The 230686-nt window shown below is 68.8% G+C and carries 213 protein-coding genes, 1 tRNA gene and 1 pseudogene (2 of these 215 running past the window's edge); 121 read left to right on the top strand and 94 right to left on the bottom strand.

The annotated features are described in order from the left end of the window. The 7 genes from kdpB to smc form a co-directional block, all read left to right on the top strand. On the top strand, positions 1-889 hold the 3' portion of the coding sequence (gene kdpB, locus SD37_RS29305; RefSeq protein WP_044850937.1) for a potassium-transporting ATPase subunit KdpB. It extends 1205 nt beyond the left edge of the window; 889 of the gene's 2094 nt are visible here — the last part of the coding sequence; the start codon falls outside the window, past its left edge; it ends in the stop codon at positions 887-889. Positions 890-891: 2 nt separating this feature from the next. Next, positions 892-1503: a potassium-transporting ATPase subunit C gene (locus tag SD37_RS29300; RefSeq protein WP_044850936.1), complete on the top strand. Its 612-nt coding sequence runs from the start codon at positions 892-894 to the stop codon at positions 1501-1503. Positions 1504-1508: 5 nt separating this feature from the next. After that, positions 1509-4094: a sensor histidine kinase gene (locus tag SD37_RS29295; protein WP_063774565.1), complete on the top strand. Its 2586-nt coding sequence runs from the start codon at positions 1509-1511 to the stop codon at positions 4092-4094. Next, entirely contained in the window at positions 4091-4792 is a 702-nt protein-coding gene (locus SD37_RS29290) for a response regulator (protein WP_044850934.1), read from the top strand. The genes SD37_RS29295 and SD37_RS29290 overlap by 4 nt, the downstream gene beginning before the upstream one ends. Before the next feature lie 71 nt (positions 4793-4863). Further along, a complete protein-coding gene (locus SD37_RS44135; RefSeq protein WP_256376522.1) occupies positions 4864-5430 on the top strand; it encodes a hypothetical protein in 567 nt (188 codons plus the stop codon). A gap of 252 nt (positions 5431-5682) precedes the next feature. After that, a complete protein-coding gene (locus SD37_RS42195; protein ID WP_044850933.1) occupies positions 5683-5970 on the top strand; it encodes an acylphosphatase in 288 nt (95 codons plus the stop codon). Positions 5971-6058: 88 nt separating this feature from the next. After that, positions 6059-9658, top strand: a complete 3600-nt coding sequence (smc, locus tag SD37_RS29280) for a chromosome segregation protein SMC (RefSeq protein WP_044850932.1) — start codon at positions 6059-6061, stop codon at positions 9656-9658. A gap of 189 nt (positions 9659-9847) precedes the next feature. Here smc and SD37_RS29275 read toward each other — a convergent pair whose 3' ends face one another. From SD37_RS29275 to SD37_RS29265, 3 genes are all read right to left on the bottom strand, one after another. After that, complete coding sequence (locus tag SD37_RS29275) at positions 9848-10381, bottom strand: DUF3455 domain-containing protein (protein ID WP_044850931.1); 534 nt, start codon at positions 10379-10381, stop codon at positions 9848-9850. 90 nt (positions 10382-10471) lie between these two features. After that, on the bottom strand, positions 10472-12055 hold the full coding sequence (locus SD37_RS29270; RefSeq protein ID WP_044850930.1) for a sodium:solute symporter: 1584 nt from the start codon (positions 12053-12055) through the stop codon (positions 10472-10474). 9 nt (positions 12056-12064) lie between these two features. Next, complete coding sequence (locus tag SD37_RS29265) at positions 12065-13243, bottom strand: anhydro-N-acetylmuramic acid kinase (protein ID WP_083255331.1); 1179 nt, start codon at positions 13241-13243, stop codon at positions 12065-12067. 183 nt (positions 13244-13426) lie between these two features. Here SD37_RS29265 and ftsY point away from each other — a divergent pair, with 183 nt between their 5' ends. Beyond that, positions 13427-14758, top strand: a complete 1332-nt coding sequence (gene ftsY / locus SD37_RS29260; protein WP_236725141.1) for a signal recognition particle-docking protein FtsY — start codon at positions 13427-13429, stop codon at positions 14756-14758. Here ftsY and SD37_RS29255 read toward each other — a convergent pair. Further along, complete coding sequence (locus tag SD37_RS29255) at positions 14755-15363, bottom strand: hypothetical protein (RefSeq protein ID WP_044850927.1); 609 nt, start codon at positions 15361-15363, stop codon at positions 14755-14757. The genes ftsY and SD37_RS29255 overlap by 4 nt on opposite strands. 90 nt (positions 15364-15453) lie before the next feature. Next, positions 15454-16947, bottom strand: coding sequence for an MFS transporter (locus SD37_RS29250; protein ID WP_044850926.1), 1494 nt, complete (start codon positions 16945-16947; stop codon positions 15454-15456). Positions 16948-17054: 107 nt separating this feature from the next. On the opposite strand from SD37_RS29250, the gene SD37_RS29245 reads away from it, so the two are divergent. Continuing rightward, the gene (locus SD37_RS29245; RefSeq protein ID WP_044850925.1) at positions 17055-17780 is read left to right on the top strand and encodes a TetR/AcrR family transcriptional regulator; all 726 of its coding nucleotides are present in this window, start codon (positions 17055-17057) and stop codon (positions 17778-17780) included. On the opposite strand, the gene SD37_RS29240 is transcribed toward SD37_RS29245, so the two are convergent. Beyond that, positions 17770-18546, bottom strand: coding sequence for an IclR family transcriptional regulator (locus SD37_RS29240; protein ID WP_037303545.1), 777 nt, complete (start codon positions 18544-18546; stop codon positions 17770-17772). The genes SD37_RS29245 and SD37_RS29240 overlap by 11 nt on opposite strands. A gap of 121 nt (positions 18547-18667) precedes the next feature. On the opposite strand from SD37_RS29240, the gene aceB reads away from it, so the two are divergent. Together aceB and SD37_RS29230 are read left to right on the top strand one after the other, a co-directional pair. After that, positions 18668-20245 carry a malate synthase A gene (gene aceB / locus SD37_RS29235; RefSeq protein ID WP_044850924.1) on the top strand — a complete coding sequence of 526 codons (1578 nt, stop codon included), beginning with the start codon at positions 18668-18670 and terminating at the stop codon, positions 20243-20245. Between the two features lie 4 nt (positions 20246-20249). Continuing rightward, positions 20250-21446, top strand: a complete 1197-nt coding sequence (locus SD37_RS29230; RefSeq protein WP_044850923.1) for a DUF6986 family protein — start codon at positions 20250-20252, stop codon at positions 21444-21446. Here SD37_RS29230 and wzt read toward each other — a convergent pair. Further along, entirely contained in the window at positions 21425-22171 is a 747-nt protein-coding gene (gene wzt / locus SD37_RS29225; protein WP_044850961.1) for a galactan export ABC transporter ATP-binding subunit Wzt/RfbE, read from the bottom strand. The genes SD37_RS29230 and wzt overlap by 22 nt on opposite strands. A 105-nt stretch (positions 22172-22276) precedes the next feature. Here wzt and SD37_RS29220 point away from each other — a divergent pair, with 105 nt between their 5' ends. Both SD37_RS29220 and SD37_RS43930 read left to right on the top strand, forming a co-directional pair. After that, complete coding sequence (locus SD37_RS29220; RefSeq protein ID WP_044850960.1) at positions 22277-22921, top strand: TetR/AcrR family transcriptional regulator; 645 nt, start codon at positions 22277-22279, stop codon at positions 22919-22921. A 207-nt stretch (positions 22922-23128) separates the two neighbouring features. After that, a pseudogene (locus tag SD37_RS43930) lies at positions 23129-23245 on the top strand (IS5/IS1182 family transposase); the annotation flags it as partial. Between the two features lie 585 nt (positions 23246-23830). Here SD37_RS43930 and SD37_RS29215 read toward each other — a convergent pair. Then, entirely contained in the window at positions 23831-25087 is a 1257-nt protein-coding gene (locus SD37_RS29215) for an HNH endonuclease signature motif containing protein (RefSeq protein ID WP_044850922.1), read from the bottom strand. A 154-nt stretch (positions 25088-25241) separates the two neighbouring features. Then, positions 25242-25742, bottom strand: coding sequence for a GNAT family N-acetyltransferase (locus tag SD37_RS29210; RefSeq protein ID WP_044850921.1), 501 nt, complete (start codon positions 25740-25742; stop codon positions 25242-25244). A gap of 92 nt (positions 25743-25834) precedes the next feature. On the opposite strand from SD37_RS29210, the gene dctA reads away from it, so the two are divergent. Further along, positions 25835-27112, top strand: a complete 1278-nt coding sequence (gene dctA / locus SD37_RS29205) for a C4-dicarboxylate transporter DctA (RefSeq protein ID WP_044850920.1) — start codon at positions 25835-25837, stop codon at positions 27110-27112. 2 nt (positions 27113-27114) lie between these two features. Here the strand turns inward: dctA and SD37_RS29200 are convergent, their stop codons facing one another. Both SD37_RS29200 and SD37_RS29195 read right to left on the bottom strand, forming a co-directional pair. Then, positions 27115-27597: a MarR family winged helix-turn-helix transcriptional regulator gene (locus tag SD37_RS29200; protein ID WP_044850919.1), complete on the bottom strand. Its 483-nt coding sequence runs from the start codon at positions 27595-27597 to the stop codon at positions 27115-27117. 1 nt (position 27598) lies between these two features. Next, positions 27599-29020: a PucR family transcriptional regulator gene (locus SD37_RS29195; RefSeq protein ID WP_044850918.1), complete on the bottom strand. Its 1422-nt coding sequence runs from the start codon at positions 29018-29020 to the stop codon at positions 27599-27601. Positions 29021-29156: 136 nt separating this feature from the next. Here SD37_RS29195 and SD37_RS29190 point away from each other — a divergent pair, with 136 nt between their 5' ends. The 7 genes from SD37_RS29190 to SD37_RS29160 are packed head-to-tail and all read left to right on the top strand — an operon-like array spanning position 29157 to position 36481. Beyond that, positions 29157-30026 (top strand): FAD binding domain-containing protein, encoded by an 870-nt coding sequence (locus tag SD37_RS29190; RefSeq protein ID WP_044850917.1) that lies wholly within the window; start codon positions 29157-29159, stop codon positions 30024-30026. Beyond that, entirely contained in the window at positions 30017-30487 is a 471-nt protein-coding gene (locus SD37_RS29185; RefSeq protein ID WP_044850916.1) for a (2Fe-2S)-binding protein, read from the top strand. Before SD37_RS29190 ends, SD37_RS29185 begins: the two co-directional genes overlap by 10 nt. Then, positions 30484-31833, top strand: a complete 1350-nt coding sequence (locus SD37_RS29180; RefSeq protein WP_044850915.1) for an 8-oxoguanine deaminase — start codon at positions 30484-30486, stop codon at positions 31831-31833. The genes SD37_RS29185 and SD37_RS29180 overlap by 4 nt, the downstream gene beginning before the upstream one ends. Beyond that, entirely contained in the window at positions 31830-34115 is a 2286-nt protein-coding gene (gene pucD / locus SD37_RS29175; protein WP_044850914.1) for a xanthine dehydrogenase subunit D, read from the top strand. The genes SD37_RS29180 and pucD overlap by 4 nt, the downstream gene beginning before the upstream one ends. 34 nt (positions 34116-34149) lie before the next feature. Then, positions 34150-34644, top strand: a complete 495-nt coding sequence (locus tag SD37_RS29170) for a nucleoside deaminase (protein WP_083255116.1) — start codon at positions 34150-34152, stop codon at positions 34642-34644. Between the two features lie 32 nt (positions 34645-34676). Next, positions 34677-36119 carry an NCS2 family permease gene (locus SD37_RS29165; RefSeq protein ID WP_044850913.1) on the top strand — a complete coding sequence of 481 codons (1443 nt, stop codon included), beginning with the start codon at positions 34677-34679 and terminating at the stop codon, positions 36117-36119. Beyond that, complete coding sequence (locus SD37_RS29160; protein WP_044850912.1) at positions 36110-36481, top strand: allophanate hydrolase-related protein; 372 nt, start codon at positions 36110-36112, stop codon at positions 36479-36481. The genes SD37_RS29165 and SD37_RS29160 overlap by 10 nt, the downstream gene beginning before the upstream one ends. Positions 36482-36530: 49 nt before the next feature. On the opposite strand, the gene SD37_RS29155 is transcribed toward SD37_RS29160, so the two are convergent. Beyond that, positions 36531-37100, bottom strand: a complete 570-nt coding sequence (locus SD37_RS29155; RefSeq protein WP_044850911.1) for a TetR/AcrR family transcriptional regulator — start codon at positions 37098-37100, stop codon at positions 36531-36533. Positions 37101-37233: 133 nt separating this feature from the next. Here SD37_RS29155 and SD37_RS29150 point away from each other — a divergent pair, with 133 nt between their 5' ends. Then, the gene (locus SD37_RS29150) at positions 37234-38232 is read left to right on the top strand and encodes an SGNH/GDSL hydrolase family protein (RefSeq protein WP_044850910.1); all 999 of its coding nucleotides are present in this window, start codon (positions 37234-37236) and stop codon (positions 38230-38232) included. Between the two features lie 20 nt (positions 38233-38252). On the opposite strand, the gene pucL is transcribed toward SD37_RS29150, so the two are convergent. From pucL to SD37_RS29130, 4 genes are read right to left on the bottom strand one after another with little or no spacing between them, the layout of a single operon-like run. After that, positions 38253-39131, bottom strand: a complete 879-nt coding sequence (gene pucL / locus SD37_RS29145; protein ID WP_044850909.1) for a factor-independent urate hydroxylase — start codon at positions 39129-39131, stop codon at positions 38253-38255. Between the two features lie 6 nt (positions 39132-39137). Beyond that, complete coding sequence (gene uraH, locus SD37_RS29140; protein WP_037303527.1) at positions 39138-39455, bottom strand: hydroxyisourate hydrolase; 318 nt, start codon at positions 39453-39455, stop codon at positions 39138-39140. Then, positions 39452-39943 carry a 2-oxo-4-hydroxy-4-carboxy-5-ureidoimidazoline decarboxylase gene (gene uraD, locus SD37_RS29135; RefSeq protein ID WP_044850908.1) on the bottom strand — a complete coding sequence of 164 codons (492 nt, stop codon included), beginning with the start codon at positions 39941-39943 and terminating at the stop codon, positions 39452-39454. The genes uraH and uraD overlap by 4 nt, the downstream gene beginning before the upstream one ends. A 58-nt stretch (positions 39944-40001) precedes the next feature. Continuing rightward, on the bottom strand, positions 40002-40478 hold the full coding sequence (locus tag SD37_RS29130) for a helix-turn-helix domain-containing protein (protein ID WP_065913110.1): 477 nt from the start codon (positions 40476-40478) through the stop codon (positions 40002-40004). Between the two features lie 103 nt (positions 40479-40581). Here SD37_RS29130 and allB point away from each other — a divergent pair, with 103 nt between their 5' ends. Continuing rightward, positions 40582-41910 carry an allantoinase AllB gene (gene allB, locus SD37_RS29125; RefSeq protein ID WP_044850907.1) on the top strand — a complete coding sequence of 443 codons (1329 nt, stop codon included), beginning with the start codon at positions 40582-40584 and terminating at the stop codon, positions 41908-41910. Between the two features lies 1 nt (position 41911). Further along, on the top strand, positions 41912-42928 hold the full coding sequence (alc, locus tag SD37_RS29120; RefSeq protein WP_044850957.1) for an allantoicase: 1017 nt from the start codon (positions 41912-41914) through the stop codon (positions 42926-42928). Positions 42929-42997: 69 nt separating this feature from the next. Here alc and SD37_RS43265 read toward each other — a convergent pair whose 3' ends face one another. Beyond that, positions 42998-43174 (bottom strand): hypothetical protein, encoded by a 177-nt coding sequence (locus tag SD37_RS43265; protein ID WP_162835848.1) that lies wholly within the window; start codon positions 43172-43174, stop codon positions 42998-43000. A 111-nt stretch (positions 43175-43285) separates the two neighbouring features. Between SD37_RS43265 and SD37_RS29115 the strand changes: the two genes are divergently transcribed. Then, positions 43286-45403, top strand: a complete 2118-nt coding sequence (locus SD37_RS29115; protein ID WP_167369668.1) for an RICIN domain-containing protein — start codon at positions 43286-43288, stop codon at positions 45401-45403. Between the two features lie 4 nt (positions 45404-45407). On the opposite strand, the gene SD37_RS29110 is transcribed toward SD37_RS29115, so the two are convergent. The 7 genes from SD37_RS29110 to SD37_RS43395 form a co-directional block, all read right to left on the bottom strand. Next, positions 45408-45884 (bottom strand): CoA-binding protein, encoded by a 477-nt coding sequence (locus tag SD37_RS29110; RefSeq protein ID WP_044850906.1) that lies wholly within the window; start codon positions 45882-45884, stop codon positions 45408-45410. Further along, a complete protein-coding gene (locus SD37_RS29105; protein WP_044850905.1) occupies positions 45881-47170 on the bottom strand; it encodes an O-acetylhomoserine aminocarboxypropyltransferase/cysteine synthase family protein in 1290 nt (429 codons plus the stop codon). The genes SD37_RS29110 and SD37_RS29105 overlap by 4 nt, the downstream gene beginning before the upstream one ends. Before the next feature lie 63 nt (positions 47171-47233). After that, positions 47234-48418 (bottom strand): hypothetical protein, encoded by a 1185-nt coding sequence (locus tag SD37_RS29100; RefSeq protein WP_044850904.1) that lies wholly within the window; start codon positions 48416-48418, stop codon positions 47234-47236. A 24-nt stretch (positions 48419-48442) separates the two neighbouring features. Beyond that, positions 48443-49756, bottom strand: coding sequence for a hypothetical protein (locus tag SD37_RS29095; protein WP_044850955.1), 1314 nt, complete (start codon positions 49754-49756; stop codon positions 48443-48445). Further along, on the bottom strand, positions 49753-50217 hold the full coding sequence (locus tag SD37_RS29090; protein WP_044850903.1) for a hypothetical protein: 465 nt from the start codon (positions 50215-50217) through the stop codon (positions 49753-49755). The genes SD37_RS29095 and SD37_RS29090 overlap by 4 nt, the downstream gene beginning before the upstream one ends. Continuing rightward, positions 50214-51557 (bottom strand): hypothetical protein, encoded by a 1344-nt coding sequence (locus SD37_RS29085; RefSeq protein WP_044850902.1) that lies wholly within the window; start codon positions 51555-51557, stop codon positions 50214-50216. Before SD37_RS29085 ends, SD37_RS29090 begins: the two co-directional genes overlap by 4 nt. After that, positions 51541-52350 carry a hypothetical protein gene (locus SD37_RS43395; protein WP_044850901.1) on the bottom strand — a complete coding sequence of 270 codons (810 nt, stop codon included), beginning with the start codon at positions 52348-52350 and terminating at the stop codon, positions 51541-51543. The genes SD37_RS29085 and SD37_RS43395 overlap by 17 nt, the downstream gene beginning before the upstream one ends. 222 nt (positions 52351-52572) lie before the next feature. Here SD37_RS43395 and SD37_RS29075 point away from each other — a divergent pair, with 222 nt between their 5' ends. Next, positions 52573-52998 carry a response regulator transcription factor gene (locus SD37_RS29075; RefSeq protein ID WP_044850900.1) on the top strand — a complete coding sequence of 142 codons (426 nt, stop codon included), beginning with the start codon at positions 52573-52575 and terminating at the stop codon, positions 52996-52998. Between the two features lie 110 nt (positions 52999-53108). Here SD37_RS29075 and SD37_RS29070 read toward each other — a convergent pair whose 3' ends face one another. After that, positions 53109-53726, bottom strand: coding sequence for a (2Fe-2S)-binding protein (locus tag SD37_RS29070; RefSeq protein ID WP_044850899.1), 618 nt, complete (start codon positions 53724-53726; stop codon positions 53109-53111). Beyond that, positions 53726-54586: a putative RNA methyltransferase gene (locus tag SD37_RS29065; RefSeq protein WP_044850898.1), complete on the bottom strand. Its 861-nt coding sequence runs from the start codon at positions 54584-54586 to the stop codon at positions 53726-53728. The genes SD37_RS29070 and SD37_RS29065 overlap by 1 nt, the downstream gene beginning before the upstream one ends. 175 nt (positions 54587-54761) lie before the next feature. Here SD37_RS29065 and SD37_RS29060 point away from each other — a divergent pair, with 175 nt between their 5' ends. The 23 genes from SD37_RS29060 (at position 54762) to SD37_RS28950 (ending at position 77250) form a co-directional block, all read left to right on the top strand. Then, a complete protein-coding gene (locus SD37_RS29060; protein ID WP_044850897.1) occupies positions 54762-56156 on the top strand; it encodes an ammonium transporter in 1395 nt (464 codons plus the stop codon). Continuing rightward, on the top strand, positions 56153-56491 hold the full coding sequence (locus SD37_RS29055; protein WP_065913008.1) for a P-II family nitrogen regulator: 339 nt from the start codon (positions 56153-56155) through the stop codon (positions 56489-56491). The genes SD37_RS29060 and SD37_RS29055 overlap by 4 nt, the downstream gene beginning before the upstream one ends. A 9-nt stretch (positions 56492-56500) precedes the next feature. Next, entirely contained in the window at positions 56501-58816 is a 2316-nt protein-coding gene (locus tag SD37_RS29050; RefSeq protein WP_044850896.1) for a [protein-PII] uridylyltransferase, read from the top strand. Between the two features lie 147 nt (positions 58817-58963). Further along, positions 58964-59356: a hypothetical protein gene (locus SD37_RS29045; RefSeq protein WP_044850895.1), complete on the top strand. Its 393-nt coding sequence runs from the start codon at positions 58964-58966 to the stop codon at positions 59354-59356. 50 nt (positions 59357-59406) lie between these two features. Further along, complete coding sequence (ku, locus tag SD37_RS29040; protein WP_065913007.1) at positions 59407-60279, top strand: non-homologous end joining protein Ku; 873 nt, start codon at positions 59407-59409, stop codon at positions 60277-60279. Between the two features lie 261 nt (positions 60280-60540). Beyond that, the gene (locus SD37_RS29035; protein ID WP_044850893.1) at positions 60541-62202 is read left to right on the top strand and encodes a pentapeptide repeat-containing protein; all 1662 of its coding nucleotides are present in this window, start codon (positions 60541-60543) and stop codon (positions 62200-62202) included. A 78-nt stretch (positions 62203-62280) separates the two neighbouring features. After that, positions 62281-63825 carry a signal recognition particle protein gene (gene ffh / locus SD37_RS29030; RefSeq protein WP_037303512.1) on the top strand — a complete coding sequence of 515 codons (1545 nt, stop codon included), beginning with the start codon at positions 62281-62283 and terminating at the stop codon, positions 63823-63825. Between the two features lie 2 nt (positions 63826-63827). Next, on the top strand, positions 63828-64901 hold the full coding sequence (locus tag SD37_RS29025; protein ID WP_044850892.1) for an amidohydrolase family protein: 1074 nt from the start codon (positions 63828-63830) through the stop codon (positions 64899-64901). Between the two features lie 208 nt (positions 64902-65109). After that, positions 65110-65859, top strand: a complete 750-nt coding sequence (locus tag SD37_RS29020; RefSeq protein ID WP_083255113.1) for a CPBP family intramembrane glutamic endopeptidase — start codon at positions 65110-65112, stop codon at positions 65857-65859. A 57-nt stretch (positions 65860-65916) separates the two neighbouring features. After that, entirely contained in the window at positions 65917-66720 is an 804-nt protein-coding gene (locus tag SD37_RS29015; protein WP_044850890.1) for a CPBP family intramembrane glutamic endopeptidase, read from the top strand. Positions 66721-66878: 158 nt separating this feature from the next. Beyond that, positions 66879-67325: a 30S ribosomal protein S16 gene (rpsP, locus tag SD37_RS29010; protein ID WP_037303508.1), complete on the top strand. Its 447-nt coding sequence runs from the start codon at positions 66879-66881 to the stop codon at positions 67323-67325. Positions 67326-67479: 154 nt separating this feature from the next. Then, positions 67480-67719, top strand: coding sequence for an RNA-binding protein (locus tag SD37_RS29005; protein WP_003103110.1), 240 nt, complete (start codon positions 67480-67482; stop codon positions 67717-67719). 16 nt (positions 67720-67735) lie between these two features. Beyond that, positions 67736-68248: a ribosome maturation factor RimM gene (rimM, locus tag SD37_RS29000; protein WP_037303506.1), complete on the top strand. Its 513-nt coding sequence runs from the start codon at positions 67736-67738 to the stop codon at positions 68246-68248. Further along, complete coding sequence (gene trmD, locus SD37_RS28995; RefSeq protein ID WP_044850889.1) at positions 68248-69012, top strand: tRNA (guanosine(37)-N1)-methyltransferase TrmD; 765 nt, start codon at positions 68248-68250, stop codon at positions 69010-69012. The genes rimM and trmD overlap by 1 nt, the downstream gene beginning before the upstream one ends. 182 nt (positions 69013-69194) lie before the next feature. Then, positions 69195-69563, top strand: coding sequence for a 50S ribosomal protein L19 (gene rplS, locus SD37_RS28990; RefSeq protein ID WP_044850888.1), 369 nt, complete (start codon positions 69195-69197; stop codon positions 69561-69563). A 31-nt stretch (positions 69564-69594) separates the two neighbouring features. Beyond that, positions 69595-70524: a signal peptidase I gene (lepB, locus tag SD37_RS28985; protein ID WP_044850887.1), complete on the top strand. Its 930-nt coding sequence runs from the start codon at positions 69595-69597 to the stop codon at positions 70522-70524. Positions 70525-70583: 59 nt separating this feature from the next. Next, positions 70584-71363, top strand: coding sequence for a ribonuclease HII (locus tag SD37_RS28980; RefSeq protein WP_044850886.1), 780 nt, complete (start codon positions 70584-70586; stop codon positions 71361-71363). Next, the gene (locus tag SD37_RS28975) at positions 71360-71683 is read left to right on the top strand and encodes a DUF2469 domain-containing protein (protein WP_003096226.1); all 324 of its coding nucleotides are present in this window, start codon (positions 71360-71362) and stop codon (positions 71681-71683) included. Before SD37_RS28980 ends, SD37_RS28975 begins: the two co-directional genes overlap by 4 nt. Positions 71684-72157: 474 nt before the next feature. After that, positions 72158-72544, top strand: a complete 387-nt coding sequence (locus SD37_RS28970) for a YraN family protein (RefSeq protein WP_081736162.1) — start codon at positions 72158-72160, stop codon at positions 72542-72544. Between the two features lies 1 nt (position 72545). Beyond that, positions 72546-74054, top strand: a complete 1509-nt coding sequence (locus SD37_RS28965) for a YifB family Mg chelatase-like AAA ATPase (protein WP_044850885.1) — start codon at positions 72546-72548, stop codon at positions 74052-74054. Further along, positions 74054-75193 (top strand): DNA-processing protein DprA, encoded by a 1140-nt coding sequence (gene dprA / locus SD37_RS28960; protein WP_044850884.1) that lies wholly within the window; start codon positions 74054-74056, stop codon positions 75191-75193. Before SD37_RS28965 ends, dprA begins: the two co-directional genes overlap by 1 nt. Positions 75194-75298: 105 nt before the next feature. Continuing rightward, complete coding sequence (locus SD37_RS28955) at positions 75299-76294, top strand: tyrosine recombinase XerC (protein WP_044850883.1); 996 nt, start codon at positions 75299-75301, stop codon at positions 76292-76294. 20 nt (positions 76295-76314) lie between these two features. Next, complete coding sequence (locus tag SD37_RS28950; RefSeq protein ID WP_037303496.1) at positions 76315-77250, top strand: FliA/WhiG family RNA polymerase sigma factor; 936 nt, start codon at positions 76315-76317, stop codon at positions 77248-77250. A gap of 4 nt (positions 77251-77254) precedes the next feature. On the opposite strand, the gene SD37_RS28945 is transcribed toward SD37_RS28950, so the two are convergent. Continuing rightward, entirely contained in the window at positions 77255-77860 is a 606-nt protein-coding gene (locus tag SD37_RS28945; RefSeq protein WP_044850882.1) for a murein hydrolase activator EnvC family protein, read from the bottom strand. 383 nt (positions 77861-78243) lie between these two features. On the opposite strand from SD37_RS28945, the gene rpsB reads away from it, so the two are divergent. The 6 genes from rpsB (at position 78244) to SD37_RS28915 (ending at position 83974) form a co-directional block, all read left to right on the top strand. Then, positions 78244-79116 (top strand): 30S ribosomal protein S2, encoded by an 873-nt coding sequence (gene rpsB, locus SD37_RS28940; protein WP_037303494.1) that lies wholly within the window; start codon positions 78244-78246, stop codon positions 79114-79116. A 92-nt stretch (positions 79117-79208) separates the two neighbouring features. Beyond that, entirely contained in the window at positions 79209-80033 is an 825-nt protein-coding gene (tsf, locus tag SD37_RS28935; protein ID WP_044850881.1) for a translation elongation factor Ts, read from the top strand. 92 nt (positions 80034-80125) lie between these two features. Continuing rightward, entirely contained in the window at positions 80126-80869 is a 744-nt protein-coding gene (gene pyrH, locus SD37_RS28930; protein WP_005154669.1) for a UMP kinase, read from the top strand. A 51-nt stretch (positions 80870-80920) separates the two neighbouring features. Then, the gene (gene frr / locus SD37_RS28925; RefSeq protein ID WP_037303489.1) at positions 80921-81478 is read left to right on the top strand and encodes a ribosome recycling factor; all 558 of its coding nucleotides are present in this window, start codon (positions 80921-80923) and stop codon (positions 81476-81478) included. Next, positions 81478-82374: a phosphatidate cytidylyltransferase gene (locus SD37_RS28920; protein ID WP_044850880.1), complete on the top strand. Its 897-nt coding sequence runs from the start codon at positions 81478-81480 to the stop codon at positions 82372-82374. Before frr ends, SD37_RS28920 begins: the two co-directional genes overlap by 1 nt. 67 nt (positions 82375-82441) lie before the next feature. Beyond that, the gene (locus SD37_RS28915) at positions 82442-83974 is read left to right on the top strand and encodes a carboxylesterase/lipase family protein (protein WP_236725140.1); all 1533 of its coding nucleotides are present in this window, start codon (positions 82442-82444) and stop codon (positions 83972-83974) included. Between the two features lie 34 nt (positions 83975-84008). Here the strand turns inward: SD37_RS28915 and SD37_RS28910 are convergent, their stop codons facing one another. Then, positions 84009-84854: a VOC family protein gene (locus SD37_RS28910; protein ID WP_044850879.1), complete on the bottom strand. Its 846-nt coding sequence runs from the start codon at positions 84852-84854 to the stop codon at positions 84009-84011. Between the two features lie 115 nt (positions 84855-84969). Between SD37_RS28910 and SD37_RS28905 the strand changes: the two genes are divergently transcribed. Next, positions 84970-85824: a class I SAM-dependent methyltransferase gene (locus SD37_RS28905; protein WP_044850878.1), complete on the top strand. Its 855-nt coding sequence runs from the start codon at positions 84970-84972 to the stop codon at positions 85822-85824. On the opposite strand, the gene SD37_RS28900 is transcribed toward SD37_RS28905, so the two are convergent. Then, entirely contained in the window at positions 85755-86396 is a 642-nt protein-coding gene (locus tag SD37_RS28900) for a PadR family transcriptional regulator (RefSeq protein ID WP_145926764.1), read from the bottom strand. The genes SD37_RS28905 and SD37_RS28900 overlap by 70 nt on opposite strands. A gap of 148 nt (positions 86397-86544) precedes the next feature. Then, positions 86545-88473 carry a YcaO-like family protein gene (locus tag SD37_RS28895; protein WP_065913006.1) on the bottom strand — a complete coding sequence of 643 codons (1929 nt, stop codon included), beginning with the start codon at positions 88471-88473 and terminating at the stop codon, positions 86545-86547. 249 nt (positions 88474-88722) lie between these two features. Here SD37_RS28895 and rlmN point away from each other — a divergent pair, with 249 nt between their 5' ends. Then, the gene (rlmN, locus tag SD37_RS28890) at positions 88723-89832 is read left to right on the top strand and encodes a dual-specificity RNA methyltransferase RlmN (protein ID WP_044850877.1); all 1110 of its coding nucleotides are present in this window, start codon (positions 88723-88725) and stop codon (positions 89830-89832) included. Positions 89833-89856: 24 nt separating this feature from the next. Here the strand turns inward: rlmN and sigJ are convergent, their stop codons facing one another. Beyond that, positions 89857-90717, bottom strand: coding sequence for an RNA polymerase sigma factor SigJ (gene sigJ, locus SD37_RS28885; protein WP_044850876.1), 861 nt, complete (start codon positions 90715-90717; stop codon positions 89857-89859). A 139-nt stretch (positions 90718-90856) separates the two neighbouring features. Between sigJ and SD37_RS42845 the strand changes: the two genes are divergently transcribed. Both SD37_RS42845 and SD37_RS42840 read left to right on the top strand, forming a co-directional pair. Further along, entirely contained in the window at positions 90857-91423 is a 567-nt protein-coding gene (locus tag SD37_RS42845; RefSeq protein ID WP_044850875.1) for an NADPH-dependent FMN reductase, read from the top strand. 20 nt (positions 91424-91443) lie between these two features. After that, the gene (locus SD37_RS42840; RefSeq protein ID WP_145926763.1) at positions 91444-91875 is read left to right on the top strand and encodes a YybH family protein; all 432 of its coding nucleotides are present in this window, start codon (positions 91444-91446) and stop codon (positions 91873-91875) included. Here the strand turns inward: SD37_RS42840 and SD37_RS28870 are convergent. Then, entirely contained in the window at positions 91815-92357 is a 543-nt protein-coding gene (locus SD37_RS28870; protein ID WP_174567862.1) for an SRPBCC family protein, read from the bottom strand. The genes SD37_RS42840 and SD37_RS28870 overlap by 61 nt on opposite strands. 247 nt (positions 92358-92604) lie before the next feature. Here SD37_RS28870 and SD37_RS28865 point away from each other — a divergent pair, with 247 nt between their 5' ends. Next, positions 92605-93417 carry a DUF1206 domain-containing protein gene (locus tag SD37_RS28865; RefSeq protein ID WP_044850952.1) on the top strand — a complete coding sequence of 271 codons (813 nt, stop codon included), beginning with the start codon at positions 92605-92607 and terminating at the stop codon, positions 93415-93417. 138 nt (positions 93418-93555) lie between these two features. Next, entirely contained in the window at positions 93556-95493 is a 1938-nt protein-coding gene (locus tag SD37_RS28860) for a dienelactone hydrolase family protein (RefSeq protein ID WP_044850872.1), read from the top strand. A gap of 7 nt (positions 95494-95500) precedes the next feature. Here SD37_RS28860 and SD37_RS28855 read toward each other — a convergent pair whose 3' ends face one another. Then, positions 95501-96274: an AraC family transcriptional regulator gene (locus SD37_RS28855; RefSeq protein WP_044850871.1), complete on the bottom strand. Its 774-nt coding sequence runs from the start codon at positions 96272-96274 to the stop codon at positions 95501-95503. A gap of 92 nt (positions 96275-96366) precedes the next feature. On the opposite strand from SD37_RS28855, the gene SD37_RS28850 reads away from it, so the two are divergent. From SD37_RS28850 to SD37_RS28840, 3 genes are all read left to right on the top strand, one after another. Beyond that, positions 96367-97170, top strand: a complete 804-nt coding sequence (locus tag SD37_RS28850) for a sulfite exporter TauE/SafE family protein (RefSeq protein WP_044850951.1) — start codon at positions 96367-96369, stop codon at positions 97168-97170. Between the two features lie 116 nt (positions 97171-97286). Then, positions 97287-99272, top strand: a complete 1986-nt coding sequence (locus SD37_RS28845; RefSeq protein ID WP_044850870.1) for a beta propeller repeat protein — start codon at positions 97287-97289, stop codon at positions 99270-99272. Positions 99273-99352: 80 nt separating this feature from the next. Beyond that, positions 99353-100534, top strand: coding sequence for a cysteine desulfurase-like protein (locus SD37_RS28840; RefSeq protein WP_044850869.1), 1182 nt, complete (start codon positions 99353-99355; stop codon positions 100532-100534). On the opposite strand, the gene SD37_RS28835 is transcribed toward SD37_RS28840, so the two are convergent. From SD37_RS28835 to SD37_RS28825, 3 genes are all read right to left on the bottom strand, one after another. Continuing rightward, the gene (locus tag SD37_RS28835; RefSeq protein WP_044850868.1) at positions 100527-101867 is read right to left on the bottom strand and encodes a pyridoxal phosphate-dependent decarboxylase family protein; all 1341 of its coding nucleotides are present in this window, start codon (positions 101865-101867) and stop codon (positions 100527-100529) included. The genes SD37_RS28840 and SD37_RS28835 overlap by 8 nt on opposite strands. Before the next feature lie 5 nt (positions 101868-101872). Next, the gene (locus SD37_RS28830) at positions 101873-102688 is read right to left on the bottom strand and encodes an AraC family transcriptional regulator (protein ID WP_044850867.1); all 816 of its coding nucleotides are present in this window, start codon (positions 102686-102688) and stop codon (positions 101873-101875) included. Between the two features lie 65 nt (positions 102689-102753). Further along, complete coding sequence (locus SD37_RS28825) at positions 102754-104184, bottom strand: PP2C family protein-serine/threonine phosphatase (protein ID WP_236725139.1); 1431 nt, start codon at positions 104182-104184, stop codon at positions 102754-102756. Positions 104185-104519: 335 nt separating this feature from the next. Here SD37_RS28825 and SD37_RS28820 point away from each other — a divergent pair, with 335 nt between their 5' ends. Both SD37_RS28820 and SD37_RS28815 read left to right on the top strand, forming a co-directional pair. Continuing rightward, on the top strand, positions 104520-105344 hold the full coding sequence (locus tag SD37_RS28820) for a GAF and ANTAR domain-containing protein (protein WP_418189790.1): 825 nt from the start codon (positions 104520-104522) through the stop codon (positions 105342-105344). A gap of 28 nt (positions 105345-105372) precedes the next feature. After that, on the top strand, positions 105373-106248 hold the full coding sequence (locus SD37_RS28815) for an alpha/beta fold hydrolase (protein ID WP_044850866.1): 876 nt from the start codon (positions 105373-105375) through the stop codon (positions 106246-106248). 25 nt (positions 106249-106273) lie between these two features. Here the strand turns inward: SD37_RS28815 and SD37_RS28810 are convergent, their stop codons facing one another. The 5 genes from SD37_RS28810 to SD37_RS28790 form a co-directional block, all read right to left on the bottom strand. Further along, on the bottom strand, positions 106274-106615 hold the full coding sequence (locus SD37_RS28810) for a hypothetical protein (RefSeq protein WP_044850865.1): 342 nt from the start codon (positions 106613-106615) through the stop codon (positions 106274-106276). A gap of 165 nt (positions 106616-106780) precedes the next feature. After that, positions 106781-108319 carry an alkaline phosphatase D family protein gene (locus SD37_RS28805; RefSeq protein ID WP_044850864.1) on the bottom strand — a complete coding sequence of 513 codons (1539 nt, stop codon included), beginning with the start codon at positions 108317-108319 and terminating at the stop codon, positions 106781-106783. 86 nt (positions 108320-108405) lie between these two features. Beyond that, positions 108406-109368 carry an NAD(P)-dependent alcohol dehydrogenase gene (locus tag SD37_RS28800; protein ID WP_044850863.1) on the bottom strand — a complete coding sequence of 321 codons (963 nt, stop codon included), beginning with the start codon at positions 109366-109368 and terminating at the stop codon, positions 108406-108408. A 13-nt stretch (positions 109369-109381) separates the two neighbouring features. Further along, positions 109382-109597, bottom strand: coding sequence for a helix-turn-helix transcriptional regulator (locus tag SD37_RS28795; RefSeq protein ID WP_044850862.1), 216 nt, complete (start codon positions 109595-109597; stop codon positions 109382-109384). After that, a complete protein-coding gene (locus SD37_RS28790; RefSeq protein WP_145926761.1) occupies positions 109591-110019 on the bottom strand; it encodes a hypothetical protein in 429 nt (142 codons plus the stop codon). The genes SD37_RS28795 and SD37_RS28790 overlap by 7 nt, the downstream gene beginning before the upstream one ends. A 187-nt stretch (positions 110020-110206) precedes the next feature. Here SD37_RS28790 and SD37_RS28785 point away from each other — a divergent pair, with 187 nt between their 5' ends. Continuing rightward, a complete protein-coding gene (locus SD37_RS28785; RefSeq protein WP_145926760.1) occupies positions 110207-110602 on the top strand; it encodes a PASTA domain-containing protein in 396 nt (131 codons plus the stop codon). A gap of 13 nt (positions 110603-110615) precedes the next feature. Here the strand turns inward: SD37_RS28785 and SD37_RS28780 are convergent, their stop codons facing one another. Next, a complete protein-coding gene (locus SD37_RS28780; protein ID WP_037303466.1) occupies positions 110616-110999 on the bottom strand; it encodes a MarR family winged helix-turn-helix transcriptional regulator in 384 nt (127 codons plus the stop codon). A gap of 86 nt (positions 111000-111085) precedes the next feature. On the opposite strand from SD37_RS28780, the gene SD37_RS28775 reads away from it, so the two are divergent. Further along, positions 111086-112543, top strand: coding sequence for an MFS transporter (locus tag SD37_RS28775; RefSeq protein ID WP_044850861.1), 1458 nt, complete (start codon positions 111086-111088; stop codon positions 112541-112543). 54 nt (positions 112544-112597) lie between these two features. Here the strand turns inward: SD37_RS28775 and SD37_RS28770 are convergent, their stop codons facing one another. Next, the gene (locus SD37_RS28770) at positions 112598-113845 is read right to left on the bottom strand and encodes a cytochrome P450 (RefSeq protein WP_044850860.1); all 1248 of its coding nucleotides are present in this window, start codon (positions 113843-113845) and stop codon (positions 112598-112600) included. A gap of 47 nt (positions 113846-113892) precedes the next feature. On the opposite strand from SD37_RS28770, the gene SD37_RS28765 reads away from it, so the two are divergent. Beyond that, entirely contained in the window at positions 113893-114621 is a 729-nt protein-coding gene (locus tag SD37_RS28765) for an alpha/beta fold hydrolase (RefSeq protein ID WP_044850859.1), read from the top strand. A gap of 53 nt (positions 114622-114674) precedes the next feature. On the opposite strand, the gene pdxR is transcribed toward SD37_RS28765, so the two are convergent. The 3 genes from pdxR to SD37_RS28750 all read right to left on the bottom strand — a co-directional run bounded on the left by pdxR (position 114675) and on the right by SD37_RS28750 (position 120988). Continuing rightward, entirely contained in the window at positions 114675-116111 is a 1437-nt protein-coding gene (gene pdxR / locus SD37_RS28760) for a MocR-like pyridoxine biosynthesis transcription factor PdxR (RefSeq protein ID WP_044850858.1), read from the bottom strand. Positions 116112-116123: 12 nt separating this feature from the next. Further along, positions 116124-119732: a methionine synthase gene (gene metH, locus SD37_RS28755; protein ID WP_044850857.1), complete on the bottom strand. Its 3609-nt coding sequence runs from the start codon at positions 119730-119732 to the stop codon at positions 116124-116126. A gap of 143 nt (positions 119733-119875) precedes the next feature. Continuing rightward, positions 119876-120988, bottom strand: a complete 1113-nt coding sequence (locus SD37_RS28750) for an acyltransferase family protein (protein ID WP_044850856.1) — start codon at positions 120986-120988, stop codon at positions 119876-119878. A 225-nt stretch (positions 120989-121213) separates the two neighbouring features. Here SD37_RS28750 and SD37_RS28745 point away from each other — a divergent pair, with 225 nt between their 5' ends. From SD37_RS28745 to SD37_RS42175, 4 genes are all read left to right on the top strand, one after another. After that, the gene (locus tag SD37_RS28745; protein ID WP_044850855.1) at positions 121214-121513 is read left to right on the top strand and encodes a hypothetical protein; all 300 of its coding nucleotides are present in this window, start codon (positions 121214-121216) and stop codon (positions 121511-121513) included. Beyond that, complete coding sequence (locus tag SD37_RS42835) at positions 121500-122027, top strand: hypothetical protein (RefSeq protein ID WP_145926759.1); 528 nt, start codon at positions 121500-121502, stop codon at positions 122025-122027. The genes SD37_RS28745 and SD37_RS42835 overlap by 14 nt, the downstream gene beginning before the upstream one ends. After that, positions 122024-122686, top strand: a complete 663-nt coding sequence (locus SD37_RS28735) for an SMI1/KNR4 family protein (protein WP_044850854.1) — start codon at positions 122024-122026, stop codon at positions 122684-122686. The genes SD37_RS42835 and SD37_RS28735 overlap by 4 nt, the downstream gene beginning before the upstream one ends. A 364-nt stretch (positions 122687-123050) precedes the next feature. After that, positions 123051-123296, top strand: coding sequence for a hypothetical protein (locus SD37_RS42175; protein ID WP_201788852.1), 246 nt, complete (start codon positions 123051-123053; stop codon positions 123294-123296). 81 nt (positions 123297-123377) lie between these two features. Here the strand turns inward: SD37_RS42175 and SD37_RS28725 are convergent, their stop codons facing one another. Beyond that, positions 123378-124055 carry a peptidylprolyl isomerase gene (locus SD37_RS28725; protein WP_044850852.1) on the bottom strand — a complete coding sequence of 226 codons (678 nt, stop codon included), beginning with the start codon at positions 124053-124055 and terminating at the stop codon, positions 123378-123380. 140 nt (positions 124056-124195) lie between these two features. Here SD37_RS28725 and SD37_RS28720 point away from each other — a divergent pair, with 140 nt between their 5' ends. Next, the gene (locus tag SD37_RS28720) at positions 124196-124798 is read left to right on the top strand and encodes a hypothetical protein (RefSeq protein WP_044850851.1); all 603 of its coding nucleotides are present in this window, start codon (positions 124196-124198) and stop codon (positions 124796-124798) included. Between the two features lie 13 nt (positions 124799-124811). Here SD37_RS28720 and SD37_RS28715 read toward each other — a convergent pair whose 3' ends face one another. Next, a complete protein-coding gene (locus SD37_RS28715; protein ID WP_044850945.1) occupies positions 124812-125081 on the bottom strand; it encodes a DUF2631 domain-containing protein in 270 nt (89 codons plus the stop codon). A 95-nt stretch (positions 125082-125176) separates the two neighbouring features. Between SD37_RS28715 and dxr the strand changes: the two genes are divergently transcribed. From dxr to map, 6 genes are all read left to right on the top strand, one after another. Further along, complete coding sequence (dxr, locus tag SD37_RS28710) at positions 125177-126382, top strand: 1-deoxy-D-xylulose-5-phosphate reductoisomerase (RefSeq protein WP_044850850.1); 1206 nt, start codon at positions 125177-125179, stop codon at positions 126380-126382. A gap of 3 nt (positions 126383-126385) precedes the next feature. Beyond that, positions 126386-127627 (top strand): M50 family metallopeptidase, encoded by a 1242-nt coding sequence (locus SD37_RS28705; protein ID WP_065913005.1) that lies wholly within the window; start codon positions 126386-126388, stop codon positions 127625-127627. Between the two features lie 118 nt (positions 127628-127745). Further along, a complete protein-coding gene (ispG, locus tag SD37_RS28700) occupies positions 127746-128897 on the top strand; it encodes a flavodoxin-dependent (E)-4-hydroxy-3-methylbut-2-enyl-diphosphate synthase (protein ID WP_044850848.1) in 1152 nt (383 codons plus the stop codon). A gap of 208 nt (positions 128898-129105) precedes the next feature. Then, positions 129106-129960, top strand: coding sequence for a GNAT family N-acetyltransferase (locus tag SD37_RS28695; RefSeq protein ID WP_044850847.1), 855 nt, complete (start codon positions 129106-129108; stop codon positions 129958-129960). Between the two features lie 61 nt (positions 129961-130021). After that, a complete protein-coding gene (locus SD37_RS28690) occupies positions 130022-131827 on the top strand; it encodes a penicillin-binding transpeptidase domain-containing protein (protein ID WP_044850846.1) in 1806 nt (601 codons plus the stop codon). Positions 131828-131850: 23 nt separating this feature from the next. Next, positions 131851-132708 carry a type I methionyl aminopeptidase gene (gene map, locus SD37_RS28685; RefSeq protein WP_065913004.1) on the top strand — a complete coding sequence of 286 codons (858 nt, stop codon included), beginning with the start codon at positions 131851-131853 and terminating at the stop codon, positions 132706-132708. A 57-nt stretch (positions 132709-132765) separates the two neighbouring features. Here the strand turns inward: map and SD37_RS28680 are convergent, their stop codons facing one another. Then, positions 132766-133455: a FadR/GntR family transcriptional regulator gene (locus SD37_RS28680; RefSeq protein ID WP_044850844.1), complete on the bottom strand. Its 690-nt coding sequence runs from the start codon at positions 133453-133455 to the stop codon at positions 132766-132768. A 48-nt stretch (positions 133456-133503) separates the two neighbouring features. Here SD37_RS28680 and SD37_RS28675 point away from each other — a divergent pair, with 48 nt between their 5' ends. Continuing rightward, positions 133504-134751 carry a CynX/NimT family MFS transporter gene (locus SD37_RS28675; protein WP_044850843.1) on the top strand — a complete coding sequence of 416 codons (1248 nt, stop codon included), beginning with the start codon at positions 133504-133506 and terminating at the stop codon, positions 134749-134751. Positions 134752-134806: 55 nt separating this feature from the next. Beyond that, on the top strand, positions 134807-135316 hold the full coding sequence (locus SD37_RS28670) for a hypothetical protein (RefSeq protein WP_236725138.1): 510 nt from the start codon (positions 134807-134809) through the stop codon (positions 135314-135316). A 104-nt stretch (positions 135317-135420) separates the two neighbouring features. Here SD37_RS28670 and SD37_RS28665 read toward each other — a convergent pair whose 3' ends face one another. Continuing rightward, positions 135421-136815: a mycothione reductase gene (locus tag SD37_RS28665; RefSeq protein WP_044850841.1), complete on the bottom strand. Its 1395-nt coding sequence runs from the start codon at positions 136813-136815 to the stop codon at positions 135421-135423. A gap of 262 nt (positions 136816-137077) precedes the next feature. Between SD37_RS28665 and SD37_RS28660 the strand changes: the two genes are divergently transcribed. After that, complete coding sequence (locus tag SD37_RS28660) at positions 137078-137911, top strand: S1 family peptidase (protein ID WP_044850840.1); 834 nt, start codon at positions 137078-137080, stop codon at positions 137909-137911. Positions 137912-137944: 33 nt separating this feature from the next. Continuing rightward, positions 137945-138427, top strand: a complete 483-nt coding sequence (locus SD37_RS28655) for a GNAT family N-acetyltransferase (RefSeq protein WP_037313876.1) — start codon at positions 137945-137947, stop codon at positions 138425-138427. Here SD37_RS28655 and SD37_RS28650 read toward each other — a convergent pair. The 5 genes from SD37_RS28650 to SD37_RS28630 form a co-directional block, all read right to left on the bottom strand. After that, complete coding sequence (locus SD37_RS28650; protein WP_044850839.1) at positions 138393-139580, bottom strand: 8-amino-7-oxononanoate synthase; 1188 nt, start codon at positions 139578-139580, stop codon at positions 138393-138395. The genes SD37_RS28655 and SD37_RS28650 overlap by 35 nt on opposite strands. A 166-nt stretch (positions 139581-139746) precedes the next feature. Next, positions 139747-141252, bottom strand: a complete 1506-nt coding sequence (locus SD37_RS28645; RefSeq protein ID WP_065913003.1) for a DEAD/DEAH box helicase — start codon at positions 141250-141252, stop codon at positions 139747-139749. Between the two features lie 370 nt (positions 141253-141622). Further along, positions 141623-142681: a lytic polysaccharide monooxygenase auxiliary activity family 9 protein gene (locus tag SD37_RS28640; RefSeq protein ID WP_044850837.1), complete on the bottom strand. Its 1059-nt coding sequence runs from the start codon at positions 142679-142681 to the stop codon at positions 141623-141625. A gap of 135 nt (positions 142682-142816) precedes the next feature. Further along, positions 142817-145603: a beta-L-arabinofuranosidase domain-containing protein gene (locus tag SD37_RS28635; protein WP_044850836.1), complete on the bottom strand. Its 2787-nt coding sequence runs from the start codon at positions 145601-145603 to the stop codon at positions 142817-142819. 172 nt (positions 145604-145775) lie between these two features. Continuing rightward, a complete protein-coding gene (locus SD37_RS28630) occupies positions 145776-146729 on the bottom strand; it encodes a serine protein kinase RIO (RefSeq protein WP_044850835.1) in 954 nt (317 codons plus the stop codon). A gap of 265 nt (positions 146730-146994) precedes the next feature. Between SD37_RS28630 and SD37_RS28625 the strand changes: the two genes are divergently transcribed. After that, positions 146995-147183, top strand: coding sequence for a hypothetical protein (locus SD37_RS28625; RefSeq protein ID WP_044850834.1), 189 nt, complete (start codon positions 146995-146997; stop codon positions 147181-147183). 7 nt (positions 147184-147190) lie between these two features. On the opposite strand, the gene SD37_RS28620 is transcribed toward SD37_RS28625, so the two are convergent. Further along, complete coding sequence (locus tag SD37_RS28620) at positions 147191-150016, bottom strand: ATP-binding protein (RefSeq protein ID WP_044850833.1); 2826 nt, start codon at positions 150014-150016, stop codon at positions 147191-147193. 309 nt (positions 150017-150325) lie between these two features. Here SD37_RS28620 and SD37_RS28615 point away from each other — a divergent pair, with 309 nt between their 5' ends. The 3 genes from SD37_RS28615 (at position 150326) to SD37_RS28605 (ending at position 154640) form a co-directional block, all read left to right on the top strand. Next, complete coding sequence (locus tag SD37_RS28615) at positions 150326-151489, top strand: S8 family peptidase (protein ID WP_044850832.1); 1164 nt, start codon at positions 150326-150328, stop codon at positions 151487-151489. Beyond that, the gene (locus tag SD37_RS28610; RefSeq protein WP_044850831.1) at positions 151489-153036 is read left to right on the top strand and encodes a S8 family peptidase; all 1548 of its coding nucleotides are present in this window, start codon (positions 151489-151491) and stop codon (positions 153034-153036) included. Before SD37_RS28615 ends, SD37_RS28610 begins: the two co-directional genes overlap by 1 nt. A gap of 71 nt (positions 153037-153107) precedes the next feature. Beyond that, positions 153108-154640, top strand: a complete 1533-nt coding sequence (locus SD37_RS28605; RefSeq protein ID WP_044850830.1) for a phytoene desaturase family protein — start codon at positions 153108-153110, stop codon at positions 154638-154640. A 53-nt stretch (positions 154641-154693) separates the two neighbouring features. On the opposite strand, the gene SD37_RS28600 is transcribed toward SD37_RS28605, so the two are convergent. Together SD37_RS28600 and yaaA are read right to left on the bottom strand one after the other, a co-directional pair. Then, positions 154694-156145: a trypsin-like serine protease gene (locus SD37_RS28600; protein WP_044850829.1), complete on the bottom strand. Its 1452-nt coding sequence runs from the start codon at positions 156143-156145 to the stop codon at positions 154694-154696. A gap of 87 nt (positions 156146-156232) precedes the next feature. Next, positions 156233-156988 (bottom strand): peroxide stress protein YaaA, encoded by a 756-nt coding sequence (yaaA, locus tag SD37_RS28595; RefSeq protein WP_044850944.1) that lies wholly within the window; start codon positions 156986-156988, stop codon positions 156233-156235. A 59-nt stretch (positions 156989-157047) separates the two neighbouring features. Between yaaA and SD37_RS28590 the strand changes: the two genes are divergently transcribed. Together SD37_RS28590 and SD37_RS28585 are read left to right on the top strand one after the other, a co-directional pair. After that, on the top strand, positions 157048-158016 hold the full coding sequence (locus SD37_RS28590) for a GNAT family N-acetyltransferase (protein WP_044850828.1): 969 nt from the start codon (positions 157048-157050) through the stop codon (positions 158014-158016). Between the two features lie 72 nt (positions 158017-158088). Next, the gene (locus tag SD37_RS28585) at positions 158089-159024 is read left to right on the top strand and encodes a hypothetical protein (protein ID WP_044850827.1); all 936 of its coding nucleotides are present in this window, start codon (positions 158089-158091) and stop codon (positions 159022-159024) included. Between the two features lie 38 nt (positions 159025-159062). On the opposite strand, the gene SD37_RS28580 is transcribed toward SD37_RS28585, so the two are convergent. Then, positions 159063-159965 (bottom strand): 2-hydroxyacid dehydrogenase, encoded by a 903-nt coding sequence (locus SD37_RS28580; protein WP_044850826.1) that lies wholly within the window; start codon positions 159963-159965, stop codon positions 159063-159065. A gap of 28 nt (positions 159966-159993) precedes the next feature. Beyond that, a complete protein-coding gene (locus SD37_RS28575) occupies positions 159994-160350 on the bottom strand; it encodes a VOC family protein (protein ID WP_044850825.1) in 357 nt (118 codons plus the stop codon). 257 nt (positions 160351-160607) lie between these two features. On the opposite strand from SD37_RS28575, the gene SD37_RS28570 reads away from it, so the two are divergent. Together SD37_RS28570 and SD37_RS28565 are read left to right on the top strand one after the other, a co-directional pair. Further along, positions 160608-162356, top strand: a complete 1749-nt coding sequence (locus tag SD37_RS28570; protein WP_044850824.1) for a proline--tRNA ligase — start codon at positions 160608-160610, stop codon at positions 162354-162356. Next, positions 162356-163309 carry a DUF8017 domain-containing protein gene (locus SD37_RS28565; RefSeq protein ID WP_044850823.1) on the top strand — a complete coding sequence of 318 codons (954 nt, stop codon included), beginning with the start codon at positions 162356-162358 and terminating at the stop codon, positions 163307-163309. The genes SD37_RS28570 and SD37_RS28565 overlap by 1 nt, the downstream gene beginning before the upstream one ends. A 92-nt stretch (positions 163310-163401) precedes the next feature. On the opposite strand, the gene SD37_RS28560 is transcribed toward SD37_RS28565, so the two are convergent. The 4 genes from SD37_RS28560 to SD37_RS28545 all read right to left on the bottom strand — a co-directional run bounded on the left by SD37_RS28560 (position 163402) and on the right by SD37_RS28545 (position 168135). Beyond that, positions 163402-165606 carry a bifunctional lysylphosphatidylglycerol flippase/synthetase MprF gene (locus SD37_RS28560; RefSeq protein ID WP_236725136.1) on the bottom strand — a complete coding sequence of 735 codons (2205 nt, stop codon included), beginning with the start codon at positions 165604-165606 and terminating at the stop codon, positions 163402-163404. Between the two features lie 70 nt (positions 165607-165676). Further along, complete coding sequence (locus SD37_RS28555) at positions 165677-166534, bottom strand: DUF8017 domain-containing protein (protein ID WP_044850822.1); 858 nt, start codon at positions 166532-166534, stop codon at positions 165677-165679. Continuing rightward, a complete protein-coding gene (locus tag SD37_RS28550; protein WP_044850821.1) occupies positions 166531-167439 on the bottom strand; it encodes a DUF8017 domain-containing protein in 909 nt (302 codons plus the stop codon). The genes SD37_RS28555 and SD37_RS28550 overlap by 4 nt, the downstream gene beginning before the upstream one ends. 9 nt (positions 167440-167448) lie before the next feature. Then, positions 167449-168135 carry an HAD hydrolase-like protein gene (locus SD37_RS28545; RefSeq protein WP_083255110.1) on the bottom strand — a complete coding sequence of 229 codons (687 nt, stop codon included), beginning with the start codon at positions 168133-168135 and terminating at the stop codon, positions 167449-167451. 130 nt (positions 168136-168265) lie between these two features. Here SD37_RS28545 and SD37_RS28540 point away from each other — a divergent pair, with 130 nt between their 5' ends. Then, the gene (locus tag SD37_RS28540; RefSeq protein ID WP_044850819.1) at positions 168266-169270 is read left to right on the top strand and encodes a YhgE/Pip domain-containing protein; all 1005 of its coding nucleotides are present in this window, start codon (positions 168266-168268) and stop codon (positions 169268-169270) included. Here the strand turns inward: SD37_RS28540 and SD37_RS28535 are convergent. Next, positions 169208-169618, bottom strand: a complete 411-nt coding sequence (locus SD37_RS28535; RefSeq protein WP_044850818.1) for a secondary thiamine-phosphate synthase enzyme YjbQ — start codon at positions 169616-169618, stop codon at positions 169208-169210. The genes SD37_RS28540 and SD37_RS28535 overlap by 63 nt on opposite strands. A 32-nt stretch (positions 169619-169650) precedes the next feature. After that, the gene (locus tag SD37_RS28530) at positions 169651-170214 is read right to left on the bottom strand and encodes a helix-turn-helix domain-containing protein (protein WP_044850817.1); all 564 of its coding nucleotides are present in this window, start codon (positions 170212-170214) and stop codon (positions 169651-169653) included. 31 nt (positions 170215-170245) lie between these two features. Between SD37_RS28530 and SD37_RS28525 the strand changes: the two genes are divergently transcribed. Beyond that, on the top strand, positions 170246-170776 hold the full coding sequence (locus SD37_RS28525; RefSeq protein ID WP_044850816.1) for a GNAT family N-acetyltransferase: 531 nt from the start codon (positions 170246-170248) through the stop codon (positions 170774-170776). A gap of 10 nt (positions 170777-170786) precedes the next feature. Here SD37_RS28525 and SD37_RS28520 read toward each other — a convergent pair whose 3' ends face one another. Genes SD37_RS28520 through SD37_RS28500 form a run of 5 tightly spaced genes read right to left on the bottom strand, consistent with a single transcriptional unit; the run spans position 170787 to position 175202 of the window. Next, positions 170787-171431: a response regulator transcription factor gene (locus SD37_RS28520; protein WP_037313923.1), complete on the bottom strand. Its 645-nt coding sequence runs from the start codon at positions 171429-171431 to the stop codon at positions 170787-170789. Between the two features lie 16 nt (positions 171432-171447). Then, a complete protein-coding gene (locus tag SD37_RS28515; protein WP_044850815.1) occupies positions 171448-172719 on the bottom strand; it encodes a sensor histidine kinase in 1272 nt (423 codons plus the stop codon). A gap of 48 nt (positions 172720-172767) precedes the next feature. Further along, positions 172768-172971: a hypothetical protein gene (locus SD37_RS28510; RefSeq protein WP_044850814.1), complete on the bottom strand. Its 204-nt coding sequence runs from the start codon at positions 172969-172971 to the stop codon at positions 172768-172770. 10 nt (positions 172972-172981) lie between these two features. Then, on the bottom strand, positions 172982-174097 hold the full coding sequence (locus SD37_RS28505) for a fatty acid desaturase family protein (RefSeq protein WP_044850813.1): 1116 nt from the start codon (positions 174095-174097) through the stop codon (positions 172982-172984). Between the two features lie 13 nt (positions 174098-174110). Next, positions 174111-175202, bottom strand: a complete 1092-nt coding sequence (locus SD37_RS28500) for a ferredoxin reductase (RefSeq protein WP_044850812.1) — start codon at positions 175200-175202, stop codon at positions 174111-174113. A gap of 103 nt (positions 175203-175305) precedes the next feature. Here SD37_RS28500 and SD37_RS28495 point away from each other — a divergent pair, with 103 nt between their 5' ends. The 5 genes from SD37_RS28495 (at position 175306) to SD37_RS28475 (ending at position 179707) form a co-directional block, all read left to right on the top strand. Then, positions 175306-175962, top strand: coding sequence for a TetR family transcriptional regulator (locus SD37_RS28495; protein ID WP_044850811.1), 657 nt, complete (start codon positions 175306-175308; stop codon positions 175960-175962). A gap of 226 nt (positions 175963-176188) precedes the next feature. After that, positions 176189-177295, top strand: coding sequence for a Re/Si-specific NAD(P)(+) transhydrogenase subunit alpha (locus tag SD37_RS28490; protein ID WP_044850810.1), 1107 nt, complete (start codon positions 176189-176191; stop codon positions 177293-177295). After that, positions 177295-177594, top strand: coding sequence for an NAD(P) transhydrogenase subunit alpha part 2 (locus SD37_RS28485; RefSeq protein WP_037313815.1), 300 nt, complete (start codon positions 177295-177297; stop codon positions 177592-177594). Before SD37_RS28490 ends, SD37_RS28485 begins: the two co-directional genes overlap by 1 nt. Continuing rightward, a complete protein-coding gene (locus SD37_RS28480; RefSeq protein ID WP_044850809.1) occupies positions 177591-178976 on the top strand; it encodes an NAD(P)(+) transhydrogenase (Re/Si-specific) subunit beta in 1386 nt (461 codons plus the stop codon). Before SD37_RS28485 ends, SD37_RS28480 begins: the two co-directional genes overlap by 4 nt. Further along, a complete protein-coding gene (locus SD37_RS28475; protein ID WP_044850808.1) occupies positions 178973-179707 on the top strand; it encodes a lipoate--protein ligase family protein in 735 nt (244 codons plus the stop codon). Before SD37_RS28480 ends, SD37_RS28475 begins: the two co-directional genes overlap by 4 nt. A gap of 110 nt (positions 179708-179817) precedes the next feature. Here the strand turns inward: SD37_RS28475 and SD37_RS28470 are convergent, their stop codons facing one another. Continuing rightward, positions 179818-180501 carry an Lsr2 dimerization domain-containing protein gene (locus SD37_RS28470; RefSeq protein ID WP_083255109.1) on the bottom strand — a complete coding sequence of 228 codons (684 nt, stop codon included), beginning with the start codon at positions 180499-180501 and terminating at the stop codon, positions 179818-179820. Between the two features lie 156 nt (positions 180502-180657). Between SD37_RS28470 and SD37_RS28465 the strand changes: the two genes are divergently transcribed. Beyond that, complete coding sequence (locus SD37_RS28465; RefSeq protein ID WP_044850806.1) at positions 180658-182031, top strand: dihydrolipoyl dehydrogenase family protein; 1374 nt, start codon at positions 180658-180660, stop codon at positions 182029-182031. A 3-nt stretch (positions 182032-182034) separates the two neighbouring features. Here the strand turns inward: SD37_RS28465 and SD37_RS28460 are convergent, their stop codons facing one another. Next, positions 182035-183510, bottom strand: coding sequence for a hypothetical protein (locus SD37_RS28460; RefSeq protein ID WP_044850942.1), 1476 nt, complete (start codon positions 183508-183510; stop codon positions 182035-182037). A 182-nt stretch (positions 183511-183692) separates the two neighbouring features. Between SD37_RS28460 and SD37_RS28455 the strand changes: the two genes are divergently transcribed. The 4 genes from SD37_RS28455 to SD37_RS28440 all read left to right on the top strand — a co-directional run bounded on the left by SD37_RS28455 (position 183693) and on the right by SD37_RS28440 (position 189099). Next, positions 183693-185165 carry a S8 family peptidase gene (locus SD37_RS28455; RefSeq protein WP_044850805.1) on the top strand — a complete coding sequence of 491 codons (1473 nt, stop codon included), beginning with the start codon at positions 183693-183695 and terminating at the stop codon, positions 185163-185165. A gap of 369 nt (positions 185166-185534) precedes the next feature. Next, positions 185535-186038 (top strand): DUF3145 domain-containing protein, encoded by a 504-nt coding sequence (locus SD37_RS28450; RefSeq protein WP_145926758.1) that lies wholly within the window; start codon positions 185535-185537, stop codon positions 186036-186038. Positions 186039-186079: 41 nt separating this feature from the next. Further along, on the top strand, positions 186080-186673 hold the full coding sequence (locus SD37_RS28445; RefSeq protein ID WP_044850804.1) for a hypothetical protein: 594 nt from the start codon (positions 186080-186082) through the stop codon (positions 186671-186673). A gap of 65 nt (positions 186674-186738) precedes the next feature. Then, positions 186739-189099: a cation-translocating P-type ATPase gene (locus SD37_RS28440; protein ID WP_174567860.1), complete on the top strand. Its 2361-nt coding sequence runs from the start codon at positions 186739-186741 to the stop codon at positions 189097-189099. A 74-nt stretch (positions 189100-189173) separates the two neighbouring features. On the opposite strand, the gene SD37_RS28435 is transcribed toward SD37_RS28440, so the two are convergent. The 5 genes from SD37_RS28435 to SD37_RS28415 all read right to left on the bottom strand — a co-directional run bounded on the left by SD37_RS28435 (position 189174) and on the right by SD37_RS28415 (position 194106). Further along, on the bottom strand, positions 189174-190424 hold the full coding sequence (locus tag SD37_RS28435; protein ID WP_044850803.1) for a beta-ketoacyl-[acyl-carrier-protein] synthase family protein: 1251 nt from the start codon (positions 190422-190424) through the stop codon (positions 189174-189176). 40 nt (positions 190425-190464) lie between these two features. Then, positions 190465-190710, bottom strand: coding sequence for an acyl carrier protein (locus SD37_RS28430; RefSeq protein ID WP_004559006.1), 246 nt, complete (start codon positions 190708-190710; stop codon positions 190465-190467). A 68-nt stretch (positions 190711-190778) separates the two neighbouring features. Next, a complete protein-coding gene (locus tag SD37_RS28425; protein ID WP_037313800.1) occupies positions 190779-191762 on the bottom strand; it encodes a beta-ketoacyl-ACP synthase III in 984 nt (327 codons plus the stop codon). Next, positions 191759-192685: an ACP S-malonyltransferase gene (locus SD37_RS28420; RefSeq protein ID WP_256376521.1), complete on the bottom strand. Its 927-nt coding sequence runs from the start codon at positions 192683-192685 to the stop codon at positions 191759-191761. Before SD37_RS28420 ends, SD37_RS28425 begins: the two co-directional genes overlap by 4 nt. A 206-nt stretch (positions 192686-192891) precedes the next feature. Then, positions 192892-194106 (bottom strand): PucR family transcriptional regulator, encoded by a 1215-nt coding sequence (locus SD37_RS28415; RefSeq protein WP_044850801.1) that lies wholly within the window; start codon positions 194104-194106, stop codon positions 192892-192894. A 340-nt stretch (positions 194107-194446) separates the two neighbouring features. Here SD37_RS28415 and SD37_RS28410 point away from each other — a divergent pair, with 340 nt between their 5' ends. Next, complete coding sequence (locus SD37_RS28410; RefSeq protein ID WP_044850800.1) at positions 194447-195196, top strand: mechanosensitive ion channel family protein; 750 nt, start codon at positions 194447-194449, stop codon at positions 195194-195196. Between the two features lie 215 nt (positions 195197-195411). Then, positions 195412-196053, top strand: a complete 642-nt coding sequence (locus SD37_RS28405; protein ID WP_044850799.1) for a nicotinamide mononucleotide transporter family protein — start codon at positions 195412-195414, stop codon at positions 196051-196053. A gap of 73 nt (positions 196054-196126) precedes the next feature. Here the strand turns inward: SD37_RS28405 and SD37_RS28400 are convergent, their stop codons facing one another. Beyond that, positions 196127-197338, bottom strand: a complete 1212-nt coding sequence (locus tag SD37_RS28400; RefSeq protein WP_044850798.1) for an alpha-hydroxy acid oxidase — start codon at positions 197336-197338, stop codon at positions 196127-196129. 122 nt (positions 197339-197460) lie between these two features. Further along, positions 197461-200256: a pyruvate dehydrogenase (acetyl-transferring), homodimeric type gene (gene aceE / locus SD37_RS28395; RefSeq protein ID WP_044850797.1), complete on the bottom strand. Its 2796-nt coding sequence runs from the start codon at positions 200254-200256 to the stop codon at positions 197461-197463. 402 nt (positions 200257-200658) lie between these two features. Here aceE and SD37_RS28390 point away from each other — a divergent pair, with 402 nt between their 5' ends. The 3 genes from SD37_RS28390 (at position 200659) to SD37_RS28380 (ending at position 201739) form a co-directional block, all read left to right on the top strand. Beyond that, positions 200659-201090, top strand: a complete 432-nt coding sequence (locus SD37_RS28390; RefSeq protein ID WP_034311133.1) for a DUF3052 domain-containing protein — start codon at positions 200659-200661, stop codon at positions 201088-201090. A gap of 76 nt (positions 201091-201166) precedes the next feature. Next, positions 201167-201628, top strand: coding sequence for a peroxiredoxin (locus SD37_RS28385; protein ID WP_037313775.1), 462 nt, complete (start codon positions 201167-201169; stop codon positions 201626-201628). Positions 201629-201664: 36 nt separating this feature from the next. After that, positions 201665-201739: transfer RNA gene (locus tag SD37_RS28380), tRNA-Val, on the top strand. Here SD37_RS28380 and SD37_RS42170 read toward each other — a convergent pair. Next, complete coding sequence (locus tag SD37_RS42170; RefSeq protein WP_083255106.1) at positions 201725-203485, bottom strand: helix-turn-helix domain-containing protein; 1761 nt, start codon at positions 203483-203485, stop codon at positions 201725-201727. The two genes, SD37_RS28380 and SD37_RS42170, sit on opposite strands and share 15 nt — an antisense overlap. 89 nt (positions 203486-203574) lie before the next feature. Here SD37_RS42170 and SD37_RS28370 point away from each other — a divergent pair, with 89 nt between their 5' ends. Further along, positions 203575-204276, top strand: a complete 702-nt coding sequence (locus SD37_RS28370; protein WP_044850940.1) for an HAD family hydrolase — start codon at positions 203575-203577, stop codon at positions 204274-204276. On the opposite strand, the gene SD37_RS28365 is transcribed toward SD37_RS28370, so the two are convergent. Beyond that, complete coding sequence (locus SD37_RS28365) at positions 204267-204992, bottom strand: Type 1 glutamine amidotransferase-like domain-containing protein (protein WP_044850794.1); 726 nt, start codon at positions 204990-204992, stop codon at positions 204267-204269. The two genes, SD37_RS28370 and SD37_RS28365, sit on opposite strands and share 10 nt — an antisense overlap. A gap of 126 nt (positions 204993-205118) precedes the next feature. Here SD37_RS28365 and SD37_RS28360 point away from each other — a divergent pair, with 126 nt between their 5' ends. Together SD37_RS28360 and SD37_RS42830 are read left to right on the top strand one after the other, a co-directional pair. Continuing rightward, positions 205119-205691: a GNAT family N-acetyltransferase gene (locus SD37_RS28360; protein ID WP_044850793.1), complete on the top strand. Its 573-nt coding sequence runs from the start codon at positions 205119-205121 to the stop codon at positions 205689-205691. After that, a complete protein-coding gene (locus SD37_RS42830) occupies positions 205688-206236 on the top strand; it encodes a hypothetical protein (RefSeq protein ID WP_145926757.1) in 549 nt (182 codons plus the stop codon). Before SD37_RS28360 ends, SD37_RS42830 begins: the two co-directional genes overlap by 4 nt. 54 nt (positions 206237-206290) lie before the next feature. Here SD37_RS42830 and SD37_RS42165 read toward each other — a convergent pair whose 3' ends face one another. Then, complete coding sequence (locus SD37_RS42165) at positions 206291-207688, bottom strand: nucleotidyltransferase (RefSeq protein WP_167369714.1); 1398 nt, start codon at positions 207686-207688, stop codon at positions 206291-206293. Continuing rightward, entirely contained in the window at positions 207649-208173 is a 525-nt protein-coding gene (locus SD37_RS42825) for a hypothetical protein (RefSeq protein ID WP_145926756.1), read from the bottom strand. Before SD37_RS42825 ends, SD37_RS42165 begins: the two co-directional genes overlap by 40 nt. Before the next feature lie 808 nt (positions 208174-208981). Between SD37_RS42825 and SD37_RS28355 the strand changes: the two genes are divergently transcribed. Continuing rightward, positions 208982-209944 carry a GNAT family N-acetyltransferase gene (locus SD37_RS28355; RefSeq protein ID WP_044850792.1) on the top strand — a complete coding sequence of 321 codons (963 nt, stop codon included), beginning with the start codon at positions 208982-208984 and terminating at the stop codon, positions 209942-209944. Positions 209945-210322: 378 nt separating this feature from the next. Here SD37_RS28355 and SD37_RS28350 read toward each other — a convergent pair whose 3' ends face one another. Next, positions 210323-210826 carry a carboxymuconolactone decarboxylase family protein gene (locus tag SD37_RS28350; protein ID WP_044850791.1) on the bottom strand — a complete coding sequence of 168 codons (504 nt, stop codon included), beginning with the start codon at positions 210824-210826 and terminating at the stop codon, positions 210323-210325. Between the two features lie 13 nt (positions 210827-210839). Here SD37_RS28350 and SD37_RS28345 point away from each other — a divergent pair, with 13 nt between their 5' ends. Continuing rightward, complete coding sequence (locus SD37_RS28345) at positions 210840-211358, top strand: MarR family winged helix-turn-helix transcriptional regulator (protein WP_044850790.1); 519 nt, start codon at positions 210840-210842, stop codon at positions 211356-211358. Here SD37_RS28345 and SD37_RS28340 read toward each other — a convergent pair. Both SD37_RS28340 and SD37_RS28335 read right to left on the bottom strand, forming a co-directional pair. Next, positions 211355-211774, bottom strand: a complete 420-nt coding sequence (locus SD37_RS28340) for a cupin domain-containing protein (protein WP_145926755.1) — start codon at positions 211772-211774, stop codon at positions 211355-211357. The two genes, SD37_RS28345 and SD37_RS28340, sit on opposite strands and share 4 nt — an antisense overlap. An 83-nt stretch (positions 211775-211857) precedes the next feature. Then, positions 211858-212469 (bottom strand): TetR/AcrR family transcriptional regulator, encoded by a 612-nt coding sequence (locus SD37_RS28335; RefSeq protein WP_044850789.1) that lies wholly within the window; start codon positions 212467-212469, stop codon positions 211858-211860. Between the two features lie 63 nt (positions 212470-212532). Here SD37_RS28335 and SD37_RS28330 point away from each other — a divergent pair, with 63 nt between their 5' ends. Then, entirely contained in the window at positions 212533-213024 is a 492-nt protein-coding gene (locus SD37_RS28330) for a hypothetical protein (RefSeq protein WP_044850788.1), read from the top strand. Here SD37_RS28330 and SD37_RS28325 read toward each other — a convergent pair. Further along, a complete protein-coding gene (locus SD37_RS28325; protein ID WP_044850787.1) occupies positions 213021-214199 on the bottom strand; it encodes an aminotransferase class V-fold PLP-dependent enzyme in 1179 nt (392 codons plus the stop codon). The two genes, SD37_RS28330 and SD37_RS28325, sit on opposite strands and share 4 nt — an antisense overlap. A gap of 46 nt (positions 214200-214245) precedes the next feature. Between SD37_RS28325 and SD37_RS28320 the strand changes: the two genes are divergently transcribed. Next, positions 214246-214875: a GntR family transcriptional regulator gene (locus tag SD37_RS28320; protein WP_044850786.1), complete on the top strand. Its 630-nt coding sequence runs from the start codon at positions 214246-214248 to the stop codon at positions 214873-214875. A gap of 4 nt (positions 214876-214879) precedes the next feature. Beyond that, entirely contained in the window at positions 214880-215638 is a 759-nt protein-coding gene (locus SD37_RS28315; RefSeq protein ID WP_044850785.1) for a phosphodiesterase, read from the top strand. Here SD37_RS28315 and SD37_RS28310 read toward each other — a convergent pair. The 6 genes from SD37_RS28310 to SD37_RS28285 all read right to left on the bottom strand — a co-directional run bounded on the left by SD37_RS28310 (position 215635) and on the right by SD37_RS28285 (position 222621). Further along, positions 215635-217257 carry a CocE/NonD family hydrolase gene (locus SD37_RS28310; protein WP_044850784.1) on the bottom strand — a complete coding sequence of 541 codons (1623 nt, stop codon included), beginning with the start codon at positions 217255-217257 and terminating at the stop codon, positions 215635-215637. The two genes, SD37_RS28315 and SD37_RS28310, sit on opposite strands and share 4 nt — an antisense overlap. A gap of 151 nt (positions 217258-217408) precedes the next feature. After that, on the bottom strand, positions 217409-218797 hold the full coding sequence (aspA, locus tag SD37_RS28305) for an aspartate ammonia-lyase (protein WP_044850783.1): 1389 nt from the start codon (positions 218795-218797) through the stop codon (positions 217409-217411). 10 nt (positions 218798-218807) lie between these two features. Beyond that, positions 218808-219779 carry an asparaginase gene (locus SD37_RS28300; RefSeq protein ID WP_044850782.1) on the bottom strand — a complete coding sequence of 324 codons (972 nt, stop codon included), beginning with the start codon at positions 219777-219779 and terminating at the stop codon, positions 218808-218810. Then, positions 219776-221215 carry an amino acid permease gene (locus tag SD37_RS28295; protein WP_044850781.1) on the bottom strand — a complete coding sequence of 480 codons (1440 nt, stop codon included), beginning with the start codon at positions 221213-221215 and terminating at the stop codon, positions 219776-219778. The genes SD37_RS28300 and SD37_RS28295 overlap by 4 nt, the downstream gene beginning before the upstream one ends. Before the next feature lie 4 nt (positions 221216-221219). Next, positions 221220-221891 (bottom strand): FadR/GntR family transcriptional regulator, encoded by a 672-nt coding sequence (locus SD37_RS28290; protein ID WP_037313908.1) that lies wholly within the window; start codon positions 221889-221891, stop codon positions 221220-221222. Between the two features lie 328 nt (positions 221892-222219). After that, positions 222220-222621 carry a nitroreductase/quinone reductase family protein gene (locus SD37_RS28285; protein ID WP_044850780.1) on the bottom strand — a complete coding sequence of 134 codons (402 nt, stop codon included), beginning with the start codon at positions 222619-222621 and terminating at the stop codon, positions 222220-222222. A gap of 132 nt (positions 222622-222753) precedes the next feature. Between SD37_RS28285 and SD37_RS28280 the strand changes: the two genes are divergently transcribed. From SD37_RS28280 to SD37_RS28265, 4 genes are all read left to right on the top strand, one after another. Further along, a complete protein-coding gene (locus SD37_RS28280; protein ID WP_236725135.1) occupies positions 222754-223839 on the top strand; it encodes a plasmid pRiA4b ORF-3 family protein in 1086 nt (361 codons plus the stop codon). A 202-nt stretch (positions 223840-224041) separates the two neighbouring features. After that, positions 224042-227626 carry a DNA polymerase III subunit alpha gene (gene dnaE, locus SD37_RS28275; protein ID WP_044850778.1) on the top strand — a complete coding sequence of 1195 codons (3585 nt, stop codon included), beginning with the start codon at positions 224042-224044 and terminating at the stop codon, positions 227624-227626. Then, positions 227626-229098, top strand: coding sequence for an MFS transporter (locus tag SD37_RS28270; protein WP_044850777.1), 1473 nt, complete (start codon positions 227626-227628; stop codon positions 229096-229098). Before dnaE ends, SD37_RS28270 begins: the two co-directional genes overlap by 1 nt. A gap of 453 nt (positions 229099-229551) precedes the next feature. Then, on the top strand, positions 229552-230686 hold the 5' portion of the coding sequence (locus SD37_RS28265) for a low temperature requirement protein A (RefSeq protein ID WP_044850776.1). Its footprint extends 110 nt past the window's final position; 1135 of the gene's 1245 nt are visible here — the first part of the coding sequence; it begins with the start codon at positions 229552-229554; the stop codon falls past the right edge of the window.

Genomic DNA, 230686 nt, shown 5'->3' with positions numbered 1-230686 from the left:
GGTCCGCAAGGGCGCCACCGCCGCCGTCCGCGAATGGGTCCGCGACCGCGGCGGCGACATGCCGGACGAGACCGAACGCGTCGTCGACGAGATCAGCCAGCAGGGCGGGACCCCACTGGTGGTCGCGGAGTACGACGGCGGGAAAGCCTTCGTGCGCGGCGTGATCCGGCTGTCCGATGTGGTCAAACCGGGGATGAAGGAACGCTTCGTCCAGCTCCGCGCGATGGGCATCAAGACCGTCATGATCACCGGGGACAACCCGCTGACGGCCAAGGCCATCGCCGAGGACGCGGGTGTCGACGACTACCTCGCCGAGGCCAAACCCGAAGACAAGATGGCGCTGATCCGCAAGGAGCAGGAGGGCGGGCGGCTGGTCGCGATGACCGGTGACGGCACCAACGACGCCCCCGCGCTGGCGCAGTCCGACGTCGGCGTCGCGATGAACACCGGGACCTCCGCCGCCAAGGAGGCGGGGAACATGGTGGACCTCGACTCCGACCCGACGAAGCTGATCGAGATCGTGGAGATCGGCAAACAGCTGCTGATCACCCGCGGCGCGCTGACCACCTTCAGCGTGGCCAACGACCTCGCGAAGTACTTCGCCATCCTGCCCGCGATGTTCACCGGCATCTTCGCCCAGCTCGGCGCGCTCAACATCATGCAGCTGGCCACGCCGAAGTCGGCGATCCTGTCGGCGGTCATCTTCAACGCCCTGATCATCGTCGGGCTGATCCCGCTCGCCCTGCGCGGCGTCCGGTACAAGCCGTCGTCGGCCTCGGCGCTGCTGCGCCGGAACCTGCTGGTCTACGGCCTCGGCGGCATCGTCAGCCCGTTCCTCGGGATCTGGCTGATCGACCTGCTCGTCCGTCTCATCCCTGGAATCGGGTAACCATGAACGCACTGCTGAAGCAGACCCTCGCCGGGCTTCGTGTCCTGCTCGTCTTCACCGTCCTGCTGGGTGTCGTCTACCCGCTGGGCGTCTGGGCGATCGCCCGCATCCCCGGGCTCGAAGGCAACGCCGAAGGCTCGATCGTCACGCAGAACGGGCAGGCCGTCGGCTCGTCGCTGATCGGGGTCGACCCGGTGGCCGCCGACCCCGCCAGGGACCCGTGGTTCCACAACCGCCCGTCCGCGGGGTCGAAGGACGTGCTCGGCCCGGGTGACCCGTCGTCGTCCGGCGCCTCGAACAAGGGCACGTACAACGAGGACCTGGTCGCCGCGATCGGCGAGCGCAAGAAGCTGATCGCCGCCCGCGAAGGGGTCCAGGAGTCGCAGGTCCCCGCCGACGCGGTGACGGCGTCGGGCTCCGGGATGGACCCGGCGATCAGCGTCGCCTACGCCGGCCTCCAGATCGCGCGGGTGGCCAGGAACACGGGCCTGTCCGAGGACAAGGTCCGGCAGCTCGTGGCCGAGAACACCGGCGGCGGCGGGATCGGTGTGCCGGGCGTCAATGTGCTGAAGGTCAACTTGGCCGTGCGGGACGCGGCCGGAGGAGCACACTGACTGACGTGGACGAGAACACGACCAAGCCGCGCCGGGGTGAGCTGAGGATCTACCTCGGCGCGGCCCCGGGCGTCGGGAAGACGTACGCGATGCTCGGTGAGGCGCGCCGCCGCCTCGACCGGGGCACCGACGTGGTCATCGGCCTGGTCGAGACCCACGGGCGCCGGAAGACCGCGGAACTCGTCGAGGGCCTGGAGATCGTGCCGCGCCGCCGGTCCGCGCACCGGGACCACGAATTCGAGGAGATGGACCTCGACGCGCTGCTCGCCCGCGCGCCCGAGGTCGCCGTGGTCGACGAACTCGCGCACACCAACGTGCCGGGGTCGCGCAACGAGAAGCGCTGGCAGGACATCGACGAGCTGCTCGACGCCGGGATCGACGTCCTCTCCACGGTCAACGTGCAGCATCTGCAGAGCCTCAACGACGTCGTCGAGCGGATCACCGGCGTCACCCAGCAGGAGACCGTGCCGGACGAGGTCGTGCGCCGGGCCGAGCAGCTGGAGCTGGTCGACATCACCCCGGAGGCCCTGCGACGGCGGCTGGCGCACGGCAACGTCTACCCGGCCGAGCGGATCGACGCCGCGCTGGGCAACTACTTCCGGCCCGGCAACCTCACCGCGCTGCGGGAACTCGCGCTGCTGTGGGTCGCCGACCAGGTGGACGTCGCCCTGCAGCGCTACCGGGCCGAGCAGAAGATCACCGACACCTGGGAAGCCCGCGAACGGGTGGTCGTGTCCATCACCGGCGGCCCCGAGAGCGAGACGCTGATCCGCCGCGCGAGCCGCATCGCGAACCGCGCGGGCGCCGAACTGCAGGTGCTGCACATCCTGCGCGGCGACGGGCTGGCCGGGATGGGTCCGACGGCGGTCGGCAAGTACCGGAAGCTGGCCGAGGAGGTCGGCGCGACCTTCCACACCGTCGTCGGCGACGACGTCCCGACGGCGCTGCTCGACTTCGCGCGGGGAGTGAACGCGACCCAGCTGGTGGTCGGGACCTCACGACGGTCCCGGGTCGCGCGGCTGTTCGACGAGGGCATCGGCGCGGCCGTGGTCCAGCGGTCCGGCCCGATCGACGTCCACATGGTCACGCACGCCCAGGCGGGCGGACGGCTGCGCGCCCGGTTCAGCCGGAGCCCGCTGACGCCCTCGCGACGACTGGTCGGCTGGGCGCTTTCGCTGGTCCTTCCGGCGCTGGCGACGCTGATCGGTGTCCTGCTGAAGGATCAGCTCGACTTCTCCACCGACGTGGTCGACTACGTGCTCGCCACGGTGCTGGTCGCGCTCGTCGGCGGACTCGGGCCCGCGCTGGTGGCGGCGGTGTTCTCGGCGGGGCTGCTGAACTTCTTCTTCACCCCGCCGCTGTACACCTTGACCGTCCACGAGCCGCGGAACGTGATCACCCTGGTCGCGATGGTCCTGGTGGCGATCCTCGTCGCGGCGGTCGTCGACACCGCCGCGCGGCGCGCCACCCAGGCCGCCCGGGCGCGGACGGAGGCGGCTCTGCTCGCCTCCTACGCGCGGACCGTGCTCACGCACACCAACCCGATCGAGCGGCTGCTGGAGAAGGTCCGCGAGAACTTCGGGATGACTTCGGTGACCCTGCTGGAGAAGCGGGACGGGAAATGGAAGCGGGTGGCGATCGCCGGCTCGGATCCGTGCGCCGATCCCGATCAGGCCGACGTCGACATCGCGGTGACCGCCGACGTCCACCTCACCCTGCGCGGCCGCACTCTGCCCGCGTCCGACCGCCGGGTCCTGGAGGCCGTCGCCGGGCAGGCGCTGCTTTCCCTGCGGCAGCAGCGGACGGCGAAGGCGGCCGTCCGGGCCGAGCGCAAGGCCGAGGCGACCGAACTGCGCACGGCTCTGCTTTCGGCCGTGGGGCACGACCTCCGCACGCCGCTGACGTCGATCAAGGCGTCCATCGGCAGCCTCCGCGCGACCGACATCTCACTCTCCGAAGAGGACACCGACGAACTGCTCGAAGCGATCGAGGAATCGGCCGACCGGCTCGCCGGGCTGATCGACAACCTGCTCGACTCCTCCCGCCTGGCGACCGGCGCCGTGCGCCCGCATCTGCGCCCGGTCGGCTACGACGAGGTCGTCTCGCACGCCCTGTCCAATGTGGACAACTCGGAGTCGGTCGTGGTCGCGATCGACTCCCGGCTGCCGTCGGTCTGCGCCGATCCCGGTCTGCTGGAACGGGTCGTGGCGAACGTGGTCGACAACGCGCTGCGGCACGGGAAGTCCGGCGAGCCGGTCTCTGCCCGCGCGAGCACCCATTCCGACCACGTCGAACTGCGTATCGTCGACCATGGGCGCGGGCTCAGGAAGGGCACCGCGGATTCGGCGTTCGCGCCGTTCCAGCGGCTGGGCGGAGACCGCGACAACGTGCCGGGGGTAGGACTGGGGCTGTCGGTCGCCAAGGGGTTCACCGAGGCGATGGGCGGGCGGATCCGGGCGGAGGACACGCCGGGCGGCGGGCTCACCGTCGTGATCTCGCTGCCCGCATATGTTGGTCAGGATCCGGAAAAGAACCTCCTCGCTTTCGACGACGAGGGCCTTGAAAACGAAGAGGAGGAGCGAGTGCGATGAGCGCCGAAACCGCGTCGGCGACCGTACTGGTCGTCGACGACGAACCGCAGATCGTGCGAGCCCTGCGGATCAACCTTTCCGCCCGCGGCTACAAGGTGATCACCGCGCACGACGGGACGGCCGCGCTGAAGGCCGTCGCCGAGACCAAACCCGACGTCGTCGTGCTCGACCTCGGCCTGCCCGATCTCGACGGCACCGAGGTGATCGCCGGCCTGCGCGGCTGGACGACGGTGCCGATCATCGTGCTGTCCGCGCGCGGCGACTCCGCCGACAAGGTGCAGGCACTCGACGCGGGCGCCGACGACTACGTCACCAAACCGTTCGGCATGGACGAACTGCTGGCGCGACTGCGCGCGGCGGTGCGGCGCTCGGCGACGTCCGGTGTGGACGGCGCGGACGCGGTGGTGGACACCGGATCTTTCCGCATCGACCTGGCGGCGAAGAAGGTGCGCCGCGACGGCAAGGAAGTGCACCTCACCAAGACCGAATGGGGTGTCCTGGAGCTGCTGGTGCGCAACCGGGGCAGGCTGGTGGCGCAGAAACAGCTGCTGCACGAGGTGTGGGGACCGACGTATGAGACCGAGTCGCACTACCTGCGCGTGTACCTGGCGCAGCTGCGGCGGAAACTGGAACCGGAACCCTCGCGGCCGCGGCACCTGCTGACGGAACCGGGGATGGGGTACCGCTTCGAAATGTGAGCTTGTCAAGCCCCGTGTGTTATGAACGGGACTTTCATTGCAAAATTTGCAATGAAAGTCCCGTTCATAACATGGGGAGTGCTTACAGCGCCTGGGTGCTCGTGCCGGTGCCCGAGGTGCTGGACCGGCCCGAGGTCGACTCGCTCGGGGCGCCGCTGGAGCTGGAGCCGCCGCCCGGCGGGGTCTCACCCGTGGGAGAGGTCGGCGTGGTGGCAGGCGGCGTCGTGGTGGTCGGATTCGACGTCGTCGGCTTCGGCGTGGTGGTCGGAGTGGGCTTCGGCGTGCTCGGCGGCAGGACCGTGTGCGGCGGCTCCCCGCCGCCCGGGTTCGGCGGCGGCGGAGGAGGCGGCGGCGGGGTGACGATGCTGGTCGTCTCCTTGCCGTCCGGGCCGACCGACGTCACCGTGGTCGGCGGCGCCGTCGAGCTGGAGGGCGCGCCGGGGGTCGGCGAGCCGCTGACGGTCATCGGGCCGCCGGGGACGGCGTTGCCCGGGACCAGCTGGACGCCGGCGGGGGTGCCCTGGCCGCCGGGGATGCCGGTGCCGCCCGCGGTGGCCGAGACACCGGGGCCCGCCAGTTCGGCGATCGCGGCGAAGGCCGTCGCCACCACGAGGCCGCTCACGCCGAGTACGGCGTAGCCGGTGCGGTTGAACTTGCCGGTGGCGCCGCGCGGGGGCGCCACGGACACGCGTGCGCTCGGATCAGACCCGTCGGGACGGGGCATGTGCTGGCTCCTCGGATGGGGGACTTCGGGGAGTTCGGCTACCCGGGTGAGGTAGCCCAAGTGGGGACCCGGCGCGGAGATTATCACCGCCACTTCACCGTCTGCGAACTACAGCGGACGTCCTGTTCACCCTCCGCGTTCGTCCGCATGGTGCACGATAGGGGCCGTGAGTGAAGAATTAACGCACATCAGGCTGACCGCGTGGGTGCACGGCCGCGTCCAGGGTGTGGGTTTCCGCTGGTGGACCCGCAGCAGGGCGCTTGAGCTGGGGTTGGTCGGCGGCGCGCGCAATCTGGCCGACGGACGTGTCGAGGTGGTAGCGGAGGGTGTTCGTGAACACTGTGAGCGGCTTTTGGCGGCTTTGCGGTCCGGGGAATCACCCGGAAGTGTGGATCACGTCGTCGAGCGCTGGTCGCCCGCGAAAGGTGGGCTCCAGGGGTTCGTGGAGCGCTGAGGCCCCGCGTCCCACGATCACCGTGGGCACACAGGTAGCCTTGGCCGATTGAACGAGGAGTTCCCGCAGCAAGAGGGGTCAGCACGCCGTGCACCTGAAGAGCCTGACGCTCAAGGGCTTCAAGTCCTTCGCCTCGGCGACGACGTTGCGTTTCGAGCCGGGCATCACCTGCGTGGTCGGACCGAACGGCTCCGGCAAGTCGAACGTCCTCGACGCGCTCCGCTGGGTCATGGGCACCCAGGGCGCGAAGGACCTGCGCGGCGGCAAGATGGAGGACGTCATCTTCGCCGGGACCGCCGGCCGTGCCCCGCTCGGGCGCGCCGAGGTCACCCTCACCATCGACAACGCCGACGGCGCGCTGCCCATCGAGTACTCCGAGGTGTCGATCACCCGCCGGATGTTCCGCGACGGGGCGAGCGAGTACGAGATCAACGGTGACCGCTGCCGCCTGATGGACGTGCAGGAACTGCTGTCGGACTCCGGTATCGGCCGCGAGATGCACGTCATCGTCGGGCAGGGCCAGCTGTCGGCGATCCTCGAATCCAAGCCGGAGGAGCGCCGCGCCTTCATCGAAGAGGCCGCCGGCGTCCTCAAGCACCGCAAGCGCAAGGAACAGACCCTGCGCAAGCTCGCCAACATGCAGGGCAACCTCGACCGCCTCGGCGACCTCACCACCGAGCTGCGCCGCCAGCTCAAACCGCTGGGCAAGCAGGCCGAGATCGCGCGCAAGGCGCAGTGGGTGCAGTCCGAACTGCGCGACGCCCGGCTGCGGCTGTTCGCCCACGACCTGGTCACCCAGCGCGAGGGCATCGCGAAGGAAGAGGCCGACGAGCGCGTCGCCCGTCAGCGCCGTGCCGAGGTCGAGCAGGCGCTGGAGATCGTCGCTGCCGAGGAAACCGAGCTCGAAGCCTCGCTCGCCGAGGACGCGCCGCGGCTGGCCGCGGCCCAGGAGACCTGGTACAAGCTTTCCGCGCTGACGGAACGGCTGCGCGGCACCGTGCGGCTCGCGCTGGAGCGTCAACGCCACCTGTCGTCCGACGTGCAGCAGGCGAGCACCGGCCGCGACCCCGACGAGCTGCTCGCCGAGGCCGAGCAGGTCGCCGAGCGGGAGCAGGAGCTGAACGAGGCCGTCGCCGAGGCGCGGATGGTGCTTTCGGAGACCGTCCAGCGGCGCGAGCAGCTCGAACACCTCGTCCAGGCCGCCGAGCGCGCGCATATGGCCGCCGTCCGCGCGATCGCCGACCGCCGCGAGGGGCTGGCGAAGCTCGCCGGGCAGGTCGAGGCCCTGCGCAGCAAGAACGGTGCCACGTCCGACGAGATCGACAGGCTCACCGTTTCGCTCGAAGAGGCGGCCGAGCGCGCCGAGATCGCCGTCGAGGAGCTCGAAGAGGCCAAGGCCGCGGGTGGTGTCGAGGAATCCGACGACTCCGAACTGCAGGCCCATCACGACCGCGCGGTGGAAGCGAACAACGCCGCCAAGGCGCGGGTCGAGGAACTGGTCAAGGCCGAGCGGGCCGCCGAGCGCGAGATCGCTTCGGAGCGGGCCCGGGTCGAGGCGCTGTCGATGGGCTTGCGCCGCAAGGACGGTGCCGGCGCGCTGCTCGGCGCGCAGCACGAACTGCCGGGTCTGCTCGGCTCGGTGGCCGCGTTGCTCACCGTCGAACCCGGCCACGAGGTCGCGCTGGCCGCGGCGCTCGGCCCGGTCGCCGACGCGGTCGCGGTCAACGGCGGCGAAGACGCGCTCGCCGCGCTGAAGTTCCTGAAGGACAACGACTCCGGCCGTGCGGGCATCCTGCTCGGCGGTCTGGAATCCACTGTGGACACCAGGGCCTGGCCGTCGCTGCCCGAAGGCGCGCGCTGGGCCCGCGAAGTGGTTTCGGCGCCGCCCGCGCTGCGGTCCGCCGTCGAGCACGCGCTCGACCGGGTGGCCATTGTGGACGGTCTGGAGACCGCGCGCCGTCTGGTGGAGGTCCACCCCGACGTCAGCACGGTCACGCCCGAGGGCGATGTCTTCGGTGCCCGCTGGGCGGTCGGCGGTTCGGCCCGCAGCGAGAGCGTCATCGAGGTGCAGGCCGCCGTCGACGAAGCGGGCGACAGGCTCCAGGCCGCCGAGCGGGCGCTGGAACGCACCGCCGCGGAACTCGAAGGTGCCCGCGCCGGGCAACAGGCCCGCCGTGAAGAGGTCAGCAGGGCCAAGGACGCGCTGGGTGACGCGAAGGTGCGCAAGGCCCGCTCGTCCGAGCGGCTGAACCGCATGCAGCAGGCCGCGCGCGCCGCGCAGGCCGAGATGGACCGGCTGAGCAATCAGCGTGCCAAGGTCGAGCAGAGCCGGGAAGAGGCGCTGCGGCAGCTCGCGGAACTCGAAGAGCGGCTGGCCGCCGTCGCCGACCAGGAGATCGACGAGGATCCGGACACCGCCGAACGCGACCAGGCCGCCGAAGACCTCGGCACGGTCCGCCAGGAGGAGATGGAGTCCCGGCTCGCGCTGCGCACCGCCGAGGAACGCGCGCGGAGCATCCAGGGCAAGGCCGAATCGCTCCGCCGGGCCGCGCACGCCGAACGGCAGGCCCGCGAACGCGCCGAAAAGTCCAGGGCCGCGCGGAAACGCGGCGCCGAGATCGCCAACGCGGTGGTCAACGGCGGCGAGATCGCGCTGGAGCGCATCGAGGTCTCCGTGCAGCGCGCCGCCCACGAACGGGACGAGGTGCAGGCGCGGCGGCAGTCGAGGGAGACCGCGCTGACGCAGGTCCGCAGCAAGGTCCGCGAGCTGACCGGCGAGCTGGAGAAGCTCACCGACGCCGTCCACCGCGACGAGGTGCTGCGCGCCGAGCAGCGGTTGCGGCTGGAACAGCTCGAAACCAAGATCGCCGAAGACTTCGGCATCGGCCTCGAAGACCTCGTGGCCGAATACGGCCCGGACGTCCCCGTGCCGCCGAGCGCGGGGGAGATGGCCGAGTACGAGGCAGCCAAGGAACGCGGCGAGGACGTCACCCCGCCGCCGCCCATGCCGTTCGACCGCGAAACCCAGGCCCGCCGGGCGAAGCGCGCGGAGAAGGACCTGAGCCTGCTGGGCAAGGTCAACCCGTTGGCGCTGGAGGAGTTCGCGGCGCTGGAGGAGCGGTACAAGTTCCTCTCGACCCAGCTCGAAGACCTCAAGGACACCCGCAAGGACCTCGAAGCCGTCATCAAGCAGGTCGACGAAAAGATCCTCGAGGTCTTCGCGTCGGCGTACGAGGATGTCGCGCGCGAATTCGAGACCGTGTTCAGCGTGCTGTTCCCCGGTGGCGAAGGACGCATGGTGCTCACGCAGCCCAACGACCTGCTCTCCACCGGCGTCGACGTCGAAGCGCGCCCGCCGGGCAAGAAGGTCAAGCGGCTCTCGCTGCTCTCCGGTGGTGAGAAGTCGCTCGTCGCCGTCGGCATGCTCGTGGCGATCTTCCGTGCCCGGCCTTCGCCCTTCTATGTCATGGACGAGGTCGAGGCCGCGCTCGACGACACCAACATGCGACGGCTGATCGGGCTGCTGGAGCAGCTGCGTGATTCTTCGCAGCTGATCATCATCACCCACCAGAAGCCGACCATGGAGATCGCTGACGCCCTGTACGGCGTTTCGATGCAGGGTGACGGCATCACGAAGGTGATCTCACAGCGGCTGCGGACCGCGGAAGACGACCCGGTTCCCGCCTAGCGCGTGTTATGAACGGGACTTTCCTTGCAAAATTTGCAAGGAAAGGACCTTTCATGGCGTCTTTTCCCACCTGGTCGTGGCTCGGGGGCTGAAGGGCGCTTTCCCCGCATCGCATGCGGGGAAAGCGCCCTTCGCCGCGTGAGATGAGGGGAAGGGCCCCTTCAGCCCTTCCTTGCATGCCGCCGGGCGCTACTTGGCCGCCCAGAACGCGTAGTCCGCGGAGTACCGGCTCGCCGTCTGCGCGCCGGCTGCGCAGCTGCCCGCCGGAGCGAGCCCGCCGCGCGTGTCGAGCCGCTGGACGTAGGTGATCTTGCCGAAGACCCCGTCGCCACTGTTCAGGTTCGCCTTCAGCAGCACTTCCGGTACCGCGTTCGGTCTGGGGCTGGAGGCACCGGGCACCACCGCCGCGCCGACCGTGCTGCCGTCCACAGTGGACGTCCACACCGGACCCTTGCTGTGCAGCGCGATCGCCCGCCCGTGGTGGCTCAGCGTCGCGGCGGGCTGGATCAGGGTCCACGCCCCGTTGGCGCAGCCGTAGATCTGCACGCCCTCGCCACGGTAGGTGGCGACACGGGTGTTCCCGTCCGGAACCTTGACGGCTTCCGGAACGGGCCGCTGCTTCCCGCCTGCCTGGACGTCGATCGGGTTGGTCGCGGCGTAGGCGCTCGCACCGCTCCCGAGCAACAGGGCGCCGATCGCGATGGTGACAGTCGCACGCTTCATCGTCTCTACCTCTCCTCGCCCGCCGTCTTCAGGCGGGTCCCGCAGCCGACACGGAGGAGAGGCAGAGAACGTTCGAAGATGTGACTCAGGTCACACTGATTCGGCCTCTTTCACGCCCTCTTCGGCGAGCGGGTCCTCGCTGCGGTGTCGCAGCGAAAGAAGCCCGCCCACGACGAGCGTGATCACCACGCCGCACAACGTGTACCAAGGCCACGCCAGCGCCACCTTGGTTCCGGCGGCCCGGCCGAAGTCGATGCCGATCAGGCTGCCGTCCGGTTTGTTGAACTTGACGCCGAGGATGAGGAACGCCATCACGATCACCGTCGAAACGAACGCGACGATCGCGTCCGACTGCCTGGCCCGCTTGAACAGCAGCCCCAGCAGGAACGCGCCGAGCAGCGCGCCGTAGGTGTAGCCGGTGATACCGAGCGCCTGCACCACGATCGGGTCGGCCGACGTCTTGTTGGACGAGGCGAAGAAGCCCGCGCACAGGATCAGCGCGCCCGCCCAGATGATCGTCCAGATGCGGCCGTGCTTGAGCCGGTCGGCTTCCGGCAGTTGCCTGCCGATGACCCGTTCGTAGACGTCGGTCACCGTGGACGACGCCAGCGCGCCGAGTGACGAACTCAGTGCGGCGGCGAGGATCCCGGCGATCACGAAGCCGGAGAGGCCGCTCGGCAGGTCGTTCACGATGAAGTTCGCGAACAGTTCGTCCTTGTTGGCGAGCCCGAGGCCTTCCGGCTTCGGCTTGGTCGGGTTCAGGCCGTTGTACAGCGCCCACAGCAGCACGCCGATGAACAGGAACAGCGCGAACTGCAGGAAGACCACGAAACCGCTCGCGACCAACGCCTTCCGCGCGGCGCGCAGGTCGTTGGTGGCCTGCAGGCGCTGCACGATCAGCTGGTCGGAACCGTGCGACGCCATCGAGAGCACCGCGCCACCGATCACGGCGGTGAAGAACGCGTACTGCCCGGTGAGCATGTTCGAGGAGAAGTCGAAGAGCTGGAACTTGTTGGCGTCGACGGCCTTGCCGAACCAGCCGTCCGGCAGCCGCCCGGCGATCACCCAGATGACCACGACCGCGCCGAGGATGTACCAGAGCATCTGGATCGCGTCGACCCAGACGACCGCCCGCACGCCGCCGAAGAAGCTGTAGATCACCATCGCGATGCCGAGCCCGACCACGATGGTCCAGTACGAGACGCTCAGGCCGTAGGCGGCGAGCACCACCTTGATCGGGATCGCGGTGGCGAACAGCCGGATGCCGTCGGCCAGCGTGCGGGTGAGCAGGAAGGTCACCGACGCGGTGCCCTGCAACCCGTTGCCGAACCGTTTGCCCAGGAAGGCGTACGCGGTGACCAGGTTGCCCGCCACGTAGCGCGGCAACAGCACCATCGACACCACGATCCGGCCGGCGATGTAGCCGATGGCCAGCGCGAGGTAGGTCATCCCGCCTTCGCCGGGGGTGGCGATGTAGGCCACCGTCGGTACGGAGAGCACGGTGAGGGTGGACGTCTCCGCGGAGACCACCGACAGGCAGGCCACCCACCAGGAGATCTTGCCTTCGCCGACGAAGTAGTCGGAGCCGGATTTCTGTTTGCCGCCGATCCAGATGCCCAGCAGGGGCATGCCGACCAGAAAAAGCCCGATGATCGCGAGGTCAAGTGCGCGCATCCGTATCTCCTATCGCTCGCCGGTCGTCGCCGCTACCCGTAGCCGGGTCACGGTTGAGGTAAGTGGGGCGGGAAGCCGCAGGGGGCCCGAGCCCGGGGTGATGCTGCCGAGCAGCCGGCCGCCCCGGGCGCCGGTCGCCGAGGGGAGGTTCCCCGGGACGCCGCTCCAGGTCAGCCAGCCGAGCAGAATGGTCAGGTATGCCTCTTTGCCCGCGCGCGGCAGCCCGTGGTCGTCGCTGGTCTTCAGCGCCGCACCCGGCAGATTCCTGGCGAGCGCGGCCATCAGCGTGGGATTGTCCGCTCCGCCGCCGGAGACGATCAGGGTCGTGACGGCGTGGCGGCGGCATTCCGCGGCGATCGTCACCGCGGTGAGTTCGGTCAGCGTCGCCAGGAGGTCTTCCGCCCCGACAGGCGGGAGACCGTCGAGCGCGGTGTCGAGATACCCGCCGTGGAACAGTTCCTTGCCGGTCGACTTCGGCGGCGCGGCCGCGTAGTACGGGTCGAGCAGGAGTTTCGCCAGCAGATCGGGCCGGACGTTCCCGCGCAGGGCGAGCGCTCCGTCGATGTCGGCACGCCGCCCGGTGGCGCGGTGCGCGGCGATGTCCATCAGGGCGTTGCCGGGCCCGGTGTCGTAAGCCAGAACTCCGCCCGCCGCGGGGACCACGGTGATGTTCGCGATGCCGCCGATGTTCAGCGCCGCGACCGGGCCGGAATCGGCCAGGTCCCGGAGCCACATCGCGTCGAAGGTGCTGGCGAGCGGTGCGCCATGGCCGCCGGCGGCGACGTCGCGCACGCGCAGGTCGGCCACCACGGGCAGGCCGGTGCGCTCGGCGATCCACGCCGGATTCCCCAGTTGCAGGGTGCCGCGCGCGGCACCGTCCTCGACCCAGTGGAACACCGTCTGGCCCAGTGAAGCGACGAGGTCGGCCTCGCCGCCGGCCAGCTCCTCGACGCCGCGCGCGGCCGCCTCGCCGAACGCCTGGCCCACCAGGGTGTCGAGTTTCGTGAGCTGTCCGGCGCTGCACGGATTCGGCGGCAGGGCGCCGAGCAGGGCCTCGCGGAGCGCTTCCGGATAAGGGACTTCGAGCTGACCGAGCGGGGAAAGCTCCACGGTGTCGCCACGGGCGCGCAGTTCGGCGGCCGCCACGTCGATCCCGTCGATCGATGTGCCGGAGATGAGTCCGATCATCCGGACCCCAGTGCCGGAGAAAACCGTCATTCGAAGTGGTCTAGCCCTCGATCCGGAGGGCGCGCAAGCGACACTGTTTCTTCTTGTCCGAAATGAGTCCTATCCAGTGGGTGTCTCACAAGATCCGCTTCCTCCCAGTGGGGCGTCTGAGCCGGGCCGCGTGCGGATGCGAAGATGGCGCCCGTGTCGAGCACCCCCTGGTTCTGGATCGTTGTCGTTGCCGTCGTGGTCCTGGTCGCCGTACTGGTGGCCGGGCTGTTCATCGCGCGCCGCCGCCGGATCAGCCTGGACGAGTCCAAGGCTGCCGAGGCCGTCGAGCGCGCGAAGCCGAAGGGCGGCGGGTATACCGCGACCGGCGGGATCGCGCTCGCTCCGGGCGGTGAGAAGACCGAAGAGGCCGCAGCGGCCGAGGAACCCGTCGAACCGGAGCATCCGGTCGAGGATCGCCCCGAGACCGACGGCCAGCCCGCGGTCGGGGACGACGCGGCGGTGCCGAGGGATTCCGCGCAGCGCACGGTGCGCGACGTCGAACTCCCCGAGCCCGCCGAGGAGACCGCGCCCGCTCCCGCCGAGGAGATCGCCCCGGCGGCGGGGCGGATCGAGCGGCTGCGCGGCAGGCTTTCGAAGTCGCGTTCAGTGTTCGGGCAGAGCCTGCTGGGCCTGCTGGGCGCCGGCGATCTGGACGAGGACTCCTGGCAGGACGTCGAAGACACGCTGCTCATGGCGGATCTGGGCGCCGCGACGACCACCGAGATCGTCGAGCGGCTGCGTGACGAGCTGAAGCGCCGCGCCGTGCGGACGTCCGAGGACGCGCGCGCGGTGCTGCAGGAGGTGCTCACGGCCGCCCTGTCGACCGACGCGGTCCGCGCCGTCCGCGCGCTGCCGCACGTCGTCGACGGCGTGAAGCAGCCCGCCGTCGTGCTGGTCGCCGGGGTCAACGGCACCGGCAAGACCACCACCACCGGCAAACTCGCCCGGGTGCTGGTCGCGCAGGGCAGCACCGTCGTCCTCGGCGCGGCCGACACCTTCCGGGCCGCCGCGGCGGACCAGCTGCAGACCTGGGCCGAGCGGGTGGGCGCGGAGGTCGTGCGCGGCAAGGAGGGCGCGGACCCGGCCGCGGTGGCGTTCGACGCGGTCAAACGCGGCACCGAGGCGGGGGTGGACGCGGTCCTGATCGACACCGCCGGCCGTCTGCACACCAAGACCGGCCTGATGGACGAGCTGGGCAAGGTCAAACGAGTCGTCGAGAAGCAGGCGAAGGTCGACGAGGTCCTGCTGGTGCTCGACGCCACCACCGGGCAGAACGGGCTGATGCAGGCCCGGGTGTTCTCGGAGGTCATCGACGTCACCGGCATCGTGCTGACCAAACTGGACGGAACCGCGAAGGGCGGCATCGTCTTCCAGGTGCAGCGTGAACTCGGTGTGCCGGTGAAGCTGGTCGGTCTCGGTGAGGGGCCGGACGACCTGGCGCCCTTCGAGCCGGGCGCGTTCGTGGAAGCCCTGCTCAGCAACTAGGCCGCGGGGGCGAACCTCTCCTGTATGTAGCGGGCGATGTAGCTGTGGTGGTCCAGGCAGAGTCCGTAGTACACCCCGGTGTCACCGCACATCGGGCATCCCCGGCTCCTCAGGCTGAACGGCTGGACAGCCGCGGACGGCTGGACAGCCGCGGACGGCTGGACAGCCGCGGACGGCAGGACTATCACCGGAGCCGGGCGAATACAGGCTTTCGCGGTGCCGTTGCCGCCCAGCCACAGCAACTGTGACCCGACGGCGTGCAGGGTCGGTGCCACGCCGAGGCGGGGAGACAGTTCGTGGACCTTCGCGGTGATCTCGTAGCGTCCTCGTTTCAGTCGCACACGGGCGGTTTCCCCGAGCACCATGTCCAGCGTCAGGCTCTCGGTGAAACGGTCGACCCTCCGCAAGGTCAGGACGACAGGCGCCTTCGCGCCGCGGCAGTACGGCAGGGTGTACTTCACGGTGATGTCGAGGTCGCTGGTCGCTTCGGCGCCTTGGACGCTGAGATCGTGCCGCCGCGGCTTCCGGCCGCCCGTGGCCATCGCCCGGTCGAGCGCCTTCTCCGCGAGTTTCTGCCCCACCCAGGCGATCACCGGTTCGACCATCGGACATCCCCTCGCTCGGCCCCTTTCGAGGTTACGGCGAAGGCCCCTCTCCCGGCTCAGCCGAAAGAGGGGCCTTCACGGACTTCGCGGTCAGACGGAGACCGGAGCGTCGTCCTCGATCGCCGCGGTCTTCTTGTCCCGCATCACCAGGAACGCGACCACCGCCGCGGCCAGTACGCCCACCGCGCTCACCAGGAACGTCGTCGACATCGCCGAGGTGAACGCCTCTCGGGCCGCGGTGATCAGCCCGCCGTCACCGGTGGCGAAGGCGTCGCTGATCGAAAGCCGCGCTCGCTCCGGAGCGGACGCGGGCATCTGCGACGTGAACAGACCGGACACGACGCTGCCCAGGATCGCGATGCCGAGCGCGGCGCCCAGCTGCTGGATGGTGTCGTTGAGCGCGGAGCCGACCCCGGCCTGCTCCTCCGGGACCTCACCCATCAGCGCCGCGATCGCCGCCGGCATCGCCAGCCCGCCACCGGCACCGAGTACGAACAGCGCGACGGCGGGCAGCAGGAAACCGGCGTCCGTCGACAGTGTCGCGAGCAGGCCGAACCCGGCGGCCATCACCGTCATCCCGGCCGTGGCCAGTGCGCGGTTCCCGATCTTCTGGCCCAGCGTGGCACCCAGGGTGTTGCAGAGCAGCGACGCGATGGCCATCGGGATGAACGCCAGCCCCGCCTCGGTCGGGGTGTAGTCGAGGACGAACTGCAGGTACTGGGTCAGGAGCAGCAGCAGGCCGCCGTTGCCGATCTGCACCAGCGTGAGCGACAGGCTGCCGCCGCTGAAGTTGCGCTTGCGGAACAGCTTGAGCGGGACCATCGGCGACGGCGTGTGCCGCTCCCAGAGCACGAAGCCGATCAGGCTCACCACCGCGATCGCCAGCGGGATCAGGGTGCCGGCCTGGGTGATGCCGTGCTTGGGCAGTTCGATGATCGTCCAGACCAGTGCGACCATGCCGGTGGCGGACAGGATCGCGCCGAGCGGGTCCGGCTTCTGCCACGGGCCCTTGGACTCGGGCATCAGCGTGAGCGCGGCGAGCACCGCGACGACGACGATCGGCACGTTGATCAGGAACACCGCGCCCCACCAGAACCACGCGATCAGCACGCCGCCCAGCACCGGGCCGCCGATCAGGCCGAGCATCGCGACCGCGCTCCACGCCGCCATCGCCTTGCGGCGTTCCTCGTCGTCGAAGACGGTGATCAGGATCGACAGCGTGCTCGGCATGATCAGCGCGCCGCCGACCCCCATCACCGCGCGGGCCACGATCAGTTCCAGCGGGTTCGCGGCGAACGCGGCGACGAGTGAGGCCGCCCCGAAGAGGGCGAGGCCGATGATCATCACCTTCCGGCGCCCGAACCGGTCCCCGAGGCTTCCCGAGGTGAGCAGCAGACCGGCGAACACCAGGATGTAGGAGTCGAGGATCCACTGCGTGTCCTGGGCGCTCGCGCCGAGGTCTTCGGCCAGTGGCGGCACCGCGACCGTGAGCACCATGTTGTCCACGACCAGCACGAGCGTGCTCAGGCACAGCACGATCAAGATCCACCAGCGGCGCGGATCGCGCCCTTCCACCGCGTTCATCGGATTCCCCTTGGAGTAGTTGCGTACGTCGTTCCGTTGTTGCGCACACTGTACGCACAAGCTGACAGCGTTCGCAATGGGGTACTTCGTGCGCTAGGGTGGGCGGCATGCCAGTCGAGGAGCAGCCGATCCAGTCGGTGTGGACCCGTCCCCGCCGTAAGCAGCATCAGCCCGCGCTGAGTCAGGCCCAGATCGTGGCCGAGGCCATCCGGCTTCTGGACGTCGAAGGTGTCGACGCGCTGAGCATGCGAAGGCTCGGTACGGCGCTGAACGCGGGCGCCACCTCGCTGTACCGGCACGTGGCCAACCGTGACGAGCTGATCGAGCTGGTCGTCGACGAGGTCTACGGCGAGATCACCGTGCCGGATGGGGATTCCGGGTGGCGCGAAGCGGCCGTCGTGGGGGCGCAAAGCGTGCGCGCCATGATCCTGCGGCACCCCTGGATCGCGTCACTGCTCGGCTCGGTCGGCCTGTCCTACCTGGGGCCGAACGTCATGCGGCTCAACGAGCGGCTGCTGGCCGTCTTCGTGTCCGCGGGATTTCCGGACGACGAGGCGGATCAGGCGATCAGCGCGGTGATCTCGTACGTCATCGGGATGGGGACCACCGAGGCGGCTTGGCTCACGACGGTCGCGAAGAGCGGCCGGAGCGAGCGTGAATGGGCGGAGCACCTGCGCCCCGCCGTCGAGGAGGCGGCACGGGAGTACCCGCACCAGCGGGACCGGCTCGTCCGGGACGACGTCGAAACCGACCCGGAACGGCTCCGCGACGAGAAGTTCCGTTACGGGCTGGAGCGGATGCTCGACGGTTTGGAGACCCGCCTCAAACGGTGACCCCGTCACGCGAAAGGGTCGAGCCGAGCGCGGTCGCGATCCGCTGGACGGCGGGGGCGATCCGCTCGACGGCCTCCATGGTGAGCCGTCCCGAAGGTCCGGACACCGAGACCGCGGCCGGCACCGGCGCGCCCGGGACCGCGACGGCCACGCAACGGACCCCCAGCTCCTGTTCGGCCTCGTCCAGTGCGTAACCCTGCTGGGCGATCTTCGCCAGCTCGCGCAGGAGGGCGTCCTGGTCGGTGAAGGTGTGCTCGGTGTACGAGGGCATGCCGGTCCGCGCGAGCAGTGCTGTCACGTCTTCGGACGGCAGATGCGCGAGCATCGCCTTCCCCACGCCGGTGCCGTGCGGAAGGAGACGCCGCCCGACCTCGGTGAACATCCGCATCGAATGCTTCGACGGCACTTGGGCGACGTAGACGACTTCGTCCCGCTCCAGCACCGCCAGGTTCGCGGTTTCGCCGACCTCGTCGACCAGCTCCGCGAGCAGCGGCCGCGCCCACGAGCCGAACTGCATGCTCGCGTTCTCGCCCAGCCGGATGAGCCGGGCGCCCAGCGCGTACCGGCGGTTGGTGTTCTGCCGGACGTAACCCAGGTCCACCAGCGTCCTGATCAGCCGGTGGATGGTCGGCATCGGCAGCCCGGACAGGGTGGCCAGCTCCGAAAGACTGGCCTCGCCGCCGGTGTCCGCGAGATGCTCGAGGAGCTCGAAGGCCCGCTGAAGTGACTGGACGCCGCCATCGCGTCCGTTCTTCTCCGCTGCCACCGTGGTACTCCTTACGTCCGCGTTGATGTTCCGCTATGCAGAAACTATAGTCCGTCATGTAAAACCGTAGGGACGTCTTGTTTAGGAATGTCACTGTTTATCCGAACTCGGGGTGTTACTCATGTCTGAAGCTCAGGTGCTCGGCGATCCGGTCGAGCGCGGGGACGAGATCCTCACGCCGGAGGCCCTTGCCTTCCTCGCCGGTCTGCACGAGGCCTTCGCCGCCCGCCGCGATGAGCTGCTGCAGGCCAGGAGCAAGCGCCGTGAGGAGGCCAGGACCACCGGCAAGCTCGACTTCCTGCCCGAGACCAAGGAGATCCGCGAGGGCGACTGGAAGGTGGCCGAGGCCCCGCCCGCGCTGCGTGACCGCCGCGTCGAGATCACCGGCCCGACCGATCGCAAGATGACCATCAACGCGCTGAACTCCGGCGCCAAGGTCTGGCTCGCCGACCTCGAAGACGCCAACACGCCGCATTGGGCGAACGTCATCTCCGGCCAGGTCAACCTGTACGACGCCGTCCGCGAGACCATCACGCTGGAGAGCGGCGGCAAGAGCTACGCGCTGAAGGACGACGTCGAGCACGCGACCATCGTCGTCCGCCCGCGCGGCTGGCACCTTGACGAGCGGGGCCTGTCCTTCGGCGGGCGTCAGGCCGTCGGCGCGCTGGTCGACTTCGGCCTGCACTTCTTCCACAACGCGCAGGAGCTGCTGAACCGCGGCAAGGGTCCGTACTTCTACCTGCCGAAGATGGAGAGCCACCTCGAAGCCCGGCTCTGGAACGACGTCTTCACCCACGCGGAGAAGACCCTCGGCATCGACCACGGCACCGTCCGCGCGACCGTGCTGATCGAGACCATCCCGGCCGCGTTCGAGATGGAGGAGATCCTCTACGAACTGCGCGAGCACGCCTCCGGCCTCAACGCCGGCCGCTGGGACTACCTGTTCAGCGTGATCAAGTACTTCCGCGACGCGGGCGAGAAGTTCGTGCTGCCGGACCGCAACTCGGTCACCATGACGGCGCCGTTCATGCGCGCCTACACCGAACTGCTGGTGCGCACCTGCCACAAGCGCGGCGCGTTCGCGATCGGCGGCATGGCCGCGTTCATCCCGAACCGCAAGGACCCGGAAGTCACCGCCGCGGCGCTCGACAAGGTCCGTGCGGACAAGAGCCGCGAGGCGGGCGACGGCTTCGACGGTTCCTGGGTCGCCCACCCGGGCATGGTCGACATCTGCCGCGAGGAGTTCGACAAGGTCCTCGGCGACAAGCCGAACCAGCTCGACCGCACCCGCGACGAGGTGTCCGTCACCGCCGACCAGCTGCTCGACGCGGCTTCGACGCCGGGTGGCGCCACCGCGGCCGGTCTGCGTGCCGCGGTCGACGTCGGTATCCGCTACATCGCCTCCTGGCTGAGCGGGAACGGCGCGGCGGCGATCCACAACCTGATGGAGGACGCGGCCACCGCGGAGATCTCGCGTTCGCAGGTGTGGCAGTGGGTGCGCAACGGCACCCAGCTGGACACGGGCGACAAGGTGACCGAAGAGCTGGTGCGTGGCGTGCTGGCCGAGGTCCGCGGCGAACTGGCCGCCGAGATCAAGCCGGAGCTGCTGGAGCCCGCCGTCGAACTGTTCGAGCAGGTCGCGCTCGCCGACGAGTTCCCGGACTTCCTGACGCTGCCCGCCTACGAGCGGATCAAGTAGACCGATGGGGAACGGGCGGCTCACCGAGGACGTCTACACCGCCGCCGACGCGCGCCTCGCCGAGGCCGACGCGCGCGTCGCGGCCAAATACCCTGGTGAGCCGCCCGGCCGCCAGCCCGTGCACACCGTGTACGTGCCCGCGTCGCGGTACAAGACGCGGCTGGTGGCGGATTGGGGAAAGCAGGCCCTGCGGGTCTTCGGCGAGCACGCCGACCAGCTGAGCCTGGACGCGGACGTCGCCGACCGCGTCCGGACCAAACTGCTCACCGAGCCGATCGAGGATCTGCGGATCGATTTCGAAGACGGCTACGGCAGGCCCGGCGATGACGAGGAGGACGCCACCGCGCTCGCGGCGGGGCGGACGCTGGCCATCACAGGCGGGACACCTTTCGTCGGCATCCGGTTCAAGAGCTTCGAACAGGCGACCCGGCGTCGCGGTATCCGTACCCTGGACCTGTTTTTGGCGGGACTACTGGAAAGCGGGCCGCTGCCGGAAGGATTCGTCGTCACACTGCCGAAGGTGACCGCCGTCGAGCAGGTCGAAGTGGCGGCGGATGTCCTGGAGCGCCTCGAATCCGCGTACGGCCTGCCCGACGGTGCTCTGCGGTTCGAAGTCCAGATCGAGACCGCGCAGTCCATTGTGGACATCGATGGGACGGTCGCGGTGCCGCGGATCATCGAGGCCGCGCGCGGCCGGTGTTCGGGGCTGCACTACGGGACTTACGACTACAGCGCCGGTCTCGGCATCGGCGCCGAGTACCAGAGCATGGAACATCCGGCCGCCGACTTCGCCAAGCAGCTCATGCAGGTTTCGGCCGCCGGTACCGGTGTCCGGCTTTCCGACGGCTCGACGAACAAGCTGCCTGTCGGCGACGCGATCCTCCCGGCTTGGCGCGAACATCTGCGCCTGGTGCGGCGCTCCCTGGAGCGCGGCTTCTATCAGGGCTGGGATCTGCACCCGCACCAGCTGCCGACCCGGTTCGCCGCGACGTACGCGTTCTTCCGCGAGGGCTTCCCGGCGGCATCGGGGCGGTTGCGGGACTACGCGGACCAGACCGGGCGCGGGGTGCTGGACGAGCCCGCGACCGCCCAGGCGCTGGCGGGTTTCCTGCTGCGAGGGCTGGATTGCGGTGCGGTGGACGAAGGTGAGCTTTCGTTCTCGCGGTCCGAATTGGACGGTTACGCGCGCAGAACTCCGTGATATCCGGTGAGAACCTCGTCCAGTGGGCCGTGCGCGCGGATCCGGCCTTCGTCCATCCAGAGTGCGGTGGTGCACAGTTCGCGCAGCAGTTCGTCGGCGTGTGAGGCGAACACCAGTACGCCCGAGCGGCGGGCGAGGTCGACCAGCCGTTCGCGCGCCTTGGTGAGGAACGCGGCGTCGATCGCGCCGAGGCCCTCGTCGAGGATGAGGATCTCGGGGTCGATGGTGGTCACCACGCCGAGTGCGAGCCGCACCCGCATGCCGGCGGAGTAGGTGCGCAGGGGCATGCGCAGATAGTCGCCGAGCTCGGTGAACTCCGCGATGTCGTCGACCCGCTTCTCCATCTGCCTGCGGCTCATGCCGAGAAACAGGCCACGGATCAGGATGTTCTCGTAGCCGGAGACCTCCGGATCCAGCCCCACGCCGAGATCGAAGACCGGCGCGATCCGGCCGACGACCCGCGAGGTGCCCCGCGTCGGCTCGTAGATGCCGGACAGCAGCCGCAGGAGAGTGGACTTCCCGGCACCGTTGTGCCCGACCAGGCCGACTCGGTCGCCGTCGCTCAGTGACAGGGTGATGTCCCTGAGCGCCTCGACGATGGGGACCTTCGCGGTGGTACCGATCTTGCCGCCGACCTTGCCGAGCACTTCTTTCTTGAGCGAGCGGGTCTTGGCGTCGAAGATCGGGAAATCGACGTACGCGCCCTGCACCTCGATGCTCACCATCGTGCCGCCCTCCATGCTGCCCGGTCTCGTCAGATGCGAACGGAAGTTATCATTCGCATTTGGTCGAGGTTCGGCCACCCACCGACGGGAGGTAACGTGCGCCCGGTGAGTCAGCGATCCGTCGAGCAGGGTTTTCGCCCGCCGCAACAAGCCCGCAGCCGGGAGTCCCTGCACAAGGTGCTGGCCGCCGCCGAGCATGTCCTGGCCGAACAGGGCATCGAGGAGTTCACCGTGGCGGCGGTCGCCGAGCGGGCGGGCATGTCGGTGGGCGCGATCTATCGCCGGTTCGTGGGCAAGAACCAGCTGCTGTACGCCGTGAAGGACCAGTTGCTCGGCCAGTTGGAAAGTGGTGTCAGCGAAGCGCTTCGGGCGGCGCCTCCCGGACTGGACGGCATCGTGGGCGCGTTCACCCGTGCTCTGGCGGACACCTTCGCCCGCCACGACCGGATCTTCCCGGAGCTGCTCGACGGTCAGCGCGCCGACGGACGCGAACGCGGGCTCCAGGCCTTGGCCGCGATCCAGACCGCCTTCGTCGAAGCCGCGCGGCCTTGGTTCGAGGAGATCCGCCGGACGGATCGCGAGCAGGCCATCGGCATGCTGACGCGGACCGTCATCGGTTCCTGCGTGCACCGCGCGGCCACCGGTCGCTACTGGTCCGACGGCCTGAGCTGGGAGGTTTGGGCGAGCGAAATGACCGAGATGGCGTTGGCCTACTTGGGCTCGGGCGAACCGGCCGCAGTGGTTCCCTGACGCCTGACACGCGTTCAGCCGACTGATTGCGGTGCGTGCACGCGGGGTGTTGGCGCGTTTAGTCGGCTAAATGCGATTCGTGCTTACGGTCGGGTGGTCGTGGGCGGCGACGGACGCTTTCGGTCCACTGCCGTGGCACTTTCCTTATCCCTCAATGGTGTCTCTTCGTCATTCGTGACCCGTGTGTGCCGGTGCGCTTTGGGGTGGTGGTGCCGGTTGCGGGATTGGACCGAGGCCGGTGTGCGGCAGCGGTTTTACGAGCTACTGGCGGAGTTGCAGATGGCGAACCTGCTGGATTGGTCGCGGGCGGCGGTCGTTGGGTCTCCGCCGCTGCGAGGCCGCCGTGGATGGCCGCGCCGTTGACCACGACGGCTCTACGCCGACCGCCGCGGCCAGGGCACGGCTCTGGTCTCGATGTTCACCGCAGGGTCGTCGACGGCTGTACTGGTTTCGACGTCTACTTCCTCACCCAGGGCTGCGCCGTCATCTGCTGGCGCAGACCTAAAGCTCCTTCATTCTGTTCTAGAGGGTAAGTCGAATGAGGCGTGGTCTGGACTGGGCGACGGGAGCCAGCCGCGCACTGTCTGTCTACAAGGGACACATTGTGGGATTTGCCGTGCTCCATAAAGGAGTCTCTCGGGTCTTTATGTACTGGGCAGGGTGTGAAGGTCGAGTTTCCTCGGCTGAGCCGAGGGAAGGGGGCCTTCACGCGCTACAGGACTCGGTCACGCCACCTTTGACTTACCCCTCACTAGAACGACACTTAGCACTCACGATCCACCCAGTCCGGTGCGGTCGGGGAGCGCGTTTAGTCGGCTAAATGCGTTCGGGCGGGGCCGAGGGGGTGTGGGCATGCCGAGGGGCCCGTCGCCGGTGTGGCTGGCGCGGGCTCCTCGGGTGATACAGGGGTTAAGCGGCGCGGTGGAGGGTGTTGCGCCGGGTTTGTCGTAGCGGGTCCAGATATTGGGGCGGGATGAACTCCGGTAGGCCGTCTGCGGCCATGCGGACTTGCCAGTCCCCGTGGTGGATCAAGCGGTGATGGAAGCCGCAGAGCAACGTGAGATTCCGCAGGTCGGTCGGTCCGCCGTCTGCCCAGTGATGAATGTGGTGGGCGTGGCAGTTCTTCGGCGGCCGATGACAGCCCGGGAAGGCGCAGCCCCCGTCGCGGATGTTCAACGCTCGTCGCTGGCCTGGGGTGACGAACCGTCGCAGGCGCCCCACATCCAACGGTTCTCCGGCGGCGTTGAGGACCACGGGCAGCATGAGGCAGTCGCAGGCCGCCATCCGGGCCTCGCGGGCGGTCATCGTCCCGACGTAGTCCACACACGCCGTCCCGAGGCCCGACTTGAGTTCGTCGAGGCCGATGGTGACGTGCACCAGGGTGCGGTAGCCGGAGGTGCCGGGTTGGTCGGGGCAGGCGATGGCGAGGTCGACCAGGTCCACCCACGCATCACCCAGGCGCTCGGGTTTGGTGCGCAGATCGGCTTGGCCGAATTCGTCCACTGGGCGCGGCGCAGCGTAGGCCTCCAGGGCTGCGGCGGTCCGGGCACCGGCCTCGTCGTCGAGGAGGCCGTTCAGTTTCCAGAACCCGTCCTTGCGGCGCTCCAGAGTGAGTTCCCGGCGCGGCTGCTTTGGCTCAGGCTCCTTCGGCTCAGCACCATCAGGATCCAGCCAGCCGAGTAGGTTCTGTTCGGCTTCCGCCAGCTGCCGGGGACCCGCGTGCCGGGCCAGCTCAGCCAGGGTCTTCTCCGCATGCTCCCGGTCCTCTGCTGACGTGTCGAGCGGCAGGCTGGCCAGGAAGTCCAGAATCTGCTGGATCCGTTCGTCCCCGACCGCCCCCTCAGCAGCCGCAGCCGCCGTCGCGGGCGCCACAGCCGGAAGCTCGGTCCCATCCAACCCACGCGTCGGATTCAGCGCGATCGCCCGATTCACCACCGGCCGCGCCTCACCGAAGGAAAGCCCGGCCACATCGGCGAACCATTTGGCCGTCGAACCATACCCGTACAAGTCTTTCGCGCCCCGAGACTCGATCTCCGCCAGATACTGTCCCAACCCGGCGGTAGCGACCCTGATCACCTGCAAGAACTGTTGCACGCCATGGGCAAGCTCCAGCTTGCCAGCGCGCCACAACTCCTGCGGCAACTCGGGAAGGATCGTCTCGGACACCCCACGATAATACCAAAGAAATTCGAACGCATGTTCGTATTACTACTAGTGGGTGAGGGATGTTTTCAACTGGGGAGCTGCCACGGCCTGTCCTTGAGTTCGGATGCGATGCCATCGACACCGAAGAATAAAGTGGCGTGCGAACCTGCCTCCCTTACCGCCCACCCCAACCGGCAACCGCCTTCACATAACGCCGACAGGGAACCAAAACCGGCCCATCCGGCCCGGCGACCTGATTCTCGAACTCGCCGTCATCGACCCACCCGCACCGCTCATAGAACCGCCGCGCCCGCGCGTTCCCCGGCGCGACCGCGAGCCAGGCACGGGAATGCCCGCCCTCGCCCACAAGCCGTTCGGCTTCCGTGAGCAGTGTCCCGGCGACCCCGCTCCCGCGATGAGCCGAGGAAACGTAGACCTGCTCGACCTCGTCGCCGACGACCATCACGAATCCCGCCACTTCTCCGTGCGCCACCGCGACGGTGGTGTCGCCGACTCGTGCCCTGGCGCGTTCCCAGAAGGACTCGCGGGTACGGATGCGCACGAGTGTGTCGGGCACGTTGCCGAGGTGGCCGTCTTTCCAGCCGTGGTACCAGATTTCCGCGACGGCGTCGGAGTCCGCGGGGGTCGCCCGCCGGAGCGCGAGGGGAGTGTTCATGACCTGGAGTCTAGTGAGGACCGCGGCCGAGGGTGGTTCCTCTCACAGCGCGGCGTAACACGCGCGGAACATCCGCCCCTTAGGTTCCGCCCATGTCGAAGTCCGGTGGGCGTTGGTACACGTCATTGTTCGTGCAGTTGCTGGTCGCCGTGGTGGCCGGTGTCCTGATCGGACATTTCTGGCCGTCGCTGGGTGCGCAGCTGAAACCGGTCGGCGACGGGTTCATCCGGCTGATCAAGATGATCATCGCGCCGCTGATCTTCTGTGTCGTGGTGACCGGGATCGCGGCGGTCGGTGACATCAAGGCGGTCGGCCGGATCGGGTTCAAGGCGATCCTGTACTTCGAGATAGTCACGACCTTCGCGCTGGTCTTCGGTCTCCTGATCGCCAACGTGTTCCGGCCGGGCAGCGGGCTCGACATCGACCCGGCGACCCTCGACCCGGCCGCGGTGGACAAGAAGACCAACGGCGGCCATTTGCCGTCCATCGGCGACTTCCTCCTCCATACCATTCCGGACAGCGTCGTCAACGCGTTCGCGGAGAACCAGTTGTTGCAGGTGCTGGTGTTCGCGGTGTTCTTCGGCGTCGCGCTGGCGGCCATCGGCCGGGAACGGGCGCCGCTGGTACTCGGCTTCGTCGACCAGGTGCAGCAGATCATCTTCAAGGTGATGGGCTGGATCATGCGCGTGGCACCGCTGGGCGCGTTCGGCGCGATGGCGTTCATCATCGGCCAGTACGGGATTTCCACGCTCGGGACGTACGCGAAACTGATCGCCGCCTGCTATGGCGCCGGTGTGCTGTTCGTCCTGATTCTCGCCTTGATTTCCCGGTTCTATGCCGGGGTTTCGATCTGGCGATTCCTCCGGTACGCCCGTGAAGAGTTCCTGCTGGCCCTCGGCACGGCGTCGACCGAGTCCGTGATGCCGCGGATCATGACGAAGCTGACCGATGCCGGCTGCTCGCGTGCGGCGACCGGCCTCGTGGTGCCGACAGGGTATTCGTTCAACCTCGACGGCGCGACGATCTACCTGTCGATCTGCACGGTGTTCCTGGCGCAGGCATTCGGAGTCGACATGTCGATCGGGCAGCAGTTGCTCGCGGTCGGGATCCTGATGCTCACTTCGAAGGGGATGGCGGGCGTACCGGGCTCGTCGTTCCTCGCCCTGTCGGCGACGGCCGCCGCGATTGGCGCGTTCCCGGTCGCCGGGGTCGCGTTGCTGCTCGGCGCGGACCGGCTGATGGACTCTATGCGCGTTTTCGTGAACCTGCTGGGAAACTGCGTCGCGACTTTCGTGGTGGCGAAGTCGGAGAAGCAGCTGGACCGCGAGAAGATGCTGGCGGCACTGGAAAAGCCGGTCAAAGTCGAGTGACCCTATCGGAGCCGGGGGAGCGCGTCGCGGGCGAAATGGCTCAGCGTCCGCAGATCCCGTGCGAACTGCTCGCGGTGATCGACGGGCAGGGGGTCGAGGAAGAACCGCTGGATGTTCTCGACGTGCACCCGCGCCGCCCGCACGGTCGTTTCCTCGCCCGCATCGGTCAGCCGGACGAGTTGTACGCGCCGGTCGTCGGGGTCGGCGGTGCGGATCACCAAGCCGAGCGTCGTCATCCGGTCGACCAGCCGGGTCGCGCCGCCGGTGGTCAGCACCTGCTCCTGGGCGATCGCGCGCATGCTCATCCCGGCCGCACCCGACCGCCCGACGATCAGCAGGACCTCGAACATCAGATGCGAGATCCCGCATTCGGTCTCCAGCGCGCGGCCGAGGAGGTATTCGAGCCGGTTCGCCGCGCCCATCATCCGCCCGAACGCGACCACCCGCGGGTCGTAGGCGGCTTCCTTCGCCGTGGTGATGCGCATTTCAGCTCCCTGCCGACAAAGCCAGATAGACGTCCAGCTGTTCGGTGAACTCGGTCAGATCGACGCCGAGCAGTTCGCTCGCCCGCCCGATCCGGTACCGCAACGTGTTGACGTGGACGTGCAGCGCCCGCGCCGCCCGGGTCGGCGAGCCGGAGCATTCGAGGAAGACGCGCAGGGTGTGCACCAGATCGGTGCCCTGCTCGGCGTCGTAGCTCAGCAGTGGGCCCAGTACCCGTCGCCGCAACGCCGCCCGCAGGTCGTCGGACGCGCCCGCCAGCAGCAGCCGGTGCATGCCGATCTCACCGCCGGGGACGACCTCGATCGTGCCCGGCCGTTCCGCCGCCACGGCCAGCGCGTAGCGCGCGACCTCTTTCGCGCCCCGCAGCGCGGAAACCGGGGAACGGTCGCTGATCCCGATCAGCACCCGGCGGCACGGCAGCAGCGATTCCATTCCCGCCAAGGCCGCGGCCACCGTGGTGGGCCAGTCCTCCGGCCACTCGCCGTCGTCCTCGGCCACCGCCCAGGTCTCTTCTCCGCCCGCGCCGACGAGTGCGCCCGGCGGCAGCAACTCGGTCAGGATCCCGCGCGCCGCTTCGGAACCCTCGGCGCGGGCGACGACGACACGCAGATCGCCGCGCAGCCCGGTCGCGGTCAGCGCCGCGTGCGGATCACTTCCCTCGTCGAGGGCGGTCAGCAGCGGTTCGAGGACCCGGTCGGTGACCGCGCGGACCTCGTCCGCCCGGGTGCGCGCGAGCCCGATCAGCCCGGCGAGTTCTTCGGCGATCTCCGCCTGTGCCGCGGTGAGCCTGCCGCCGATCGCGAGCAACCACGGCACCGCGTGCCGTCCGCCGACCGTCCGGACGGTGACGTCGTCCGCTTCCAGCGCGCGGCCGCCCGCGGCGACGAAGCGCCGCACCAGCTCCGTCGGCGCTGTCGCGGGCACGACCCAGCAGGGGAGGCCGATCTCCGCGCGGGCCCGGTCCAGCAGCGTCTCCAGCGGGACGTCCTCGGTCGCCGCTGAAAGCAAACGTTTGCGGGCGCCTTCCGCGGCCGCCGCGAGCGCGAGGACGACCCGTTCGGTGACGACCGAGAACGACAGATCCGCCGGTACCTCCAGCAACGGAATCCCGTGCCGCGTGCAGGCTTCGACGAGGTCTTCGGGGATTCCGTCGGAATCCGCTCCGGAAGCCGCCAGCGCCGCGGCCCCGGCCTTCGCCAGCGCGGCGACGAAAGCCTCGGAATCACCGGGCCCGCGCCACCACAGCAACCCGCTCAGGACGAGTTCGCCCGCCGACACGTATCGCCCCGGGTCGGGCAGTTCGGTGACGTAGATCCGGGAGACCGGGCGGTCGAGCAGGGCCGTGCCGGCGCGTACGCGCAAGCGCAACCCGGGCAGCGCGAGCAGAGTTTTCACGGTCGTCATCAGGTTTGTAGGAAACCACAAAACCACCGGCTTGTGCTGGGGAGATTTCATGCTTCGGCACCGTTGCCGCCGTACGGGCGCAGGGCGTCTACTGAGTCAGCCGTCACAGCCCGCCGCCGAACCGAGGAGCCCGAGAGTGGATTTCCTGCGCCCCAGCTCGCTGACCGAGGCGCTCGCCGTCAAGGCCGAGCGGCCCGACGCGGTACCCATCGCGGGCGGCACGGACGTCATGGTGGAGCTCAATTTCGACCACCGCCGTCCCGGCGCCCTGCTCGATCTCAACCGCGTCACCGAACTCGCCGAGTGGACCGAGACCGACGGCAGGATCCGGCTCGGTGCGTCCGTGCCCTACGTCCGGGTGATCGCTGAGCTGGGTGAAGTTCTGCCCGCGCTGGCGATGGCCTCGCGCACCGTCGGCTCGCCGCAGATCCGCAACCGCGGCACCGTCGGCGGTAACCTCGGCGCCGCGTCGCCCGCCGGTGACACGCACCCTGTCCTGCTCGTGCTCGGCGCCGAAGTCGAGGCCGCGTCCGTACGCGGAACCCGGCTGATCCCGGCGGAGGACTTCTATCTCGGCGTGAAGCGCAACGCCCTCGAGCCGGACGAGCTGATCACCGCCGTGCACCTGCCCGCCGGCGTCGGGCCACAGCAGTTCGCCAAGGTCGGGACCCGCAACGCGATGGTCATCGCGGTCTGCTCGTTCGCGCTGGCCTTGCACCTGGACAGTCGCGGAATCCGCGCGGCCGTCGGCTCGGCGGCGCCGACCCCGCGCCGGGCGACCGCCGCCGAAGAGTTCCTTTCGGCCGAACTTCCCTGGTCCACCAAGGCGTCCATCGCGGATTCGGTCAAACGCCGGTTCGGCGAGCTGGTGTCGGAGGCGTCGTCGCCGATCGACGACGTCCGCGGCAGCGCCGACTACCGCAAGCACGCGTTGTCCGTCCTGGCGCGGCGGACGCTGACCTGGGCGTGGAACGACTTCCAGAAGGGTGAACGCGAGTGCGCGTGAACGTGACGATCAACGGCGAATCCCGCCAGGCCGACGACGTCTGGGAAGGCGAGAGCCTGCTCTACGTGCTCCGCGAGCGACTCGGTCTCCCGGGCTCCAAGAACGCCTGTGAGCAGGGCGAATGCGGCTCCTGCACGGTGTACCTCGACGACGTCCCGGTGTGTTCGTGCCTGGTCGCGGCCGGTCAGGTCGAGGGCCGCGAGGTCCGCACGGTCGAAGGGCTCGCCGACGGCGACGAGCTGGACCGGGTCCAGCAGTCCTTTGTGGACGCGGGCGCCGTCCAATGCGGCTTCTGCACCCCCGGCCTCGTCGTGGCCGCGCACGATCTGCTCAACCGGGTCGAGAATCCCGCCGACGAGGAGATTCGCGAGGCGCTGGCGGGGAACCTGTGCCGGTGTACCGGATACGAGAAGATCCTCGACGCCGTCCGGTTGGCCGCGACCAGGGGAGTGAGCACGTGAAGACCGTCATCGAGAACGCCGCGATAGCCACTGTCGACGGAGCGGGCACCGAGCACGCCTCGGGCCATGTCGTCATCGAGAACGACCGCATCGCGGCCGTCGGCGGTGGCAGGGCGCCCGAAGACGAGTACGACGAACGGATCGACGGCTCCGGGTACCTGGTCACGCCGGGCCTGATCAACACCCACCACCACCTCTACCAGTGGGCCACGCGCGGTCTCGCCGCCGACCACACGCTGTTCGAGTGGCTCGTCGCGCTCTACCCGGTCTGGAGCAGGCTCGACGCCGACATCACGCACGCGGCGGCCACGGCGGGGCTCACCCGCCTCGCCACCACCGGCTGCACCACCGTCGCCGACCACCACTACGTCTTCCCGCGTGACGGTGGCGACCAGGTCGAAGCCCTCGCCGCCGCCAGGATCCGCGTCGGCGTGCGGCTGCACGTGGTCCGCGGCTCGATGGACCGCGGTGAGTCGCAGGGCGGGCTCCCGCCGGACAACCTCGTCGAGGAGACCGAGGCCGCGCTGCTCGGCACCGAGGCGGCGATCAACCGGTTCCACGACGACTCGGCGGGCGCGCATCTCCAGATCGCGGCCGGGCCGTGCTCGCCGTTCTCGGTGAGCGAGCGGCTGATGACCGGTGCGGCGGAACTCGCGCGGCGCAAGGGAGTCCGGCTGCACACGCATCTCGCCGAGACGATCGACGAGGAGAAGCAGTGCCTCGCGGAGGCGGGCTGCACACCCGCCGAGTACGCCGACAAGCTCGGATGGCTCGGCGACGACGTCTGGCTCGCGCATTCGATCCATCTCGCCCCGGAGGCGATCCGGCGGATGGGCGCCACGGGCACGGGCGCGGCGCACTGCCCGACGTCCAACGGGCGGATCGGCGCGGGGATCGCCCCGGTCCGGCAGCTGCTCGACGCCGGGGTGCCGGTCGGGCTGGGCGCCGACGGCGCCGCGTCCAACGAATCCGGTGGGCTGGGCGAGGAGCTGCACCAGTCGCTGCTGCAGGCGCGGCAGCGTGGCGGGCCGCGGGCGCTGACCACTCGTGAGGCGCTGTGGATGGGCACCATGGGCGGCGCGCGCTGCCTCGGCCGGGCGAAGGAACTGGGCTCGATCGAGGTCGGCAAGCTGGCCGACCTCGCCGTCTGGGATCTGACCGGCCTGAACTACGCCGGGATCACCGATCCGGTCGCCGCGCTGGTGCTCGGCGCCACCCCGCCGATCGCGCGGCTGTTCGTCGGCGGCGTGACCGTGGTGACCGACGGGGCGCCGCGCGAAGAATCCGAAGACGAGATCGCCCGCGAGCTGGCCGTGGCCAGCGCCCGGCTGAGGGAGACGGTATGACCTCGACTGAGACGGCCAAGCAGACCACCACCGGCAACGGGGTGGGGACGAGTCCGCGGCGCCCGGACGGCACGGTCAAGGTGCGCGGTGAGTTCGCCTATTCCTCGGACCTGTGGCACGAGGACATGCTGTGGGGCGCCACCTTGCGCAGTCCGCATCCCTACGCGCGGATCACCGGCATCGACATCGCCGAAGCCCTCGCGGTGCAAGGGGTCTACGCGGTGCTGACCCACGAAGACGTGCCCGGGGTGAACAAGTACGGCCTGGAGCACTCCGATCAGCCGGTGCTCGCCGTCGATGTCGTGCGCTACCAGGGTGAGCCCGTCGCGCTCGTCGCCGCGGACCATCCCGAGACCGCGCGCCGGGCGATGAAGCGGATCAAGGTCTCCTACGACGTCCTCGAACCGGTGACCGACTCCGAGAAGGCGGCCGCGGGTGAGGGCGCCGAGCTGCATCCCGGCGGGAATGTCGTGCGGCACGCCAAGATCCGCCGGGGCGACCAGTCGGTCAAGGCCGACGTCGTGGTGTCCGGGGTCTACGAGGTCGGCATGCAGGACCAGGCCTTCCTCGGTCCCGAGTCGGGAATGGCGATCCCGGACACCGAAGGCGGCGTCGACCTTTACGTGGCCACGCAATGGCTTCACGTCGACCAGCAGCAGATCGTCGCCGCGCTGGGCCTGCCCAAGGACAAGGTGCGGCTGACGCTCGGCGGGGTCGGCGGCGCGTTCGGCGGCCGCGAGGATCTCTCGATCCAGGTCCACGCGTGTTTGCTGGCGCTGCACACCGGCAAACCGGTCAAGATGGTCTACAACCGCGAGGAATCCTTCTACGGCCACGTGCACCGCCACCCGGCGAAGATGTACTACGAGCACGGCGCGGACAAGGACGGCCGGCTCGTCTATGTGAAGGCGAAGCTGTACCTGGACGGCGGGGCGTACGCGTCGTCCACCGGCGCGGTGGTCGCGAACGCCGCCACGCTCGGGGTCGGTCCGTACAATGTGGACAGTGTTTCGGTCGACTGCTGGGGCGTGTACACCAACAATCCGCCCTGTGGCGCGATGCGCGGATTCGGCGCGGTGCAGGCGGGTTTCGCCTATGAGTCACAAATGGACAAACTCGCCGAGGCCTGTGGCATCGACCCGGTCGACCTCCGGATCCGCAACGCGATGGCCGAGGGCAGTGTCATGCCGACCGGTCAGGTGGTCGACTCGGCCGCGCCCGTCGCCGAACTGCTGGAACGCCTGCGCGCCAAGCCCTTGCCGGTCGCGCACGAGGAACTCGACCTGCGCCGGATGCCCGGCGGCGTCTCCAACACCACGCACGGTGAAGGCGTCGTCCGCGGGGTCGGCTACGCGGTCGGGATCAAGAACATCTGCTTCTCCGAAGGCTTCGACGACTACTCGACGGCCCGCGTGCGGCTGCAGCTCGTCGGCGGCGAACCCGCGGCGACCGTGCACACCGCGGCCTGCGAGGTCGGCCAGGGTCTGGTGACGATCATGCAGCAGATCGTGCGGACCGAACTCGGCATCGAGCAGGTGACGATCCTGCCGATGGACACCACCATCGGCAACGGCGGCTCGACGTCGGCTTCCCGGCAGAGCTACGTCACCGGCGGCGCCGTCCAGGCCGCGTGCGTCGCGGTGCGGTCGGGACTGCACAAGCATCTGGCGGGCAGACTCGGCGCCGACGGGAAGCTGAGCGTCGTCGGGAACAAGGTCGTCTCGGCGGACGGCAGCGTGCTGGCGGACCTCGCCGACGTCCTCGGCGACGAGGTCTTCGACGAGACCGTCGAATGGCGGCACCGCCCGACCGTGCCCATCGATCCGGAGACGGGACAGGGCGACGCGCATGTCCAATACGGTTTCGCGGCACACCGCGCCGTCGTGGACGTCGACACCGAACTCGGGCTGATCAAGGTCGTCGCGCTCGATTGCGCGCAGGACGTCGGAAAGGCCCTCAACCCGCAGGCGGTACTCGGCCAGATCCAGGGCGGATCGGCGCAGGGCCTCGGGCTCGCGGTGATGGAGGAGATCCAGACCGTCGGCGGGAAGATCCGCAACCCGTCGTTCACCGACTACCTGATCCCGACCGTGCTGGACATGCCGCCGATGGACATCGACGTCCTGGAACGCCCGGACCCCAACGCGCCGTATGGTCTGCGCGGGGTCGGCGAGCCGCCGACGATCTCGTCCACCCCGGCGATCGTCGCGGCCATCCGCGCGGCCACCGGGCTCGCGCTCACCCGTGTCCCGGTGCGCCCCGAACACCTCACCGGCACCTGACCAGAACCGAACTTTTCGAGCTAGGAGACCTTTCGTGGGTACCCCTCTGTCCATTTCGGAGTCCGAGCAGCAGAAGTGGCTCGCCGAGGCCGTCCAATTGGCCACCGCGAACGTCGAAAACGGCGGTGGCCCGTTCGGCGCGATGATCGTCCGGGACGGTTCGGTACTGGCCACCGGGACCAACCAGGTGACGCCGACCCTGGACCCGACAGCGCACGCCGAGGTCGTCGCGATCCGCGCCGCCTGCCAGGCGATCGGCGACTACAAACTCGACGGCTGTGTCCTCGTGACCTCGTGCGAGCCTTGCCCGCTCTGTCTCTCGGCCGCGCTCTGGGCGCGTGTCGGCAAGGTCGTCTACGCCGCGGACCGCCACGACGCGGCCGAGGCGGGCTTCGACGACCGCGAGTTCTACGACCTCTTTTCCCGCCCGCGTGAGACCTGGCCGCTACCCGTCGGCCGACTGTCCCTTCCGGACTCTTTCGCGCCTTTCCAGGCCTGGCTGTCGAAACCCGACAAGAAGGCTTACTGATTTCTCCCGCCCCACAACGTTGTGGAGTAGGCATGACCCAATTAGGTACCGAGCGTCCCCACCTGCCCGCGCCCGAGCCGAGGCGGCTGTCCGGGCTCGACCGCTGGTTCAAGATCTCCCACCGCGGCAGCACGATCGGCCGCGAGGTGCGCGGCGGGATCACCACTTTCGTCGCGATGTGCTACATCGTGCTGCTCAACCCGCTCATCCTCGGCGCGTCGGCCGACATCACCGGCGCGCGGCTGAGCACCGAGGCGATCACCACCGCGACCGCGCTGGCGGCGGGGGTCACCACCATCCTGATGGGCCTCGTGGGCAACGCGCCGCTGGCGCTCGCGGCGGGCCTCGGCGTCAACGGCGTCGTCGCCTTCCAGATGGCACCCACCATGACGTGGGCGCAGGCCTTCGGACTCGTCGTCCTCGAAGGCGTGTGCATCGTGTTCATGGCCGTTTCCGGGATCCGGGAACGGATCATCAACGCGATCCCGATGCCGCTCAAGGTCGCGATCACCGTCGGCATCGGGCTCTACATCGCGCTGGTCGGCCTGGTCAGCGCCGGATTCGTCACGCGGACCCCCGACGCCGCGCAGTCGACCGTCCCGGTGCGGATGGGGATCGCCGGTCATCTGGAGGGCTGGCCGATCGCGATCTTCTGCCTCGGCCTGCTGCTGATGATCGTGCTCGTGAGCCGCGGGGTGCCGGGCGCGGTGCTGATCAGCATCGCGGTCGCGACCGGGCTCGCGGTGCTCGTCAACAGCGTGTTCCACGTCGAAGGGTGGGGCCTGGTCGAACCCAAGGTGCCCGACCAGGTCGTGGCGCATCCCGATTTCAGCCTGCTGGGGGACATCGATCTCTTCGGCGGCTTCGGGTCGGCGGGCGCGGTGACCGCGGCGGTGTTCCTGTTCACCCTGGTGCTTTCCGGGTTCTTCGACGCGATGGGCACGATCACCAGCGTCTCCGAGGAAGCGGGGCTGACGAAGGACGGCAAGGTCGAGGGGATGGGCCGGATCCTGCTGGTCGACGGCGCCGGCGCGCTCGCGGGCGGCGTGACCGGATCGGCCCCGAACACGGTCTTCCTGGAGTCGGCGGCCGGTGTCGGCGAAGGCGCGCGGACCGGGCTGGCGAGTATCGTCACCGGCGGCCTGTTCACCGCGACGCTGTTCCTGACCCCGATCGCGGCGGTCGTCCCGGCGCAGGCCGCGGCGCCCGCGCTGGTGGTCATCGGCGGGATGATGATGGCGCAGTGCGCGCGGATTCCCTGGCGGGACCTGGATTTCGCGATCCCGGTGTTCCTGACCATCGCGCTGATCCCGTTCACCTACTCGATCACCAACGGGATCGGCGCCGGACTGGTCGCCTACGTGCTGATCAAGATCTGCAAGGGCAAGATCCGCGAGATCGGCTGGATCCTCGGGATCCTTGCCGCGGTGTTCGGGGTGTACTTCGGGATCGAAGGGATCATGTCGTGGTTCTGATGTTCCTCAACGGCGGCGGGATGCGCGGCGGACCGCTGCACGAGCAGTTGCAGGGCGCCCCGCTGTGCTGCGTGGCGCGTTCCGCCCCGAAGTACCGGTATTTCTCGGTGGGTGACCGGTTCCCGGCGATGTACCAGGGCGGCTCCGGGGCCGTGGTCGGGGAGGTCTACGACCTACCGCTCGCGGTCCTGCGCGACCACCTCGTCCCGGCGGAGCCGCCGGAACTGGAGCTGGGCGTCGTCGAACTGGAGGACGGCGCGGCCTGTCTCGCGACCGTCCTGCGTTCGTCCTATGTGGACTCACCGGACCTGACCGACATCACGTCCCTGGGGGACTGGCGGGCGTACCTCGCCTCCCGCTAGCCGTCCGTGGAGGCCTCCTTCCCTACCCTCAGCGTAGGGAAGGAGGCCTTCACGGGAGCAGGGTGCGCGCCAGGGCGACGGTCGAGATCCCGGCGACGTCGAGTGCTTCGGTGTTCCGCAGCGATCGGCTCAGCACGAACGCGCCTTCGAGACTGTTGACCAGTGCGATGGTGAGTCGCCGCGCGGCCTCGGGTTCGAGGCCGTACTTCCGCAGCTTTTCGGTGCCCGCGTCGATCCACGCCGTGAAGACGTCGGCGGTGGCGATCCGCAGTTTTTCGTTGGTGCTCGCGACCTCCAGGGCGACCGTCGCGATGGGGCAGGCGTCGGCGTAATCGGTCGCGCGGAGCGTTTCGGCCGCGCTGGCGAAGCACGCCTCGATCCCGTGGAGCAGGTCCGGCTCGTCGGCGAAGAAGATGTCGAACAGCGCGAGGTACATCATCCCGGAGGTCCGGATGACCTCTTCGCCGAGTTGTTCTTTGCCGCCCGGGAAGAAGTGGTACAACGAACCGAAAGGCGCCTTCGCGGCCTCTACGATCTGCTTCACGCCCGTGCCGGTGTACCCGTTCCGCCGGAGCAGTTCGGCGCCGGCGGTGACGATGCGTTCCCTGGTCCCAGTCACGCCCTCATGATAGAGCGTTCTATCTACTGGCGTTCTCACCCCTGAAACGTGAAAGATGCTCACTTCTATTGTGGATGGCGGTGAGATCTTGTCAGGATCGGCGGAGTGTCCAACGGAGGATCACGAGGTCGCCATGCGCCGTACCGCCCGCCTTGCCGTCGCCGCCCTGCTGGCAGTCATCTCCCTAGCGAGTTTCGGGACGCCGGCGAGCGCGGCCGGAACCCCGTCCTTCCGCAAGTACGTCGCCCTCGGCGACTCGTACACCGCGGGCCCGCTGATCCCGTGGCAGCAGGCGAGCTGGTGCTTCCGGTCGAACAACAACTATCCGGCTTGGCTCGCCACGAAGCTCGGGCTCTACTACAAGTCCGGCGCGTTCACTGACGTCAGCTGCTCGTCGGCGGACACCACGAACATGACGAAACCGCAGACGGTGCCGTCGCCGAGTCTCGCGCTCGGCAGTGTGCCCCCGCAGTTCGAGGCACTGACCCTGGACACCGATCTGGTGACCATCGGCATCGGCGGCAACGACTACGGCGTGTTCGGCAGCTTGGTCTACACCTGCCCCGGCCTGCGCGACTCCGACCCGACGGGCTCGCCGTGCAAGGACCATTTCACGATCAACGGGACCGACACGCTGCTGGCGGCGATCAAGAACACCCAGCGGAACCTCGAACGGGTCGTCAAGGGAGTCCGCGAGCGATCTCCCGCCGCCACCATCGTGCTGGTCGGCTACCCGCGGATCGTGCCGCCGAAGGGCTATTGCCCCGGCGTCGTCCCGTTCGCCGACGGTGACTACGCCTGGACCGACGAGGTCGAGCGCGCTCTCAACAAGGCCGTCTCCACCGCCGCTCGCAAGCAGGGTGCCCGCTACGTCGATACCTACGGGCCCAGCCTCGGTCACGACGCTTGTGCCGGCGACGCGGCTTGGGTGAGCGGCATGGACACCGACCTCTTCCGCGCGGTGGCCTACCACCCGTACGCGGCCGGGATGAAGGCCGAGGCCGACCTGATCTTCAAGGCCCTCGGCGGAACGACCGCGGCCTCGACGAAGGTGCCGGACGCGCGGAACGCGAGCACGCCGGACGAACTCCGGCACAAGGCCGCGGCGGCGGGACTCGTGCCGAAGTCCTAGTCCCCTCGATCCTTCGTGCCCTAGAAGGCGGCGAGGGTGTGCCAGGCCAGGCCGGCGTCCTCGGCGTCGTCGCGGAGGACCACACCCTCGATCAGGCCGTACGGCCGGTCCGCCGCGTAGAAGACCTCGTTGTCGTTCTTCAGGCCGAACGGCGACAGGTCCACCAGGAAGTGATGCTTGTTCGGCAGTGAAAGCCGGACTTCGGCGACCTCCCCGCGTTCCTTGAGCACAGCCTCTCCCATCGCGTACAGCGTCTGCTGCAGGGAGAGGCTGTGCTTGTCCGCGAACGTCTCCAGCAGGATCCGCCGGACTTCGGCGTGGCTGGTGGCCCAGTCGATCCCGTCGCCTTGGTAGCGCCAGCGCGCGGTCACCGCGGTCGCGAGGATCCGGTCGTTCGTCTCGGCCAGCGTCGTGTACTTGTCGCGCGGGAAGCCGTGGAACTCGGAGCCGGTCGACTTGAGGACGACTAGATCGTCCAAACCGGACACCACCCAGGCCTGCCCGTCCTGAACGGTCACCGCGGTCGTGCGCTTTTCGCTGCCTGCCTGGGAGAACGCGTGGTCGTGACCGGAGATGCGGTTCCAGCCGTGTTCGTCGATCAGGACGCGGGCGCCGGAGATGTGGTCGAACGAGTCGACGAAATGCCGTCCGAGGCGCAGGGCGAAGTCCTCGATCTCGCCGACCGGGGCCTCTTTGGCGAAGGCGTAGACGGTGTTCTTCTGGGTGTCGGTCGCGACGACGTCGGCGTTGTCGCCGGTGAGGTGCGTGGCCGCGAGGTCGCCGCGCAGCGACGTCGAAACGGTGAGGTCCTTGAGATGGTGGACGGTGCCTTCGCGCCGAACGGTGACGAGCCGGACTTCGGCCTTGCCGTACTGGTTGGGGCCCAGGGTGATGGCCACGGGCGATCAGCTCCCTCGATAGGTGGAATAGGCGAACGGGCTCAGCAGCAACGGCACATGGTGGTGCTCGGTCCCGTCGGCGATGCGGAAGGTCAAGGTGATCTCGGGGAAGAACGCGTCCGGGCCGAGGTGGGCACCGGTGTCGAAGACCAGCCGGTACACCCCGGGTTCCAGGGTTTCCGGGCCGAGGTCGCGGATCCGGCCGTCGGCGTCGGTCCGGCCGTCGGCGACGGGTTCGCCCGCGCCGGTTTCGAGCCGGACCCCGACGCCCGCCGCCGGTCGTCCCGCGGCGGTGTCGAGGATGTGCGTGGTCACGAGGCTCATGCCGTCACCGCCTTCTCCAGCCGCAGCGCGGCGATCGCGGCCAGCTCTCGCCCGGCCACTTCGAGTTCCTTCTCGGGGTCGTTCGAAAGCCTCGAACGCAGGTTCTCCAGCAGTTCCGTGCCGCTCCGGCCGCTCGCGCACACCAGGAAGACATGCCCGAACGCCGCTTCGTACTCGGCGTTGGCCGCCGCGAACTCGCGAGCGGTCGCACTGTCCACACCGGACTGTTCCGACCGCGACCAGCTCGCCTCGGTGCTCTCGCCGCTCGCCTTCTCCCCGATCCGGGGATGGGCGGCCATCGCCTGCTGGACCTCGTCGGGGCGCAGCGGGGTGAGCGCCTCGGCCGCGGCGAGCAGCGCGGCCAGGTCGGGGTACGGGCGCCTGGCCAGCAGGGTTTCCACCCAGCGAGGGACGTCGAGGCAGGCCGTCAGAACCGGCCGGACGTCCTGTGCGGGCGCCTGGTTGAACTCTCGAATGGTGAGCGGCACGGGAACCGACGGTACGGCGGCGGATCCGCCGCCGTCAACATTTTGTTGAAACAGCTCTTCAGTCTTGGTCGCGGTTGAGGTAGTTGTAGACCGTGAACCTCGTGACCCCCAGTGCCTCGGCGACGGTCGACACCGATTTGCGGAGGCCGAACGCGCCGCGTTCCTTGAGCAGCCGCACCGCGCGCTGCTTGGCGGCGCGGTCGAGGGTGTCGAGCCTGCCGCCGAGTTCGCGTTCGACGTCGCCGATGAGGCGGGCGAGGGCGCTGTGTAGTTCGACGGCGGGGTCGCCCGTGTCGTCGCCGACTTGCCGGAGCTGCAGTGTCACGCGGGTCGCGCCGCCGTCCAGTGCCGCCCTGGCGATGGCGGGGAGCGCGTCGAGCAGGGCGTCGGCGTCGCCTCGGACAAGGGTGCCGAGCGGGCCGAAGTCGGTGGACAGGCCCGCGTCTTCCGCCGTGTCGCGCGCTTTGACGGCATGCTCGGGTGGCGGACCCTCGCCGTGGAACGGTTCGCTGGTGAACTCGGCTTCTAACTGCACCAAGCGAAGGTAGCGCCGCCCGGGCTCATTGACGAGCACAGCGGCCGAAGTTAATGTCGGAGTGCGAAACCTCGATTCCACTCAGTGGAAATTGGAGGACTAGATGGACCTGGTGATCAAGGCCGCCCGAGCCGTGACTGCCGCCGGCGAGGTGCCCGCGACGATCGGTGTCGAGGGCGGCCGCATCGTCGCGGTGGAACCGGCGGGTGCCGCGCTGGACGGTGATCGGGTACTCGAACTCGGCGAGGACGTCGTCCTTCTCCCGGGTCTGGTGGACACGCACGTGCACGTCAACGACCCGGGCCGCACCGAGTGGGAGGGCTTCGCTTCGGCGACCCGCGCCGCCGCGGCCGGCGGGGTCACCACGATCGTGGACATGCCGCTGAACAGCCTGCCGCCGACGGTCGACGTCGCGGCGCTGGAGGTGAAGCGCAAGACCGCCGAGGGCCGCGTGCACGTCGACGTCGGCTTCTGGGGCGGCGCCATCCCCGGCAACCTGGCGGATCTGCGCGGGCTGCACGAGGCGGGGGTGTTCGGCTTCAAATCCTTCCTGCTGCATTCCGGCGTCGACGAGTTCCCTCCGCTGGACGCGCGCGGGCTCGAAGAGGCGATGACCGAACTGCGGACCTTCGACGGCATGATCATCGTGCACGCGGAGGACTCCGACGCGATCGATCACGCGCCTGACCCGCACGGCGAGAAGTACGATGATTTCCTGCGTTCACGCCCCCGCGGCGCGGAGAACGTGGCGATCGCCCAGGTCATCGAACTCGCCAGGAAGACCGGCGTGCGCGCGCACATCCTGCATCTGTCCTCTTCGGACGCGTTGCCGATGGTCGAAAGCGCGCGGCGCGACGGCGTCCGGCTGACCGCCGAGACCTGTCCGCACTACCTGAGTTTCACCGCGGAAGAGATCGGTGACGGCGCGACGCAGTTCAAATGCTGTCCGCCGATCCGGGAGGCGGCCAACCGCGAACTGCTGTGGCGCGGGCTCGCGGACGGCGTCATCGACTGCGTGGTGACCGACCATTCGCCGTGCACGCCCGAGCTGAAACGCTTCGACAGCGGTGACTTCGGGCTCGCCTGGGGCGGGATCGCCGGACTGCAGCTCGGCCTGCCCGCGGTCTGGACGCAGGCGCGGCAGCGCGGCTTCGGGCTCACCGACGTCGTCCGGTGGATGGCCGAAAACCCGGCCGCGCAGGCGGGAATGCGCCGCAAGGGTCACTTGGCGACCGGGTACGACGCCGACTTCAGCGTGTTCGCGCCCGACGAGGCGTTCGTCGTCGACGTCGCGAAACTGAAACACCGCAACCCGGTCAGTGCCTACCACGGACGTCCGCTCGCCGGTTTCGTCCGGAGTACGTGGTTGCGGGGCAAGGAGATCACCGGTGACGACCCGGCGGGCGTCCTGCTGGCCCGGGGCGAGTGCTGAGATGGAGGAGACCGTGAACGACCGTCCTGAATGGACGAACAAGCCCGACCTGGCCTCGCGCAAGTTCGGCGGGACCGTGATGTGGGCGACGGACGAGTTGTTCGCCGAGAAGGAGAACCTGGTCAACCCCTGGACGCCCGCGCACCGGCCGGAGACCTTCGGGCCGAAGGGGCAGGTCTACGACGGCTGGGAGACCCGGCGGCACCGTGAGCCCGGCGACGATCAGGCCATCGTCCGGCTCGGCCTGGCGGGCGCGATCACCGGCGTCATCGTCGACACCGCGTTCTTCAAGGGGAACTATCCGCCGTTCGTCTCGGTCGAGGCCTGCGCCGTCGAGGGCTATCCCAGTGCCGCCGAACTGTCCGAAGTGGACTGGGACGTACTGGTGAAACGCGGCCCGGCCGCCGGGCATACGGAGAACTTCTTCGAGATCGGCGGGAGCAAGCGCTACACGCACGTCCGGCTGACCATGCATCCTGACGGCGGGGTGGCCCGGCTGCGGGTGCACGGCACGCCGATCCCGGATCCGCGCCTGCTGGACCTCGGCGCACTCGACCTCGCGGCGCTGGAGAACGGCGCGGTGGTCACCGGGTGCAGCGACATGTTCTATTCGTCGCCCAACAACCTGTTCTCGCCCGGTCTCGCCGCGCATCAGGCCGAGGGCTGGGAGACCGCCCGGCGCCGGGACGACGGGAACGACTGGGTCACCGTGCGGCTCGCCGGTGCGGGCGTTGTCCGGTTCGCGGAACTGGACAACAGCAACCTCAAGGGCAACGCGCCGGGCTGGGCGGCGTTGAGCGGCCGGGACGGCGACGGGGAGTGGGTCGAGTTGCTGCCCAAGACACGCCTGCAGCCGGACACCCGGCACCGGTTCGCGCTCGCCGAGGGGCCTGAGGTGACCGAGGTACGGCTCGACATCTATCCCGATGGCGGTATGGCGCGCCTGCGGCTCTTCGGTGCCCTGACCGATCGGGGCCGCGCCGACGTCACTTCGCGCTTCGAGGGCTCGCGCCCCTGATGCGTTTCGTCCTCTGGATGCGGTCCTTGCGCGTGCAACTACCGCATCCAGAGGACGAAACGCGGGGTGTCAGGAGCGGGCACCCGGCCGGTTCAGGTAAGCGGAGAAGAGCGAGAGGACGATACCGACCGAGAAAATGGCGGTGAGCCACCAAGCGCCGCTGATGGACAGGTTCCACACCAGGGCACCCGCCATGAGTACTGCCATGACGATGTTCCTGAGCTGCAGCGGAGTCGGTTTGGCCATACCGCCACCTTCTCACGCGACCAGATTTTTCCGGGCGGCGGGCAACCCTCCTGGGTGTGACATGCGTAAGCGATGTGTCAACACTTCACCCACACCCAGGGGGAGATCGAAGTGCAAGCCCAAACCCGAAGAAGCCCGCGGCGGGGCCTCGTGCTGTTCGCCGCGTGCCTGGCCGGGAGCGCCGTGTTCGCCGCTCCCGCGCAGGCGACGACGCCCGAATCCGTGGCGCGCTCGCAGAACAAACCGGTCGAAATGCTCTCGGAACGCACCGAGAACTCGGCCACCTTCGCCAATCCCGATGGTTCCCGCACCACCCAGGTGCACGGCGGCCCGGTCCACGTCCGCCGAGGTGGCGACTGGGTACCGGTCGATCTGACGCTCGAAAAGGGCGCTGACGGCCTTGTCCGGCCGAAGGCGCACCCCAGGGATCTCGTCCTGGCGGGCGCGAGCGGCAAGAGCGGGGACCTCGCCACCGTGCGGAGCCGGGACGGGAAGGTCGCCCTTCAGTATCCGGGCGCGTTGCCGGAGCCGGTCCTGACCGGTGAGGTCGCCACCTATCCGGAGGTCCAGCCCGGCGTCGACCTGCAGGTCAAGGCCACGCGGACCGGGTTCGAACAGTTCTTCGTGGTCAAACGGCGGCCCGATCGCGCGCTGACGTTCACCCTTCCGCTCCGGGCCACGGGACTCACGCCGCGCACCGACGCGGACGGGAACACGCAACTCGTCACGGCCTCCGGTGCGGTGGTCGGCAGCGTGCCCGCCGCCGAGATGTGGGACTCGCGGGTCGATCAGCGCAGCGGCGACCCGGTCGCCAAGGTGAAGGTCGGGAAGGCGGTGACCGCCAAGGAACGGGGTACCGTCGGCCTCGACGTGACGCCGGACGCCGGCTACTTCGCCGATCCGGCGCGGTCTTACCCGGTCACCGTCGACCCCGGTGTCTCGGTGTGGACGAACTTCGACACGTTCACGCAGTCGAACATCGTGAGCGCCGACCAGTCGGCCGCCACCGAACTCCGCATCGGCACCTATGACGGCGGAGCCACGAAAGCCCGGTCCTATCTGCACTTCGACGTGTCGCGGTTCCGTGGCGCCGAGATCGAATCGGCCACGTTGTCGTTGTGGGGCAACCATTCCTACTCGTGCTCGTCGCGGAACTGGGAGATCTGGGACACCGCGCTGGTCGGCACGGGCACCCGCTGGGCGAACCAGCCGCAACCCCTCACCCGGTGGGCGACGACGGGCGCGACCCGCGGCTACAGCGCGGCCTGCCCTGCCGACTGGGTCCGGACCCCGATCGGGAACCTGATCGGTGCCTGGGCAGGCGCGGGGGTCACAACCGGTTCGATGCTGCTGAAGGCGGAGAACGAGGCGGATTCGTTCGGCTGGAAGAAGTTCTCGTCCAGTGAGGGCGGCAAGTCGCCGTACATCGAGGTCACCTACCGGAACCAGCGGCCGAATCCCGCCGCCGGTCACGACATCTCGGACCGCGTCGACATCGGCGGCGTCACCCACACGAAATCCCTCACCCCGACGCTGCGCTTCACGCCGACGGACCCTGACGGCGGCAACGTGACCGCGGTCTTCTACGTCTACGAAGGCGAAACGATGATCGCGGACTACTGGGCATGGGACGTCCCGTCCGGGACCGCGGCGACGTGGACGGTGCCGCCGGGACTGTTGCAGGAGAACCACAGCTACCGGTTCCGGGCCACCACGTTCGACCCCGGCGGGGAATTCGGCGACGACGCCTGGGTCTCGCTGCAAGCGGTGTCGAGCGGGCTCTACGCCGACGTCGCCGCGTGCGGCTGGAACAACGGGACCAAGGTGCAGCAGTGGCCGTCGAACGGCGCGGACTGCCAGAAGTTCTTCCCGTGGGGCACCGGTGACGGCTACTACCAGTTCCGCGCCAAGCATTCCGGGCAGGTACTGGACAACACCGGCTGCAGTACGGCCAGCGGGAACCCGGTGACCACCTACGACCGGGTGGCGGGCGCGTGCCAGAAGTGGACGATCGAACCGCAGATCGTCGGCACGGGGGTGTACCGGTTCGCCGTCCAGAACGCGGGCAAGCTGCTGGACCAGGGCTGCACCGCGGGCCAGGGGGCGCCGCTGTTCATTTGGGACCGGATCCCCGGGCGCGGTTGCCAGAACTGGCGGATGCCGGTTTCCCCGGCGAACGGCGTCACGGTGCAGTGGCTGCAGTTCACGGTGAGCACCGCGGCGGAGTGACGCCTCAGGGGGCGGACTGGCGTCGTGAGCTGATCACGCCGGTGTTGAACCCGGCGAGATGGAGCCCGCCGGCGAACCGGGCGTGCTCGATCTTGACGCAGCGGTTCATCACGACGTCCAGTCCGGCCTCCTTGGCCTGATCGGCGGCGGGCTCGTGCCACAGGCCCAGTTGCAGCCAGAGCGTGCGCGCTCCGGCCTTGACGACCTCCTCGGCGACGCCGGGGAGGTCGTCGTGCTTGCGGAAGACACTGACCAGGTCGACCTCGCCGGGCACGTCGGCCAAGGACGGGTACACCGGCTGCCCGAGGAGTTCGTCGAGCCGCGGGTTCACGAAGTTGACCAGGTACTTGCTGGAGGAGAGCAGGTACGTCGCGACGAAGAAGCTCGGCCGCGCCGGGTTGTTCGAGGCGCCGACGATGGTCACCGCTCTCGTGCGCGCGAGGAGGCGGCGGCGATCCACCGCGCCGACGTCGTAGGTCATCCGGCCACCGCCTTCCCGAGCGCCTGATCGAGATCCCACAGGATGTCCTCGACGTCCTCCAGTCCGACCGAGAGGCGGATCAGGTCCGTCCCGACGCCGGCCGCGCGCAACTGATCGTCCGAAAGCTGCTGATGGGTGGTGGACGCCGGGTGGATGACCAGCGTGCGCGCGTCCCCGACGTTCGCGAGATGCGACAGCAGTTCCACGGAGTTCACGAAGGCCTCGCCCGCCGCGCGGCCACCGTCGACGCCGAACGAGAACACCGCGCCCGGCCCGGCGGGGAGGTACTTCTCCGCCCGGTCGTGATGCGGGTGATCGGGCAAGCCCGCGTAGTTGACCCAGGCCACCCGCGGATCCGCCGACAGGTACTCCGCGACCGCTCGCGCGTTGGCGACGTGGGCGTCCATCCGCTGGGGCAAGGTCTCGACGCCTTGCAGCAACAGGAAGGCGGAATGCGGGGAGAGGACGGCGCCGATGTCGCGCAGCTGCTCGGCCCGGAGCCGGGTGCAGAAGGCGTACTCGCCGAAGTTCTCCCAGTACCGCAGGCCGCCGTAGCTCTCCACGACCTCGGTCATCCGCGGGAACTTCCCGTTGCCCCAGTCGAATTTCCCGGACTCGACGATCACCCCGCCCAAGGTGGTGCCGTGTCCGCCGAGGAATTTCGTCGCGGAATGCAGCACGATGTCCGCGCCGTGCTCGATCGGACGGCACAGGTACGGCGTCGCGAGGGTGGCGTCGACGACCAGTGGGATGTCGTGGGAGTGCGCGAGTCCGGCCAGCCCGGTGAGGTCGGCGATCCCGCCGCCGGGATTGCCGATGACCTCGGTGAAGATCAGCTTCGTCCGGTCGGTGATCGCGGCCGCGTAGTCCTCGATGCGGTCACCGCTGACGAAGGTGGTCTCGATGCCGAAGCGGCGCAGCGTCCCGGTGAGCTGGGTGACCGTGCCGCCGTAGAGCCCGCCGGCGGAGACGATGTGGTCGCCCGCCTCGGCGAGCGCCGAGAAGGTCAGGAACTCGGCCGCCTGACCGCTGCTGGTGGCGACCCCGCCGATCGCGCCTTCGAGGCTGGCCAAGCGTTCCTCGAAGGCCGCGACTGTCGGGTTGCCGATGCGGCTGTAGACGTTGCCGTACTTCTGCAGCGCGAACAGGTTCGCCGCGTCGGCCGCGTCTTCGAACACGAAGCTCGTGGTCTGGTAGATGGGCACGGCGCGGGCGCCGGTCGCCGGGTCGGGCGTCCCGCCCGCGTGCAGGGCACGGGTGCGGAAGCCCCAGGTGCGTTCACTCATCGCGCCCGACGCTACCTCGCGTCCCACGCCGTGACCATCGTTCCCAGCACGTGGCCGAGCCCGCTACTTGCGGTCGAGGGTGATCACCGTGCCCGGACGGTGGCCGTTCCGGCGCGGGGTGACCGGACGCGGTTCGGCGCGGGACACCGCGACCCCGGCCGGCCGCTGCCTGTCGGCGGGCAGCACCTCACGCGAGTTCGTCCGGTCGGCCAGCCGCAGGGACTGCGCCGAGGTCAGCCATTCCTCGGCGGGCTCCGCGATTTCGAGCAGCAGCGCCTCGAACTCCGACCGGGTGGTCTCGAGGATGTGCGGTGCCGCCAGCCAGCGCAGGACCTGCCGTCCGGTGACCGCCATCCGCTGCCGTGGCGAGGACACCAGCCGCTGGTCGAAGTAGCGGATCAGCACCTCGTCCACCGTGTCCCAGGCGTTGGCCGCGCCGAACAGATCCAGCACGTCCTCGGAACCGAGGATCTTGAAGGCCTCGGTCAGCAGCTGCATGACCTCGACCCGCAGTACGTTCAGGTGACCGTACGAGGTGAACTTCAGGTTGTTCCGCAGATCGAGCCCACTTCGCCGGACGACCGCGACGCTGCCGAAGCTCGGGTCGTACGCGCGTTCCCGGACGACATCGGAGATCCGCTTGTCCCGCCAGAACAACGCGACCTGGTTGCTGAACTGCGTGAACAGCTGGTGGAAATCGGTGTTCGGCCGCGAGTTCGCCGAGCCGAGCCCTTTGCCGTAGCCGAGCACGCGCCGGTACGCGCTGACGCGATCCCGACGGGTGTAGCGCAGGACGTCCCGCCGGTCGAACCGGTACAGGCCGAACGCGCCGGGGCCGTCCGAAAGCCGGATGGCGCCGCCCTGGAACAGTTCCTGCAGTTTCTGCACCACACGGAACACGCCGATCCGTTCGTGCTGGTACAGGTAGTAGAGATCGCCGACCGCGATGACCCGTTCCGAGGCGACCGTCTCGTCGTAGGCGTCGACACCCGGCGGCATCGCCGTCGCGCCGAGGTCCGCGGCCGAGCCGTCGCCGAGACCGACGAGCTGCGCGATCCCGCCGTCCGCCGGACCCGGTCTGCCCCGCTGCTCGGTCTCGACCGCGGTGAGCATGTCGTCCAGCTGCTTGAGGACCGCGTCACCGAGTTTCGGATCGCTGCCCAGTTCGTTGGCGAGCTTCCCGGCGACCTGCCCGCGCAACGCCGCGACCCGGTCGAACAGTTCCCGGTATTCCTTTTCCGTGCCCATCGTCTTCCTCCCGTACGGGTCCGGCTACTGCCCGGTCCGCTTGCGCGTGGTCCGGGGTTTCGGCGGTTCCTCCGCCTCGGGTGGTGTCGGAGGCGTCGGCTCCGGCATGAGCTGCGGGGTGGGCGGCGCCGGTGGATTCGGATCGGACGACGACGGCGAGTAGCCCCGTCCGATCGGCGCGGCGATCCGGACGACCTCCTGCAGGTGGTCGTCGAGTTCGTCGATGGCCCGTTGCACGCGCGAGCTGAAGAAGCCCGGCGGCAGCGAAGCGCGGAAGTTGCCAGGCACGTCCCCGTTGAGCCCGCCGGTGTTCTGCCGGGGAAGGTTCGTCACGATCCGCTGCAGCCGCCTCGCGATCTGGATGAACGACGTGCCGACGCCTTCCTTGCCCGCCGATTCGATCAGCTTGCCGCCCTCGAAGGTGGCGAACTCCCTGACCCAGCGCAGCAGCCCGCCGAGCGACATGGTCCCGCCGTCCGGATCGGGGACGCGGAGCACCTCGAGGTCCTCCTGCTGGACGAACACCGACCGCAGCATCGCGACGACTTCGTCGACCTGGGACGCCGTCGCGGACAGCAGCTGGGAGAGCGCGACCACGGCGGGGCCGAAGAACGGCTGGCCACCCGCCGGCTGCGAGAACGGATCGATCTTGTCGCGTGCGTCCTGCCAGCCCCGGAACAACGAGACCACCCAATCCACCAGTGTGATGAAGGAGGTCTGGATCCGTTCCTCCTCGATCGTGTTGACCTTGCCCGAGATCAGGCCGAACTCGTCTTGCAGCTGACCGAGATGTCCTCGGGTGCGGTCTCCGCCGCCGACCGCGAGACCACCGTTCCCGAGCAGCAGCAGGAAGAGCTGATCGACCCGCGCCACGCGGATCAGCGGGCTCGCCAGCTCCTGCTGGATCTGTTCGAGGTCGTGCCGGACGAGGGCCCGGTAGCTCTCGGCGTTCTCCGGATCCGCGTCCGTCCTCAGTGGACGGAGTGAGCCGAGCAGCGCCAGCGCGTCCTTGACCGTGCTCCTGGCCCTCGCCGCGAGCGAGGCCTGGCCGCCGGTGACGGCGCCGAGGTCGGCTTGGATCGCGTATCCGCGCGGGGTCCATTTGGCCTCGGTGCGCCCTTGGACCTCTTTCAGTTCGAAACTGCCGGTCAGCGCCGCCACGAAGCCCTTCGTGTCGCCCTCACGCCATTTCCAGCCGAGCATGTCGCTGATGGTCTGCTCGGCGAGTTTGCCGGGTGCCGCCGCCTGAGGTGGGTACTGCCCGGTCGACAGCGGATACGCGCTGTCGATGTCCTGTGCACGCGGCAACGTCGCGCCGCGGTCGTCGTTGATCGTCATCGGGTCGCCCCACATCCCTTGAATTCGGCCAGTTCCACTGCTTCACGCCAGCACCGCACCATCACGTCCTCCGCCGAGGACAGGGCGGCGGCGCACTGGTCCACCCCGGCGTGGAAGCTTTTCGCCCAGCCCCGCCATTCCTGCTCCCGTCCGTGCACCGCCCGCACCAGCCCGGAGACCGCGTGATGCGAACGGCACTGCCCGTCCACCCGCCGCCGCAGCTTCAGCAGCGACGACGCCGTGGCGTGCAACGCCTCGGCGCTCACCGGTCCCTGTGTCGCACGGGTGGCCGTCTCGACCTCGCCGGTGCCGTCGAGGATGACTTCGGCGAGGTGATCCGCCGCCGCGAGCCCGACCCCGGCGGGCCGGTCCTCGGCGACGCTGATCTCCAAGGCCCGCCAGCACGCGGCCACCTGGTTCACTTCTCTGCCCAGCCGCGAGAATTCGGTGTGGAGCGTCATCTCGACCTCCTGCCGAGCTCTTCCATGAAGAAACCGAAAAGCCTTTTCGGCGGTGCCATCCGTTCTTCGAGCGCGAACCGCACCGCGCCGATCAGGAACCGCTCCGGCACGACGCCGGGGGACACGCCGTCGGCCAGTCTTTTCGCCGCTTCCTCGATCATCGCCTGTTCCTTGGCTTCGAACCGCAGCACCTTCGCCAGGGGACGGTGACCCAGCGAGGGGAACGAGGTGAAGCACATCGCGTCCACCACCACCGGGATCGCCTTGTCCGCCGTCTTCAGCAGCGACGGCGGTGCGTTGATCAGCTTCGCCTTCGGGTACAGCTTGTGCCACATCGCCGCGTAGGCTTCCGCGTGCCGGGGAAAACCCATGCGGCGCAACAATTCCACCGAGACCTTCGCCCGGAGGTACGGCACCGGGTGCACCGCGCGCGGCGAGAACCCCGTCGTTTCGGGTCCGGTGCGCCCGATGACGTCGAACAGCGAACCGACCACCGCCGGACCGCCCAGCAGCAGCGCGGACAGGTCGGCGAAGGTCTCGCGGTTCCACCTGACCCAGATGCCGGTCACCGCTCGCGGTACACCCGCCTCAACGAGCCTCACCGCCACCTGCAACGGGATCGCCCTGGCGAGACCGAGGTCGTTCTGCAGGTTGTGGCTCACCTCGTGCAGGACCGCGCCGAGTGTCCACGGGTTCACCAGCCGGTGGTAGGGAAGCTGGATCAGCGGGAACGGGTTAAGACGGTTTCCCAGCCGCCGTAAGGGAATCCCGCGCCGAGAGGTGGCCGGGCCGGATCCCGTGCGCAGGTAGCAGAACGGTGGCGGGGTCGGGATCGACCGCCAGCGCCCGATCCCGAGGTACGCGTACTGGTAGCAGTCGAGGGCCACCCGGTCGCAGGCCACCAGCCACGGGGCGTACGCGCCCTGCCGCTGGTTGAACAGGTCCAGGTAGAAGTCCCAGACCCGTTCGGTGGTCTTGACCCAGTGTTGCGCCCGGGACTTCGCCCGCAGCAGCCGGGCGAGTTCGGCCTGCCCCGGTCGTGCCGCCGCTTCCTCCGCGGCCCGGCGAGCCGAGCGCGTGGCGGTGAACAACGGCTCCCGCAAGGTCGCCATCGTCTGGTTCACCGCCGCGAGGTGGGCCCGGCTCGGGCCGGTGGCCGGATCGCCGAACTCCGACCAGCGGAACGGCCGCAGCGCGTCCAGATGTCGTTCCACGTTGGTTGCCTGGGAAAGGACCCAGGCCGTCAGCTCGTCGTCCCCGGACGGCCTCGCCCGCCGGGATCCGGTGGACGAGGCCGATTCACCGGAAGCCGCGGGCGGTGCCTCAGCGGCGGCGCGCACGGCCGCGCGCCTTGCCACGCCGGGCGGCGCCCGCCCTCGCCCGCGACTGGGTCCGGCGCCCACCGCGGGCGGTGTGCCGACGGCGGCGCTGCTGGGGACGACCGCGGCGGCGCTGCTGGGGACGGCGGCCCTCGGGCGCGTTCTGCACACTGTTCACGGTGTGGCCGACCAGCCTGCGCGTGACGTAGCGGGCGTTGACCGGACGGCCGTCGGCGTACCGGCGCCCGACATCGCGCGCGGTGCGCCCGATGATCTTCGGGATATGCCGGACGGCGCGGCGGGTCGCCGGGTTCCGCCACAGCTTGCGGCCGAGGTTCACCGCGCCGCGGATCAGCTGCGGACCGTGCTTGATGATCTTCGGCGCCGCCCATTTCGCCGCCTGGAACGCCAGCGGCGCGAGCGCGCCGAGGAAGGCCTCCGCCTCGTCCTCGGTCTCGGCGTTCTCGGCCTGGAAGGCCAGCTGCGCCATCATCTCGGCGTCGGGGTAGAGCCGGCGCGCCGGATGGGTGAAGTCCTCGTCCTCGGACTCCAGCTCGAACTCGTCCTCCAGCTCGCGGACGACGGCTTCGAACTCGGACTCGAATTCGTCCTCATCCTCGTACTCGCCGTAGACCTCGTCCTCCAGCTCGTCTTCGAGCTCCTGGGCCAGCCCGCCCAGCTCGTCTTCGAACTCGTCCTCGTCCTCGAATTCGCCTGCCAGTTCGTCCTCGAGTTCGTTTTCGAACTCGGCCTCGAGTTCACGGCTCAGCTCGTCTTCCAGCTCGCCGTCCACTGCCGCATAGCCACGGCTCATAACGGTTCTCCTCTGCTCCGGTGAAAATCCGCGATCGCCGGCGCGGTGCGTCGGTGAGCACGGACCCGACACTGCCCGCACACCGGGGGACACCGGTAGTCACACGTTCCTGTGTGACATGAATCGACTAGTTCGTACTTGTCACACAAACCGACGATGCGCTTTTCCTGTCGGAGGGGTTTGCTAGAGAGGGAGGGAAACCAAGAGGGGGGAGGCCGGTCTATGTCCACGAGCCCGGCGGTGGGATTTCCTGCGGCACCGATACACGACATCGCCCGCCAGCGGACGAAGGTCGTTTCGGAGGACGAAACCGTGCGAAGTCTGGCGAGATCACTCGTCCGGCGGGTCACGGAACTGAGCGACGGCGACACCGCGCTGCGGAGACCGTTGCTCGATCTGACCGAGCAAGGCGTCAGATGCCTGCTCGTACCGGTGACACCGGAGGCACACGACCTGCTCAGCCCGCGTGAGCACGAAGTGGCGCGCATGGTGGGCCGGGGCTATACGAACAAGCAGATCGCCGGCGTGCTGGAAATCAGCTTGAACACGGTTTCCGCGCATATGCGGCGGATCTTCACCAAACTGGGGGTCGGTTCCCGCGCCGCGATGGTGGCCGCGTTGACCAAGGAGAACCTGGCCGCCGTCTGAGCGCGCCGGGTACGGCTCGTAATTAGTCGACTAATGGCGAGAGTCGTGAGTGGTAATGATGGTTAGACCCGTCATTACCACTCACAAGACGCGAAAGGAGGCACCATCCGCTAACCGAGAGCCGACCGAAGGCGGCGGTCCCGTTCCTCCGGAGTCTGCCGCGGGCAGCTGGCGCACTTCGGATTCCCCGCCTCGTAGATCAGGCAGCACGAAGCGCGGCGCACCACGGTGTTCCGCCCGACCCGGGAGAACCGTGGCTCCGGCATCCCGAGCCCGATCGCGGCCACGAGCGGCCCCGCCAGCGCGACCGCTCGTTCGGTGTCGCCGGTCCACAGCAGGCGATTGCCGATCGAATCCGTCGCGATCGCGCCCAGTGCCCGCGGATTAGCCCCCGTGACGGCCGCGATGGTGCCGATCGCGGTGCCCAGTGTCCCGGCGAACGCCGCGCCGAGTCCGGCGAGGCCGCCGGGAACGACGCGGGACGACCGGGCGCCGGTGAAGCGGCCGTCCGGCACGAGATCGATGGTGACCGCGTCGAGTGACGGGTCCAGTGGTTCGCCATCGCGCACGAGGGACTCCACCGAGGGGGCGACCAGCACCGAAGACAGCGAGTACCACCAGATCGTGCCGAGTACCTCGGGTCGCGAGCAGCCGTAGAGTTTCGCGGCGCCGCCGATGCGGGCGCTGACCCAGGCGGTGTCGGCGAGCAGGGTCGCGGGTGCCTCCATCAGGGCACCGGCCGGTACAGCGTGACGCTGAACGAAGTGGTGACGTCCACCGATCCGGTGACGGAGTCGAGGCGTTCGCGGCGTCCGTCGCGGTGCAGGTGATGCGCGCTCGGGCCCATCTCGACGACCTGGCGGATCTGTGCGGGCGACAACGTCACCCGCTGGGTGACGTCGCGCCGTTCCACCCTGCTGAAGCGCTCGCCGAGGGTCTCCTCCAGCCGCGCGTCCTTGCCGCCGTCGACGGAGATCACCAGATCGCCCAGTTCACCGAGGTGCCCGGGATTCGGCGTCGCGACGACCAGCAGCCCGTCCGCGGTCAGGACGCGATGGAACTGTGCCGCGTTGCGGGGTGCGAAGACGTTGAGGACCAGCGAGGCGCTGGAGTCGGCCACCGGCCAGGGCTCCCACAGGTTCCACACGGCCGCGCCCGCGCGCGTGTGCGCGCGGGCGGCCCGGCGCAGGGCGACGGCGGAGACGTCGAGCGCCAGTCCGTACGCGGTGGGGACGGCGTCGAGCACGTGCGCGAGGTAGTACCCCGTGCCCGCGCCGGCGTCGATGATTAGCCCGCCCTCGACGTACTCCGAAGCCACCTTCGCGAGCGCGTCGGCGAGGGGGAGATAGACGCCCGAAGAGAGGAGGTCGACGCGAGCGGCGACCATCGGCGCGGTGTCCGCCGTGCCGGCCGGGATGCGTGCGTGCAGGAGGTTGACGTAACCCTGCTTCGCTACGTCGAACGAGTGACCTCGCCCGCAACGCACCGTGCGGCCGGTTGAGCCGACCGGGTCACCGCAGACCGAGCACAGCAGTGACCGGACGATCTCCGGTGGCAGTGGGTCATTACCGGGGCCGGGCGTGTTCATGGGGATATTCGACCACGACGTTTCGTAACCGGACAGAACGCACCAGGTCTCCGGAAACCTGGACGTAACAACGGCGCACCGACAGTTCACGCGGGTGAAACCTGAATCGCCGTTCGAGGAAACACCGCCGACCAAAAATTCCTGCGCAGTACACCCCAGGCACGGGAGGAAGATTGTGCTGAACGCAGGAGATACGGCATGGGTACTGATCAGCGCCGCGCTGGTCATGCTCATGACACCAGGACTCGCGTTCTTCTATGGCGGTATGGTCCGCGCGAAGAGCGTCCTGAACATGCTGATGATGAACTTCATCGCGCTGGCCGTCGTCGGTGTCCTCTGGACGCTGTACGGCTTCACGATGGCGTTCGGCAACGACGTGGGCGGCGGTCTGCTCGGTAACTTCGACTTCGCCGGTCTCTCGAACATCTCCGGCAAGCTCGCCGGGTTCGCCACGGCCGCGACCGGCACCACGCCCGAGGTCGCCTGGCCCGGCGCGGACGCGCTGCCGCTGTTCGCCTTCGTGATGTTCCAGCTGATGTTCGCGATCATCACGCCCGCGCTGATCTCCGGTGCCATCGCCGACCGCGCCAAGTTCTGGGGCTGGACGCTGTTCGTCGCGATCTGGGTGACCATCGTGTACTTCCCGGTCGCGCACTGGGTGTTCTCGTTCAACGGTTTCGTCGGCGCCGACGCGGTCGGCGGCTGGATCGCCAACCAGCTCAAGGCACTCGACTTCGCGGGCGGTACGGCGGTCCACATCAACGCCGGTGCGGCGGGCCTGGCGCTCGCGATCGTGCTCGGCAAGCGCAAGGGCTGGCCCAAGGGCACGGGACGTCCGCACAATGTGCCCTTCGTCCTGCTGGGTGCCTCGCTCCTGTGGTTCGGCTGGTACGGCTTCAACGCCGGTTCGTCGCTGGCCGCCAACGACCTCGCCGCCGTGGCGTTCACCAACACCACCGTCGCGACCGCGGCCGCGGTGCTCGGCTGGCTGATCATCGAGCAGATCAAGGTCGGCAAGCCGACCACCCTCGGCGCCGCTTCCGGTGCCGTCGCGGGTCTCGTCGCGATCACCCCGGCCGCCGGGTTCGTGAGCCCGCTGGGCGCCATCGCCATCGGCGTCATCGCCGGCGCCCTCTGCGCGCTGGCGATCAGCCTAAAGTTCCGCTTCGGTTTCGACGACTCCCTCGACGTCGTCGGCGTCCACCTCGTCGGCGGTCTCGTCGGTACGCTGCTCATCGGTTTCTTCGGCACCACCAGCGTCAACTCGCTCGGCGTCGACGGCCTCTTCTACGGCGGCGGCCTCGGTCAGCTGGGCAAGCAGGCCGCGGCGGCGGGAGCCGTCCTCGTGTACTCGTTCGTGCTCACCTTCGTCATCGGCTGGGTGATCAAGAAGCTCGGTGGGTTCCGCGTCAGCGCGGAGGACGAGGTCAGTGGTATCGATGAGGCCCAGCACGCGGAGAGCGCGTACGACTTCACCGGTTCGGGCGGCGGCCTCGGCCAGCCGAGCTCGATCCAGGTCAAGGCGCCCACCGGTAACGCGGCCACGAAACTCGAGGAGAGCAAGGCATGAAGCTGATCACCGCGATCGTCAAGCCGTTCACGCTCGACGACGTCCGCTCCGCGCTGGAACAGCTGGGTGTGCTCGGCATGACGGTCAGCGAGGTGCAGGGCTACGGCAGGCAGAAGGGCCACACCGAGGTCTACCGGGGTGCGGAGTACTCCGTGGACTTCGTGGCGAAGCTGAGGCTGGAGGGCGTCACCGACGACTCCAACGTGGAAAAGGTGCTCGAGGCGATCACCACCGCCGCCCACACCGGCAAGATCGGCGACGGGAAGATCTGGGTGACGCCGGTCGAGACGGTCATCCGGGTACGTACCGGCGAACGCGGCTCGGACGCTCTATAGGCGTCACGGATGGCCGACGGGGGTGAGCTGGTCAAGGCCACCGAGCGATTGCTCGAGGGCAGGCACGGGAGGCTGGGGTCGGCCGCGTTGCGGGCGGCCCTGGTCGACCTCTACGAATTCTGGTTGGGCAAGGGCGCCGCGGCGGCCGGCGTCGACACCGCCGATCCCGGTGTCGCGCTGGCCGCTGTCGGCGGCCTGGGGCGCAGTGAACTGGTGCCTTTCTCCGACCTCGACCTGCTGTTGCTGCACAACGGCAACTCCCGGGTCGGCAAGATCGCCGACGCGATCTGGTACCCGTTGTGGGACGCCAAGATCGGTCTCGACCACTCGGTCCGCACGCCGGGTGAGGCGCTGAAGGTGGCGTCCGAGGATCTGCGGACGGCGATGGGACTGCTCGACATCCGGCATATCGCCGGGGACGCCGACATCACCGCCAGGCTGGCGGCCGCGGCACGGGACCAGTGGCGGCGGACGGCCAGGAAACGGGTCGACGAGCTTTCGGACGCGGTGCGTCAGCGCTGGGCCCGCAGTGGCGAGATCGCGCAGTCCGCCGAACCTGATCTCAAGCACGGCCGAGGCGGGCTTCGCGACTTCGCCGTCCTTGAGGCGATGGCGGCGGCGCAGCTGACCGCGAGGCCCGGCGAGGAATTGCTGGCGGCCAAGGGGCTGCTGCTCGACGTCCGGACGGAGCTCCGGCGCGAACTGCGCCGGGAGCGTGACATCCTCAGCGCGCCGGAAGCCGAGACGGTGGCCGGTGAACTCGGGTTCGGCGACCGGTTCACCTTGGCGCGCAAGCTTTCCGGCGCGGGGCGGACCATCGCCTACGCGGTCGACGTGACGCTTCGGTCCACTGTGGAACCACCGAAGGCCCGGTTCGGCCGCCGTCCGTCGCGGACACCGCTCGACGAAGGCGTCGTCCTGCACGGGAACGAGGTGGCGCTGGCGCGGGACGCGGTACCCGCCAAGGATCCGGCGCTGCTGCTGCGGGTCGCCGCGGCGTCGGCCCGGATCCGGAAGCCCATCGCGCACGGGACCCTCCGCGCGCTCGCCGAGACGGCGCCGGAACTGCGTGCGCCGTGGCCTGCCGACGCCCTCAAGGCGCTGGTGGAGCTGCTCGGCGCGGGCGAAGGGCTGATCGACGCCGTCGAGGCGCTCGACCGGACCGGACTGTGGGCGCGGCTGTTCCCCGAATGGGGATCGGTGCGCGATCTCCCGCCGAGGTCGCCGGTACATTCGTGGACCGTCGACCGGCATCTCGTACGGGCCGCGGTGGAGGCGTCGAAACTGACGACCACCGTTTCGCGGCCGGACCTGCTGCTGATCGGCGCGCTGCTGCACGACATCGGCAAGGGCCGCGACGCGGACCATTCCGAACTCGGCGCGAAGATCAGTGCCCAGGTGGCCGCCCGGCTCGGGCTGCCGGAAGCCGATTCGGCGCTGGTGGCGGCGATGGTGCGGCATCACCTGTTGCTGCCGCACACCGCGACACGGCGGGACATCAGCGATCCGGCCACGATCCAGCGCGTGATGAAGACGCTCGACGACAACCTCATCCTGCTGGAGTTGCTGCACGCCCTGACGACGGCCGATTCACTGGCCACCGGCCCTGGCGTGTGGACCGACTGGAAGGCCAGGCTGCTCGCCGAACTCGTGTCCGGTTGCGAAGAGGCGTTGCACGGCAAGGGTTTCGTACCGCCGGAGCCGATGGGCGCCGAACAACGGGAACTCGTCGCCGAGGCGGTGGCCTCCGGCCGTGGCGAGGTACGGATCACCGCCGCGGGCAAGGTCGTGACCGTGGTGCTCGCGGTCCCGGCGCGCGCGGAACTGCTGGCCCCCGCCGCAGGCGTGCTCGCGCTGAACTCCCTGGAGGTCCACGCGGCGGTGCTGCGCGGGCACGACGGGGGACGGGCGGGGGTGTTCACGGCGTCGCCGAAGTTCGGCTCGCTGCCCGACGTCACGTTGCTGCGCGAGCAGTTCGCGCGGGCGGTGGCCGGGACGCTGCCGCTCACGCAGCGGCTCGCGGCGAAGGAACGGGACTACGGCGGGGACGGGACCCCGTCGGCCGGGGCGAAGGTGATCTGGTTCGACGACGAGACCAGCGGGCAGGACACGGTCGTGGTCGAACTGCGGGCCGCGAACCGGATCGGGCTGCTGTACCGGGTCGCGGGCGCGCTGCGGCGGTGTGAGGCCGAGGTGCGCTGGGCGAAGGTCGCCACGCTCGGTGGCGCCGTTGTCGACTCGTTCGCCGTCGCTCCGCGGACAGGCCGGGTCGACCAGGCCTGGCGGTCGAAGATCGAAGCCGCGTTGCTGGCCGCCGCTTCCTGATCCGGCTGCGCGTGAAGGACTCCTTCCCTCGACTGAGCCGAGGGAAGGAGTCCTTCACGCGCTGGACCGGGGTGTCGCGCGGGTGGCGGAGGGTAGCGGTGGCAGGATGTGCGCCGTCGGGACCGAAGGATCCGGAGGGGTGAGCGCGTGCTGGGACACGAGCAGAACCCGCCGGGACCGCAGCGGCTCACGCTGCCGCCGACAGTCGTCGCCTCTCATCTCCGAAGCTGCGCGGACGACCTCGCCACTTCGCTGACCGCGTCGGGCACCGCCGCGACCGTGCCCGAACTGCTCCAGGTGGTCGAGCACCTCGTCGCCGGGCAGCAGGCGCTGGCCGTCGCGCTCGAAGGCCTGGCGAGCCGGGTCGACGAGGGCGGGGAAAGCACGTTGGCCGCCGCTCGGGAGGTCGACGTCGAGGTCGTCGCCGAAGTACTCCGCGCGGCCGCCACCGCTGTCGGCTGTTCGGCCGACGCACTCGCCGAAGCAGGCCCGTCATTCGAATGTGTGAGCGAATCAGTGGCCCCTGACACCCGTTTGTAGCTGTTCCGCCGCTTCGGCGCGTGGATACGCTGATCAGGCGGAGGTGGGCCATGAGGGCGGTGTGGAGAGGCACGATCGGATTCGGGACCTACGCCATCCCGGTGAAGGCGTACAGCGCGACCGAAGAGCACAACGTCCCCCTCCACCAGGTGCACGAGCCGGACGGCGGCCGGGTGCGGGTGAAGTGGGTCTGCGAGGTCGACGGCGCCGAGGTGCCCCCGGCCGAGATCGCCAAGGGACACCTCCTTCCCGGTGGTGACACCGTTCTGCTGACCAGCCGCGACTTCGCGTCGCTGCTCGCGCCGACCACCCAGTCGATGGACGTCGTCGGGTTCACCCCGGCCGAGCAGGTCGACTCGATGTACTTCGCGCGCAGCTACTACCTCGAACCGGAGCCGGCGGGTACCAAGCCGTACGTGCTTTTGAGCGAGGCGCTGCAGCAGTCCGGGCGGATCGCGATCGTGAAGGTGCCCCTGCGGCAGCGCGAGACGCTGGGCGCGCTCCGCGTGCGGGATCAAGTGATCGTGCTCGAGACGATGCTGTGGCCGGACGAGATCCGGCGGCCCGACTTCCCGTTCCTCCACGAAGACGTCGACCTGCGGCGCGGGGAACTGCGGAACGCGGTCTCGCTCATCGAGGATCTCACCCAGGATTTCGAACCCGGGCGCTACACCGACCGCTACCGGGAAGCGCTGGAAGCGCTCATCCAGGCCAAGCTGGACGGCGACGACGTCCTCCAGCCCACCGCCGCCGAACAGGCCGAGGGCGTGACGCGGCTGCTGGCGGCCCTGCAGCGGAGCGCGGTCGAGGCCGACCGTGCTCCGGTCGGGAAGGCCAAGGAAGCGGCCGGTAAGGCGCGAGAGGCACGTACGCGGGCGAAGAAGGCTTCGTCGTCGGCGAAGTCACGCGCCAAGACCAGTTGAGTAGTTCTACCCAGGGAGAGTTGGGGGTCTTCACGCTGCCGTGACCCCACGGTGACCGGGCATTCTCAGTCCATCGCGCGGAACGAGCGCGGGATGCGAATCGCCTGGTACTGGGGGTCCGGCGAGCCGTTGTCCCGAGAAGCTCGCCGAGTGTGCTTACGGTCGGCTCGCGGGGAGGCGAGCCTTCCGTAGGGGCTCCGATACCGGCTTGCGAGGGGCGGCCGGTCTCGGAGCCCTGTTTTTTGCGCTAGGAAGGACGCCATGGACGAGGCATGGGCGGCATGCGACCTCGAAGACTGCCGTGGCGTGCGCGTCGACGACTTCGACCGCTGCCTCAAGCATCTCGAACCCGCGCGGCAGGACGAGTACTTCGCCGGTCTCTCGCTCGGCGCGGAGGTCGACCTGCGGGGAACCGAACTTTCGCGGACTCTGGTCGAGCGGCTCGTCGACGCGGTGGGGAGCATCGACGGCCGCCGCGCGGAATTCGGCCGGGCGGAGTTCGCCGGGACGGTATTCCGTGAATTCGCGGACTTCCGGGGCGTGACCTTCTTCGACGGGAATTTCGAAGGTGCCCGGTTCGAGGCCGCCGTCACCTTCGACAAAGCGGATTTCCGCGATGGCGGTTCGTTCCTCGGCAGCCGTTTCGTAGACCGGGCGACTTTCGAGGGCGTCGTTTTCGAGGAAGTCACCTTCGAGGGCGCGAACTTCGTGGGCGACACCAGGTTCGACCGGGCGGCCTTCAAGGGCGGCGACTTCACGAACACCCGCTTCGACGGGCGCGTCTCCTTCGGGAAGGTGAAGTTCGCGGGTGACGTGTCCTTCTCTCACGGGTTCCCCGAGGACGTTTCCTTCGACGAGGCGGAGTTCGCGGGCGAAGCCGGTTTCGGCCTGGTGCGTTTCGACGGCCGCGCCACGTTCGTCAATGCCAAATTCGCCGCGGGCGCGACGTTCGGCGGTGCCACGTTCGATGACCACGCGTGGTTCGACGACGCGCGCTTCGACGGAGAAGTGACGTTCGAGGACGTGAAGTTCCATTCGGAAGTCAGTTTCGAGGGAGCCGTCTTCACCGTCGCCGAGCGCTTCGGGCCCGTCACCGCCGAGAGACTGATCTTCGGTCGGGCGACCTTCCGCAGACGGATGATCATCGACGCCAGAGCGCCGAAGGTGGACTGCACGCACACCAGGTTCGCAGAAGGGGTCACGCTCAACCTGGGACGGCACTCGTCGGCGGATCTGGAACGGACGTTCTTCGGCAAGGCTTCGACGGTCATCGGCGCCTCCGTGGCGTCCGTCGCGGGAACGGATGTCGCCGACCTCGTGTTCACCGACGTCGGCCTGGCGCACTGCCGCTTCGCCGGCGCGCACCACCTGGACAAGCTGCGGCTGGAAGGGGACTGCAGGTTCGCCACGTACCGGAAACGCCAGGTGCTCGCCGAGGAACGGGCCTGGCGCGCCGACCGGGACGCGCCCGTCGGCCCCCGCCGCATCGGCGATCTCTACCGCCAGCTCCGGAAGGCGCAGGAAGACAGCAAGAACGAACCCGGCGCCGCCGACTTCTACTACGGCGAGATGGAGATGCGCCGCCACAGCCCGGTCACGCCGTGGTCGGAACGCGTCATCCTCCATCTCTACTGGCTCATCTCCGGCTACGGCCTCCGCGCCCTCAGGGCCCTCGCGACCCTCGCCGTCCTCATCGCGGTGGTCACCGCCGCCTTCACCGCGGCGGGCTTCAAAGGGAACCCGGGCTTCGGGGAAACCCTGATCTACGTCGCCCAGAGCACCGTTTCGCTGGAAACGAAACTCGCGTCGCTGCCGAAGGACCTGACACCGTCCGGCGAGGTCATGCGGCTGGTCATGCGCGTTCTCGGACCGTTGCTGCTCGGGCTGACGCTGCTGGCCGTCCGCAACCGCGTCAAACGCTGACCCCGGACACCGACTACCCTGGGAAGCCGCCGGTCCGTACCGGCACGCCACAACGACCCAGCTGGAGCGTGCACACCCGTGTTCGACACCCTCTCCGATCGGCTCACGTCCGCCCTGCAGACCCTGTCGCGCAAGGGCAGGCTCTCCGACGCCGACATCGACGCCACCGCGCGTGAGATCCGGATCGCACTGCTCGAGGCGGACGTCGCGCTGTCGGTGGTCAAGGACTTCATCGCCCGGATCAAGGAGCGCGCCAAGGGCGCCGAGGTGCACGGCGCGCTGAACCCGGCGCAGCAGGTCATCAAGATCGTCAACGAGGAACTCGTCACCATCCTCGGCGGCGAGACCAGGCGGCTCACGTTCGCGAAGAACCCGCCGACGGTCATCATGCTCGCGGGTCTGCAGGGTGCCGGTAAGACCACCCTCGCCGGCAAGCTCGCGCTCTGGCTGAAGAAGCAGGGCCACGCGCCGCTGCTGGTCGCCTGTGACCTCCAGCGCCCCAACGCCGTCACGCAGCTGCAGGTGGTCGGCGAGCGCGCGGGTGTCACCACGTTCGCGCCCGAACCCGGCAACGGCGTCGGCGACCCGGTCGACGTGGCCCGCCGCGCCATCGACGAGGCCAAGCGCGCCCAGCACGACATCGTCCTCGTCGACACCGCCGGCCGTCTCGGTGTCGACGAAGAGCTGATGAAGCAGGCCGCGGACATCCGCGACGCCGTGACGCCGGACGAGACGCTGTTCGTCGTCGACGCGATGATCGGTCAGGACGCGGTCACCACGGCCGAGGCGTTCCGCGACGGCGTCGGGTTCACCGGCGTCGTGCTCACCAAGCTCGACGGTGACGCCCGCGGTGGTGCCGCGCTGTCGGTCCGCCAGGTCACCGGCCAGCCGATCCTGTTCGCGTCGAACGGTGAGAAGCTGGAGGACTTCGACCTCTTCCACCCGGACCGGATGGCCAGCCGGATCCTCGGCATGGGTGACGTGCTCAGCCTCATCGAGCAGGCCGAGCAGCATTTCGACCAGGAGAAGGCCGAGCAGACCGCGGCCAAGCTCGGCAGCGGCCAGCTCACCCTGGAGGACTTCCTCGAGCAGATGCTCGCGGTCCGCAAGATGGGCCCGATCGGCAACCTGCTCGGCATGCTGCCCGGTGCCGGACAGATGAAGGACCAGCTCGCGCAGGTCGACGACAAGCACCTCGACAAGCTGCAGGCGATCATCCGCGGCATGACCCCCGCCGAACGCGACGACCCGAAGATGATCAACGCTTCGCGCCGCCTGCGGATCGCGAAGGGGTCCGGCGTCGCCGTCCGCGACGTCAACGACCTGGTCAACAGGTTCTTCGAGGCGCGCAAGATGATGGCGCAGATGGCGGGCCGCTTCGGCTTCGGCGGCGGAGGCGGCGGCAGCAAGAACCGCAAGGGCAAGAAGGGGAAGAAGGGCAAGGGGCGCGGCCCGACGCAGCCCAAGATCCGCGGCGGGTTCCCCGGCGGCATGCCGATGCTGCCCCCGGGCGGTATGCCCGGCGGCCCTGGCGGCGGCATGCCCGACCTCTCCCAGCTCGGCGGGATGAACGACGTACCGGGCTTCGACCCCAAGAAGTTCAAGTTCCCGAAGGACAAGTAGCCGTGGAGGCTCTGCACCTGGCGGGCGTCGTCCTGCCGGACGGCGAGCACCGCGAGCTGTGGATCACCGGCGGCCGGATCACGAGTGAACCGGTCGCCGGAGCGGAAACCGTTGTCCGGCAAGGCTTTCTCGTGCCCGGCCTGGTCGACGCGCACTGCCATCCCGGCATCGGGGTCGGCGGCGCCACCACCCTCGAAGAGGCCGCCGGACAGGCGATCACCGATCGCGACGCCGGAACTCTGCTGATCCGCGACTGCGGGCTGCCGATCGACGTCCGGCCGCTGCAGGAACGCGTCGACCTGCCGCGGATCATCCGCGCCGGACGGCATCTCGCCCTGCGCAAGCGCTACATCCCCGGTCTCGGCATCGAACTCGACGATCCTGCCGAACTGCCGAAGGCGGTCGCCGAACAGGCCAGGGACGGCGACGGCTGGGTCAAACTCGTCGGCGACTGGATCGACCGCGGGATCGGCGATCTCGCGCCGCTCTGGCCCGACGACGTCCTCGCCGAGGCCATCGCGGTCGCGCACGCCGAGGGCGCCAAGGTGACGGCGCACGTGTTCGGCCAGGCCGCGTTGCCCGGCTTGATCGACGCGGGGATCGACTGTCTGGAGCACGGCACCGAACTTTCGGCCGACCAGCTGGGGGTGCTCGCCGAACGCGGGATCGCGCTCGTGCCGACGCTGATCAACATCGAGAACTTCCCCGGAATCGCCGACAAGGCGGGCAAATACCCGGTGTACGCCGAGCACATGCGGGCGCTGCACGCCGGCGTCGGGACGATGGTCTCGACGGCGATCGAGGCCGGGGTCGCGGTGTACGCGGGGAGCGACGCGGGCGGCATGGTCGAGCACGGCAGGCTCGTCGACGAGATCGAGGCGCTGCACAAGGCGGGCATGTCCGCTGAGCAGGCGCTGGCTTCGGCTTCGTGGGCGGCGCGCGACTGGCTGGGCGTGCCCGGAATCGTCGACGGCGCCTCGGCGGATCTGCTGGTCTACCCGTCCGATCCGCGTGAGGATCTCGCGGTGCTACGGCATCCGAGCCACATCGTCCTGCGTGGCAAGATCTACGCCTGACCCGACTCCATCCGTGACCGGAGCGGCACCGGGCCGTGTCCTGTGGGTCTTGTCCGCGGTCTTCGCGCCCAAGCGGCCCCTGGCGGCACGGGCGATCCGACCGAGTACGACCCGGTACGAGGCCGCATCGCCCGTACCGCCAGGAACCACCTGGATCACGAAGCCCATCGAACAAGACTCACAGGACACGGCCTAGCGTGGAGGCGTGGTGGACGACGGGCAGGCTCGCGAGCGTCTGGTGCTCGGAGCGCACTGGGGATTCGTAGCGTTCTTCGCGGGCATCGCCGGATACCACCTCGTCACGCTCGTCATGAGCTTCCTGCTGTCGGGTCGCTTCGGCGGCTACGACCCCCTCGAACTCCGTGACGTCGGCCCGCTGCTGATCCTCGCGTTCCTGCCGACCCTCGTGCTCGGTCTCGGCCCCGTGGCCGGCTCCCGGGTCTGGGGACAGGGACTCCGCGTGGATTTCGGGCTCAAACCCACCTGGCGCGACGTCCGGATCGGGCTCGCCTGCGGAGCGGCCGCGCTCGCCGCCGGCTACCTCCTCAACCTGCTGCTGCTCGCCGTCTACGGCACCGACAGCACCGACAGGACCATCTCCGACGTCTCGCCCGGCCCGATCACCGAACTGTCCGGCACCGCCGAAGGCGACACCGTCTGGCTGGTGGTGGCCGCGGCCATCGTCGTCTTCGCCGCCCCGGTCACCGAAGAACTGCTCTTCCGCGGCACCCTCTGGAACGCGATGGGCTTCCACCGCCTGCCCTCGTGGGTGATCCTGCTGGTCACCGCGCTGGTGTTCGCCCAGCTGCACGGGGAGGCCGCGCGCACGATCGCGCTGTTCGGCCAGGGCATCGCCATCGGCCTCGCCCGGTATCTTTCCGGCCGGGTGAGCGCGGCCGTCATCGCGCACGCCGCCAACAACCTCCCACCGGCGGTATTGCTCTTCGCGGCGAGGTGATCGCCGGGCCGGGCGGTTAGAGTCTTTGGGTAACCGAACGATCACCGGAGGATCGGCGTGACCGTATCTCAGCCAAGGGAGCCGATCCCCGAGGCCGCGCCGCCCGACGAACTCACTGCCGGAGGTGCGGTGGCCGCGCCCGACACGCCGCCGCATCGCTGGGGGTTCGGGGCCTTCCTGCTGGTGGAGGCCGTCCTTCTCGCGACCGCGGCGTTCGTCAGCGTCCTGCTCGGCGACGTCCAGCCCGGCCAGCCCCTGCCGATGCGCGTGGTGCTGCTGGGCACAATGGTGCCGACGATGATCGCCGCCGGGGTCGCGCTGCTGATCACCCGGCTCCGCGGCAACGGCCCGTTCACCGATCTCCGGATCGGCTGGTGCTGGGCCGACGTCAAGATCGGGCTCAAGCTGGGCGTGGTCGGGCTCGGGTTCACCTCGCTCGCCGCCTACGTCTGGACACAGGTCGTCGGCGACGCGAACGCGACCTCCGCGATCAGCGCGCTCGTGGAGGACCGGCGGATGTCGGTCTCGGCGGCCGTCGTCATGTTCATCTACCTGTGGCTGATCGGGCCGATCTGCGAGGAGATCATCTACCGCGGCCTCCTGTGGGGTGCCGTGGAGCGGTTGACGTGGCGCACCGAGCGCTGGGGGAGGATCGCGGCGTTCCTGGTCTCGACGGCCGTTTTCGCGGCGAGCCACCTCGAACCGCTGCGCACCACGCTGCTGCTGGTGATCGCGATCCCGATCGGGCTGGCCAGGGTGTTCACCGGACGGCTGCTCGGCAGCGTCGTCGCCCACCAGGTGAACAACTTCCTCCCGGCCGTGACGATCCTGCTCGCCTCGCTCGGGATAGCCGCGTTCTGACGGCCGGCCGGCGTCTGGCAGAATGTACGCTTGCCTGCTTTGGCCGGACCCTCTCACCGTGCCCAAGCTTCGGACCTTCGGGTGTGCGCAGCCGTTCCCCACTCGGCTGGCGTGCGCCTTCCACCTGCATCAGAGAGAACTGAGGAGTACCCACACCCGTGGCCGTCAAGATCAAGCTGCAGCGTCTCGGCAAGATCCGTGCGCCGTACTACCGGATCATCGTCGCCGATGCGCGCACCCGCCGTGATGGCAAGGCCATCGAGACGATCGGCAAGTACCACCCCAAGGAGGAGCCCAGCCTCATCGAGGTGAACTCCGACCGCGCCCAGCACTGGCTGTCCGTCGGTGCCCAGCCGACCGAGCCGGTCCAGCGCATCCTCGAGATCACCGGTGACTGGCAGAAGTTCAAGGGCCTGCCGGGCGCCGAGGGCACCCTGAAGGTCGCCGAGCCGAAGCCGTCGAAGCAGGACCTCTTCAACGCCGCGCTCGCCGCCGCCGGTGACGCTCCCTCCACGGAGGCCACCACCCCGAAGAAGAAGTCCGCCCCGAAGAAGGCCGAAGCCGACAAGGCCGAGGCCGCCGAGGGTGACAAGGCCGAGGCGTGAGTCGCGGCACCCGAGCCGACAACACCGCGCGCCCCGGCCGTGAGGCCCCGCTATCGCGGCGGCAGGGCGCCGACCAGGAGAACGTGATGATTGGTCGTAACGTGCGCCCTGGCGACGTGATCGCGGTCGCGCGTGGAATCGCGGAGGGACAAGCGTGAGTTTCCTCGCTGACTCCCTCGAACACCTGGTGCGCGGGATCGTCGACAACCCGGACGAGGTCCGGGTCGAGCTGTTGACCACGCGTCGTGGCCGCACGCTCGAGGTGCATGTGCACCCCGACGATCTCGGCAAGGTGATCGGCCGGGGTGGTCGCACGGCGACCGCCCTGCGCACCGTCATGGGCGGCATCGGTGGCCGCGGCGTCCGCGTGGACGTCGTCGACACCGATCGCTGACCAGGGACACAACGGGATGGACGTCGTAGTCGGCCGGATCGCCAAGGCGCACGGAATCCGCGGGGAACTCGCGGTGGACGTGCGCACGGACTCGCCGGAACAGCGGTTCGCGGTCGGTTCGGCCGTCACGACGAAGCTGCGTGACGGCAGCAGCAGAAACCTCACCATCGCAGCCGCCCGCGAACACAGCGGGCGGCTGCTGGTGCGTTTCGAAGAGGTGCTGACCAGGGATGTCGCGGAGACCCTCCGCGGCGCCCTGCTGATCGCCGACACCTCGACGCTGCCGCCGACCGAAGACCCCGACGAGTTCTACGACCACGAACTCGAAGGACTGAGCGCCGAACTCGGCGACGGAACGGTCATCGGCAAGGTGATCGAAGTCGTGCATTCACCCGCCGGCGAGCTGCTGTCGATCGAGCACGACGGCCGTGAGGTGCTCGTGCCGTTCGTGAAGGCGATCGTCCCGGCCGTCGACGTCGCGGGCGGACGTGTGGTCCTCGACCCGCCGGAAGGCCTGCTGGACGCCTGATGCGCCTCGACGTCGTCACGATCTTCCCCGAATACCTCGACCCGCTCCGCGCCGCGCTGCTCGGGCGGGCGATCGACCGCGGCCTCATCGAGGTCGGCGTGCACGACCTGCGGGACTGGACGCACGACGTCCACCGCGCGGTCGACGACGCCCCGTACGGCGGCGGGCCCGGCATGGTGATGAAACCGCAGATCTGGGGCCCCGCCCTGGACGACGTCTGCGGCGAGAACACCCGCCTCGTGGTCCCGACTCCCGCCGGACGGCCGTTCACGCAGGCCATGGCGCACCAGTACGCCGCCGAGGAGCACCTGGTGTTCGCGTGCGGCCGCTACGAGGGCATCGACCAGCGGGTGATCGACGACGCCGCGCGGCGGATGCCCGTCGACGAGGTCTCGATCGGCGACTACGTGCTGGTCGGCGGCGAGGCGGCGGTGCTGGTGATGGTCGAGGCCGTCGTCCGGCTGCTGCCCGGGGTGCTCGGCAACGCCCGCTCCGCCGAGGAGGACTCGTTCTCCGACGGCCTCCTCGAAGGCCCCAGCTACACGCGGCCGGAGGTCTGGCGGGACCTGGCCGTGCCGGACGTCCTGCGTTCCGGCAACCACGCGCTGATCGACCGCTGGCGCCGTGACCAGGCGCTGGAGCGGACCGTGCGCCGCAGGCCCGAACTGATCGGGCGACTGCCGGAAGGTAGTCTCGACAAGCACGATCTCAAGGTCCTCGAACGCTTGGACGAGGACACCGGCCAGGCCGGGTCAAGCACCTGAGACCTGGTCTGCAATACTTGACAGGTTGGCGTGAGCGGACGCGCGAATTTGTACTCCGGACACTGTCGGAGTCAGATGCGCGAGGTCGGCCGGAACGCCATCAGCCCCCGGGTAGGTCGCAGTGCCCGACACTGCGCGCCCAAGCTGCACGTAAGCCATACGAAGACGAGGACGGACCACCGATGAACACCCTGGACGCGCTGGACGCGCAGTCACTGCGTTCCGACATCCCGGACTTCCGACCGGGCGACACGCTCAAGGTTCACGTCCGCGTCATCGAGGGCAACCGCGAGCGTAACCAGATCTTCCAGGGCGTCGTGCTGCGTCGCCAGGGCGGCGGCATCCGCGAGACCTTCACGGTCCGCAAGGTGTCGTTCGGTATCGGCGTGGAGCGCACCTTCCCGGTGCACTCGCCGAACATCGCCCAGGTCGAGGTCTTCAAGCGCGGTGACGTCCGCCGGGCGAAGCTGTACTACCTCCGCGAGCTGCGCGGCAAGGCCGCCAAGATCAAGGAACGCCGCGAAAACCGCGAGACGGCCTCCGCCAAGTAGGTAGCCGCACGGTTACCGGTAACCTGGCGTCGTGGTCGAACCCGTGTCCCAGAACACCTCCGAAGACGAGCCCGATCGCCCCGAAGAGGAGCGCCCCACCAGGGCCTCCCGCCGGGGCCGATCCGGGGCCAAGAAATTCGGCAAGGTCAACAAGAAGCGGTCGTTCTGGAAGGAACTGCCGATCCTGATCGTCGTCGCACTCGTGCTGACGATCTTGATCCAGCAGTTCCTCGCCAAGGTCTACATGATCCCCTCGGGGTCGATGGAGACCACCTTGCACGGCTGCTCGGGATGCACGGGCGACCGGATCCTGGTCGACCGGATCACGTACGACTTCACCGATCCCGGTCCTGGCGACGTGGTGGTCTTCAAGGGACCGCCCGCCTGGGTCGGCGAGATCGACACGCCGGAGTCCAGCAACATCTTCGTCAGTGGCTTCCGCACGCTGGGATCCCTGATCGGGTTCGCGCCGCCGGACGAGCGTGACTTCGTCAAGCGGATCATCGCGGTCGGTGGCCAGACGGTGCAGTGCTGCGACAACAACCGTGTCGTCGTCGACGGCAAGGCACTCGACGAGCCGTACGTTCACTGGGAAGAGGGCATGCCGCCCACCGAGCGGACGTTCGAGCCGGTCAAGGTGCCCGCCGGCTACGTCTGGGTCATGGGCGACAACCGCAACAACTCGAGCGACTCCCGTATCCAGGGCGGCGGCGGCGTGAACGGCGCGGTCCCGGTCGACAACATCATCGGCAAGGCGCGCGTCATCGTGCTCCCGCCCGGCCGCTGGGGCGGCGTTTCGGACCACAACCCGCAGGCGAACGCCCAGCCGCTCGCGCTGGGTGCGCCGGCGTGGCAGCAGGGGCTTCCCCTGGGCGTCGGCATCGCCGCCGCGTGGCCCGTGGTCTTCCTCGGCAGGCGAATGTCGGCTGGAGTGCGCAAGGCGGTCGACCGGAGGCGGTAAAGGCCTTGAGAGTTCCTGTACCGCTCACACCGGCTGAGCCGCTTCGGCCGCCGAGGGCTGTGGTGCGTGGCGACCTCTTCTGGGGGTTGCAGGGTGCGCTGGACCGGCGGGGCCTCGGGCCCGTCGCCGGAGTCGACGAGGCAGGGCGCGGTGCTTGCGCCGGCCCGCTCGTCGTGGCCGCGTGCGTCCTGCGCTCCGGAGACGCCGCCCGGCTGCCCGAGCTCACCGATTCGAAGGTGCTCACGGCCAAAGCCCGCGATCGCGTCTACGACCGGGTCGTCCAGCGTGCGCTCGACTATTCGGTCATCGTGATCTCCGCGGCCGAGGTCGACCTCTTCGGTATCCACGTGATGAACCTCGAAGGCATGCGGCGGGCCGTCTCGGCGCTGCGAAGCACCCCTGGCTACGTCCTGACCGACGGCTTCCGCGTCTCCGGCCTGCCCGCACCGAGCGTGCCGGTGATCAAGGGGGACAAGGCCGTCGCCTGTGTGGCGGCCGCGTCGGTGCTGGCCAAGGTCACCCGGGACCGGATCATGGGCGACCTTCACGACGTGCACCCGCATTACGGCTTCGACGTGCACAAGGGCTACAGCACCACCGAGCACAGCGCGGCGCTGACCACGCACGGTCCGAGTCCGGTGCATCGCTGGTCGTACGCGAATGTGGCCACCGCGGCCGCCGCGCATCGAGCGCGACCGCCTCACCCGGTGGTGCTGACCGTCGCCGCCTTGGAAAACCCGAGCGTGCCGATACGTGCCCTGAGCCCCTACGTGGGTAACAATGAACGCTCCGCCGCTGGAGTAGCAGCAGAATCGCGAGGAGGGGCGCGGATTTCATGAGCGCAGAGGATCTCGAGAAGTACGAGACCGAGATGGAGCTCTCGCTTTACCGCGAGTATCGCGACATCGTCGGCCAGTTCTCGTACGTGGTGGAGACCGAGCGGCGGTTCTATCTGGCCAACGCCGTCGACGTGCAGGTGCGCGACGGCGGCGGTGAGGTGTACTTCGAGGTCCGCATGTCCGACGCGTGGGTCTGGGACATGTACCGGCCGGCCAGGTTCGTCAAGCACGTACGGGTCATCACGTTCAAGGACGTCAACGTCGAGGAACTCGACAAGCCGGATCTCCGGCTGCCGGAAGACGGTCCGTTCTCCGGCTGAGTCTTTCTCGCGACTACCTGAAGGCCCCCTTCGCCGCGTCCAGCGTGGTGAAGGGGGCCTTCATTTGTGTACTTACGCCTGACCTGCGGGGTGGCGTGCGGCTCTCGGGGCGCGAGCCGGAGCAGTGGGTAAGCAAACGCGGGTCCCCGATGCCGCATTGGGGGCACCGGAGCCCGGACCAAGAGCCCGCAAGCGCGGTAAAGGGCCCTTTCCCTGCATGTGATGCGACGAAAGCGCCCCTTCACCGCGTGAGATGAGGGGAAGAGGCCCTTCAGCCCCCAGTCCACCGTCGAGAAGTAGCTGCGCTCGTAGCACAAGGTGCCGACAGGTGGAGGTCGGCGGAGCCCTCGCGGGGCCGAGTTATCCACAACACCCCGGTTATCCACAGGCAGGCGAATCAAGCCTGTTCGGCACTGGCTCACCCTGGCAGCGTTGATCGCACACGCACCGTGACGATCGCTGAGGGGGATCGAGATGATGAGCACGGCCGAACAGCCGTCCGCCGGGGCACCGCATATCGAGCTGGGGCGGTGGGGTGAAGACCTGGCGGCCCGGCATCTGGAGAAGACGGGCTACGTCGTCCTGAGCCGGAACTGGCGCTGCCGCGACGGTGAACTGGACCTCGTCGCGACCGACAAGAAACGCCTCGTGTTCTGCGAGGTGAAGACCAGGACGGGACTGGGCTTCGGCAGCCCCGCCGAGGCCGTGACCCCGGCCAAGGCGGATCGCATCCGCCGTCTCGCGCATCAGTGGCAGCGCGCGTTCATGCTCCGCTGGTGCCCGGTCCGCTACGACATCATCGCGATCGTCGCCCGGCCCGGTTCCCGGCCGCAGGTGCGGCACATCAAGGCGGCGTTCTGAGGTGGCACTGGCGAAGGCATGGTCCGTCGCGTTGCTCGGCGTCGACGGCAGGATGATCGAGATCGAGGCCGATATCGGCGGCGGGTCGCCGAAGGTGACGATGGTCGGCCTACCCGACACCGGGCTGAAGGAGGCCAAGGACAGGGTTCGCTCCGCCGTCCGCAATTCGCGCGAGAAGTGGCCTGACGAAAGGGTGATCCTCGGCCTTTCCCCGGCGAACCTGCCGAAGGTGGGGTCCGGCTACGACCTGGGCATCGCGGCGGCGGTCCTGGCGGCGACGGGTTCGGTTCCGGCCACGAAGCTGCTCCACACCGTGCTGCTGGGCGAACTCGCCCTCGACGGCCGGGTACGGGCGGTCCGCGGTGTCCTGCCGGGACTGCTGGCGGCACGCAACGCCGGGTACCGGCGGGCGGTCGTGCCCGCCGAGTCGCTGTTCGAAGCCGCTCTCGTGGACGGCCTGGAGGTCGGCGGGGTGGCCAGGCTGAGCGATTTCGTCGCCTGGCTCAAGGGAGAGGGCGAACTCGTGCGGCCCGAGCCGTCCGCCGCCCAGGAGCCGGTGCAGGTGCCCGATCTCGCCGACGTCGTCGGGCAGCCGGAAGCCCGGTGGGCGCTGGAGGTGGCCGCGGCGGGTGGGCATCACCTGCTCATGACCGGTCCTCCCGGGGTGGGCAAGACGATGCTCGCGAAACGCCTTCCCGGACTCCTCCCGCCCCTGACGGCCGAAGAGTCGTTGCAGGTCACCGCGGTCCACTCGATCGACGGTTCCCTGTCGCGGTCCGCCCCGATGGTCACCGTGCCGCCGTTCGTCGCGCCGCATCATTCGATCAGCGTGCCCGCCCTCATCGGCGGCGGCAGCGGCCTCGCCGTGCCCGGCGCCATCAGCAGGGCGCACCGGGGCATCTTGTTCCTCGACGAGGTTTGCGAGTTCGGGCCGGAACGGCTGGAGTCGCTGCGCACGGTGCTCGAAGAGGGCGAAGTGCGGATCGCGAGGGTCAAAGGCGCGGTGCGGTACCCGGCCCGCTTCCAATTGGTGCTGGCGACCAACCCTTGTCCCTGTGCCCCCACGAAAGACGCGGACTGCACGTGTTCGGCGGCCGCGCGAAGGCGGTACTGGGGACGGCTGTCCGGCCCCTTACTCGATCGGGTGGATCTGCGGGTCCGGCTGCGGCCGCTCTCCGCGCTCAGCGCGCACCTGAGTGAGCTGCCCGAACCGTCCTCGGCCGTCCGGGAGCGGGTGCTGGAGGCTCGCGAACGAGCCGGGAAACGCTGGGCGGAGCACGGCTGGCCATCGAACGCGGAGGTGCCCGGCCCGGCATTGCGCCGCGAGTTCGCGCTTCCCGCGCAGGTCACGGCGTTACTGGACCGCGCATTGGAGCGGGGAGCGATCACCGCACGCGGTGCGGACCGTTGTCTTCGTATCGCGTGGACGCTCGCCGATCTGAAGGGTGCCGACAGGCCGGAAGCCGACGAGGTCGCGGCGGCCTTGAACTTTCGGGAGAGGTCATCCTGATGAGTGAATTCGAGGCTGAACGGATCGCCCGGTCGTACCTCCTGCGCGTGGCCGAGCCGCCGGCTCCCGCGCTGACAGATTTCGTCGGCGAGCACGGTCCGGTCGTGGCCGCGGAACGGGTGCGGCGGGCCGACTGCCCGGCGAAGGTGCGCGACGAGACGGCCGCCCGGCGCGCGCATGACTACGCCGAGCGGGATCTGGAGCGGGCGGCGGCGGGGGAGACCCGGCTCGTCATCCCGGAAGACGACGAATGGCCTGCTTGGCCGCTGCTCTCGCTGGCCGTCGCACGAGGCAGGGGCGTCTCCGGCGTGGCGTCTCCGCTGGCACTGTGGGTGCGTGGCCCGGCCAGGCTCGACGAGGCGGTGGACCAGGCGATCGCGATCGTCGGTGCCCGTGCGGCGACCGAGTACGGCGAGCACAACGCGGCCGAGGTGGGCTATCACCTCGCGAGCCGGGGGATCCCCGTGTTCTCGGGGGCGGCGTACGGCATCGACGGCGCGGCCCACCGCGGCGCGCTGAGCGCGTCCGGCACGACGGTCGCCGTGCTCGGCTGCGGGATCGACGCCGGTTACCCGGCCCAGCACGCGACCTTGTTGCGCACCATCGGGAAGACAGGGGCGGTGGTCAGCGAGTACCCGCCGGGCACCCCGCCCGCGAGGCATCGCTTCCTCGTCCGGAACCGGCTCATCGCGGCGCTCACCGAAGGGACGGTCGTGGTCGAGGCGGGCAGGCGCAGCGGTGCGCGGAACACCGCGGGGACGGCCGGGGCCCTGGGCAAGGTCGTGATGGCGATGCCGGGCCCGGTGTCGTCGGGGATGTCCGCCGGCTGCCACGCGCTGATCCGCGCGGGCGAGGCCACGCTGGTGACCTCGGTCGATGAGATCCTCGAGACCGCCGGACGGCTCGGGCACCAGGCCGCGGATCCGGCGAAACCGCGCCGCCGCACCGACCGGCTCGGTCCGGAGGCCTCGCGTGTGCACGACGCGCTGTCCGAACGATCGGCCAAACCGGAGGAGCGGATCGCGGCCGAATCCGGCATCCCGGTGGAGCGCATCCGCTCGCTGCTGCCCGAGCTGGAACTCGACGGTTTCGCGGAAAGGGGTGACGCAGGGTGGCGAAGACAGGCAGGCAAGACCTGACTGGCCTACACGTGAGACGCCATCCCGGCACGATCCGACCACGGACACCGCAACAAGGTGCGGCGATACTTGACCATCCGCCGTACATCGCGCAGCGTGATCGGCATGCCGTCGACCGAAGGTCCCCACGGCACGGGAAAACGCGTCCGCAAGCACGATTCGCGCGCCGCCCGTGCCGCGCTTCCGGAGCCTGTCCGGAAGCTGATCGACGACTACGAGCGGCACCTTTCCCTGGAACGCGGGCTGTCCGCGCATACGGTGCGGGCCTATCTCGGCGATGTGGTGTCGCTGACCGGCTTCGTGGACGCGAACGGCGGCCGGTTCTCCGCCCTCGACATCGGGACGCTGCGCGCCTGGCTCGCCCGGCAACGCGAGGAAGGGGCCAGCCGGACGACGCTGGCCAGGCGGGCGGCGGCGGCCCGCACCTTCACCGCGTGGGCTCACCGGGCCGGTGCGCTCGCGACCGATCCGGGCGGCCGGCTGGTGGCACCGCGCGCGCATCGCAAGCTCCCCGGGGTCCTCCGGGCCGAGCAGGCGAGCGAGGTCATGCGGTTCTCAGCCGCCGGTGCCGAACAGCGGGACCCGGTGGCCTTGAGGGACAGTGCCATCGTGGAACTGCTTTATGCGACCGGGGTGCGGGTCTCCGAACTGTGCGGGCTGGACGTGGGCGACGTCGATTTCTCCCGCCGGGTCGTGCTCGTGCTGGGCAAGGGTGGCAAGGAACGCGTCGTGCCGTTCGGTGTCCCGGCCGAAACGGCCGTGCGGGCGTGGCTGGACGAGGGCAGGGAAAAGCTCGCCGTCGCGGCGAAGGGCAAGGCGGAGGCCGCGCTCTTCCTGGGGGCACGGGGTGGCAGGCTCGATCCGCGGGCGGCCCGCCGGGTGGTCCACGACGCCGTCGGCTCGGTGCCGGGCGCGAACGACATGGGGCCGCACGGCCTGAGGCATTCGGCGGCCACTCATCTGCTCGAAGGCGGTGCCGATCTTCGGAGCGTTCAGGAACTGCTTGGTCACGCTACGCTGGCTACCACGCAGCTCTACACTCATGTGACCGTCGATCGGCTGAAGGCGATCCACGACCGCGCACACCCCCGGGCCCGATGATGCCGGGGAGGACTCGGCAGGTGACCCGGCGGACCGAACCGGCGGCGCACGCGCATCCGCACGAGCACGGAGACCATCCTGAGTCGCATGCTGAGAACGGCGGTCCGATGACCGCCGACCCACATGTCACCGAAGCCGCCGGGAAACACCGTCCCGGCGGGGACGGTCCTGCCGTCGCGCCCGAAGCGCGGACGAGTTACGAGGTGGACGCCGGGATCCAGGCGCTGTGGCGCGAGTTCACCGAATCGCCGGACCAGGTCGTGCGCGACAGGCTCGTGCTGCACTACGCCCCGCTGGTCAAGTACGTCGCGGGCCGGGTCGGCACCGGCCTGCCGACCCATGTCGACGTCGGCGACCTCATCCAGTCCGGGATCTTCGGCCTGGTCGACGCGATCGAGAAGTTCGAGCCCGCCAGGGGCCTGCGCTTCGAGACCTACGCCATGCAGCGCATCCGGGGCGCGATCCTCGACGACCTCCGCTCCCAGGACTGGGTGCCGAGGGCGGTGCGCAGCAAAGCCCGCGAGGCCGAACGCGCGCTGGAACGCCTCGGCGCCCGGCTGAACCGCACGCCGACCGACGCCGAACTGGCGGCCGAGCTCGAAATCAGCGTCGATGACCTGCGCGAGTTCTACGGCCAGATGCAGCTGACCAGCGTCATCGCCCTGGAAGACCTCGTCGCCGCAGGCAAGGACAGTGGCTCGCTGGTCGACACCCTGCCCGACGACGGCGCCGTCGACCCGGTGGCCGTCCTGGTCGACCAGGACAACCGCCGCCAGCTGGCGCAGGCGATCGCCCAGCTCACCGAGCGCGACCGGATCGTGGTCGGTCTCTACTACTTCGAGAGCCTGACGCTCGCCGAGATCGGCAAGGTCCTCGGCGTCACCGAGTCGCGGGTCAGCCAGCTGCACACCCGGGCCGTCATGCGGCTGCGCGCGAAGCTGGTCGAACAGGCTTGAAAAGCTAGCCTCCCTCCCACGGTTTCAGGCGGACCTCCGACGGTTCGCCGATGAGTGCGAGCGGGTCGACGTACTCCCCGCCCCGCTGGACGCCGAAGTGGAGGCACGCCGGCTCCGGACAGCCCGGATGCCCGGCCGCGAGCGTCCCGAGCACCTGGCCCCGGTACACCTGATCACCCGCGGTGACGGACGGGGTGATCGGCTGGTAGGTGGTGTGCAGGCCGCCGTCGTGATCGAGCGAGACCACCCCGACACCGGCCACCTGCCCGGCGAACATCACCACCCCTTCGGCGGCCGCGAGCACGTTCGCACCCGGCGGGGAGGCGAGGTCGACGCCGCGATGACCGGGGCCGTACGGGGTCGCCGGTGGTTCGAAGTACCTGGTGACGCTGGGTGCCGAAGAGAGCGGCCAAGAGAGGCGTCCTTGCGGCGAAGGGGCGCCCCTGGCCGTCCCCGGCGTGGCGAACGCGGCCAAGAGCGCGAGCACGGTCGCGAGGATCGCGACGCGGGGTAAGGCCCTCGGCCGTCCGGGACGGCGGTGCCTGCCGCCGGTGCGGTCGATCGCGAAGGAATGCCTGGTGACGGGGCGGGAACAGGTCGTCATGGTCATGTGTTCCAGCTTGGGCGCCCGGCGTGGCGCGTGGGACGCGCCGCGGGAATCTGTGGATAACCGAGCCGGTTGTGGACAACCGCTCTCATCAGGGGCTGCCGGTGCGGTAGGCGGTGGCGACAGGGAGTAGACTCTTTTGCGCGGTCCGCGGCAGCGGACTGACTTCGCGTGCACGTGCGCGCTCCCGATGGCCGATCTCCTCACGGAGGGTCAGGACAACCGGGGGCACACGGTCCGGCGGTCCCTGGAATCACTTCGCTCCCGGGTCCGGGCCGGAGCATCTGCACCAGGGCGATCGGCCACCCGGCCGAGAGCGACGAACCGAGCAAGCGCGATCCCGGCCGGGCCGGGCGCGCACGACACAGAAGAGGTTGATTCCGGCAATGGCCGTCGTCACCATGAAGCAGCTGCTCGACAGCGGCGTGCACTTCGGGCACCAGACCCGTCGGTGGAACCCGAAGATGAAGCGCTACATCTTCACCGAGCGCAATGGCATCTACATCATCGACCTGCAGCAGACGCTGACCTACATCGACCGTGCGTTCGAGTTCATCAAGGAAACCGTCGCGCACGGCGGCACCATCATGTTCGTCGGCACGAAGAAGCAGGCCCAGGAGGCCATCGCCGCCGAAGCCTCGCGCGTGGGCATGCCCTACGTGAACCAGCGCTGGCTCGGTGGCATGCTGACCAACTTCCAGACGGTGCACAAGCGTCTTCTCCGCCTGAAGGAGCTCGAGTCGCAGGAGCAGACCGGCGGCTTCGCCGGCCTGACCAAGCGCGAAATCCTCACGCTCACCCGTGAGAAGGACAAGCTCGAGAAGACCCTCGGCGGTATCCGCGACATGGCCAAGGTGCCGAGCATCGTGTGGATCGTCGACACGAAGAAGGAGCACATCGCCGTCGGCGAGGCTCGCAAGCTGAACATCCCGGTCGTCGCGATCCTGGACACCAACTGCGACCCGGACGAGGTCGACTACCCGATTCCGGGTAACGACGACGCGATCCGTTCGGCCGCGCTGCTGACCAAGGTCGTGGCCGAGGCCGCCGCCGCCGGTCTGATGGCCCGCTCCAGCCGCAACGGTTCCTCCGCCGACGCCAAGCCCGAGGCGGGCGTCGCCACGGACGAGCCGCTGGCCGAGTGGGAGAAGGAGCTGCTCGCCGGCTCCGAGACCGCCGCCGCGGACGCCAAGGAAGCCGCCGCCGCGACCGAGGCCCCCACCGAGGCTCCGGCCGAGCAGGCCACCGCCTCCTCCTGACGCACCACGCCCGTGGGGCCGCCTCCGGGTGGCCCCACGGGTGACTTCCCACAAGACTTTCTCGTACCTGAAAAAGGACGGACACACCCACGATGGCGAACTACACCGCCGCAGACGTGAAGCGTCTCCGGGAGCTCACCGGCTCCGGCATGATGAACTGCAAGAAGGCGCTGGAGGAGAACGACGGCGACTTCGACAAGGCCGTCGAGTTCCTGCGCATCAAGGGCGCCAAGGACGTCGGCAAGCGCGCCGAGCGCGCCACCGCCGAGGGCCTCGTCGCCGGTGACGGCGGCGTGCTGATCGAGCTCGACTCCGAGACCGACTTCGTCGCGAAGAACGAGGACTTCCAGGCCCTCGCCGCGAAGATCGTCGAGGTCGCGAAGGCCGAGAAGACCAGCGACGTCGAGAAGCTGAAGGCCGCCTCGCTCGACGGCAAGACCGTCGACGAGCAGGTCCAGGAGCTGGCCGCCCGCATCGGCGAGAAGCTCGAGCTGCGCCGTGTCGCCGCCTACGAAGGCACCACCACCACGTACCTGCACCGTCGCGGTGCGGACCTCCCGCCCGCCGTCGGCGTGCTCATCGAGTACACCGGTGAGGGCGAGGCCGCCGCCGAGGCCGCTCGTGGCGCCGCCATGCAGGTCGCCGCGCTCAAGGCCAAGTACCTCACCCGCGAAGAGGTCCCGGCCGAGATCGTCGAGAACGAGCGTCGTGTCGCCGAGGCGACCGCCCGTGAAGAGGGCAAGCCGGAGCAGGCCATGCCGAAGATCATCGAGGGCAAGGTCAACGCCTACTACAAGGACAACGTCCTGCTCGAGCAGCCGTCGGTCAAGGACAACAAGAAGACCGTCAAGGCCCTGCTCGACGAGGCCGGCGTGTCCGTGAGCCGGTTCGCCCGGTTCGAGGTCGGCCAGGCCTGATCCAGGCGCGGAACACAAGAATCACCACTGTGCCCCGTCTCCGTCCATCGGGGACGGGGCACAGTCGGGTTCAGAGCATTAGGGAGGGCGACATGGGTGTCCGGGTCGAAGGCGGATACCGGCGGGTGCTGCTGAAGCTGGGCGGCGAGATGTTCGGCGGCGGTTCCATCGGGGTTGATCCGGATGTGGTGCACTCGGTCGCTCAGCAGATCGCCGACGTCGCGCGGACGGGCGTGCAGATCGCCGTCGTGATCGGCGGCGGGAACTACTTCCGCGGCGCGGAACTGTCGCAGCGCGGCATGGACCGCGACCGCGCCGACTACATGGCGATGCTCGGCACCGTCATGAACTGCTTGGCACTGCAGGACTTCCTGGAGAAGGAGGGCCTGCCCACCCGCGTGCAGACCGCCATCACCATGGGCCAGGTCGCCGAGCCGTACATCCCGCGCCGCGCCGAGCGTCACCTGGAGAAGGGCCGCGTCGTCATCTTCGGCGCCGGGGTCGGCATGCCGTACTTCTCCACCGACACCGCCGCCGCGCAGCGCGCGCTCGAACTCGGCTGCGAGGCCGTCTTGATGGCGAAGGCCGTCGACGGCGTCTACACCGCGGACCCGAAGAGCGACCCGACCGCCGAGATGTTCCACGAGATCAGCCACCGCGAGGTGCTGGAACGGGACCTCAAGGTCGCCGACGCCACCGCGTTCAGCCTCTGCATGGACAACAACATGCCGATCATCGTGTTCAATCTGCTCACCGAGGGGAACATCGCTCGTGCGGTCAGTGGTGAGAGGATCGGCACCCTGGTCGACACCCCCGCCGACGGGGTTCCCGCGTAGTCCTGCTCTGATCTTCGCAACCGGTACGAATACACAACAACGGGAGTTGCCGTGATCGACGAGACCCTCCTCGACGCCGAGGAGAAGATGGAAAAAGCGGTGTCCGTCGCCAAGGAGGACCTGTCGTCGGTACGCACCGGCCGGGCCCACCCTGGGATGTTCTCGCGCATTGTCGTCGAGTACTACGGCGCGCCGACCCCGCTGAACCAGATGGCGAGCGTCAACGTGCCCGAGGCCCGGATGGCGTTGATCAAGCCCTACGACCAGACCTCGCTCAACGCCATCGAAAAGGCGATCCGAGAGTCGGACCTCGGCGTCAACCCGAGCAACGACGGCAACGTGATCCGCATCGTCATCCCGCAGCTCACCGAAGAGCGCCGCAAGGAGATGGTGAAGGTCGCCAAGGCCAAGGGCGAGGACGCCCGCGTCTCCATCCGCAGCGTTCGCCGCAAGGCCAAGGAAGAACTCGACCGGATCAAGAAGGACGGCGAGGCGGGCGAGGACGAGGTCGTCCACGCCGAGAAGGAACTCCAGAACCTCACCGACACCTACACCCACAAGGTGGACGAGCTGGTGAAACACAAGGAAGCCGAGCTACTCGAGGTCTGATGAGCCAGGTGAGCGAGGAACGCGAGGACCGGGTGGACGCCCCGGAACCGGTTCCGGCCGAGAAGCCGGAACCGGCGAAGAAGGTTTCCCGCGCCGGCCGCAACCTGCCCGCCGCGATCGGGGTCGGGCTGCTGCTGGGGGCGGCGATCGTCACGTCCCTGCTCACCGTCCGGTTTCTGTTCATCGGCATCATCGCGATCGCCATCGCGGTCGGCACGATCGAGCTGGCCGGGGCGCTGAAGCGCGCGGCCGACATCCGGATCGCGCTGGTCCCGGTGCTCGTCGGTGGCCAGGCGATGATCTGGCTGGCGTGGCCGTTCGGCCGCGAGGGCGCGCTGACGGCGTTCGTGCTGACGGTGCTGGTCTGCCTGCTGTGGCGGCTGCCCGGTGGCGCGGAAGGCTATCTGCGTGACATCAGCGCGTCGGTCTTCGCCGCCGCGTACATCCCGCTCTTCGGTGCCTTCGCCGCGATGCTCGTCCCGCCCGCGGATGGTGTCGGCCGCGTGCTGGCGTTCATGATCGGCGTCGTCGCTTCGGACACCGGCGGCTACATCGCCGGTGTGCTGGGCGGTAAGCATCCGATGGCGCCCAGCATCAGCCCGAAGAAGACCTGGGAAGGCTTCGCCGGTTCGCTGGTGGCCGGTGTGGTCGCGGGCGCGCTGACCTTGAGCCTGCTGCTCGACGGCCACGCCTGGCAGGGTGTGCTGTTCGGCGCGGCGATCGTCTTGACCGCGACGCTGGGCGACCTCGTCGAGTCGCTGATCAAACGCGACCTCGGCGTCAAGGACATGGGCACCATGCTCCCGGGGCACGGTGGCCTGATGGACCGGCTCGACTCGTTGCTCCCGTCGGCCGTCGTCTCGTGGTTGCTGCTCTCCGCGTTCGTCCCTGTTTAGACCCAGGCGAAACTCATGTGACAAGTCCGGGACACCGGGCCAAGGTCGGAGTATGCGAACTCAACGGATGAGTAAGCGGCTTCTGACCCTGGCGCTGAGCGTGGTGACGTTCGGCGCCCTGACGACATCGGTGGCGGAGGCGGGCGAAAGCCTGGTCGTCCGCACCGATTCCGGTCCTGTTCGCGGGGTGAGTACCGGCGGATACCGGAGTTTCCAAGGCATTCCGTTCGCCGCGCCACCGGTCGGCGAGCTGCGCTGGACGCCACCGCGGAGACCCGAACCGTGGACGGCGGTGCGGGACGCGAGCAAACCCGGCCCGCGGTGCGCGCAGGGCCCCGGTCTCGGCTCCGCCCCGAGCGACAACGAGGATTGCCTGTATCTCAACGTGATCAGCCCGGCCAAGCCGACGCACAAACCGCGTCCGGTGATGGTGTGGGTGCACGGTGGCGGGTTCACCTCCGGCGCCGGCAGCGACTACGACTTCAAGCGCCTCGCCCTCGGCGGGGACGTCGTCGTGGTGACCGTGAACTACCGGCTGGGCGTGTTCGGCTTCTTCGGTCATCCCGAACTCGGGCGGGACTCGGGTTCCTTCGGCCTCCAGGACCAGCAGGCCGCTCTTCGCTGGGTGCAGCGCAACGCCCGCGCGTTCGGCGGTGATCCCCGGAACGTCACGCTGTTCGGCGAATCCGCGGGTGGGATGAGCACCTGTGCCCAGCTGACGTCCCCGTCGGCGGCGGGGCTGTTCCAGCGCGCGATCATCCAGAGCGGTCCGTGCACCTTGACCTGGCCCGACGGCGGGTTCTTCCCCGGCGTGCCCGCGGGGTCGCCCTACACGCCGCGCGCGGAGGTCGAAGCGATGGGGGCCGGCGCCGCGGCGAAGCTGGGCTGCCCCGATGTCGCCTGCCTGCGGCGGCTTTCGGTCAAGGAACTCGTGGACCTGCCGCTCGCGAGCCCCGCGTTCGGCACCGGCCTGCTGCCGGAGCATCCGGCCACCGCGCTGGAGAAAGGGCGGTTCGCCCGCGTTCCCGTGCTGACCGGGGTCACCAGGGACGAGGCGAGGCTGTTCGTAGCCCTCTATCCCGGGCAGCCGTTCACCGAGGAGCACTATCAGGAACTGCTGCGCACCGGCTTCGGGGACAAGGCGTCCCTCGTCGCCGCCGAGTACCCGTCGGCGAAGCACGGCAGTCCGGCGATGGCGTTCGCGGACGCCATGACCGATCGGATCTGGGGCTGTCCCCAGGTGGGGACCGAACGTCTCCTCAGTGCGCGCACGCGGACCTTCGGTTACGAATTCGCCGATCGGAACGCGCCCGCGCTCGTTCCGGCACCGCCGGGGATGCGCCTCGGCGCTTCCCATGGGTCCGAATTAGCGTATTTGTCTGAATTGGCCGGCGTGCCGGCGGAATTGTCGCCCGCGCAGAAAGTCCTTGCGGCGCAGATGATCCAGTACTGGACCCGGTTCGCGCGAACCGGCGATCCGAATGGCGCGGAACTGCCGAAGTGGCGTCCCACGCCGAAGACGCAGTCGCTCGCGCCGGGCGAGATCGGCCCGGTCGACCTCGCGGCCGTGCACAACTGCGGATTCTGGGCGGGTCTCTGACGAAAGGGCCGGGGCGACGGACGGTCGCCCCGGCTCAGTCGTCGTAAGGATCGTCGACTTCGGCCCTGCCCCAGCCTTCGATGGCCCGGGAGTGGTCGATCACGGCGAACACCGAACCGTCCGGATCGGCGAGGATCGCCATGCGGCCGTACGGGGTGTCGTAGGGCTGGACGACGACGGTGCCGCCGAGCATCAAGGCCTGTCCCGCCGCGGCGTCGGCGCCGCGAGCCGGATCCAGGGCGAAATAGACCATCCAGTGCGGCGGAGTGTCCGGGCGGTATTCCGTGCCCATCACGTACCGGTACAGCACCGGTTCGTGCTCGATGAGCCATTCGGCGTAGTCGAGCGAGGTGCCGTCGCCGATCTGGTGGCTGGTGTAGTTGAAGAGGCGGCAGTAGAAGTGATCCGCCGCCGCGCCGTCGTGGGTGTTGAGATCCGCGCCGCTGAAGGAGTTGGGCACCCCGGTCGCGAACTCCCACGTGGCCGGTGGTTCCCAGAACACGACGTGCGCGCCGCAGGCGTCGATGGCGTGGACGATGTTGCCGCGCTGGGGAATCGCCACCGGTCCGAGGGTGACCCGGCCGCCGAGACTGTCGACCCATTCGGCGGCCGCGGCCGCCTGCGGCACCGAGATGTGGACGCTCCAGCCGGACGGCCCGCCCGTGCCCGAACGGTACAGGCCACTGACCGGCACGCCGTTCAGCGTGGCGATCGAGTATCGTCCGGTCGGGGTCGCCGGATCACGCTGGACGGTGTACTCCCAGTCGAAAAGCCCGCTGTAGAAGGCTTGTGCGGCCACTTCGTCTCTGCAGGCCAGCTCGATCCAGCACGGGATTCCTGAAGGGATGACGGAAGTGTGAGCGGCCGAGCCAAGCGACATGCGGTTCTCCCTTACCGGTGGGAGTAAAGTCTAGTCGCTATCCGCATTGTTTCCGTTAAAGATTTAGACCCGGATGACCTGGAACCCGGCCCGGCGTCCCCTCGTTGGAGTTTCCGTGCGCTGGTTTCCCCGATCCGTCTCCTCCTTCCGCCGCGGCGGCGACGAAGTGCTGCCGAGCCCGAACATCTGGTACTACCAAAAGGCCTATGAGGTCGAGAACCGCGCGCAGGACGTCGACGACGAGATCTGGCGGGTCCTCGCCGAGCATCGTGACTGGTCCGGCGCGGACGTGCTCGACATCGGCTGCGGCGACGGTTTCCATCTGCCGCGGTTCGCCGCGACGGCACGGTCGGTCCTCGGCGTCGAGCCCCACGAGCCGCTCGTCCGTGACGCCCGGCATCGCGTCGGGGAACTGCCGAACGTCGAGGTGCGGCAAGGCCGTGCGCAGCGGCTTCCGGTGCCGGACGCGGCTTTCGACGTCGTCCACGCGCGGACCGCGTACTTCTTCGGCCCCGGCTGCGAGCCCGGCCTGCGTGAGGCGGAGCGGGTGCTGCGGCCCGGCGGGACCTTGATGATCGTCGATCTCGATGTGGCGAGTGAGCCCTACGGGACCTGGATGCGACAGGATCTGCCGCACTACGACCCGCCCGGCGTCGAGAAGTTCTTCGCCCGTCAGGGATTCGGCTGCCGCAAGGTGATGACGCGGTGGCTGTTCGAGAACGCCGCCGCGATGGAAGCGGTGCTGAAGATCGAGTTCAGCGCCCCGGTCGCGGCGAAGGCGATCGCGGAGGTCCGGCGTCTCAACGAGATTTCGTCAGGCGACGGGGAACAGCGGGTGACGCTGCCGGTGGGCTATCGCGTGCATACGCGCACCAAGCCCACCGGCCTCGTCGTGCCAGGTCACTCCGCGTCCTCGGCGGACGGCCCGCCCGGAGCGGTGTCGTCGTCGGCCTCGCCGAGGATGCCGTAGATCGTCCGGCGTGCCTCGTTGAGCACCTCGACGGCGCGGGATTGCTGGGCCTCGCTGCCGGCGTGCATGACCTGCATGACCGCGGCGGCCAGGGTCGCCCCCGCCTTGCGCAGGTTCACCTCGACCGGGTCGACGTCGTGGGCGATCTGCTCCCACGGCGGAACGGCGTCCTGCTGCTCGGCCGCGGCGCGGCCGGATTCGGTGAGTTCGAACAGCTTCTTGCCGCTCTCGTCCTTGCTGATCACCAGGCCTTCGTCGGCCAGCAGCTGCAGGGTCGGGTAGACCGAGCCGGGGCTCGGCTTCCAGAAGCCGCCGCTGCGCTCGCCGATCTCGCGGATGATCTCGTAACCGTGCCTCGGCTGCTCGGAGAGCAGCGCGAGGATCGCCGCGCGGACGTCACCGCGCTTGCCGCGACGGCCACCGGGCCCACCGCGACGGCCGTGCCGATGCCGGTGGCCGGGTCCGCCCGGTCCCCAGCCCGGAGGCGGGGGGAATTCGCCGAAGCCGCCGCGAGCCCAGGGGCCGAAGGCGGGGCGGGCGTGTTCTGGAGGAAAAGGTCGTCGTCCTCGCATGATGTGGATCCTCTCTACGTAATGTTCCGACATGTTCACGATATATCGTAAACGGTCGTACGACAACCCCGGCCTCATGACACAGCGGAGCCTCGCCTTCGGCGTCATCACCTACCGTGGTCGCCGAACCGCACTCCGGCGCCGAGTCTCAGGCGTGTGGAAGCGGGAAGACGTTGAGGTCCCCTTCGTCGAGCGGAGTGTCGCGCCAGCCGAGCGCCACGGCGGCGTCGGTGATCCTTCCGTTGCCCCACAACGGAAATCCGGCGGGGAAGTTCGACACGAGCCCCGGCACCAGGGTGTGCGCCGCGTGGAATCCGGCGGCCGCGACGTCGCAGGTGGTCAGGTCGACGCTGATCACCTCGAACCCGCGCGCCTCGACCCGGTCCTGATAGGCCTTCTGCCGCCGCTCGCCGAGGGAGGGGAGAGCGTCCCAGCAGCCGTCCGGCAGATCGCGGACCCACGGCGCCACCCGCTTCGCGGCCCGGGGATCGAGGTAGATCTGTTGCTGGCAAAGGAGGTCCGTGACATCGCCGAAGTCGTCACGGTAGGAGTCGAGGTAACGCCGGTCCGCCCGATACGGCTTGAGTTCGCCGGGACGCGGCAGATCCCGGCGCAGGGCGGACAGTGCGGTTTCGTTGTCGAGGGTGCGGCAGGTGTGCTGCAGCGTGAACCCTTCGGCGAGCGCCTTCTTCGCGGCTTCGAGGGCGTCCGGCCGGGTGGCGAAACCGAGGGACAGCCGGCGCGTGACCCGGTCGAGGACCGCCGCCGCGACCACCGGGACGTCGAATTCGTTGTCGAGGTGGATGAGCGTGATCTCGTAGCCAACCACGGTGTCGGCGATGAGCGACCGGATCTCGTCCGGGATCGGAAGCCGCGCGAGACGGGGTGTGTTCGCCCACCAGAGCATGGTGGTGTCGCGTTCGAGGACTTCTTCGAGGCCGGACGTGACGGCGTGTTCTTCGGAGGTTCCGGCGGCGAGACCCGCGAGCAGCGGATCGGCGAAACGGCCTTCCCCCGCTTGCCGTTCGTTCGAGATCAGGAACGCCGGCACCCAGACGGATTCCTTGGTGGTGTGGGAAAAGCCCTCGACCCACGAGCAGTCGGTGTCCGGCGTCAGCGGCGTGAACGGGAATCCGGGAGACCGGTATTGCCCGGCCGAGTAGAGGTTCAGCCGTCGAGGGTCCAGTGCTGGGACGCCGTAGCGGGTGAGCTGCTCGTAGCTGCCGAAGCGCACTTCGCGTTCCGGGGCGAGCCAGCTGCCGCAGTAGCGCTCCACCGCTTCGCCGATGGCCGATTGCCGGGCGAGGCCGAAGTCGTGCCAGGAGGTGCCGATGGCCTGGCGGTCGTTGGGCCAGTTCGTGACGCGCCGCATGTCCGCGACCTCGACGGCGCAGACGCGCAGCCGGGCGGGCATCCCCGGCGTCGGCGCGATCTCGCTGACGCCGGTCACGATCCCGGTCCGGTCGTCGACCAGCAGTTCGGCGTCGGTCACGGCGGGGGCGGGCCGGACGCGATCCGGCACGGGGAGGATCGGACGGCGGAGCTCGGTGAGGTCCACCAGGTTCAGTTCGATCTCGCCGCCCGCGATCGCGGTTCGCCCGCCGGAGAGCCAGCGTTCGAGGTGGACGGCGAGATTCGCCAGCACCCAGCGGGCGTCGCCGGGCTTCAGCGCTGTTCCGTTCGCGGGCGCGGAAAGGACCGCGTCGGCCACGCCGGGATCCGGGGCCGCGGAGCGACGGCGGGCGATGACGTCGGCGAAGTCGATCCCGTTGCCCGGCGTGATCGCGGGTCCGGCGATCATCCGGCCGCGTTCCCGGCGCAACGGCAGCCAGCGCACTCCGCTCCCGGCGCACAAGGCGTCCAACGCGGTCAGCTCGGCGTAGGCGGGGTGGTCGAAAGCCGCGACCACGACGGTGGTTCCGGTGTCCACTTCGGACAGATCGCAAAAGAACGGAACGATCTCGACATCCGCGTATCCGCCGGCGGCGAGGGCTTCCGCCAGCGGTGCGGTGAGCGCCGGTGAACCGGTCACGAGCACGGAGGTTTCGAGCCGCGACCTGGCATCTTCGGATCCCATGGCAACCCCATCGTTTCCAGGACTCCCGCCTCGCCGCCACGGGCCCGGGCGACGGGGACCGTGACGGCGCGGACGGTCGTCACGCTCCGTGGCGCGACCTGACCCAGTCTCGGACCGGACATGACGGCCTGACGTCTTCTCGTATGCGATCCGCACGGCCTGGGACGTGCACAGGTCACGTGACCTGGGAAACAGCGCCGGAGGGCGGCCCGGGCGCGTCGGAGGTGGACATGGGACACTGAGTGGGCTATGACTGCCCTCCCTCTCGTCTTCGACGCGCCCAAGCGCGGCCTCCCGCCGCGCCACCTCGCCGATCTCACCGCCGCCGAGCGGGCCGAGGCCGTCGCCGAGCTGGGTGAGAAGCCGTTCCGCGCCAAGCAGCTGTCGAACCACTACTTCTCGCGGCTTTCGGTGAACCCCGACGAGATGACCGACATCCCGGCGGCGTCGCGGGAGAAGCTCGTCGGCGGTCTGATGCCGACGCTGCTCACCGAGATCAAGGCACTCGCCTGCGACGACGGCACCACCCGCAAGACCCTGTGGCGCGCGCACGACGGGACGCTGCTGGAGAGCGTGCTGATGCGCTACCCCGACCGCGCGACCCTGTGCATCTCGAGCCAGGCGGGCTGCGGCATGGCGTGCCCGTTCTGCGCGACCGGACAGGGCGGCCTCGACCGGAACCTCTCGACCGCGGAGATCGTCGACCAGGTCCGCTCGGCCGCCGCGGTGATGCGTGACGGCGAGATGACCGGCGGCCCGGGGCGGCTGTCGAACATCGTCTTCATGGGCATGGGCGAGCCGCTGGCGAACTACAAGCGCGTGGTGGCGGCGGTCCGGCGGATCACGGATCCCTCGCCCGACGGCCTGGGGATCGGCCAGCGTTCGGTGACGGTGTCGACCGTGGGCCTCGCGCCCGCCATCCGGAAGCTGGCGGACGAGAAGATGCAGGTCCGCCTGGCGGTTTCGCTGCATACGCCGGACGACGAGCTGCGCGACACGCTGGTGCCGGTGAACGAGCGCTGGTCGGTGGACGAGGTTCTTTCGGCGGCCCGGTATTACGCGGACACGTCGGGTCGGCGGGTGTCGATCGAGTACGCGTTGATCCGGGACATCAACGATCAGCCGTGGCGGGCCGAGCTGTTGGCGAAGCGGCTGCGCAAGCATCTGGGGCAGTTGGTGCATGTGAACGTGATCCCGTTGAACCCGACTCCGGGTTCGAAGTGGGACGCGTCGCCGAAGCCGGTGGAGCGGGAGTTCGTGCGCCTGGTCAACGCCGGTGGGGTGGCGTGCACGGTGCGGGACACCCGGGGCCAGGAGATCGCGGCGGCCTGCGGTCAGCTCGCCGCCGAGGAGAACTGACCGGGTCGCTCTTCCCGGCGATCCTCAACGATCAGCCCATGACCGGAGTTTCTCGGGATTGCGGACGGCCCAGATACGGCTGATCCGGTCGTCCGTGATCTCGAACGCGTAGACCGACGTCGTGACGCCGTCGAGCTGGATCTGCAGACCCGGCTGGCCGTTCACCGTCCGCTCCAGGAGCGTGAAGTCGCCGGGGGTCTTGGTGGCGACGGCGATGATGAACCGGGCGATCTGTTCGCCGCCCTGGATGGGGTCGAGCGCGGTGGTGACCCGGCCGCCGCCGTCCGCGGTGAAGATCGCGGTGGGGTCGAGGAGGCCGACGAGGGCGGTGATGTCCTGGGCCTCCCATGCCTGTTTGAAGTCGCGGACCAGGTCGGCCTGGCGCACGGCCGGTGTCGTGGACGGCTTGCCGTCACGGATACGGCGGCGGGCGGAGGAGGCCAGCTCGCGGCACGCGGCCGGTGTGCGGCCGGTGATCTCCGCGATTTCGGCGAACGAGTAGTGGAAGACGTCGTGCAGGATGAGCGCGACGCGCTGGGCCGGGGTCATCGCTTCGAGCGTGACGAGGAACGCCATGCTGACCGACTCGTCCAGGGTGACGTGGTCGGCCGGATCGGCGGCGCCGTGGTCGGGCAGCGGCTCGGGGATCCATTCGCCGACGTAGCGTTCGCGACGGGCGCGTGCCGAGCCGAGCTGGTCCAGGCAGATACGGCTGGTGACGGTGGTGAGCCAGGCTCCGGGGGAGGCGATCTCGTCCGGCCGCGGCAGCGCGTACCAGCGGGCGTAGGCCTCCTGGACGGCGTCCTCGGCTTCGGCCAGGGAGCCCAGCAGCCGGTAGGCGAGATTGATCAGGTGGCGGCGCTCGCCCAGGATCGCGTCGGTCATGGTGCTCCCGTCGGTTCGGTGTCTCCGCCCTGTCCGACGGAACACCGCGTCGAATTGTCAGGGCGGGCCGGAGCCTGACGTTTTCCGGGGTCGTGTCGTCGTAGTGCCAGGAAGCGAACGCCACGAACGAAGGAGACCGATGATCAGGATCGGAATCATCCTCGGCAGCACCCGTCCGGGTCGCCGGGGAGAGCAGGTGGCCCGGTGGGTCGGGGAGCGGGCGGGACTGCGCGAGGACGCGGAGTTCGAGGTGATCGACCTGCTCGACCACCCGTTGCCGCATCTGGACGAACTGCCGGGTGAGTACAAGAACGCGCATACCCGGGAGTGGGCGGCGACGATCGCGTCGTTCGACGGGTTCGTGGTGGTCACGCCCGAGTACAACCATTCGGCGCCGGGCGCGTTGAAGAACGCGATCGACTTCCTGCACGCGGAGTGGCGCGACAAGGCGATCGGGTTCGTGTCGTACGGCGGTGCCGGTGGTGCCCGCGCCGTCGAGCAGCTGCGGTTGATGTGCGGGGCGCTGGAGATGGCGGACGTGACACCGCAGGTGACCTTGTCGCTGGTGACCGAGTTCGAGGATTTCACGGTCTTCCGGCCGGGCGAGTACAACGTCACCTCTCTGGACAAGATGCTGGACCAGGTCGTCGCCTGGAGCACCGCTTTCGCGCCGTTGCGAGCCGGTTCGCCGGTCGCCGTCGCTTGAACCGGGAAAAGGAATCGATGATGCGGGAAGCAGACGAAGCCGAGCTCAGGCGGCACATCGGGAAAATCGTCGAAGGGATCAAGGCGAAGGATCTGGACGCGCTTCGGCGGCTCTATGCGGACGACGTCGTGTCGTTCGACATCGATCCGCCGTTGCAGCACGTCGGCATCGACGCGAAGCTGAAGAACTGGGCGAACGTGTTCACCTTCTTCCAGGACGTGGGTTACGAGGTCCGTGACCTGACGCTGACGGTGGACGAAAGGGTCGCGTTCGGACACTGCTTCGGACGGCTCAGCGGTACGACGAAGGACGGCGTGGCGGTGGACGGGATGTGGGTCCGGGCGACGTTCTGTTTCCGGAAGATCGACGGAAACTGGCTGATCGCGCACGATCAGGTGTCGGTGCCGTTGGACATCGCCACCGGCAAGGGCGTGACCGACCTCGAACCCTGACCCGTGGTCGCCGCCTCGGCGAGTCCGGCCAGGTGGTGCAGCGAGTTGACGAGGTGGTCGGGGCCGAACGGCGGGAACTGGATGCGTTCGCGGACCGACGGCGGCACGGCCGACCAGTCGTAGGTGAGCGTGACCTCGGTACCGGCCGGGCCGGACGGCGCCAGATCGTAACGCCAGATCCAGTCGCCCAGCTCCAGGCGGCCGTCGGCCTTCTCCGTCCCGGTCCGCCAGCCGATGGCGCGCGGCGCGTCGAACACCACGACCTGATTGACCACGCGGTAGTGGCCGTCCGAGTGGGCGGGGTGATACATGTCCATCCGGAAGAGCTGCCCCACCGCCGTGAGGGGTGCCGGGTCGGTGGCTTCCTGGACCCAGCCGGTGCCGTCGATCGCGGAGTGGGTCGTCGGATCCGCCAGTACCGCGAACACCCTGGTGACGGGGGCGGCGATGGTCAGGGTGGCGGTGACGTTGTCTTCGGCCATGGCGTGCACGCTCCTTGTCGTCTCGGGGCTTCCCGTCGCCGCGAAGCCCCGTCGTGGTCTCTCACCCTGACTACGAACGGACTCGGCACGATTCGACATCGCCGCCGGCTCGTGAGTGGTGATGACGGTTAGAACCGTCATCACCACTCACGAGACGGCGGGGCGTTGGGCCGGATGGCGCAGTCGCACGGCGGACCCGGTCGCCGCCCGCGACACTCGGAGGATGCCGATGGTGGAGGTGGGCCGGATGTCCGGGACGAAGGCGAGACAGGTTCGCCGCAGCACCGCTGTCCAGGTGCTCGGACGGATCGGGATGGGTTGTTATGGGCTGGTGTACCTGCTCATCGGGTACCTGGCCGCGCGGATCGCCCTCGACGGTGGCGGTCAGGAGGCCGATGGGCGCGGCGCGATCGCCGAAGTCGGCTCGACGCCGCTGGGCGGCGCGCTGTTGTGGGTGCTCGCGGCCGGGTTGGTGGCGTACGGCCTGTGGCAGGCGCTCATGGCCGCCGTCGGGTACACCTGGATCGACAAACGAAGGACCCGCATCGTCAAGCGCGTGACCTCGGGGGCGCGGTGTGTGGTGGGGATCACGCTCGGCCTGTACGCGGCCCGGCTGGCCGCGGGGTCGGCGGAGCAGGGCGGCGACCAGAAACAGCAGGAGTTCACCGCGCGGCTCCTCGCCTTGCCGGCCGGTCAGTTCCTGGTGATCGCGGTGGCCGTCATCGTCTTCGGCGTCGCCGTGGCTTCCGTGGTGAAAGGGGTGCGGCGAACCTTCCTGCGGGACCTCGACCTCTCGTCGTTGCCTTCGGGCACCCAGCGCTGGGTCGAACGGCTCGGGCGGATCGGTTATGTGGCAAGGGGTGTCGTGTTCGGTGTGGTCGCGGTGCTCCTCGGCTACGCGGCGCTGACGCACGACCCGTCCCGCTCCGGCGGTCTCGACGCCGCTCTGCGCACCCTCGCCGCTCAGCCGTTCGGCACGGTGCTGCTCCTCGTGGTGGCCGTCGGGGTCGCCGCTTTCGGTGTCTATTGCGGCGGGGCCGCACGCGCACAGCGTGGCTGACGGCCAGTCCGCCCTGGGGGACGAACCGCCCTCCACCTGAAGTCGACTCAGTCCCGTCCCGCCGGACGATGTGCGTGCAGCGACGCCGTTCCTAGCCTGACGCCGCAGTGATCTTCCACCGGTCGAAGGGGAACGGCGATGAGGAAAGAACTGGGCGGGATCGCGATGGCCGTGGCCATGGCGACGACGTTCGTGGTGGCGGGCTCGGCGCCCGGCATGGCGGCGGCACCCGACATCGGGGTGACCGACGTGGTGCAGACGCGCCGGATCAGTGAAGTGAGGACGTCGCCGGACGGGCGGTTCGGCGCGGCCGTCGTCACCGAGCCCTCGGTCGCGGACAACACCGTCACCAGCCGGATTCTCGTGCTGTCACTGGCGAAACCGGCGGAGGTCAGGACGGTCGCGACGGTGACCGGGACCACCGGCCGGATCACGAACCTGCGCTGGTCGCCGGAAGGGACCTCCCTGGCCTATCTCGCGCCGCGGGACGGTGCCGACGAGATCTGGCAGGTGCCGGTTCGCGGCGGGAAACCGGGGAAACCACTCGACTTCGCCGGGCCGGCCGTGCTGATCGGCGGCAAGCACGAGGCCTTCCGGCTGGCCAACGTGCCGCCGCATCCGGCGAAGATCCTCGCGTTCGAATGGTCACCGGACGGTCGGCGGCTGGCGTTCACCACGCCGCGGCCCGGCGGCAGGCCGACGGCCGACGGAGTCGTCTTCGACGAGCGGACGATGGATCTCCGGACTCTGGAGACGGGGGAGTACGACCTGACCCGGAACGGGCTGTGGCTCCTGGACACGGCGACGGGGCACCAGCGGCACATCGACGACTTCGTGATGGGCCCGCTCGCCGTTCCCGGCAAACCGGGCATGGCATGGTCGCCCGACGGGTCCCGGCTCGCGTTCGTGACCCGGGAGAGCCAGCGGCCCACCGACAACCTCGACACGGCGAGGATCCTGGACGCGGCCACCGGCCGGGTGACCATTGTGGACACCGCGGGAGCGCGTCCGTTCCCGTCCGCGTGGTCACCGGACGGGCGTTCGATCCTCGCGTCGAAGGACGACAAGCTGCTGGCGGTTCCCGTCGGCGGCGGGGCACCGGAGCCGGTCGCGGCGCTTCCCGCCGGCACGCGGATGTCGTCGTCGGGCAGCGCGTGGTGGTCGGCGGCGGGGGACCGGGTGTTCGCCATGGCGAGCGACGAGCGGCGCGAATCCCTCTACTCGGCGCCCCGGTCGGGAATCCTGGCGCCCGCCACCCCGGCCGCGGGTACGTTGTCGGGCTGCTCGTTCGACGCGGCCCGGCGTCAGGGTCTCTGTGTCCGGGAGGACGCCGCCACGCCGCCCCGGCTCGTCGTCGTGGACGCGGCGAACGGGACGGTGCGCGAAGGTCACGACCCGAACGCCTGGGCCGCCGGTGTCCGATTGACCCGGCCGCGTGCCGCGGAGTGGACCCTGCCGTCCGGACATCGGGCCACGGGCTACCGCCTCGTCCCCGACGGTTGCGGCGGCGGGAACCGGTGCCCGGCCGTCGTGATCACCCATGGCTACGACGCCACCGAGCGGTTCATGGCTGAGGAGAACGAATGGCAATACCCGTCGCAGGTGTTCGCCGCCAAGGGATACGTCGTCCTGCTGGTCAACGAGTCGCGGTCGTCCCAGGATCCGCGGGACGCCGTGGCGGCCATGGAGGCCGCGGTCAAGTCCGAAGTGGACGGTGGGTTCGCCGACCAGGGCAGGGTCGGGATCATGGGCTACAGCCGGGGCGCGTTCGTGAGTGAGGAGGCGATCGCGCGCTCGACGGTGTTCAAGGCCGCGTCCGCCGGTGAGGGCGGTAGCCCGTCGCTGATCCCCGGCTCCGGCCAGACCGCGGACCGCGTCAACGGCCCGGTGCTGCAACAGGCCGGACCCGCCGCCGGTTCGCTCACGTTGAGCATCCACCAGTTCGTGAAGGGGAAGAACGTGCCCGCCGAGTTCGTGGTCTTCGGCGACGAGACGCATGTCTTCCATCAGCCGCGGCATCGGGCGGCGGCGATGAACCAGAACCTCGGCTGGTTCGACCGATGGCTGGGGAGCTGAACGGCGTTCAGCGCGCGGTCGCCGCGCGATAATCCCTCGGCGAGGTGCCGAGAAGCCGGGTGAACATGGTGGAGAACGCCGCCGGGCTCTCGTAACCGAGCGAGGCGGCGATCCCGGCGATCGGACGGCCTTCCGACAGCAGCGAGAGGGAATGCAGAACGCAGGCCCGTTGGCGCCAGCGAGCGAAACTCAGCCCCGTCTCGGCGGTGAAGAGCCGGTTCACCGTCCGCTCGCTCACATGCAGCCGGTCTGCCCAGGTGCCCATCGGATCGTGGATGTCCGGATCGTCCAAAAAGGACTCGCAGAGGGCGCGCAGTCCTTCGTGGCCCGGCAACGGGAGGTCGAGCCGGACCGGAGCGGAACGCCGGATCTCGTGCAGGACCAGGCCGATGATCGCGGCGTCCCGCCCGCGCGGGGCGTACAACGCCGGTACCTCGACGGCCTCGTGCAGCAATTCCCGCAACAGCGCGGAGACCTCGACGACCTGGCAGCGCCGCGGGAACCACGGCACCGCCTTCGGCTCGATGTACAGGCTCCTGGTGCTCACGTTCGTCGTGACGACCTGGTGAGGGGTCTCCGGCGGGACGAGCACCGCGCGCCGGGTCGGGATGGTCCACGTGCCGTCGGCCGTCTCGACCCGCATCGACCCTGTGGCGCTGTAGAGGAACTGCGCCCGCCGGTGCCGGTGCCGGGGAATCCGGTGCCCCGGCGGGTAATCGGTGCGGATCGCGACCACCGCGCGGTCGAGGTGGTCGACCTGGTCGATGGGGATGTCGCGCACGTCACCGAGGCTACCCCGGCTTGTCCGATGCGCGAAAGAAAGTGACGTCCTTTCGAATGCCCGCCGCGTCGAAGGCGCCTACCGTCGAAGGAGTGCTGATCGAGATCTCGGTGCTCCTCGGGTTCGGTTGCCTGAGCGGCGTCACCACCGTCCTTTTCGGATTCGGCGGCGGCTTCATCACCGTCCCGGTCGTCTACGCCTTCGCGCTCGCCGAACCGGGCCAGGCTCTCGGCGCGATGCACGTCGCGGTCGCCACCTCGACCGCGGTGATGGTGGTCAACGCCGGGAGCGCCACCCTCGGGCAGCTGCGCTCCGGACGGCTTCGCCGCGACTACCTGTGGCCGCTCATCGCCTTCATCGGTCTGGGCGCCGTGCTCGGCTCTTTCGCCGCCACCGCGGCCGACGAAAGCGTCCTGCGCTGGCTGTTCGTCGCCTACCTCGCGCTGACCATCGCCGACAGCGTGGTCCGGAAAGGGTTCGTCAGCAGGCGGGAGGACACGCGACCCCGGCCGCTCGGCGGGCTCACCACCACCGCCGGCGGAGCCGGGATCGGTGCCGTGGCGAGTTTTCTCGGCGTCGGGGGCAGCGTGCTCACCGTGCCCCTGCTGCGGCGCAAGGGGCTGCCGATGGCCGACGCGGCCGCGCTGGCGAACCCCTTGAGCCTGCCGGTGGCGGTGATCGGTACCGCCGTCTACGCCTTCGCGGCGACGGGAACGACGTCCGGTGCCACCCACCTCGGCTACGTCGATCTGGTGGCCGCGGGCGCGCTGTTGTGCGGTTCGCTGCCGACGATCGCCGTGATCCGCCGGATGGTCGGCCGCATCCCGGACCGGGTGCACGCGATCGCGTATCTCGGTCTGCTCGCCGCCGCGTTGATCGCGATCGTCGTCCGCTAGTGATCCGATGAGTCAGCGGGCTGACCGGTGGATGACTGGCTTATGACCAGGTCTGCGGCAAATAGATCCGATGATTCCTCTGTACCTTTGCCGGATCTTGCGCCAAGATCTTCCGCATGAAGCTGAGATCGATCACCAAACGCATGTTCGTTCTCGGGCTGTTGACGGTTCTCGGGACCACCGGGACCACGTCAGCGGCCACCGCCGACCCCCTCCCCGAGCCCTCGGACGTCAACGCGACCGGGCTACCGCGCGGCGGCTGGGAACCGGTCGGACCGAACAGCATCGGCGGACTGCTGGCCGTATCGCCCGCCGGGCTCGCGATGATGCAGCCGAGCCCGCCGGCGTTGTGGCTCTCCGGCGATCGCGGCGCCTCGTGGACCGCGCGCCGGGGACTGCCGCCGGAGACCGCCATCCAGGGATTCTTCGCCGATCCGGTGAACCCGGACCGGATGCTCGCGGTGGGCAACAAACCCGCCGGCGTGCAGGGGGAGTGGCGCGGCCTGCTGCTGGGCACCAGCGATCGCGGCCAGAGCTGGGAGACCCTGCGCGAGTGGTACCCCGACGGCGCGTTCGGCATGGCCACGGACCCCTCGGGCCGCGTCGTCGTGGTGCAGAACCTCGATTCGCTGAGCGTCAGCACCGACGGCGGCGTGCACTGGAACGACGTGCCGAGGACCTGGCCGCGGGAGGGGAACGCAGCGCCGGTCGGTGGGCTCAAGCTCATCCTGGTCGGTGACGACGCCTACTTCACGACGGTCTACCCGGAGTACGCCCTGTGGGCGGTCCGCGGGGTCAGCGGCAAGGAACCGAGGGCCGAACTCGTCTACCGGACCAACGGCGAGGTCGGGCAGGTCGCCTCGGACGGCAAGCGGTTCGTGGTCACGGTCGGCCCCGAACTGCACGGCTCGACCGACGGCGGCAAGACCTGGACGGTGCTGCGCCGCGATCCCGGCGGACAGCCCCTGCGTGAACCGCATTTCGTCGGCGGCCGGCTGTACGTCGCGACGTATAACGACATAGACGTCAGCACGGACGGCGGACGTACCTGGACCCGCACGCCGGTGCCCGCCCCGGGCGAGGGCGTCAGCGACATGGCGGAACTCCCGGCCGTGCCGGGCAAACCCGCCACCACGCTGATCTCCTCGGTGTACCGGGGTGTGTACGCCGACGGCGGCAAGAGCGGCTACCGGCAGATCGGCGTACCCGGCGAATCCATTCGCGACCTCGTGACCAGCGGGAACCTGCTGCGCGAGAGCGTCGTCGCGGCCGGTATGCAGGAGATCTACAACACCCCGCTGCCACGCGGCAAGGTCACCCCGGCGACCAGGGAGTGGCAGTCGCATCCCACCGACCGGCTGCACGAGGACGCGCGCCTGTCCGTCTCGCCCGCCCGGCCGGACGTCGTCTGGCAGGTCACCCGGAACGGGTTCGCGCTCGACGTGCTGCGCAGCGGCGACGGCGGGCGTAGCTGGCAGTTCGCGGCGAAGACGCTGCAAGGTCTTCCGAGGACGATCCTGGCCCATCCGGCCGACCCGGACCGGCTTCTCGTCTCGGCCTTCGCTCCCAGCGGCTACGTGCTGTACCGGAGCATCGATGCCGGGAGGACCTGGGAAAAGCTCCCCACCGACAAGGGCTTCATCGCGTTCGCCGGGGATCCGTGGAACCCGGACCGCGTCTGGGGCGGGGACTTCGACGGCCTCTCCCGGTCCGATGACGGCGGCAAGACCTGGACCCACGTGTCGGACGAACCGGTCAGCTCGATCTCGGTGAGCCGCTGGGGCGGCGGCCGCGTCTTCGCCGGTGGCGCGGGTCTGCTGCTCAGTGAGGACAACGGCCGGACGTTCCGCCGGGTCCGTGACGGTGAGGATCCGCGCGAGATCAGCCGGATCCTCCCGCATCCGTTCGATTTCCGGGTCTGGTTCGCCGGCAGCTCGACCGGGGGAGGTGTGTTGCGCAGCACGGACTTCGGCCGCACCTGGTCGCCGATGCCCGGCGCCCTTCCCGACGCCAGGGTGCTCTCCCTGACGACCAGTTCGGACGGCCGGTACCTGTTCGCCGGCACCGCGCAGTCCGGCGCCTACCGCCTGACGCTGTACTGAGCCGAGGCGCTTCGTGGCCGGGGAAAGTTCCGGCCACGAAGCGTTTACTCGGTCCACCGCCGGATGTCAGAGTCGAGGTCATGGCCATCGACGTCGCCGCCCTCCGGGCCCACTTCCCGTCACTCGCCCACGGAACCGCCTTCTTCGACGGACCCGCGGGCACCCAGACACCCCGGCAAGTCGGCGACGCCATCGCCGGGACGCTGACCGGCCCGCTGTCGAACCGGGGCACGGTCAGCCCGTCCGAACTCAACGCCGAGAACGCCGTCGCGGGCTTCCGTGCCGCGTACGCCGATTTCCTCGGCGTTCCGGCCGAAGGCGTCGTCCACGGCCGCAGCGCCACTCAGCTGACCTACGACTTTTCCCACCACCTGGCCAAAGACTGGCGCGAGGGCGACGAGATCGTCGTCAGCCGCCTCGACCACGACGCCAACGTCCGGCCCTGGGTCCAGGCCGCCGCGCGAGCCGGGATGACCGTCCGCTGGCTCGACATCGACCCCGAAACCACCGAACTCGACCTCGATTCCCTCGTTCTCACCGAGCGGACGCGGCTGGTCGCGGTCACGGCGGCTTCCAACGTCCTCGGTACCAAACCGCCCATCCGCCGGATCGCCGATCTCGCCCACGACACCGGGGCGCTGGTGTTCGTCGACGGCGTCCACTACGCCGCGCACGAGCTGGTGGACGTCCCCGCGCTCGGGGCGGACTTCTTCGTCTGCTCGCCGTACAAGTTCCTCGGCCCGCACTGCGGCGTGCTCGGCGCGTCGCCCGCCCTGCTGGAGACCGTCGAACCGGACAAGCTCATGCCGTCGCCCGACACCGTGCCCGAACGGTTCGAATTCGGCACCCTCCCTTACGAGATCCTCTCCGGCGCGACGGCCGCGGTGGACTTCCTCGCCGGGATCGACCCGGGCGCGGGCGGGACACGGCGGGAACGGCTGACGAATTCGCTCGGCTCCCTGCACGAGCACGAAACCTCGCTGCGGACAAGACTGGAAAAGGAACTGGACGGCGCGATCACCGTCCACTGCAAGGCGGACGACCGGACCCCGACCCTGCTGATGAGCCTCGGTGGCCGCGAACGCGAGGCACAACGGCATCTCGCCGAACGGAAGGTCGTCGCCCCGGCGGGATCCTTCTACGCCTACGAGGTCTTCGCGGCCTTGAAACTGGAGGATCCGGCGCTCCGGGTGGGGCTCGCGCCCTACACCAGCGCCGAGGACGTCGACAGGTTGCTGGACGGGCTGTCGGCGTTCAAATGAGGGATCGGATCTCTTCGACAGCGCCGAGCACATGCTCGGCGTGTGTGCGGTGACTGAGCACGCACAGCCGGATGAAGAATCGCCCGCGGATCCTCGTGCTGGTGAGGAAGTACCTTCGCCGCGCGCGGATTTCGTCGAAAAGCCGTTCGGTGGGGCCGTCACCCGCCCGCAGCCGGAAGACCACTGTGGACAGTTGCGGCGGGCCGAGCAGTTCCAGCCCGGGGAAGCGGAGAAGCTGTTCATAGGCCTGAGCGGCGAGGTCGAGCTTCTCGTCCAGTGCTTCTCTGAAGGCATGGACTCCGTGCAGCCGCAACGGAAGCCAGACGCGGAGCCCGCGATGGTCCCTCGTCAGCTCGAGCCCGCGGTGGGCGTAGTCGGGCAGTCCCTCGCGTTGCCCGAGGTCCTGGTAGTAGGCGGCCTGCCGGTGGTATGCGCGATCGAGCGTCGCGGTGTCCCGTACCAGCAGCGCGCCGATTCCGTAGGGGAGGAACAGCCCCTTGTGCGGATCGAGGGTGATCGAGTCCGCCTGTTCGATCCCGGCGAAGCGAGCGCGTCCCCGTCCGGTCAGCTGGAAAGCGCCGCCGTAGGCGCCGTCGACGTGGAACCACAGGTCTTCGCGACGGGCGAGGCCGGCGAGCTCGGCCAGCGAGTCGACCGCGCCGGTGTCCGTGGTGCCCGCGGTCCCGGCGATCAGGAAGGGGACCAGCCCCCGGCGCCGGTCCTGGTCGATCATGCGGGCGGCGGCGAGCGGATCCATTCGCAGGTCGTCGTCCACCGGGACGATCCGGACGCTTTCCGGGGGCAACCCGGCGATCGCCGCGGCTTTGGCCACGCAGACATGTGTGTGCTCGCTGACGTAAAGCGTGCCGTCCGGCGTGCGCCTGGCCGCGACGACGGCGGTGAGGGTCGCCAGCGAAGCGCCGGTGGTCAGCACCCCGCCCGAACCCGGGGGAAGCCCGAATTCCCGGCACAGCCAGCGCAGGACGCTTTCCTCGATCGCGACCAGGCCGGGCGCCATGTCGGCGACCGTCCCGAACCGGTTCAGCGCCGACGTGAGCAGCCCGGCGATCGCCGAGGTGATCAGCCCGCCTGCCGGGATGTACCCGAGATAACGCGGTCCGGCGGTTTCGACCCCGAGCGCGGCGGCCGCCCGCACGGTGTCGAGCAGTTCGCCCACCGGCCTGGCGTTGTCGGTGATGGACAGGTCGGCGGCGAACGCGCCGGGGTCGTGCGCGGGCTTGCCGGGCAGCCCGGCGACGAAGGAGGCGACGAACTCGAGTGCGGTGGTCCCGAGTTCGCGCAGCTCGGCGTCGGAGGGTTCGAGAGGGAGCATGTCCCTCAGCCAAGCGGTGCCCGGCCCGCCGTTCTTGTACGTTCTTGCACCGCCCGGCGGTACTGACCGGGCGTGATGCCGAGCGTTTTGCGGAAATGCCTGCTCAGATGCGCCTGATCGACGAAGCCGACGGCCGCGGCCGCCCCCGCGAGACCGGCGCCGCGCCGGATCAGCGTGCACGCCTTCCGCACGCGGTACTGGGTCAGATACGCGTGCGGCGGGAGGCCGTAGGTGTCCCGGAAGGCTCGCAACAACGCGAACCGGTTCGTGCCCAGGAGCTCCGCGAGTTCGCCGAGACTTGGCGGCGTGCGGTGTTCGTCGCTGAGGATGTCGCGGGCCGCGACGGCGACCGGTACTCCCGGACCCCGTTCCGGCGGCAGCCCGCCGTACCGGCCGAAGACGTTCGCGAGCGCCGCGCTCAGCAGCGTGTCCGCCGTGCAGACATCCTCGTCGATCGCCCGGATCGCCGTGCGGAGCGCGTTCCTGGCCGAGGGATCGTCCACGATCCGCCTGGTGAGGGTGGGAGTCTTCGAGAAGCCGGACTGTACGAACTCCACCGGGACGTAGAACACGTGGTAGGCCCACCCCTCGTCGGTCATCGCGTGTCCCGCGTGGACGGTCTCGGGGTTGATCAGGACGACGTCACCGGCGCCCGCGTATTCGCCGTAGGACAGTTCCTCGGACCCGTGGTCGATCACACCGATCGCGTAGGTCGGGTGAGCGTGCCTGCCGAAGGCGTGGCGGCGGTAGCGGGCGTGGAGGACGCCCAGATCGGGTGACGCCGGGTGACACCGGTAACGGACGAACTCCCCGGCTTCCACCCGGCCAGCGTAACCGCGCCCGACTCCTCGTGAGTGGTGATGACGGTTCTAACCCTCATCACCACTCACGAGGGGCCGGACCAGCGCGCCACCAGCAGACCCGCGTCCTCGGTGAATTCGGCGCCGCAGTGGGATTTCGCCGCCTGAAGCACGCGCCGCGTGATCTCGGCCGGGACGTGCCCGGCGTTGTGGTCCAGGCAGTCGGCGAACGCGAATCGTTCGCCGTCGCCGTCGCCGGTCCGTGCGGCGGCGAGGCCATCGGTGTGCAGGACGAGGAGATCGCCGGGCCGCAGCCGGGCGGTCGCGATCTCACCGGGTGGCCCGGTGCCGAACGGCGGGCGGCGTCCACCGTCCAAAGTGGTCTGTTCCGGCCCGCCGAGCACAAGCGGCGGTTCCCGTCCCGCTCCGAGATAGCGGAGACCACCGTCGGCGAGGTCCAGTTCCGCCAGCGTGCCGCGGACCTCGACGTCTTCGCCGAACTGCGCCGACAGTGCTTTGTCGACAGCGGATTCCTGGCCCCGCAGATCCAGCCCGTCGCGGCGAGCCGACCGGTAGGCCGCCAGCGCCGCCGAGACCACCAGACCACCGGACGCGGTGTCGCGCCCGGCGTCGAAGATCGCCAGCAACGCCGTCGTTTCGGAGAGGGCGTAGTCGAAGGTGACGCCGCGGACGTCGTAGGCGGGCTCGACACCGCCCGCGACCACGACGGTGTTCGTCGCCGCGGTCAGCGGCGGCAGGTTGTGCCAGAGCAACTCCGCGGCGGGGGCGCGCCGTCGCTGCCGCCTCAGTACGTCGAGACCGTCGCCGTACCTCATCGCGGCGGCGATGAGGTGGCCCGACAGCGACGTGAGCCACCGGCACTGGGTCCGCAGGGCGGCGTCATGGAGGTCGGCGTCCCCGCTTGCCTCGACTTCGAGGACGCCCATGCGCTCGTCGCCGTCCAGCAGCGTGGCCCACAACCGCGGTCCCTCCGGATCGTCGGTCACCATCGAGTCGGCGTGCTGATAGACCTGACCCGCCGTACTGGTCTCGATGGCGAGTGGGACCCGGCCGGGCGCCGACTCGCCCGAAACGGGGATGAGCTGCCGCTGGTCGTGGTCGGCGAGGTAGACGGCGATCTCGAGGTCGAGTGCCCGGCCCGCCGCGGCGATGATCGCCGGCAGCCGCTCCGGCGACGTCCGGTGAGCCCCGTGGAGGAGCCCCACGAGCGCGGCCAAGGGGCCGCGCGGCCGGGGTTCCCCACCGATGCCGCCGCTGTAGGGCGCCCGGCGCACGTCGGCGACCTCGTCGAGCCGTTCGTTGACCGCGTGGGCGACCATGTCCCGCTGGACCCTCGGCAGGTCCGCCACTCCCTGCAGGAACGCGTCCAGTTCGAGTTCGCTTACGTCGCCGCCCAGTGCGAAATACCGCAGCCACAGCTCTTCCACGGTGAGCCCGGTACGGGCGAAACACGCCGCGACGATCCGGCGCTGCTCGTCTGCCGGAACTGAGGCCACGATGATCACCCCCGGGGTATCGGCCACTTGGCTCTGAGTACCAACCTGCGGACGGAGTAAACATCGAAGGGGTATCCGGTCCGGGACGGCTCGAGCCCCGCCCTCAGCGCCAGGCAGGCGAAGCCGCGACGCCCGGAACGTGGGTCGCGGTAGGCGTGGCGATCGCATTCGGCTAAAGTCGGCTCCCGAAAGCGGTTCTGAGCGTTGAGAAGTTAGCGCCGATCCGCCGGTAACCGGGTTGGTTGCGGCGGTTGATGGTGCGCGCTCGGCGCCGGTTCCCGCCGGTGACTCCCGTGGTGCATCACGCCGATGTGCAGAAGTGGGAGAGGCGGGCTTTGGCCGATGAAAGCGACTGGCAGCAGGACAAGAACCGATTCGTCGAGGATGTCGGCGACGGCGAACTGCCAGTGACCTCCGAAAGCGGTGCCCGGCTCACCGCCGGGCCACTGGTGAACCAGTTCGTAGCGCTGACCAGGGCCTTGCTGGATTCCGGCTCGGTCGCGGCGGTACTCGAGCGAGTCGTCTTCGCGACCCGTGACCTGGTACCGGGCGCGGATCTGGTGAGTGTCACCCTTCTCGATCCCGACGGCGCGTTCCACACGCCGGTGGGGACCGACGAGATCGCCGGTGAATTAGACCAATTGCAGTATCAGTACGGAGAGGGTGCCTGCGTCGAAGCGGCACGCGTTTCGGGACCGGCGGCGGCGTTCAGCGACAATCTCGCCGAAGACGCCCGCTGGCCGCGGTTCGGACCGGCCGCCGCGACGCTCGGATTCCACTCGCTGGTCTCGACGGCTTTGCTGCCGGATGCTTCGAGTTCGCAGCTTTCGGGTGCGCTGAATGTCTACTCGCGACGCCCGCACGGCATCGCGCGGGAAGACCGGGACGTGCTGTTGCTACTGGCGACGCACGCGTCGCTGGCCTTGGCGACCACTCACGCGGTCACCCGCGGTCAGCTCCAGGAGGAGCAGCTCCAGCAGGCGCTGGACAGCAGGGACGCGATCGGGCAGGCCAAGGGCATCCTGATGGCACGGCGCGGGATCGACGCCGCGGAGGCGTTCGAAGTACTGCGGCACACGTCGCAGAACATGAACGTCAAACTCCGTGAGCTGGCGGAGATGCTGTCCAAGCGGCATACGGAACTGCACCTGCCCGACTGAGCGATCAGGCGCCACTACGATCGCGATCATGGGATCCGACGAGCTGGAGTTGTCGCGGACGTATCGGTGGCGCGGTCGTTCGGTGGCGTGGGAACGCCTCGGCGAAGGCGCCCCGGTGGTGCTGTGCCACGGGACACCGTGGTCGGCACAACTGTGGGCGTCCTTCGCGCGGGCGCTCAGCAAGGAGTTCGCCGTCCACGTCTGGGACATGCCGGGGTACGGCCGCTCGTCGAAAGAACCCGGTCACGCCGTCGATCTCGGGACGCAGGGCGAGCTTTTCGCCGATCTGCTCGGACATTGGGGACTGACGGCCCCGCACGTGATCTCCCATGATTACGGCGGGGCCGTAGCCCTGCGCGCGAAGCTGCTGCACAGCGCCGAATACGCCTCGCTCGCGCTGGTGGACGTCGTGGCGCTGCGGCCGTGGGGCTCGGAGTTCTTCCGGCTCGTCGCGGAGCACGCCGAGGTGTTCCAGGCGCAGCCTCCGGCGGTGCACCGAGGGGCGCTGGAGTCCTATATCGGGACGGCCTCCCATCGTGGTCTCACCGCCGCGCAGCTGGCCACGCTGACCGGGCCTTGGCTGGACAGCACCGGGCAACAAGCCTTCTACCGGCAGATCGCCGAGGCGGACGTGCGGTACACCGACGAGATCCAGGACCGCTATCCCGAACTCGCGTTGCCGGTGAAGGTGATCTGGGGCGCGGACGACACGTGGATCCCGGTCGACCGGGCGGAACGGCTCGCGAACGCGATTCCGGGTGCCCTGCTGGACGTCATCCCGGACGCCGGGCACCTGATCCAGTACGACGCGCCGGTCGAACTGGCTTTCTCCCTTCATCGCTGGCTCACCGTGGAAGTGGGCCGGTGGGGACCTGGCGGGAGCGGACGCCGAAACGCCGGTTGAAGATCAACATTGTTTCCTTGAAATATTAGAAATCGTCTACGTGATATCCGGCGACGTAGGCGTTCGAAAGCAGTGCGCCGCGACATTCCGCGCTCGACGGCCCGAATCCGAGCGGGACCCAATATCCGACGGTGTACCAATAGGACGATCCCGACGCGCAGTGGGCGACCACCCGGTAGGTCTGTGCCGGGTGGGGCAGGGAAAAGCAGGTCAACGAGATGCCCTCGCCGAAGAGGAGTCCATAGCGGCCGCTGTCGCAGCCGTAGGGTGGGAACTGGCTGTCCGTCGCCGCGGAGGCCGGCGGGCCGGCCAGGAAACCGGCCGCCGAAAAGGCGGCCATGGCTAAAGCGGCGATTTTCTTCTTCATTGCTTTCTCCCGGGGATCGTTCCCAATGGAAAGCTCAGATTAGCCGCACGGAAGAATTGTCGTGAATTCATCGGGCAGGTGAAACGAGAACGCGTGCGGTGAACCACGCTGCTCCATAAGAGCGTCCCCCGCCCCCCTTCTGAGTTCGCCCGTTCCCCTTTTGGCCTAGTGGCGCCGGTATTGCGCCGGGGAGGTGATCGTGCCCCGGTCCTCATAGGACCCCGGCCTGCCGCGGTCGACGTGGAACGTGGTCAGCGTGCTCACCGGCGAACGCGGGTCGCGCCGGTCGCCGATCACCCGCATCTGCGTGCTCCAGCGGCGCGGGGTGACCTCGTAGACGTCGTAGCCGTACCGGTTGCCCTCGAAGTACTTGAGATGCGGGTTCGCCACGCCCAGCTTCGGCCCGTTGGCGGCGTTCCATTCGGGGGAGTAGGCGCCGGAGGAGACCGAATGCGCGGTGAACTCGGTCCCGATCACGGGGGTCGCCGGATCGTCGAAGTCCGGGCGGATGTCGTCGACGAACGCGGAATGCCAGTCGCCGGTGATCACCACGAAGTCTTCGAGGCCGCTCTGGGCGACGTGGGTCAGCACCTCCTTGCGTTCGGCGAGGAAGCCGTCCCACTGGTCGGTGAACATGTACCCGTCGCCGCCCGGTTTCGCCAGCTGGCTCAGCATGATCGAGTTCACCCAGCAGTGCCACGCCTCGCCGGCCCCGGTCACCTGATCCTTGAGCCAGGCTTTCTGGTCCACGCCGAGGATCGTGCCGTCGGGCAGGTTCTGCGCCGACCGGTACTGCCGAAGGTCCAAAATGGACAGATCGAGCAGGTCGCCCCAGCTTCGCCGCCGGTGGATCCTCGGCGACGTGGGGTGGTCCGGCCGCACCGGCATCTGCTCGAACCAGGCCTGGTAGGCCGCCGACCGCCGCGCCCGCAGCGCGGGAGTGGTACCGCTGTAGTCGTTGACGACCTCGTGATCGTCCCAGGTGATGAACCACGGATGGGCCGCGTGGGCGTCGCGCAGCGAGGGGTCGGACTTGTAGAGCGCGTGCCGTCGCCGGTACGCGGGCAGGGTCAGTACCTCGGGGCCCTCGTGGTCGCGCAGCGGGTTCCCGCCGACCTGGCCGTGCTCGTAGACGTAGTCGCCGAGGTGGACGACGAAATCCAGCTCCTCCCGCGCGATCCCGGCGTGCGCCGCGTAGAACCCGTCGTGGAACGCCTGGCAGTTCGCCGAAGCGAACCGCACCCGCCGGACCGGGCCGACCGGGGCGGTGCGGGTGCGCCCGGTCCGGCTGACCTTGCCGAGTGCCTGGAAGCGGTAGTAATACTGCGAACCTGGTTCCAGCCCGGACACCGGGACGTGCACGCTGTGCCCGAGCCCGGCGGTGGCCGCCACGGTCCCGCGCGCCACGCGGCGGCGGAAGGCGCGGTCGGTGGCGACCTCCCACCCGACCTCGACGGTGTCGGCCAGCGGCTGCTCGAACTCCATCGGTTTCGGCGCGAGCCGCGTCCAGAGCGCGACCCCGTGCGGGACGGGGTCGCCGGACGCGACCCCGAGGGTGAACGGCGCCTCGTCCCAGGTCGCGCCCAGCTGTGCCGCGGCCTCCTCCGCCTGCGCGACTGTCATCCGTGAACTCAACGGCCAGGCCAGTCCCAGCGCGCCGGCGGTGGCGGCGCCTCGCAACAGATCCCGGCGGTTGACGGACATCGGTGGTCTCCTCGGGGTCGGCGGATCGCTCTCCGACACCGAACACGCCCAAGATGGCCGGAGGTGAACGCCCGGGAGAACTCTTGTCAGACCGTGATGACGACCTTGCCGCGGGTGTGTCCCTCGCTCACGTGACGGATCGCGTCCGGCACCTCGGCCAGTGAGTAGGTCCGGTCGACGACCGGGTTCAGCTTCCCCGCCTCGATGAGCGCGCGCAGCGTCTCGAGATCGTCCCGGTTCTCCGTGGAGAACAGGCCGCGGAGCCGGTGTTTCACGAACGGGCCGAGGAGCAGCGCCCGCAGGTTACGGCCGACCGGCCCGAGCCATTTCCCCCCGCTTTCGCCGCCGACGATCACCAGAGTGCCTTGCGGGGTAAGGGATTTACGCAACAGGTTCAGCGGCCGGTTCCCCGCGGTGTCGATGATGAGGTCGTAGCCGCCGCCGAACTCCTCACGTGTGTAGTCGAACACCGTGTCCGCGCCTAGCGACCGGACGAACTCCACCTTGCCGGTGCCGCACACGCCGTCGACCTTCGCGTCGAACGCCTTGGCGATCTGCACCGCGTAGGTGCCCACGCCGCCGCCCGCCCCGATGACGAGGACCTTCTGCCGGGGCGCGACCCCGCCCCGGTCCCGAACCGCGTGAAGGGCGGTGAACGCGGAAATCGGGACCGCCGCGGCCTCTTCGAAACCAAGCCGTCCGGGTTTCCGCGCGATCTTGTCCACTGTGGTCAGTGCGTACTCGGCGAAGGACCCTTGGCAGGTACCGAAAACCTCGTCGCCTGCCCGGAACTCCGTCACGTTCCCGCCGACCGCGTGCACGACGCCGGCGAAGTCGAGCCCGCGGACGCGGGCCTTCGGTCTGCGGAAGCCGAATCCCATCAACCGTACGAGATAGGGCGTCCCTTCCATGAGGTGCCAGGTACCGGGATCGACGCCTGCCGCGCGTACCTGGACGACCACGCCGTCCGGCCCCGCTTCGGGTTGCGGTAGATCGGTCAGCCGGAGGATGTCCGTGGTGCCGTACTCGTTCTGGACGATCGCCTTCATGGCGGCCTCTTTCCTAGTCTGGGTACTGGAAAACGTCGTCGAGCCCGACGCCGAACACCCTGGCGATCTGGAAGGCCATCTCCAGGGACGGCGAGTAGCGGCCCTGTTCGATGGCGATGACCGTCTGGCGCGTGACGCCGATCCGGTCCGCGAGTTCGGCCTGCGTCATCTCGCCACTGGCGAACCGCAGGGCGCGGATGGAGTTCGTGACCTTGGTCGGTTTCACCATGCCTGGAAACCCTGGCGGTACGCGGAGATCTTCGCGAGCGAGCCGAGCAGGGACGACAGGACGAAGGCGAAGTACACGGTGTTGGCGATCCAGAAGTGGTCCAGTTCGGCCATCGCCATGACGAGCGCCGCGATGCCGCCGATCACGACGAACGACTGCCCGACATGTTCGCCGAACCGGCCGATCTCGCGGTCTCGCTGGTCCTTACGGCCCGCGTCCCGCGGTGAAGCGAGCGCCGCGGCGATGTTCAGCACGATCGAGGCCACGATGGCCGCCCCGACCGTCCACAGCAACGGTGCCACGTAAGGGACATCGACGAGTGGGCCGGACCCCGCCCGGCCGAGGACGACGAACAGGTAGACCGCGTAGGCGCAAAGCGTGACCACGGCCATGATCCACGCGCGCTTCTCTTCCAGTGCCACGAGGACCAAAGTAAAGAATTTTGAACACCGTGTCAAACATGCTTTACATCGGTTCTGCTGGAGATGTCCGAAGCGCCTCGCTTGAGACGATCACCGTCTCAAGCGAGGCGCTCGTGGCGTCCTTGTTAACGCTCTGCCACGTGGGCGCGACTCTCTTTGGTCTCACCGTCGAAGTCTGGAGCTTGGGATGACGAAGACCGCCGGCCGGATCGCCCTGCTTCTCGCCGTCGGCGCGCTCGGCCTCGGCGGATGTGGCGCCCAGAACCCGCGGCCCGGCGCGCCGGCGACCGCCACCGAGACTTCGGTGAGCGTTCAGCCGCCTGTCGAAGCGGGCCCGCCGACGTCGGCGGCCGCCCGGCTCATCACGGTTCCCGACGTTTCCGGGATGAATCACCAGGCGGCGCAGGACGCGATGCAGGCGGCGGGGTTGTACAACCTGCGCGAGGTCGACGGGACGGGCAAGGGCCGGATGCTCGTCTTGGACCGGAACTGGGTGCAGACCGGGCAGGATCCCGCGCCGGGGACGAAAGTATCGCCTGACACGGTGATCACCCTGACCGCGGTCAAACTCGGCGAGAAGTGAGGGGCGAGCCGGATCAGGCTCCGGCGAGGGTCTCTTCGAGGGTCGATCGATGGGTCGGCTTCGCCTCTTCGTAGCGACGGCGGCCTTCGTCGGTCACGACGACGAAGATCCCGCGCCGGTCCGACTCGCACAGCGCGCGCTGGACGAGCCCTTCCCGTTCGAGGCGGGCGACCAGGCGCGACGTGGCGCTCTGGCTCAGGTGGACGACTTCGGTCAGATCGGCCGCGCGGCACTTGCCGACGACGCAGTTCACCAGTCGTTCCAGTGCTTCGAACTCGGTGACACCGAGGCCGTGACGCTCTTGGAGGCGGCATTCGAGCAGACCGAAGACCGCCGCATGCCGTGCGGACAGGGTGTGCCACTCCTGCAGCAGGTCTTGCTCGGCGACGTCGCTCACGCGGCCCAATATAGCATGCACGTGAATTTTATGCAAAGACATTAAATGCACTTGCATTAGATGCGTGTGCATGTAGTGTACGGATCATGAGTTCTTCCGTGCAGCTGTCCACCAGCTCGACAAGGTGGGACGCGCGCCTCTGGGGTGTCCTGCTCACTGTGTCCGTCGTCGTGGGCCTCGACGCGCTCGACGTGTCGATGGTCGCCGTCGCCCTCCCGTCCATCCAGGCCGAACTCGGCCTCTCCACCGGTGCCTTGCAATGGATCATCAGCGCCTACGTGCTCGGCTACGGCGGGCTGCTGCTTCTCGGCGGGCGCACCGCCGACCTGCTCGGCAGGCGCCGGGTCTTCCTGGTCGCCGTCGCGGTCTTCGCGCTCGCTTCCCTGCTCGGCGGCCTCGTCGACGACGGCGCGCTGCTGATCGCCACCCGCTTCATCAAGGGACTCGCGGCCGCGTTCACCGCGCCGGCGGCCCTGTCGATCATCACCACGACCTTCCACGAAGGCCCCGCCCGTAACCGCGCGATCAGCATCTTCGCCGTGTTCGGTGCCAGTGGTTACTCCGCGGGCCTCGTCTTCTCCGGACTGCTCACCCAGGTCGGCTGGCGCTGGACGTTCCTGCTGCCGGTGCCGATCGCGCTCGCCGCGTTGGCCGCCGCGATCAAGCTGATCCCGTCCTACCAGCCGCAGACCGGTGGCGGCTATGACTTCCCCGGTGCGATCACCGGTGCCGCCGGTTCGCTCCTGCTGGTCTTCGCCGTGGTCGAGGCGCCGGAAATCGGCTGGGCCGCGCCGCGGACGCTGATCTCGTTCGCTCTCGCGCTCGCCCTGCTGGTCACCTTCGTGTTCATCGAGAAGCGCAGCAAACACCCGCTGCTCCGCCTCGGCATCCTGCGCTCGGGCCCGCTGGCCCGCGCCAACCTCGGTGGCGCGACGTTCTTCGGCGCCTACATCGGTTTCCAGTTCGTGGTCATGCTGTACCTGCAGACCGTGCTGGGCTGGTCCGCGCTGCAGACAGCGCTCGGATTCCTGCCGGCCGCGCTGATCGTGGCCTTCGGTTCACCCAGGATCGAGCCGCTGATCGACCGCCTCGGCACCCCGCGCACGATCCTCGCCGGCGTCGTCGCCCATGTCATCGGCTACGCGCTGTTCCTGCGGATCGACGAGAGCTCCAGCTACGCCGGTTCGGTGCTGCCGAGCATGATCCTGCTGGGTATCGGCTTCATGCTGGCGTTCTCCTCGCTGAACATCCAGGCGACCAACGGCATCTCCGATGACGAGCAGGGTCTCGCCGGCGGTCTGCTGAACACGTCGATCCAGGTCGGCGGCGCGATCGGCCTCGCCGTGGTGACCGCGGTCCTCACCGGGAACGCGGGTGGCGCCACCGGTCCGGCCGCGCTCCTCAACGGCCTGGCGCCCGCGCTGACGGTCGTCACCGGCATCGCCGTGATCAGCGTCCTGGTGGCGCTGTCCGGGGTCATCGGCCTGCGCAAGGCCGAAGCCCGCTCCGCCGTCGCCGAACCGGAGTTCGCCGCGGCCGAATGATCGAGGAGTGATCGGCCCCTTCCCGCGCTCGGGGGCGCGGGAAGGGGCTCATCGCTACCAGCGGATCGGCAGGGATTTCAGCCCGTTCTGGAAGTTCGACCGCAACCGCACCGGATCACCGGCGGGTTCGACCTCGCCGAGCAGGTCCAGTACCGCTTCGAACATCGCGCGCAGCTGCACCCTGGCGAGCTGGGCGCCGAGGCAGAAATGCGGGCCGTGCCCGAACGTCAGGTGATCGTTGGGTGTGCGGCCGACGTCGAAGCGGTCCGGGTCCTCGAAGACGGACTGGTCGCGATTCGCGGCGGAGAACCAGACGACGACCTTGTCGCCCGCGCTGATGTCCACATCGGACAGCCGGAGGTCTTCGGTCGCGGTCCGGCGGAAGTGCATGACCGGCGTCCACCAGCGCAACATCTCTTCCACCGCACCGGGAAGCAGCGAAGGGTCGGCCAGCAGCCGCCGGTACTGATCCGGATGCGACAGCAGCGCCAGCATCCCGCCGGGGATGCCGTTGCGCAGGGTTTCGTTGCCCGCCACGGAGAACAGCCAGAACAGATTCTCGAACTCGGCTAGCGAAACCCGGTCTTCGCCGACGTGGCCCATCAGGTTGCTCATCACGTCGTCGCCGGGATTCCGCCGCTTGTACTCGCCGAGCGCGGTGGCGTACGCGTAGAGATCCGGCATCCCGGCGCGGGTGCGGGGATCGGGCATCGCGCCGTCCGGCCCTGGAACCGGCCGCACCGCCAGCGCCGCCCGCGCGAGATCGGTGACCTCGGCCGCGTCGACGGTCGCGCTCACCGCGTAGTCGGCGTCCTGGTAGCCGATCACGCGATTGCTCCAGTCGTACATCAGCCGCCGGTCCTGTTCGGGGATCCCGAAGACCTCGGCGAGCGTCAGCAGGGGGAGATCGGCCGCCACGGCGGCGAAATCGCAGCGGCCGTCCCCGGCGACGCGCCCGATCAGCTCCCTCGCCCAGCCGTGGATCCGTTCGGTCAGCCTGCCGACCGCGCGTGGCGTGAACGCCTTGGTGAGCAGGCCCCGCAGCCGCGCGTGTTCGGGCGGATCCATGTTGAGCATCATCCGGCGGACGTACCCCAGGTCCTGTTCGGTCGCCGGCTCCCGGATCTGCGTCCCGCCGAGATACGAGGAGAACAGCCGCGGGTTCCGCAGCACGTACTTGACGTCCGCATGCCGCAGTACGGCCCAGAAATCGTCCACCCGCACGACCGGCGACTCCCGGCGCAGCGCCGCGAGGTGCTCATACGGAACGCCCCGGGTGTAGGTGTCCGGATCGGTGATCACGCTCCGACACTAGCCCGCCAGCGGGGGACTACGGAAAGATCCGTCCGGTGGAAACGCTGAAGATGCGCACCGCCGGAACCGACGGACCCGCCGTGCTGCTGCTGCACGGCCTCGGCGCGACGGGCGCGGTCTGGGACGGCCTGATGCTGCAGCCCGGCTACCGCTGGCTGGCACCCGATCTGCCAGGGCACGGCGCCTCACCGCGGTTGGCGCACTATTCCTTCGGAAGCCTCGCCGGGGCGGTCGCCGACGCGCTACCGGAACGCGGTCCGCTGCTGGTGATCGGTCACTCCCTGGGCGGAGTGGTCGGGCTCGCGCTGGCCAGTGGCTGGTTCGGGCTCCGGATCGACGGGATGCTCGCGATCGGGGTCAAGGTCGAATGGAGCGAGTCCGATCTCGCCAAGGCCGCCGACATGGCGGCGAAACCGCCCAGGGTGTTCCTGACCCGTGAGGACGCCGAACGAGCGTTTCTCAAGATCTCCGGCCTGACCGGGCTGGCCGAAGCGGACCCCGACGGCATCGTCGAAACCGAAGGCGGGTGGCGGCTGACCCTGGACCCTCGCGCGTTCGCCGTCGGCGCGCCCGACATGCCCGGCCTGCTCGGTGCGGCGCGTTGCCCGGTCGCTCTCGCCGCCGGGACACACGACCCGATGACCAGTGTGGACCAGCTTCGCGCCCTCAGCCCGGCTTCTGCGGAGCTTCCCGGACTGGGCCACAACGCCCACGTCGAAGACCCGGCCGTACTGCTGGCTTTCCTGCGGCAATTCGTCCTCTGAACGCGGTAGTTCGACACCGAACCACCGCGTTCAGAGGACGAAACGCGAGGTGACTAGCGCCGGATCCGGCCGAGGACGGCGATGCCCTCCGCGATGTCACTCGCCGGACTCGCCCCGTAGCCGAGGACGAGTCCCGGATTCATCGGCCGCTGGCAGTGCCACGACAGCGGCTGCACCTTCACGCCCTCCTCCAGCGCGGCGGCGGCGAAGTCGAGGTCGGAGAACTCGGCGTCGAAGGTGATCGTCAGGTGCAGCCCGGCCGCCGCGCCGTGCACGACGGCGTCCGGGAGATGCGTCCGGAGCGCGTCGATCATCGCGTCCCGCCGCCGCCGGTGCCGTTTGCGCACGAATCGCAGCTGCCGCTCCATCTCCCCGGACTCCATCAGATGCGCGAGCACCAGCTGGGGGAGGACGGCGTTGCCCAGATCGGCGAACCGTTTGGCCGCGACCACCTCGTCCCGGTAGCGCGGCGGCACCAGCATCCAGCCCACCCGGAGCGCGGGCGCGAGCCATTTCGACACGCTCCCCGCGTAACAGACCTGTTCGGCGAGCATCGAGCGCAGCGCGGGAACCGGCGGACGGTCGTAGCGGTGCTCGGCGTCGTAGTCGTCCTCGATGATCAGCCCGCCGTCCGCGGCCCAGCGCATGAGCTCCCGGCGGCGTTCCCCGCCGAGAACCACGCCGGTCGGGAACTGGTGCGCGGGCGTGAGCAGCACGGCGGGCGCGCCGCTCCGGACGAGCTCGGCGACGTCGATGCCCTCGTCGTCGACGCGGATCGGCGGCGTCGCCAGCCGCCGGTCGTGCAGATGCTGCCGCGCGCCCAGTGAACTCGGATCCTCGACGGCGATCTCGGAGATCCCGTTGTCGCACAGCACCTGGGCAAGCAGCCCGAGACCCTGCGCGACCCCGGCGACGATGAGGACGTCGTCGGCGTCCGCCGTGATGCCCCGGGTGCGCGCGATCCAGTGCGCGATGGCCAGCCGCAACGCGGGCGCGCCGCGCGGATCGCCGTACCCGAAGGCCGCCGCCGACAGGTCGTTGAGCACGGTGCGTTCCGCGCGCAGCCAAGCCGTCCTCGGGAACGCCGTCAGATCCGGCACACCGGGGGACAGGTCGATCCTCGCCGGGGTCGACCGCAGCGAGTCGAAGACGCCGATCCCGGGGGCGGGCTGGAAGATCGTGCCCGCGGACGGCGGCCCCGGTGTCGTCTGTTCCTTCGTCCTCGCCGGCGCGGCGACGACCACCGTGCCCGCCCGGCCGCGTCCGGCGACGTGGCCGTCTTCGACCAGCCGCTGGTAGGCCTCGGTGACCACGCCGCGCGAGACCCGCAGGTCGGCGGCCAGCGCCCTGGTCGCGGGCAGCCTGCTGCCGACCGGCAGGCGGCCGTCGGAGATGGCGTGCCGCAACCGCGACGCCAGCCAGTCCGACCGGCGCCCCGGTGGTGCGTCCCCGATGTCCAGCTGCAGGAAGTCCGAGCCCTCGGCAGTCACCTGATCATTGTGTCACTCGGGCTCGTAGGCGAGGTTCGGCCGCAGCCATTGCTCCATAGTGGACAGTTCGAGACCTCGCCGGGCGGCATAGTCCTCGACCTGGTCCTTGCCCAGCCGTCCGACGGTGAAGTACCGCGAATCGGGGTGGGCGAAGATCAGGCCGCTGACGCTCGCCGCCGGTGTCATCGCGAAGGACTCGGTGAGCGCCATCCCGAGACGGTCGGAGTCGAGCAGGTCGAACAGCTCCTGCTTCTCGCTGTGGTCCGGGCTCGCCGGATAGCCGAGCGCGGGACGGATGCCGCGGAACTTCTCGGCGTGCAGGTCCTCCAGCTTCGGCTGGGCGTCCGGCTCGAACCAGTCCCGCCGCGCCTGGAGGTGGATGTGCTCGGCGAACGCTTCGGCGAGCCTGTCCGCGAGCGCCTTCACCATGATCGCGCGGTAGTCGTCCTGCTTCGCCTCGAACTCGGCGGCGAAGTCCTCGGCACCGAGGATGGTGACCGCGAAGCCACCGAGGTGGTCGCCCGCGCCCGCCGGGGCGATGTAGTCCGCCAGACACCGGTTCGGCCGGGACAGCGGCTTCTTCGTCTGCTGGCGCAGCATCGGGAACTTGACGCCCGACTCCAGGATGATGTCGTCGCCCTCGGAATGCGCGGGCCAGAACGCGTACGCGCCCTTGGCCTGGAACCGCTCCTCGGCGATGATCTGGTCCATCAGGGTGTTCGCGTCGTCGAACAGCTCCCGCGCCACCGGGTTCTCGAGGATCGCCGGGTACTTGCCCTTCAGTTCCCATGCCAGGAACAGGAAGGTCCAGTCGACCATCTCGCGCAGCTCGGTGAGCGTCGGCGAGACGTACCGGACACCGGTGAAGGCGGGTGTCGGGATCTCGTCGAACGAGACCTTCTCCGGGTTGGCCCTCGCCTGCTCGACCGTGAGCAGCGGGGTCCGCTGCTTGTTCGCGTGCTGCTCCCGCAGCTTCTCCTGGTCCTCGCGGTTCGCCTTGTCGAGGATCTCGGCGCGATCCGCGTCGAGCAGGTCACCGACCACGCCCACGACGCGCGAGGCGTCCAGGACGTGCACCGTCGTGCTTTCGTACGCGGGCGCGATGCGGACCGCGGTGTGCTGGCGTGACGTGGTCGCGCCGCCGATCAGCAGCGGCAGTTTCAGCCCGCGCCGCTGCATTTCGGTGGCGACGTTGACCATCTCGTCGAGCGAGGGTGTGATCAGGCCGGAAAGACCGATGGCGTCGGCGCCCTCGGCGACGGCGGTGTCGAGGATGACCGAAGCCTGGACCATCACGCCGAGGTCGATCACCTCGTAGTTGTTGCAGCCCAGCACCACGCCGACGATGTTCTTGCCGATGTCGTGCACGTCGCCCTTGACCGTCGCCAGGACGACCTTTCCGTTGCCCTGGCGGGTTTCGACCCGGCCTTCGAGGCGTGCCTTCTCCTTCTCGGCCTCCATGAACGGTTCGAGGTAGGCCACCGATCGCTTCATCACACGCGCGCTCTTGACCACCTGCGGCAGGAACATCTTGCCGGAGCCGAACAGGTCACCGACGATCTTCATGCCGTCCATCAAGGGACCTTCGATGACCTCGAGCGGCTTCGGCAGCAGTTGCCGCGCCTCCTCGGTGTCCTCCTCGATGAAGTCGACGATGCCGTGCACCAGCGCGTGGCTGAGCCGCTCCGCGACCGGCTTGTCGCGCCAGGACAGGTCGACGACGCGCTGGGTTCCCTTGCCGTTGACCGTTTCCGCGAACGTGACCAGCCTGTCGGTGGCGTCCTCGCGGCGGTCGAAGAGCACGTCCTCGACCAGCTCCAGCAGATCCTTGGGGATGTCCTCGTAGACCGCGAGCTGCCCGGCGTTGACGATGCCCATGTCCAGCCCGGCCCGCACCGCGTGCAGGAGGAAGGCCGAGTGCATCGCCTCGCGCACGACGTTGTTGCCGCGGAAGGAGAACGACAGGTTCGAGATACCGCCGCTGATGTGCACCCCGGGGCAGCGTTCCTTGATCCGGGGCAGCGCGTCGATGAACGCCTTGGCGTACCCGTTGTGCTCGGAGATCCCGGTCGCGACCGCGAGCACGTTCGGGTCGAAGATGATGTCCTCGGGGGCGAAACCGGCCTTCTGCGTGAGCAGGTCGTAGGCGCGGCCGCAGATGGCGACCTTGCGATCGGCGGTGTCGGCCTGGCCCTGCTCGTCGAAGGCCATCACGACCACGCCCGCGCCGTAGTCGCGGATGCGCCGGGCCTGCTGGAGGAACTGCTCCTCGCCTTCCTTGAGGCTGATGGAGTTGACGACACCCTTGCCCTGCACGCATTTCAGCCCGGCCTCGAGCACCGTCCAGCGCGAGCTGTCGATCATGATCGGCAGCCGGGCGACCTCGGGTTCGGTGGCGATGAGGTTGAGGAACGTGGTCATCGCCTGTTCGCTGTCGAGCAGGTCGGCGTCCATGTTGACGTCCAGCAGGTTCGCCCCGCCGCGGACCTGCTCCAGCGCGACGTCGACGGCGGCCTGGTGGTCGTCGGCCTCGATCAGCTTGCGGAACTTGGCGGACCCGGTCACGTTGGTCCGCTCGCCGATCATGACGAACCCGGTGTCCTTGCCGATCTCGAACGGTTCGAGCCCGCTGAACCGGGTGTTCGCCCGCGGCTCGGGGACGGCCCGCGGCGCCATCCCGCGCACCGCGTCGGCGATCTCCTTGATGTGCGCGGGAGTCGTGCCGCAGCAGCCGCCGACGACGTTGACCATCCCGGCCGTGGCGAAGTCGCCCAGCAGCCCGCCGGTCTCCTCGGGCGTCTGGTCGTAGCCACCGAAGGCGTTCGGCAGACCCGCGTTGGGGTGGCAAGCGGTGTAGGTGCCCGCGAGGCGGGACAGTTCGGCGATGTGCGGGCGCATCTCCTCGGCGCCCAGCGAACAGTTGACGCCGACCAGCAACGGATCCGCGTGCTCGATGGAACTCCAGAACGCCTCGACCGTCTGCCCGGACAGCGTCCGGCCGCTCAGGTCGACGATCGTGACCGAGATCCACAGCGGCAGATGCGGCGCGACGTCACGCGCGGCGGAGATCGCGGCCTTGCAGTTGAGGGTGTCGAAGATCGTCTCGATCAGCAGCAGATCGACGCCGCCCTCGGCGAGCGCCTTGATCTGGTCGGCATACGCGGCGTACACCTCGTCGAAGGTCACCGCGCGGAACGCCGGGTCCTCGACCTTGGGCGACAGCGACAACGTGACGTTCAGCGGCCCGACGGACCCGGCGACGAACTTCCCGCCCGCCGCGTCCGCCGCCTGGCGCGCGATCTGGGCGCCGCGGAGGTTCATCTCGTACGCGAGATCCTCGAGCCCGTAGTCCGCCTGGCCGATAGTGGTGGCGGTGAACGTGTTCGTGGTCGTGATGTCCGCGCCGGCCTCGAGATACTGGCGGTGGATGTCGAGGACGACGTCCGGCCGGGTGATGTTCAGCAGGTCGGGGTCGCCGGTGATGTCGCGGGGGTGATCCTGGAACCGCTCGGTGCGGTAATCCTCAGGCTTGAGGCCGGCGTTCTGGAGCATCGACCCCCACGCGCCGTCGAGCACGACGATGCGCTCATCAAGCAGCTTTCGCAGGGCGGTCGTTTCCATCCAGCGCTCCTCCCATGTGGTGGGAGGCGCCCTTGCGATGAAGTCCGGGGCCGAGCGTGGCGGACCCCGTGGTCCGTTGCAGCGCCTCTCGACCTTGCGGACGAGCTTACCGGACCCACACAAGGGCGCTTCGCCAGAATTGCTCAGCCACTGGCCAGAGCGGGTTCGGGTTCCCGGATCGTGGGATCGGACGGGGTGGGATTGCGCCGTGCGTCCGATCGGGCCTTGCGCCGGCCGACCACCTTGCGGCCGACGTCGATCATCGGTACCTCCACCCAGCGGTAGAGGACGTCGGAAACGATGAGGGCGACGACGGTCACGGCGACCGCGGTCAGCGTCCGGTGCGCGCCCAGCTGCGGAATCGACAACCCGACCACCGTCGCGGCCACCCCTTGCAGGAGGTACACCGAGTACGAGCGTTCCCCGATGAAGCGCATCGGAGGCGTCGAGAAGAGCCAGGCGATCGGGCCCCGCGGGATCAGCGAGGTGATGAACAGCGCGACCAGCACCGCGTACGTCGTGCCGCCGACCGTGCCACCGTCCTGGAAGAAGGCTTCGATGTCGGTCACGTGGATCTGGAGCACGATGAGAGCCGCGAGCAGGACGAAGCTGGCGAAGGGGTGAGTGAAGACGCGAAGGACGGCGAAGCCCTTCCGGTAGTGCAGGCCGATGGCCAGCGCGCAGCCGATGATGATGGGCGAGTAGGCGCCGGCGTACGGCATCACCGGGATCAGCGCGATCATCAGCGCGATCAGGCCGATCGCCAGGCCCAGGCGTTTCGGGAAGCTCAGCGCGGCGATGCCGAAGGCCAGGAACGGCCAGACGAGGTAGAACTTCTGCTCGACCCCCAAGGTCCACGACTGACCGAAGGGCGCATTGTGGGCGAACTCGTTCGTGAAGGTCAGGAAGTACGGCATCGCTCCGGAGAGCCCGCTGGAGGTGTACTGGCCGCGCAGATACGTGAACACCACGATGATGCCCAAAACCGCGAAATACACGGGCAGAATGCGAAACGCACGACGGATATAGAAGTCGGCGAGCGAGATCCTGCCGTTTCGGTCCTCTTCACGGAGGGCCAGGGTGGTGATCAAAAAGCCGGAGAGGACGAAGAACAGGTGGACACCGATCCACCCGTTGGCCATGGCCCACGACGGTCCTCCGTAGTGGAACACCACCACGAGGAGCGCGGCGATCGCGCGCAGCCCGTCGAGGGCCGGAAATCTCTTCGTCGCAAGATACTGCTCGTGAGTCATCATCACTGGACCCCCAGAAATGTCACCGGCTGTCTAACCGGCAAGGATGAGTCACTCTAAAGGGTGAAATGCTGGTTCCTGTGAGGGGGCTGTGTGTTTTCACTGTGCACGGCGGTCAGCAACACGAAGGGTGACTGTTGGAGATTTTCCAGCTGAAGCGTTTTGCTGCTCCGACATTGGCTGAAAGCGGATAGACGGTGGCGACCGACTACGAAGCGTGGTGCGTCGATGAGCGCGCAGGTCATGGTCATGGGCCCGGAGTACGCCGAGATCCCGGGGCGATGGTCGGTCTTCGCGGCGGCTCACTCTCGCGGGGTGGAACTCGACGAGCTTCTGTCGCTGGTGATCGTCATCGCGGCCGGTGTCGTCCATGGCGGTCCGGTGGTGGACGAAAGTGGCAGGCTCAAGCAGCGCGTGAACGAGTCCGGTGAACTCATGCTCAAGATGGTGCGTTCGGGGCGAACGGGAGCCCGCGAGACTGGTGCAGTGTTTGAAGTCGTGAGGCTTGAACGTCATGAACTTCGATGAACGCGGTCTGGACTTGCGCTCCTGGGTCATGCGGATGTCCTCTCTGTGCGCCGAGTTCGAGCGAAGGTTCGAGGCGAGGTTCGGCTATCCGCCGGGGGAAAACCAAGTGCGCTTGGCGGGTGATGATCGAGATGATCTCCGGCTGCTCGCTGAGCTTGGCTGTGCGACGGAGCTCTTGGATTTCTATGCCGTCGTAAAAGAAGTGTCGTTGCCGGATCTCGGAGTCGGCACCTTCGTGCATTCGGCCCGGCATGTGCTCACCGGATTGAGGGGAACGATGCCCACCCTGCTCGGCGGTGCCACAGAAGACTCGATCGTCGTTTTCGGATCGGACGGGGGAGGCGCGCTGTTCGCCCTCAGCGCGAGTGGCCGTGGTGTGTACCGGCTTCGTGGAGGCGCGTTCGTGGCCGACACCTATGACGCGGATCAGACGGGAGTCACCACCGTCGCGCCGGATCTCCATCGATTCCTGGGCGCTGTCCTGGCCGAATTGGAAGGCCAGGTCATCGAATGAGCGTCGAAGCGAGTGAGCGGCTGATCGAACTGGTGCGCTCGAACGAAGACATTTCGAACCACTCCAGCCCGTGCGGCGAAGCTATGATCAGTGCCGCGGAAGGGGCACTGGGCGTCAAGTTCCCGCCCTCGTATCGTCGCTTGATCGAGGAATTCGGCACCTGGGACATCGCGGGGGAGGAGTTCCTCGGTGTGTACCGGACTCCTGCGTGCGGCACGAAGTTGCTCGGCTCTGTATCCGTGACCTTGGACATGCGCCGAGATCACGGAATGCCTCCCGAGTTGATCGTGGTGATGTTCGACGGCATGGGCGGGGCGGTCGTCCTCGATTCCTCGCGGCCGGACGGCTCGGGTGAGTACCCGGTCCTGGTGTGGGCCCATGTCGATCAGCCTCCGGAGAAGCTGGGAGAGGATTTCGGTTCTTTCGCTCTCGCGCTGTGCGCGCGATCTCTGCACTGCGGCGGGGAGAAACACCCCATCGACTACGCGATCGTCGTCGCGCGAGACCTACTCGGGGCGCGAGGTTCGCGTCCTGAACCGCCGACCGTCGACGAGGTCATGACTGCCATCCGTGCCTTCGAGTCCGTTGAGTTCGACGTTCCCGATGGCAGTGATGTGGCAGTGATACCGACGGTTTTCTCTTCGAGTATTGCGAAGTGAACTGGTTTTCCGAGCCGGTGTTCTCTGTCGGGTTCGTACGGCAGATGGAGATCGTCGATGCCGACGGTGAGCATCAAGAGTACTCCCAGGTCAAGTTCGCTTTTCATTGTCGGCCGGACGCTCGGCTGCGGTCACTCGGGAGCCGTGCGGTGTGGTGGTTCCGTAGCGACGGTACCTCCTTCGCGGATTGGCTCGCGTCGGTGATGCGGGATCCGGTGTGGGGCATGGTTCGACGGAGCGAGGTCGCCGGATTCAGCCTCTCGCAGGAATCTGTCTGAGCTGGACTGACAAGTGAGTTGGTGGCCTGACTTCGATTCAGGGCTCGAATCCTGGATTCGGTAACTTTGGGAATAAAGGTGGTCGCGTGCGCGGTGTATTCGACGAGGTGAGGTCGATGCTGGTGGGTTTGGTCAAGTCCGAGATTTCACGAGAACAGGCTGCCGATTGGGCGATGGCGCGAATTCGAGAAGGCGCTGCCGAGTATGCGGATGTGTCGCACGTCTGGACTGCTCTTGACCATTTGGGAGGCGCCGACCTCAAGACTGGTGTCGACACCTATCTTCATGGTCGACTGGATTTCGAGGCATGGCTGAGAGAAATGGACTCCTGATCGTGGTCGGCCGGGATCGGCGACCTGCAATTCGGCTGATACGGCATCGATCGATGCCGTGGAATCTTCCGGCCCGTGCACTCAGAAACCGACGGTCGCCTTCTGGATCTTCACCGGCTTCGCGGGCAGCCCGTCCGCAGGCCCGTTCGGATCTGTCGGGATGATCCCGTTTGCCACGATCCGGTCCAGCACCTCCATGCCCCGCACGACCTTGCCCATCACCGAGTAGTTCTTCGGGATGTTCGCGAACGAGTGCACGATGAAGAACTCGCTGCCGTTGGTCCCCGGGCCCTGGTTGCCCATGGCGATCGTGCCACGCTCGTAGGTCTCGGTGCCGTCGACCTCGTCCGCGAACTTGTAGCCCGGGCCGCCCTTCTCGGCTTCGTAGATGTCGCCGCACTGCAGGACGCCGAGGCGCGCGGAGTTCGTCAGGCGCCAGCACTGGCTGTGGTCGTAGAAGCGCTGCAGCGCCAGGCTCGCCAGGTTGTGGACGGCGCACGGAGCGGCGCCGGCACGGTTCAAGCGCACAGTCACCGGGCCGTAGTTGAAGCGGAAGGTGACGTCGACGGTGCCACGCGTGAACGCGAAGGGGAGCGGACGCAGCACCGGGCGGGCCGCGGGGTTTTCCGGCGTCGGCGTGAACTCGCAGCGCACGATCGGCAGGGACGCCGAGGACGTGGGCGCGGCGTTGGCGACACCGGGCAGCAGGACGGCGGCGAGTGCGGAAACGACAGCGGTGACACCCCAGCGCAGCTTCATGAGGGGGAACCTAACCCAAAAGAGTGGTCGTCGGGTAGCGAGGCCTTCACTACCTAGGCGGGTGAGGGTGGCGGTCCAGGTGGTCGTGAGTGGCGATTCGGGTTAGAACACGAATCGCCACTCACGACCAACGGAGCCGCATGTTCACCGCCGCGTACCTCGCCCTCTCGCTCGTCCTCCTCCCGCCGACCGAGATCCGGCCCGACCAGGTCGAGCACATCGCCCTGCCCTGTGCCCAGGCGGGCGCGTCGGCCGACGACGGGGACGCCGCCAAAATCCTCAATCAGCAGCTCGGCGCCAAGATGCGCGGCTACATGAACCCGTACAACACGTCGTGCGCCAGAGTGATCGTCGACACCGTCCAGAGATCGGGCTTCAACGATCGCGCGGCGGCCATCGCGATCGCGACGGTGATCGTCGAGTCGAGTATCGCCAACCTCGACGGCGGGATGGGCGACTCGGTCGGGCTCTTCCAGCAGCGCGCGAGCTGGGGTTCCTTCGAACAGCGGACCGACCCGGTCTGGGCGACCGGCAGGTTCCTCGCCGTGATGCGCCAGTTCTTCCCGAACGACTCGTGGAACACCGCCGCCATCGGGGACGTCGCCGCGGCGGTCCAGCGGCCGGCGGCGAAGTACCGGTATCGCTACGGGGTCGAGGCCGCCGACGCGGTCGTGATCGTCAACGAGCTGTGGGCCCAGAACGGCAACTGGCCCCCGTCCTCGCAGGAGAACGGGGGCCGGTGAAGCCGTGGAGGAGCTACTTGCGCCAGGCGGTGCGCTGCTTGCGGATGTCCAGCACCAGCGTGAACATGACCGCCAGCGACAGGCCGATCAGCCACAGGTTCTCGGTCCAGCCGTGGTGGTTGCCGTACAGCATCACCAGCAGGATGATCGCGGTCAGCCAGCCCGCGATCCGCGTCGCCTTCGGGAAGGAACCGTGCCAGCCCCACTCGGCCGACGGCTCGTCGCGGGGGTCAACGGTGTCGACGCCCACCCGGCCGCGCTTTTCGACCGCCTTGCTCGCCACGATCAACTCCTCAAAACCCGATGGTTCGCTTGCCCGCGAATGATCCCACACCTGGCTGCACGCGCCCGACGGGGCCCGCGCGACAATGACCCCCGATGACTACCTCGCGAAGTGTGCTCGTGCTCGGTTCGACCGGTTCGGTCGGCGCCCAGGCCCTCGACGTCGCGGCCCGTAACCCGGGGCTGTTCCGGGTCGCCGGGATCGCCGCGGGCGGCTCCGACCCCGCCGCGCTGGCCGCGCAGGCCCTGGCGCACCAGGTCGACGCCGTGGCCATCAGCAGGCCGACGGCCGTGGAAGACCTGCAACTCGCGCTGTACGCCGAGGCGCAGAAGCGCGGCTACTCCAGCGGCGACTTCAAGCTGCCCCGCATCTTCGCCGGGGCCGACGCGGTCATCGAGATGATCGACACCACCCCGGTCGACGTCGTCCTCAACGCGCTCCCCGGATCACAGGGGCTCCCACCGACCCTGCGCGCACTCGCCACCGGCGCCACGTTGGCGCTCGCCAACAAGGAGTCGCTGATCGCGGGCGGGCCGCTCGTGCTGGCCGCGGCCAAGCCCGGCCAGATCGTCCCGGTCGACTCTGAGCATTCGGCGATCGCCCAGGCCCTGCGCGCCGGTCGCGAGGCCGAGGTCGCCAGGTTGGTCCTCACCGCCTCCGGCGGGCCGTTCCGCGGCCGCAAGCGCGCTGAATTGGCCGACGTCACCGTCGAGCAGGCCATGGCGCATCCGACCTGGTCGATGGGGCCGCTCATCACGATCAACTCGTCCACCCTGGTCAACAAGGGGCTGGAGCTGATCGAGGCGAAGCTCCTGTTCGACATCGAGACCGACCGCATCGACGTGGTCGTCCACCCGCAGTCGATCATTCACTCGATGGTGACGTTCGTGGACGGCTCGACGATCGCCCAGGCCAGCCCGCCCGACATGCGGCTGCCGATCGCGCTGGCCCTGCACTGGCCGGACCGTGTCCCCGGTGCCGCGGCCGCGTGTGTCTGGGACAAGCCCGCGAGCTGGACTTTCGAGCCGCTGGACAACGAGGCGTTCCCCGCGGTCGAGCTGGCCAGGCACGCCGGGACCGTCGGTGGCTGCGTCCCGGCGGTGTACAACGCGGCGAACGAGGAGTTGGTCGCCGCTTTCCTGGCACAGAACACCGGCTTCACCTCGATTGTGGACACTATTGCCCAGGTGGTGGAAGCCGCCGACGAATGGCGTCGCGAGCCTCGCGACGTGGACGACGTACTTGCTGCCGAGCGCTGGGCTCGCGCGCGTGCCGGTGCGCTGATCGGTAAGGGGAAGTAGCGCGTGGTCTTCATTCTCGGGATCGTGCTGTTCGCGCTGGGCATCTGCCTGTCGGTCGCGCTGCACGAGGCCGGTCACATGTGGGCGGCCAAGGCCTTCGGCATGAAGGTCCGGCGCTACTTCATCGGCTTCGGGCCGACGATCTTCTCCTTCCGCCGCGGCGAGACCGAATACGGTCTCAAGTGGATCCCGCTCGGCGGATTCTGTGACATCGCGGGCATGACAGCGCTCGACGAGGTCACCCCGGACGAGTCGAAGCGCGCGATGTGGCGCTTCAAGACCTGGAAGCGCACCGTCGTCATGTCCGCGGGCTCGGCGATGCACTTCATCCTCGGCTTCATCATCCTCTACTTGATGGCCGTGACCATGGGCCTGCCGAACCCGGCCGCGCAGGCCGCTCCCACCGAGGCCGTGATCAGCGCCACGTCGTGCGCCCGCGCGGCCACCACCATGGAGCAGCTCAACGACACCTCCTGCCCGCCGGGTGCCCCGACTCCGGCGAAGACCGCCGGGCTCCAGGCAGGCGACAAGGTGGTTTCCGTCGCGGGCAAACCGATCAAGACCTGGCGCGAAATGCTCGCGGCCGTCCAGGTCGCGAGTGGCCCGACGCCGTTCGTGGTCGAGCGGAACGGGCAGCGGCTCGACCTGACCGTGGACGTGCCGAGGGTGCAGCGCCTGGTCGCCGACGGCTCCAACAAGACCATCGTCAAGGACGTCGGCATGATCGGCGCCTCGCCGGTCCAGAACACCGCGCCGGCCCTGCTGACCTATGGCCCGGTCGACGCGATCGGCGGGACGCTCAGCTTCACCGGCACGATGTTCTCCGAGACCGCCCAGCGGCTGATCGAGTTCCCGTCGCGGATCCCGGCGGTGGTGGACTCCATCTTCGGCGGCGAGCGCGACCCGAACCCCCCGGTCAGCGTGGTCGGTGCCAGCCGTATCGGTGGCGAGGCCGCCGAGCGCGGTCTGTGGGAGATCTTCGTCCTGCTGCTGGCGAGCCTGAACTTCTTCATCGGCGTGTTCAACCTGCTGCCGCTGCTCCCGCTCGACGGCGGGCATATCGCGGTCGTCTGGTACGAGCGGGTCCGGGACTGGTTCCGGAAGCTGCGGGGCAAGGCGGCGGGTGGTCCGGTCGACTACACGAAGCTTTCCGCGGTCACGATGGTGCTCGTCTTCATCGGCGGCGCGGTCACCCTGCTCACCGTCACCGCCGACATCGTGAACCCGGTCAAGCTGTTCCAGTGACGGGCGGCCCCGATTACGGAGCGCGCTGTCAGGACCGTTGGGCTGCCCAGGTAATGCTGCTCACCGTGACGGCTGACGTCGTGCGTGTCCGCCGATCGGGGTAGGTACGCTTGAAGGCGTGACTGTCGCTCTTGGTATGCCAGCGCTTCCTCCTCCCGTCCTCTCCGAGCGTCGTAAGACCCGACAGCTGCAGGTCGGGTCGGTCGGCGTCGGCAGCGAGCACCCGATTTCGGTGCAGTCGATGACCACCACGCTCACCTCCGACGTCAACGCGACCCTGCAGCAGATCGCCGAGCTGACCGCGGCGGGCTGTGACATCGTGCGGGTCGCGTGCCCGTCGGCGGACGACGCCGAGGCGCTGCCCGCGATCGCGAAGAAGTCGCAGATCCCGGTGATCGCCGACATCCACTTCCAGCCGAAGTACGTCTTCGCCGCGATCGAGGCCGGTTGTGCGGCGGTCCGGGTGAACCCGGGCAACATCCGCAAGTTCGACGACCAGGTCAAGGAGATCGCGCGGGCCGCGAAGGACCACGGCACCCCGATCCGGATCGGCGTCAACGCGGGTTCGCTGGACAAGCGGATCATGGACAAGTACGGCAAGGCGACCCCGGAGGCGCTGGCCGAGTCCGCGCTGTGGGAGGCGTCGCTGTTCGCCGAGCACGACTTCCACGACGTCAAGATCTCCGTGAAGCACAACGACCCGGTGGTCATGGTGCGCGCGTACGAGATCCTCGCGGAACAGTGCGACTACCCGCTGCACCTCGGCGTGACCGAGGCCGGCCCGGCGTTCCAGGGCACCATCAAGTCGGCCGTGGCCTTCGGCGCGCTGCTGCGCCAGGGCATCGGCGACACCATCCGCGTTTCGCTGTCCGCGCCGCCGGTGGAAGAGGTCAAGGTCGGGATCCAGATCCTGCAGTCGCTGAACCTCAAGGAGCGCAAGCTCGAGATCGTGTCCTGCCCGTCGTGCGGCCGCGCACAGGTGGACGTCTACACGCTCGCCGAGCAGGTGACCGCCGGCCTGGAGGGCATGGAGGTCCCGCTGCGCGTCGCGGTCATGGGCTGCGTCGTCAACGGCCCCGGTGAAGCGCGCGAGGCCGACCTCGGTGTCGCGTCGGGCAACGGCAAGGGCCAGATCTTCGTCAAGGGCGAGGTCATCAAGACCGTGCCCGAGCACGCGATCGTCGAGACGCTGATCGAAGAGGCCATGCGGATCGCCGAAGAGGCGGGCCAGACGATCGGCGAGGGAGAGCCCACCGTCACCGTCGGCTGAACGGGGCCGACTGGTCGAGACCATGTTATGAACGGGACTTTCATTGCAAATTTTGCAATGAAAGTCCCGTTCATAACATCCGGGGGAGCCAAACCGAGGACGTGAAGGTCCCCTTCACCGCACTTGAGCACCCCGACCAGCCAGGCTTCTCTCAGCGTGTCGTAAAGCTTGCGTTCCGTTTACGGCGCTCATCTGGCACCCTGGAGTGGTGTTGCGGCTTGCAGGTGCACGGCTGCTCGATGATCGGGACTATCCGGCGGTCCGTGCCGCGCTCGCCGCAGACCCGGTCGGCAGCTGCATGGTCAGTGCCAGGGTGGAGACGGCGGGTCTCGACCCCTGGCGGCTCGGTGGTGAGCTCTGGGCCGCCGATTCCCGTCCCGTGCGCGCGGGCAGGCTCCAGGGCCTGTGCTTCTCCGGGCCGAACCTGATCCCGTTGCGCGGCAACGCCTCCGCCTTGCGCTCCTTCGCCGATCGCGCCCTGCGCCGCCAGCGGAGCTGTTCCTCATTGGTCGGCCCGGCCGAACAGGTACTCGGTCTGTGGGACGAGCTCGAGCCGGAATGGGGGCCCGCCCGCGAAGTACGGCACGACCAGCCGCTGATGGCGCTCGACGGGATCCCGTCCGTGGCCTCCGATCCGCTGGTCCGCGCGGTGCGCCCGGAAGAACTCGACAAGTACCTTCCCTCCGCGATCGCCATGTTCATCGAAGAAGTCGGTGTCGACCCCCGCCACGGCGACGGCGGCGCCGGTTACCGGGCGCGCGTCGCGGAACTGATCGCCGCCGGTCGCGCGTTCGCGCGGTTCGAGGACGGCGAGGTCGTCTTCAAGGCCGAGATCGGGGCGATGTCCTCGACGGTCGGGCAGATCCAGGGTGTCTGGGTGCATCCGGAACGCCGTGGCGCCGGACTCGGCACGGCGGGCACGGCGTCGGTCGTGACCAGGCTCGTCCGCGGGATGAACCGCACCGCGAGCCTGTATGTCAACGCCTACAACAGCCCTGCCCTCGCCGCCTACCGCCGGATCGGCTTCCAGCAGGTCGGGCAGTACGCGACGGTTCTGTTCTAGCCACTGCCGGGATCGGCGTTGCGTCCGGTCGGAACCCGCCGGTACTGGCAGGATCCGGTGCATGCCAGCAGGTCGTCGTTTCGCCGTCGTCGTGCTCGCGGGGGTGGTGGGCCTTGCGGCCGCCGGCTGCGGTCTGTTCGCCGATTCCGGCCCCGACGACGCCATCAGCGGCTTCCTCAACGGACTCTCTTCCGGTGACACCGCCGCCGCTGCCTTCTTCACCGATTCGCCGGACGCCGCGCGGTCCGCGGTGGAGATGGCGCGGAGAGCGCTTTCCCCGGAGTCGATCAAGGTCGCCGAAACGAAGGTGCGGCACTCGTCCGGAGCGGACGACGGGACGGCGACCTATCGGCTCACCTGGAATCTCCCTCGCGGCCGGGTCTGGACGTACCAGGCCGACGCGCAGGTGCACTCCACTCAGGACGGTTGGAAGGTGCGGTGGCTGCCGACCGTGCTCCATCCGCAGCTGGCCGCGCAGCAGACGATCGCGCTGAAATCCGAGCCGCCGGACCTCGCGCCGGTGCTGGATCGCGACGGGCTGCCGTTGCTGCGCCCGCAGACCGTCGTCAGCGTGGTGCTCGACCCGGCGAAGGCGGGAGATCTGACGGCGGTCTCCGACAAGCTCGGTGCCGCGCTCAACCGGTTCGAAGCGTCGGTGACCGGTCAGTCGATCCGCGACGGGGTGAAGACGGTCAAACCAGGGGCCGGGTATCCGGTGATGATCCTGCGGGCGGCCGACTACCAGCAGGTGAAACCCGAGATCTACGACCTGCCCGGGGTCCGGTTCAGTCAGCAGGACAGGCTGCTGCCCGACGACAAGAACTTCGGGAAGCAGGTGCTGCCCGCCGTCCGCTCGCTCGTCGAGGATCAGGTGGACGGCGCGGCGGGCTGGCGCGTCGTCACGCTCGACGTGAGCGGCGGCGAGATCGCCGACCTGTACAGCGAACAGCCCAAACCGGCGCCGGCGGTCGTCAGCACGCTCAGCGTGAAGGCACAGGGTTCGGCGGAGCGGGCGCTCGCGCCGGTCCCGACGGCGTCCGCGCTGGTCGCGATCCAGCCGTCCACCGGTGAACTCCTCGCCGTGGCACAGAACGCCCCGGCCGACGCGCAGGGCGCGATCTCGCTCAGCGGCCGGTTCCCGCCGGGCTCCACCTTCAAGATCGCCACCGCCGTCGCGGCCCTGTCCGCGGGTTCGGTGCAGGCGAGCAGCCCGGTCGACTGCCCCGGCACGGCCACCTTCGAGAACCGGACGGTGCCGAACGAGGGCAAGTTCGCCCTCGGCGTCGTCCCGCTGTCGAAGGCGTTCGCCAAATCGTGCAACACGACGTTCGCGAAGCTCGCGACGGATCTCCCGCCCGCGGCCCTGACCGACGCCGCCCGGGATCTCGGTATCGGGGCCGACTTCGTCATCCCCGGCGTGACCACGATCACCGGTTCGGCGCCGCCCGCGAACACCGTCGCGCAGCGCGCCGAGAACGGATTCGGCCAGGGGACCGTCGTGACGAGCCCGTTCGGCCTCGCGGTCGCCGCCGCGACCGTCCAGTCCGGGAAGATCCCGGTGCCGACGCTGGTGCGGGGGATGGCAGCGACGTCGTCCGGCCTCGGGAAGCCGATCCGGCCGGAGGTGCTCGACGCCGTCCGGGGCATGATGCGCGAAGTCGTCACCGAGGGTACGGCGACCCTGCTCAAGCCCCTGCCCGAAGTGCGCGGCAAGACCGGGACCGCCCAGTTCGGCGACGGGACGCATGCGCACGGCTGGTTCGTCGGCTACACCGGTGACCTGGCGTTCGCGGTCTTGGTCACCGACGGGGGGACGTCCAAACCCGCGGTCGAGACCGCGCAGCGCTTCCTGGCGGGACTCGGGTAGCGAGCAGGTCGTAGGCTGGGTGCATGTCCGTTCGTGCCCCCTTGAAGCCCGGCGTCCAGACGCCGCGGCGAGTCGTCCCCGCCAGCATCGCCCGCCCCGAGTACGTCGACAGGCCGGCACCGAAACGCGACACGGGCAACGGGGTCCGCACGCCCGAGGTGATCGAGGCGATGCGCGTCGCGGGCCGGATCGCGGCGCAGGCGCTGGAGGAGGGCGGCAAGGCCGTCAAACCCGGCGCGACCACGGACGACATCGACAAGGTGATCCACGAGTTCCTGCTGGACCACCACGCCTACCCGTCGACCCTGGGCTACCGCGCCTTCCCGAAGTCGTGCTGCACCTCGCTCAACGAGGTGATCTGCCACGGCATCCCGGATTCGACGGTGATCGAGGACGGCGACATCTGCAACATCGACGTCACCGCGTTCATCGGTGGCGTCCACGGCGACACCAACGCGACGTTCCTGGCGGGTGACGTCTCCGAGGAGGCGCGGCTGCTGGTCGAGCGCACCCGTGAGGCGACCATGCGGGCCATCAAGGCCGTGCGGCCGGGCAGGCAGCTCAACGTGATCGGCCGCGTCATCGAGGCGTACGCGAAGCGGTTCGGGTACGGCGTCGTCCGCGACTTCACCGGTCACGGTGTCGGCCCGGCGTTCCACACCGCGCCGACCGTCCTGCACTACGAGGAGCCGTCGGTCGACACGATCATCGAGCAGGGCATGACCTTCACGATCGAGCCGATGATCACCCTCGGCACCATCGACTACGACATCTGGGCCGACGACTGGACCGTCACCACCAAGGACAAGAAGTGGACCGCCCAGTTCGAGCACCCCCTCGTGGTGACCGAGGACGGCGCGGAGATCCTCACCCTGCCGTAACCGCCTCGTGAGTGGTAATGACGGTTAGAACCCTCATTACCACTCACGAGCACCTGCTCAGTCCTCTTCTCGCTCCACCCTCGCGAGGAGTTCGTCGAGGAAGCCGCATGCCTCGGTGGCCGCCCGGTCGGCGTCGCCGTCGGCGATGGCCTCGGCGAGCCCCTCGTGGCCGATCTCCGGCAGGTATTCGCGTCCCGGCGTCACGTTCGACGTCGCCGCCACGCTGGCCGTGATCACCTCGGTGAGGCCGCGGTACATCTCCGTCAGCAGGGTGTTATGTCCACTTTGGACGACGGCGAAGTGGAATTCCGCGTCCAGGCGGGCGAAATCCTCCCAGTGGCGTTCCCGCAGTTCCTCGTTGCGGCGGGCGAGCAGCTCCCGGAGGGTGGCGACCTCCTCCTCGGTCCGCGACACGGCCGCGAGCCGGGCCCCTTCGACTTCGAGGATCCGCCGCACCTGCAGGACTTCGCGCAGCTCCGAACCGCACAGCCGCCGGATCGCGCCCGAGACCTCGCTGGTCGCCCGCACGTAGGTGCCGTCGCCTTGCCGGACCTCGAGCAGCCCCGTATGCGCGAGCGCACGGACGGCCTCCCGGACGGTGTTGCGCCCGACACCGAGCTGTCCAGCCAGCTCCGGTTCGGTCGGAATCCGCTGCCCGATGGGCCATTCTCCCTGCGTGACGGCGTCACGCAGCTGCTCGATGACCTGATCGACCAGGCCGGCACGGCGCGTGGTGGCCAATGGCACAGCGTTGTCCCTTCATCCAATCATCCTATGTATGTGATACTAGCCGACGTGCGTGTCGACTCCCGAGAATCCGTTTCCCCGTTCGACGAGCGTCTTGAACTCGAAGGCTCGATCGAGACGGAATGGCGGCCGGGAGTGATCACCGGCGGTGTCCTGCTCGGCGTCGCGGTCATCCTGGTCGCCCTCAACCTGCGCCCGGCGATCACCAGTGTCGGCCCGATCCTCGGCGAGATGCGCGACGACCTCGGCGCGACCGCGACCTGGGCCGGCGTGCTCACCACGCTCCCTGGCCTCTGTTTCGCCGCCGCGGGCTTCGCCGCTCCCGCGCTGGCCCGCCGGTTCGGGATGGGCGTGGCCATCGCGACCGCGCTCTCGGTCCTGGCCGTCGGCCTGGTGCTGCGGGTGATCGACGGGCCGTACGTGGTACTCGGCGGAACCCTGGTCGCCACGGCCGGGATCGCCTTGGCGAACGTGTTGATCCCAGTCGTCATCAAGGACTCCTTCCCGGCACGTGTCGGCATGATGACCGGCGTGTACACCGCCGCTCTCCAGGGCGGAGGCGCCCTGGGGTCCGCGCTCACCCCTCCCTTGGAGAACGCGTTCGGCGGCTGGCGCCAAGGTCTCGGCGCCTGGTCGGTACTGGCGGTGCTCGCACTCCTCGTCTGGATTCTCGCAGCCCGCGGTTCGGGGCGTGCTCCCGTCACGGAGGCAGGAAAGCAGGGTAGCGGGCGATCGCTCCTGCGCAGCCCGCTTGCGTGGATGGTCACGCTTTTCTTCGGCACTCAGGCCTTTTTGGCCTACGTCGTGATGGGCTGGCTGCCGGAAGTGATGATCGACGCCGGCGTGAGCAAGGGTGACTCGGGCCTGCTGCTCGGGCTGATCTCGCTCATCGCCGTCCCGATCAGTCTCGTGGTGGCGCCGATGGCCGCGCGGCACCGCAGCCAGAGCCCGTGGATCGTCGGGCTGGGCGTCTTCGGCTTCGTCGGCATGGTGGGCATGATGGTCGCCCCGGCCGCCTCGCCGTTGCTCTGGTGCGTGCTCATCGGGCTCGGGATGAGCGTCTTCTCCCTCGCGCTGACGGTGATCGCGCTGCGGGCGCGCACCGGCGCGGACACCGCCCGGCTGTCCGGGATGGCGCAGGGCATCGGCTACCTGATGGCCGCCGTCGGACCGTTCTTGTTCGGTCTGCTCCACGATCTCACCCACGGCTGGACCGTGCCCTGGATCATGATGCTCGCGGTCTTCGCCGCGCAGATGACCTTCGGCGCCTTCGCCGGACGTCGCCGCTTCGTCTGAACGCGTTCAAAAAACTTCTTGACCCCACGCCGGGCCGAGCCATACCCTGAGTGAGTTGAACCTGTTCAAAAACTCGGTTCTGGGGGTCGGCGTGGTGGAGGAACTGGCGTACGGGACGGCTCTGGCCTGCTTCGCGGCGGTGTGCGTCGTCTTGGCGCCGTCACGGCCCGCGGCCGCGGCCTCGCCGTCCGAGTTCTACCGCGCCGTGGACCGGGTGTGCGTACAGGTGGGAACGGAGAGCAGTGCGATCCAGCACTACTGGCCGGACCCGGAGGGGGACGTCGCGACGGAGCAGCGCAAGTGGGAGCACTTCGTCGCGACGAGGGTGGACGAGGCCAAGGACATCCTCAGGGGGGCGACGGGGGTCCGCACGGTGCCGGGAGGGGCGGCATCGGCGCGGGAGGAGTTCTTGGTGGCCGTCCACCGGTACGTCGAGGCGGGCGAGCGGTTCCTGAACAACGGGGCCCGCTCGGCCACCTTGATGGGGATCTCGGACACCCGGATGGACGCGGTGAGCGAACTCGCGGTGCGGAACGGGGCCCGCAACTGCGGACGCGTCATCTGAAGTGTCATGAGGGGTCCCCATGGGACGAATTTCGTCCTATGGGGACCCCTCATGACACACCGACGCGTTCAGAGGACTGAACGCGGCGGGCGGGCGCGGAGCGTTCAGTCCAGCGGCAGGTTCAGCAGCGCGTTCTCGACCAGTTCCGGCATCGCCGGGTGGATCCAGTACTGCCCGCGCGCCATGCTCTTCGCGTCGAGACCGAAGCTCATCGCCTGGATCAGCGGCTGGATCACCGACGACGCCTGCGGGCCGATGATGTGCGCGCCCAGCAGCTGCCCGGTGGCCGGGTCGGCGAGCAGTTTCGCGAAGCCGGTGGTGTCCTCCATCGCCCAGCCGTAGGCGATACCGGCGTAGTCCTGGTGCGACGTCACGTACGACACGCCGCGCTCGCGCGCCTCGCGTTCGGTGAGCCCGACCGAAGCGACCTGCGGCGAGGTGAACACCGCGTGCGGGACGAACCGGTGGTCGGCCTCGATCCGCTCGTCCGGGTGCAGCAGGTTGTGCTGCACGACGCGCTGCTCATGGTTCGCGACATGCTTCAGCTCGAAAGTCGACGAGATGTCGCCGAGCGCGTAGATCCCGTCGACCACGGTCTGCTGGTACTCGTCGACCACGACGTGCCCGCGCTCGCCGGTGGTCACGCCGGTGGCGGCGACGTCGAGGATGTCGGAGTTCGGCGTGCGGCCGGTGGCGACCAGCAGCACGTCGGCCTCGACGGTTTCGGCGCCTTGGGGGCCTTCGAGGTCCAGGGCGATTCCCGAAGCGGTCTTGCGGGCGCGGACGGTCTTCCGGTCGAGCCGGACGTCGAACCGCTGCGCGGCCAGTTCGGTGAACCGGGCGCTGACGTCGTCGTCCTCGGAACGCAGCAGCGCGCCGGACCGGTTGACCACGGTCACCTTCACCCCGAACGAGGCGAAGACGTGCGCGAACTCGGCCGCGATGTAGCCGCCGCCGAGGATCACGATCCCGGCGGGCAGCTCGTCGAGCCGCATCACCGTGTCGGAGGTGTGATAGCCGGTTTCGGCGAGGCCGGGGATGTCCGGGATCACCGGGCGCCCGCCGGCGGCGAGGACGAACCGGTCGGCGGTGATCGTCTCGGCCGGGCGGCCGTCGGGGTAGCTGACCTGGAGTTCCTTGTGGCCGGTGAAGCGGCCTTCGCCCTCGTACACGGTGACGTTCTTGTTGTCCTCGTGCTGGACGCGGTACTCGCGTCCACCGGCGGCGATCGGGTCGATCCGCCCGAAGATCCGGTCGCGGACATCGCGCCAGCGTACCCCGGTCAGCTCCTCGTCGACGCCGAACTTCGCCGAAGACGCGGGGGTGGCCGCGACGTTGGCGGCGTGCACGAACATCTTCGTCGGGATGCAGCCCACGTTCAGGCAGGTGCCGCCGAACGTGCCCTTCTCCACGATCGCCGTGTTCCAGTCCGCGAAGTGCGGGTCGAGGATCGAGTTACCCGATCCGGTACCGACGATCACCAGGTCGTAGTGGGGCACGCTGTCTTCCTTTGCGGCGGGAGCGGGTGGTTCCGACTCTAGCCAACCTGTCACGGTGACCGGTTGTTCCCGGTCGCGAACGAAGGTCCACCCGTTTCAGTGACACCGCATCGGGCCTTCTCCGATTAGGGTATTCGCGATCGCTTGTGTACGCGCTGGAGTCGATTGATCACGACCACGATGATCGCGATGGCCCAGTGCCGCGGCGCCCCGGCCCCTGCCACCAGCTGGCAGTACGTACGCCCCGGTGAAGGGACAGAACATGCCCAAGAAGTCACGTCGCACCCTGCTGCTCGCGGTCGGAGCGGTGCTCGCGACGGCCGTGATGGTGCCGATCGCGGTCAACAGCGCGTCGGCGGACGACAGTGCGGTGAGCGGGCCGGACAAGGCCGTCGAGCCGAGGATCGTGGGCGGCGGCAAGGCTTCCGTCTCGCAGTACCCCTACGCGGTCTACTTGGCCGATCGCGGCGGCAACCAGTACTGCGGAGCGGTGATCGTGAGTTCCACGACGATCGCGACGGCGGCGCACTGCGCGGTCGCGGTCAAACGCGCCGACGTCCGGGTGATCGCGGGGCGGGAGGACAAGCGCACGCGAGACGGCGTGGAACTGCGTGTTTCGCGGATCTGGGTCAGCCCCGACTACAGCGGCGACCCCGGCAAGGGTGACGACATCGCGGTGATGACGGTCAGCGGCCAGCTGCCGTACCGGCCCGCGAAGGTCGCGGACAACGGTGACGCCGACCTCTACAGCGAAGGCACGAAGGCGACGGTTCTCGGCTGGGGCCGCGTCGCCGACGGCGGCGCGCGTTCGGACTACCTGCGCAGCGCGGTCGTCCCGGTGGTCAGCGACAAGACCTGCCGGAGCGCGTACTCGGGCTACGACCCCAGCGACATGGTGTGCGCCGGTTATCCCGAAGGCGGGATCGACGCCTGCCAAGGCGATTCGGGTGGCCCGCTCGTCGTGGGTGACACGCTGATCGGGATCGTTTCGTTCGGCGAAGGCTGCGCGAAGCCGAACAGGCCGGGCGTCTACACCCGTGTCTCGCACTACGCCAACGAGATCTCCCAGCAGAACGGCCGCGGGCTGATCGGCTGATCGATGCCTTCTTCACGTCCGATGTGCTAACAAGTGGACGTGAGCACCGACACCCCGATCATCGAGACCACGTCGTTCCCGCTGTCCGTCGCCGGCGACGAGATCACCGCCGCGCAGCTGCACGGCATCCTCCGCCTGCGCGTGGACGTGTTCGTCGTCGAGCAGGACTGCGCCTATCACGAGATCGACGGCCGCGACCTCCTGCCCGGCACCAGGCATCTCTGGATCGGCGGTTCCGTCGCCGTCGACTCGTACCTGCGGGTGTTGCAGGACGCCGGCGGCACCTTCCGCATCGGCCGGGTGTGCACGGCCGTCCGCTCACGTGGCAAGGGACTCGCGGGACGGCTGATGGAGACGGCCCTCGCGGGGATCGGCGACGCGCCGTGTGTCCTCGACGCGCAGACGTACGCGACGGATTTCTACGCCAAGTACGGCTTCGTGATCGAGGGCGAAGAGTTCATGGAAGACGGGATCCCGCACATCACGATGTGGCGCCGGGCGGCGCCGCGGCCGTGATCACCGCGACCGCGCGGTCCACATCGGCCTCGGTGAGGTCGGCCCGCGCGGTCAGGCGCAGCCGGGAGATGCCGTCGGGTACGGACGGCGGGCGGAAACAGCCGACCCGCACGCCCTGATCCGCGCACTCGGCCGCCCACGCGACGGCCGCTTCGGGGGACGGTGCCTGGACCGAGATCACCGCGGCGTCCGGGAGACTGACCCGGAATCCCGCCGCTTTCAGTTGCATCGCGAGGTTTCCGGCCGCTCCGGTCACCTTGGTGGCCAGCTCCGGCTCGGCCTTCAGCGCGCTGAGCGCGGCCAGCGCGGCGGCGGCACTGGCGGGCGCGAGCCCGGTGTCGAAGATGAAACTGCGTGCGGTGTCCACGAGATGCTTGATCACGCGACGCGGCCCGAGTACCGCTCCGCCTTGCGCCCCAAGGGATTTCGACAGCGTGATCGTGGTGACGACGTCGGGCGCGCCGGAGAGTCCCGCGGCGTGGACGGCACCGCGGCCGCCCTCGCCGAGGACACCGAAACCGTGGGCGTCATCGACGAGCAGTGACGCGCCGTGCTCCCGGCAGACGGTGGCGAGCTGCTCCAGCGGGGCGATGTCGCCGTCCACGGAGAACACGGAATCGGTGACGACGAGCGCGCGCGGTTTGCGGCGGGTCGCCAGCGCGTGCTTGAAGGCGCTCGGATCGCTGTGCGCGACGGCGGCGATGTCCGATCGGGACAGCCGGCAGCCTTCGATCAGCGAGGCGTGGATGTACTTGTCCGTGACGATCGCGGAATCCGCGCCGGACAGGGCCGTGACGGCGCCGAGGTTCGCGGTGAAACCGGACGAGAAGACCAGCGCGGCCTGAGTCCCGCAGAAGCGGGCGAGTTCGTGTTCGAGTTCGGCGTGGACCTCGGTGGTGCCGGAGACCAGGCGTGACCCCGTCGCCCCGGCGCCCCAGCGCAACGCGGCGGCCGCGGCCGCGCCGGCGACGCGCTTGTCCCTGGCGAGCCCGAGGTAGTCGTTGCCCGCGAGGTCCAGCTCCGGTTCCTGCGCCTGCCGGATGCGCAGCTTGCGCACCAGCCCGGCCTCGGCCCGCTTCTCCGCCTCTACGTCGAGCCAGTCGAAGACCTGGTCGGGAGGGAGGTTCTGGGGAGCGGGGCCGGGAGTAGTCACGTCCCGCAGTCTCCCATCCGGCGTTCGGCGCCGGACGTGGTGGTCCCCACAGCGAACGCGCTCGCGGGGCCGGATGTTATGAACGGGACTTTCATTGCGAAATTTGCAATGAAAGTCCCGTTCATAACACGCTTGGGGCCGGACGAGCCGGCTCCGTTCAGTTACTTCAGCTGTCGAAGCTGCGACGCGGGCGTCCGCCCGGACGCTGCGGGCGGCCGCTGCCGCCACCGGACTCGGTACGACGCGGGCGGCCGCGGAAGCCGCCGGGACGGCCGCCTTCGCGGTGACCGTGACCCTCGCGCGAACCCTGGTAGCCGCCGCGGTCGCCGCCACCGTAGCCGCGGCCACCGCCACGACGCGGGGACTCACGACGACGCTCGACGACCGGCTCACCGCTGGGCTGCTGCGCACCGGTGATGCGAGCGAGCTCGGCGTCGCCCGGGCGGACCGTGGTCTGCTCGGCGCGGACACCGGCGCGGTCGGTCATCCGGCGCACCATGCGGCGCTGGTCGTGGGTGACCAGCGTGACCACGACACCGGACGCCCCGGCGCGCGCGGTGCGGCCCGCGCGGTGCAGGTAGTCCTTGTGGTCGGCGGCCGGGTCCACGTGCAGCACGAGCGAGATGTCGTCGACGTGGATACCGCGCGCGGCGACGTCCGTGGCCACGAGGACCGGGGCGAAGCCTTCCTTGAAGTCCGCGAGGACCCGGTTGCGCTGGCCCTGCGTCTTGCCGCCGTGCAGTGCGGCCGCGTGGACGCCCTTTTCGCGCAGGCGCTCGGTGAGGCGGTCCACGTGGTGCTTGGTGCGGACGAACATGATCGTGCGGCCCTCGCGGGCGCCGATCTCGGTGATGATGTCCTGCTTGTCCTGGTGCGACACCTGGAACACGTGGTGGTCCATGGTGGTGACGCTCGCGGTCGACGGGGCGACCGAATGCGTGACCGGGTTGGTCAGGTACGCGCGGACCAGGCGGTCGACGTCACCGTCGAGGGTGGCGGAGAACAGCAGGCGCTGGCCGTCACGCGGGGTCAGGTCGAGGATCTCGCGGACCTGCGGCATGAAGCCCATGTCGGCCATCTGGTCGGCCTCGTCGAGCGCGATGAAGGTGCACTCCGACAGCGACGCGGTGCCCTGGCGGACGTGGTCCGACAGCCGGCCCGGGGTGGCGATCAGCAGGTCGACACCGCGGGAAAGCGCGTCGGCCTGGCGGGGGAAGGCCATACCGCCGACGGCGGTGCGGCACCACAGGCCGAGGGACTTGGCCAGCGGGGTCAGCGAGTCGGCGACCTGCATGGCCAGCTCGCGGGTCGGCACCAGGATCAGTGCGCGGGGGTGCTTCGGACGGGCCCTGCCGCCGTTGAGCCTGGTCAGCATGGCCAGGCCGAAGGCGAGGGTCTTGCCGGAACCGGTCTGCGCGCGGCCGAGGACGTCGCGGCCGGCGAGTGCGTCGGGGATGGTCGCCGACTGGATCGGGAAGGGGGTCGTGATACCGGCGTCGGCCAGTGCCCGCAGCAGGGGCTCGGGAAGACCGAGCTCCGCCCAGGTCTGGGCCTTGACCGTCTCGACGGCGTCGTCACGCAGCATCGCGTCACCCGTGGGACGGGTACGCGGCTTGCTGCGGTGCTGACGGGCCGACGGAGAAACGTGGCCGGAATTGAACGTGACTGTCACAAATGCCTCTCGGACATGACTCGTCGCAAGGGAGGCCCGGGCTGCCCGCGCGCAGGCAGGGCAAGATGGTGTGCGGTGGGCGTTCACAGGGACGAACCCGGCACACCGCGTCTGCGTGACACCGCGCGCCAATTGGTTGATACGGATACCGCGAGCCATTCGGTTGGCTTTGGAGGCGACGGACACCACTCATCCACGCCGCCGGTTGCGGTCTAGCACTACTGTACCGGACCGTTATCCGCCCTCCCAATTGGAGGGACCGATTGTGGGCAGGGTCTCCACGACGGCGTCGTCCGGTGGACGTCACGAAGGGGCCTCCCAAGGCGTGAAGCGCCTTGAAAGACCCCTTCGTGACACTGTGGACAGTCGGTCAGCTTCCCTGGCAGGTCACCGACGGCTGCGCCGGACTCGTCCCCGGGGAGTCGACCACGAGACCGAACGTCGTCTCGCCGTCCGGCGGCACCACGCCGTTCCAGTTGGCGTTGGCGACGTTCACCACGTTCCCCGTTTGGCTCAACGTCCCGTTCCACACGCTGGCGATCCGCTGCCCGGTGGGCAGCACCCAGCCCGCCCGCCAGCCGCTGTAGCCCGCCGTGCCGTGGTTCATGATCGTCACGGTCGCCTGGTAGCCGCCGGACCACGTGTTCGTGACGTTGAACATCGCCATGCACGAACCGCCTCCGGGCAGCGACGAGGTGGTCGTCGTCGACGAGGGCGGCGTGCCGGGGTCGTTGATCCCCGTCACCTCGCCGTTGCCGCCGTCGAACACGACGTCGGAGCAGCCGTAGAACGTCTCGGCGCTGTCCGAGCGCTTCCACACCGAGTAGATGATGTGCCTGCCCGTCTTGTTCGTGGGCAGCGCGCCGCTCCACTTGTACTGGCCCTCGACGCTGCCGACGGGGCCGGTCACCGGCGGGTGGTCCACGGTCAGGAACGGCTGGTCCTCGAAGTCGTCCCAGCGCAGTGCCCGGTTCGGATCCCAGCCGTCCTTGGTGACGTAGGTGTAGAACCAGCCCGGATGCGCCGCCCACGCGTTGTAGGAGAAGTCGAACGTCGCGCCGGCCGTCAGATGCGTGAGCGGCCAGTCGCCGACGCCGTCGTAACCGGCGAATCCGGGGTTGCCGCCCGAGCACAGCTTCCCGTCGGGGATGAAGCCGCGGGTGCGTCCGGCACCGTCGGAGCGCAGGACGGAGAACCAGTTGTAGAGCGAGTTCGCACCGCTGGTCCGGACGGCGGCGGCGCAGGCCGGATTGTGCGGGACGATCTCACCGGTCGGGGACAGGCCGTCCTTCCAGCAGAGGAACGTGCGGCTGCCCGGTTTCATCATCGCGCCGTGCGCGGCGGCGGTGCCGGTGTTCAGCACCATGGCGAGCACGCTCGCCAGCAGCACGGTCACGACGGCCAGGACGGTACTTCGTTGTTTCGTCACTCGGCTTCGCCCTTCTCCCATCGAGACATGGCCGCCTGTCCGTGGCGGCCATGGATGTGGGAGCGCTCCCATCAGGAGGGTAAAGCATTTCGGACAAACCTCGAAGAAGCTTTCACCGCAGTCGAAAAGCCTCGCTCACTTGGCGTAAGAGGCCTGCCTGGCGGTGGTGACGACCTTCCTGGCGTCCTCGGCGCCGAGGAGCCCGGCGTCCCGCCAAGCGGTGGTCTTCGCCTGGACCTGACGGATCAGCGCGCCCTTGTCGGCGAACGGCGCGGCCGCCCAGATCTCGTCCAGCAGGGTCGTGCCGCCGGGCTTCACCGGATTCGCCACCCCCGAGTCGAGGGCGCCGAACACGATCGCGGGTTCGGCGCGCTGGAAGTAGACGTGCGTCGGATCCTCGGTCCCCTCGAAGAAGGGCGCCAGTTCGACGCCGTCGAGGGTGAAGTGCAGTGGCTTGCCCGCGACGGTTTTCAGCGTGGGCAGCAGATCGCCCGACAGCCCGGCGTTGCGGTACAGGCCGAACCGCAGGAACGTCGTGCGGGGATCGCGGGCCACGAGGGCGACCGGGCCGTAGAACAGGCTCTGGATCTCCTGCGCGTCGGCCGCCTTCTCGACCCGGAGGCGGAACGGCGTGCGGACCTCGACGGTGTCGCCGTCCCGCCAGTCGCGGGAGAGCGGGAAGTAGGTGCCGGGCACGGCGGTCTGCCGCACCGGCTGCCCGTTGAGCAGGACCTCGAACCCGCCCGTGCACCATGCGGGCACACGCAGGCGCAGCGTGAAGGCGGCCTTGCCGCGCACCGTGAGCGTCGACCTCTGTTCGTACGGGAAGGCGGTCCGCTGGGTGAGCGTGATCCCCTTCTCGCGCCAGGACAGCGTCGACGGGCTGTAAAGGTTGACGTAGAGGGAGTTGCCGTCGGCGCCCTTGAGGTACACGGTGTCCTGGTACTTGGTCGCGCTCTCCATCCCGGTGCCCTCGCAGCAGGTAGTGCCCGCCTTCGGGGTGTAGTCCCGGACGTGGCCGGGGGTCAGCCCGATGAAGTAGGTGACCAAAGGCTTTTCCGCGTCCGCCTTGTCCTGTTTGGACCCGAGGACCTGGTTGTAGAGGGCGCGCTCGTAGTAGTCCATGTAGCGCGAGTCCTGCTCGTGGCAGAACAGCATCCGGCCGAGTTTGAGCAGGTTGTACGCGCAACAGGTTTCGGCGGTCACGTCGGTGAGGGTTCCGGCGATGAGCCCGGGTGCCTTCCAGAACTCGCCGGTGCTCGTTCCGCCGATGGAGTACATCCGGGGCGGGACGACCATGCCCCAGAAGTTCCGGGCCGCGTCGAGGTAGCGCGTTTCGCCGGTTTCGTCGTGGAGCCGGACCAGTCCGGTGAGGATCGGGATGTGCTGGTTGGCGTGCAGGCCGGTGAGGATGTCCTGGCCCGCCGCGCAGGAGTCGATCAGCCGGTCGAGATCGAAGAGCCGGGCCAGCGCGAGGTGTTCCGGGGCGCCGGTGACCGCGTGCAGATCGCAGATCGCCTCGACGATGCCGCCGAATTCGCCGCTGGAGAACAGGCCCCACATCCGTTGCAGCGTGGTCTTCGGCAGTTTCGAGAGCCGCGAGTACATCCAGTCGCCCATGCCGGACGCGAGGTCGAGCGCGCGCTCGTCACCGGTGTTGGCGTGGGCGTCGAGCAGGCCGCGGAGGATCTTGTGTGCGGTGTAATAGGGCGCCCAGACCTTCGTGTAGTCGCTGCCCGTCATGGATTCGAGCGCGATGAACTGGGTTTCCGGATAGGCGGCGAGGAAACCGGGGTGGCTCGGCCCGCCCCACGTGCGGCGCAGTTTCGCCGGTCCGGCGTGGCCGGACCGGTCCGCGAAGGTCCCCGTCGTCTCGGCGAAGGTGTACGACGCGAGGTCGCCGGTGGCGGACTCGTGCTGAAGCTTCGCGATCTCGTCGGCGCCGAGCGCTCGCGACCACAGGTTCGTCTCGCCGAACGCGCCCGCGAAGGCCGGGTCCGGATACAGCGAGCGGCCGAGCCAGTGGTTGCGCAAAGTGCCCAGTACGGCCGGATTCAGGGTCATCGAGGTGTTCCTGCCCGCCACGACACCGTTGACGTACAGCGTCCCGGTCGTCCCGGCGATGGTGACCGCGAGATGGCTCCAGGTGTTCAGCGGCAGGGCCGCCGAGCCGTCGATGGCCTGTTCCCGGCCGGCGCCGCCGTCGGTGATGGCGAACCGGGGGACACCGGAGGCGTTCCGGGCGGCGAGGTAGAGGTAGCGGTTCGTGTCGTCGCCGAAGTCGAACACCCTGGCCCACGCCGACGCGTGGGACGGCCGGACCCAGACCGAGACGGTGAGGTCGCGGGCGGTGGCCAGGACGGCGGGCGGGAGTTCGATGTACTGGGACGAACCGCGGACGTTGTCGACGCCCGAGCCGAACGGTCCGGACGCGGCCAGCCCGGTGGGGTCCTTCCGCAACGCCGTGCGGACTTCAGCGAGCGCGCCGATCATGGTGCGGATCTTGTCGGCGAAGACCGCCTCGCCAGTGCTGCCGTACGCCTGCGAAAGCATCGAGAGGAAGTGGCCCGTGTAGTGCCCGCGAAGGTTGCCGTTCGCCTCCCCGTCGAGGCCCTCCCAGCCGCCGGGGGCGACCGCGCCGAGAGTGGAAAGTCCCGCGTTGGCACGGAAAACCTGGAGCAACCGGTTGACGTCGTAGCCCCGGCCGTAGGCGAGCATGAGCGCTCGCTTGGCGGCGAAGACGCCTTGCTGCAAGGTCACGTCGGCGAGCTGGAACGGCTGGACCGCCCAGCGTGCCGGGACCGCCGCGGCGCTCGTGGGGATGGCGGCGGTCGCTTGCGTCGCGATGGCACTGACGGCGGGCACGGCGGTGGCGAGCGCCGCGGCGCGCAGCACGGTCCGGCGGCTGACGTTGGATTCCATGCGAGTCCTCACGTTCGATGAGTGTTAGCGCTAACATCTCGGGCTGGCGTGTGACCGGGAAATTCCGTTGGTGTGCCGGGGAAGTTACGGCGATCACAAGACGAGCGTCAAGCCCCGAACGGCCCGAGACCGCATCCAGAGGACGAAATGCGATCCCGGGCCGCAACGGGGATCAGCGCAGCCCGGCGATCTCCCGCAGTTCCTCGATCAGCTCGGGGACGGCGGTCAGCCGCTCCGGCAGGCCCCGCGAGTGGAACCACGTGGCGATGTTCCGCACGTCCCGCGCGAGGAACTCCAGCCCGCCGGGGTTGGCCACGATGTCGACCACCTGGGGCAGGTCGATCACCATGATCCGCTCGCGATGCACGAGCAGGTTGTACGCCGAGAGGTCGCCGTGCGCGAGCCCCTGCGACGCCAGGAGTTCCAGCATCGCCGCGGTCTGGAACCACAGTTCCCGCAACTGCTCGGGCTCGGGCCGGACCTGCGCCAGACGCGGCGCTGCCGTCTCGCCGTCACCGAGGAACTCCAGCAGGATCTCGGTGCCGTCGCGCTGCACCGGGTACGGCACCGGGGCGCCGACCGTCCAGAGCCTGCTCAGCGCGGTGAACTCGGCCACCGCCCATTGCTCGGCGATGAGGTTGCGGCCGAAGCTGCTGCGCGACTCCATGGCCCGCATTTCGCGGGACCGCCGCATCCGCCTGCCTTCGAGGTAGCCGGCGTCGCGGTGGAACAGCCGGTGTTCCCCGCTGCGGTACCGCTTGGCGGCCAGCACCGTGCCCTCGGTGTCGGGCAGGCCCCGCCGCACGAGATGGACGTCGGCCTCCTTGCCGGTCTTGAGGATGCCGAGTTCGGTGTCCACCGCCGCCAGTTCGGTGATCACCCAGTCCGGTCGCGGATGCGGGCCGTGTTCGGCTTCGTCCCAGGTGCTCCAACGGTCGCCGCCACCGGGGATGGCGGTCTCGGTGTAGGCGTCTTCACGCAGCCGGGCGAGCCGGACGCGTTCGGCCTCGGTGAGCCGTCCGCCGCGGGTGGGTTCGGGCTCGTCGTCGAACCGGGCACGCCGGGAACGGCGCGGACGGTCGGTCTTCTCAAAAGCGTGGGAATCTTCGAGATCGTGCTTGCGCACTGGTGGGTTCTCCTAGTCAGGGGTGCCCCACCGGGCGAGCGTCGTGGCTCAGCCTCGAGGGGCGAGTGGATGGGGGCGGCAAAGGCCCCGGACAGTCATCAGCACGAGGCACCTCCCAGTCGCATCCACCGGCACCCTCGGCCGGATCGCGCACGATCATGACGGACGTCGTCCCGCACCCGCAACCGAATTAAATCGGGTGCTCGTGAGTGGCGATGAGGGTTAGAAACGTCTTTACCACTCACGACGCTCGGGGGAGGGCCGGTTGGCGAAGCGGCGGTACGTGGCGAGAGGTGTGCCCGGCGGGTACCGGATCTGGGACACCAAGGCACGGCGGTGGTGGGGCGACCACTACGAGCTGTGCCCCGACGACTTGCTCACCGAGCTGAACGGATCCGCCGACCCCTCGCGGATCACCGCCCTGCTCAACCGTTACCGGGCGCTTCGGCGATGAGCCGTCACTACGCGGACCGCAGCCCCGCCAGTTCACTCCTCGACCGCACCTTCAGCTTGCGCAGCACGCTCGCGACGTGCTGTTCCACCGTGCGCCGGGACAGGAACAGCACCTCGGCGATCTCCCTGTTCGTATGCCCGGCCGCGAGCAGCCGGGCGACGTCGCGTTCGCGCGGGGACAGTTCGTCGCCGTAGCCCCGGCGGCCGCGCCGGGAGGGGGCGACCGCGCCGGTGGACCGGAACGCGTGGCGGCAGCGCGCGGCGTCGCGGGTGGCGCCGAGCCGGTCGAACGCCTCCGCGAGCGCGGCGAACGTCTCGGCGACGTCCTCGTTCACGGCGAGGCGGCACCGCGTGGCCCGTTCGGCGATCAGCGCCGCGTGATACGGCGCGGGGAGGGCGTCGAAACGGGTCCGCGCCTGCTCGAAGGCTCTGATCGCCTCGGCGTGGTCACCTCGCGAAGCCGCGATGAGCCCGCGGTTCGCGGCCAGCGCGGCGCGGGTCGACGGCGCGTCGAGGTCGCCGATCTCGCGTTCGAACTCGTCGGTCAGCGCCTGCGCCGCGGCGTCCCGGCCGGTGACGCAGTACGCGTCGACGGCGGCCATCAGCAGATCGGCGCCCCAGGCCCAGACACCCTTGGCGCGCAAGAGTTCCAGCCCCTTCTCGGCCTGCGCGACGGCGGCCTCGCCGAGGTCCTGCGCGAGCAGCATGCCCGCCATCCCGGCGTGCGCGGCGATGGCGACCGGGGTGAACGCGTTCTCCGGCTGGTCCGCCGCGGTTCCGGCGAACCGGGCCGCGGCTTCGTCCCATTCACCGCGGGCGGCGGCGAGCAGGCCCAGCACCAGGCACAGTTCGCTGGTCACCGGCAGGAGGTCGCGGTACTCGTCGATCAGCGCGTCCGCCCGTTCGGCGAGGCCGTCCCAGTTCCCGGTGAGCCAGTCGGTGTGGACCGCCGTCGCGCGCGCCGTGCTGACGACGTACGGCGCGCCGCAGTCGGCGGCCAGCTGCATCCCGCTGCGCAGCAGGCTTCTGGCGCGCCGGTGGTGGCCCGTCCAGGCGCAGGCGTCGGCGCCGTTGCAGTGCAGCCGCGCCAGATGCCGCTGCTCGTCGGCCGAACCGACGCTGGTGGGCGCCCGGTCCAGCATGGCCCAGCCGCGCGCGTCCCCGATGTGCAGCCTCGACGCCACGTTGTTGGCCATCAGGATGATCCTCAGCCGCTGGTCGGTGGCCCGTTCGATCAGCCCGTCCACCCGGTCCATCCAGCGCCGGTGTTCGCGCAGCGGGGTCGCGCCGACCCAGGGCTGCGCGAGCACCCCCATCCCGCGTCCGGCGAGGTCGGGCCGGTCGGCGAGGTCGTTGACGGCGATCTCGATCTCGGTCCTCGCCGCCTCCAGCCCGCCCGCCTGGCGGACCAGCAGGAGCCCGAGCCCCAGCCGGACCTCGCCGCTCAGGCGTCCGGACAGCCTGCCGTCGGTGAGCAGCTTTTCCAGTGCGGGGACGACTTCGGCCTGGGCGAGGCCGTTGCACGCCACCGAACTGAACTTGACCGCCAGTCTGTCCACATCGGACGGTTGCAGGCCGGGCTCGTCGAGCAGTGTGCGGAGCAGATCCGTCGCCGTGGCGAGGTCGCCGACCGTCGACGCCTGATCGGCGGCCGCCTCGCCGTACTTCAGCGCTCCGGCCCGGTCTCCCGCCTTGCGGCAGTGTTCGGCGAGCCGCACCAGCGACTGCGGGAGACGATCGCGCAGGAGCCGGGCGGCGCGCCGGTGCAGTTCCTGCCGATCGGGTCCGGGAATGGCGCGGTAGACGGCCCGCTGGGCGAGTGTGTGCCGGAAGCCGTACTCACCTTCGCCGGTCTCCACCAGGACGTTGCGTTCGAGCGCGAGGATCAGCGCGCGGTGGGCGCGTTCGGGGGTGAGCGCGGCCGCGGCGGTCAGCAGGTCCGGAGTGGACGGTGTGCCGAGGACGGCGGCCGCCTCGGTGATCCGCCGGGCGGCGGACGGCAGCGCGGCGAGGCGTTCGAGCATGGCTTCCCGCAGCAGTGGCGGGACTTCGACCGCGTCGAGCAGGCGCCGCGCGGTCGCGCCGTCGGCGTGCGAAGCGCCCTCGATACCGGCGAGCGCGTGCGCGACCTCCTCGACCACGAACGGGATCCCCGCGGTCCGCTCGTGCAGCCGCGCGGCGAACTCCGCCGAGACGTTCGCCTCACCGAGCAGGGCCGACACCAGGGCCTGGACGCCGTCGCGGTCGAGCGGGCGGAGTGTGACGAGGATGTGCTCGGTGCCAGGCGCGGGCCGGAAGGCACTGCCGAGCGGGATGCCGCCGGGTGTTTCCTCGCGCCGGTAGGTGAGCAGGAGGGTCAATCCGGCGGGCGGATCGGTCATCAGGAACCGCAGCAGACGGCGGGAGCCGTCGTCCGCCCAGTGGAGGTCCTCGATGAGCAGGACATGCGGTCCCAGCGAGCCGAGCAGTTCCCGGACAGCGCGGAAGAGCCGGTGCCGTTCGGCCCTCGGGTCGCCGAGCCGGGGTGGCGGCTGGGGCAGGAAGGCGGCGAGTTCCGGCAGGTAGGGACCGAGGACGCCGGTCACGGGATTGAGCTCGTGTGGCGGGCGGACGTCCTTCAGCGCGTCGAAGACCACGCCGTACGGGAAGGGCTCCCGCAACGGCTGGCAGCTTCCGGAAAGGACCGGGCGCCCGGCGAGTTCGGGGCAGGCCAGCAGTTCGGTGGCGAGCCGGGTCTTGCCCACGCCGGCTTCGCCTTCGAGCATGATCACCGACGGCGAGCGCATGGCGCCGTCGAGGAGCACGCGTAGTTCAGCATCACGGCCGACGAGCACCGGCGAACTCGTCCTGCGTCGGCATCCACCGATCACCATGCCGGGTCACCCCCGCTTCACGAACCACACCGTTCGAGTGAACGCAGCTTAAGCGCGTGCTCAGTGCTCACGGAACCCGCTCGGGCGGTCACGGAACTTTCGTAGGGACGGGGGAATTCCCTATTAGATACGTAGTCCTACGGACCGTTGCCTCGCTTGTTCGCGCAGGTCCCGCCACCCGAAAGTGATTCCACAGTGACTGCTCGTCACGGCGCCGGTCCGGACCCTTGCCGGCGCGAACCACCTGTTCGAGTGAACGGAGCTCAGGAAATGCGTGGAGAACTTCGACGTCACCGGATCGCGGGCGTGGTACTCACCGGGGCCGCCGTCGCGGCTTCCGTGGCCTTCGCCGGACCGGCCACGGCCGCCGAGGGGCAGATCCGCGGCGCAGGCGTGCCGGGAGCAGTCACGGACGGGTACATCGTCTCGCTGAAGAGCGGTGACGCCGGCCTCGCGGCCAAATACGGCGGCCAGGTGAAGGCGACCTACACCGCCGCGCTGAACGGCTTCTCGGCCAAGATGACCGAGGCGCAGGCCAAGCGGCTCGCCGCCGACCCGAACGTCGACTTCGTCCAGCAGGACGCTGTCGCGCACATGACCGGGACCCAGACCAACCCGACCTGGGGCCTCGACCGCATCGACCAGAAGAATCTGCCGCTGGACAAGAAGTACACCTACCCGAACGACGGAGCCGGGGCCACGGTCTACGTCCTCGACACCGGTGTCGACTACCGTCAGACCGAGTTCGGCGGCCGCGCGAGCAGCGGTTACGACTTCATCGACAACGACAGCGACGCCCGTGACTGCCAGGGTCACGGCACGCACGTCGCCGGAACCGTCGGCAGTGCCACCTACGGCGTGGCCAAGGGCGTCAAGATCGTCTCGGTCCGCGTGCTGAACTGCCAGGGCAGCGGCCAGTACTCGCAGATCATCAGCGGGATCGACTGGGTCGTGAAGAACGCCAAGGGCCCGTCGGTGCTCACCATGAGCCTGGGCGGACCGGCCGACTCCGGGGTGGACGCCGCCGTGCGCCGCGCCGTCTCGGCAGGCATCACCAACACGGTGGCCTCGGGGAATTCCAACACGGACGCCTGCTCCACGAGCCCGGCCCGGGTGCGTGAGGCGATCACCGTCAACGCCACCCAGAGCGACGACCGCCGGTCCTCGTTCTCGAACTACGGCAGCTGCACCGACATCTTCGCGCCGGGGACCAGCATCACCTCGCTGCGCAACGGCGGCGGCACCCAGCAGATGAGCGGCACCTCGATGGCGACGCCGCATGTCGCCGGCGCGGCCGCGATCTACCTGACGTCGCACCCGTCGGCGACTCCGTCCGCGGTCGCGTCCGGCCTGGCCGACGCCGCCACCAACGGCGTGGTGACCAGCCCGGGCTCCGGTTCGACCAACAAGCTGCTGAACGTGGCGGGTCTCTGATGCGCCGCGGCGTACGGGTCGGCCTGGTGGCTGTCGCGGCCACCGCGCTGACGGCGCTCGCCGCCGGGAACTCCCTCGCCGAACAGGCGGAAGGCGTTGTCGTACAGGCGAACCAGCATTACGGGGACCAGTACATCGTGGTGCTCCACGACGTCGGCACCCTCGCGGTCGAGCAGTCCTCGGCTTCGCTGACCGGCCGCTACGGAGGTCAGGTCCGGTCGGCGTACCAGAACGTGCTCCGCGGGTTCTCCGTCAAGGGCATGTCCGAGCGGCAGGCCAGGCGGCTCGCGGCCGACCCGGCGGTCAAGGCGGTCTACCAGGACGGCACCGCGCGTGCGGTCGGCACGCAGACCAACCCGACCTGGGGCCTCGACCGCGTCGACCAGAAGAACCTGCCATTGGACAAGAGCTTCACCTACCCGAACACGGGCGAGGGCGTCACCGCGTACGACCTCGACACCGGGATCAACCCGGAGAACCCGGAGTACGAGGGGCGCGCGTCCATCGGCAAGGACTTCGTGGGCGGCAACGGGAAGGACTGCAACGGGCACGGCAGTCACACCGCGGGCACCATCGGCAGCAAGACCTACGGCGTGGCCAAGAAGGTCAAGCTCGTCGGGCTGAAGGTGCTGGGCAACGACTGTTCGGGCAACGGGCCGGACTCCGCCATCGTCGACGCGGCCGAATGGCTGACCGCGAACGGCACCAAACCGGCGGTGGCGAACCTGAGCCTGCGGATGGACCAGGTCGGGCTCGGCGACGACGTCATCAAGAAGTCCATCGCGGCGGGCTTCGTCTACGCGGTGGCGGCGGGCAACGAGAACCAGGACGCCTGCAACGTCAGCCCGGCCCGCGTCCCCGAGGCGATCACGGTCGGCGCCTCGGACCAGAGTGACAACAAGTCCTCGTTCTCCAACCACAGTTCGTGCGTGGACATCTTCGCCCCTGGCAGCAACATCACGTCGCTGTCCACTTCGAACGGTGGTTCGGCGAACATGAGCGGGACGTCGATGGCCACCCCGCATGTGGCCGGGGCGGCGGCGCTGTACCTCGCCGCGAACCGCGGTGCCACCGCGCAGCAGACGCGGGACGCGCTGGTGAACAACGCCTCCGGCGGCGTGCTCAAGGGACTGCCGGGCGGCACGGTCAACAAACTGCTGAACGTGTCGTTCATCGGCGGTGGCGGCCCCACGCCGACGTGCGGGGCCAAGTCGAACACCACACCGGTGTCCATTCCGGACGCGGGTGACGCGGTGACCAGTTCGGTGACGCAGGAAGGCTGCGACGGCAAGGCGTCGGCGACACTGCCGGTCAAGGTCGACATCGCGCACACCTACACCGCCGACCTGGCGATCGACCTGATCGGGCCGAGTGGCGCGGTGTTCGGCCTCAAGCAAGCGGGAGGGATCGGCGAGGCGACCGGCGTGCACACGTCGTACACGGTGAACGCCTCGTCCGAACCGGCGAACGGGACCTGGAAGCTGCGGGTCCGCGACGTTTACCGGTTCGACAGCGGGACGATCGAAGGATTCTCCATCACCTTCTGAGTCCTTGCGAACGGCGGTGCGCCGCGGTCACGATGACCGCGGCGCACTGTCGTTTTACTGGGAGGTCTTGCGTGGATTTCTACGATGCCGTGATCGTCGGTGGCGGGCACAACGGCCTGGTGGCAGCCGCCTATCTTGCCAGGGCCGGCCGCTCGGTGCTGGTACTGGAACGCCGCGACGAGGTCGGCGGGGCCGCGGTCTCGTTCCGCGCCTTCCCCGGCGTCGACGTCCGGCTTTCGCGCTACTCGTACCTGGTGAGCCTGTTGCCGCGCAAGATCATCGCGGATCTCGGCCTCAAGCTGGAGCTGCGACGGCGGCGGATGTCGTCCTACACACCTGTCGGCGACGGAGGTCTCCTTGTCGACACGGGTGACGACGGCCGTACGGCGGCGTCGTTCGCCAAGCTCACCGGGTCCACAAAGGACTTCGAGGCGTGGCAACGGTTCTACGCGATGACCGCCGGGGTCGCCGAGCGGACCTTCCCCACGCTGACCGAACCGCTGCGCTCCAGGGAGGAACTGCGTTCGGGTATCGACCCGGCGGCCTGGGACGCGCTGTTCGAACGGCCGATCGCGGAAACGCTCACCGGGATGTTCGGCGACGACACCGTCCGCGGCGTCGTCCTGACCGACGCCCTGATCGGGACCTTCGCCGACGCCGGGGATTTCCGGCAGAACCTTTGCCTGCTGTACCACGTGATCGGCAACGGGACCGGCGACTGGGACGTCCCGGTCGGCGGGATGGGCGCGGTGACCGGCGCGCTCGCGTCCACCGCGCGCGCCGCCGGGGCGCGGCTGGTGACCGGCGCCGAGGTGCTGTCCATCGATCCGGACGGCTCGGTGCGTTACCGGCTCGGCGACGAAGAAATCGGCGTGCGCGGCGGGCACGTGCTGGCGAACGTCGCGCCGCGGACGCTCGCGCGGTTGCTGGGGGAGGAGCCACCCGAGGCGCCGGAAGGCGCGCAGCTCAAGGTGAACATGGTGCTGTCACGGCTGCCGCGGCTGCGCGATCCGGGTGTCGACCCGCGCGAGGCGTTCGGGGGCACGTTCCACGTCAACGAAGGCTATGAGCAGCTGGCGACCGCGTACGCCGAGGCCGCCGCGGGCAGGATCCCGTCGCTGCCACCGTGTGAGATCTACTGCCACTCGCTGACCGATCCGTCGATCCTCGGTCCCGCCGAACGCTCCGCCGGTGTGCAGACGCTGACGCTGTTCGGGCTGCACATGCCCGCGCGGTTGTTCGCGGGCCGTGGCGACGCCGCGCGCGAGGAGGCGCTGCGGGCGACCTTGTCCTCTTTGGACAGTGTGCTGGCCGAGCCGATCGAGGACTGCGTGCTGCGCGCACCGGACGGCCGGTTGTGCGTCGAGGCGAAGACGCCCCTGGACCTCGAAGCCGAACTTGGCCTGCCCGCGGGACACATCTTCCACCGCGATCTGTCGTGGCCTTACGCGGCCGATGCCGCGCAGGTGGGGCAGTGGGGTGTCGAGACGGCACACGAGCGGGTGCTGCTCTGCGGTGCCGGGGCCGTGCGGGGTGGCGGTGTCTCCGGTATCCCCGGGCACAATGCCGCCATGGCGGTGCTTTGGCCGTCCCGGGTGTCATAAGGGGTCCCCATAGGACGAAATTCGTCCTATGGGGACCCCTCATGACACGCGCGCTAAAGGACCGTGAGGGTATAGACGGCGCTGGAGGTCTTGCCCGCCGAGTCCGTCGCGGTGACGGTCACCGGGTAGGTGCCGCGCTGGAAGGGCGCGACCACCTGCATGGTCGAGCTGCCACCGCTCGAGATCGTCTGCGGGTTGAAGAACGGCGCGAACGGCAGACCCTGCCCCGACGCCGACAGCTTGATCGTGCCCGTGCCGCCGGTGGCGGAAACGGTGACGTTGCTGAAGAAGCCGGGCTGGGAGGTCCCGCTGGTGGGGCTCAGGCTCACCTTGAGCTCACCGGGCTGAGGCCCGCCGGCGCCGACGGTCAGCGTCAGGTTCGTGGTCGCGGTGTCGGTGGTGCCCTTGCCCGAGATCGTGACCGTGTAGTCCTTTTCGGCCGTCCCGGCGGGCACCTCGATGCTCACCTTGGCCGACTCGCCCGAGTTGATGGACGTGGGCTGGAAGGTCGCCGTCGCGCCCTCCGGAAGACCGGACGCGCTCAGCTCGACCTTCTCCGCGCCGTTCTTGCCGGGCTTGCTGGTCACCGTGGCCGAAACGTATTTGCCCGGCTCGACCTTCAGCGAGGACGGCGTCACGGCGAGGGAGAACTTCTCCGGGTTCTGCGGCTCACCGATCTGCTGCTTGACCCAGTCGCCCATGTCGTTGTTGAGCCTGCCGTACACGCTGTACCACTTGAAGTCGCTGCGGCTCCACGACGCGACGCCGACGACCTTTCCGTCCACGATGAGCGGTCCGCCGCTGTCGCCCGGCAGGATCGTGACGTGGCCGTCGCTGTAGCCACTGCAGATCATCGTGGCTTCCTGGAAGCCCGCGCCGACGCCGCTGCAGTTGCTGCCCTGCACGATCGGCAGGGTGAACTTGTGCAGTTCGACGTTGCGGGTGTCGTCGTTGAAGTCCTTCTTGCCGTAGCCGAGCCCCAGCCCGGACTTGCCGGGCTTGTTCAGCTCCGTGTCGGCCGACGTCGCGACCTTCGCGTACTGGCCGCCCGGCACCGGGATGTCGGCGTCCGTGGTGACCACCGCGACGTCGTAACCCTGGTCGAAGTTGACGTACTTCGGGTGGGTGTCATAGCTGACGACGCCGACCCTCGTCCCGCCGCCGGCGTTGAGATCGTCCAGTCCGTAAAGGAAACTCTTCTCCCCGGACGCGGCCTTGCAGTGCGCGGCGATCAGGATCTTGCGCGGCGCGACGACCGAACCGGTGCAGGTCTGCCCCTGCGGCCTCGTCCCGCCTTCGCGAAGACCCGCGATGATGAACGGGTAGTCCCTGACCGAGGCCGGGGTGCCGCCGATGGAGTTCGTGTGCGGTCCGCCGGGGACGACCGCTTGATCCGTCGGGGTGACGGCGGTCAGGGGCGCGGCGGCCGCGGGCGCGGGCAGGAGGACCGAGAGGCAGCCGAGGGTGGCGGTGGCGATCCCCAGAAGCCGTTGTCTTCTGTTCACGGTTGTTCCTTTCCAGATGGCTGGAAATCACTTTCCGCAGGTACGCCTCGCGGAACAACCGAGGAAGAAGCCCGTAGGGGTACGGAACTAATGCACTCCGTCCCCGGTGAGCAGCTCCAGACTGTGGTCGCCGGTGCGCTCGACGTCGAGGCCCGCCTTCGACAGCACCCGGATCAGCTGCTCCACAGTGGACGGTTCGCTGCGGGACTTCACCAGTTCGGCGGCCAGCCTTCCCTTGTACGCCTTGTTGAAGTGACTCACCGTGGTCCGGTTGCCCTTCGCGTCCTCGGTCACGACGCGGACGGTCACCGCGTCCGGCCGGAGCTTCGCGAGCGCCGAGTAGGTCCCGGAGCGCAGGTCGACGACCAGCCCCTCGATTCCCTGGAGCACCGGTTCGAGCACCGGCTTCCAGACACCGCGGACGGTCCCGAGCGACGGCAGCGCGTTCCCGCCGGAGAGCCGGTACGCGGGGATCGGGTCGGTCGCCGCGACCACCCCGAAGAGCGCCGAGGCGACGGCGAGGCGGTTCTCGGCCTTCGCCAGCGTCGCCTTGGTGAACGATTTGACGTCGAGCGCGTCGTAGAGCACCCCGGTGTAGCGCCGCAGTGCGGGCATCGTCGGCGAGGACCACAGCTCGGCGTTGCGGGCCACCTCGTCGGCCTGCCGCGGCGTGATGCCGAGCGCGGCGATGCTGGCGGGGACGTCGCCCGCCAGTTCGGCCAGCGCGTCGGCCAGCTTCGCCCTGGTCGGGTTCAGTGCCGGGAACGACAGCGCGCCGAGGTCCAGCGGCGCGCCGGTGCCGCCGGCGGCCTTGGTTTCGGAAGGGGGGAGCAGCACGAGCACCACGGAAGCGTAACTAAATGGAGTGCGTCACCCGGAGGCGCGGGCTTAGCCTCGTCCACATGAGCCTGACCTGGCGTCCGCTGACCATGGACGATATGCCGCGCCTGGCGGAGACCTTCGCCGAAGCGGAGCGCGTCGAGCCGATCGACGAGCACTACAGCGCGGAGGACCTCGCCGAAGAGATCTCTTCGCCCAACGTCGACCTGCCCACCGCGACCATCAGCGCCTGGGACGGCGACAAGCTGGTCGCCTACGGTCTGCTCAGGCGGCGCGACGCGGCGAACCCGGCGCATATGGTGCGGGTCGAGACGCTCGTCCATCCCGGCTATCGCGACGACGCGATCGCCGCGCGCCTCACCGGCTGGTTCGAGGAGGCCGGCAAGCGGATCCACGCGAAGTCCTTCCCGGACGCGCCGCTGGAACTGCACGCCGCCGCCAACACCAGCCAGCGCTGGCTCTCCGGCGTGCTCGTGGCCTCCGGGTACGAGCACGCCCGGTGGTTCGTCGACATGCGTGCCGACCTCGCGTCGATCCCGCCGGTCGAGCCGCTGCCCGAAGAGTTCCCGCTCGTCACGTACGAGGACAAGTACGAGGAGCTCACGCTGCGGTCCCGTAACGAGACGTTCGCGGACCACTGGGGGAGTACGGCACAGTCTCCGGAGGCTTGGCGGCATCTGGTGGTCGGCGCCAAGGACTTCCAGCCGGACCTTTCGTTCCTGCTGCTGAGCCCGGACAGGGACAAGGTGGTCGCGATGGTGCTGAGCGCCTTCTTCGCCTCCGACGAGGCCGCCACGGGCGTGAAGGACCTGTATGTCAGCCATGTCGCGACCGACGCCGGCCTCCGCGGCCGCGGGATCGCGGGCGCGCTGCTCGGGCACACGCTCGTCCAAGCGAAGGCCAAGGGCTTCCAGCGGGCCTCCCTCAACGTCGACCAGGACAACACCCACCGCGCCCTCGGTGTCTACGAACGGGTCGGGTTCAGCGAGCATCAGCGCTGGGCCGGGTACGTGAAGCCCGTCCCGACCTGACCGCTTGTCACCCGAAAGGGTGGATTTCGGTAGAGTCGATCCTCTCTGAGAGATCGCGGGGGTGGTAGGGCGTTGCCGGTTTCCGCACGCCTCGGCTGGCATGACCTGCCGTCGGCGACGCGTGACGCCGTGGAGCGTGAGCTCGGGTCGGTGGTGCGCCGCACGCTGTGGCAGACCCCGGAATTCGACGGCGGTGTCGCCGCGAGGCTCGAACTCGAACGTGATCGCCGCTGGATCTTCCTGAAGGCGATCCCCGCGAACAGCCCGCGTGCGGGCGGCTACCGGACGGAAGCCGCCCTCGCGCGGCAACTGCCCGCGGAAGCGCCCACCCCGCAACTGCTGTCCTTTGTGGACAGCGACTGGCTGGTGCTCGCGTTCGCCGACTTCGACGGAACCCGGCCGAACCTGCGCCCGGGATCGCCGGACCTCTCCGCCGTGCTGGCCACCTTCGGCGCGCTCGGGCGCACGCTCACGCCGTGCCCGCTGCCCGACGTCCCGGACGCCCTCGACGACCTCGGCCCGCTCCTGCGCGGCTGGCACGAACTCGCGAAGGAGCCGCCGGACGACCTCGACGGCTGGGCCGTCCGCAATCTCGACCGGCTCGTCCAGCTGGAGACGTCCTGGCATCCCTGGGCGGCCGGGGACACGTTGCTGCACAACGACATCCAGCCCGAATACCTGGTGCGGACCGGCACCGGCCGGGTTCTCGTCACCAACTGGCGTTATCCGGCCAGGGGAGCGGGCTGGCTCGATCTGGTCGCGCTCGTCCCGTACCTGCTCGACGCCGGGCACGAACCCGCCGACGTCGACCGCCTGCTGCGACGGCGCCCCGTGCTCACGGGCATCCCGGTCTGGGCGGTCACCGCGTTCGGCGTCGCCTTGGCCGGGCACGCCGAACGGGCTTGCCGGTTACCGGAACCTCCGGCGACGACCGGGGTCCGTGCGGCGCAACGCCGTCTCGCCGCGGGCATGCGCGCCTGGCTCGCCTACCGCACGCACTGGCACTAGCCGGCGAACCGACCGCGTCCAGAGGACGAAACGCGGGGTCAGGAGACCACGTTCAGCGGCTCTTCCCCGGCGGCGTACCGGCGCAGCTGCTCGGTGACCAGCCGCTTCGCGCGCGGGTAGAACGACGCCGACCCGCCCGCGATATGCGGCGTGATGACCACCCCGGGCGCCGTCCACAGTGGATGCCCGGCGGGCAGCGGTTCCGGCTCGACGACGTCCAGTGCCGCGCGCAACCGCCCGGCCACGGCCTCGGCCGTGAGCGCGGCCGTGTCGATCGCCGAACCCCGCCCGACGTTCACCACCAGGGCACCGTCCGGCAGTGCCGCGAGTTCGGCGGCGCCGAGCAGCCCCGTGGTCGCGGGGGTCTCGGGCAGGATCAGGACCACGATGTCGGCGGACGGCAGCAGCTTCGCCAGTTCACCGACACCGTGCACCCTCTCCGCGGGCCGTGCCCTGCTCGCCACCCTGGTCACGATCGCTTCGGCCGCGAGGAGCTGCCGCTCGATGGCCTGGCCGATCGAGCCGTACCCCACCAGCAGGACGCGGCTGTCGGCCAGCGAGCGCGTGTGCTCGCGCTCCCACGACCCCGTCGCCTGCTGCGCGAACCAGCGCGGAAGATCCCGCTGAGCGGCGTGGATCAACGCGAGCGCGTGCTCGGCCACGCTGAGGTCGTGCAGGCCACGGCCGTTGGCCAGCTTCACCCCCGCCGGCACCAGCGGAAGCAGCTTCTCCACCCCGGCCGAAAGCGACTGCACGAGCTTCAGCGACGGAAGCCTGTCGAGCAGCTTCGTCGGCTCCGCTCCGGAGTCGTACGGCAGCACGTAGAACTCGACGTCGCCGAGATCGCCGTCCGGCAGCGGGCCGGTGCCGTCGTACAGCCGGGCACTCAGGCCCTCGGGCAGTGCGAGGTCGGACCAGGGCAGGATGGCGCGCTCCGTCATAGCGCCATTCTGACCATCGCGACCCGGCTCAGCCCTGGTGGGTGGCGACGCAGAACTCGTTGCCCACGGGATCGGCCAGCACCGTCCAGGCCATTCCCGGCATCTCGTGCACGTCCAGCTTCGTGGCACCCAAACCGATCAGGCGCTCCACCTCCTTCTCCATGTCGTCGGTACCGAAGTCCATGTGGACCCGGTTCTTGCCGGCGCGCTCCTCCGGTACCCGCTGGAAGGCGAACACCGGCGCGCTTCCCACCGCGGGGCGCAGGATCAGGAACTCGCCGTCGTAGTCCTGGTCCACCTCCACCCCGAGCGCCTTCGTCCAGAACGCCGCGAGCCCGCGCGGATCCGCGCAGTCGATCGTGATCATGCCCAGCTCGATACCCATACCCGGCAAGCTAGCGGCACCCACCGACAAAACCGGGCGCCCGCCCGCAGGGCCCACGGCGGGACTCCGTGAAGGACTCCTTGAGGGACCCAGAGTCCCTCAAGGAGTCCTTCACGGACCGAGCTCGGGACAGCAACCGCGCCCCCTCGAACGCGATGGCTTGGCCGGACCCGCGATAACCGGTTGAAGCGTCCCGGGGCGGGGTGACTACGCTGCGCAGAACGTCTAAGCGCGTAATTCCAGCGAGGAGCCCAGAAGTGATCACCAGGATGTCGTCGTTGTTCCTTCGCACTCTGCGCGAGGATCCGGCGGACGCCGAGGTACCGAGCCACCGGCTCCTGGTACGTGCCGGCTACGTCCGCCGGGTCGCCCCGGGCGGCTACTCCTGGCTGCCGCTGGGCCTGCGGGTGCTGCGCCGTGTCGAGAACGTCGTCCGCGACGAGATGAACGCCATCGGCGCGCAGGAGATCCAGTTCCCCGCGCTGCTGCCGAAGGAGCCTTACGAGGCCACCGGCCGCTGGACCGAGTACGGCGACGCCCTGTTCCGTCTCAAGGACCGCAAGGGCGCCGACTACCTCCTCGGCCCGACGCACGAAGAGCTCTTCGCGCTCACCGTGAAGGGTGAATACAGCTCGTACAAGGACTACCCCGTCGTCCTGTACCAAATCCAGACGAAGTACCGCGACGAGGCGCGCCCCCGCGCCGGCATCCTGCGCGGCCGCGAGTTCGTCATGAAGGACTCCTATTCCTTCGACCTCGACGACGAGGGCCTGACGAAGTCGTACGAGCTGCACAGGCAGGCGTACACGAAGCTGTTCGACCGCCTCGGCATCGAGTACGTCGTCGTCAAGGCGACCTCGGGCGCGATGGGCGGCTCGGCCTCCGAGGAGTTCCTCGCCGTCGCCGAGACCGGTGAGGACACCTACGTCCGCAGCACCGAATCGGGTTACGCGGCCAACGTCGAAGCGGTCACCACGCCCGCTCCCGAGGCGAAGCCGATCGAGGGACTGCCCGAGGCGAAGGTCCACCACACGCCGGACACCCCGACCATCGAGTCGCTGGTCAAGTTCCTGAACGACGCCGGTCTCGGCCGCACCTTCACCGCCGCGGACACGCTCAAGAACGTGCTGGTGAAGACGCGTCAGCCGGGTGCGAAGGAGTGGGAGCTGCTGGCCATCGGCCTCCCCGGCGACCGCGAGGTCGACACCAAGCGCCTCGAAGCCTCGCTCGAGCCCGCCGAGTTCGAACTGCTCGAAGAGGCCGACTTCGCCAAGAACCCCTTCCTCGTCAAGGGCTACATCGGTCCGAAGGCGCTGAAGGACAACGGCGTCCGCTACCTCCTCGACCCGCGCGTCGTCGACGGCACCGCCTGGGTCACCGGCGCCGACGAGCGCGATCACCACGTGGTCGATCTGGTCGCGGGCCGCGACTTCACCGGCGACGGCACGATCGAGGCCGCCGAGGTCCGCGAAGGCGACGCTTCGCCCGACGGCAAGGGCACCTTGGTCGCCGCGCGCGGTATCGAGATCGGGCACATCTTCCAGCTGGGCCGTAAGTACGCGGACGCGTTCGAACTGGACGCGCTGGGCCCGGACTCCAAGCCCATCCGCATCACCATGGGCTCCTACGGCGTCGGCGTCTCGCGTCTGGTCGGCGTGCTCGCCGAGCAGAACCACGACGACCTCGGCATCATCTGGCCGCGCGAGGTCTCGCCGTTCGACGTGCACGTGGTCATCGCGGGCAAGGACGAGACCGTCGCCGCCGGCGCGGAGAAGCTCGCCGCCGAACTGGACGCCGCCGGGATCGAGGTCGTCCTCGACGACCGCAAGGCGACCCCCGGCGTGAAGTTCGCGGACGCCGAACTCGTCGGGGTGCCGACCATCCTGGTGGTCGGGCGCGGTCTGGCGAACGGCGTCGTCGAGGTCAAGGACCGCCGCACCGGCGACCGTGAAGAGATCGCCGTCGACGCGGTCGTGGAGCATCTGGTCAAGCTCGTCCGTTCGTAATGGGGCTGTTCGGCAAGAAGCGCGGGGATTCCCCGGGCTACGAGGACAACGCGGCGCTGGACGGGTTCGGGGGTTATCAGCCCTCGGACTCGCCCGGCTACCGGCCTTCGCCTGCCGAACCCGCGCCGGAACCGGAACCCGAGACCGAACCTGAGCCCGCGCAGACGCCTAAGCAGCCGATGTCGCGAAGCGGGCGAAGGGCCATGTACGGCTTCTTCGCCACGCTCGGTGTCATCGCTGTCGCGGCGCTCGCGAACAACGGCTCGGACCGGTCGTCGAGCGACTCGCCGACCACCCGGACCCCGATCGTCTACACGCCTTCGCCGCGGGTCGTCGCGCCGCCGGTGACCGACGGCTGGCAGTCGGTGGCCGGGGCCGACGGCCAGGTCGCCTACGACGTCCCGCCGAACTGGACGCCGAAACCGACCACCATCCACGGCTGGGAGAAGAACGTTCTCGGCCCCGGGATCTCCATGTTCTCCAGCGCTTTCCTCGGTGACGGCTACTGTCCGGCGGTCAAGGGCAGCCGGATCGGGGGCAGCGGGCTGACGACCGTGAAAATGGCCGACGCGCCCGCCGCGGCGGACAAGGCCGTCAACGATCTCGCGGTGAGCGCGTACAACCCCGACGGAGGCCCGGCGTCGGCCAAGATCGTGGCCGAACCAGTCCAGGCGACGGAGTTCACGCTGGGCAACGGCAAGAAGGCCCCCGCAAGCATCCTCATCGCGGAGGTCACCCTCGGGCACACCGGGCCGTGTATCCCGAAGCGCGCCTTGGTCGGCGTGCAGGCGGTGGACATGGGAGACGCGGCGGCGGCTTTGCTCGTCTATTCGGACCAGGACCAACAGGGCAGTGCGGACCGCGAGCAGATCCTGAAGATCCTCAAGACCTACCGGGGCGTTCCGGAGGCCGACCGCAAGACCATCACTCCGCCGCCTTCGACCTTGCGCTGAGGCGACGGTCCCGCTGGGTCGTGAGTGGTAATGAGGGTTAGAACCGTCATTACCACTCACGAGACCAGCGACCGAAGACTCACGTGGAGCGGCTATCCCGGGGGCAGGACGCCCTGTTCGCCCACCGCGACCTGGGTCACCAGGCGGCGCCCTGCCGACGCCGATCGCGGGCTGGCCGATGAGCGGGGCTTCTTGCCGGACCTGGCGAGTTTGGCCAGCCGCAGCAGCCCGGTGTTCGGCAGGTAGGCCCGGCCGAGCGCGATCCCGATCCGCGGCAGATCCGCCTCGTCGCGGAACGCGAGGTACAGCGGGACGTGCCGCGGCTGGAACTTCGCCTTGAACGCGTGCAGCGAACGGAATCCGTAGAACGGCTCCATCATCGTGCCGAGCGCGTCGAGGACGCGTTCGACGGCGTGCGCGGGTTCGCCGGAACTCGCCAGGGGGGCACCGGACAGCGAAACGAACTTCGCGCCTTCTTCGCGGAAGGCCAGGCAGGACGACGCGATCAGGAACTCCATCGTGGGGCGGAAACCGTCGGACCGCTTGCGCATGACGTCGAGCGTCCAGCCGCCGACGGCGCCGGCCCCGGTGTGGACCGGCAGCCATGACGTCACACCGTGGACCACGCCGTCGGCGTCCACCGCGAGACCGACCCTGGTCTCCGGGTCCATCGCCTCGTCGACGCCGCCGAGGGTGAAGCCCATCTCCGGCATGCCCTTGTCGCCGATCCATTCCTCGGAGATGGCGCGCACCTGGGAGATCACCGAACGGGGCTGGTCGGCGAGCCGGACCAGCCGGAACTCGATGCCGTCCTTCTTGGCGCGGTTGAGCGCGGTCCGCACGTCCTGCCAGCGCTTGCCGCGGAACTCCAGCGTCTCCAGCTCGATCAGGGTGTCCTCGGCGACCTGGACCTGCTTCCAGCCGTGGTCCGCCGTCTTGGCGGTGGTGTCGCCGGTGGCGGAGAACAGGCACGGCACCAGACCGGTGTTCTCGCACATCGTGATGAACTCGGCGATCGTCCGGTCACCGGCGCCATCGGGCGCGATCGGGTCGCCGAGGGCGATGGCGACCCCGGCGTGGCGCCGGTAGGCGAGGTAGGACTTGCCGTCCGCCGACACGAAGTACGAGTTCTGCGGCCACGTCGTCATCCACGAGAGCGTGCTTCCGCCGTGACGGCTGAGCAGCGTGCGGGCCAGCGCGGGGTTGCCCATCCGGCCGAGACGGCGGCGCTTCCGCCGCGACGGGACGCGGAAGGCACCGCGGGAGGAGATCAGCAGCGCGAACTCGACCGTCCACAGGAGATTGTCCACGAAGAACAGCGGCGGATCCGAAAGCCCGGTGTCCTCACCGAGGACCTCGGCCAGCGCGAGCACCCCGCCGTAGGCCATCACCTGCAGGATGACGAACGACGTCAGGATCATCGCGCACCACCAGGCGACCTGGCTGCCCTTGCGCAGGCCGTTCATGATCGGCAGCACGATCAGGCACAGGATGCCGACTTCCCAGGTGGAGAGCGAAAGCTCCTCGGACGAACCGAAGGGACCGTTGCCCGGTACGAAGGACATCACCAGCTCCGCGACCGTGAGCACCAGCAGCCCGGCCACGACGTAGAACCGCCATTCGCGCAGGCTCGGCCGCCGTTCGCGGCCGGCGTCCGGCGAGCCGATGAACCTGCGCCCGAACGGCAGGGCCAGCACCAGCGCGAAGAAGTGCACGAGGTCGGCGAGCGTGCCGACGAAGATGATCGCGATCCCGGCGTAGACGCACAACCCGGCACGCAACCGGAGCCGCCACGGCGGGCGCAGGGTGGCGCTGGCGACCGCGACCGCGGCGAGCGCCCCACCGGAGAATCCGACGTCGAGGCTGCCCGCGACCCGTTCCGCCCACTCCCAGCCGGAGTTGCGGCTCAAGGCCAGGAACTGGACCGCGACCAGCACGCTGACGAACTGGCCGCCGATCGCGATCGCCATCGCCCGGCGCGTGCCGAGCCGCCATTCCGCGAAGCCCGCGAACAGGGCGAAGCTGAGCACCATCGGCAGGTAGTACAGCGGGACGACCGCGAACAGCGGTCCGGTGAACAAGGTCCACCAGCGGCCTGATTCGAGCGACGGCAGCCCGTACGCGATGTACGGGTACACCGCGCGATCCTCGGCGGCGGACCACAGCGCGCCCGTGGCCAAGGCGAGCGCGAGCATGGTGACCGTGACGAGGGTCGTGAAAGGCAGCCGGTGCCTCAGCACCGTGGCGATCTTGCGTGTCCGGCCCGGCGCGGCCGTCCCGCTTCCCCCAATTGGCATGGACTCAAGGTAGGCGGAAGAGGCTTGCGAGGACATCGGGTAGCGGACCTATATTTCCCTTAGGGGAGTGCTACTCCCGACGGATGCTGCCACCCATCTTGAGGACTATGTCCCTGGCTATCGCACCCGGGATCCCCTGGTCCGCCAGTACCAGGAGGACGTGGTAACGGCCGGAGCCGGGCAGCGCGCGCAGGGGCAGGGCGATGGCGGTGATCGCGACCGAGGGCGCCGGGCAGGGTCCGTCCGAGGTGGGGACGACGGTGGTGGTCACGGCCGTGGCGATGGTGCCGCCGTCGAGGACGGTCACCGGTCCGGACGCGCCGGTCTCGGTCTTCGGGGTCCCGCCGCCGATCGACCCGTACGCGGCTTCGGCCCACCGGAGGGTGGTCTCCTCCGCCGCCTGGGCGATGCCACCGACCTCGCCCTCGTCGATGGTGGTGAATCCGGCCATCGCCCGCGCCGAGAGTTCGGAGCCGGGGCAGAAATCGCGCCGGTACCGGGCGACGCCCTGCAAGGTGACGAGCTCACCGGCCGGGGTCTCGTAACCGACGGCGACGTCGGGTTCCTCGATCGTCCAGTCCGGCGGGACGTCGAACACGAGCGGGTGATCGTCGGACAGGACCGGTTGCCAGCCCGCGATCACGGGACCGATCCGGGTGGGCATCACCGGATCGGGCAGGACGAGGTCCTCGGCGGACGGCGGTGTCGCGGTCCTGGCCCGGTAGGTGGCCGTCGTACCGACCGCGAGGACGATGACGAGCCCGATGATGCCCAGGGCCGGCAGCAGACGGGGTCGTCGCGGCGGAGCGGTGTCCCGGACGACGGGAATCGGCCGTGTCCGCTCGGCTTCTGATTCCAGCGGCTGCCCGGTGAGCGGATCGACGAACCACAGTCGCGGTTCGTCGGAACGCCCACCGGGGCCGGTCATTGCTGAGGCCTCAAACTCGCGAGGATCAGTTGCGCGTCCGAGTCGGGCAGGGCGTCGGGAGTGCCCTGGTCGAGGATCATCACGAAGCAGACGGTCTGCTGGCCGATCTTGAACGCCGCCGAAGTGACCTTCACACTCGGCGCCCGGCAGCCCTCGGTCTCCCGCGGGGTGAACGTGGCGCTGGAACTGACCGCCTGGATCGTGCCGTCCGCGATGGGGACCGGCTTGATCTCGGGCAGCGGTACGTCGGCGTTGCCCGTGGCGGACTGGATCCACAGCCGGACAGCGCCCCTGGCGGCGTTCTCGACCGGGATCTGCTCCGCGGTGGCGAAGCCGACCATTCCCCGGTTCGAGCCGCTGACGTCAGGGCACGCGCCGAGTTTGTACCTCGAGACCTCGTGGATGACCATCTTGAGGTCGCGTTCGGTGTTCCCGGTCGTGTAGCCCGCGGTGGTCTCCCAGCCGACAGGAGGCAGGTCATACGCGGTCTTGTCCTGCCTGGACACGATTCCCTGCCAGCCCAGCGTCTTGGCCGGGACCTTGTTGCCCTCCTTGGCCTCACCGCTCGGGGTCGTCGACGGCGGGTTCGACGCGGACGCCGACGCGGAGGGCGGTGTGGGCTGCGGCTGGGGATCTTCGCCGTCGCGCAGGACGAAGAAGAGCGTGGCGCCGACGGCGATCACCACGACGAGCGCGCCGAGGCCGATCCACAGACCCTTCTTGCCCTTCTTGGGCGGTTCCGGCGCGAAACCGTGGTAGGTCTGCTGCGGGAAATGCTGGAAACCCTGCTGCTGGGGATCCTGGCCGTACTGCTGCGGGTTCTGCGGCGGATACCCCTGCTGCGGGGGCTGCTGCCGGTAGGGCTGCTGTCGCTCCGGCCAGCCGTCGCCGCCTGGGTATGCCATGGACCGAGTTTAGTCGGGGTTCCCCAGTACGGCGGCACGCACCGCTGCCAGATCGGAGAGGTCGCCGAGCACGGTGTGCGCCCCCGCGTCGGCCAGTTCCTCCGCGCTGAACTGCCCTGTCGCCACGGCCACCGCGACGGCGCCGTTGTCGAGCGCGGCCCGTACGTCGTCCGGGGTGTCGCCGATGACGACGACCGACGTCGGCGCGAAGTCCGTGCCGTGTTTCGCCGACGCGTGGCCGACGGCGGCGGGCACCAGATCGGGCCGGTGCGCCGAGAGCGAGCCGTAGCCGCCGATCTCGAAGTCGACGTGTTCGTGCAGGTCGAACGCGGTCAGCTTGTGCACGGAGATCTCCGGCAGGTTCCCGGTGACCAGCGTCTGCACGATGCCGCCGTGGGTGGCGAAGTCGTTCAGGGCTTCCTTGGCGCCGGGGAGCGCCCGGCCGTTCGAGGACAGCGTCGGCGCGTGACTTTCGGAGACCGCGATCAGCGCGAGCCAGAGCGCGCGCACGTTCTCCTCGGTGGGCTCGACGCCGTGCGAGGTCAGGATGTCCGCGCTGATGGCGCGTTCGGTGCGGCCGCCGAAGTTCGGCAGCGCCCGCAGTTCGACGCCGGCGACCTCGGCGAGCGCGGCCGTGTACCAGGCGGCGCCGACCCCGCGCAGGTCCACGAGGGTCTGGTCGATGTCCCACAGCACGAGCCGGTGCGGAGTAGTCACGCGGTCGACGGTACCGGTGAGCTAATTCAACGTCTGTTGACTTCCGTGCGGCCGGGGCCTACCTTGAGGGCAATTAATTCAACGACTGACGAATAAATGGAGGACGGTCATGCCGAACCCGAGCCGTCGCCCCGCCGGGGCCTTCGCCTTACTCGCCGCGGTGGCGGGCGCGCTGGTCGCCGTCGTGCTCGGCTTTCTCACCTTCGGCGCGCAGGCCACCGTCGCGCCCGACGGTCTCCCCCTCGCCGTGGCCGCGCCGCCGGGACCGCTCCAGGCGGCCGCGCACGGGATCGCGTCCCATGGCGGCGGCCAGGTCTCCTGGCGGGTGACCTCGGCCGAGGAAGGCCGGAAACTGCTGGAGGACAAGGAGGTCTACGGCGTTCTCGAACTTCCGTCGACCGTCGTGGTCGCCGGCGCGGTGAACCCGTCCGGGACCCAGATCGCGCAGCAGGTGCTGACCGGCGCGGCGCAGGCACTGGGCGGGACGCCGAAGGTCGAGACGCTGCACGCCGCGAGCGTGGCGGGCCGGGTCGCGCCGCTCGGGCTGAGCGCGCTGGCGTGGGTGGGCTGCCTCGCCGCGGGCGCCGTGCTGGTCCTGGTCGGCGCCCGGATCGGCCGGGAGGCGGGAGCCGCCGCGCGGTGCACGCAGATTTTCTCGGCGGGGGTGCTGGTCACCGGCGTCCTGGCCGGATTCCTGAAGCTCTGGGACTCCTCGCTCCCGCTCGGCTGGGACGTCCTCGGGTTCCTCTTCCTCACCTCGACCGCGTTCGCCTCCCTGCAGACCGGCCTGCTGCGGCTGCTCGGCGTGCGGGCGATGGCGGTCCTCGGCCCGCTGTACCTGGTCGCGCCCGCCGTCGCGGGCCAGGTGCCGGAGCTGCTGAACCCGGCGTACCGCGCGGTGCTGTGGTCCTGGACACCGTTCCGGTTCTCCACCGAAGGTCTCCGGAGTCTGCTGCAGGGTGTGCCCGGCGCGCCGGACGTCACGACCGGGATCTGGGTGCTGGCCGCGCTGCTCGGCGCCGGGCTGGTGGTCGCGCTGTGGCCGGTCCGGTCAGCCCTCCAGGAGACTGAAGCGGACGCGCCGCACCGGGTTGTCCAGGTTGGTGTCCACTAGACAGATCGACTGCCAGGTGCCCAGCGTCAGCACCCCGCCGAGCACCGGGATCGTCGCGAACGGCGGCAGCAGCGCGGGCAGGACGTGGTCACGGCCGTGACCGGGACTGCCGTGCTGGTGCCGCCAGCGGCCGTCGCGGGGCAGCAGGTCGTCGAGCGCCGCGAGCAGGTCTTCGTCGCTGCCCGCGCCGGTTTCGAGGATCGCCAGCCCGGAGGTCGCGTGCGGGACGAAGACGTGCAGGATCCCGTCCTCGGCGTCCGCGTCGCGCAGGAAGGTCTCGGCGTCCTTGGTCAGGTCGTGCACCACGGCCACGCTGCCGGTGCGCACCTCGATCTCCGTGGAGTACATGCTCGTCACGGTAGTGCGGTGTGGGCCGGGTGTCAGGCGTGCCGCCGCGCGAGGGCGACCAGATAGCGCACTGGCCGGTCCGTCGGATTGACGTAGGCGCACGGCTGCGGCGTGCCCAGCTGGAGGCAGTCGCCCGTATCGAGTTCGTGGTCGACGTCGCCCTCGCGGAACCGCAGATGTCCTTCGAGCACCCAGATCTGGTGATGGGTCAGCGCGTAGGTGTGGGCGGGGAAGGAGACCTCGGCGCCGGCGGGCAGGACGACTTCGACCAATTCGAGCGGTCCGCCCAGCGACGGCGAGACGGCGCGGCGCACGTAGCCGGTGTCCGGGTCGGTCCAGGTCGGCTGATCGGCCGCGCGCACGAGCCGCCGGTCACCGTGTTCGGCGCGCGCGACCAGCTCGGACAGCGTCATGCCGAGCGCGGCCGAAAGCCTGCTGAGCAGGACGGCCGTCGGCTGGGCCTCACCGCGTTCGATCTTGCCGATCATCGCCCTGGACACGCCGGACATTTCGGCGAGAGCGTTGGCCGAGAGGTTCTGGTCGACTCTCGCGGACTGGAGCGTCGCGGCGAGCGACGCGGACAAGGGATCCGACATGCTGCTCACTATAGTGGCAGCATCGGATACTATGGTCGCCATGGTGATCAGGGAAGCGACGGAAGACGACGCGGCGGCCTGCGCGGGGATCTACGCGCCGTACGTCACTGATACGGCGATCTCGTTCGAGACCGAGCCGCCGAAACCGGACGAGATGGCCGAGCGCATCGCCAAGGCGCTGCGCTCACACGCTTGGCTCGTACTCGAAGACGACGAAGGACGCGTTGCCGGCTACGCGTACGGAGGTCCGTTCAGCGGCCGTCCCGCCTACCGCTGGTCATGCGAGGTCAGCATCTACCTGGAGATGGGCCGACGGCGGACGGGCGGCGGCCGCGCGCTCTACCAGGCGCTGCTGGACCGGCTGGCCGCACGCGGATTCCGGACGTTCTGCGCGGGAATGGTGCTGCCGAACGACGCGAGCGCCGGACTGCACCGGGCGATGGGTTTCGAGCCGGTGGGCACTTACCGGCGGATCGGGTACAAGCACGGGGCGTGGCGGGATGTGGCGTGGGTGCAGCTGTGCCTGCCGGAGGTGGACGGGGTCCCTGCCGAGCCTCGGTGACGGCCCAGGACTAGGACTCCAGGTACCGCAGCACCGCCAGCACCCGCCGGTTGTCCCCTTCGGACTGTGGCAGCGCCAGCTTCCCGAAGATGCTCGACACGTACTTCTCCACCGAGCCCGCCGAAAGGAACAGCGCGGTCGCGATCGCCGAGTTCGACCGGCCTTCGGCCATCAGCCCGAGCACCTCCCGCTCGCGCGGGGTCAGCCCGGCGAGCGCGTCCGTCTTCCGGGTGGCGGCGAAGAGCTGGCTGACCACTTCCGGATCGAGCACGGTTTCCCCGTCGGCGACCCGCTGGAGCGCGTCGAGGAAGTCCGACACCTCGGCGACGCGGTCCTTCAGCAGGTAGCCGACACCGCCCGCGCGGTCGGCCAGGAGTTCCGTCGCGTACTGCGTCTCGACGTACTGGGAGAACAGCAGGATCGCGCAGCCGGGCAGTTCCGCGCGGAGCGCGATCGACGCGCGCAGTCCTTCGTCGGTGTGCGTCGGCGGCATGCGGATATCCACAATGGACACATCCGGCCGGTGTTCGCGAACCGCCGCGCACAGGCTGTCGCCGTCGGCCACCGCCGCGACGACTTCGTGGCCCCGAAGGTTCAGCAGTTCGACGAGTCCCTCCCTCAGGATGGCCGAATCCTCCGCGATCACGACGCGCACGCCGCCCCCCATGTTCCTATTTCCGTAGTGGTATCTCCGCGCTGATCACCGTAGGCCCTCCCACGGGGCTGTCGATGTCGAGCCCGCCGTCGACGGTCGCGAGCCGCTCGGCGATCCCGGCGAGCCCGCCGCCGCGTTCCAGCCGTGCCCCGCCTTCGCCGCCGTCCCGCACCACGAGCCGTAAGGCGTCACCGACGATACCGACGTCGACCTCGATCGCCGACGAGGTGTGCTTGGCGGCGTTGGTCAGCAGTTCGGCGACGGTGAAGTAGGCGATGGTCTCGATCGACGGCGACGGCCTGGCCGGCAGATCCACGGAGATCCGCGCGTCGATCCCCGAGCTGGCGGCCAAAGTGGACAGTGCGACGTCGAGGCCGGCGTCGAGGGCGGCGGGGTGGATACCGCGGGCGAGGTCCCGCAGTTCGATCAGCGCCTGCTTCGCGTTGGCGTGCGCGGCGGTGACCAGGGCCGTCACGTGGTCGACGTCGCCGCCCGCACGCAGTTCGTCCTTCGCGATGCCGAGCTTCATCGCGAGCGCGACCAGCTGGGCCTGCGCGCCGTCGTGCAGGTCACGTTCGATCCGGCGCAGGCGCCGTGCCGCGTCGTCGACGGCGGTAGCCCGGCTGCGTTCGAGATCGCGCACGCGTTTCGACAGGTCCTCGGCGCCGAGGACGCCGCGCACCAGCAGCCGGTCGAATTCGGTCAGCCCGTGCACCACCCACGGCATCGCCAGCAGCACGGCCAGCCCGGTCAGCGCGAGCGGCAGGGTCAGTGGCCAGGTGTCGACGCGGAGGTCGAACGTCGGCATGGCTTCGCCGTTCAGGGTGAACCAGAAGAGCGGGTAGGTCAGCGTGCTCACGGCGTAGACGAACAGCGTCGCGACCAGGAAGAGTTCGATCAACGTGAGCGGCAGCCGGATCAGCAGGTAGGCGATCGAACGCCAGCCCGCCGGATCACCGATCTTGCTCTTGATCCCGTTCCACAGGCCCGGCCGCAGCTCGGGCCGGGTGGGGGCGGTGACCCTCGTGCCGAGCAGGACCCGGGCGAGGCCGATATGCGCGGCGCCGATCAGCCGCGCCCCCGCCAGCACACCGATGAGCACCGGCAACCCGATGGTGAGCAGGCTCAGTCCGGTCCCGAGTACCAGTCCGACGACGACGAGCGCCACGAACACCAGCGTCAGCGGCGCTCCGATCAGCACCCACGCCAGCTCGGCCCAGTACGCACGGCTCAGCTGCGCACCGAAGGCGCGTCCGGCGAGCCGGGGCATGGCGAGGCGGGTGGTCACGGCATTCAGCCTGCCGTGGCCACCCGCCCCGTGCCCATCCAGGTTTCCCTAGTCTTCGCGCTGCTGTTCGTCCGCCTGTGCCCGCTGGGACGCCTCGCGCATCTCGATGACGTCCGTCAGCCAGTCGCCGGTTTCGCGGGCGATGTCCCGGATCGCGCCGGTGATGATCGTCGCGATGTTGCCGATATGGGTGGCCGCCGACTCGGTGACCTCTTGGACCACGTCCTTGGTGCTTTCGAACTGACCGACCATGTCAGCCACCTTATGCCGCTCGGAGGGTCTTGTCGCTTTCCACGGTAGCGGGAGAGCGGCGTTCACCGTTCCAGGGCATGGCCAGTTTCACGATCTTCTTGGCCACCGAGAACATCTGCTTGTGCAGCGGGCCGGTGTTGTACGGCAGGCCGTACTTCTCGCAGATCGCCCGCACCTCGGCCGCGATCTCCGGGTAGCGGCGCGCCGGGATGTCCGGGAACAGGTGGTGCTCGATCTGGTGCGAGAGGTTCCCGGTCATGATGTGGAAGAGCTTGCCGCCGGTGATGTTCGCCGAACCGAGGATCTGCCGCAGGTACCACTGACCCCGCGACTCGTTCTCGGTCTCCTCCTCGGTGAAGCTCTCGACGTCGGCGGGGAAGTGCCCGCAGAAGATGATCGAGAACGCCCACAGGTTGCGGGTCAGGTTCGCGGTCGCGTTGCCGAGGAAGGTCAGCGGCGCGAGCGGACCGGTCAGCAGCGGGAAGAGCACGTAATCCTTGCCGACCTGGCGACCGGCCTTCTTGAGCATCTTCAGGCCGACCTCCTTGTTGTCCGACCAGCTGCGCTCGCCCTTGAGGACGCGGTCGAATTCGAGGTCGTGCAGCATGACGCCCCACTGGAACATGAACGCCAGCGCCACGGCGTACACCGGGTTGCCGAGGTAGTACGGGTGCCACTTCTGCGCGGGGTCCAGCCGGAGGACGCCGTAACCGATGTCGCGGTCCTTGTCGAGGATGTTGGTGTAGGTGTGGTGCATGTAGTTGTGCGAATGGCGCCAGTTCTCCGCGGGGGCGACGTTGTCCCATTCGAATTTCTGGGAGCTCAGCGCCGGGTCGCGTGTCCAGTCGTACTGGCCGTGCATGACGTTGTGGCCGATCTCCATGTTGTCGAGGATCTTCGCCACCGAAAGCGCGGCCACCCCGGCGACCCACGCGGGCGGGAAGAACCCGGCGAACAGCAGCCCGCGGCCGGCGACCTCCAGCGCGCGCTGGGTCTTGATGACGTTGTGGATGTAGTCGACGTCGACCTGGCCGAGGTCGGCGACGATCCGCTGGCGGATCTCGTCCAGTTCGCGGCCGAACTCCTCGACCTGGGCGGGGGTGAGTTTGTCCTGCAAGCCGGTCATGCCGGAGTCCTTTCTAAGCGTTGATCTCGACGTCCCCGACGGGGACGGAGATGCAGAGCTGGATCTCTTCGTTCTCTTCGCTGGAGGTTTCGCCGGTCTTGGCGTTGCGCACGCAGCCCGAGGTCTTGACCTGCGTGCAGGAGAAGCAGATGCCCATCCGGCAGCCGTGTTCCGGCCGCAGGCCCGCGTCTTCCGCCTGCTCCAGCAACGGTTTCCCGGAGTTCTCGAATTCGCGGCCGCTGCGCGCGAACCGGATCTGCCCCTCGGCGCTGTCGGTGTCGAAGGTGAGCGCGGGTGGGGTGAACTCCTCGGTGTGCAGATGTGCACCCAGGCCGTCGGCCTCGAACGCCTCGCGGACGGAATCCATCAGCGGCTTCGGCCCGCACAGGAAGGTCTCGGCGTCCGGATACCACGGCGCGGCCTCCGCGAGGTGCTCCTTCGAGAAGAAGCCGTGCAGGTCCCCGCCGGTTTTCGCGTGGGTGAACGCGTGTACCACCCGCAGACCGGGCAGGCGGCGGGCGAGGTCGGCGAGTTCGGCGCGGTAGAGCGCGTCGTCGGCGCCGTTGGAGTAGTGCAGGAAGGCGACATCGCCCTCGTGACGCTCGTCCGCCAGCGTGCGCAGCATCGACAGGACGGGCGTGATCCCGCTTCCGCCGCTCAGCAGCAGGATCCGCCGGGGCCTCGGCGACGGCAGCGTGAACTCACCGTCCGGAGTGGACAGTCCGAGTACGGAACCGATGGTGACCGTGCGGTTCAGATGCCGTGAGACGAGGCCCTGCGGGTCGGCCTTGATGGTCAGTTCCAGTGTGCCGTCGTGCTCCGAACCGGCGGGCGAGTAGCAGCGGGTGCGGCGGACGCCGTCGATCTCGACGGTCACCCGCACGTACTGACCCGCGACGAAGCCGCGCCAGGCCCGGCTCGGCCGGATGGTCAGGGTGACCGTGTCGGGGGTCTGCCGCCGGACATCGGTGACCAGGCCGCGGATCTCTCGGCGGACCAGCATCGGATCGACGAGTTCGAGGTAGCGGTCCATGCCATGGGGCGTGAGCAGGGCCTCGGCCAGCGAGGCCAGCCGCCTGGCCCTGCGCGGTACCAGTGCCGTCATCACATCTCCCGAAGTTTTTCCAAGAAGTTCAGTGAACGCTTGTACACTGAACAGTGAAGTGGCGATGGTCCCGCTTGTCAACGCGAGAGGAGGCCGATGTGACGTGGGTGATAGGACGGAGGCGATTACGCTGTCCGTCGTGACAACTGAGCCCGTTTCCCGGCAGGAGCGCAAACAGCGCACGCGGCAAGCGCTGCTGGACGCCGCGCTGGACCTGGTCGCGGAACGCGGGTTTTCCGGCCTGAGCCTGCGAGAAGTCGCGAAACAGGCGGGGATCGTGCCGACGGCGTTCTATCGCCATTTCGCGTCGATGGACGAACTCGGGGTCGCGCTCGTCGAGGAGTCGATGCGCACACTCCGCACGATGATCCGCTCGGCGCGCACCAGGCCCGCGGCGTACAACGACATGATCCGCACGTCCGTGCGCATCCTGCACGAGCACGTACGGGCGCACGAGGATCACTTCCACTTCCTGACGCGGGAGCGCTACGGCGGCACCGGCCCGGTCCGGCAGGCGATCGGTTTCGAACTCAAGCTCTTCGTCAGCGAACTCGCCGTCGACCTCGCGCGGTTCGACAATCTCCGCGAATGGGCCACCGAGGATCTCCACCTGCTCGCCGACCTGATCGTGACGACCATGCTCACGACTGTGCTGGAGTTGCTCGAGACCCCGGCGCGCGACAGCGAGATCGTGCGCACGGCCGAACGGCGGTTGCGGCTGATCTTTCTGGGGGTGCCGAACTGGCGCAGTGTTCCGTGACGGGCGGAACCGTTGCTCCGTAAGTGTCATGAGGGGTCCCCATAGGACGAATTCCGTCCTATGGGGACCCCTTATGACATCCCCCACCTGGATCGATGGCTGGATCGATCGTGATGGCGGATGTCACGCAAAGATGCCTTCCGGACACGTTCAGCCATGGGACTTGTCGGCCGGACATGGTAAACAGTGCGAGTTCGTGTGGTCCTCTCCAGCGAGGAGGTCGCCTGTGGCGGCAGAAAACGAGCAGCTCACGGTCGGTGTTGTCCGGGAGACCGGGCAGGGAGAACGCCGCGTCGCGCTGGTACCGAAACTCATCGAGCGTGTCTCAGGACGCGGAATGCGGGTGGTGGTCGAGCCCGGTGCGGGCGCCGGCGCGCTGCTCGCCGACGAGGTATTCGAGCAGGCGGGCGCGGAGCTCGGCGACGCGTGGGATGCCGACATCGTGGTGAAAGTGGCGCCTCCGAGCGCGGCCGAAGTCGCGAAGCTCAAAACAGGCACGATCCTCATCGGTTTCCTGAATCCACGGGCCGATCCGGATGGGATAGCGGCGCTGGAATCGGCGGGTGTGCGCGCCTTCGCCGTCGAGGCGATCCCCCGGATCTCCCGCGCGCAGGCCATGGACGCGTTGTCGTCGCAGAGCAGTGTCGCGGGTTATCGCGCGGTTCTGCTGGCAGCACAGAAACTCACCCGGTTCTTCCCGATGCTCACCACCGCCGCGGGCACCGTGCCACCGGCGAAGGTGCTCGTGCTCGGCGCGGGCGTCGCCGGATTGCAGGCATTGGCGACGGCGAAACGGCTCGGTGCGCAGACCACCGGGTACGACGTCCGGCCCGAGGTCGGCGAACAGGTCAAATCGCTCGGCGCGAAATTCCTCGACCTCGGCATCGAGGCGGTCGGCGAAGGCGGATACGCCCGCGAGCTGACCGAGGAGGAAAGGGCCGAGCAGCAACGCAGGCTCACCGAGGCGATCACGAAGTTCGACGTCGTGATCACCACGGCGCTCGTCCCCGGCCGCAAGGCGCCGACCCTCGTCACCGCCGACGCGGTGAAGGGGATGCCCGCCGGTGGTGTCGTGGTCGACCTCGCCGGTGAGTCCGGCGGCAACTGCGAACTGACGAAACCGGGCGAGGAGGTCGTCGAGTACGACGTCACCATCTGCTCGCCGCTCAACCTCGCCGCGGAGATGCCCGCGCATTCCAGCGAGCTGTACGCGCGCAACGTGACCGAACTGCTGGAACTGCTCGTCGACAAGGAAGGCCAGCTCGCGCTCGACTTCTCCGACGAGATCGTCGCCGGGGCCTGCGTGGCCGGAAAAGAAGAAGGGGGCGAGTGATGCTGGTAGGCAGCCTGGCGATCCTCGTGCTCGCCGGATTCGTGGGTTTCACCGTCATTTCGAAGGTGCCCAACACCCTGCACACCCCGCTGATGTCGGGGACCAACGCCATCCACGGCATCGTCCTGCTCGGCGGGCTGATCGTGCTCGGCCTCGGCGTGGACGGCGTACTGAACAAGATCCTGCTGGTGATCGCGATCGCCTTCGGCACGATCAACGTGGTCGGCGGCTTCCTCGTCACCGACCGGATGCTTTCGATGTTCAAGGCGAAGAAGCCGGAAGAGGGTGGTGACAAGTGACGACCTTCATCGCCGTCCTCTACATCATTTCCTTCGCACTGTTCATCTACGGCCTGATGGGGCTGACTGGTCCGCGCACCGCGGTGCGCGGCAACTGGATCGCCGCCGTCGGCATGGGCATCGCGGTGATCGCGACGCTTCTGACGCCGGGGATGAGCAACTGGCTGCTGATCGCACTCGGTGTCGCGATCGGTGTCGTCGTCGGCGTGCCGTCCGCGCGCAAGGTGAAGATGACCGCGATGCCGCAGATGGTGGCGCTGTTCAACGGCGTCGGCGGCGGGGCGGTCGCGCTCATCGCGTGGGTCGAGTTCCGGACCACGGACGGCTACGCGCACGAGCCGGCGTACGTCGCGATCGCGTCGCTCTTCGCCGCGATCGTCGGGTCGATCTCCTTCTGGGGCTCGAACATCGCGTTCGGGAAGCTGCAGGAGCTCATCTCCGGCCGCCCGATCACCTTGGGCAAACTGCAGCAGCCGGTCAACGCGCTGGTACTGATCGCCGCGGTCGTCCTCGCCGTCGTCATCGCCACCGGCGGCGACGCCGAACTGCTGATGATCGGCCTGCTGGTGGCCGCGGGTGTGCTCGGCGTGGTGGTCGTGCTGCCGATCGGCGGCGCGGACATGCCGGTGGTCATCTCCCTGCTGAACGCGCTCACCGGGCTGTCGGCGGCGGCCATGGGGCTCGCCCTCGACAACACCGCGCTGATCGTGGCGGGCATGATCGTCGGCGCCTCGGGTTCGATCCTGACCAACCTGATGGCGAAGGCGATGAACCGGTCGATCCCGGCCATCGTCGCCGGTGGGTTCGGCGGCGGTACGGCGGTCGCGAGCAGCGGCTCCGGCGAGGTCCGGCCGGTCCGCAGCACCAGCGCGTCCGACACCGCTATCCAGATGGCGTACGCGAACAAGGTCGTGGTCGTCCCCGGTTACGGCATGGCCGTCGCGCAGGCGCAGCACGTGGTCCGCGAGATGGCGAAGTTGCTGGAGGCCAAGGGGATCACGGTCGCCTACGCCATCCATCCGGTGGCCGGCCGGATGCCGGGGCACATGAACGTGCTCCTCGCCGAGGCCGACGTCCCGTATGAGCAGCTCAAGGAAATGGACGAGATCAACTCCGAGTTCGCCCAGACCGACGTCGCGCTGGTGATCGGCGCGAACGACGTCACGAATCCGGCCGCGGAGACCGATCCGGGCTCGCCCATCTACGGGATGCCGATCCTCAAGGTGAACCACAGCCGGTCGGTGATCGTGCTCAAACGCTCGATGAGCTCGGGCTTCGCGGGCATCGACAACGAGCTCTTCTACGATGCGAAGACCAGCATGCTCTTCGGCGACGCGAAATCGTCGGTGGGCGAGATCGTGGAGGAACTCAAAGCACTGTGACCGGCCCCTCGGAAGTCGTCGCCGCGTTCGACGACCCGGCCGACAACCTCGCGTTCGACGAAGCCCTCCTGCGCGCCGCACCGGAGGCGCCGGTCCTGTGGATCTGGCGCAACACCGACTGTGTGGTCGTGGGGCGGGGGCAGAAGATCGAACGCGAGGTCAAGGTCGACGTCTGTGCGAGCGACGGCGTTCCGGTGCTGCGCCGGGCCAGCGGCGGCGGCACGGTGTTCCACGATCCCGGCAATCTCAACATCACCCTCGTCCTGTCGGGGCACGGCCTGGCGGGGAAGCCGCTCGAAGCGCTCGGAGAGCTGATGACCGCGACGGTGGCCGGACTCGGTCTGCCGTCGCGGCTCGGTGACCGGGGACTGTTCGTCGGTGACTCGAAGCTGTGCGGTTTCGCCGTGTTCCGGACGAGAACGGGCCTGCTCGCGCATTCGACCCTGCTCGTTTCGACCGCCGCCGAACGGGTCGGCCGGTACCTCACCGCGGCACCGGCGGATCCCCGTCCGCTCGACTCGCATCGGAGCCAGGTCGCGTCGCTCGCCGACCACGGCCTGCGCAAAGGTGTTGCCGACGTCACGGCCGCGGTCCGGGCCGCGGCGGCCGCGCAACTGGGCGAACTCACCACCCGCAAGCCCTCGGCGGCGGAGCTGGACTGGCACCGCTCGCTCGGCCACACGCGCTACCACTACTCCGAATGGCATTCCTCGGGTGCCCAACGCTCGTGAGTGGTAATGACGGTTAGAACCGTCATTACCACTCACGAGCCGGACGCGAAAAGCCCCTTGCGGAGACTATGGAAATCTCCGCAAGGGGCTTTTTCCAGCTTTTCGGCGAATTACTTTTCTTTGGCCGAGAAAGTGACGACGGGCACCTTGCGGGCGGCCCGGGTGGTCTTCTTCGGCTCCGCGGCCTTCTTCGCCGGAGTCTTGGCGGCGGTCTTCGGAGCGGCGGCCGTGGTCTTGGCGGAGGCCTTCGGAGCCGCCGCCTTCACCGGCGTCTTGGTCGCGGCGGCGGCCTTGGCGCGTCCGGCCGTGGTCTTGGCGGCGGTGGTCTTCGCCGCCGTGCCGCGAGCCGACTTCGCCTTGGCGGCGGTGGCTTTCGCCGTGGTCCTGGCGGTGGTCTTGCTCTCCGCCTTGGGCGCGGCGACCTTCGCGGCGGCGGTCTTGGGGGCGGCCTTGGCGGCGGCGGGCTTACGGCCGGCGACGCCCTTCGCGGCGGGCTTGCGGCCCGGCTTCGCGGCCGTCTTGGCCTCCGCCTTGGCGGCGGTCGCCGCGGTCTTCGGGGTCGACTTCGACACCCGGGCACCCTTGGGCCGCTGCACGACCCGGGGGCGGAGTTTCCGTCCACCGATCCGGCGGCCGTTTTCCACATAAGCACGCAGGATTTCCCGGAGCGCGGTGGCGTTGTCGGCCGAAAGGTCGATGTCGTAGGCGATTCCGTCCAAACCGAAAGCGACCGTTTCCTCGGCCGCCTCGCCGGTCAGATCGTCCAGCAAATGCACAGCAGTGTTCCTGGCCATGAAAAACCTCCCGCGCTCGATCGTTCTACTGCGTAACCGGCACGGTGCAACCTGAACCCGCGGCTGATGACTCACGCAGCGACACGAGGATAGCGGCAGGTTGCGCGAAGCTGCGCGGTGGTGTGCGCTGAATGCATGTCAGCACAGACTTTTGACGTGATCGTGATCGGAGGCGGACCGGTCGGCGAGGTCGCCGCCGAGCGCGCCGCACGCGGCGGCCTCCAGGTCGCCCTCGTCGAACACGAACGCTTCGGCGGCGAATGTTCTTACTGGGCCTGCATTCCGAGCAAGGCACTGCTGCGGCCGGGGCTCCTCCTCGCCGCCGCCAAACGGGTCCCGGGTGTCCCGGTGGGCGACGCGGTCGACCCGGCCAAGGTGTTCGCGCGCCGGGACTGGTTCACCGGCAAGGGAGACGACACCGGACAGGTCAAGTGGGCCGAAGGCGTCGGGATCGTCCCGATCCGCGGGCACGGCCGGATCACCGGTGAGCGCGAGGTCACGGTCGACGGCGGTGACGTGCTGACCGCGCGGCACGCGGTGATCGTCGCCACCGGCAGCGTGCCGCGGACGCCGCGGATCCCCGGACTGGACACCATTTCGCCCTGGGGGTCGCGGGAGGCGACCTCGGCGGAAGAGGTCCCGCGCCGCCTCGGCGTCCTCGGCGGCGGTGTCGTCGGCGTCGAGATGGCGCAGGCTTACGCCACCCTCGGTGCCGAAGTCCACTTGATCATCTCGGGCGAACGCCCCTTGCCGCGGCTGCCGGACTTCGTCGGCGACGCGGTCATCGCGGGGCTTCGCGAAGCCGGCGTGACCGTGCACACCGGCTCCGGTCTCGAGTCAGTGTCCGCTTTGGACGGTGGTAAGGAATTGTCGCTGAAGGGCGGTGGGAGGTTGGTCGTCGACGAACTGCTCGTCGCCACCGGCCGCCGCCCGGCGACCGACGGACTCGGCGTGGAGGCGCTGGGGCTCGAAGCCGGTGCCGCGCTCACGACGGACGACAACGGCCGTGTGTCCGCTGTGGACGGTGACTGGCTGTTCGCCGTCGGGGACGTCACCGGCCGCGCGCCGCTGACCCACCAGGGCAAGTACGCCGCCCGCGCCGCTGGGGACGCGGTGGCCGCACAGGCCGCGGGCAAGCCGGTCGACTCCGCCGCGTGGAGCGCGCACAGCGCCACGGCCGACCATCACGCCATCCCGCAGGTGGTCTTCACCGACCCGGAGGTCGCGTCGGTCGGGCTCGCCGGAGCGGAAGAGGGCAAGCCGCATCGCGTCGTCGACATCGACATCGCGGTGGCCGGTTCGTCGCTGCACGCGGACGGCTACGCGGGCAAGGCGCGGATCGTCGTCGACACCGAACGCGGTGTCCTGGTCGGCGCGACCTTCGTCGGGCAGGACGTGGCGGAGCTGCTGCACGCGGCGACGATCGCGATCGTAGGGGAGGTCCCGCTGTCGCGGCTGTGGCACGCTGTCCCGTCGTTCCCCACGATCAGCGAAGTGTGGCTGCGCCTGCTGGAGGCCTACGGGCTCTGAGCTTCAGCCGTTGACGGGGAGTTCGAGCGCGGCCTTCGCGCCTCGGACCAGGCCGGGATCGTCCGGAGTGGACGGTCCCGGCACCCACACCACCTGGATCAGCCGGACCGAGTTCCCGTCCTGGCTGCTCTGGTAGGCCGCGCCCTCGAACACCGGGACGTCGCCCTGCCACTGGTTGGTCTCGGTGGCGAGATCGAGGATGCCGCCACCGCCGGGGGTGTCGGCGGCCGCCTTGAACGCGGTCGCGAGCGCGGTGTCCGGGAACTCGACGACGGCGACCGTCACCGCCGCGGCCCGGCCGTCGATGGAACTGGCGAAGCTGGCTCGTTTCACCGTCGTGCAACTCGTCCGCTGAAGGCTCGCCTGGACGTCGCCGTACGCGTGCGAAGCGCATTTCTGGTCCGCGGCCGACGCCCGCGAGGTGAACTGGATGTTCTCCACGGCGCTGCTGCTGGGCGGGGGAGAGCTGGTCGCCGGGGTCGGCGGCGGGGGAGGCTGCGTCGACGCGGTGTCGTCACCGCCGGAAGCGACGGTGATGGCCGCGACCAGCAGCACGATGAGCAGGCCGATCGCGGCGAGCGGCAACCATTTCACCGTCTTGGACTGGTGCGGCGCCTTCGGTGCGGACTCGGCGGAAGCGGAAGCGGGTGCCTGCGCCGCGGGAGCGGGAGCCGCGGCCGCGACGGGCAGCGGGGCCTGCCGGACCGGGGCGACGGGCTTCACGGGAGCGGCGGACGGCTGAACGGGCTTGGCGGGCGGGGCGGGGGGAGTGGCCGGTTTCGCCGGTCTCTTCGCCTTCCCGGGATGCCGCACCGGAACCGTCGGCGCGATGGCGACGAGCGGATTCTCGCGGACGATGGTCGGCTCTTCGTCGGAGTAGGCGCTGAATCCCTCGCCGAGCAACATCTCTTCGGGCATCGGCGGCGCGTCCGGGGCGAGCGCGGCGATCAGCTCCCGCGCCTGCTGGACCGACCGGGGCCGGTCCGCGGTGGCCAGCGAGACCGTCGCGGCGAGCATGGTCGTCGCCGTCGGGTACAGGACCCGGACCGAACCGGCCAGGTCCGAGGGCGGCTGATCGACCGTCTCCACGTACGGGCCGACGGCGATGATCGTGCCGATCGGCCCGGCGCCGGGGGCGACGTCGGCGATCTTGTGCGTGCACGCGGCGGACAGCGAGAGCGCGTCGGTGGCCGGGTTGATCGAAGTGTCGCCGTGGACCAGGGGCCAGCCGTCGGCCTTCCACGGCCCGCCGAGCGGGGCTTCGAGCTTCAGTGCCGGGTCCGGCAGGTCGACACCGATGACGATGATGACGCCCTTGGGCATGACGATGACCGCCTCGACGGCCCGTTCGTCGGCCGGGCGGGCGCCGATCAGGGCGACCCCGCCGACGACGGTGCTGCCGCGGCCGAGCGAGGCCAGCGCGGCGCGTACGTCCTCGGCCACCCGGGACGGCTGCTGAGCGAGGCGAACGAGTCGCACCGAACCCCTCCCCATCTCGTCGGTCTCGGTGCACAAAGTAGCGCCTCCGAACGGAGTAGCGGGGAGACACGTCCCAGGTGAGAGCCACGAGACTTGTCATGCGCGTGAGCGCCGTCACTCGTCCAGGTATTACTCGTTGGTACGTGGCAGCGCCCTTGTCCCCTGTCACCAGGAGAAACATCATGGCCGTATCTCGTCCGTGGCGTCGACGCGCCGCACTCGTCGTCGCCCTGCTGGCCGTCCCGGTCGCGGGGATGGTCCCCGCGCAGGCCACGGGACCGCTCGCCCCCGTTGCCCCCGGACTTTCCCGCCTGCTCTCGGCCGTCACCGGCGCCACCGTGGTGACCGCGTTCGTGCACGCCGGCGATGTCGCCACCGCCGAACGTGCCGCGAAGGAGGCCGGACTCACGAAGGTCACCTCGTTCGCCAAGATCGGCGTCGTCGCCGTCCGTGGGACCGCCGACCAGGTCCGCGCGGTCCGCAAGGCCGCCGGGGTCACCTACGTCGAAGGCAACGAGAAACTCAAGGCGCACGGCAGCGCTGGAACCACGGCCACGCGGAGCCTGCAGGCGCAGACGACGTTGAAGGACTCCAGCGGCGCGCCCGTGGACGGCCGCGGTGTCTCGGTCGCGATCATCGACACCGGCGTCGACCCCACGCATCCCGCGTTCAAGGGTGCCGACGGCAAGACGCGGGTGGTGCGCAGCCTGAAGAGCCTGTGCCTCGACGGGACCACGACCGGCTGCATTGTCGACGTCCCGACCTCGGTCGACACCGACACCCTCTCCCTCGGCGGCCACGGCACGCATGTCACCGGCATCGCCGCGGGCAACCGGCTGACGCTGACCGACGGCACCAAGGTCGGCGGTTCGGCTCCGGGGGCGAAGATCGTCTCGGTCTCGACCGGGGCCGCCCTGCTCGTGCTCGGCACGGACGCGGCGCTGAACTGGGTGCTGGAGCACCACGCGGCGCCGTGCGGCGCGGGCGTCCCGGCATCGGTGTGCCCGCCGATCAAGGTGACCAACAACTCCTACGGTCCCAGCGGAGGTGGCGCCTTCGACCCGAACTCGGCGACGGTGAAGCTGCAGCGCGCGCTCGCCGCGGAAGGGGTCGTCACGGTGTGGGCGAACGGGAACGACGGCGGTGACGGTTCGGCGAACCTCTCCAACCCGCCGGGACAGGACCAGACACCGGGCGTGCTTTCGGTGGCGTCGTTCAACGACCAGGGGACCGGCACCCGTGACGGCACGGTGTCCGACTTCTCCTCGCGCGGGCTGAAGACCGACAAGGCGACCTGGCCCGACGTTTCCGCGCCGGGGGAGAACATCCTGTCGGCGTGCCGTCCGACGCAGCCGATCTGCACGCAGGGCCTGCAGCCGAAGAACGGCCCTGGGTTGCTGGATCTCGGCACCTACAACGTGATCAGTGGGACTTCGATGGCGGCGCCGCAGATCACCGGCATCGTCGCGCAGCTGTTCCAGGTGGCGCCGGACGCGAGCCCGGCCGACATCGAGGCCGCGATCAAGGGCACGGCGTACAAGTTCGCGAACGGCTCGCAGTACGAGGCGGCCGGTCCGTACACGTCGAGCTTCGACAAGGGCACCGGCCTGGTGGACACCTTCGCCGCCGCCCAGTCCCTCGGCGCCCAGGGTTAACCCGCGTGAAGGCCCCCTTCCCTCGGCTCAGCCGAGGGAAGGCCCCCTTCACGCGCCCCCGTCGTGGCTGCTGATGCTTGCGTGCCGCATGTGGCGGTCTTCGTGTCCGTGAAGGACTCCTTGAGGGACCCAGGGTCCCTCAAGGAGTCCTTCACGGACCGGGCTTGGGATCTTGACGCCCCCGGTGAAGCCTCCAACAGGGGTCCCGCGTCCCAATCAGGTGCGACTTGTGGTGTTCATGTGGCCAAACAGCACAGTTGGGGTGCACAATGTGCTCACGCGTACCGGGAGGCGGCACGAGCCACCTGACCAGCGCAGCTCGCGAGGTCGTAGGGGAAGACGCCCCTCGTCGAGTAGCGGAGGTCAGCAGTGAGCACCCGTGGCAACACCCGTGGCGTGGTGTACGTCCACTCGTCGCCGTCTGCGGTCTGTCCGCACGTCGAGTGGGCTATTTCGGGCACCCTGGGTGCCCGAGTCGAGTTGAAGTGGACGGCGCAGCCCGCCAGTCCAGGACAGCTCCGCGCCGAATGTGGTTGGCGCGCGCCTTCGGGCACCGGCGCGAAGCTGGCGTCCGCGCTCAAGGCGTGGCCGATGATCCGGTTCGAAGTCACCGAAGAGCCCAGTGCGGGGGTCGACGGTGAGAGGTTCTGTTTCGCCCCCGGCCTCGGCCTGTGGCACGGCAGGACCAGTGCCAACGGCGACATCGTCGTGGGTGAGGACCAGTTGCGCGCTCTCGTGAGCAAGGTCCGCACCGGTGAATCCCTGGCGCACAAGCTCGACGAGCTCCTCGCCGCCAATTGGGACGAAGCGCTCGAACCGTACCGGCACGCCGGAGACGGCGCACCGGTCACCTGGCTGCACCAGGTCGGGTAGAGGGCGTGAAGACGGAAGAGGCGGGCGGCTAACCTTTCAGGGTGACCGCCCAGCCTCGCCCCGCCTCCCGTCAGCGGTGGCTGATCCCCGTCCTGGTGGTGGTGATCTCCCTGACCGTCGGCATCGGGTTGCTGGCGCGTGAGCTCTACCGCCGTCCCGAGGCCCAGCCCCACGAGCCGGTCGTCACCGACTCGCCGTCGCCGGTCGCCCCGGAGGCGCAGCCGGGTTCACCCATCGTCGAAGTCACGCCTGACGTCTTCGCGCATCCGCAGTACCAGAGCGTCCGGCAGGTACTGCAGGGGTATTTCGACGCCATCAACTTCCGCGACTATCCGAAGTGGACTTCGGTGGTCAGCAGGGAACGGGCCAAGACCAAGACCTCGTCCGAGTGGAAGAACGACTATCAGTCCACTCGGGACGGCAGCATCCTCGTCTACCGCATCGAGCCCGGCTCTCCCGGCACGCTCCGGGTACTCGTCGCCTTCACCAGCACGCAGGACGTCGACGACGCGCCGGTTTACCTGCCCGAGGCCTGTATCCGCTGGCGGCTGGTACTGCCGCTGCGCCTGGAAAGCGGATCGTGGCGGGTCGACACCACCGACGGCGGCACCAGTCCCGAGCACGAAAGATGCTGAAGTAAGGGGCGACATGGTCCCGCAGGCTGACGCGGGCCGGGGCCGGGCGGAATAGAGTCGCGGGCATGGCAATTGATCAGCCGGCCCTGCTGACCGACGCCTCGAGGGGGCTCACCAGCGAAGAGGTCGCCCAGCGGGTGGCCGCGGGCCAGACCAACGTGGTCTCGACGAAGACCAGCCGGACCACCGGCGAAATCATCCGTGCGAACGTCTTCACCCGGATCAACGCCATCTACGGCGTGCTGTTCGTGCTCATCCTGTCGACGGGGTATTTCATCGACGGGCTGTTCGGCGGACTGATCATCGTCAACAGCGCGGTCGGCATCATCCAGGAGCTCCGGGCGAAACGGACCCTGGAACGGCTCGCGATCGTCGGACAGGCGAAGCCGACCGTCCGCCGTGACGGGCAGAGCGCCGAGATCGCCCCGGAAGACGTCGTCCTCGGGGACCTCGTCGAACTGGGACCCGGCGACAAGATCGTCGTCGACGGACCGGCACTGACGGCCGACGCGCTGGAGGTCGACGAATCGCTGCTGACCGGGGAATCCGATCCGGTGGTCAAACAGCCCGGCGACAAGGTGCTTTCCGGCAGCTTCGTCGTCGCGGGCAGCGGCACCTACCGCGCGGACATCATCGGTGACGAGTCCTACGCGGCGAAGCTGGCCGCGGAGGCCAGCAAGTTCACCCTGGTGAAGTCGGAACTGCGGCAGGGTATCGACAAGATCCTCAAGTTCATCACCTACCTGCTCGTCCCAGCGGGCGCGCTGACCATCTACAACCAGCTCGCCGGCGACCAGGCATGGCCCGACGCGCTGCGCGGCATGGTCGCGGCGCTCGTGCCGATGGTGCCCGAGGGCCTGGTGCTGATGACCAGTGTCGCGCTGGCGGTCGGCGTCATCCGGCTGGGCAAACGCCAGTGCCTGGTGCAGGAACTGCCCGCGATCGAGGGACTCGCCCGCGTCGACGTGGTGTGCGCGGACAAGACCGGCACGCTCACCGAGAACGCGATGCGGCTTGCCGAGGTCCGCGAGATCACGCCGGGGCATCCGGTGGACGACGCACTGGCCGCGCTCGCCGCCGCCGACCCGCGGCCGAACGCCAGCCTGCAGGCGATCGCGGAGGCGCACGGGACCGATCCGGGCTGGCGGGTCTCCACGACCATGCCGTTCTCCTCGGCGCGCAAGTGGAGCGGCGCGTCGTTCGGCGGCGATGGTGACTGGGTGCTCGGCGCGGCCGACGTCCTGCTGCCCGAGGGCGAGCACCGGGCGGAAGCCGAGAAGATCGGCTCGCGCGGGCTGCGCGTCCTGCTGCTGGGCCGTGCCGAACGGGCCGTCGACGCGGCCGAGGGCCCCGGCGACATCGCACCCGTGGCGCTCGTGGTCCTGGAGCAGAAGGTCCGCCCGGACGCGAAGGACACGCTGGACTACTTCGCGCACCAGGACGTCGCGGTCAAGGTCATCTCCGGCGACAACGCCATCTCGGTGGGCGCGGTCGCGAGCACGCTCGACCTGCCGGGGGCGGACAAACCCGTCGACGCGCGGAAACTGCCGGAGGACGCCGAAAAGCTGGCCGACACGGTCGAGGACCGCGCCGTCTTCGGCCGCGTGACGCCGCTGCAGAAACGCGCGATGGTCGGCGCGCTGCAGTCGAAGGGCCACACCGTCGCGATGACCGGCGACGGCGTCAACGACGTCCTGGCGCTGAAGGACGCGGACATCGGCGTCGCCATGGGCGCCGGCAGCCCGGCCACCCGCGCGGTCGCGCAGATCGTGCTGCTGGACGACAAGTTCGCCACCCTGCCGCATGTGGTCGCCGAAGGGCGGCGGGTGATCGGCAACATCGAGCGGGTCTCGAACCTGTTCCTCACCAAGACGGTCTACTCGGTGCTGCTGGCGCTGATGGTCGGCATCGCGCAGGTGCCGTTCCCGTTCCTGCCGCGCCACATCACGATCACCGCGTGGTTCACGATCGGCCTGCCCGCCTTCGTGCTCTCGCTGGCACCGAACAACGAACGCGCCCGTACCGGGTTCGTCGGCAGGGTGATGCGGATGGCCGTCCCGGCCGGGCTGGTCATCGCCACCGCGACGTTCGTCAGCTACCTGCTGGTGTACAAGGGATCCGGACAGTCCGAACTGGACAAGATCCAGGCGGGGACGACGGCGCTGATCACGCTGATCACGATCGCGCTGTGGGTGCTCGGGATCGTCGCGCGGCCGTACCGGTGGTGGAAGATCGGGCTGATCGGCGGGATGGTCGTGCTGACCCTCGCGCTGTTCCTGATCCCGTTCACGCAGAAGTTCTTCGCGCTGGACCCGAGCGTGAGCGCGTACACGCTCTCGGCGTTCGCCTGCGCCGGGGTGGGGATCGTGCTGGTGGAGGCGGCCTGGTGGATCGGACGGCATCTGGTTAAGCGCTCAGAAGCCTGACCGAAGCGGCTCCGGATGTTATGAACGGGACTTTCATTGCAAAATTTGCAATGAAAGTCCCGTTCATAACATTGTCAGGCCGCCGGAGTGAACAGCAGCGCCGTGTTGTGCCCGCCGAAGCCGAACGAGTTGCTGATCGCCGCGCTCAGCTCGACCTTGCGCGCCTCACCGGAGACGACGTCGAGCTGCACCTTCGGGTCCAGGTCCTCGAGGTTCAGCGTCGCCGGGACGAGGCCGTGGTAGATGGCCAGGATCGTGGCGATGCCCTCGACCGCGCCCGCGCCGCCGACCAGGTGGCCGAGTGCGCCCTTGGGCGCGGTCACCACGGTGTGGTCACCGATGGCGTTGCGGATCGCCGCGGCCTCGCCGACGTCGCCGACGACCGTGGAGGTCGCGTGCGCGTTGACGTGGCCGACGTCGGAGGGGGAGACCCCCGCCATCGTCATCGCCTGCCGCATGGCGGCGATCTGGCCGATACCCTCCGGGTGGTTACCCGTGATGTGGTAAGCGTCCGAGGTGATCCCGTACCCGCTCAGCTGCGCGTAGATCCGCGCGTTGCGGGCCTTGGCGCGGTCCGCCCGCTCCAGGATGACGACGCCGGATCCCTCGCCGAGGACGAAACCGTCACGGTTCACGTCGAACGGCCGGGACGCCTTCGCCGGGTCGTCGTTGCGGGTGGACACCGTCCGCGCCTGTGCGAAGCCGGCGAGGGTGATCGGGTGGATGCACGATTCGGCCCCACCGGCGACCACGACGTCGGCGCGGCCCGAGCGGATCATCTCGTAGCCGGCGGCGATGCCTTCCGCGCCCGACGCACAGGCCGACGCGGGCGAGTGCACCCCGGCGCGGGCCTTCAGGTCGATCCCGACATGTGCGGCGGGGCCGTTCGGCATCAGCATCGGCACGGTCAGCGGGGAAACCTTGCGGAGCCCCTGCTTGTGCAGAAGGTCGTTCTGGGAGATCAGGGTGACCGGACCGCCGACACCGGTGCCGATGGTCACCCCCAGGCGCTCGGGGACGACGTCCTGATGCTCATCGGTCGGCTGCGTGAATCCCGCGTCCGCCCATGCCTGCCGGGCGGCGATGAGGGCCACCTGCTCACAGCGGTCCAGGCGGCGTGCCTGGACCCGGGGCAGGACTTCGGACGGGTCCACGGCGAGCATGGCGCCGATCTTCACCGGCAGGTCGAGTTCGTCGACCCAGTCGGCTTCGATGCGGCGGATCCCGCTCGCCCCGGCGAGCAGACCGTCCCACGTGGACGCGACGTCTCCGCCGAGCGGCGTGGTGGCGCCCATCCCGGTGATCACGACGTCGATGTTGCTCATTGGAGTCTCCCCAAGGTCGGCGCCAATCAAGAACTGGGAATTACTTGGAGTTGGCGGACACGTAGTTCACCGCGTCGCCAACGGTCTTCAGGTTCGCCAGCTCGTCGTCCGGGATCTTGACGCCGAACTTGTCCTCGGCCTGAACAGCGATCTCCACCATGGACAGCGAGTCGATGTCGAGGTCGTCCACGAAGGACTTCTCGGCGGTCACGTCGTCCTGCGCCACACCGGCGACCTCTTCGACGATCTCGGCGAGGCCGGCGAGGATCTCTGCGTTGTCTGCCACTGGTTGTTCCCTTCTCGGTGATGCTTTCGGCTGCCCCGCGGACACGGCGCCCGCGGGGGAAGTATTCATCACGGGCAGATGAAGGCCTGGCCCGCGTAGGAGAGTCCGGCCCCGAAGCCGACGGCGAGTACGACGTCGCCCTGCTTCACGGTGCCCGCCTTGCGCATGTGGTCCAGCGCGAGGGGGATGGACGCGGACGAGGTGTTGCCCGAGTACCTGATGTCGTCGGCCACGACCATGTCTTCGCGGGCGCCCTTGGCGCGCAGCTTCTTGGCGATGGCCTCGACGATGCGCAGGTTGGCCTGGTGCGGGATCAGCACGTCCACATCGGACGGTTCGAGCCCGGCCAGTTCCAGCGCCCGCAGCGCGATCGGCGCGATCTGGGTGGTCGCCCACCGGAAGACCGACTGGCCCTCCTGGTAGATCCACTTGTCGTCACGCATGTAGATGAGGTCGACGTGCTCGCCGGCGCTGCCCCAGGCGACCGGGCCGATCTGCGCGGTGTCGGCCGCGCCGACCACCGCGGCGCCCGCGCCGTCGGCGAAGATGATCGCGTTCGCGCGGTCGACCGGGTCGACGTGGTCGGTGAGCTTCTCGGCGCCGATGACGAGTGCCTTCTTAGCGCTGCCCGCCCGGATGAGGTCCGAGGCGACACCGAGGCCGTAGCAGAACCCGGCGCAGGCGGCGTTGAGGTCGAACGCGGCCGGATGCGTGATCCCGATCCGGTCGGCCACCTGGGCGGCGGCGTTCGGGATCTGCGTGGGCATCGTGCAGTTGGGCAGGATGACAGTGTCCACTTCGGACGGATCCACCCCGGCGTCGGCGAGCGCCGCGGTGCCAGCCTTGACCGCCATGTCGACCAGCGACTCGTCCTTCTCGGCGAACCGGCGCTCGACGATGCCGACCCGCTCGCGGATCCACTGGTCGTTGGTGTCCATGATCTTCGAGAGATCGTCGTTGGTCACGATCTTCTCGGGTTGGAAGCTCCCGACACCGAGGATGCGGGTCCCGGCGGCGCCCGGCGCCTGCCGCAAGGTGGATCGGTCGGTCACGAAGCGTCCTCCTGCCCCTGAAGCTTCGCCAGCTCGGCGGGCGTCTTCAGCGCGATGGTGGTGGTCACGGTTCCCTTGAGCTGTCGCTTGACCAGACCCGTCAGCGTGCCGGCGGGCGGCAGCTCGAGCGTCGAAGTGACACCCAAGGAAACCAGCCCGTCCATGGTCAGGTCCCAGCGCACCGGACTTGTGACCTGCTTGACCAGCCGGTCGAGGTACTCGGCCCCGCTGGTGACGACCTGGCCGTCGGCGTTCGACAGCAGCGGACGCGTGGGGTCCGCCGGGGTGATCTTCGCAGCGTGCGCGGCCAGCGCCTCACGCGCGGGTGCCATATACGACGTGTGGAACGCGCCCGCGACCTTGAGCGCGCGGACCTTGGTGCCTTCGAGTGGCTCCGCCACGATCTTCTCGATCGCGTCGGCGGCACCGGAGGCGACGATCTGACCGGCGCCGTTGCGGTTCGCCGCGGCGAGACCGTGGCCCTCGAGCCAGGCGACGATCTGCTCCGGGTCGCCGAGCATGACCGCGGCCATGCTCGTGGGCTCCAGCGCGCACGCCTTCGCCATCTCCGCGCCACGGACGGCGGCCAGCGCCACGGCGTCCTCGGCGCTCAGCACGCCGGCGATCGCGGCGGCGGCCAGCTCGCCGACGGAGTGACCGGCGACCGGCGCGTCCTCGGCGACCGGGGCCTCGCGCTGAAGGTGCTCGAAAGCCAGCAGGGTCAGCGCCACGATCAGCGGCTGCGTGATCGCGGTGTCCTGGATCTCTTCGGCGTCCGCCTCGGTGCCGAGACGGACGAGATCGAGACCGGCCCGCTCGGACCAGGCTTCGACGCGCGCGCGGGCGCCGTCGAGCTCGAGCCAAGGGGAGAGCATGCCTGGGGCTTGGGAACCCTGACCGGGGGCGAGGACTGCAGCTGTCACCCCACTAGGGAACACTCTCGGCCACCATGGTCGTGATGCCGACGCTCACCAAGTCCTGCCGACGTAATTGTCGGAACCCTCCAAAAGTGCCTTCCTGATCTCCGCGCTTAACCCAAAAGCCTTGTCGGGTTCAACCAGCTTTCCCTATGAAGTCCGTCACTGCGCAGAGTTACCAACGGGTTCTGGCGGGAGGTCGCGGTGGATGGTCACCAGAGGCCGCGGGCGCGGGCCAGGCGCCCGACGGTCAGGGCCACCTTGAGAACCCACGCGTCGCGCGATTCGGCGGCATGACGGCCGGTGAGTTCGGCCGCCTTCCGCAGCCGGTACCGGACGGTGTTCGGATGCACGAACAGCGTCCGCGCGCAGGTCTCCAGCACGCCGCCGCTGTCGAGGTAGGTCTCCACCGTCCGCAGCAACGCCGGGCCCGCCTCCTCCAGCGGCCGCGCGATCTGCTCGACGAGCAGGCGTTCCGCCTCCGGATCACCGGACAACGCGCGTTCCGGCAGCAGATCGATCGATCTCGCGGGCCGCGGCGCACCGGGCCAGCCGACGACGGCGCGCAGCCCGGAGAGCGCTTCGGTCGCACTGTGGTGCGCCTCGGCGAGGGTGGGCACCGTCGGACCGGCGACGACCGGGCCCTCGGCGAAGGCGACGGACAGCTTGGTGAGGATCTCGCGGTCCTTGACACTGCCCTCGGTGGGCCCGGCGACGACCACGACCAGGCGCGACCCCTGCACCGAGAGGAGCACGGGGCGCCCCACCCGCGCGGCGCGGCTGCGGACCTCGAACACGACGGCGGGCGGATCGTCCGACGTCGGCGTCCCGACCAGTGCGGTGGCGGGCGCCGCGGGATCCCAGCCGAGCGCGGCGGCGCGGGAGAGCACCGCCTCCTCGGCGTCACCGCGGACGATGCCGTCGACGACCAGCGCCTCCAGTCGCGCGTCCCAGGCACCGCGTGCCTCGGCGGCGGCCGCGTAGGAGTTGGCGGCGGCGAACGCGATCTCCCTGCCGTAGCGCAGGATCCCCTCGATCAGCGCGGCGCGTTCCGACTCGTTCGCGGCGAACTCCGGCAGCTGCTCCTCGAACACCTCGATCGCGAGCCGCACCATGCCGACCGCCTGTCGCAGGCTGATCCAGCGGGACAGTTCGGCGGGCGCTTCGCGGAACGCTTCGGTCGTGAGGGAGAGCGCCTCCTTCGAATCGCGGAGCCAGTCGACGAAGCCGGCGGCACCCGCTTGGGTGATCAGCAGAACGCTCGCGCGCTGGTCGGCGGGGAGGCGGGCGAACCAGCTCAGCCGCTCCTCCATCACCGCCACACTCGCGCTCGCGAGCCGGCCGGAGGCGTGCTCGAGCCGCCGGAGGGTCTTGGCGGACAGCCCGTGGTGCTTGGGCACACGCCGTCCGGAAGTCGCATCAGCCATGGTCAGCCGATCCTAGTCCGCCCGTGCCCGAGGGCCGTCGTCCTGCGGCCCGACGTCCGGATCGTCCGAAATGGACAGTCGGTGTGCCGATCGCGGCGGTGAATTGTGAAAGGTGTTTGCATAAAACTCGAGGCCGCCCGGCGCTAGCGTTTTTCGCTGCGCCGGACGGCCTCGTCTCCCCGGTCCCCACCGGTAGAACAAGTATGGGACTTGTGGATCTTTTCCCGCTAGTTCACTCACTCGATCGTGGGGTGCCGAGTTGCCGGTGAGGTGCCTGTGATCAACGATCCCTCGCAAGCCGCGCCGGGGCAGGCGCGGATCGCAGAGAGGGGATTTCGCCGTGGGCGAGCAGCTGAAAGACGGTCTGGGGCAAGCATGGAACCTTGTCGCCACCTTCGTGCCGAAACTGGTGGGATTCCTGATCATCCTGCTCATCGGCTGGTTGATCGCGAAGGCCGTGTCAAAGGCATTGGGACTGGTTCTGTCGAAGATCGGTTTCGGCAAGCTCATCGAGAAGACCGGACTCACCGGAACGCTCAAACAAGCGAATGTCGACGCGGGCGGGATCCTCGTCAAACTCGTGTACTACTTCATTCTCCTGATCGCCCTGCAACTCGCGTTCGGCGTATTCGGTGAGAGCAATCCGGTCAGCGCGCTGCTCAACGACATCATCGCGTTCCTGCCGCGGATCCTGGTGGCGCTGGTGCTGGTGATCGTCGCGGCCGCCGTCGCGAAGGTCGTCCGCGACCTGGTGACCGGCGCGCTGTCGGCCCGCCCGGCCGGACGGCTGCTCGGCACCATCGCCTACTGGATGATCGTGGCGTTCGGCGTCATCGCCGCCCTCGGCCAGGTGAACATCGCGACGGCGGTGACCGGGCCGGTCCTGATCACCGTGCTCGCCACCATCGGCGGCGTGATCGTCGTCGGCTTCGGCGGCGGCCTGATCAAGCCGGCGCAGGACCGCTGGCAGGGCTGGCTGGCCAACCTTCAGGGGCAGCTGGAGCCCGCCTCCGGGCAGGCTCACGGCAAGCGTGAGGTCCGTTCGGAGCCGCCGACTTCGCCTGTCGGCATCGGTCGCGTAGATTCCTGAGCATCCCGCGGGCCCGGTGATCGAGGAAGGCACCGGGCCCGCGTGGAGTCGAAGGGGCCCATCGCCGCGGAACACGCGGTGGAGGGCCCTTTTCGCGTCGATGGGGGGTCTCCTCAGCGTCTCTCGAGCCGCCTGCCTGTTCCGCACCTCACACTCCCTAGGGAATGGCGTCGCGACGGAGCATGTTGGAGCGGTAGACGGAGAGGGGTGCGGACGTGGACTTCCTGCTGCACAACGGTGTCACGGTGCTCGGACAGTGGATCTCCTTCGCCGAACTGGCGGGGCAGATCTTCGCGCTGGCCGTGGTCTTCCTGGCGCAACGCCGCACGCTGTGGACCTGGCCGGTCCAGGTCGGCGCCACCGTGCTGCTGTTCTCGGTCTACGTCTCCGCGCATCTCGGCGGGCTCGCCACCAGGCAGGTCGCGATCCTCGCCATCTCGATCTACGGCTGGTGGGCCTGGTCCCGCCGCAGCGACCCGGTCTACGGCGTCGTCGTCCGCAAGGGGCGGCTCTCCGAGCGGCTGGCGATGGCCGGGGCGTTCGCGCTCGGCACCACCGCGATGGCGCTGGTCCTCGACGCGCTGGACGCCTCGTGGGCGCCGTGGCCGGACGCCGCGATCTTCGTCGGCACGCTGGTCGCCTTCGCCGCGCAGGGCGCGGGTCTCGTCGAGTTCTGGCTGGTGTGGCTGGTCGTCGACGCGATCGGCGTACCGCTGCAGCTCTCCTCGGGCCTGTACTTCTCGGCCGCGGTCTACATCGTGTTCGCCGGGCTGGTCGTGCACGGCTGGTGGAGCTGGAACCGGACGGCGAAGCAGGTCCGGACCGCTCCCTCCAGCGCCACCACGGCCTCCGCCTGACCCGCGTTTCGTCCTCTGGATGCGGTAGTTGGCGATACCAACCACCGCATCCAGGGGACGAAACGCGTGAGGGTCAGCGCATGGTCGCGTGCGAGGGCTTGAGGTCGGCGAGGGTGCGGACGCCCAGCAGCTGCATCGTCCGGACCATCTCGGCGCGCAGGATGTCCACGCACCGCTGGACGCCACGCTCGCCCCCGGCCATCAGGCCGTACAGGAACGCCCGCCCGATCAGCACCGCGTCGGCGCCGCGCGCGATCGCGGCCACGATGTCGCCGCCGGAGAGGATGCCGGTGTCAACCCAGACCTCGGCGTCGCCCTGGATCTCGTCGAGCACCGCGGGCAGCAGCTCGATCGGTGTCGGCGCGCGGTCGAGCTGACGGCCGCCGTGGTTGGACAGCAGGACCGCGTCGGCGCCGTGCTTGACCACGTCACGCGCGTCGTCGACGTTCTGGATGCCCTTGACCACGAGTTTGCCCGGCCAGGTCTGGCGGACCCAGTCGAGGTCGTCGAAGTTCAAGGTCGGGTCGAAGAGCTTGTTGAGCAGTTCGGCGACCGTGCCGTCGAACTGGCTCAACGACGCGAAGGTGAGCGGCTCCGTGGTCAGCAGGTTGAACCACCACGCCGGATGCATCGCGCCGTCGACGAACGTCTTGAGGGTGAGCGCGGGCGGGATGGTCAGCCCGTTGCGGACGTCGCGCAGCCGCGCGCCCGCGACCGGGGTGTCCACCGTCAGCATGAGCGTGTCGAAGCCGGCGGCCCAGGCGCGATTCATCAGATCTTCGCCCGCCTTGTGGTCACGCCAGACGTAGAGCTGGAACCACTTGCGGGCCTCCGGCGCGGCCGCCGCGAGGTCTTCGATCGACGTGGTCGCCATGGTCGACAGCCCCATCGGGATGCCGTTGCGCTGCGCCACGCGGCCCACCGCGGACTCGCCCTCGTGGTTCATCATCCGCGTGAACCCGGTCGGCGCGAACGCGAACGGCAGTGCCGAACGCTTGCCGAGGATCTCCTTGCTCGTGTCCACATCGGACACGCCGCGCAGGACGTTGGGGTGGAATTCCACGCTGCGGAAGGCCTGCCGGGCGCGGCGGAGGCTGTCTTCCAGCTCCGCGGCGCCGTCGGTGTAGTCGAACGCCGCGCGAGGCGTCCGCTTGCGGGCGATCATCCGCAGGTCGGCGATCGTGTGCGCGCTCGCCAGTCGTCGTTCGGTCGGGTTGAGCACGATCGGCTTCGGCCGCAGGATCTGCTTCAGCTCACTCGGCTTCGGCAGTCGACGCTTGGTCACTCGCTCACCCTTCCCGCTTCCCGGTAAACATCCGATGTCTCAGCCTAGTCGGTCCGGTCCCGGATGCAATGAACGGGACTTTCATTGCAAAATTTGCAATGAAAGTCCCGTTCATAACATGGCTAGGCGCTACCGGAGTCCGACAACTGCGGACCCGCGGCGGCGACGTCGTCGAGGCGGTACTTGCGCGCCGCCTCCGCCACCTTCGCCTGGTCGAACTCGCCGCGCTTGGCGAGCGCGCTCAGCGTGCCGACCACGATCGACTGCGCGTCGACCAGGAACTTCCGCCGGGCGGCCGGGCGGGTGTCGGAGAACCCGAACCCGTCGGTGCCCAGCGTCAGCATGTCGGTCGGCACCCACGGGCGGATCAGGTCCGGCACCGCGCGCATCCAGTCCGACACCGCGACGACCGGCCCGTTCGCGCCGGACAGCTTCTGCGTGACGTACGGCACACGCGGGGTCTCGCCCGGGTGGAGCAGGTTGTCGTGGTCGATCTCGACGGCCTCGCGCCGCAGCTCGGTCCACGACGTCGCCGACCACACGGCCGCGCGGACGCCCCACTCCTCGGCCAGCATCTGCTGGGCGCGGAGCGCGTCCGGCATGGTGACGCCGGACACCAGGATCTGCGCCTCCGGACCGTCGCCCGACGGCGCGTCGGCGTAGCGGTACAGACCCTTCAGCAGGCCGTCGACGTCGAGGTTCTCCGGCTCGGCGGGCTGCTGGTAGGGCTCGTTGTAGATCGTCATGTAGTAGAAGATGTTCTCGCCGTTGCCGTCCGGCCCGGTCTCGCCGTACATCCGGCGGAGACCGTCCCGCACGATGTGGGCGATTTCGAACGACCACGCCGCGTCGTAGGCCACGACGGCCGGGTTGGTCGCCGCCAGCAGCAGCGAGTGCCCGTCGGCGTGCTGCAGGCCCTCACCGGTCAGCGTGGTGCGGCCGGCGGTGGCGCCGAGCACGAACCCGCGGGCCATCTGGTCCGCCGCCGCGTAGAGGCCGTCGCCGGTCCGCTGGAACCCGAACATCGAGTAGAAGATGTAGATCGGGATCATCGGCTCGCCGTGCGTGGCGTACGAGGTGCCGACGGCGGTGAACGACGCGGTGGAGCCCGCCTCGTTGATGCCCTCGTGCAGGATGACGCCCTTTTCGGACTCCTTGTAGGCCAGCATCAGGCTCGCGTCGACCGACGTGTACGTCTGGCCGTGCGGGTTGTAGATCTTGGCCGTCGGGAACATCGAGTCGAGACCGAAGGTGCGCGCCTCGTCCGGGATGATCGGGACGATCCGCTTGCCGATCTCGGAGTCCTTCGCCAGCTCGCGGACGAGCCGGACGAACGCCATCGTGGTGGCGACCTCCTGCTTGCCCGAGCCCTTGCGGATGCCTTCGTAGACCTTGTCGCCGGGCAGCACGAGCGCCTTCGCGGCCTTCGGGCGGCGCTCCGGCAGGAACCCGCCGAGCGCCTTGCGACGGCCGATCATGTACTCGATCTCCGGCGATTCCTTGCCCGGGTGGTAGTACGGCGGCAGCTTCGGGTCGCGCTCGAGTTCCTCGTCGCTGATCGGGATGCGCTGGGCGTCCCGGAACAGCTTGAGGTCGTCGAGGGTGAGCTTCTTCATCTGGTGCGTGGCGTTGCGGCCCTCGAAGGACGGGCCGAGGCCGTACCCCTTGATGGTGTGCGCCAGGATCACCGTCGGCTGGCCGTGGTGCTCCAGCGACGACTTGTAGGCGGCGTAGACCTTGCGGTAGTCGTGCCCGCCGCGCTTGAGGTTCCAGACGTCGGCGTCGGTGAGGTCCTTGACCAGTTCCTTGGTCCGCGGGTCGCGGCCGAAGAAGTGCTCACGGACGAAGGCGCCGTCGTTGGCCTTGTAGGTCTGGAAGTCACCGTCCGGCGTGGTGTTCATCAGGTTGACCAGCGCGCCGTCGCGGTCCGCGTGCAGCAGCGAGTCCCACTCGCGGCCCCAGATGACCTTGATGACGTTCCAGCCGGCGCCGCGGAAGTACGACTCCAGCTCCTGGATGATCTTGCCGTTGCCGCGCACCGGGCCGTCGAGCCGCTGCAGGTTGCAGTTGATCACGAAGGTCAGGTTGTCGAGGCCCTCGCCCGCGGCGACGTGGATGAGGCCGCGCGATTCCGGCTCGTCCATCTCGCCGTCGCCGAGGAACGCCCAGACGTGCTGGTCACTGGTGTCCTTGATGCCGCGATCGCGCAGGTAGCGGTTGAATCGCGCCTGGTAGATCGCGTTCATCGGGCCGAGGCCCATGGACACGGTGGGGTTCTCCCAGAACTCCGGCATCAGCCGCGGGTGCGGGTACGACGGCAGGCCACCGCCCTCGCCGGCGTGCGAGAACTCCTGACGGAACCCGTCCAGCTGGTTCTCGGTCAGCCTGCCCTCGAGGAACGCGCGGGCATAGATGCCGGGGGAGGCGTGCCCCTGGATGAAGATCTGGTCGCCGCCACCGGAGTGGTCCTTGCCGCGGAAGAAGTGGTTGAAGCCCACTTCGTACAGCGCCGCGGACGAGCCGTAGGTCGAGATGTGCCCGCCGACACCGACGCCGGGACGCTGCGCGCGGTGCACCATGATCGCGGCGTTCCACCGGATGTACGCGCGGTAGCGGCGTTCGATCTCTTCGTCACCGGGGAACCAGGGTTCGTTCTCGGTGGGGATGGTGTTGACGTAGTCGGTCGACGTCAGCGCCGGAACGCCGACGTGGCGTTCCCTGGCCCGCTCGAGGATGCGCAGCATGAGGTACCTGGCGCGCTGCTGACCACCCCTGGCCAGCGCCTCGTCGAAGGAGTCCAGCCATTCGGCAGTCTCCTCCGGGTCGATGTCGGGCAGGTGCGCCGCCAATCCGTCACGGATGACGCGGACGCGTGCCGGGGTCTCCTTGCCGGAGGCGCCGTCGTTCTGCGGGGCCAAGGGGTCTCCTTGCGAAAGGTGGTAGCTGGTTGTGCTCGTACGCGGGCGTGTTCGCCTTCCATCGTCGTACTCGGCTTCCGTTCCCGTCACCGCTACTGCTCGGTAACGTTCGCGGCCCCGATTGCGACACGCCTCGCGCGCGCCTGTACTCGCGCGCGCGTTTTCTCTCCCACCCTAAAGCAGGGTGCTCCGGGGTGCCCAAGTGCGCCTGAATTGACCTCGCGCGACTGGGCCGAATGTCCGTACGCTGCGACACGAGTTGTTCAAGATCCGGTGTGGACGGTTGCGCGCAGCGCCTCACCAGTGTTCGCTAACGGGCATCGTGTACCCGAGTGTGGTGCCCGCCCGGTCGATCCGGCCGTGGCGACACCACGCTCCGTCGTAGTTGGAGGAGTGACAGCAGTGGTCGCCGCGGGAGACGCTGATCAGAGCAGCGTCGCCGAAAGGCTTGGGATCAAGCCGGACATGGTGGTCCAGGAGATCGGCTGGGACGAGGACGTCGATGACGATCTTCGTGCGGCGATCGAGGAGCAGATCGGCGGTGACATCCTCGACGAGGACGCCGACGAGGTCATCGACGTGGTGCTGCTGTGGTGGCGCGAGGACGACGGTGATCTCGGAGACACGCTGATCGAGGTCCGGACCCCCTTGAACGAGAACGGCGTGATCTGGGTGCTGACCCCGAAGACGGGACAGCCAGGGCACGTCGAGCCGAGCGAGATCGCCGAAGCGGTGCCGCAGGTCGGATTGGCGCAGACGGCCAACATCAGCGCCGGCCCGAAGTGGGCGGGTACCCGGCTGGTGTCGCCGAAGTCGTCCAAGACCAAGCGGTGACCTCGAAGGCCCTGCGATCGACACGATAGGGTTGTCGACGCAGGCCCCTGTTCGCTCTTGAGAGGAAACCGCCGGTATGGCCGTCGAGGTCGGATCGCAAGCCCCGGACTTCACGCTCAACGACTACAACAAGCAGGCCGTGACGCTGTCGTCCTTCAAGGGCGAGAAGCCGGTCCTGCTCGTGTTCTACCCGTTCGCGTTCAGCGGTATCTGCACCGGCGAGCTGTGCCAGCTCCGCGACGAGTTCGCGGACTACGACGGTCAGGGCGTCCAGGTGATCGGTGTGTCCGTGGACACCCCGTTCTCGCTCAAGGCGTGGGCCGAGCAGGAGGGCTACCAGTTCCCGCTGCTTTCGGACTTCTGGCCGCACGGCGAGGTCGCGAAGGCCTACGGCGTCTTCAACGAGGCGGCCGGCCTGGCCACCCGTGGCACCTTCCTGATCGACAAGGACGGCGTCGTGCGGTTCGCCGAGGTCAACCAGCCCGGCGAGGCGCGCGACCAGCAGGCGTGGAAGAAGGCCGTGGCCTCGCTGGCCTGAGTCTTCACCGGTGGCACCCTCGCGGTGTCACCTCCCGGGCGCATAGCTCAGCGGGAGAGCACTCGGTTTACACCCGAGCGGTCGTAGGTTCGATCCCTACTGCGCCCACCAAGTTGGCCTTATGCACACCGTTAGCAATGGAAACAGCGTCACGCTCTGTGGCGCTGTTTCGCGTTCCGTGGTCGCGTGATGTGCGTCACGATATTCGCCGGACGTGTCGCCGACCGTGCGAAATGCGGCGTAAGTGCGGACACGGGTGGTGGGTTCCTCGATCTCGTCTCCGGCGGTTTGGGCCGTCGCGGTGACGGTTTGGTGCGTGGTCGTCGCGCGGTGGAGAACCGGTGACAGGAGCGTTGTGAACGGCTCGTTCAGCTCGACGCTTTCGACGCAGCCATCGTGGTCGATGTACATCTTGGCGAAGAAGCCCTGATTGATCTGCCGTCGAATGCCCGGTTCGGTGGTCAGGTAGGCGCGGTGGCAGTGACTGGCGGCCACCAGGGCTGCCGACAACGTGGCCTCCACCTCCGTGGTCGTGGCGCGGCTGGCTTTCAGTTCGACTTCAGCTTCGGCGAGGGCACGGGTGAGACGGTTCATCTCGGCGCCTAGGAGGTCTCCGGGGATATGCCCCGCGTAGTGCGCCTGCAAGAGCTTCTGGCGCTCATCGGCAAGCTGGGCTTGACGCTTTTCGGCGCGGGCTGCACCGGCTCGGGCGTCGGCCTGTTGGCCCTCGAACTTGCGCAGTACGCCTGTTCGAATGAGCTCGGCCTTCTCGGCCGTAAGCTCAAAGCGGCGGTAGAAGTCGGCGATACCTTGCTCGATGCGTTCGACGCGGACCGCTTGCCGATGCTTGGCCTGGTCAAGCAGGAACGCCACTCGACGCTCAATAGAAGGTGAACGGTCGTGGTCGACGTTTTGGGCGAGCCTCAGACCTTCGACCGCTTCGCCGGATTCGACCTCCAGGCTGACGGCGTACATGGCCACGTTCGTTGGCCCAAAGGCTGTCCAACAGGTATTGCGCTCACCCTCCTGCTCAGCCAAAGGAGCGGCCTGGCGCAGGCGGTCACGACCGGTCCAAACCTGGCCGGCGCGAACTGCCGCGACAGCTGCGATGAGGAGAAGCGCGCCTGACAACGCGATGGCGTCCGGCTGGCTTCGGCGGACCAGATCTTGCAGATCGTCCACGGCCTGCATGGCGACCGTCTCGGCTTCCTCGGCTCGGCCATCCGCGAGCAATACTTGAGCCAGGTTCCACCGTGCTCCCGCCTGGCGCACGGGGTCGTCGGCATGTTCGGCAGCTCGGATAGCGCGGTCAGCGGCCAGCAGCGACAAATCCACGCGGCCAAGGCGCTTGGTAACGGTGCGCAGAAGCCCGTACAGATCGGCTGTGACAGCCTGCGCCTGACGGAGCGTGGCCCCATCCGTCCCGCGGATCGCGGCCTCGCTTGTCGCAACGAGGTCGGGGAGATCCTGGGCGAGCTCGGAGTAGCGATGCGGGGAGCTTTGCCAAACCTGCCAGGCCCGACGCACATCCCTCTGCCAGGCGGACAGAGACGATGGCTCGGCCGCCCTCTGGGACGGTGTTGTCATTGCCCGGTAGATGGCGTCAGTTGCGGTGCTTGAAAGCGGTCGCTTCCGCGCGGGACGGCCACCAGAAAGCAGATCGCCCGGCTCGACGCGCAGTACGTGGGCAAGCTGCGTGAGTACCGCGATCGTCGGCACCTTCTGGCCACGCTCGATCTGATACAGATAGTCCGGCGTGATGCCCACAAGCCCCGCAACGACCGTCTTGGTAAGGCGCGCGGCCGTGCGATGAAACCGCACCCGGTCGCCCACCATCCGCGCTAACTGGTCGTCCACGATCTTGCGTCGCCTCCCGCCAGGGCTCTGACCAGGACAAATGGTATGGCGGTGCGGCCTGTCCGTCACGGGTGGCACACTCGTTCAACATGAACGCGCCCGCCGAACCGCCGCGCACGCTGGTCCTGTGGGACGTTGACCACACGCTTATCGAGACGCGCGGGGTCGGGCGGGCCATCTACGACCGAGCGTTCCCGGTCGCTACGGGCAAACCGCTCACCAACCTGGCCAAGATCGCCGGGCGGACAGAACTCGACATCATGGCCGAGTCGCTTCGGGTCAACGGCATCGAGCCGACGGATGAAGCCGTGCGCGGGCTCGCGGCCGCGTTGGTCGAGGGCTACGAAGACGCCCGCGGCGAGCTAGCCACCACCGGCCGCGCTCTGCCTGGCGCGAAGGAGACGTTGGAATGGCTGGCCGCCGACCCGACCGTTCACCAAGGCGTCTTGACGGGCAACCTGCGAGCAGTGGCACGGATCAAGCTCGAGGTGTTCGGGCTCGCCCCGTACCTCGACTTCGAGGCAAGCGCCTATGGCGACGACCATGCTGATCGCGCCGAGCTGGTGAAGATCGCCCGAGAGCGGGCGGAGGCCAAGACCGGCAGTCACTTCGACAACGCCGCCATTGTGCTAATCGGCGATACGCCCAACGACGTGAAGGCCGCACTGACCGCAGGTGTGCGTGTAATTGCGGTGGCGACGGGCAAGACCACCGAAGATGAGCTTCGGCAGGCTGGCGCAACAGAAGTCATCGGCGGCCTAAACGATCTACCAAAGGCTGGTCAGTTGTAGGACCGCTTGAGGCGACGCACTTCCAGGGGCGTTTCGCTGACGGAGCCATCTGAGGCACGCTCCACCCAGTACGCCCCGGCGTTCTTCCGGTCGCTGATGGCGCCAATCAGCTCCGTGCCCTCAAAGTGGAGTCCAGCTCCGGCATCGGTGGCGTAGCCAGCAGGCAAGGTCTCGTCAGCGATGAGCTGGTGAAACTGTTCGCGCCGGTCGGCGTAGTGCACGGCGTTGGAGTACGGCAGCAGGCCGAGCCCATCTGACACGGCCCTGACCTCACCGAATGAGTCCGTGGTGCCGCCCGTGAACCAGCACAGCGATCCCACCGACTCACCAGCCAGCACAACGCCTGCCTCCCAGCACTCCCGCAGAACCTTGTCCAACTGGTGCGCTCGCCAGACGGCCAGCAAGTTGACCAAGCTCCCACGATCCACCCAGATCACGTCTTGCTCATGTAGGAACCCGGCAACATCGCTCGCGTTGGGCTTGTCGAACAGAGTTAGGTGCGACAGCTCGACTGGCTGATCCGCGAAGGCGGCTTCAAACTGCCGGAGCGTGTCCCGCTGATCCCCGCCGGCTGTGGCAAGCAGACACAGCTTCGGCGTTCCAGTGGCCCGAGCCAACTCGAAGGCATAATCAAAGACTGGTCCCGGTTGCCACGGATCACGGGCGCGATTGAGACCCATGGAGGTTGCGAGGATGGTCGGTGTGCCAGCGGTCACGACGCCATGGTGTCACGGTGGCCGGTGCCAGGATCTGCTTCGTCCCGTTCCCGTGGAAGCCATCTCAGCGAAAGCCGCATTGGTGATGGGCGACCTGCTGGAGTACCACCGGCCCGCGGTTGTCGGATGACCAACACATCTGAGCTGGCGCTACGTCACCATGACGCGGACGGCATGTACCAGCTTCGTGCGCCACTGCTCACGGTCTATACCGAGGTGTACGCCGACCTGCTCGGTGATCCGTTCTTCACGCCGGAGCGATTCTGGGAACGCCTCGAGGCCTACGCCAAGTGGCCGGGCTTCGCTCTCGTGACCGGCTGGCTTCGTGACGAGCTAGTTGGCTACACCCTTGGCTACCGCCTGCCGACCCGTTCCGCCTGGTGGCGGGGCTTCCGAGGTGACGTCGATCCACAGCTGCTGGAAGAGGACGGCAAGCGCACCTTCGCCGTCACTCAGCTGATGGTGCTTCCGGGTTGGCGGCGGCGTGGCTACGCCAGGCAGCTCCACGATGCGCTGCTGCGCGACCGGACAGAGGAACGGGCCACCTTGCTCGTCAAGCCTGACAACATCCCAGCTCGCACGACGTATCTGTCCTGGGGCTGGCAGCGCTTCGGGCAGCTCCAACCGTTTGACGATGCGCCGGTGTACGAGTCGTTGATGTGTGAATTTTCAGACCGGAGCCATATAATTAGGTTATGAGATTCACTCTTACTTACAGTGGGCGCCTTCCTGCAAGCAGTAAAGCTAATGTTAAGCACCAAATTCGCCAAAATTTTCATCCTCAACTCAAGGAGCTGTGGCGAACGCATCCAGCGCTAGAGAGTCGCCAGAACCTTCTCTCGCTAGCGACTGGTGTGGATGACAAGGATGCTGGAGCGTTGGTGGCAAAGGTTGCAGGTCTCCAATTCGCCGCCCTTGTACACCCATTTCTTAGGCTCTATGCCGAGTTGGACATCTTGGTACTTCGCCCCGAGACTCCGGGGGCGATAGTATCGCACTCGGGTGATATTGATAATCAGTTAAAGACGCTATTCGACGCTCTTCGTCGTCCCGTTGATGGGTCTGAGCTACCTGTCAATTGGAAGCCGACCCCCGATGAACAACCTCTCCATTGCCTCCTTGATGACGACAAGCTTATTACGCGCGTAAATATCGAGACCGATCGTTTGCTGAAGCCTGATGTCGACCCAAAGGATGTTGAAGTCACAATTCGAGTAACTCTCAAAACCTCCATTGCAACTTAGGGAAACGATGGCCTAGGTAGCTGATTCGAGAAGCTGGAGAGCTTATGTAACGCTCTATGGCCTCCAGGTGAAACGGCTTCCAAAGACATTCACCTTAAATGAAGAGCTTCTCGCGACAACTCGCGTTCCTACGAGCAGGAATACTTCAATCAAATGGGTTCCTGTGTATGAGGTGCTCTCCCAGTTTTCGGCCGGGTCGGGGGACTGCCTGTTTCCATCTCCCCTTCGTTTCGCTCTAAAGAAGTCGCCACGCAAGCCAGATTCGTCGCGTGCGTGCTGGCCTGTGTTGATTACTCGCCACCAAATATCTACTGGAGTTGGCCCAGTGTAATTCGCTTTGAATTGTAACTGTTTCCCTGCGAATAGTAGTGGTCCGTCACTGTGATAGGGACTCTTCTTTCCTCTCTTTCCCCTGTACTCCCATGCTTCGATACTTGCGCTGTATCTGGGGTCAAGATGTTCGTACCATCCGCGCGCCTCGGGTAGCTGTGCGTGTGAGGTGTCGGATAAAGCGACGATAAATTGGCCGCCCTTCTCAGCAAGAGGAAAGGCGTCTCCAAAGAGTGCTCGCCACTGCTCGCAGGCTTCGATTATTGTAGGAGCCTCTATGGCTCTACGGGCGATCGTAATGGCCTCTGTTAGTTCGGTCTTGAAGTTCCTAAATGCCTTGACTTCCCATCTTGCAGCCAAGTTCTCCGATTCAAGCACCGGATTTAGAACCATCGGTGGTGTGGCTATTGAGCTGAGTTCATTGTTCAGGCTTACTAGGGTGCGATAAATGCGCTCGGCGTCATTTGTCGCCCATTGAGGGAGGTGACGAGCTACGAGTACCTGAAGTACGATCGACTTTACAGCGCTGCGAACCTCTTGGTGTTCATCTCGCCAGCGCTTTAACATTTTCACGCAATCGATGAAGGCTTGACCTTGCTTTGCGCACCATGCCGTGTACTCATTGGGCGCAGTGGAATGCCAGCCGGAATTACGTCTCGGAGCATCGAGTGGTGCGTCACTGGCTGAACTTGACCTAACGGGAACTACGTCAACATGGAAGCTTCCAATATTATCGTCAGCATACTCAATGCGAACACATGGCTGCTTTGGCTTGAGTTTTCCGATATATCGACCGTTTGACTCCAGCGTGCTGTACATATCTTCAAGTGCATCTGCTGCGGTGTCGTCCTCCGAGGAGCTGACGCAGACGATGTCAACGTCGTACTCGCCGCCTGCTACTGGCTTAACTGCGGTTCCGTTGGCATAGGAGCCCTGCAAGAAAACCTGCGAAGTCGTCAATTCGTAATGATCACGCAAGTAGGCTATAAGGGTCGTCGATGCGCTCTCGATTCGCTGCACCTGAGGGTCGCCTAGTGATATTTCGTCGCGGAACCTTCTGAAATAAGTCTGAATTTCCAATGTTAACCTCTTTTGCGGTTTCGAACTCCAACCAGGAGCCATCGCCAAGGCTGGATAGATAGGTGATTGCGAACGTCGCGCAAGAACTTGTCGGAAGCGTCTGATGATGCTCTGGGATCAGGGTATGAGTCGCCGTTGTCTGCATTTCCTTTTCTGCCGGGCCTGTCCCATGCCTCTTGAATCAATGATCTTGTCGCCAGCTTGTGCTGATCTACCAGGTTGTGATAGCTGCGGCGCATGTACTTCGATTCGCTTCCGATCCAGCCCTCATAGTAGTTAAGTCGCTCTTGTAAGTCGTGAAATCTATCAAGTACGATTCGCTCCGCCTCATCGGTATTGTCGCGACGACGAACCCGAAAAAGCATCTCTTGCCATTCCAGGGCTGCCCTGAATGCTTCCCCATATATCTGTCGCCTACGGTCGCGCCCGGCAAATGCTCGCCCAAGAAACGCTGAAAGAACCGCGACGAGAATCGCGGAAGCGGCAGCAGCGATGGCGGCAATTAGCTTGACCTGATCGTCGCTCAATCATCAACCCCCTGTGTAGTAATATGGCTAGCAAATTTTACACCAAAATGGCGCCTTGGTGGCGAATTATTTCGCGTGAGGCGAGGTGGTTATAGTCGGCCTACATTGTCATCTCGGCAAGATCTATCAGGTAACGACTTTGGCTGTGTTGATTCTTGTCATGGCAAATCATCGCGTATGCAGCTCGAAGTGTTTCGATGCCACGCCGCACGGTGCGCTCAGGTGCTTCGTCGGGCGTGCAGGAGTGATCGTCGAGCTGGCAAACTGCGAAGGCTTCGACTGGTCATGGCTGCGTCACTCTAAGAAATGATCGCGGGGAATCCGCTGGTGCTCCGCAGTAGCTTGGCAATGTCTGCTGTGGCCGCCCGCGTCCTCGCAGCTTGACTCCACTTGCCACCAGTCGCGCCCGCATCGTCTCGTTCCCGACGTCGAATTGGTGCGCTAGCTTCGCGATGGACAAGCCCCGCTCGTACAGCTGACGAGCCTGTTGTGGCGAAGTACTTCGTGTCGATGCCGCGTGCTCGCAGGTGCTCACCGATGGTGGTGCGGTAGACGCCGTACTCGGCTGCCAGCTGGAGGGCAGTAGCTCCGTCCGTGAACTTGGTGACGATCTCATCGACCTCGGCAGAGCAGAGCTGCTTGGCTGTGCGGATCTTGGTTGGTGCGTTGGCGGCGAGTTCTGGCAGGTCAGGCCAGGTTGTCGCGATTTTCAATAGACGTTGAACTGGGTAGGGGATTCGTGCGTAGACCTCAACGTCGCCACCGAAAACCCGGCGACAGCCCCCGCGCGGGGGCTTACTGTCGTCGCGTGCATCACTCCCTCAGCTGGCGGCCGCTCAGCCGCGAGGACGCCAAGGCGTCGGCCGACCTCCTCAATGCCATCGAGACCGTGGATCGCATCGGTGAGAACTACACCGAGGAGGACACCCTCCAGGAGCTGATCGACCCGTACGCCGACCTGGAGCGCGCGAGCCTCGCCGCCTTCGACGGCGACGTGATGGCCGGGTTCATGAAGATCCGCCACAAGCCGTCCGCGGACGAGGTCCACCGGGTCTTCCTGGACGGCGGGGTCCATCCCGCGTACCGCCGTCGCGGCCTCGGCACCGCGCTCGTCGAAGCGGGGGTGGCGGCGGCCAAGGTGGTGCACGCGCTGCACCACCCGTCCTCGAAGCTGGTGGTCGACGTCAACCGGCCGGAGCACATCGCCGGTCTGGCCGAACTCGTCCGGTCTCAGGGTTTCACGCCGGTCCGCTACTTCCAGCGCATGGAGCATCCGCTCGGCGCGGTGGACGCTCCGGCGATCCCCGGCGGGTTCGCGGTCGAGCCGTGGTCGGAGCGGAACGACGAGGACTTCCGCACGGTCCGGAACGAGGCGTACCGGGACTACTGGGGTGCGGTGCCCATGCCTGTCGATCTCTGGCGGAACAAGATCACCAACCAGACCTTCCGGCCCGAGGTCAGTTTCCTGCTCCGCGAGGCGGCGACAGGCGCTCCGGTGGGTGTGCTGGTGACGATGTGCTGGGAGGCGGACACGGAGGCCACCGGGATCCGCGACGCGCACTTCATGGTCATCGGGACCGTTCGGGAGTACCGGAAGCGGGGGCTCGCCGGTGCGCTGATGGGGCACGCGTTGCGCGCGGCCGAGGGGCAGGGTTACGACCGTGCCAGCTTGAACGTGGACTCCGCCGACCCTGCCGGGGCGTTCGGGGTCTTCGAGAAGGCTGGCTTCGAGCCGAAGATGCGGTACGTGCGCTGGGCTCTCGAAGCCTGACGCCTATGCGTTTAGTCGGCTGAACGCGATGCCCGGACGCACGTGAAGACCCTCTTCGCCCGGCTCAACCGGGTGAAGAGGGCCTTCGCGTACCCCCAACCCTGTGGAACGTTTTCGGTTTCGGCGGTCTGGTCTGCCCCCTCGGCAGGCCAGACCGCCGGTGCGCCGCGCCGCGGGTGGCGAACTTTCGGCTGCACAAGACAGGAGACGGTCGGGACTGCCCAGATACATCAAGATCGGCGGCCATTGGAGTGATCCAGACCACGAGGGGCGATCACGTAAAGCTACGGAGTCCGTGAAGGCCTCCTTCCCTACCTTGAGAGTAGGGAAGGAGGCCTTCACGGACACGCGATCGGGGTCGGCGCGTAAGGCGCCCGGCTAGGCCCGGGTCATCCTGTTCGCCAGGGTCGACATCGTGTACGCCCCGATGCCCATGACGACTTCGAGGGCGTTCCGCTCGGTGTACCCGTGCCCGAAGAAGGTCTTCAGCGTCTCGTCGTCGACGCCGCCTGCGGTCTCGAGCACCGCCAGCGTGAACTGCCGCATGGCTTCCAGTCGCTCGTCAGGCACGGGCTCCTGCGCGCGGAGTGCCGTGATGACGTCGTCGTCAGCGTTCAGTCCCTTCAGCTTGGCGGTGTGCATCTCGATGCAGATGTGACATTCGTTGCGGGTCGCGACGGTCATCACGATCGTCTCCCGCGCGACCGGATCGAGGGTCGTGCGCTCGAAGCTCGCGCTGAGTTTCAAGAAACCGTCGAGCAGTTCCGGGGATGACGCCAGCCGGGCGACGGCGGTGGGGAGGTGGCCTAGGTGCCGGATGGTGGCCTCCATCGAGCGGCGGGAGGCTGCGGGAGCGGTTTCGACGGTGTGGTCGGTAAACAAGGGGACCCCTAAGATGGTCAACGTGGTTGACGAAAAGGTAAACCAAGTTGTCGAAGTTGGCAAGGGGGTTCCCGACCCTCCTGGGTTCGAGTTGCCGCTCCTGCTGTTCGCGGGCTTCCGCTCGATCATCGACCGGCTGCACGCCGAGCTGGCCGAGCAGGGGCATCCCGACGTCCGCCCGGCGTACGGCTTCGCCATGCAGGCGGTCGGCCGCGACGGCGCGACGGCGAGCGAAATCGGACGGCGGCTAGGGGTCTCCAAGCAGGCGGCGGGCAAGACCGTCGACAAGCTGGAGCAGCTCGGCTACGTCGAACGGGTCGACGACCCGGCCGACGCCCGGCGCAAGATCGTGCGCCTCACCGCGCGCGGGGTCGACTCACTCCGCCGGTCCGCGATGATCTTCGAGAAGCTGCGCAGGGAGTGGGTCGGCGCCCTGGGTGCCGACAGGGTTCGCGCGCTGGAAGCCGATCTTCGCGCGATGGCGCCGTCGGACGGCTTCCGCCTCGACGTCGCAAGCTGGTTCGGAGCCTAGAAAGGGCACCCCGGGTTCGGCGCGTCCTGCGAGAGCGGGCTCCCGTGTGGCAGTACGTAGAGCACCTCCAGCACCACCGGCGACGCGCCGAGGTTCCGTCCGATGTGGACGGTGTCGCTCGGCTCGGTGAAGGCCACGCCTCGCCGGTACGGGCCGTCGAGCCCGCAGTCGGCCGAGTTGTGCGTGAGCGTGCCCGCCTTGACGTACGCGTAGAGCGTGCCGTCGTGGTAGTGCCAGCCGGTGTACCCGCCCGGCTGGATGACGACCTCGCGCAGGACGTAGTCGGTGTCCCCGACCGTCTTCTGCTTCAGGATCGTGCCGGTCACCCCGGAACCCGGGGTCGCCTCGGCCGTCGCGGAGACGGCGAAGGCCAGGGCGAGTGTGGCGAGCAGTGTGGTCACAGACCGCAGGCGCATAAGGGAACCGTACCGTGGCCTCCCCTGCCCGAAAGGGCGGTTTTCAGTGCCCGCTTCGACTTCGCCGCCCATGCCCTCGGACTTCACTGATCCGGGCGCCGCAGGGTTTCCAGATGTCGTCCGAGCACCGTGCGCATCAGCTCCGGCGACGTCCGCCCGCTCGCCATGGCGAGGCCGTCCAGTAGTGCCGCCAGCCGTTCGGTTTCGACGTCCAGGTCGAGGTCGTCGAGCAGCCCGCCCGCGCCACGCGCGCCTTCGAGCACCCTGCGGACGAGGGCGCGGACGCCCGCGTGCGCGCGCGCGACTTCCTCGGCCAGCTCCGGACGGTTTTTCGCGGCGGCGGAGAAGGCCAGCCAGACCTCGGTTTCGGCCCGGGTCTGCTCGGTGAGCGGAAGCAGTTCGCCGAGCAGCGCTTCGGTGAGTTCCTGACGGCGTGAGCGCGGGGTTTCCGGATCGAGCAGTTCGGGGAGGTGGCGCAGCAGCCGGGCTTCCACCCGGTCCCCGAGTGCGCGCATGGCGAACACGATCAGCTCGTCGTGGCCGCGGAAGTAGTGCCGCACCGAACCGATCGCGAGACCGGCCTCGTCGGCCACGCTCCTGAGCGACGCCTGCGCGAGGCCGTCTGCCTGGATCACCCGGAAGACGGCTTCGGCGATTTCCAGGCGTCGGGCCGTGGGGTCGACGATCTTCGGCATGTTGTCTTTATAGCACGCCCCTGCTATTTTATTTAGCACATACGTGCTACAAAGGGGGAGTTCATGCGGACCTGGTTGTTGATCGCGCTGGTGGTCGCCGCGGTGATCGTGATCGTCGTGCGCAGGCTGCGTGGGGAGCCGCTGGTCGCCCGTGAAGTGTTCGGGGCGCCGGTGGTCCTGCTCGCGATCGGGATCTACGGTCTGGCCAAACTCGAAGAGTTCACTTTCACGGACGGTGCCTGGCTCGTGCTGGGGTCCGTGGCCGGTTGCGGCCTCGGCGCGGTGCGCGCGGCCACCACGAAACTCTTCGAGCGCGACGGCGTGCTGTGGCTGCGGTACACCGGCTGGACGTTCGGAGTGTGGGTGTTCTCGCTGCTGGTGAACTTCGGGATCGGCTTCCTGGCCACGACGGCAGGGGCGCATCCCGACGCGCGGCCGGTGACGTTGTCGATCGGCGTGAGCCTGCTGGGGGAGGCGTTGGTGATCGGCCTTCGCGCGAAGACGACGGGGCTGCCGTACGCCCCGCCGTCCGAGTCCGTGCTTTCCCGCCGTTAAGCCAGTTTCGCGACCTCGCCGGCGAGGAGCGCGATCTCGTCTTCGGTGTTGAAGTAGTGCACCGAAGACCGGACCATCGACGGCAGTCCGCGGGCGGCGAAATCGAACTGCGCGGACGTCGCTTCCACGACGCTGACGTTGATCTTCGCCGTCGCCAGCCGCCGTTTCACCTCCTGCGACGGCGTTTTCGCGACGCTGAACGTGACGATCCCGCATTTCCGTTCGCCCTGGTCGTGTACCCGGACGCCGGGGATCTCGCCGAGCACGTCGCGCAGTTTCGCCGCGAGCGCCGCGACGCGGGCTTCGATGGCGGGCATGCCCCAGTCGAGGGCGTAGTCGATCGCCGCGCCGAGGCCGTGCACCGCGGCGTGATCGCGTTCCCAGACCTCGAACATCTTCGCCGTCGAATCGACTTCGTAGCTCTCGGGCGCGGTCCACGCCGCCGAGTGGAGGTCGAGCATCGCGGGCTCGACGCGCTCGCGCAGCCGTGGGTGCGCGTAGAGGAACCCGGTTCCCCGTGGCCCGCGCAGGTACTTCCGGCCGGTCACGCTGAGCGCGTCGCAGTTGAGGCGTGCGACATCGAGGTCGATCTGCCCGGCGCTCTGGCAAGCGTCCAGCAGGAACGGGATCCCGGCCTCGTGCGCGACCGCGCCGATCTTCTCCGCGGGGTTCACCAGCCCGCCTTGAGTGGGCACATGGGAGACGGCGATCAGCTTCACGTCGCCGTCGATCCGGCGCTTCAGGTCCTCGACGTCCAGCTGCCCGGACTCGTCGTCGTCGACCACCTCGACGACGGCGCCGGTGCGCTTCGCGATCTGCAGGAAGGAGATGACGTTGCTCGCGTACTCGGACTTCGCCGTCAGGATCCGGTCGCCCGCGGTGAACGGCAGCGCGTAGAAGACCGCCTGCCACGACCGCGTCGCGTTGTCGGTCAGCGCGATGTCGTCGGGATCGGCGCCGACCAGCCGCGCGGCCGAGGCGTAGACGCCGTCGAGCCGCTCCACGCTGGCCGCGGCCTGTTCGTAGCCCCCGATCAGGGCTTCCTCGCGCAGGTAGTCGACGACCGTGTCGGTCACCAGCGCGGGTGGCAGCGACGATCCGGCGTTGTTGAGGTGGACCACTTCCGCGCATCCCGGGGTTTCGGCGCGAGCGCGGTGTACATCGAAGTCCGTCATGCCTAACTGAATACAGTACGGCCGAACTGCATGCAATACTGCCCGCATGACGAGGAACCTGCTCCGGCGCGACCTCGCGGAGGAGATCACCGCCCGCGTGCTCGACGGCCGGATCGCCGCCGACAGCCGGATCAACGAGGTGCACCTCGCCCGGGAACTGGGCGTCAGCCGGACACCGTTGCGCGAGGCGCTGATCGGGCTGGCCGATCGCGGCCTGCTCGTCTCGGCGCCCGGCCGCGGTTTCCTCGTGCCGCCGTTCGATCCCGAGGAGGCCCGGCGGCTGTATCCACTCGTCGCGGAACTGGAATCGCTGGCGCTGCGCTGGAGTTCCCCGCAGGACCTCGCCGGGCTCACCGGCGGCCTGGACCGGATCGCCGACGAGATGACCGCGGAACTCGGGCGGCGCGGTGATCTGTCCGCTTTGGACGATCGCTGGCACGCGCTGCTGGTCTCGCGCTGCACGAATCCGCATCTGCTGCGGCTGATCGAGCAGACCAAGCCGCTGCTGAAGCGCTATGACACCTGCTATTTCGTCGGCGCCGAACGCTCTTTGGAGAGTATCGACGAACACCGCCGGATCGCCGAGGCGATCCGCGCCTCCGACCTCGCGACGGCAGCGGAGCTGCTCGTGCGGAACTGGGTGAAAACGCTGGCATATCTGGAGAACGTGGGGTGATGAAGTGTTCGTGACGGCACATCTGAGCGACAACCATCTCGACGGCGGGGAACGCGCGGACGAACGCACCGCGCGCGTCATGCGGTACCTGGAGAACCTGGTGACACCGGTCGACGCGATCCTGGTGACCGGCGATATCGCCGACCACGGCACGGTCGAGGAGTACCGGCGCGCGGCGGAACTGTTCAAGACCGACGTCCCGCTGTTCCCTTGCCCTGGCAACCACGACAAACGTGCCGCGTTCCGCGAAGGGCTGCTGGACCAGGCGCCGGACGACGCCCCGGTCAACGCGGTGCACACCGTCGGCGACGTCACGTTCGTCATGGCCGACTCGAGTATCCCCGGCAAACCCGACGGGCGGTTCGACGAGGAGACCCTGGCCTGGCTGGACCGTGTCCTCGCCGACGGCGACGGCCCCGCTTTCGTGGCCTTCCACCATCCGCCGGTCGAGCTCGGCCTGCCGCTGGTGGACGCGATGCGCCAGCACGGCGAGCACGCGCTGGCCGAGGTGCTCGCGCGCCATCCGCGGGTGGTGGCCCTGTTCTGCGGGCACGTCCACGCCGCGACTTCGACGACGTTCGCCGGCCTGCCGCTGCGGTCGGCGCCGTCGGTCGGGTCCAGCATCCTGTTCCCCTGGGAGGAGAACGGTCTCCGGCCGTGGGGTGAAGGTGGGCCGATCGACTACGACCTGCCGCCGTCGCTGCTGTTCCACGTGCTGCACGAGGACGGCAGGCTGACCACGCACCAGCGCGTGGTCGTCTAACCGCCGAATACCGGCAGGGTGATCCGGGACGACCGCGCGGGGTCGTGGAAGACCTCGAACCGCGCGGGTTTCCCGTCCACCGCGCTGAAGACCGGCTCGTCGGTGCCGTGGTTGCGGGCGAAACGGGGGAACGCCCCGCCCGCGACCTGCAGTCGCAGCCGGTGCCCGCGCCGGAACCGGTACGCCGTCGGATCGAGATGCACCTCGGCCGCGACCACACCGTCCACATCGGACTCAGGGCTGCCGGGACGCAGCCGGAGGATGCCGTCGGTGACGTTGCGGGAGACGCCGCGGCCGTCCACATCGCACAGCCGGACGAAGACGTCGCCGTGCCCGAGGTCGGTCCGGACGTGCACCAGCGCGGAGACCTCGCCGATGACGTCGAGGTCGCGCTTCAGCCGCTCACCGGTGAAGACGAGCACGTCCTGACGCTCTTCGACGATCTTGTTGTCGCGTTGCTTCCACACTCCCTTGAGCAGGGGACCACCGACGGTCGGCGTCGGATCGGCCGGGTCGAAGGTGAAGGTCCCGGGTTTCGATTCCACCGGTTCGGCGACGGAAAGGCCGCCGGGGCGCAGGAAGTACGGGGTGGCGTCGGACTTCGGCGGCCAGCTGTCGAAGTCCAGCCAGCGCCCGGCGCCCTGGAGGTACAGGCGCACCGGGGCCTGCCTCAGCTGGGCCTTGTCGCCGAGCAGATGGGCGGAGAGGAAGCCGATCTGGTCGCTCACCAGGGTCTTCAGGCTGGCGGGCTCGCCGTGCGCCCACGGGCCGATGGTGATCCGCGGCGCGCGTCCGGCCGCGGCGAGTTCCTTGAAGTCGCGCAGCTGGGCCGCGATGAACAGGTCGTACCAGCCGGTCACCATCGTCACCGGCGTCGTCAGCGCGGCGACCCGCTCGCTGTGATCCGACGGAGCCCAGAAGTCGTCGCCCGGCTCGGCGTGCCCGGTGACGTCCTGCAGGAACCGCACCTGCTTGCCGATGGCCGCGACGTCGGCGCCGGAAACCGGCAGGTGCGCCATGGCCTGGCGGGTCTTCTTCGTCTGCCACGGATTCGGAACGCCCGCGAACCGGCCCTCCTGCCGACCGATCAGCGCCGACCACGAGACCATGTTGTCGACGGCGAGGACCCCACCCGGATAAAAGGTCGAGACGAACTCCGACGCGGTGATCGCGAGGCACAGCGCTTCGAGCGGTTCGTCGAGATACGGCGCGACCGACCATTGCGTATGCCCGAGGTAGCTCGCTCCGGCCATCGCGACCCTGCCGTCGCACCACGGCTGCTCGCGGAGCCAGGCGACGGTGGCGAGGCCGTCCTCCTTCTCCAGGTGGAACGGCCGGAACTCGCCGCCGGAACCGAAGGTCCCGCGCGTGCTCTGGACGACCGTCTGCAGCCCGTGCCGTGCGAAGGTCTCGCCGAAGACCTTGCCGGACAGGCCTTTCCGGCCGTAGGGCGTGCGGATCAGCACCACCGGCCGCGGCTCGTCGCCCGGGACGGCGTAGCGATCGGCGAGTAGCCGCACGCCGTCGGACATGGGGACGGGGATCGCCTTGGTCACCGAAGGGGCGGGGCCTTCCGCCCGAGGGAGGCCGAGTATCCGGTCGAGGAGTCGGTCGAGCACGCGGGGCCGCCTTTCGTGCGGAGGATCACCTTCCGCTTACGACCGTACCCCCGTCAGGGATGTCATGAGGGGTCCCCATAGGACGAAATTTGTCCTATGGGGACCCCTCATGACGCGAGGCGGACCGCCCGGTACCACCCCGCGGATCCGGTCAGCCGAGCCGCGCGAGCGTCTCCGGCTTCAGCAGTTTCGCCAGTTCCTCCGCGGGAAGGAGCCCCTTCTCGACGACGAGTTCCGCCACCCCTCGCCCGGTCTCCAGCGCCTCCTTGGCGATCTCGGTCGCCGCCGCGTACCCGATGCTCGGGTTCAGCGCGGTCACCAGCCCGATCGAGTTCTCGACGTAGCCCCGCATCACGTCGGCGTTCGCGGTGATCCCGGAAACGCACCGTTCCGCCAGCACCAGGCAGGCCGAACGCAGATGCGTGATGCTCTCCGAAAGCGAGTGCAGGATCAGCGGCTCGAAGGCGTTGAGCTGCAACTGCCCGGCTTCGGCCGCCATCGTGATGGCGACATCGTTGCCGATGACCTCGAACGCGACCTGGTTGACCACCTCGGGGATCACCGGGTTGATCTTGCCCGGCATGATCGACGACCCCGCCTGCACCGGCGGCAGGTTGATCTCGTTGAGCCCGGCCCGCGGACCGGACGAGAGCAGCCGCAGATCGTTGCAGCTCTTCGAAAGCTTCACCGCGATCCGCTTGAGCACCCCGGAGAGGTGCACGAACGCGCCGCAGTCCTGGGTCGCCTCGACGAGGTCGGCGGCGGATTCGAGGGGAAGCCCGGTGATCTCGCGCAGGTGCGCGACGGCGGCTTCGGCGTACCCGGGCGCGGCGTTGAGGCCGGTACCGATCGCGGTCGCGCCGAGGTTGATCTCGTGCAGCAGCGTCACCGCCTCGGTGAGCCGCAGCCGGTCTTCGCCGAGCATGACCGCGTAGGTCCCGAATTCCTGCCCCAGCGTCATCGGCACCGCGTCCTGCAACTGGGTGCGGCCCATCTTCAGCAGGTCGTGGAACTCGACGGCCTTGGCGGCGAAAGCCTTCTCCAGCACCACCATCGCCTCGGCCAGTTCACGCACGGCGATGATCGTCGCGACGTTGACCGCGGTCGGATAGGCGTCGTTGGTCGACTGCCCGAGGTTCACGTGCTCGTTGGGGTGGACGCGGGCGTAGTCGCCCTTCTCGTGCCCGAGCAGTTCGAGTGCGCGGTTCGCGATCACCTCGTTGGCGTTCATGTTCGTCGAGGTGCCCGCGCCGCCCTGGATGACGTCGACGACGAACTCCTCGTGCAGCGCGCCTTCCCGGATCTCCCGGCACGCCCGGCGGATCGCGTCGGCGACGTCCGGGCTCAGCAGGCCGAGGTCGGCGTTGGCCTGGGCGGCGGCCTCCTTGACCGCGGCGAGCGCCTCGATCAGGTGGGGGTAGGAGGAGATCGTGGTGCCGGTGATGGGGAAGTTCTCCCTGGCGCGCGCGGTGTGCACACCCCAGTAGGCGTCGGCCGGGACTTCCTTGTCTCCCAGCAGATCGTGTTCAACACGGTGCATCGAAGGCTCCTCAGGCGGCAAGGTGGTGTTCGGCCAGCGCGCCGGTGACGCGCAGGCCGTCGGTTCCGGTGGTCCCGGCGAACGGCTTCAGAACGTCCCGGTCGACGCCGCACAGTTCGAGGGCGGCGGCGAGCACCGGCTGCCGCGCGCGGTCACCGCCGTCGGCGATCTTGACCGCGATCGCCGTGCCGTCCGGCAGGGCGGCGACCTGGACGGCCTCGAAACCGTCCTTGGCGATCAGGCCGGGAACCGCGCGCATGAGCGCGGTGACGTCGCGGCGGGTACCGGCCACCAGTTCCGGATGCTTCCGGATCCCTTCGGCCACAAGACCTTCCGGAGTGCCAGGGGCCGCCGAGGCGATCTTGCCGACGGCCGTGGCGAGCCCGCGCAGCGAAACCGCGAACAGGGGAGCGCCGCAGCCGTCGACGGCGACCTTCGGGATCCGTTGCCCGGTCAGGTTCTCGACACAGTCCGCGATCGCGCGCTGCAGCGGATGCCCGGGATCCAGATAGTCCTTTGTGGACCAGCCGTGCAGGCGGCAGGTCGCGAGCATCGCCGCGTGCTTGCCGGAACAGTTGTGCGCCGACCGGCTCGCGCCCTGCCCAGCGGACACCCAGGCGTCGCGCTCGACGGGATCGAACGGCAGATCTTCGGGAGTCCGCAGGTCCTCGGTGGTGAGCCCGGCGCCGTCCAAGGTCCGGCGGACCTCCGCCAGGTGGATCTCCTCGCCCGAATGGCTGGCCGCGCCGACGGCGAACCCCGCCGGGCTCAGCTCCACCCCGAGCCGGGCCATCGCGGTGGCCTGCAAGGGTTTCGCCGCCGAACGCGGATAGAACGCGGCCTCGACGTCGCCAGCGGAGAACAGCACACGGCCGTCCGGCGCGAGGACCACGGCCGAACCGTGGTGCACCCCCTCGACCATTCCGTCGCGGAGGAGGTGCACCAGCGGTTCGTGGGCGGGGACACGGATTTCGGGGATCACAGCTTCGTCTTCTCGAAGACGTCCATGTTGATCCGCTTGCGGACCCCGAACCAGCCCGCCACCAGCGCGACCCCGATGATCGGCAGGCAGTACAGGGTGATCCGGCCGGTCTCGTCGAAAGCCATCAGCACGACGACGGCGGCGAGGAAGATCAGCGTCGCGATCTCGGTGTAGGGCGAGAACGGCAGCCGGTACGAAGGCCGTTCCACTTCACCGCGTTTGGCCTTGCGCACGAAGAGCAGATGGGAGAGCACGATGATCGCCCAGGTGCCGAGGATGCCGATGGCCGCGAAGTTCAGCACGATCTCGAAGGCCTGGCTCGGCACGAGGTAGTTCAGGCCGACACCCAGCACACAGACCGCGGAGGTGAGCAGGATCCCGCCGTAGGGCACATGGTTCTTGTTCATCACGCCGGTGAACTTCGGCGCGGATCCGGCCAGCGACATCGAGCGCAGGATGCGGCCGGTGGAGTAGAGACCGGAGTTCAGGCTGGACAGCGCCGCGGTCAGCACCACCAGGTTCATCACGTTGCCCGCCTGCGGTACCCCGATGTGCGAGAGCACGGTGACGAACGGACTTTCGTTCTTCGAGTAGGAATCCCACGGCATCAGCATCGCCAGCAGGACCACCGAGCCGACGTAGAAGATCCCGATCCGCCACATGATCGAGTTGATCGCCTTCGGCATGATCTTGCGCGGGTCCTTCGTCTCACCCGCGGCGACGCCGACCAGCTCGACCGAGGCGTAGGCGAACACGACGCCCTGGACGATCAGCACCATCGGCAGCAGGCCGGCCGGGAAGATCCCGCCGTGGTCGGAGATCAGCGAGAAACCGGGTGTCTGGCCGTCGATCGGCTGCTGCGTGACCAGCAGGAAGATCCCGATCCCCATGAAGGTCACCAGCGCGGCGACCTTGATGATGGCGAACCAGAACTCCATCTCGCCGAACAGCTTGACCGACACCATGTTCAGCGCCAGCACCACCGCGAGCGCGATGAGCGCCAGCACCCACTGCGGGATCGGGGTGAAGAAGGACCAGAAGTGGGCGTACAGCGCGATCGCGGTGATGTCCGCGATCCCGGTCGTCGACCAGTTCAGGAAGTGCATCCAGCCCGCGACGAAGGCGCCCTTTTCCCCCATGAATTCGCGGGCGTAGGAAACGAAGGCGCCGGAGGAGGGGCGGTACAGGATGAGTTCACCGAGCGAGCGCACCACGAAGAACGCGAAAAGGCCGCAGACCGCGTAAACGATCGCCAGTGCCGGGCCCGCCTGCGCGAGCCGTCCGCCCGCGCCGAGGAAAAGGCCGGTGCCGATGGCGCCGCCGATCGCGATCATGTTGACGTGGCGGGGCTTCAGCGCCTTGTCGTAGCCGGCGTCACCGGCGTCGGCCGGCACCGGCACGGATTCGGCGTCCGTGCTGAGGGTCTGTTCGGTCACGGTGTCAGTCGTCCTTGTCCGGGTGCGTCGTGTGGCCGGGCCGCACGATGGTGGTGAGGGCGTTCTCGACGTGCTCTAGATGGGAGGTCATCGCCGCGACGGCGTCCGCTTCGGAGCCGGCGGCGATGGCGGTGACGATCTCGCGGTGCTCGATGTTCGAGCGCGCGCGGCGGCCGCCCAGCTGGTTGAGGAAGGACGACTGGCGCGCCAGCGCGTCCCGGATCTCCTCGATGACCTTGCCGAACACCGGATTGCCCGAGGCCTGGGCGATGGTGATGTGGAACAGCGAATCCAGCGCCACCCACGCGGTGTTGTCGGTTTCGAGGTCCATCCGCTCGACGAGGTGGCCGAGCAGATCGAGGTCGTCGGTGCTGCGGCGCACGGCCGCGTACCCGGCGACGGGGATCTCGACGTGGCGCCGCACCTCGAACAGGTCGCGGGCCGAATAGGTCCCGAAGGTGGGGTTTTCGACCGGCCCGGTGGCGGTCACGAAGGTCCCCTTGCCCGTTTTGGACACGGTGAGCCCGAGTGCCTGCAGCCCCCGCAGTGCCTCGCGGACGACCGAACGGCTGACCTCGAACTCCTTGCCGAGCGCGGATTCCGACGGCAGCTTCTGGCCGACGGGGTACTCGCCGCGTTCGATGGCGCCGCGAAGGTGGGCCAGCACGGCCTCCATCGCGCTGATGCGCCGCGGACCACCGTGTCCGGCTGTCTGGCTGTCAGACAGGTTCATGGGACGGAATCGTGCGGTCGGCCGATCACTTTGTCAAGCGTTCGGTCTAAGGGCTTCATTCGCCGTGCGAGGTCGGCGGCGATGGGATAACTAGACGGGAATACAAAGCCGTACTGGGCGCCTTCGGGTGCACAGAGCCCTGTGCTGGCACCGAATTCCGGAACTCACGTGTCCAGTGTCACAGCGGGCTGAAGGGGCCCTTCCCCTCATCTCACGCGGCGAAGGGCGCTTTCCCCGCATCGCATGCGGGGAAAGCGCCCTTCAGCTCCCGTCACACCCGCTTGAGCGCGATCACCGGGAACGGACGGCTGGTCTTCGCCTGATGCTCGGCCAGCCGCGGGAACGCCTTCGCCTGCTTCGCGAACAGGCGGTCCCTGGCCGCTCCGGTGACCTCGACCGCGTGGGCGGCGAAGGCCTCTCCGTCCGCTTCGACGTCGACGGACGGCTCCGCGATCAGGTTGCGATACCAGTCCGGATGCCCCGGAGCGCCCCCGTTGGCCGCGAAGACCACGTAGCGGTCGTCGTCGGCCAGGAACAGCATCGGCGTCACGTGCCGCCGCCCGGTGCGTGCACCGGTGGTGGTGAGCAGCAGCGTCGGGAGGCCGTCGCCGTGGCGGCCGTTCGCGCGGAACTCCGCGATCACGCGTTCGTTCATCTCACGCAGGTCGATCATCAACTCTCCGGGCTGCTCGGTGATCTTGGCGGCTGGCCAGTCTGCCGATCCGCGCCATGGTCGGCAAGCACTTTTGGATCATGGCTGCTCGCCGGGCCGCAAACTGTCGGTGCCGCTGGCGATACTGACCTGGTGAGCCCCGTCAGCCGCGGGCGCAAGCCCGCCAAAAGACCGAAGAACCAGCGCTCCCGCCGGTCCCGTCCGCCTCTGGACGTGGCCAGGGTGGAGCGCTGGCCGAAGCTGCTCCACGGGCCGGTCGAGCTTTCGGACTGCGTCGTCCAAGGCCGAGTGGATCAGGACCTCGTGGTCCTCGCGGCCACCCTGACCGCGGGCAAACGCTCGGTGGGGGTCGAGGTGGTGGTCAACGGGGGCGAAGCCGACGTGATCGAACTCCACCCCGTGCCCGCGGACGCACGGGCGGTCCTTCGCGGCGGTTTACAGGTGACAGAGGCACCGCTGACCCCCGAGGAGTTCCGAAGTCAGGTGGAAGCGGCCTTGATCGTCAGTGCGGATAGCGCCGCCTGGATCCGGGAGACGATCCCCGACCTCGTGAAACTGGGCAGAGGTCCGAGGCCCGACCTGCCCGAGCGCGCGGCCCAGCTGCGCCGGTGGCTCGGTCTTCCCGGCTACGAACCGCTGCCGCGCATACCGACGGCCGAGCCGTTGCCGCTCGTCCTGCCCCCACCCGCGCCGGTCACCGGACTCCGGCTGGCGGTCGCACTGGCCGAGCCGGACGACGCGATCTGGCGACGGCTCGAAGTCCGCTCCGACGTCACCTTCGCCGGGCTGCACCGGATCCTCGCGGCCGCGTTCGACCGTGCCGAACGGGAGTATCACCGGTTCGAGACCGCGTACGGCGGGTTCGGCGCGGACATCCTGAGTGGAGAAGGCGACCGTCTGGACGACGAGGTGACCCTCGGCCAGGTCGTCACGTCACCCGGGCACCGGTTCGCCTACGAGGCGGAGCGCTGGCGGCACTGGATCCGCGTCGAGTCGTTAGTCGCCCTTCCCGAAGCACCGAGGTGTCTCGACGGCGAACGCGCCGCGCCTCCGGCGGACTGCGACGACGAGCGGAGCTACGAGATGTTGCTGGACGCCTTGCGCGACCCGGACGACGAAGTCAACGAAGGCCTGATCGAAGAACTCGGCGGCCAGGGGTTCGACCCGGAGTGGTTCGACAAGGAGGTGGTCGACGAGCGGCTGGCCCGGCTGAGCTGATCCGGCACCCCGTTCGGGGGGAACCGGGGGCATCGCGAACTCGGGCCGCGTCGGTGCTTGGCGATGGGCGATCGGAGGTAGAGACTTGCCCTCGCCGGGGTGTCGGCCCGCCCGGGCGCCGTGATCACCCGGCGCATAAGGTGGGAGGACCGGCCCGCGTCACGCAGCCAGGGATCCGTCTGCCTAGGGGAGGTTTTCGCTGGTGTCGAACGATTCCTTCGTCCACCTGCATGTGCACACCGAGTACTCGATGCTCGACGGTGCGGCGAAGATCGCCCCCTTGTTCAAGGAGGCGGCGCGTCTCGGCATGCCCGCGGTCGGGATGACCGACCACGGCAACATGTACGGCGCGGACGAGTTCTACCAGCAGGCGGTCAAGCACGAACTTAAGCCGATCATCGGCATCGAGGCCTACATCGCGCCGGAGAGCCGCTTCCACAAGAAGCCGGTCTTCTGGGGACAGGCCAACCAGCGCGGCTCCGACGAGTTCGGTGAGGGCGGTGACGTCTCCGGTGGTGGTGCCTACACCCACATGACGATGCTCGCCGAGAACTCCACCGGCCTGCGCAACCTCTTCAAGCTCTCGTCGCTCGCGAGCATGCAGGGCTACTACCGCAAACCCCGGATGGACCGCGAGCTGATCGCGGAGAACCACCAAGGCATCATCGCGACCACCGGCTGCCCCTCGGGCGAGGTGCAGACGCGGCTGCGGCTGGGGCAGCGCACCGAGGCGATCCAGGCCGCGTCGGACTACAAGGACATCTTCGGCGCCGACAACTTCTTCCTCGAACTGATGGACCACGGACTGCCGATCGAGCGGTCGGTCCGTGAAGGCCTGCTCGAGGTCGGCAAGCTCCTCGACCTCAAGCCGCTGGCCACCAACGACTCGCACTACGTCACCAAGGACCAGGCCGACACCCACTCCGCGCTGCTGTGCGTGCAGGCGGGCAAGACGCTGAACGACCCGAACCGGTTCAAGTTCGACGGCGACGGTTACTACCTGAAGTCGGCCGCGGACATGCGGGAGTACTGGGACAAGGAGGTCCCCGGCGCCGCCGACTCGACGCTGCTGATCGCCGAGCGCGTCGAGTCCTACAAGGACGTCTACACGCACAAGGACCGCCTGCCGTTCTTCGAGGTCCCCGAGGGCTACGACCAGGGCTCCTGGCTGCGAGAAGAGGTCGCGCGCGGCCTCAAGTGGCGCTACCCGGACGGCGTCCCGGACCCGTACTACAACGAGCGCATCGAGACCGAGCTCGACGTCATCATCGGCAAGGGCTTCCCCGCCTACTTCCTCATCGTCGCCGACCTCATCAACTACGCCCGCAAGGTCGGCATCCGCGTCGGCCCCGGCCGTGGTTCGGCCGCCGGCTCGCTGGTCGCGTACGTCCTCGGTATCACCAACCTGGACCCGATCCCGCAGAAGCTGCTGTTCGAGCGGTTCCTGAACCCCGAGCGCGTCTCGATGCCCGATATCGACATCGACTTCGACGACCGCCGTCGCGGCGAGATGATCCGCTACGCCACCGACAAGTACGGCGTCGACAAGGTCGCGCAGGTCATCACCTTCGGCACCATCAAGACCAAGGCGGCCATCAAGGACTCCGCCCGCGTCCACTTCGGCCAGCCGGGTTATGCCATCGCGGACCGGATCTCGAAGGCGCTGCCGCCGCCGATCATGGCGAAGGACATCCCGCTCTCGGGCATCGTCGATTCGAAACACGAGCGCTACGGCGAAGCGGCCGAAGTCCGCGCGCTCGTCGAGACCGACGAAGAGTGCAAGACGATCTTCGAGACCGCCCGTGGTCTCGAAGGGCTGATCCGCAACGCCGGCGTCCACGCCTGCGCGGTCATCATGTCGAGTGAACCGCTCACCAACGCGATCCCGCTGTGGCAGCGCGACGACGGTTCGATCATCACCGGCTGGGACTATCCGTCGTGCGAGGCCATCGGCCTGCTGAAGATGGACTTCCTCGGCCTGCGGAACCTCACCGTCATCGGTGACGCGATCGACAACATCAAGACCAACCGCGGGATCGACATCGACCTCGACACCCTCGGCGTCGACGATCCGGAGACGTACAAGCTGCTCGCCAGGGGAGACACGCTCGGCGTGTTCCAGCTGGACGGCGGGCCCATGCGGGATCTGCTGCGCCGGATGCAGCCGACGGTGTTCGACGACATCGTGGCGGTGGGCGCGTTGTACCGCCCCGGCCCGATGGGCATGAACGCGCACAACGACTACGCCGACCGCAAGAACAATCGGCAAAAGGTCAAGCCGATCCACCCGCAGCTCGAGGAGCCCCTGAAGGAGATCCTGGCCGACACCTACGGCCTGATCGTCTATCAGGAGCAGATCATGCACATCGGCCAGAAGGTGGCCGGGTACACGATGGGCCGCGCGGACGTGCTCCGCCGGGCCATGGGCAAGAAGAAGAAGGAAGTCCTCGACCAGGAGTTCGTGGGCTTCGAGGCCGGGATGAAGGCGAGCGACCTGGTCCCCGGCGGCTTCTCGTCCGAGGCGATCAAGGCGCTGTGGGACACGATCCTCCCGTTCGCCGGCTACGCGTTCAACAAGAGTCACGCGGCCGCGTACGGCCTGATCTCGTACTGGACCGCGTACCTCAAGGCGAACTTCACGCCGGAGTACATGGCCGCGCTGCTCACCTCGGTCGGTGACAACAAGGACAAGTCCGCGGTCTACCTGTCGGAATGCCGCCGCCTCGGGATCAAGGTGCTCCCGCCGGACGTCAACGAGTCGGCGCTGAGGTTCGCGGCCGTCGGGGACGACATCCGCTTCGGCATGGGTGCCGTTCGCAACGTCGGCGCGAACGTCGTCGAGTCGATCATCAAGACCCGCGAGGAGAAGGGGAAGTACTCCTCCTTCACCGACTTCCTCGACAAATCCGAACTCGTGGCCTGCAACAAGCGGGTCATCGAATCGCTGATCAAGGCGGGCGGGTTCGATTCGCTCGGCAACACCCGGCTCTCGATGATCCAGGTGCACGAGGACGCGGTCGAGGCCGTGGTCCCGCTCAAGCGCCAGGAAGCGATGGGCCAGTTCGACCTCTTCGGCTTCGGCGGGGACGACGCCGCGGAGGACGCGGTGTCCTCGTCGCCGCTCGCGCATCTGAAGTTCGGGGAAGAGGAGTATCCGCGCAAGCAGCTCCTCGCCTACGAACGGGAGATGCTCGGCCTGTACGTCTCGGCGCATCCGCTGGACGGCGCCGAGAGGATCCTGCGCAAACACGCGCCTCGCCCCATCGCCGCGATCCTGGCCGATCCGCCGAAGGAAGGCGAGCTGATCATCTCCGGGCTGATCACCTCGCTGGAACGCCGGGTCAACAAGAAGGGCGAGCCCTGGGCGATCTGCACCGTCGAGGACATGGACGCGTCGATCGAGGTCCTCTACTTCCCCAAGTCGTACGCGATGTTCTCGGCCGACCTGATCGAAGACAACGCGGTACTGGTCAAGGGCCGGGTCAACTGGCGCGAGGACAAGATGTCCATCTTCGGCGGCGGACTGGTGCCGCTCGACCTGTCCGAGGTCGGCAACGGGGACGAAGATCTGCCGCTCGTGCTGCTGGCCGCGCCGGAGAAGCTCGACCAGGCGGTGGTCAGCGAGCTGAAGCAGACCCTGCTGGCGCACAAGGGCGAGACCCCGGTGCATCTCAAGCTGGTCGGCAAGAACCAGACGGTCTTCGCGCTCTACGACTACCCGGTCAAGGTGACGTCGATGCTGATCGGTGAGCTCAAGGGCATCCCCGGGATCGCCGCCAGCACCTGATGACCACCTTCGAACCCGACCCGCGGCGCTGGAAGGCGCTCGCCGTCTCCCTCGCCGCCGGGTTCATGGGCCTGCTCGACGTCAGCATCGTCAACACGGCGCTGCCCTCGATCCAGAAGGACCTCGGCGCGTCCAGCGGCGGGATCCAATGGGTCGTTTCGGGCTACGCGCTGGCCTTCGGGCTGGTGCTGGTGTCCGGCGGCAGACTCGGCGACGCGCTCGGCCGCCGCCGCATGTTCCTGTTCGCGCTTGCCGCGTTCGTGCTGACCAGCGCGTGCGCCGGAGCGGCGCCGGACGAGACGACGCTGATCATCGCGCGGCTCCTGCAGGGTTTCGCCTCGGGCATGATGACCCCGCAGAACAGCGGGATGATCCAGGACCTGTTCCGCGGCGCGGAACGAGGCCGCGCGTTCGGCATGTTCGGTGCCACCGTCGGCATCTCGACCGCGGTCGGGCCGGTGCTCGGTGGCGTGATCCTCGCCGTTTTCGGCGATCCGCAAGGCTGGCGCTGGGTCTTCTACGTGAACGTGCCCATCGGGATCCTGGCGTTCGCGCTGGCACTGAGATGGCTGCCGAAAGCGGAGAAACCGGCGAGAAGCCTGCGGGGCGAGATCGACTTCGTCGGCATCATGCTGCTGGGTGTCGCGGTCCTCGGCGTGCTGCTTCCGTTGATCGAATCCGAACAAGGCGGCCTCAGTAGCCTGTGGTGGCTGTTCGTCGTCGCGGTGGTCTTCGGCTTCGCGTTCGTACGCTGGGAACGCTCGATGGTGCGGCGCGGCCGTCCTCCGCTGCTGGACACGCGGCTGTTCACCGAGACACCGGGATACGCCACGGGTGCCGCCGTCGGCGCGCTGTACTTCTGCGGTTTCACCGGGATGTGGCTGGTCTTCGCCCTCTTCTTCCAGCAGGGCCTTGGTTACACGCCACTGCAATCCGGGCTCGCCGTCACCTCCTTCGCCCTCGGCTCCGCCGTCTCGGCGGCGGTCGCGGGACGGCTGGTGCCGAGATGGGGCCGCAAGCTCACCGTCACCGGACTGCTCATGGTGATCGCCGGGATGGTCACGGTCGCCGTCCTCGCCGGTCAGGACCCCGGGGCCGCCGCAGGCTGGTGGTTCGCGGTTCCCTTGCTCGTCGCCGGCGTCGGCGGCGGCATGGTCATCTCGCCCAACACCACCCTGACCCTCGAATGCGTGCCGACGTCGATGGCGGGGGTGGCCGGGGGAGCGTTGCAGACCGGACAGCGGATCGGCACCGCCATCGGCACCGTCGTCCTGGCGTCGGTCTTCCACGCGGTGCTGGGCGCGAAGGGCGGTTATCCGTCGGCCCTGACCGCGGCGATGCTGTGCGCCGCCGGATTGACCTGTTCGGCGCTTTTACTGGCCGTGATCGAACTCCGCGCGCGCCGGAACCGGCGATTGCTCACTGAGCGGGAGGAAGCCGCCCGCACTGCCGCCGATAGTCAACGCGGCTGAGTCATCGGTCCGCGCCGATGACTACGGTCGGCAAGACTCGATGCTCCATCCGAGTGACGGAGCCAGTCAGAGTCTGGCGCTACTCAGAGCAACCGGGTAGACCTTACGGAGCCTTCACTGCTGTGTCTTGGCTACCGACAGTGGTATTTCTGTCGATCGCTCGGGGATGGAGCGATCGGCCGAAGCGATCATGGCGAGTCCGAGTTCCAGGAACGGTCACCGTGATCACGAGCCGGTGGACGGCCGTCGGCGTCCGCGGGGGACCGTTCGGCGGCAGCCGGTTCGCGTCCACTGAGAGCCGAGTCCGGTGAAGCATTCGCGCGGGTGGGTCCGGCAGGGGACGCCTGGGGAGGTGCACCCCGGCCTGGACCCACCCGCCGCGCGCTCTCCGCAGGTGTGAACCGCTTCGGGCTGCGAAGATCTTCGCGAGTTCGAGAATGCGGAGGAGCACCGATGGCGGAGAATTCTGAGGGGCGGAGTCGCCTCCGGGTCTGGTACCGGCCGATGAGGATGCGGGATTCCGGGGAAGGACATCGGGTCGCGACCCCGCTGGAGCTGTTGTTCGACCTGTGTTTCGTGGTCGCCGTCGCGCAGGCCGCGGCCGGCTTGCACCACGCGATCGCCGAAAACCACATCGGCCAGGGCGTGCTCAGCTTCGGGATGGTGTTCTTCGCGATCTGGTGGGGCTGGTTGAACTTCAGCTGGTTCGCCTCGTCGTTCGACACCGACGACGTCCCGTATCGGCTGGTGACGCTCGTCCAGATCGCGGGAGGGCTGACCGTCGCCGCGGGTGTCTCGTCGGCCTTCGAAGGCGACTTCACGATCATGGTGGCCGGCTACGTCTTGATGCGGCTCGCGATGGTCGTGCAGTGGCTGCGCGCCGCCAGGACCGATCCCACCTGCCGCCCCGCTGCCTTGCGCTACGCCATCGGCATCACGATCGTCCAGATCCTGTGGATCGTCCGGCTCGGGTTGCCGAAGTCCTTGGCCCTGCCGTCGTTCTTCCTGATCCTGCTCGCCGAACTCGCCGTCCCGATGATCGCCGAACGCAAGCGGTGGACCGCCTGGCATCCGCATCACATCGCCGAACGCTATGGCCTGTTCACGATCATCGTGCTGGGTGAATCGATCCTCGGTGCCACCACCGCGATCAAGGAGGGGCTGGACAAAGGCGAGCACACCGGCAGCCTGATCTCCCTCGCCGCGGCGGGGCTCGTCCTGCTCTTCTCCCTGTGGTGGCTCTACTTCGACCAACCGGGACACGTCCGGCTCCAGAACGCGAAGAGCCTGTTCGCCGTGGCGAGCTGGGGTTACGGGCACTACCTGATCTTCGCCTCGGCGGCCGCGCTCGGCGCCGGTCTCGAAGTCGCCGTCGACTACGACACCCACACGGGGCACGTGGCCCCGCTGCCCGCCGCCATGGCGACGACCGTGCCCGTCGCGATCTACCTGCTGAGCGTCTGGCTGATGCACATCGGGCCCACCAACGAATGCCGTCCGATCGCGATCGGCTTCCCGGTGACCGCGGTGCTCGTGCTCGCCGCTTCGTTCACGCCGGCCCCCATCCACATCACCGCTCTGCTCGCCG

Origin of the sequence: Amycolatopsis orientalis, from assembly GCF_000943515.2 — a bacterium.
Lineage (GTDB): Bacteria > Actinomycetota > Actinomycetes > Mycobacteriales > Pseudonocardiaceae > Amycolatopsis > Amycolatopsis orientalis.
Note: the sequence above shows the minus strand (reverse complement) of the source record. Positions and strands in the feature narration are given on the sequence as shown.

What these genes read in the sequence shown, in the direction of transcription:
- SD37_RS28565 (WP_044850823.1), top strand. Translation starts at nt 162,356, where the DNA reads ATGGGGCTGTTCGGCAAGAAGCGCGGGGATTCCCCGGGCTACGAGGAC.
- SD37_RS28290 (WP_037313908.1), bottom strand. Translation starts at nt 221,891, where the DNA reads ATGGAGGCCGTGCTGGCCCACCTTCGCGGCGCCATCGAACGCGGCGAG.
- SD37_RS28775 (WP_044850861.1), top strand. Translation starts at nt 111,086, where the DNA reads ATGAGTTCTTCCGTGCAGCTGTCCACCAGCTCGACAAGGTGGGACGCG.
- dctA (WP_044850920.1), top strand. Translation starts at nt 25,835, where the DNA reads ATGTCGAAGTCCGGTGGGCGTTGGTACACGTCATTGTTCGTGCAGTTG.
- SD37_RS28910 (WP_044850879.1), bottom strand. Translation starts at nt 84,854, where the DNA reads ATGTCGCTTGGCTCGGCCGCTCACACTTCCGTCATCCCTTCAGGAATC.
- SD37_RS28805 (WP_044850864.1), bottom strand. Translation starts at nt 108,319, where the DNA reads ATGTCCGTCAACCGCCGGGATCTGTTGCGAGGCGCCGCCACCGCCGGC.
- SD37_RS29290 (WP_044850934.1), top strand. Translation starts at nt 4,091, where the DNA reads ATGAGCGCCGAAACCGCGTCGGCGACCGTACTGGTCGTCGACGACGAA.
- dxr (WP_044850850.1), top strand. Translation starts at nt 125,177, where the DNA reads ATGACTACCTCGCGAAGTGTGCTCGTGCTCGGTTCGACCGGTTCGGTC.
- SD37_RS28325 (WP_044850787.1), bottom strand. Translation starts at nt 214,199, where the DNA reads ATGACGGACTTCGATGTACACCGCGCTCGCGCCGAAACCCCGGGATGC.
- sigJ (WP_044850876.1), bottom strand. Translation starts at nt 90,717, where the DNA reads ATGACCGACGCGATCCTGGGCGAGCGCCGCCACCTGATCAATCTCGCC.
- pucD (WP_044850914.1), top strand. Translation starts at nt 31,830, where the DNA reads ATGACCTCGACTGAGACGGCCAAGCAGACCACCACCGGCAACGGGGTG.
- SD37_RS28370 (WP_044850940.1), top strand. Translation starts at nt 203,575, where the DNA reads ATGAACGCGCCCGCCGAACCGCCGCGCACGCTGGTCCTGTGGGACGTT.
- SD37_RS29035 (WP_044850893.1), top strand. Translation starts at nt 60,541, where the DNA reads ATGGACGAGGCATGGGCGGCATGCGACCTCGAAGACTGCCGTGGCGTG.
- SD37_RS42835 (WP_145926759.1), top strand. Translation starts at nt 121,500, where the DNA reads ATGAACTTCGATGAACGCGGTCTGGACTTGCGCTCCTGGGTCATGCGG.
- SD37_RS28975 (WP_003096226.1), top strand. Translation starts at nt 71,360, where the DNA reads ATGAGCGCAGAGGATCTCGAGAAGTACGAGACCGAGATGGAGCTCTCG.
- wzt (WP_044850961.1), bottom strand. Translation starts at nt 22,171, where the DNA reads ATGGTGAGCATCGAGGTGCAGGGCGCGTACGTCGATTTCCCGATCTTC.
- rpsB (WP_037303494.1), top strand. Translation starts at nt 78,244, where the DNA reads ATGGCCGTCGTCACCATGAAGCAGCTGCTCGACAGCGGCGTGCACTTC.
- SD37_RS29075 (WP_044850900.1), top strand. Translation starts at nt 52,573, where the DNA reads ATGTCCACGAGCCCGGCGGTGGGATTTCCTGCGGCACCGATACACGAC.
- SD37_RS28900 (WP_145926764.1), bottom strand. Translation starts at nt 86,396, where the DNA reads ATGCGAGGACGACGACCTTTTCCTCCAGAACACGCCCGCCCCGCCTTC.
- SD37_RS28580 (WP_044850826.1), bottom strand. Translation starts at nt 159,965, where the DNA reads ATGACGGAGCGCGCCATCCTGCCCTGGTCCGACCTCGCACTGCCCGAG.
- SD37_RS29070 (WP_044850899.1), bottom strand. Translation starts at nt 53,726, where the DNA reads ATGGAGGCACCCGCGACCCTGCTCGCCGACACCGCCTGGGTCAGCGCC.
- SD37_RS29150 (WP_044850910.1), top strand. Translation starts at nt 37,234, where the DNA reads ATGCGCCGTACCGCCCGCCTTGCCGTCGCCGCCCTGCTGGCAGTCATC.
- rimM (WP_037303506.1), top strand. Translation starts at nt 67,736, where the DNA reads ATGGACGTCGTAGTCGGCCGGATCGCCAAGGCGCACGGAATCCGCGGG.
- SD37_RS42845 (WP_044850875.1), top strand. Translation starts at nt 90,857, where the DNA reads ATGATCAGGATCGGAATCATCCTCGGCAGCACCCGTCCGGGTCGCCGG.
- SD37_RS29250 (WP_044850926.1), bottom strand. Translation starts at nt 16,947, where the DNA reads ATGAACGCGGTGGAAGGGCGCGATCCGCGCCGCTGGTGGATCTTGATC.
- uraH (WP_037303527.1), bottom strand. Translation starts at nt 39,455, where the DNA reads ATGAGCCTCGTGACCACGCACATCCTCGACACCGCCGCGGGACGACCG.
- SD37_RS28550 (WP_044850821.1), bottom strand. Translation starts at nt 167,439, where the DNA reads ATGGCATACCCAGGCGGCGACGGCTGGCCGGAGCGACAGCAGCCCTAC.
- SD37_RS28500 (WP_044850812.1), bottom strand. Translation starts at nt 175,202, where the DNA reads ATGACGGCACTGGTACCGCGCAGGGCCAGGCGGCTGGCCTCGCTGGCC.
- SD37_RS29255 (WP_044850927.1), bottom strand. Translation starts at nt 15,363, where the DNA reads ATGGTCGAACCGGTGATCGCCTGGGTGGGGCAGAAACTCGCGGAGAAG.
- SD37_RS28590 (WP_044850828.1), top strand. Translation starts at nt 157,048, where the DNA reads ATGAGCCTGACCTGGCGTCCGCTGACCATGGACGATATGCCGCGCCTG.
- SD37_RS29090 (WP_044850903.1), bottom strand. Translation starts at nt 50,217, where the DNA reads ATGACGCTCCACACCGAATTCTCGCGGCTGGGCAGAGAAGTGAACCAG.
- SD37_RS29105 (WP_044850905.1), bottom strand. Translation starts at nt 47,170, where the DNA reads ATGAGTGAACGCACCTGGGGCTTCCGCACCCGTGCCCTGCACGCGGGC.
- metH (WP_044850857.1), bottom strand. Translation starts at nt 119,732, where the DNA reads ATGGAAACGACCGCCCTGCGAAAGCTGCTTGATGAGCGCATCGTCGTG.
- SD37_RS28385 (WP_037313775.1), top strand. Translation starts at nt 201,167, where the DNA reads ATGGCCGTCGAGGTCGGATCGCAAGCCCCGGACTTCACGCTCAACGAC.
- SD37_RS28285 (WP_044850780.1), bottom strand. Translation starts at nt 222,621, where the DNA reads ATGATCGACCTGCGTGAGATGAACGAACGCGTGATCGCGGAGTTCCGC.
- SD37_RS29275 (WP_044850931.1), bottom strand. Translation starts at nt 10,381, where the DNA reads ATGAAGCGTGCGACTGTCACCATCGCGATCGGCGCCCTGTTGCTCGGG.
- SD37_RS28945 (WP_044850882.1), bottom strand. Translation starts at nt 77,860, where the DNA reads ATGACCATGACGACCTGTTCCCGCCCCGTCACCAGGCATTCCTTCGCG.
- SD37_RS28870 (WP_174567862.1), bottom strand. Translation starts at nt 92,357, where the DNA reads ATGGCCGAAGACAACGTCACCGCCACCCTGACCATCGCCGCCCCCGTC.
- SD37_RS29230 (WP_044850923.1), top strand. Translation starts at nt 20,250, where the DNA reads ATGGGGAACGGGCGGCTCACCGAGGACGTCTACACCGCCGCCGACGCG.
- SD37_RS28735 (WP_044850854.1), top strand. Translation starts at nt 122,024, where the DNA reads ATGAGCGTCGAAGCGAGTGAGCGGCTGATCGAACTGGTGCGCTCGAAC.
- SD37_RS28660 (WP_044850840.1), top strand. Translation starts at nt 137,078, where the DNA reads ATGCCCAAGAAGTCACGTCGCACCCTGCTGCTCGCGGTCGGAGCGGTG.
- SD37_RS29200 (WP_044850919.1), bottom strand. Translation starts at nt 27,597, where the DNA reads ATGCGCATCACCACGGCGAAGGAAGCCGCCTACGACCCGCGGGTGGTC.
- SD37_RS29100 (WP_044850904.1), bottom strand. Translation starts at nt 48,418, where the DNA reads ATGGGCACGGAAAAGGAATACCGGGAACTGTTCGACCGGGTCGCGGCG.
- aspA (WP_044850783.1), bottom strand. Translation starts at nt 218,797, where the DNA reads ATGCACCGTGTTGAACACGATCTGCTGGGAGACAAGGAAGTCCCGGCC.
- SD37_RS29065 (WP_044850898.1), bottom strand. Translation starts at nt 54,586, where the DNA reads ATGAACACGCCCGGCCCCGGTAATGACCCACTGCCACCGGAGATCGTC.
- SD37_RS28530 (WP_044850817.1), bottom strand. Translation starts at nt 170,214, where the DNA reads ATGTCGGATCCCTTGTCCGCGTCGCTCGCCGCGACGCTCCAGTCCGCG.
- SD37_RS28610 (WP_044850831.1), top strand. Translation starts at nt 151,489, where the DNA reads ATGCGCCGCGGCGTACGGGTCGGCCTGGTGGCTGTCGCGGCCACCGCG.
- rplS (WP_044850888.1), top strand. Translation starts at nt 69,195, where the DNA reads ATGAACACCCTGGACGCGCTGGACGCGCAGTCACTGCGTTCCGACATC.
- SD37_RS44135 (WP_256376522.1), top strand. Translation starts at nt 4,864, where the DNA reads ATGGGGAGTGCTTACAGCGCCTGGGTGCTCGTGCCGGTGCCCGAGGTG.
- SD37_RS28335 (WP_044850789.1), bottom strand. Translation starts at nt 212,469, where the DNA reads ATGCCGAAGATCGTCGACCCCACGGCCCGACGCCTGGAAATCGCCGAA.
- SD37_RS43395 (WP_044850901.1), bottom strand. Translation starts at nt 52,350, where the DNA reads ATGAGCCGTGGCTATGCGGCAGTGGACGGCGAGCTGGAAGACGAGCTG.
- SD37_RS28435 (WP_044850803.1), bottom strand. Translation starts at nt 190,424, where the DNA reads ATGAGCAACATCGACGTCGTGATCACCGGGATGGGCGCCACCACGCCG.
- SD37_RS28845 (WP_044850870.1), top strand. Translation starts at nt 97,287, where the DNA reads ATGAAGCTGAGATCGATCACCAAACGCATGTTCGTTCTCGGGCTGTTG.
- SD37_RS28360 (WP_044850793.1), top strand. Translation starts at nt 205,119, where the DNA reads ATGACCAACACATCTGAGCTGGCGCTACGTCACCATGACGCGGACGGC.
- rlmN (WP_044850877.1), top strand. Translation starts at nt 88,723, where the DNA reads ATGACTGCCCTCCCTCTCGTCTTCGACGCGCCCAAGCGCGGCCTCCCG.
- SD37_RS28915 (WP_236725140.1), top strand. Translation starts at nt 82,442, where the DNA reads ATGAGTAAGCGGCTTCTGACCCTGGCGCTGAGCGTGGTGACGTTCGGC.
- SD37_RS28615 (WP_044850832.1), top strand. Translation starts at nt 150,326, where the DNA reads ATGCGTGGAGAACTTCGACGTCACCGGATCGCGGGCGTGGTACTCACC.
- SD37_RS28920 (WP_044850880.1), top strand. Translation starts at nt 81,478, where the DNA reads ATGAGCCAGGTGAGCGAGGAACGCGAGGACCGGGTGGACGCCCCGGAA.
- SD37_RS28540 (WP_044850819.1), top strand. Translation starts at nt 168,266, where the DNA reads ATGCCGAACCCGAGCCGTCGCCCCGCCGGGGCCTTCGCCTTACTCGCC.
- SD37_RS28860 (WP_044850872.1), top strand. Translation starts at nt 93,556, where the DNA reads ATGAGGAAAGAACTGGGCGGGATCGCGATGGCCGTGGCCATGGCGACG.
- map (WP_065913004.1), top strand. Translation starts at nt 131,851, where the DNA reads ATGTCCGTTCGTGCCCCCTTGAAGCCCGGCGTCCAGACGCCGCGGCGA.
- SD37_RS29265 (WP_083255331.1), bottom strand. Translation starts at nt 13,243, where the DNA reads ATGATCGGACTCATCTCCGGCACATCGATCGACGGGATCGACGTGGCG.
- SD37_RS28970 (WP_081736162.1), top strand. Translation starts at nt 72,158, where the DNA reads ATGATGAGCACGGCCGAACAGCCGTCCGCCGGGGCACCGCATATCGAG.
- SD37_RS28955 (WP_044850883.1), top strand. Translation starts at nt 75,299, where the DNA reads ATGCCGTCGACCGAAGGTCCCCACGGCACGGGAAAACGCGTCCGCAAG.
- allB (WP_044850907.1), top strand. Translation starts at nt 40,582, where the DNA reads ATGGACCTGGTGATCAAGGCCGCCCGAGCCGTGACTGCCGCCGGCGAG.
- SD37_RS28555 (WP_044850822.1), bottom strand. Translation starts at nt 166,534, where the DNA reads ATGACCGGCCCCGGTGGGCGTTCCGACGAACCGCGACTGTGGTTCGTC.
- SD37_RS28535 (WP_044850818.1), bottom strand. Translation starts at nt 169,618, where the DNA reads ATGTACTCCACGGAGATCGAGGTGCGCACCGGCAGCGTGGCCGTGGTG.
- SD37_RS29055 (WP_065913008.1), top strand. Translation starts at nt 56,153, where the DNA reads ATGAAGCTGATCACCGCGATCGTCAAGCCGTTCACGCTCGACGACGTC.
- SD37_RS28785 (WP_145926760.1), top strand. Translation starts at nt 110,207, where the DNA reads ATGACGAAGACCGCCGGCCGGATCGCCCTGCTTCTCGCCGTCGGCGCG.
- dprA (WP_044850884.1), top strand. Translation starts at nt 74,054, where the DNA reads ATGAGTGAATTCGAGGCTGAACGGATCGCCCGGTCGTACCTCCTGCGC.
- trmD (WP_044850889.1), top strand. Translation starts at nt 68,248, where the DNA reads ATGCGCCTCGACGTCGTCACGATCTTCCCCGAATACCTCGACCCGCTC.
- SD37_RS28345 (WP_044850790.1), top strand. Translation starts at nt 210,840, where the DNA reads ATGGTCAACGTGGTTGACGAAAAGGTAAACCAAGTTGTCGAAGTTGGC.
- alc (WP_044850957.1), top strand. Translation starts at nt 41,912, where the DNA reads ATGGAGGAGACCGTGAACGACCGTCCTGAATGGACGAACAAGCCCGAC.
- SD37_RS28455 (WP_044850805.1), top strand. Translation starts at nt 183,693, where the DNA reads ATGGCCGTATCTCGTCCGTGGCGTCGACGCGCCGCACTCGTCGTCGCC.
- SD37_RS28470 (WP_083255109.1), bottom strand. Translation starts at nt 180,501, where the DNA reads ATGGCCAGGAACACTGCTGTGCATTTGCTGGACGATCTGACCGGCGAG.
- SD37_RS28800 (WP_044850863.1), bottom strand. Translation starts at nt 109,368, where the DNA reads ATGAAGGCGATCGTCCAGAACGAGTACGGCACCACGGACATCCTCCGG.
- tsf (WP_044850881.1), top strand. Translation starts at nt 79,209, where the DNA reads ATGGCGAACTACACCGCCGCAGACGTGAAGCGTCTCCGGGAGCTCACC.
- SD37_RS42165 (WP_167369714.1), bottom strand. Translation starts at nt 207,688, where the DNA reads ATGGCTCCTGGTTGGAGTTCGAAACCGCAAAAGAGGTTAACATTGGAA.
- SD37_RS28835 (WP_044850868.1), bottom strand. Translation starts at nt 101,867, where the DNA reads ATGCTCCCTCTCGAACCCTCCGACGCCGAGCTGCGCGAACTCGGGACC.
- SD37_RS28745 (WP_044850855.1), top strand. Translation starts at nt 121,214, where the DNA reads ATGAGCGCGCAGGTCATGGTCATGGGCCCGGAGTACGCCGAGATCCCG.
- ku (WP_065913007.1), top strand. Translation starts at nt 59,407, where the DNA reads ATGAGGGCGGTGTGGAGAGGCACGATCGGATTCGGGACCTACGCCATC.
- aceB (WP_044850924.1), top strand. Translation starts at nt 18,668, where the DNA reads ATGTCTGAAGCTCAGGTGCTCGGCGATCCGGTCGAGCGCGGGGACGAG.
- SD37_RS28505 (WP_044850813.1), bottom strand. Translation starts at nt 174,097, where the DNA reads ATGACCGGCTTGCAGGACAAACTCACCCCCGCCCAGGTCGAGGAGTTC.
- SD37_RS28690 (WP_044850846.1), top strand. Translation starts at nt 130,022, where the DNA reads ATGCCAGCAGGTCGTCGTTTCGCCGTCGTCGTGCTCGCGGGGGTGGTG.
- SD37_RS28720 (WP_044850851.1), top strand. Translation starts at nt 124,196, where the DNA reads ATGTTCACCGCCGCGTACCTCGCCCTCTCGCTCGTCCTCCTCCCGCCG.
- SD37_RS29095 (WP_044850955.1), bottom strand. Translation starts at nt 49,756, where the DNA reads ATGACGATCAACGACGACCGCGGCGCGACGTTGCCGCGTGCACAGGAC.
- SD37_RS42840 (WP_145926763.1), top strand. Translation starts at nt 91,444, where the DNA reads ATGCGGGAAGCAGACGAAGCCGAGCTCAGGCGGCACATCGGGAAAATC.
- SD37_RS29165 (WP_044850913.1), top strand. Translation starts at nt 34,677, where the DNA reads ATGACCCAATTAGGTACCGAGCGTCCCCACCTGCCCGCGCCCGAGCCG.
- SD37_RS28415 (WP_044850801.1), bottom strand. Translation starts at nt 194,106, where the DNA reads ATGGCTGATGCGACTTCCGGACGGCGTGTGCCCAAGCACCACGGGCTG.
- SD37_RS28525 (WP_044850816.1), top strand. Translation starts at nt 170,246, where the DNA reads ATGGTCGCCATGGTGATCAGGGAAGCGACGGAAGACGACGCGGCGGCC.
- pyrH (WP_005154669.1), top strand. Translation starts at nt 80,126, where the DNA reads ATGGGTGTCCGGGTCGAAGGCGGATACCGGCGGGTGCTGCTGAAGCTG.
- SD37_RS29300 (WP_044850936.1), top strand. Translation starts at nt 892, where the DNA reads ATGAACGCACTGCTGAAGCAGACCCTCGCCGGGCTTCGTGTCCTGCTC.
- SD37_RS28815 (WP_044850866.1), top strand. Translation starts at nt 105,373, where the DNA reads ATGGGATCCGACGAGCTGGAGTTGTCGCGGACGTATCGGTGGCGCGGT.
- SD37_RS28865 (WP_044850952.1), top strand. Translation starts at nt 92,605, where the DNA reads ATGTCCGGGACGAAGGCGAGACAGGTTCGCCGCAGCACCGCTGTCCAG.
- SD37_RS29210 (WP_044850921.1), bottom strand. Translation starts at nt 25,742, where the DNA reads ATGAACACTCCCCTCGCGCTCCGGCGGGCGACCCCCGCGGACTCCGAC.
- SD37_RS28560 (WP_236725136.1), bottom strand. Translation starts at nt 165,606, where the DNA reads ATGCCAATTGGGGGAAGCGGGACGGCCGCGCCGGGCCGGACACGCAAG.
- SD37_RS28895 (WP_065913006.1), bottom strand. Translation starts at nt 88,473, where the DNA reads ATGGGATCCGAAGATGCCAGGTCGCGGCTCGAAACCTCCGTGCTCGTG.
- SD37_RS28810 (WP_044850865.1), bottom strand. Translation starts at nt 106,615, where the DNA reads ATGAAGAAGAAAATCGCCGCTTTAGCCATGGCCGCCTTTTCGGCGGCC.
- SD37_RS28440 (WP_174567860.1), top strand. Translation starts at nt 186,739, where the DNA reads ATGGCAATTGATCAGCCGGCCCTGCTGACCGACGCCTCGAGGGGGCTC.
- SD37_RS28510 (WP_044850814.1), bottom strand. Translation starts at nt 172,971, where the DNA reads ATGGTCGGTCAGTTCGAAAGCACCAAGGACGTGGTCCAAGAGGTCACC.
- SD37_RS43265 (WP_162835848.1), bottom strand. Translation starts at nt 43,174, where the DNA reads ATGGCCAAACCGACTCCGCTGCAGCTCAGGAACATCGTCATGGCAGTA.
- SD37_RS29195 (WP_044850918.1), bottom strand. Translation starts at nt 29,020, where the DNA reads ATGACGACCGTGAAAACTCTGCTCGCGCTGCCCGGGTTGCGCTTGCGC.
- SD37_RS29245 (WP_044850925.1), top strand. Translation starts at nt 17,055, where the DNA reads ATGCCAGTCGAGGAGCAGCCGATCCAGTCGGTGTGGACCCGTCCCCGC.
- SD37_RS29050 (WP_044850896.1), top strand. Translation starts at nt 56,501, where the DNA reads ATGGCCGACGGGGGTGAGCTGGTCAAGGCCACCGAGCGATTGCTCGAG.
- SD37_RS28340 (WP_145926755.1), bottom strand. Translation starts at nt 211,774, where the DNA reads ATGCGCCTGCGGTCTGTGACCACACTGCTCGCCACACTCGCCCTGGCC.
- SD37_RS28725 (WP_044850852.1), bottom strand. Translation starts at nt 124,055, where the DNA reads ATGAAGCTGCGCTGGGGTGTCACCGCTGTCGTTTCCGCACTCGCCGCC.
- SD37_RS42830 (WP_145926757.1), top strand. Translation starts at nt 205,688, where the DNA reads ATGAGATTCACTCTTACTTACAGTGGGCGCCTTCCTGCAAGCAGTAAA.
- SD37_RS28635 (WP_044850836.1), bottom strand. Translation starts at nt 145,603, where the DNA reads ATGGAATCCAACGTCAGCCGCCGGACCGTGCTGCGCGCCGCGGCGCTC.
- SD37_RS29110 (WP_044850906.1), bottom strand. Translation starts at nt 45,884, where the DNA reads ATGACCTACGACGTCGGCGCGGTGGATCGCCGCCGCCTCCTCGCGCGC.
- SD37_RS28320 (WP_044850786.1), top strand. Translation starts at nt 214,246, where the DNA reads ATGACGAGGAACCTGCTCCGGCGCGACCTCGCGGAGGAGATCACCGCC.
- SD37_RS29270 (WP_044850930.1), bottom strand. Translation starts at nt 12,055, where the DNA reads ATGCGCGCACTTGACCTCGCGATCATCGGGCTTTTTCTGGTCGGCATG.
- SD37_RS28485 (WP_037313815.1), top strand. Translation starts at nt 177,295, where the DNA reads ATGCTGGTAGGCAGCCTGGCGATCCTCGTGCTCGCCGGATTCGTGGGT.
- SD37_RS28750 (WP_044850856.1), bottom strand. Translation starts at nt 120,988, where the DNA reads ATGATGACTCACGAGCAGTATCTTGCGACGAAGAGATTTCCGGCCCTC.
- SD37_RS28575 (WP_044850825.1), bottom strand. Translation starts at nt 160,350, where the DNA reads ATGGGTATCGAGCTGGGCATGATCACGATCGACTGCGCGGATCCGCGC.
- SD37_RS28795 (WP_044850862.1), bottom strand. Translation starts at nt 109,597, where the DNA reads ATGGTGAAACCGACCAAGGTCACGAACTCCATCCGCGCCCTGCGGTTC.
- SD37_RS28330 (WP_044850788.1), top strand. Translation starts at nt 212,533, where the DNA reads ATGCGGACCTGGTTGTTGATCGCGCTGGTGGTCGCCGCGGTGATCGTG.
- SD37_RS28840 (WP_044850869.1), top strand. Translation starts at nt 99,353, where the DNA reads ATGGCCATCGACGTCGCCGCCCTCCGGGCCCACTTCCCGTCACTCGCC.
- SD37_RS28270 (WP_044850777.1), top strand. Translation starts at nt 227,626, where the DNA reads ATGACCACCTTCGAACCCGACCCGCGGCGCTGGAAGGCGCTCGCCGTC.